Below are 228,879 nucleotides of genomic sequence, written 5' to 3' on the forward strand. Positions count from 1 at the left end.
CGCGGCCTCGCCCATGAAATCAAAAACCCGCTCGGCGGGATTCGTGGCGCGGCTCAATTGCTCGCCCGTGAATTGCCGGAAGAGAGCCTGCGCGATTACACCAACGTCATCATTGAAGAAGCCGATCGCCTGCGCAATCTGGTGGATCGCATGCTCGGCTCCAACAAATTGCCGTCACTGGCCATGTGCAATGTCCATGAAGTGCTGGAACGCGTAGGTCAGCTGGTAGAGGCCGAAAGTCAGGGCTGCATCACTTTGGTGCGTGACTACGACCCAAGCATTCCGGATGTGTTGATCGATCGCGAACAGATGATTCAGGCCGTCCTGAACATCGTGCGTAACGCGATGCAGGCCATCAGCAGCCAGAACGAGCTGCGCCTTGGCCGCATCAGCTTGCGTACCCGCGCCATGCGCCAGTTCACCATCGGCCACGTGCGCCACCGCTTGGTGACCAAGATCGAAATCATCGACAACGGCCCGGGGATCCCCGCCGAGCTGCAGGAAACCATCTTCTTTCCCATGGTCAGCGGTCGCCCGGACGGTACCGGGCTGGGCCTGGCCATTACCCAGAACATCATCAGCCAGCACCAGGGCCTGATCGAATGTGAAAGCCATCCAGGCCACACCACGTTCTCGATCTTTCTGCCACTGGAACAAGGAGCCACATCGACATGAGCCGTAGTGAAACCGTGTGGATCGTCGATGACGACCGTTCTATCCGTTGGGTCCTGGAAAAAGCCTTGCAGCAGGAAGGCATGACCACGCAAAGCTTCGACAGCGCCGACGGCGTGATGAGCCGCCTGGCGCGCCAGCAGCCGGACGTGATCATCTCCGACATCCGCATGCCGGGTGCCAGCGGCCTGGACCTTCTGGCACGGATTCGCGAACAGCACCCACGACTGCCGGTCATCATCATGACCGCGCACTCCGACCTGGACAGCGCTGTCGCGTCCTATCAGGGCGGCGCATTTGAATACCTGCCCAAGCCGTTCGATGTCGACGAAGCCGTCTCTCTGGTCAAGCGCGCCAACCAGCACGCTCAGGAACAGCAAGGCCTGGAAGTCCCGGTCGCCCTGACCCGTACGCCAGAAATCATCGGCGAAGCACCGGCGATGCAGGAAGTGTTTCGCGCCATCGGCCGCTTGAGCCACTCCAACATCACCGTGCTGATCAATGGCGAATCCGGTACCGGTAAAGAACTGGTGGCCCACGCCCTGCACCGTCACAGCCCACGGGCGGCCTCGCCGTTCATTGCGCTGAACATGGCGGCGATCCCCAAGGATCTGATGGAGTCCGAGCTATTCGGCCATGAAAAAGGCGCTTTTACCGGCGCGGCTAACCTGCGTCGCGGGCGTTTTGAGCAGGCTGATGGCGGCACACTGTTCCTCGATGAAATCGGCGATATGCCGGCGGACACTCAGACGCGCTTGCTGCGGGTATTGGCGGACGGTGAGTTCTACCGTGTCGGCGGTCATGTGCCGGTGAAGGTCGACGTGCGAATCATCGCTGCGACTCACCAGAATCTGGAAACCCTGGTGCACGCCGGTAAATTCCGTGAGGACTTGTTCCACCGCCTCAACGTGATCCGCATCCACATTCCACGGCTGTCGGACCGTCGCGAGGACATCCCGACCCTGGCCAAGCATTTCCTCAGTCGCGCCGCGCAAGAACTGGCGGTGGAACCGAAGCTGCTGAAAAGCGAAACCGAGGAATACCTGAAGAATCTGCCGTGGCCAGGCAACGTGCGTCAGCTGGAGAACACCTGCCGCTGGATCACGGTGATGGCTTCGGGTCGCGAAGTGCACATCAGCGATCTGCCGCCAGAGCTGCTGAGCCTGCCGCAGGATTCGGCACCGGTGACCAATTGGGAGCAAGCGTTGCGTCAGTGGGCTGACCAGGCGCTGGCTCGCGGTCAGTCGAGTCTGCTCGACAGCGCCGTGCCAGCCTTCGAGCGGATCATGATCGAGACCGCCCTCAAACACACCGCCGGCCGCCGCCGCGACGCTGCCGTGTTGCTGGGTTGGGGCCGCAATACCTTGACGCGCAAGATCAAGGAATTGGGGATGAAGGTTGATGGTGGGGATGATGATGAAGGGGATGAGGGCTAAATAGCCGCCAGTTCCTCGCTGAGCTCCAGATCCCATCGCGGGCAAGCCCGCTCCCACAGGAATTTTCAGTGGTTTCACTATCGCGCGAACACCATTGAACTTGTGGGAGCGGGCTTGCCCGCGAGGCTTTTGGGGCCAACATGCACCGCCCGAATGCACCGTGACCTGCAATCGCGCACGACAACCGATCTGAAACCCCGCCTTCATTTGCAAAAAAACCATAACGCAGAAACACAAAAGCCCCGAATTACGGGGCTTTCAGCGCTGCCGGGCGGCTTTCTGTTGCAACTTGTTAGAAACTGGCACGCCCCCTGCAATAGTCCAATCAGTGATTCGATTCACTACCCAGTTTCGGGGACCTTGGTACAGGCAGGCCGGGGATTCCCCTCTTTACACCGGGCTCATACCGCAATTGCGACGAGCCCATCCCGTTTTGGGGTCCTTGGTACAGGCAGGCCGGGGATTCCCTCTTTACACCGGGCTCACGCCGCAATGCGCGAGCCCTCCCGTTTTGGGAACCTTGGTACAGGCAGGCCGGGGATTCCCTCTTTTATTGCTCTCGGAGATGGATCTCCAGCCGCCAGCGGTCATCGACCTCGCTACCGGCCCACTCGCCCTGCAGCGGCCGGGCCGCCACCACCGTCAGCAATAATCCCCCATCACTCAAACGCGTTCGCCAGTTCACGTCCTTGCCGTTGAGCTTGAGCTGACCTTTCTGTGCCTTGCCTTGCGCCTCGAACAGCAGCGCCACGCTGCCGTCGACTATCTCGCCGTGGGTTTTGGGTTCGTTGTTGAACCACACCACCAGTCCATCGTTCGTCACCTCGACCTGCTCTAAAACACTGGGGTCGGGCGCGGTCAGGCGACCGATCATCAGGCCCACCATCACCCCGACAATCGCCAGCGAAGCCATCACCCTTGGGAATAGTTTCGAACGAGGGTCCTTTGGCGGCGTAGAATGCCCGTCATCTTTACCTTCGGAGCCGTGCATGTTTCACGTCATCCTTTTCCAACCAGAAATTCCGCCGAATACCGGCAACGTTATCAGGCTGTGCGCCAACAGTGGCTGCCACCTGCATTTGATCGAACCGCTGGGCTTCGAGATGGACGACAAGCGTCTGCGCCGGGCCGGCCTCGATTACCATGAGTATGCCACCCTGCAACGCCACGCAGACCTCGCCAGCTGTCTGGAAAGCCTCGGCCATCCCCGGCTGTTCGCCTTTACCACCAAGGGCTCGCGGCCCTTTCACGACGCAAGCTTCGCCGAGGGCGATGCCTTCCTGTTCGGCCCGGAAAGCCGTGGCTTGCCGGCCGAGGTGCTCGACGCCCTGCCCGCCGAACAACGCCTGCGCCTGCCGATGCGCGAAGGCTGTCGCAGCCTGAACCTGTCCAACACCGTGGCCGTCGCCGTTTACGAAGGCTGGCGTCAGCTGGGGTTCAAATAACCCGACGATCGTTTTCGCCTGACAGAAACAATCGCGGGCAAGCCCGCTCCCACAGGTTTTGCACAATCCTGTGGGAGCGGGCTTGCCCGCGATTTTCAGCAGCGCAGCTTACTGAACGGTTGGAGTCTCGCCAGCCGCCTGCATGCGTTGCAGCTCTTGTGCGTACAGCGCGTCGAAGTTCACCGGGGCCAGCATCAGGGCCGGGAACGAACCACGGGTCACCAGGCTGTCCAGGGTTTCGCGAGCGTACGGGAACAGGATGTTCGGGCAGAACGCACCGAGGGTGTGGCTCATCGAAGCATCGTCCAGGTTCTTGATCAGGAAGATCCCGGCCTGTTGAACTTCAGCGATGAACGCCACTTCTTCACCATTTTTCACGGTGACCGACAGAGTCAGCACGACTTCGTGGAAGTCGCCTTCCAGAGCCTTCTGACGGGTGTTCAGATCCAGACCGACACTCGGCTCCCACTGCTGGCGAAAGATCGCCGGGCTTTTCGGGGCTTCGAAGGACAAGTCGCGTACGTAGATGCGCTGCAAGGAGAATTGCGGTGCGGTTTCTTCTTCGCTAGCTGCAGTGTTCTGTTGGTCAGTCATCTCAGATCCTTTCTGATCTCGGGTCTTGTAGGGTTGGCTATTTCAAGTAAGGCAGTCAGGCCTTGAGCAGGGCGTCGAGCTTGCCGGCGCGCTCCAGGGCAAACAAATCATCACAGCCGCCAACGTGGGTGCTGCCGATCCAGATCTGCGGCACGGACGTACGCCCGGCCTTCTGAGCCATCGCGGCACGCACCTGCGGCTTGCCATCGACCTTGATCTCTTCGAAGGCTACGCCTTTGTTCTCGAGCAGGTACTTGGCTCGCGAGCAATAAGGGCAGTAATCGCTGGAATAGACGACGACGTTGTTCATATCACTTCACCAGCGGCAGATTGTCGGCTTTCCAGCTGGAAATACCACCGGACAGCTTGGCGGCGGTGAAGCCGGCTTTCATCAGTTCGCGGGCATGAGTGCCGGCAGTCTGGCCCATGGCGTCGACCAGGATAATGGTCTTGGCCTTGTGCTTTTCCAGTTCGCCGACGCGAGCGGTCAGTTTGTCGTGAGGAATGTTCAACGCGCCAACAATGTGACCAGCGGTGAAATCCTTGGTCGAACGAATGTCGATCACAACGCCCGCGTCCTTGTTGACCAGCCCGGTCAGTTCACCGGTGCTCAGGCTGCGGCCGCCGCCTTGCATCTGATAAGCGATCAGCAACGCCAGCAGTACGACGAAGATACCGACGAGCAAATAGTGGTTAGTGGCAAATTCAATCAGGTGAGCAACCATCGAAGGAGGTTCCAGGGCGTTAAAATGTCGGCCAGTATACACAGCCACTATGGTGGGCCAAACCCCGTCCGGCGGTGACGGCGTCGGAACTTCGCTTTAAACTCCTACTCCCTTTTCCATCGCCCTCTTTTAATTCAGCCACGAGTGGAATCCATGACTACCACGCCTAAACCTTTGGTCCTGATTATTCTCGACGGCTTCGGTCACAGTGAGAGCCCTGAATCCAACGCCATCTATGCGGCGAAGAAGCCCGTACTGGACCGCCTGTGGGCTACCGTACCGAACGGCCTGATCTCGGGCAGCGGCATGGACGTCGGCTTGCCGGACGGCCAGATGGGCAACTCCGAAGTCGGCCATATGAACCTTGGCGCCGGCCGCGTGGTGTACCAGGACTTCACGCGCGTGACCAAAGCGATCCGCGACGGCGAGTTCTTCGAGAACCCGACCATCTGCGCCGCAGTGGATAAAGCCGTTGCTGCCGGCAAAGCCGTGCACTTCATGGGCCTGCTGTCCGATGGCGGCGTTCACAGCCACCAGGATCACCTGGTCGCCATGGCTGAACTGGCCTACAAGCGCGGTGCGGAGAAAATCTACCTGCACGCGTTCCTTGATGGCCGTGATACGCCACCGAAAAGCGCTCAGTCGTCGATCGAGTTGCTGGACGCGACCTTCGAAGCCCTCGGCAAAGGCCGGATCGCCAGCATCATCGGTCGCTACTACGCCATGGACCGCGACAACCGTTGGGATCGCGTGTCCCAGGCCTACAACCTGATTGTCGATGGCGCCAGCGAATTCAACGCCGCCACTGCACAGGAAGGCCTGCAAGCCGCTTACGAGCGTGGCGAAAGCGACGAATTCGTCAAAGCCACCAGCATCGGTGAGCCGGTGAAAGTCGAAGACGGCGATGCCGTAGTCTTCATGAACTTCCGCGCCGACCGTGCCCGCGAGCTGACCCGCGTGTTCGTCGAAGACGATTTCAAGGAATTCGAACGCGCTCGCCAGCCCAAACTGGCCGGTTTCGTCATGCTGACCCAATACGCCGCCAGCATCCCCGCGCCGTCGGCGTTCGCCGCGAGCAGCCTGGACAACGTGCTGGGCGATTACCTGGCGAAAAACGGCAAGACGCAGCTGCGCATCGCCGAAACCGAGAAGTACGCCCACGTGACTTTCTTCTTCTCCGGCGGTCGCGAAGAACCGTTCCCGGGCGAAGAACGCATCCTGATCCCGTCACCGAAAGTCGCTACCTACGACTTGCAGCCCGAGATGAGCGCCCCGGAAGTCACCGACCGCATCGTCGATGCCATTGAAAACCAGCGCTATGACGTGATCGTGGTCAACTATGCCAACGGCGACATGGTTGGCCATAGCGGTGTGTTCGACGCGGCAGTCAAAGCGGTTGAATGCCTGGACCTGTGCGTCGGCCGTATCGTCGATGCGCTGGAAAAAGTCGGCGGCGAAGCCCTGATTACCGCTGACCATGGCAACGTCGAGCAAATGTCCGACGAAACCACCGGCCAGGCGCACACCGCCCATACCACCGAGCCGGTGCCGTTCATTTATGTCGGCAAGCGGGACTTCAAGGTCCGCGACGGCGGCGTGCTGGCGGATGTCGCGCCGACCATGCTGATGTTGCTGGGGCTTGAGAAACCTGTGGAAATGACCGGGACTTCTATTCTGGTGTAATCCGCCTCTTCAAACGCCATACAACCCTGTGGGAGCGGGCTTGCCCGCGATAGCAATCTGACAGCCAACTTCTATGTTGAATGTCAGGACGCCATCGCGGGCAAGCCCGCTCCCACAGTGGTTTGTGGTGGTTTCGAAGACTAATTACCCCTGAACCCCACTCCAGTTATCACACAACCCCAATTGGGCATTTTTTTTGCTGCGCTTGGCGGGCATACTAGGCCGTCCCTTTCCCTGGTGTCGCCCGCCTCTATGCTTCGCGTCCTGATAGCCCTTGCCCTGACTTGCCTGCTTCAACCGGCCTTTGCCGACGAGCGCACGCAAACCCAACAACAGTTGGACGCCACGCGTCAGGACATTGCCGAGCTGAAAAAATTGCTGGGTAAACTCCAGGAAGAAAAATCCGGGGTGCAGAAAGACCTCAAGGGCACCGAAACCGAGATGGGCAAGCTCGAGAAGCAGGTCGAAGCCCTGCAAAAAGAGCTGAAGAAAAGCGAATCCGAGCTGCAGCGACTCGATGCAGAGAAAAAAAAACTCCAGAGCGCGCGCATTGAACAGCAACGACTGATCGCCATCCAGGCCCGCGCGGCCTATCAGAATGGGCGTCAGGAATACCTCAAGCTGCTGCTCAACCAGCAGAACCCGGAAAAATTCGCTCGCACCCTCACCTATTACGACTATCTGAGCCAGGCCCGCCTGGAGCAGCTGAAGAATTTCAACGAAACCCTGCGCCAACTGGCCAATGTCGAAAAAGACATCGCCATGCAGCAGGCGCAATTGCTGGTTCAGAAAAGCAGCCTCGACAGCCAGCGCGACGAACTCGACAAGGTCCGCAAGGAACGCCAGCAAGTCCTGGCCAAACTCAGCGACGACGTGAAGGCCCGCGATCAGAAACTGGCGGCGCGCGAGCAGGATCAGGCGGACCTGTCTAAAGTCCTTAAAACCATCGAAGAAACCCTGGCCCGTCAGGCCCGAGAGGCAGAAGAGGCGCGGCAAAAAGCGCTGATCGCCCAGCAGGAAGCCGAAAAAAAGCGTTTACGTGAGGCTCAGGCTGAAGCAGATGCCACTGACGCCCCACGCAAAACCGTTAAATCGACACCCGGCGCACTGGTTTCAAGTTCAGGCGAAACCTTTGGCGGCCCCTTTGCCTCCTCCCGCGGCAAACTTCCATGGCCGGTTGATGGTCGACTGCTGGCGCGCTTCGGTGAAAGCCGTGGCGACGATGCCCGTACCAAATGGGACGGCGTAATGATCAGCGCCTCCGCCGGCAGCCAGGTGCATGCCGTTCACGGCGGCCGCGTGGTGTTTGCCGATTGGTTACGAGGCGCCGGGTTGCTGGTGATCCTCGACCACGGCAACGGTTTTTTGAGTCTTTACGGTCACAACCAGACGCTGCTCAAGTCTGCGGGTGACGTGGTAAAAGCCGGTGAGTCCATCTCCACTGTCGGTAGCAGTGGCGGCCAGGACACACCAGCGCTGTATTTCGCTATTCGTCAGCAGGGTCACCCGAGTGATCCGGCGCAATGGTGTCGCGCGCAAGGATAGGCGTTGAGTCACCTACATTAGGAGTTCGTTCGACATGCTGTATTTGTCCCGCCTTACCTCGCTGGCCCTGACGATTGCCCTGGTGATCGGCGCACCGTTGGCGTTTGCCGCTGAGCCTGCCCCGGTGATCGCACCTGCGGGCACTGCTGCGACCACCAAGGCGCCATTGCCGCTGGACGAGTTGCGCACTTTTGCCGAAGTCATGGACCGGATCAAGGCCGCCTATGTGGAACCGGTGGACGACAAGACCCTGCTGGAAAACGCCATCAAAGGCATGCTCAGCAACCTCGACCCGCACTCCGCGTACCTCGGCCCGGAAGACTTCGCTGAATTGCAGGAAAGCACCAGCGGCGAATTCGGCGGCCTGGGCATCGAAGTCGGCGCCGAAGACGGTTTCATCAAAGTGGTTTCGCCCATCGATGACACCCCGGCCTCCAAGGCGGGCATTCAGGCCGGCGACTTCATCGTCAAGATCAACGGCCAGCCGACTCGCGGCCAAAGCATGACCGAAGCCATCGACAAGATGCGCGGCAAGATCGGCCAGAAGATCACCCTGACCCTGGTACGCGATGGCGGTGCGCCGTTCGACGTGACCCTGGTCCGCGCCATCATTCAAGTGAAGAGCGTGAAGAGCCAGCTGCTGGAGTCCGGCTACGGCTACATCCGCATCACCCAGTTCCAGGTCAAGACAGGCGAAGAGGTCTCCAAGGCCCTGGCCAAGCTGCGCAAAGACAACGGCAAGAAGCTCAGCGGCATCGTCCTCGACCTGCGTAACAACCCGGGGGGCGTGCTTCAATCGGCGGTGGAAGTGGTCGACCACTTCATCACCAAAGGCCTGATCGTCTACACCAAGGGTCGTATCGCCAACTCCGAATTGCGCTTCTCAGCCACCGGCAAGGACGAAAGCGAAGCCGTGCCAATGGTCGTGCTGATCAACGGCGGCAGTGCCTCGGCCTCGGAAATTGTTGCCGGCGCCCTGCAGGATCAGAAACGCGCCGTGGTCATGGGCACCACCAGTTTTGGCAAAGGCTCGGTGCAGACCGTGTTGCCGCTGAACAACGAGCGCGCACTGAAAATCACCACGGCGCTGTACTACACGCCGAACGGCCGCTCGATCCAGGCTCAGGGCATCGTCCCGGACATCGAAGTGCGCAGGGCCAAGATCACCAACGAGCAGGACGGCGAATACTTCAAGGAAGCCGATCTGCAAGGTCACCTGGGCAATGGCAACGGCGGCGCCGATAAACCGACCGGTTCCGGTGGCAAAGCCAAGGCCATGCCGCAGGATGACGATTACCAGTTGGCCCAGGCCCTGAGCCTGCTCAAAGGGCTGAGCATCACCTCCGGCCGCTGAGATGCGCCTGCGGTTGCTCCTCGGCCTGCTGTGTTGTCTGGCGGGTGTCGCTCACGCGGCGCCTGCCACGACAGCGGCCACACCGGCGAAGGCTTATCTGAGCCTGATCATCGATGACCTGGGGCAGAACCTGCTTCAGGATCGCCGCGTGCTGGCGCTGCCCGGCCCGGTCACTGCGGCAATCATGCCCGACACCCCCCACGCCACCGAGTTCGCCCGCGAAGCCCATCGCGCCGGCAAGGTCGTCATCCTGCACATGCCCATGGCTCCGGCCACCGGGCCGTTCGCCTGGCATCCCGAGTTGCCCATCGAAGAACTCGAGAAGCGCTTGAGCGCGGCGTTCAAGGCTGTGCCGTATACCGCTGGTATCAACAACCACATGGGCAGCCGCATGACCGCCCAGCAACCGGCCATGGCCTGGCTGATGGCCGACTTGCAGCGTCGACACAAGTTCTTCGTCGACAGCCGCACCAGTGCACAAACCGTGGCCGCCGCCGAGGCGCAGAAGATCGGTTTGGCGAGCGTTTCGCGGGATGTGTTCCTCGATGACGAGCCCACTGAAGCCGCGATTTTCACTCAGCTACAAACGGCTATCAGCCTGGCGCGCAAGCAGGGTTCTGCGGTGATGATCGGGCATCCGTATCCGCAGACATTGGCGGTGCTTGAACGTGAATTGCCCAAGCTCAAGGCTCAGGGCATTGACTGGATCGATATCCAACAAATGATCAGCGTGCGCGGCAATCGCGCGACGGCGGCACATGGCAAGGATGGCCAGTACCGCCTCCCAACCGCCCGGTAATTGCTCGCAGCCCACTCCATTTCGCGATAACTATTTATACCTGTCGGCACACAGACGCGTGCCACGATAGCGCTCACCCCGAATTTCATCACCAAGGAATGGACATGAAATATCTCAGCTTGTTTTGCTTCACCGGCCTGATTGGCCTGCTGGCTATTTCCGCCGTGCAGGCCCGCGACCTGGGCGAAGGCGCTGTCAACGACTCACCGTCAAGGGCACTGCAAAACAGCGAACATTTTTATGAAATCTGGAGCGGCGTGGGACGACTCAGTCTCCACTCGGGCGAGACTTGCAGCGCCGTTCTACTGGATACGCGAAACAGGCAAGGCCGGGCCACCGGCCCTGCTTACCTGCTCACCAGCGGTCATTGCGTATTCTTTGGGTACGGTTCGGCGCGGACCAATCTGCCTTTGAAAGCCAGCGTCACCTTCCGCTACTTCCATGACGTACCACAGCGCAAGCGCCAATACGCCATCCGAACTTCCCGATGGAGCAGTCTGGTCGGGACCGATCTTGCAGTACTGGAGGTAGACGCAACATTGGCGTCGCTGATACAGGCCGGGATCAACCCGCTCAAGCTGGCCTCCCATCAAACCTACGAAAGTCAGGAAGCGCTTAACGTTGGCGCGCCGGGCGGCTTTATCGAACAGGGGCTTCGATTGAGCGCCTGTGCTGAACAAACCGCCGGAACGTTTATCGATCATCCAGGGGTTTTCCCTTTGGCCATGAAAAACAGCTGCGATCTTCACGCCGGCAGCTCCGGTAGCCCGATGCTGAACCGCCGCACCAATGAAATCACCGGCATCGTCAGTAAAGTCGGGATCTCGCGCAATACCCCGGCGCCGCCCGATTGTGAGCACTCGACGTCTTGCAAGGCCGCCCGTTTCAACTACAGCTACTCGGCCAACTTCCTGCACAAGTGCTTTATTGACGGTGTTTTTACCCGCGATGGGGCGCAGTGTTCGTTGGAGCCGGTCGAACTGACTGTCATGGAGCCCTGGAAGCTCAAGTCATACGTTTATAGAACGCAAAATGCGGATGAGCAGATCGTATTGCCTACGTGGGACTTCAGGTTCTCCCTCGAGGCGCCCTTCTACCGCTACAAAACGGTCCATAACGCTCGGGATTGTCAGGCGCCACGCAACTATAGCGCCGCCATCAGCGCTGAAGATGCTTACATCAATACTGAAATCGGGCCACAAAGCGGTGCATATGCGCTTTGTATTATCGGTGTCGCCTCACGGGAACAGCAGCTGACAAGCGCGACATTGAATAACGTGTTTACAAGTGCCATGTACTTGAGCGCGACGCCGGACGCTGCAATTCAGACCCCATCGAGGTAATTGCTACAGATAGCGCCCCATGATGTCGTCAACAATGCCTTCCTTGCGCAGTTGATCCAGCGCGGCTTGCAGCTTGGCGACTGTTTCGTCCGGCACGTCCTTGTTCAGCGCCAGGTAGAGCTCGGCGCTGTTGAAGCGCAGCACGGTCTTGAGCCCGTTCACGCCTTCCTGGCGCGCCAGGTAGCGGCCTGCCGGGTCACCCGTGGCCCACAGATCAATCTGGCCGTTGACCAGTTTTTTGGCGTTATCTTGATCGCGCAGCACAACAATCGGTTTCAATCCTTGCTTGGCCAGTGTCTCGGCAATCGCATCGCCCTTGTAGGCGCCGATCTTGTACTTGCGCGCCTGCTCCAGCGACTCGAGGGTGATCTTGCTATCGGCCTTGGCCAGCAGGATCCAGTCGTCCGGGCCGATAGGGCCGACCCACTTGAAGAGTTTCTCGCGGTCCGGCAACCGTGCCATCACGAACACGCCATAGCCAGGTTTTTCCAGGGCGAGTTTGTAGATTCGCTCCCAAGGGAAACGTAGTGTCAGGCTGTAGGTAATGTCGGCGCGTTTGAACATCTCGCGGACGATATCCACGGCGATGCCATTGATATTCTCGTCCTGAGCAAAATTCTTGCCGTTCTTCGCCATGTTGTACGGCGGGAAGTTTTCCGTCAGCAGCACCAGACCGGTGCCGGGATTTTCTTCGGCGTGAACTCCGTTGATGAACAACAGAGAAGCGCTGGCGAGGACAAGAAGAAGACGTTTAAGCATGTCGGGCTACCGGAATCCATGGCGTGCCCAAGAGTGCCTTGAGCCCGCCATACTGTCCACTGGCCTGTTTAACGCATCACGATGCCGCGATGAGCCATGTAAGCCTTGGCTTCCTGCACGGTGTATTCACCGAAGTGGAAAATACTCGCCGCCAGCACCGCACTGGCGTGACCTTCAAGGATGCCGTCGGCCAAGTGCTGCAGGTTGCCGACACCGCCGGACGCGATCACCGGAATCCCCAGCGCATCGCTAATGGCGCGGGTGACACCCAGGTCAAAGCCGTTTTTCATGCCGTCCTGATCCATGCTGGTCAGGAGGATTTCACCGGCGCCGAGGCCTTCCATCTTCTTCGCCCACTCAACGGCGTCGAGGCCGGTTGGCTTGCGACCGCCATGGGTGAAGATTTCCCAGCGCGGGGTTTCGCCCGGACCGGACACTTTCTTCGCGTCGATGGCGACGACGATGCACTGCGAGCCGAAATGCTGGGCTGCTTCGCCGACGAATTCCGGGTTGAACACTGCAGCGGTGTTGATCGAAACCTTGTCCGCACCGGCATTGAGCAAGTTACGGATGTCCTGCACGGTACGCACGCCGCCGCCGACGGTCAGCGGGATGAACACCTGGCTGGCCATGCGCTCGACGGTATGCAGCGTGGTGTCGCGACCGTCGACGCTGGCGGTGATGTCGAGAAAGGTAATCTCGTCGGCACCTTGCTCGTCGTAACGACGGGCAATTTCCACCGGGTCGCCGGCGTCGCGAATATTCTCGAACTTGACGCCCTTGACCACCCGGCCGTTATCCACGTCCAGGCAAGGGATGATGCGTTTGGCCAGCGCCATGGTGAGTCCTCAGCCTTTGTACGAATCGCAGAAAGCTTGCGCTTCAGCGACATCGAGGGTGCCTTCGTAGATCGCCCGGCCGGTGATGGCGCCGATGATGCCTGGCGCCTTGGCGTCGAGCAGCGACTTGATGTCACCCAGATTGTGGATACCGCCGGAAGCGATCACCGGAATCTTCGTCGCCGCGGCCAAAGCGGCGGTGTACGAAACGTTGCAGCCCTGCATCATGCCGTCTTTGGCGATGTCGGTATAAACGATCGCGGACACGCCGTCGGCCTCGAATTGCCTGGCCAGGTCGATCACCTGAATGGTGCTGATTTCAGCCCAGCCGTCGGTGGCGACAAAACCGTCTTTGGCATCCAGACCGACGATCACTTTGCCCGGAAACGCGCGGCAGGCTTCAGCAACGAAAGCCGGATCTTTCACGGCTTTGGTGCCGATGATCACGTAGCTCACGCCCGCTTTGACGTAGTGTTCAATGGTTTCCAGTGAGCGGATACCGCCGCCGATCTGAATCGGCAGGTTCGGATAGCGCTTGGCGATGGCGGTGACCACCTCACCGTTGACCGGCTGGCCTTCGAAAGCACCGTTCAGGTCGACCAGATGCAGACGGCGGCAACCGCCTTCCACCCACTTGGCAGCCATGCTCACCGGGTCATCGGAGAACACTGTGGAATCTTCCATGCGGCCCTGGCGCAGACGAACACAGGCACCGTCTTTGAGATCGATAGCGGGAATAATCAGCATCTGGCAAACCTTCAAATTCGAGTATTCAGCTTCGCTCGGAAATCAGTTTTTCTCGAGCGCCCACAGGTCGCTTTCGATGCTTTCGAACCTCTCTTTGAGGTGCGTCTGCACATCGAAAATCGCCCTGTTGTAATAGTGCGGAGCAATTTCGCGGGTAAACAGCTCAAGGATTTCAGCCGCTTCGAACGAACCCAGGTCCAGCTCGAAGCGATCCTCCATGAAGCGTTTGATCTTGTGATTGGCCTCGTTCTCCTGCTCGGGAGTGAGGCTCAGGATCGGCGGCTTGCCCTTCTTGACGGCCATTTACCAGCGACCATCCCACGCCGCGAAGTTCTGCAGCAATTGCAGGCCATGGGTGTGGCTTTTCTCCGGGTGGAACTGCACGGCGAAACGCGAGCCGTCGGCCAGCGCGGCGGCGAAATCGACCCCATAGTGACCGCTACCCACCACCTGCCGCGCATTGCCGGCAGCGATGTAGTAGCTGTGCACGAAGTAGAAACGCGCCAAGTCCGGAATGTTGTGCCACAGCGGGTGTTCTACCGTCTGCTTCACTTCGTTCCAGCCCATGTGCGGCACTTTCAAGTGTTCGCCGTCTTCGTGCAAATCCTTGCCGAAGAACTTCACCTGACCCGGGAACAGGCCAATGCAGTCCACGCCGTCGTTCTCTTCGCTGCTGTCGAGCAGGGCTTGCATGCCCACGCAAATGCCGAGGAACGGACGGTCCTGGCTGACTTCACGCACCAGCGAGTCGAAGCCCAGGCGACGGATCTCCGCCATGCAATCGCGAATCGCACCGACGCCGGGAAATACCACGCGATCGGCTTCGCGAATCACATCGGCATCGCTGGTGATCAGCACCTTGCCGGCACCGACGTGCTCGAGGGCCTTGGCCACCGAGTGCAGGTTGCCCATGCCGTAATCGATAACCGCGACCGTCTGCATTACAGAACGCCTTTAGTCGACGGCATTTGCCCGGCCATGCGGTCATCCAGCTCTACGGCCATGCGCAGGGCGCGGCCGAAAGCCTTGAACACGGTTTCGATCTGGTGGTGGGTGTTGTGCCCACGCAGGTTGTCGATGTGCAGGGTGACGTTGGCGTGGTTGACGAAGCCCTGGAAAAATTCCTGGAACAGGTCAACGTCGAAACCGCCGACGGTCGCGCGGGTATAAGGAACATGCATCTGCAGGCCAGGGCGGCCGGAGAAGTCGATCACCACACGCGACAGCGCTTCATCGAGCGGCACGTAGGCGTGGCCGTAGCGACGAATGCCTTTCTTGTCGCCGATGGCTTTGGTGAAGGCTTGACCCAGGGTGATACCGACGTCTTCCACCGTGTGGTGGTCGTCGATATGCAGGTCGCCCTTGCTGACAATATCCAGGTCGATCAGCCCGTGACGGGCGATCTGGTCCAGCATGTGCTCAAGAAAAGGTACACCGATATCAAATCGGGCCTTTCCGGTGCCATCCAGGTTGATCGAGGCTTTGATCTGGGTTTCCAGAGTGTCGCGCTCGACAGACGCCATACGTTCGGCCATCACCAGCTCCGCAAAAATCATTGGGGCGAAAAAGGCAGCCATTATAGGGTCGCGGGCGCTAAACAGAAACACGAGAGGTGATATCACTGACGGAGTGAATCCCCTGTCGTCGGGGATAGACATGTCAGTACAAGCCGGCAAACACAAAATCTGTGTCCACGCAGAGCAAATGTGGGAGCGGGCTTGCTCGCGAAAGCGGTGTGTCAGACAACATCGATGTCGACTGGCACGCCCTCTTCGCGATGTAGAAACGGATACATCCTTTACAATCGAGACCGGGGACATCCTTTACGTTTTTGTGGGTTTGAAAGGCGGTTTTCACCGCTTTTCAAACGACCTAAAAGGTAATTGCACAAATACACTTCCCAGACCTCATCTTCCACCTCCTTCAGCCCTAGTGCCTCACCCACCAGCGATTCGCTGACAAATACCATTCCACCTTTCCACTTCATTGAACCGTTTTGCCGGACTTTTCTGACCAGCATTTGTGAAGGGTAATTCACCTCCGGCACACGTCCGTCGTAGAGGCGGCTGGATGGCACATAAACATCCGCCGGAACCTTCATTGCCAGGGCCTTGTGAGGGCGTTCGTAGTTGTATTCGTGGCGAAACCGTTCAAACGCCAGCTGCTGCTGTACCAAATTATGCTCAGGTGTCTGAAGCAGCGCAGCCTTGAGGGTTCGGTGCATTCGTTCATGGCGGCCATTCTGGTCAGGGCGTCCGGGCTGGATACGCTCGGGATAGATACCCAAACGTATGAACCACGCCGCCAGACTGGAGATGCGCGACACGCCGGTCGAGGCAAAAGGTGAACCGTTATCCGTGCGAATGACATTGGGCAACCCATACTCTCGAAAAGCCCAGTCAAATCCTTCGCGCGCCCCAGCCACACTGCTTTGCGCCCGACAAAGTAAGAGGAATCGACTGACATGATCGGAGATCGTCAAAGGAAAGCAGCGCTGACCTGATTGCAGGGCGAAGTCGCCTTTGAAATCCGCCGCCCATGTTTGATTGGGCTCTGTGGCTTCGCGTAATGGAATAGGCCCCGTCGGTGGGCGATTAAGGAAACGTCGTTTTTGCACCAAACCTGCACGCTTGAGCCATTCGCCAGCGGTGCTCAACGCGGGCCAAGGCAGCTCCGCGTGCGTGTTTTTAAGGTTGTGAACCAACTTCTCAGGTCCCCAACTCGGATGCTCGCGCTTATAAGCGATCAGCAACTCAAGGACATGCTCACTGATTTGATGGGGGCTGTGGTGCGGACGTCTGGACAGCTCTTTGAGCCCGTCGATGCCACGTTCAGCATAGCGCGCTAGCCACTTGTCCAAAGTGGGCCGGCTGACACCGTAATGCCGTGCCAGCTCACATTTGGAATAGGCGCCGGACATCCAGTCGCCTACGAGTTTCACTCTCTGATCCATTGGGGACTCTCGATTCCAGGGCATGGTCAGGCACCTCCTGACCGTATTTCATACCTGTAAACGATGTCTCCGGTTTAAAACGTAAAGGATGTCTCCGGTTTCTACCCGAGCAAGCCCGCTCCCACAGGGGTTTTGCGTTAGTGAAAGAGAACCGCAGTCTTCTGCAGCGTCACCCAAACACCCCACGCCAATGGAATGCCCACAACCAGCCACGCAGCCACCGCCAAAGGCTTGGTACCCGCATCCGCTTTCCACTCCAGCACAGTGCTGGCGTCAGCACCTTTGTCGTGGCCCAGCGCTTGTTCGGCGGCCAGTTCGGCCTCGGTCATGAAGTACTTGTCGGCCACCGGGCGAACCATCAGGTTGCACAGGAAACCCAGCACCAGCAGGCCCGCGAGGATGTACAGGGTGATGTCGTATGCCGCAGCGCGTTCAACGCCGATGCTCAGCTGATATTCACGCAGGTAGTTCACCAACACCGGCCCCAACACACCCGCCGCCGCCCACGCCGTCAGCAAACGACCGTGGATCGCGCCGACCATTTGCGTACCGAACAGGTCAGCCAGATACGCCGGCACCGTCGCAAAACCACCGCCGTACATCGACAGGATGATGCAGAACGCCGCCACAAACAGCGCAACGTTGCCCAGATGACCGAGGTTCGGGATCAGTGCGTACAGCGCGAAACCCAAGGCGAAGAATACAAAGTAGGTGTTCTTGCGACCCAGGTAATCCGAGAACGAAGCCCAGAAGAACCGGCCACCAATGTTGAACAGGCTCAGCAAACCGGTGAAACCGGCCGCAATCGCTGCGATCGAGGCCAGTTGCCCGGCGTCCAGCTGACCAAACGTCTGGTCGGTGCCCAGCAATTTACCGGCGAAGACTTCCTGCAACAGCGGCGAAGCCATGCCGAGGATGCCGATACCCGCAGAAACGTTCAGGCACAACACCAGCCACACCAGACGGAATTGCGGGGTCTTCCACGCCACATTCACGTGCACGTGACGGTGAGTGATCATCGCGTTCGAGGCTTTTTTTGCCGGAGCAGTCCAGCCTTCAGGCTTCCAGCCGGTTGGCGGAACGCGGTAGGACAGCGCGCCACCGATCATGAACACGAAGTAGATCGCGGCCATAACCAGGAAGCTCTGCCATACGCCCACGCTGGTTGGCGAAGCGAAGTGCCCCATCAGCGCTGCAGCCAGTGGAGCGCCGACCATCGCGCCACCACCGAAGCCCATGATCGCCATGCCGGTTGCCATGCCGCGCTTGTCCGGGAACCACTTGATCAGGGTTGAGACCGGCGAGATGTAACCCAGGCCCAGGCCGATACCGCCAATGACCCCGGAGCCGATCCACATCAGCCAGATCTGGTGGGTATAGACCCCCAGCGCTGAAATCAGCAGACCGCCACACCAGCACAGTGCCGACACCACACCGGCCTTGCGAGGACCTGCGTGTTCCAGCCAGCCGCCCCAGATCGCTGCCGAGCAGCCAAGGAAGATGAAGAACAGGGTGTAGATCCAGCCGAGCATCGAGATCGGCCAGTCGCATTGAGACGAAAAGACCTGAGCAATGAAGCTCATGTCTGGCGCGCAAGTCACGGCCTTGGTGACGCCCAGGGCTTTGGACAACGGCAACCAGAACACCGAAAAGCCGTAGGCCATGCCGATGCACAGGTGGATGGCCAGAGCGGCCGGTGGTACCAGCCAACGGTTGAAACCGGGCCTGGCGATGATGCGCTCCTTGGACAGGAACGCGGGCTGGTCGGCTTTGATGCCGTCCGCCGTGATGCTCGTAGTCATGGTGTTTCCCCCAATTATTAGTATTGTTCGGCAGCCGTTCTTCACCCCAGCCTTAATGCACGCAGGCATGACTTTTTTTAGGTGAAGCTCCATTTTGGTGCGACATCACGTCGCAGAAGGGACGGACGAACGGGCAGAGGTTACCATTTGCAGGTGACAGAAAAACCAAACTGATATCACCTTTTTGTACGTCGTCTGATCTCGTACCACTGAACGAACATGTGTTCACCCGGTAGGAGCTGCATTAACTTTTCAAAGGAAGCGCCATGCCGATCATTGTCGAGCTGCTGAACCAAGCCACTTATCAGGATCAGCAAGACCTGCAGAAAATCTACCGCGACGCACCGGACTGGCTGTTTTCGCCATTCACAGGGGACATACAGTTGATCGAAGACTGCCTGCAGGACGGTGCGCTGATCGCCGGACGCTTCAACGATCGGCTGTTGGGGGCGGCACGCTTGCAACAGCACCAGGACGTCTGGCATTTGTCCCATTTATGCGTACGAAAAATCACCCGTCGCCGTGGCGTTGCCGAGCGTCTGGTGAACGAAGCGCAGAAAATGGCGTCGCAATCGGGCGCGACATTGCGACTGTTGGCGCCTGCCGGGCACCTCGAAGCTCAAGCGCTGGCGGCTAAGCTGAAGGTGCCGCTGGATGAGCTCCCGACGTGATCGCTGACCGGTCGGCCACTTCGGAGCGCTATACTCCCCGGCTAAATTTCGAATTCGACTAATACAAGGACTCGCCCATGAAAGCGTTCGGCAAAATCCTGGGTCTGGTACTTCTCGGGCTGTTGCTGATCATTGTGGCGCTGGGCTTTGCCCTGACCCACCTCTTCGATCCCAACGACTATAAAGACGAGATTCGCCAGATTGCCCGCGACAAGGCCCACATCGAGCTGACGCTCAATGGCGATATCGGCTGGAGCCTGTTTCCCTGGCTGGGCCTGGAATTGCACGAAGCCAGTGTTGCGACCCTGGCCAAGCCTACCGAACCGTTCGCCGACTTGCAGATGCTCGGCCTGTCGGTCCGCGTGATTCCGCTGCTGCGCCGCGAAGTGCAGATGAGTGATGTGCGCGTCGAAGGCCTGAACCTGCGCCTCAATCGCGACAAGGATGGCCACGGTAATTGGGAAGACATCGGCAAGGCCCCGGCGCCTGCCACCCCCAGTACCTCCGCCACGCCGCCCGCCGCCACCGGCGAACCTGCGCCAGCGACTACCGCTCAGGCAGAAAAACCGGCCCAGCCGATCCGCCTGGACATCGACAGCCTGACCGTCAACAACGCCCGCGTTGAATACAGCGACGAGAGAACCGGCAAGCAGTTCAGCGCCGAAAGCATCCAGCTGAGCACCGGCCCCGTGCACGACTCGACCAACATCCCGGTCAAACTCACCGCATTTCTCGGTACCAACCAACCGGTTCTGCGGGTGCGGACCGAGCTGGCCGGCGAGTTGCGTTTCGAGCGTGCGCTGCAGCGCTACAAATTCGAAGACATGAAACTCTCCGGTGAAGTCGCTGGCGATCCACTGCAAGGCAAGACCATGACCTTCGCCGCTCAAGGTCAGTTGCTGCTGGACAAGGCCGCCAACGTCGCCGAATGGACCGGCATCAAAATCTCCGCCAATCAGCTGCGCGCCTTGGGTGAACTGAAGGCCAATGACCTCGACAAGACCCCGCAAATCAGCGGCGGCCTGTCGATTGCCCAGTTCGATCTGGCGAAATTCGTCGACAGCATCGGCCAGAAACTCCCGGCGATGGCCGAAGGCAGCCTGAGCAAAGTCGAACTGGCCAGCCAGGTTGCCGGCACGCCGACCAGTTTGTCCCTCGACAGCCTCAACCTGAAACTCGATGACAGCACTTTCAGCGGCCGCATTGCTATCGAGGACTTCGCCAAGCAATCGCTGCGACTGAACCTCAAGGCTGACACCTTCAACGTCGATCGTTACTTGCCACCAAAATCCGCCGAAGCCAACAGCGCGAAACAGGTGCGTCAGGCTGAAGTGGCCAACACCGAGAACGAGGCCATGGCCGGCGCAGGCAGTTCACCGCTGCCACCCTCACCGACCAAAGGCCCGTGGAGCACCGAACGTCTGTTGCCGGTGGAGCGCCTGAGCAAACTCGACGTGAACGCTGACCTGACCTTCGGCCAGCTGACCCTCGACAAACTGCCGATTCAGAATGCTGCCCTCAAGGCCACAGGCCTTGGCGGCCTGCTGACGCTGGAGAACCTGCGCGGTGACCTGTACGACGGCAACTTCGAAGCCAAAGGTACCCTGGACGTGCGCCAGCAAGTGCCGGCGCTGAATATGCAGACGCGCATCAGCAAAGTGCCTGTAGAAAAAATCCTCGAAAGCCAGGGGAAAAATCCCCCGGTTCAAGGCCTGGTTACGCTCGATAGCGCGCTGACCAGCAGCGGCAATAGCCAGAGCGTGCTGATCGATAACCTCAACGGCAATGCCAGTTTCGTTATCAACAATGGCGTACTGCTCAATGCCAATCTTGAACAGCAACTGTGCAAAGGCATCGCCACCCTGAATCGCAAAACCCTCACCGGCGAACCACGGGGCAAGGACACACCGTTCGAAGAGCTCAAGGGCAACCTGACCTTCCACAACGGCGTGGCCAGCAACCCCGACCTGAAAGTGCGCATCCCGGGCATGACCGTCAACGGTAACGGCGACATCGACCTGCGGGTGCTGGGCATGGATTACCGCGTCGGCGTGATCGTCGAAGGCGACAAGAGCGACATGCCGGACCCGGCCTGCCAAGTCAGCGAGCGCTTCGTCGGCATCGAGTGGCCACTGCGCTGCCGTGGCCCGTTGGAACTGGGTGCCAAGGCTTGCCGCGTCGACAACGAACGCATGGGACAAGTCGCGAGCAAACTGGCTGGCGAGCGGATCAGCGAAAAAATCGACGAGAAGCTTGGCGATAAAGTCAGCCCGGAACTGAAAGACGCGCTCAAGGGGCTGTTCAAGCGATGAGAGCCGAGCAGTTTTCAACGGCGGTGCTGGATTGGTACGACCGCCACGGCCGCCACGATTTGCCATGGCAACAGGGCATCACCCCTTACCGGGTGTGGGTCTCGGAAATCATGTTGCAGCAAACCCAGGTCAGCACTGTGCTGAACTACTTCGACCGTTTCATGGCTTCATTGCCAACCGTCGAAGCCCTGGCCGCCGCCCCCGAAGACGAAGTGCTGCACCTGTGGACCGGTCTCGGTTACTACACCCGTGCGCGCAACTTGCAGAAGACCGCGAAGATTATCGTTGCCGAATATGGCGGCGAGTTTCCCCGTGATGTGGAAAAGCTCACCGATCTGCCGGGTATCGGCCTGTCCACCGCTGGCGCGATTGCCAGCCTGAGCATGGGCCTGCGGGCGCCGATCCTCGATGGCAACGTCAAACGGGTGCTGGCGCGCTTTACCGCGCAAGAGGGTTATCCGGGCGAGCCCAAGGTTGCCAAACAGCTGTGGGCCAACGCTGAGCGCTTTACTCCATATGATCGGGTCAATGCCTACACCCAGGCGATGATGGACCTGGGCGCTACGCTCTGTACCCGCAGCAAACCGAGTTGCCTGCTCTGCCCGCTGGAAAAGGGGTGCGAGGCGCACATGCTTGGCCTGGAAACCCGCTACCCGATTCCCAAACCACGCAAAGCCGTGCCACAGAAGCGCACGCTGATGCCGATGCTCGCCAACGGTGAAGGGGCAATTCTGCTTTACCGTCGCCCTTCCACGGGCCTGTGGGGCGGTCTCTGGAGCCTGCCGGAACTCGACGACCTCGACGACCTGCAACATCTGGCTTCGCAGCACTCGCTGGAACTGGGCAACCAACAGCCACTGCCGAGCCTGGTACACACCTTCAGCCACTTTCAGTTATCCATCGAACCCTGGCTGGTTCAGGTTCAGGAGGCCGGCCATCACGTGGCCGAGGCCGACTGGCTCTGGTATAACCTCACCACCCCGCCGCGCCTGGGCCTTGCCGCCCCGGTCAAAACCTTGCTCGAACGCGCGGCCGCCGTATTGAACGCAGGAGAGTCGTCATGACCCGCACCATCATGTGCCGCAAGTACAAAGAAGAACTGCCCGCCCTAGAACGCGCTCCATTTCCGGGCGCGAAAGGTCAGGACATTTTTGACCACGTCTCGGCCAAGGCCTGGGCCGACTGGCAGAAACACCAGACCCTGCTGATCAACGAAAAACGCCTGAACATGATGAACGCCGAAGATCGCAAATATCTTCAAGGCGAGATGGACAAGTTCTTTTCCGGCGAGGAATACGCCAAGGCCGAAGGCTACGTTCCGCCCGCTGAATAACCCCGCTTTTTCGAGGGGTGGATCGTAAGCGACGGTAATAATTAAAATTTTTTTGAAAACTTTCTTGACGCCCCCCTGAAAAACCAGTTTAATGCGCCCCGTTGCCCAGATAGCTCAGTCGGTAGAGCAGGGGATTGAAAATCCCCGTGTCGGCGGTTCGATTCCGTCTCTGGGCACCAAATACCGAAAACCCTGAATCGCGAGATTCAGGGTTTTTTTATGTCTGGGATTTGATGGCGCTCGATTTCCGGCTGTCTTCTACGACTGATCCCTACAGGCGGAGGCCTTAAAACAGCCGCACGTTTGCGCTTTAATACTCGGAATTTCTTTTCTGAAAAGGGCAGAAGCCTATGGCATCCCTGACCAAGCAACAAAAGCGAGCCAAACGCGCCAAGGTAAAAGCCAAGCAACAGCGCGTAGCCCGAAGCATTCACCACCCTGCCCTGTTCGACGATTTGTCTGATGAACCAGATGCCTATCCGGCTGAGTTCTTCGAAACTCTGTTTACCCAATTTCATGAAGCGGAAAACCAAAGCCGCAAAGCGCTGTTTGTCGCGCTATTCATCGCTCTGGCCGATGTCATATCGGCAGCCCCCGACCTTCAACAGGAACTGGTCGAGACGGGCGATGCTTCCGAATCGATGGCGATGCTCAGTCAATCCTTTTTGATTGATTATCGGGAGTGGGCTTATGGCGCCACAGAGGCCGAAACCCTGGAATGGCTTACCCGGCCTGATGTACTTGATGATTTCAATCTGGCCGCGGAAGAAGCGGTTGCCGAGTTGGCAGCAAATCTATCCGAAGACGACGAATAGTCCCGCTCGCTACGGACAAACCGAACAGGTGATGCTTCGCACTCATCCTCGAAGCTCTGCACAACTGTATTGCCCACAAGGAATATCAATCGCGCACGCAAATTATTGTTACCGGACGCATCGACCGGCTAGTGTTCGAAAACGCCGGCGACTTCTTCGAGGGCCAGCCCGAAGACTATTTTCATCGGTGAGCAGACTCCGATTTGATACCGCAATCCGTGGCTGACCCAGGCCATGGTCAATCTAAGCATGATCGACACCATGGGCTTCGCCATCCGCACCAAGACCCTGTCACAGCGCAGCCGCTATTTTCCGCTTCAAGCACTATGGCTCAGCATCCCGTGACGAGTGGTCACGCTGATCCTAGACAAACTTCACACCAAAACCCTGAACCGTAAAGATTCAGGGTTTTTTTATGCCTGCGATTTGATCAGGCATCGTGCAAGCGTCTCTCTTCGGCTAGTTTTCAGTATTCCAGTGGAAGACAAGATTGCGAGCGGCGCCACTTCCTACATCCGCCGTATCACGCCGTTCCTCACCATTGCGTGTCGCGACGACGGTGTACTTGCCAGGTGGCAGCTGAACATAAACCAACGGGCCGGCTTCACTCAGCGTCAGCACGGGTTGCCCCGGGTCTTTCTGAATGACCAGATTTACATCCGGAATATATTTGCCCTCCGCCCCGATGGAGAAAGTCATGTGCAGGTTGTAGCCCTGCGCTTGTTGAATGGCTCGAGCCTCATCCTCTCCGATCCCCCCGGACAGATAAGTAATCCCGTTTTGCTGTTGCTGCTGGACTTGCACGCCTGTGCTGTCGATCGGTTCAAGACTGGCGGCGTTAAGCACGACTGGAAGCATCAGTACGCCGACAGCGGCGATGGGCAGCATGAATGAATGGACGTTCTTCATGATGGCGACTCCCGGGTTACGCAGAACCCAATCGTTACTCTTTTTAGATTTGTTACCGAATGTTCAAGTTTTAGATCGATTAGCACTTGGGCTCACTGCGAATCGGACTACGTGATGCGCTCCTCATGCATAGGCTTCCGTCGGCCCGGTCCTGCAAAGCAAATTCGCCTTTCCTTCCGACTTACCAGCCGCGCCCGGCATCGCGGACTATCACTCTCTTGCCATCCTCTTCCGCTCGTTTCCTTCAGCCGCGGAAAATCTCATGAGCTCCCTCAAACCCGGTAACACTCAAGATCCACAGATCACTTCACTGCTCGGCAATCTTGGCGAGTTGATCCGTGAAGCGCGTCAGAAGGTGCTGCGAGCGGTCGATACCGTTCAGGTGCAAACCTGTTGGCAGATCGGACGGCATATTGTGGAGTTCGAGCAGGAAGGCGCTCGGCGGGCGGTGTATGGCAAGCAGTTGCTGTCGACGCTGGCGAAAGTACTGACGGAGCAATTTGGGAAAGGTTTCGACGCTTCCAACCTTCGCTACATGCGCCTGTTCTACCAAGCATTCCCAATTCGTGACGCACTGCGTCACGAATTGAGCTGGACCCATTACCGCAGGCTGCTGCGAGTCGACAACGACAACGCTCGCCACTGGTACATGAACGAATCTGCTCTGCAGAACTGGTCAAGTCGCGCCCTCGAGCGCCAAATCAATACCCTCTATTACGAACGCCTGCTGGCGAGCCGCGACCGGGCTGCCGTCAAACAGGAAGCCGACACCAACATCCAGCAAATGAACGCCAGCCCTCGGGAATTCATCCGTGACCCCGTGCTACTGGAGTTTCTCGGCCTGCCCAATGCGGGCTTGATCCAGGAAAGCGAACTTGAACAAGCCTTGATCAATCAACTCCAGGGTTTCCTGCTCGAATTGGGCAAAGGCTTCGCCTTCATCGCTCGCCAGCAACGCATCAGTACCGAGAGCAAAGACTTCTACATCGACCTGGTGTTCTACAACTACCTGCTCAAGTGCTTCGTCATCTTCGACCTCAAGCGCGGCGTACTGACCCACCAGGATGTCGGCCAGATGGACATGTACGTGCGCATGTACGACGACCTCAAGCGCGGACCGGAGGATAGCCCCACCGTCGGCCTTATTCTCTGCGCGCAAAAAGATGAATCGGTGGTGCGCTATTCAGTGCTGCAAGGCAACGAACAACTGTTCGCCAGTACCTACAGACTGGTGCTGCCGAGCGAGGAGGAACTTCGCACAGAACTGGATCGGGAATGGGCGGTGCTTGAGGAGCGGTTGCTCAAGCAGAGACTCCGATAAGCGCGGGTGGATTGTTCATAAACGGCGTGAAGACTATGGTGGTTGGCTAACCGCAAAGGTTCAACGCCGATGAACTTGCAGGACATGCCCTCACTGGCCCCGACGCAACTTGAATTGCCGTTACCCACCGGCACACCTGGTGAATCTTTCAAGGAACCCGCCGCCGACGGCTTCATCCTTGGCGGTTTCACCTGGCGGCATACGAATCAAGACCCAACCCGTGCGGTGGTGATCATCAACGCCGCTACTTCAGTCCGTTGCCGACACTACTCGCGTTTCGCCGATTACCTGTTCGCCAACGGCTTCGACGTGATCACCTATGACTACCGCGGCATTGGCGAGTCGCGCCCCGCGTCGTTGAAAGGGCTTGAGGCCTCATGGTCCGACTGGGGCGCGCTGGATTTCGAGGCGATGCTGCAAAGGGCGCAACGCGAGTTTGCAGGACAACCCATCAATGTCGTCGGCCATAGCTTCGGCGGTTGTGCGGCAGGGCTGGGCGCCTCGGGGCATGTGATCCGACGCCTGGTGACGGTGGGTGCGCAGTTCGCTTACTGGCGCGACTATGCCCCCGCCCATCGCTGGCGAATGTTTGGGAAGTGGCACGTGACGATGCCATTGATGACCCTGCTTTATGGCTATTTTCCCGGCAAACGCCTCGGCTGGCTCGAAGACACCCCGGCCGGTGTAGTCCGCGACTGGAGCATGCCCACCGCCCGATACGAGAAACGCCCCAGCGGTCGTGTCATCCACGCCAAAAACGGTCAGCTCCCCTTCGCCAATGTCACCGCCCAAACCCTGGCCATCAGCCTCAGCGACGATCCGTATGGCACCATTGCGGCCATCGAACGCCTGCTCAGTTACTTCACTGGCAGTACAAACACCCACCTGCGAATCACCCCTGAAGACATCGACGAAGAAGAAGTCGGACATTTCGCCTTTTTTCGTAGCGCATACCAAGCCACACTATGGCCCATTGCATTGTCCTGGCTGCGAACCGGCGAGCTGGCCCCCGATACACCCGGGCGGCGAGTGCCACGCAGTTGATGGATGCGCCCCCTCAACGAATTACGGAACGACGCCCATGGCCTCCGCCAACAAGCAGAACAAACGCGCCTCCCGCGCCAAAGCCAAGGCCAAGCAGAACCGCACCCAGCGGGCCGCTGCGCCGGTCGAGCTGGACCCGAACGACGATCGCATCGACTTCGAATCGGTGGACCTGACTGATCTGTTCAAAGAAATGATCGACGCGCAAAAGATCAGCCAGCAAGCCATGTGCAGGGCCTTCCTTGAACACCCGCTGCTCGCGTTGGTGCTGGAGCAGGAAGGCGAAGAAACAGCGACAGACTTTATCGTCGCCGCGCTGATCGAGTATCGCCAATGGTCCACCGAAGTGGACGAAGCCGGCGCACTGGCGTGGATCGAATCCCCAGCCTTCCAGGCTGACTACGTGGCGGCGTCCGACGCCATCGCGGCCCAAACCCAACAGAAACCAGACTGAGTTCCCATGGCATCCCTGAACAAGCAACAGAAACGCGCCAAACGCGCAAAGATCAAAGCCAAGCAAATCAATATCCACGGCAGAAAACCCGCCGCGCTGGACGATGATCTGGGCGACATCGGTGAGCCGATCCCGGAATACACCTTGGCGATGTTCAGCAAAATGCGTGACGCCGAGGCTACCAGCCGCAACGACATGCTGCTGACCCTGCTGTCGAACCTCGCCGAAATCATCAGCGATCATCCAGAACTGCTGGACATGGAAAACGCCGACAACGAAGCCATGGCCGCCACTCATTTGGCCGCCGACATGCTGATCGACTACCGCATGTGGGCCGATGGCATGGACCGCGACGCCGCCCAGGCCTGGCTGACCGACCCGCAGTTCATCACTGACTTTGGCGATGCGCTGGACAGTTATCGCCAGTCGCTGGACCTGCCGGTCGAAAAGGCGGAGTAACGCCACCCCGCAAGTAAAAACGGCCGCTTGTCATCACTGACAGCGGCCGTTTTGCGTTACGCGGAACGGATCAGTTCAGCACCACCGCGCCCACTTTCTGCAGCTTGCGACGGCGAGCTACCAGCAACCCCGCCGCCACCACGAGTGCGCTGAGCAGGCCGGTCGCGAGAATCTCCACGCGATGGGCTTCCTGGAACAGCATGATGGTCAGGGCCGCGACAATGAATACGATCACTGCGTAGGTCAGGCCCGGGAACAGCCACATGCTGAAGGCGATTTTTTCACCGCGAGCCATACGCTGTTTGCGCATACGCAGTTGCGAAATCGCGATTACCAGGTACACCAGCAACGCGATGGCGCCCGAGCTGGCCAGCAGGAATTCGAATACAGCGGCCGGGGCCACGTAGTTAGCGAACACTGCAATAAACGCAGCAGCGGTCGACAGCATCACAGCCCAGTAAGGTGTGCCGCTGCTGTTGGTGCGCTGGGAAACGGCCGGCGCATCGCCGCGTTTGCCCAACGAGAACATCATGCGCGAAGCAGTGTAGAGCGCCGAGTTGAGGCAGCTGGTTACCGCAACCAGAACCACGATATCGACGATCAGCTTGGCGTTCGGGATACCCATGCGCTCCAGCACAGTCTGGTAGGAACCGACACTGGCCAGAATCGGGTCATTCCATGGCACCAAGGCCACAACGATGAAGATGGAGACGAGGTAGAACAAGCCAATCCGCCAGATCACCGAGTTGGTAGCCTTGGAAATCTGCTGGCCAGGGTTCTTCGATTCCGCAGCCGCGATGGTCACGATCTCGGTACCCATGAAGGAGAACATGGTGGTCAGGATGGCACCCAGCACCGCGCCCATGCCGTTTGGCAGGAAGCCTTGAGTGTCAAACAAATGCGACACGCCGCTGACCTGGCTGGTCGGCAGGAAGCCGAAAATCGCCAGAATGCCGAGGCCGATGAAACCGATGATCGCGATGACTTTGACCAAGGCGAACCAAAATTCGAATTCACCATAGTTCTTCACGCTGAACAGGTTGGTCACCGTCAGCAATAATGTGATGACCAGTGTGAACGCCCAGATCGCCACATTCGGGAACCAGGCATGCAAAATGGTCGCGGCAGCGTTAGCCTCCAGCGGGATGACCAAAACCCAGAACCACCAGTAGAGCCAGCCGATGGTGAAACCGGCCCAGTGACCAATCGCGCGATCGGCGTACGTCGAGAAGGAACCTGTGTCTGGCGATGCAACGGCCATCTCCCCGAGCATTCGCATGACCAGCACCACTAGGGCACCGGCGGCCGCGTAAGCCAACAGCACGGCCGGGCCAGCAGCGGCAATGGCGTGGCCGGAGCCGACGAACAGGCCGGCGCCGATAACCCCGGCGATCGACAGCATGGTCACATGTCGCGGTTTTAGCCCCTGTTCAAGGCCATTGGAGGAGCTTTGGCTACTGCTCATTAAAACTACCTTTGCAAGTAAAGCGATGACGTCGGCCCGATCTGAAATCCCTTCTCGTAAAAAGAATCCAACAGGGCGTTTCTTATTCTGCACGCAATAATTGCGCCAAAATGTTTCACGCACCCGTTACACGGGGCCTGCACGCTGATCGAGCAGTTATCGCAAGTCATTGAGATTAATGGCATTTCGCCAGAGCGTTACTCTGCCACCCACTTCAGTAACGAATCTGCGCACCAAAAACACATCAAGAAATACAGGTGCGCACAATAAAAGTGCAGTTCGGGTACGTTTGTCCGGTTGGCGCTTCCAACACCCCGCCAAAGCTGGCAACATCGCGCCTTTTTTTACGCGACAGCCACGTCCAAGCTTGTTCAAACGGCTGTTCGGTTGTTGATGGGGCGACAGTCTGCTGTGCCGATGCGACAACCTGCCACATGCCACCCGTTTACCGTCCGTAGCGCTGTTGGCTGCCATTCGAACGCTATGCTAGCTTGGCCGCCTCGCCAGGAAGGCCGCCAATAGCAGGAGCGCAAAACACTATGAGGAACGCACATGGCTGAGGCCACGCCCGCGCTTGAAATCCGCAACTTGCACAAACGCTACGGACAGCTTGAGGTGCTCAAAGGCATCTCGCTGACCGCCCGCGACGGCGATGTGATCTCGATCCTGGGTTCCTCCGGTTCCGGCAAGTCCACGTTCCTGCGTTGCATCAACCTGCTGGAAAACCCGCATCAGGGCCAGATCCTGGTGGCCGGCGAAGAACTCAAGCTCAAAGCCGCCAAGAACGGCGAACTGGTCGCTGCCGATGGCAAGCAGATCAATCGCCTGCGCAGCGAGATCGGTTTTGTATTTCAAAACTTTAATCTCTGGCCGCACATGAGCGTGCTCGACAACATCATCGAAGCCCCGCGCCGCGTACTCGGGCAGAGTAAGGCCGAAGCCATTGAAGTCGCCGAAGCCTTGCTGGCCAAGGTCGGCATCGCTGACAAGCGCCACGCCTACCCGGCGCAACTCTCCGGCGGTCAGCAGCAACGCGCGGCTATCGCCCGCACCCTGGCGATGCAGCCCAAGGTCATTCTGTTCGACGAACCCACCTCCGCCCTTGACCCGGAAATGGTCCAGGAAGTACTTAATGTCATCCGCGCATTGGCCGAAGAAGGCCGCACCATGCTGCTCGTGACCCATGAAATGGGCTTCGCCCGTCAGGTTTCCAGCGAAGTGGTGTTCCTCCACCAGGGCCTGGTAGAAGAACAAGGATCGCCGCAGCAGGTGTTTGAAAACCCGCTTTCGGCACGCTGCAAACAATTCATGTCCAGCAACCGCTAACGGAGCTACCCGCATGCAGAACTACAAAAAAATCTTCCTGGCCGCTGCTGTCACCCTGGCCTTCAGCGCCGGTGCCGCCGCCGAGACCTTGAAGATGGGCATCGAAGCGGCCTACCCGCCGTTCAACAACAAAGATGCCAGTGGCAATGTCGTCGGCTTCGACAGAGAAATCGGTGATGCCCTGTGCGCCAAGATGAAAGTCGAGTGCACCGTGGTCACGTCCGACTGGGACGGCATCATTCCGGCCCTGAACGCCAAGAAGTTCGACTTCCTGATCTCCTCGATGTCGATCACTGACGAGCGCAAGCAAGCAGTGGACTTCACCGCCCCGTACTACTCCAACAAGCTGCAGTTCATCGCACCGAAAAACGTCGATTTCAAAACCGACAAGGAGTCGTTGCAGGGCAAAGTGATCGGCGCCCAACGCGCAACCCTGGCCGGCACCTGGCTGGAAGACAACATGGAAGGCGTCGAAATCAAACTCTACGACACCCAGGAAAACGCCTACCTGGACCTGACTTCGGGTCGTCTGGACGGCATCCTGGCCGACAAGTACGTCAACTACGAATGGCTGAAAAGCGACGCCGGCCGTGCTTACGAATTCAAGGGCGATCCGGTGGAAGAAAGCGACAAGATCGGTATCGCTGTGCGCAAGGACGACCCGATTCGCGAGAAGCTGGACGCTGCGCTGAAAGAAATCGTCGCTGACGGCACCTACAAAAAGATCAACGACAAGTACTTCCCGTTCAGCATCTATTGATTCTGAGCTGCCTGACCGGCGCCGTTCTCTGACGGGGCCGGTCCTTCGCATTGCCTGCCGCGATTTGAAAAGAAATCCATGATTATCGACCTCTACGGATTCGGCCCGGCGCTCGCCGCTGGTGCGCTGATGACTGTGAAACTGGCACTCTCGGCCTTGTGCCTGGGGCTGGTGCTCGGTCTGCTCGGCGCCTTGGCCAAGACTTCCCCGTACAAGCCGTTGCAATGGCTTGGCGGCACTTATTCCACGCTGGTTCGCGGCATCCCGGAATTGCTCTGGGTGCTGTTGATCTACTTCGGCACAGTCAACGTGATGCGTGCCTTGGGCGAGTTCTTCGGCAACCCCGACCTCGAACTCAACGCCTTCGCCGCCGGTGTGATTGCGCTGGGGCTGTGCTTCGGCGCCTACGCCACGGAAGTGTTTCGCGGTGCGATTCTGGCAATCCCAAAGGGTCACCGTGAAGCCGGCGTGGCCCTGGGCCTGTCGAAATTTCGCATCTTTACCCGGCTGATCATGCCGCAGATGTGGCGCATCGCCCTGCCGGGCCTGGGCAACCTGTTCATGATCCTGATGAAAGACACTGCGCTGGTTTCCGTCATCGGCCTGGAAGAAATCATGCGTCACACACAAATCGGCGTGACCATATCCAAGCAACCGTTCACCTTCTATATGGTGGCCGCCTTCATGTATCTTGGGCTGACCATTCTGGCCATGACCGGCATGCACTTTATGGAACGACGTGCCGCTCGCGGCTTCGCGAGGAGCACCCAATGAACTGGGAAGTCATCATCAAGTGGCTGCCAAAACTGGCTCAGGGCGCGACGCTGACCCTGGAACTGGTGGCTATCGCCGTGATCGCCGGGTTGCTGCTGGCGATTCCGCTGGGCATCGCTCGCTCGTCACGACTCTGGTACGTGCGGGCATTCCCCTACGGCTACATCTTCTTTTTCCGTGGTACGCCGTTGCTGGTCCAGCTGTTTCTGGTCTACTACGGCCTGGCGCAGTTCGACGCGGTGCGTAACAGCTCGATGTGGCCCTACCTGCGCAGTCCGTTCTGGTGCGCCACCGCGACCATGACCCTGCACACCGCGGCCTACATCGCCGAGATCCTGCGCGGCGCGATCCAGGCCATTCCACCGGGCGAGATTGAAGCGGCGCGGGCGCTGGGCATGTCTCGGGCCAAAGCCCTGTTCTACATCATGCTGCCGCGTGCGGCGCGCATCGGCCTGCCGGCCTACAGCAACGAAGTGATCCTGATGCTCAAGGCCAGTGCCCTGGCCAGCACCGTGACCTTGCTGGAATTGACCGGCATGGCTCGCACCATCATCGCCCGCACCTACTTGCCGGTGGAGATATTCTTCGCCGCGGGCATGTTCTATCTGCTGATGGCTTACGTGCTGGTTCGTGGCTTCAAGCTGCTGGAGCGCTGGTTGCGCGTCGATGCCTGCCAAGGGCGTTGATTCCTGCGTGCTGACGGGCGAGGCCCTGCTCGCCCGTTTCACCGCGCTGGATGCTTTTCTGATCGAGCATCAGGCGCTGTGGAAACCTCGACCGTTTACCCATCTGCAACTGCCTTGGGAAGCGTCCTACCCGGAGTTGGCGTTTTGGCTACGCGGACGGTCACTTGAGGATGCGGAAAGCAGTCATAACCAACCTTGTTTGCTTGATGCGCCGGAGCCATTTGCTTCATTGGCGGCGATGTCTGCTGACCTGAGCACGGTGGGTGAATTACCAGCTCGCACACTTGAAGCGGCAGGTCATCGATTGAATGTGGATGTGCCGGGACGCAAATGGCAACAGATTGAAGCGTTCGCCGGTCGCCTGCAGTTTGCTCATGCACCGACGCATTGGCTGGATTGGTGTTCGGGCAAGGGCCATTTGGGGCGACGCCTGTTGCAAACCGGGCAACAACTGACCTGCCTGGAGTTCGACCCGGCGCTCGTCGCCAGCGGCCAGGCACTCAGCCAGCGTCATCAGTTGCATGCGTTGCACGTCGAGCAGGATGTGCTCGCGCCAGGCGCAGCCTCCTTGTTGAACGCCGATCACACGCCCGTAGCGCTGCACGCCTGCGGTGATCTGCATGTACGACTGATCCAGCTCGCCAGCGCCGCCGGTTGCAAACAACTGGCCATCGCACCGTGCTGCTACAACCGGATCAGTCCGGACACCTATCAGCCGCTTTCCTGTGCGGCTGAGCGCTCCGACCTACGTCTCTCCCTTGATGATCTTGCGCTGCCGATGAGCGAAACCGTTACCGCCGGCGCTCGCGTCCGACGCCAGCGCGACACCTCCATGGCCCGGCGCCTGGCGTTCGACTTGCTGCAACGGCAACTGCGCGGCGTCGACGAATACCTGCCAACCCCTTCCCTGCCCAGCACCTGGCTGGACAAGCCTTTCGCCGATTACTGCCGCGATCTGGCAGCACTCAAAGACTTATCCACAGTCGGCGCGCCAGATTGGACTACACTCGAAACCGCCGGTTGGCAGCGATTGGCTGAAGTCCGCAATCTGGAGCTGCTGCGAGGCCTTTTCCGACGGCCGCTGGAGCTGTGGCTGGTACTTGATCGGGCACTTTTCCTCATTGAGCAGGGTTACGCCGTTCGTCTCGGCACCTTCTGTAAAACTCCACTCACGCCGCGCAATTTCCTACTCCTTGCAGAACGTCCTTAAATAGCCACAGCCTGTGGATAACTCTGTTGATGGAATTATCGTGGATCCAATATCCAAGCTGTTTTACGCCTTAAACACTGCTGGTCATTTTTTGTTCACACAAATAAAAAACCCGCAAAACAGGCATTTGCGGGCAAATGAGAACGAGTCTACAAAATCGTAATGAACAGGCAATCGCCCCTAGCCCATTGTGCATAAGCATTTCATCAAAACGACATAACCGCCGAACACCGGACATCCATAGCGGAAAATTGCACCTTGCAACGTCCCTTGCTATACACGCATACAAGGACGCCGACAGTGCGGACATGAACAAGAAAAATCTGACCGACAGGATGCGACCGTGACGTTCATTTCTTACGCCCAGAATTTCGAAGACATCCGCCTGTGGCGCGCCCTCAAATACGTCGAAAATGGGTTTTATATCGATATCGGGGCCAACCACCCCACCCAAGACTCCGTCACCAAGGCCTTCTATGACCGCGGCTGGATCGGCATCAACGTCGAACCCATGCCAAATTATTACGACGCCCTGTGCGAGCAACGCCCCAACGACATCAACCTGCAATGCGTGGCTGGCGAAAGTGCCGACGACCTGATCTTCTACGGCATCGCCGGCACCGGCCTGTCGACCCTTGACCCGGCCCTGGCCCAGCAACACAAAGACGCCGGTATGGACGTGCGCAGCCAAACCGCCAAATCCCGCACCCTGGCCTCCATCTGCGAACAACACGCCGGGAACCGTCCGATTCACTTCTTGAAAATCGACGTCGAAGGCCACGAAGAAACCGTCCTGCGCGGCATGGACTTCACCCGATGGCGACCGTGGATCATCCTCATCGAAACCCCATGGGAACGCGACCAGACCTGGGAAACCCTCGTCACCGGCGCCGGCTACCAGCCCATCCTGTTCGACGGCATCAACACTTACTACCTCGCCGAAGAACACCTGGCCCTCAAACCCGCCTTCGACATCCCGCCCTGCAACCTGGACGAATTCCAGTTCTGCCGCGGCCACAACTTTAGCCACCCAGTCACCGACGCTGAAAACCACCTCGCCGCCGCCCTGCAACGCGCCGAACACGCCGAAGCGCAGTTGCGGGCGATGCAAAACAGCCGAGCCTGGCGTGCCCTGCAGAAACTCAAGAAAGTGCTGGTTCGCGCCTGACCAAACGCCTGCGTAAAAATAGTCTGAATTCAGGGGTTTACAGAACCAACCCAATCGCTATAATCGTCGCCCTAACATGCCGGTATAGCTCAGTTGGTAGAGCAACTGACTTGTAATCAGTAGGTCCCGGGTTCGACTCCTGGTGCCGGCACCATACAAGGTTCCAGAGAAGGCTTTCAAAATCTCTGGAACCCCCGAAAAACCCGCCTTCTGGCGGGTTTTTTCGTTTTGGCGTTCCATCGGTTTCCGTCAGAAACTGGTGGATTCCAACCGTTTTAAGGGTAGAGTTTGGGATACAGGTCACTTCGATAAAAGGGAGTACCCTTATGTCGCGCACCACAGCTCCGCTCTCCGACGCAGCTTGCCGCTTGGCAAAACCTACAGACCGCGCCTACAAGCTTTTCGACGGCGATGGCCTCTACCTCCTAGTCCAACCCAATGGCCGCAAAGGCTGGCGGCTCCGTTACGTCAAACCTGACGGACGGGAAGGACTGACCTCGTTCGGCAACTACCCCGTCATCGACCTCGCCGATGCGCGCCGCAAGCGCTTGGAGGTCAAGCGAATGCTGGCGGATGGCATTGATCCCATAGAGACCAAGCACCAAGCCAAGGCGGAAGCCGTGATCAAAGGCAGAACCTTTGAAAGCGTTGCGCTCGACTGGCATACGGAAATGTCGGCCAAGTGGGCACCAGGCCATTCCAAGACTGTGATGAGTCGCCTCAAAACCCACGTGTTCCCGCTGATCGGCGCCCGCGCCATTGTCGACCTCGACACCCATGACCTCATGCAGCCCTTGGAAGCGATCAAGAAGCGCGGAACGATCGACGTTGCTTTAAGGGTACAAAACTACCTGCAGAGCATCATGCGCGAGGCAAAGCGCCTCCGGCTTATCACCATAAACCCTGCTTACGATCTCGAGGGCTCGATCAAGGCCCCGCGGGTGGTCCATCGCCCCGCTCTACCCTTATCGCGACTGCCGGAACTGCAGGAGCGGATCGACACCTATAAAGGCCGGGCACTTACCCGTCTGACGGTGATGCTGTCGCTGCATGTGTTTGTACGCTCCAGCGAGCTGCGCTTCGCCCGCTGGAGCGAGTTCGACCTCAAGCGCGGCGTCTGGGAAATCCCGGACACTCGGCCAGCGTTGGAGGGAGTACCCTTTTCCACAAGGGGTACGAAGATGGCAGGGGATATCCATTTAGTACCCTTATCGCCGCAAGCAGTGGCGCTACTCGAAAAAATCCATGCACTCACAGGCAAATTCGCATTGGTCTTCGCAGGGGATGCCAAACCCTGGAAGCCCATGTCCGAAAATACCGTGAACAACGCGCTTCGGACGATGGGATACGACACCAAAACCGATATCTGCGGGCATGGATTTCGTTCGATGGCCTGCAGCGCACTGATCGAGTCAGGATTGTGGTCGGAGACAGCCATTGAACGGCAGATGAGCCACAAGGAGCGCAACAACGTCCGCGCCGCTTACATCCACAAGGCCGAGTTCATCGAGGAGCGCAGGCTGATCATGAACTGGTGGAGCCGGTACCTGGAGGCCAACCGGCAGGAGCATGTCACTCCACACGAATTCGCGAATCAGACCGGACCGAACGTCACTCGCTTAAAAGCAAAACGCGGCGCAACTGAGTAAGCGCTCGGTCTTCATATTTCAGTGATCCGCTTGTCCACGCGGGTCCATCCAAACAGGGCTGCAAAGCCGCCCTGCTTGGATGGACCTCACTTAAAAAATCTAAAGCCCACGCAACTGTCTGTGGAAAACCACGGATTTCCACCGGTGGATAATTTCATCCACAGTCGCAGAACTCCCGAAAATTCGAGCCTTGACCCGAATTATCCACAGGCGTAGAAAAGATCGGGCAAAGCGCTGTCGTTGACAGCAACCCCAGGTAGCCAGAACCTTTAAGGCTACGCCACACCGTGGTGGTTCTCCCAAAGTGCGATTAGCGTCCGGCGGCTCGCACGGTCACTCACCGAGTGATGGATGCCTACTTCAGATCATTGCCATTGCGGCAAATACATCCCCTACCAGCTGCCCTGCAGCAACCTATCCGTGTGGCCATTTCCTTGCGCCAACCTGCGCCCGTCTCTTTCTCCCGGAAAGAGACGGGCGCTCCTACCACTGCTGCAGGCCACCTCGTACAAGGCTTTGCGGCATTCCCCCTCGTGACAATCGGCGTGACAAATACCGAAGTCACCAGCAACAGCGATGTAGATGATGGTGCCGCAGCCCAAGGAATGGACTGCACCTGACTGACAGTCAGGCATGCCCCGGTCATCGCATCACTGCCTTCACCCGACTCAGGATCTCGCGGCACTGGTCTCGTCAGCCAGTGCAACCTCCACCCGCCCACTTCTTCGGAAGTGCTCAGGAGGTCAGATCATGAGATGCCCAAGCTCCCGGCCGTAAAGAGCCGCCAGTCCCGCGTCAGTGGACAACCCTCACAGGCCGCAGGGGCCTTGATCCCTGATAACACTCAACATCCTTGGCGGGATGACGTGGGGAAAGTCTCAAAGGTTTGGCTTCGAGAGGAGTTTGATCATGGCACTGGTAGGTAGACGGGACGGGCGGAATTTTGGCTATGGTCGGCAACTGAGCTATGCCGGGCCGCAAGCGCTGAAAGACATATTCGGCGGCGGGCACTATGGGACCGTTAAAGCGCACAGTGATCGCTGGCAGGCCTTTGTTCGGTGGTGTCGGTCGGAGGATGGACCAGGAATTAACGATGCGCGACAAATTGATCAGCAGACCCTGCTGGAATACGCCGGATATCTGCGTCAGCAAGTTGACCAAGGCGCTATAGGCGTCGCCACCGCGCAAAACCGATTGTCCAGCGTGAATCGGACCATGGCTGCGCTTCGCGGTGATCAGTATGTGAAGGTCGTGAATCCGAGCAAGGCGTTGGGAATGCGGCGCATCAGTGTTCGTCAATCGGTACCGCAAGGCCAAGATCGCGAACATGTGAAACGGATCGTCGACGTACTCCGCGAACACCAAATGCAACGCGCTGCCGCCATCGTGCACTTGGTGCGAGCCGCCGGAATGCGCTTACGCGAGGCCATTTTGGCCGACCTTCCACGACTACAACGAGAAGCCGAGCAACTCGGGAGGATCAACATCCAGGACGGCACCAAAGGTGGCCGCTCGGGAGCCTCGGCCCCTCGGTGGATAACGGTGGATGAGCACATCCGCGACGCACTGGCATTCGCCCTTCAAGTCTCGCCCGTTGGTAGCCGCAACCTGCTTGCAGCAAATGAACGCTACCTCGATTTCCAACAGGTAATCGTTCGCCCCGCACGGGAGATTCTCCATACGCACAACCTCAAGGGCTTCCACGAATTGCGGGCGACCTATGCGTGCGAACGCTATGAGCAAATCACACAGCATCCTGCCCCCATCAACGGTGGCAATTGCTACCAACTTGATCATCACCTTGATCAGGAAGCCCGAGCACAAATCAGCTATGAGCTGGGACACGGTCGTATCGACGTGGTGTCGGCTTACATTGGTGGCCGAGCATGAGTAAGGCATTCGATATGGAGTTGTTTCTGAGCGGTACCCTGAAAGGCGCGCCCGCCTCTCAACGTCGCCACGTCAGGCAAGCACAAGTAATGCAGATGGCCATCGAGCAGCGCTGGCAACGCAAAACGCCATGGAGCTGGCAGATGAAACACGTCCTTTGGTTTCTAGAGGTTTTTCTCCAGGAAAAGTCCTCCTCCACTCAGTACTATTACTCGCTGACGGCTTGCATCATCAGCAGGCGGATTCAGAAATACGAATCATGGAAGCATTTTTTGAGAAAGACCCGAGCTAACCTCATCGGGCAAGACAATACGGCAACGGCGATCACCCACAGACGAGCCCCCGCTGAAACCTTTGTGTCCTTGAAATCAAACGGATAAGGTGAACCCAAAGGCCACCTTTGGGCGTAGGCGCCCAAAACCGACTTAGCAGTGGCAAGGCTCGTCAGCGAATATCAGATAAGGATTGTCATGAGCGAATCACGAATATCTCAGTTTTATCTCTCTATGCTTACGGATATTCGCAGACGCGACTCTGCTGGCCCTTCTGGTAGAAATCTCGCGATGCAGGCAGCGAGTGACCGGGGGCGAGTATTATTTTCTGCAGCATTTCGCAGGCTTCAATCCAAAACTCAAGCCTTTCCACAAGAGTGGAACGCATCGGTACGAACGAGACTTACACACTCCCTAGAGGTAGCATCAATTGGACGTTACCTAGCGGAAAAAATTTCAGAGCAGCTATTCGAAAAAGGGATGCTCGGAGAAAAAAATAACATAGAGACCCTTTATAGAACCAACGCCTTCATCTCGTTTGTCGAAGTTTCATGCTTGATGCACGACCTGGGAAACCCACCGTTTGGGCACTTCGGAGAGGCGTCAATCCAAGAGTGGTTTGCTGCTAGAATCGAAAAACACAAAGAAAAATTCTCTAAATATCATCATTCTGAATTCACCCAACTGTATCAGGACTTTACAAATTTTGATGGCAACCCCCAAGGTTTCCGGATGGCAACAAGGTTGCAATGGAACAAAGATGAATTTGGCTACAATCTAACTTACTCACAACTATCCGCAACACTAAAGTACCCATGGACCCCTGAACGTATTGGCGAGGTCCAAAATGGTAAAACCGTGAAAAAATCAGGAGTATTCCATAGTGAGAAAAAATACTTTCAGAATTACAAAGCAAATTAAGTATGAATACGATGTCCAGGCATCCGTTGTCATACATAATGGAAGCTGCGGATGACATATCATATTGCTTAAGCGACATTGAGGATGCATTAGAAAAGAACATTGTCAGATGCTATGATGTTGTATTTGCGTTACGGACCGGCTTAGGAGAGCTCAATAAAAATAGAATTGCAATGGAAATTCTCAACTCATTGCCACTGGAACACTCCGAAGATCCTGCATGGTTTACGGCCTTCCGAACCACTGTGACAAATGTTTTGGTTGACCGTTCATGCCAACTATACATAAGACATCATGCTAAAATAGAGGCGGGTGAATATTTCTCACTTCTTGATAAATCAAAAGCTGCTAAAGCACTGCTAGATATCATCAGAAAGTTCTCGAAAGAATATCTGTACTCCAGTGCCGTTATCAGGGAAAGAGAGCTTGTCGGCTTTCAAGTAGTTACCGGCATCCTGGATAGATTTGGCCTTTTGCTTGACCTATCCAGCAATGATGCAGAACAGCTTTTAATCAATAAAGTACAACCCAAGGCTACAGGCTCGGCGTTAGCTTCAACGCTACAAAGTTTTCTGCCTCGCAAGCACATAAAAGTATACGAGCATACATTGCTTGAAATACGGAAAACTAAAAATTCAAAAAAACGATTCGAGCTACTTGAATGGATAGCAAGAGCGCACTTGATTGTGGATTACCTGTCAGGAATGACGGATGATTTTGCAATAGTAACATATCGGCGCTTATACGGTGGCGGAGCAAACAACATATGAGTTCCATCTTGGAGTCACATCCAATTGAAATGACACCCCTTTGGCTTAATGAACTGAAGGGGGAGTGGACCGCACACGTGTCAATTTATCAGTATTGCCCCCAGCAGGTAGACGATGCTCGCATAATAATCCCCATTAGAGCTAAAGATTTAACACCAGCTTGGCTCAATAAACAACTAGAAGCTTTACCTAGCGGCTCCGAGCTAGCATTACACTCAGAATTAATAAGCAAGAACAAAAAATTACATATACCAATGATCGACTTTTCACAACCAACCAAACCATCCGAAGAGAACTTGAGTTGGATTGAAAAACACTCAAACCTAAAATTTAACATCTATGAAAGCGGCCGTTCATATCACGGATATGGCGAAAAGTTACTCACCCATGACGAGTGGATAAAATTTATGGGGTTATTACTCCTTGCCAGCGCTCCAGGGACTATCTCAATCGTAGATACCCGCTGGATAGGGCACCGCCTAATAGCTGGATATGCCGCACTACGTTGGAGTAAAAATACCCAGCAATATCTGAAATCGCCAACTCGAATAATATAAATCACACATAACATTAAGACAGTTCAAATCCATACTAAGGATTGGCTCCTACAGCTACAACACTAGCCATAGAGATAGTCCTTGTATGAGTACAGCTTACGAGCCATCCCGTGATATTCATTTCAGTCTCTAGCTCCGCTAACTGCCTGAAAAGCCTGACGGCGGGAGCGCCGCTGTCGTGATTATAAACTTCGACATCGACGAATGAGATTCCATTACCCCACCCCACTCCCAGAGCTTTTAATACTGATTCCTTTACAGCAAACTTTCCAGCCAATTTCTCTAAACCAGAAGAGCTTCCAATTATCGAATTCAACTCAACACTTGTAAAATATCGATTAAGAAAAGGTTCGAATTCAACATTTAGCAATACTGAAAAACGATCAATATCTACAATATCGACACCGTGACCTTTTAGATAACCTGCCGCCATTGGCATCTTCATCGGGCACTCCTTTGAATTCGAATTAACAATCAATCACTCATCAGCCTCAACGTAGCTCAGCAACTTACTATCTAGATCCACAACAATCAAGCCTCCGGAGTTAGCCAAAACCTTTCTCCAAACATCAAACCCAGTTAAAATGGCTCTCTGCCACTCCCCCATCGTCCGTTGTTTTACTTCCAACAGAGAAGTAATACCTTTAATAGTGCGAAGTAACTTGTAGTCAATATCACCCACACCTTCAAGCCAATTATGTTCCTTAGCATAATCGAAAACCAACGCAGCAACGGCCTCATCAATAACCTGAGCCCTTCCGCCATCTTGCACTTCATCTACTTTCGAAATACTCTTCCGTTTCCGTCCAAGCAGTTTACGAATCACGGGAGACCATCCAAGAATCGCAACATAACTCAAGTGAAAGACATCATGAAATCTATATCCGTCAGCGTCATCAGCATTATCAGTCAAATCATCGCCTATCTTGACCCCATCAATAAAAGTACGAATCTTAGTGCCCCCCTCAGCGGAGACTTCGCGAAGTTCGACTTCAAACTTTCTAGGAAAGCTTTCACCATGTTCATACCCAGCATCAAAATTAGTCAAAAGTGAGCCTGGCGCCCCCCAGCGGCCCAAAGTTTTGTGCAAGTTTTTTTGAGCAATTTCTTCGAGTTTAAGATCAAATTTTTCTGCGACGTTTGCAACATACCAAAGCAAGTCCCCCAGTTCCTCAGCTACCCGATCCTTGAATAACAAGTGTGACTTACCATCTCGTAGGTGCTTTTTATATTCACTTAATAACTCACCAGTCTCACCGGCAAGACCGAGAAGCGGTACAATAACATTCGAATCAAGTGCGCTGTTATCTCGCAGAGCTACTTGATCAGTGAATTGCGCTTGTTGCTGATAAGCATTAAGCTCCATAAAACGCTCCTATAGTATCATTTTCGTTTGGCGAAACTCTTCATCTTCAGACAGCTCTTTAATATCGACCCCGTGGCGAGCCACAGCATCTTCAGCAATCTTGTTGTTCAACTTCCATTTTGGAGGGTACCAAGGAAACTCTATAGGGCCTGTTGGAGTAAATTTCTGCTTAATTTTAGTCCTCCCCGATATCCCACTGATATCTGGATGAGCAACTCGAGAATACTTATCCACTTCACAAAAAAGGTTCTGACAATCAATTAACTGCAATCTCCTTCCCCATAAAGAATTGAACTCTAGACCCAACCTTTCAAACTCAAGCTCTTGATTATCAACCATTAGCCGGATCAACTCAGCCTCATTGAGTCCTGCCGTATATTCAAAACACTTCCGTAATCCGTCTCGGGCGCCGGGGCCAGGTATAACAAAATCCATCTCCGTAAAATCAGTTATTTCGCTGTAGTTGACATCCGTAACAAACTGATAGGCAAGAAAATCCCCAATAGTAGGGTAGCTTTTAAAAAGTTCGAAGGCCGGCTGCATTTTGTGTAAGCTCGCAAGTTTACTTGCCAACTCATCGGACATCATCATTTCCAATAGCTTCAGGTGATTTTGATGTTTCGCCGAATGCCCAAAAGCCGAACTTCCCGGAGGCATAATATATGCGGCCGAATATATGCGCCTCCCAGAAGCCATTGCCTGACTCAAAATACGGTCGTAAGAATTAAAACTATAATCCTCATACGTTATCAGACCAAAGGCATTTTCTAAGAGCTGCCATGTTTCAATTTTGTTAAAAATCTTAAAAAGCATTACCCTGAAAAAAACTTCATTTACAGAACTCGGAAGATCCTTTCTATAGATAACGTTTCTTATTAAATATTGACTTACCCTATCGGATGCACGATACGCATTGGTAAATTTATGAACAGATAAAATGGGGTCTTCTGTCCAAGGTTTTGGGCTACTTTCTAGACGTCGAAAGAAAATATTCTGTCTTTCAACTGCGAATTTCCAATATGTATCATATGCCTCTGTTATTTTTATTGGTAGCAGATGAGAAATCACTTTTTTCGACGGTACAGAAATACTAGTTTCTTTTTCCTGACCGAAGTCCAGCCGAACATTTTCACCCCTCTTCACGCCACAGCCCCGACTTCAGAAGCTCTCACATCAGACTCTAATAGTTCGCCCTCAATACATTTCTTACATTCCGCTATTAACGGATCTAACGCTTCATTGGTCTTTGTTATTCTCTCGAGCTTAGCCACACCAACAATGACATTTACTCGACTCAACTTCATGTTCATTTCATTAGCCATAAACGCACCTAGCTGAGCAATCCCCAAATAGTTGCCATACGCCTTGACAAATAACTGCTGCGTCGCATAGAAAGCATTTACAACCAATCCATCTTTAGTAGGTTCAAAGCTGATTTGTTGCATGCATGGGAACTGAAGCTGTGCATCCGCAATATGGTCTCTCTCAGGATCGAATATGCTGGCTTGAAACATCGACCTCCTCACTCCAGCTCTGCCATTATACTGAGAGAGTATCCATTCCAACTGATTGCCGTCATTTGGACCGCGTTTGTAATCTATAAGTCGCTCAAAATACAGACCGCGTCGATTCCCCTTTGCATTCATCGCTCGATACCTGGGGAACACATCTTGATACAACGAGTAAAAATAGGCTCGATTACCCTGTGCGATTTGCCAAATACGCTGTGGAAAAATAGTATGAGCTACATCAGACACAGATCTGTGATCATTCGCGCTCAACAATTGATCCAGTGCAGCTCTCACGCCAGCATGCTCGTTCGCTTTACCTGTCTCATCGAAACCAGTGAAGCTTAGAACTAAAGGTGCGATCTCATGACCGGTATGCCCAATTACATGCAAGATAGCTTTGGCCCAAGCCTTTGAAAGGCTATCCTCATTTATCAGCAATGGTCCATCCACAACAGCAATTCGTTTAGTCATCAGATGCATCCTCCAAATGGCGAAACCGAGCTAAGCCAACATATCTTTTGCGAGAGACCCTTACATAAAGCGCCCAAGATGTACCCGGTAGTACTACTCTCGTGATACCAGTTTTCGTTGCTCTGAATAGCCTACCACTCGCAAGCTCCTTCTCTGGCATCAATACGGTGATATCTAATGCGACGCCGGCCGGTAACAAAACCAGTGCGCCCTCTTCCATATCGAGCGTCGGGGAAAGCCAATGGTGATCCACGATTGTAAGGGGCTCAGATACTACTTCGCCCAGTATTTCTGATCTGATTGCTTTAGGAGTAACTTTTCCCAATTGATCTCGTCGAACCGGGTTTATCAGTTTCAGCGCATAAGCTAAGTGATTGACAAGAGTTGCTTGCCCCACCCCAAAACTACATGCAATGGCAAAAAGTTCCAAAGGACTAGCTTTATTAGGGTCTAAGTTTCTTAAATGAAATGCTTCTTTTACCCCCAGTGTCGGCATCAGAACAAATGCTCCGAACGCATCTGCAAGTACTTCTTCTGGTGGACGGCTTGCACTACTCAACTGGCTATCATTAAGCTCGTCTATCGTTGAGCCATGTCCAAAGATATGGTGCCCAAGCTCATGCGCACATGTAAAAGCTCTGCGAGCCAAAGGCCTCAAGGATGAGAGGTGAATTCTCGGCTTTGGCTCTCGGTCGTACATGCCCTCCATGTTAATGTCATTGAAACGCACTATTACTTTTAATTTTTCACAAAGGTCATATATGCATATTGGACTTTTAAGGTCGATTCCTGCTTTAGTTCTCGCAGTAATTGATGCCTGCATGCCCTTCATTGCCAATGCCTGGACGGTAGACGATTTTTGCCCTGTCTCTGCACTCATCAGGCGTCTCCCGTTTTATCATTTGAATCCCTCATCGAAGCTAAAAGCCTAAGCAATTTATCTAAATCCTCGGATTTAAGTTTGCTCAGTTCTCTTGCCGCGAGCTGCAGGCGAGGATCATCAATGTCTAACTGCTCAGGTGTCTCCCCCATCAGCCACGGAACAGTGACATCATAGGTTTCGGCGAACGCTCCTAACTCTTCTGCAGACACCTTACGATTACCTGCTTCAATCTCAGATACAGTTGGCCTGTGCATATTAAGCAATTTGGCGACTTGCCCTTGCGACAAGCCAGCCATTTTTCTGGCCTCCCGTAATCGATCTGCGATTAGAGCGCGCTTTGACTGCTGTGTATCCATCATTTCAATTTAACCTGCTTAACAGTCTCTCCAGACTGCTCCTCAGCAAGCTTCATCACTACTGCCACAGTTTCATCTATAGTCAGAGCGATACAACTTTTCTCCTGGGCGAAAATATTTACGTCATCGGCAATCGAAATATCAAGCTTCGATGCAAGTATGCCGATAGCGACAGGCCAGATTTTACTGTCAAACTCAGCTAGTGCTTCCGTAGGCTTCGTCGTACCTTCCAGCTTTGGACAATCAAGCCCGCTTGTGGCTTGGATGAGCTGGAGGACCTCTACGAGCTTTTCCCGCACAAAGTCAGCATTCATACAGAATCTCCCTAAAATTCTTACCGCTAGTAAGAAAATCTTACCACCATTTTGAGAATTCACAAGATCCTTCTCTTGTACTTTTTTTTTGCTGGATGAAATGGGGTCAGTGACAGGACGCAAAGAAATGTCGCAGAGATTCACCCACCCGTAGTAACAGCAATGTTTTTTGCTCCCTATCAGGGTAGTAATAGAGGTAGACGATGCGATTAAAAAAGTTAAAAACTATTAATTATCAATAATTTGTGTTTTTAATTCGACTCCTGGTGCCGCACCATACAAAACAAAGCCCTCGCAGAAATGCGAGGGCTTTGTTGTTTCTGGCGTACGTGAAATCCGAATCCCGTTCGCGCGTCGCAAGCACTAACGACCTAGCTGCTTAAGCCAGTCAAGACTCGCAACGGTAGAACCGGAAGGACGGTATTCACACCCGATCCATCCTGTGTAGCCACGCTGCTCCAGCACCGCGAACAAGGCAGCAAAGTCGGTGCTCCCCGTTCCCGGCTCGTGACGCCCCGGGCAGTCGGCTATTTGCACATGGACTGTTCTGTCATAAAACCGAGCCAGAACATCTACCGCATCTCCGGTCAAAAGCTGAGCATGGTAAAGATCGAGAATCAGCCCGACACTCGGGAAGGTCTCCAGCACCTGTTGCGCCTTGCTGAAGTCAGACATGTAATAGCCCGGCATCTCTTGCGTACAAATTACTTCGATAAGCGGCCGCAATCCCTGATCCTCGAAGTACTTGACGGCATACTCCAGGTTGCCTCCGAAGATAGGTCCTGCGTCATCCTGCGTCGTAACGCCAGACATGATGTGGACATCCGAACATGCCAGCGCCTTTGCATAGCGGGCGGCCTGGAGCAAACCGTGGCGAAACTCTTCTTCCTTACCCTGCAAGGCAGCGATGCCTTTGGTAACGCCCGCCGGTGCGGCGAACTGAATCAACGGCAGACTGTATTGCGCCAGGTGGTCTGCCAGGAGGCTCGCGTCGAATTCATAGGGCGACGGGAACTCCACTGCCCGAAAACCCGCTGCGGCGGCGGCTTCGATGCGTTGCAGAAAAGGCAATTCATTAAATTGGAAACCGAGATGAGCGTTGAACTTGAGCATTAGGTAAATATCCATCCTTGGGAAGAAACGAAATCATCGGCTTGGAGCATCCTTCGCTGCTCCAGCACTTCATCAAAACAAAGCACTCGCAGAAATGCGAGGGCTTTGTTGTTTCTGGGGTTCGTGGGGCTAACAGCATCGGCCCGAACAGTCAGCACAAGAAGTCTCTCAGCCACTAATGAGCAGATCTCCCTCTGCTACGCTTCACAAGCCACTGCTTTCCTCAATTGTGATTTCCGGTAAGTACGTGGCACCACACGACCGAAAGAAACACCAACGAGTAAGGAACACTCCCATGACTCTTCACAAAATAACCCTGGCGGGTGCGCTGTTGTTCACTCTGGCCGGTTGCAACTCCATCGCCAGCAGTACCAACACGCTAACCGATGAGCAGATCAAATCTCAGAGCGCCGGCGCGCTGGGCTATTCACCTTCTGACTTGAGTATTGTCAGCCGTCGTACTGAAGGCACGAATACTTATGTCGCGCTGAAAACCAATGACAACCAGCAGTTCAACTGCATCATTAACGGCGGCAACCTGCTGACTCTGGGTATGACCAATCCGCCGTCATGCGCGAAAAAGGGTGAACCGATCAAGGTAGCGCCGTTCGGAGGTTAATGACTCAAGGATGAGAGCGCTGGTCGTCGTCCTTGCTGTGAACAGCGCCCTACTCCTGAATCGCTCTCAGTGCCCCGCACTCTGCCCACCATCAACATGCAAGATCTCGCCGGTGACAAAGTTGGCGCTGTCCAGATACACCACAGCCTGAGCAATATCGCTGATCTCCCCCATGTGCCCAACCGGATGCAAACTTCCCAGTGCTTCGTGAGTTTCCTCACCATGCATCGGCGTCTTGATGATGCCCGGGGAAACCGCATTCACCCGAATGCCACGTTTGGCGTACTCAATGGCCAAGGATTTGGTCGCCGCGTTCAATCCACCTTTGGTCAATGAGGCCAATACCGACGGCACACCGTCAATCGCGTGGTCCACCAGGCTGGTGGTGATGTTGACGATGTGGCCGCTGCCCTGTTTTTCCATCTCGGTGATCGCGAGTTGGGTGATGTAGAAGAAACCATTCAGGTTCACCGACAGTACAGCGGCATAGTCCTCGGGGGTGTAGGCAGTGTATGGCTTGGCGATGAAGATCCCGGCGTTGTTGACCAAGGTGTCGATACGGCCGAAACGTTCGATCGTTTCATGGATGACTCGCTGGGCGATCGCCGGGTCGCCGATGTCGCCGGCAACGGTGAGGATGTCCGGGTCGGTGGACGGCTGGATCGAACGCGAAGTAGCGACTACCCGGTAATCGAGATCACGGAAGGCCTTGACCATGCCTGCGCCGAGACCTTGAGAGGCGCCAGTAATAACGATGACTTTTTTCGAATTGCTCATGATGAACCCTCTACTACTGAATGATGGTTTTGACGGACGCGGTCATGACTGCCCTTGCGCCTCAGCCAGTTGTTTGCGGTATTGGGTAGTGGTGATCCCGGCATAGCCCCAGTTATCGGTGTCGACTTCTTCGATCACGATGTGGGTCAAGTCCGGGCGTTTGTTGAGGACGCGTTCCAGGGTTTCTGTGATTTCGGCGATCACCTGAGCTTTCTGCTCAGAGGTAACGCCATCGCGGGTGATGCGTACGCTTACGAAAGGCATGAGGAATCTCCAGTGGCCCTCTCATCGGAATGATGGGGAGGCGTTGGAGAGGAATGTATGAGGTTGAGTCAGGGGGATAAAGGTGGGGACGGGAACATCATTAGTGACGTGGTGTAATGAGTTTATTTTGATGACATGCCTTGAACCTTTTCTTTCGCTACGAAAGTTCAGAAAGATTGCTGATCTGAACGCTCGCAGGCCACACTCAAACCTTTATGCTAAATTATGGCTGGTCAATAATTATGGCTTATCAATAAAAAAAGGTAATCGCATGAGCAGCATTTTTCAGCGCCCTGAACTGGCTGAACAGATGGCAAATCAGCTTCTCAATCCGGGAGTTCTCGATGAGGGTCTGCGCTCAGGTTTGTTTCTGTCCGGCCTGCGCAGGACCGGTAAAACGACATTCCTGAGGAACGACCTCATCCCGGCCCTGGAAGAAGCAGGTGCTCTGGTCATTTACGTCGACTTATGGAGCGACACACTGGCCAATCCGGCAACGCTCGTGCATGACGCTATCCGTCAACGCTTGGAAGAACTCCAAACGCCCGGCTCCAGTCTGCTCGAAATGCTCAAGCGTGTTAGCGGTGTCGATGTCGGTGCAGCCGGATTCAAGTTTGGTTTCAAGCTCGACAGCATTGGCAATGCAGGTGGGCCATCGTTGGCACAGGCGCTGACTGAGGTGGTCGATCAAGCGAAAACAGACTTGGTGCTGATCATCGACGAAGTGCAGCATGCCATTTCCTCTGACGACGGCAATCAGTTGCTCCTGGCACTTAAAGCGGCTCGTGATGCAATCAATCCACGCCCGAATACACCAGGCTACTTTCTGTTCATCGGAACAGGATCGCACCGGGCGCAAGTCAGTGAACTGACCGCAAAGCGGAACCAGGCGTTTGCCGGCGCAACGTCGGCGGCTTATCCGGTGTTGAAAGGTGATTATGTTGAATACCTGCTCAACCGCCTCGCAATGACGGTGAAGAAGGAAAAGTTGCCGTCTCTCGAGGTTGCCATTGAAGCATTCAACACCTTGGGGAATCGACCTGAAGAAATGCTCAAGGCGCTACGGCAGTTGATGCAGCAAGAAGGTGATCCCGATCTTTTTCTGCCAGTAATTGCCAGTACTTTGCGCTCGGCAGCGGCCAGTATTGAGCTTGAAAAAGTGGAGCAGTTAGGCAGTCTGGCTCAGGCTATTTTCAACAAAATCGCATCCACAGAAGGCGATGCACGGGGGATATTCTCCATTGATGCAGCGGCTGAGTATTCGAAGACTGTCGGTCGAGAGGTGCGTGTTGAAGAGATTCAGCCGGTGGTAATTGCGCTGGTAGCCGAGAACATCATCATGCGCAGAGGGCATGGGATTTATGCGATTACAGATCAGTTTGTTCAGGAAATCTGGCTGGAAGAACGAGCGTTGATTGATGCTAGTTAGCGCTGGAGAGGAATGAGCAGACCTCCGCTACGAGGTGCAACAACATCCCCAGCCAACGAATTAGCCGAACCCATCTGCTTCCCAGCGAAAAGAGATTTTCGCAGCCCCAAAAAACGCCGACACACGGTCAAATAACCCGTTGACACCCGCGTCACACGGGAAGAAAATTTAATCGAGAGCGCGAAACCGACTGCCTTCAGGTGGCGATAGTCGATGTAGGAGCCCCGTTGATGACCTGAAAATCAGCGCTCGGGTAAACCTCTCCTCCCCTGCTTGAGGGAGCACAATATCAAGCACCTATTCACGAAAGCAGCCTGATCAGGCTGCTTTTTTTTGCCTTGGAAAACGCCCACACCTCCCCCCATCCGGGCCTTTTTTGCCCCCTGATCACCTACCCGCCACCAAAACCCCGATCCTGTGTAAGCCTCAAACCATCGGACGCAGAATCATTTCGCTACTAAACTCGGGACAAGCATGCTCAGGTGCAGGATCATAGCCAGCACGCGACCGAAGCCCACCCGGCGGCCAGGTACACAACAATAGCCAGCCCACTTCAGAGGGCATTACCCAAATGGATAGCAGAACCCTACGTAACCTCATGCGCATTGTGCAGACCGGCTCATTGTCGGCGGCGGCAGAGCATTCCTGTTTGACCGTGCAGGCATTGGCCGCACAGTTGAACAAGGTTGAAGAGCAGTTCGGTTTTCGGTTGTTTCGTCGCTCCAACAAGGGGCTGACTCTGACAACGCAGGGCACGGAGCTCACGCCCTACATGGACAAAGTATTGGTCGCCACGCGGCAACTGGAAGAAAAAGTCGCCGCGCTCAAAGTGCCTGGGCAGCGAACGCTCAAGGTTGCGCTTAACACCACGCTCTCGGCCGACTTCAACCGGCGAATGATCGGACGCCTCATCGAGGTGTTTCCTGATTATCAACTGGAATTCAGCTACGCCGAGTCGATGGAAAACCTCAGCAAGTTGAAGAATGAGGATTTCGACCTGGCCGTGCTGATCGGCCCGCAACAACCGGGGTTACCCAGCATTGCCCTGCCCCATGTACAGGTGCAGGTGGTCGGTGCCCATTGCGGACAGGAAAACGATCCGCTGATGCTGCTCGGCAATAAGTTTCAGGTTCGTCCTGCCGACGATTGTCCGTATTCCCACAGCTTCTTGCGTTTTCTCGACGCCGGCCTTGGTAATTACGAGTCAGGCAAGCGGATGATCTATTCCTGCAGCGAGACCCTGACCCTGTCGTTGATCACACAAATGGACGGCCTTGGCATGGTTTCCCGTGAAGCGGCGCTGCGTAACGGCCTGACCATTTTCCCGGGTTTCGAGGATTCCCTCGAAGTGCGGTTGGCGGTCAATAATCCCGAGTTATCGGGCCAGGCCTTGAACGAGGTGGTCGCTCTATCACTACATGAACGACCCGAGCGCAATGTACGCAGCCGTCCCAACCGCCACACTGAGAAAGAGGTTTTTGCTGAAATACGCACATAACAACGTAGGAATCGCTGCATAGAATTCCGGGCGATCGAGCTGCACCTGTTGATCCTTGATCAACAGCGGCGTGAGGCTGATTGCAGCGACGATCGCCACCGGCAGGTATTCCAATGCCCTGGCGACGAAGGGCGGCCAATGGTCGGTGTTCACCTGCAGCGGCAACGCACGCGGCAGGAACGTCACGGCCATCATTAGCACGACGACCAGGATCAGGAACGTTTGGTCAGGCATACACCCACCCCGCAACCCACGAATGTGGCGATGAATACGTTGAAGGGTGAGCTGCCGATCAGGCTCAGGACACCCATGCAGGCGACCGCGGCCAGTGCGGCGATCAGTTTATTGCGGGTGTTGCACAGCGATACCAGGACGTAGAGCATCATCGCGGTCAGCGCATAGTCGAGCTGATATTTGATCAGGTGCGCCGCGTACTGCGCGCAGATTGCTCCCAGCAAACCACCCAGTACCCACGACGTGTGGCAATACAGATTGAAGCCAATCAGATAACGCACATTGACCGGCGTGCCCTTGCCCAGTTTGACGCTGTGAAAGGCGAACGATTCATCGGTCAGCCCGCCGGCATAACACCAGCGCTCGAGACGACTGAGCCCCATCGCCTGCAAGGCCTTGGCCATGTAGACCGACATCAGCATGTGCCGTGCATTGATCAGAAACGTGGTGAGGATGATGGTGGTCAGCGATGCGCCGCTGGAGATCAGCGCCAGGGCGGCGAACTGCGAGGCACCGGCATAGACGAACAGGCACATCGCGACCGGCAGCCACACGGGCAATCCGGCATTGACGGCCATCAAACCGAACACAAACGACACCGTGAAGTAGCCCGCAACAACCGGGCTGGCTTCAGCAAACGTGCGCGAGGGCTGGGGCTCGACCATCAGCGGCTGGCTGCTGGACGTCTCATTCATAAGTCCCTCTCAAAGGTCGTTTCGCCGCGCGGCTCGCAAAAGCCCTGGGCACTCCAAAAACGTTTGCCGGCAAGATTAGCATCGTCGACGAACAGGAACATCCGCAGCACACCGACCCGTTTCATGTCTGCCGACGCCGCTTCCACCAGGCGCTGACCGACTCCCTGGCTGCGATACACCGGGCTCACCGCCAAGTGATTGATGGTGCCACGGCTGCCGAGCATGCCGCCCAACACCGCGCCGACTACTTCGCCATGGATATCGAGCGCGAGGAACGCTGCAGTGGTTTTTTGCACCAACACACCGCGCAGGCATTTGGCGTCCTGCCATTCACAGAACGACACTTCTTCGAATTGCCGAAAGAAGCACTCCAGGCGCTGGGCATCCTTGGCCGTCGCGCGCTGCAGCATCACCGGTGCAGGGCACTCGGCGATGTGCAACATGGGGTCTAGCTGTTCAGCGAACAATGTCGAAAGCGGTCCCGGGCCGCGAGAAGGAAATGGCCAGAATCTGCCGATAGGCCATTTCGTGAGCGTGGGTGTTGCGTGCCGGTGTCACGTAGTGACGCATGTCGCGATCGAGGAAATAGGTGGTATCGAGGATTTCCAGATAGGTCGTCGCCGCCAATTGTTCCTCTTGGGCCGAATACAAACGGCTCTCCGCCCCGTCCACGTTGTTGCGGCCCCAGAAATGCACACCGCTGAACGGATAACCGTCGCAATGAATGCCTTCAGGGGTGATTTCCAGTTGCTTGCCTGGCTTGATCTCAATGCGGATCTGATGGATCTGGCATTGCCAGATTTCGTCGTGCAACTCCGGCGGCAATACGTTTTTGTACACCTCGAAATCCGCATCGATGAGGCTGCGCATCACCGGCGAATTGATGACTTCGTTGGAGAAATCCTGGAAGTGCCGCTCCAGTCCGCCGACGTAGCTGTTGTTGGCCTTCGATTGCACGTAGGCGCGGTGTTCCAGCTGCGTCAAGTCACGGGTGACCGGGTTGTATTCGAAATCGCTGTAACGACGGAAACGCATGCCCGCATCGGCCTGGCCGTAATAACTGTCCGGCTCCATGCTTTCCCAACTTTTGGTCAATCTGACGAAGTCGGAAAAATGACCGAACAGATTAAAGTCAGCTCCCTGGACGTTGACATATTTGTCGCGCCGTAGCGATTCGCCAACTTCTCTGTTTAAAACGATCATTACTAGGTCTCCGCTGCATTTAGCGGCTTAATCTAGTAGGTGCAGGATTTGCGGCCCATGAGAAAGAATTTCAGGCATATCAAGCGTTGATTGAAACGCAGTATGAAGTTGCTTTAATTCGACTTTCCGCGATCGAAAACAGCCATTTTTTGTATTTTCCTACGGTCATGAGGCGAAAAAAAACCCCGAACCAGTCAGGGTTTTTATCGAGTCTGAACAACTCAACCGATCATCAGAAGATGTTAATCGGGTAATCCACGAACACCCGCAGTTCGTTGCCGCTGACGTTGTACTCGCTGGATTTGTGCGACACGCGCAAGATCGAGCTGCGTACCTTCACGCTCAGGTCTTTGGCCGGGCCACTTTGCACGACGTACTTGAACTGGTTGAAGATCTCGCGCTCGGTGCCGCCCTCGCTGGTGGAGGTGGTGATGTTGTCACCGCGCACGTAGGCAACGTTGTAGCTCAGGCCAGGAACGCCAAAAGTGCTGAAGTCCAGGCCATAGCCCAACTGCCAGCTGCGTTCGTCTTCGGCATTGAAGTCAGACCAGTAGGAATTCGCCAGATAGATGGTGTTGCCACCGTCGCCGACGCGACCTTGATTCTTCTGGTAGCCACCGTAGGCGTAACCCAGGTTGCTGTCGCCGGTGCTGCGTTGGTGAGCGAGAGTGAACGAATGCGGGCCGGTGGCGAAGGTCGCTGCCAGGCTCCAGATCTTGTTGTCGTCGCCGGTAGCACCGCTTTCGCGGACGTAGGAATCGTCCAGCTTGGTGCGGTAGCCGTTGAAGTCCAGCGTCAGGGACTGATCCTTGTCGATCGGGAACACGTAGTTGGCGTTCACGTACTGCTTCTTCAATACATCTTCGACGTCGGACGCGTACAGCGCAGCCTTGAACTGTTCGGTGAACTGGTAACTACCGCCCAACACGTTGATCGACTTCAAGCCACCGCTGTCACGGCCTTCAGCACTTTTGCGCGATTCGGCGGTGAAGCGACCTGCGTTCAGCTCCAGGCCTTTGATCTCTTTGGAGGTGATCAGGGTGCCGGTGTAGCTTTCCGGTAGCAGGCGCGAGTTGTCATAGTTCAGCACCGGCAAGGCCGGCATCTGGTCGCCATAGGTCAGCGTGGTGCTGGAGAGACGGAATTTGACTGCTGCGCCACCCTTCGACAGGTCGTCCGCCGCGTTGCCGCTGTCGCCCTGTTTGAAAAAGTCGATACCACCGGCGCCGCTGCGGCCTTTGCCGCCATCCAGACGCAGTGCGTACAGACCGAAAGCATCCACACCCACACCAACGGTGCCTTGGGTGAAGCCGGACGAGAAAGTACCGATGGCCGCTTGGCCCCATTCGGCTTTGTCCGGGTTGCCGTCTTTATAGTCACGATTGATATAGGCGTTGCGCAGCAGCACTTTGAGGCTGCTGTCTTCAATAAAACCCTTGGACTCGGCCTGGTCGTTAGCCATGGCCTGAGTGGCGCTCAACATCCCCAATGCGATCAGGCTGATTCGCTTGTTCAACATGTTATTTTCCTTATTACGGGTTGATACGCGCTGTGTCGAACCACTGAAATGGCGCTATCGCGCTCTTTTTTCACCCAAAAACAAAAAGGCCCGCCCACGAAAATTCGCGGCGGGCCTTTTATTGTTTTGTGAGTCATGGCGGTTAGCCACAGGCGTGGGGCGCATCCTATCTGCGCCCTTAATAAGGTGTCAATTTCAGGAATCGTCTGTGAATAGGCGAAAATCGTCTAAGAAATCACTTGTCAGCGATAGCCAATTGCACGGTGTGGCTGTCGACGAATTGTTCGAAATGCGTGACTTTGCCGTCGGCCAGGGTCCACAAGTGAGCGACCCGAGCATTCATCGGGCGGCCGGTGGTTTTGTAGATTCCGCTGTAATTGCCGTAGGCAAACACCTTGTCGCCCTGTGCGACGTAGTGCTCGGCCTTGAACTGAAAATCTTCCCACTCGGTGGCCAGGCGCTTGAACACATTTTCGACGATAGCGTCGAAACCGACATAGGTCCCGGCGTACGGGAAACCTGCGGCCTCAGTCCAGCGAGCGTCATCGGCCAGTGCCGCGGCGGTATTGCGAGCGTTCTCCTGGGAGTTGGCGCCTTCGTAGGTGCTTTTAATCAGGCTCAGGTTATCCATGGTGACTCCAGGTGAATTCAATGGGCGCAGCCGTCGAGGCCACAGGTTTGAAACGCGGATGAAGACTCTTTCGCCGCAAACGACTGACCCAGCCATTGGGCGAAAGCTTGCGGCTTGCCGAACCACGGGCCGATGTCGACCAAGGTGAGCTGGCCATCCTGTTCCAGCGCAAAAGTCGGAAAACCCTGTCCACCGACCTTGGCCAGGAGTGCGCGGCTGTCCTTGATATGGCGCTCGGTGTCAGCTTCATTAAATGCCTGTTGGAACGCCTCAGGCTCAAGGCCTGCCTGTGTGGCGAGTTCCAGCAGCACGGCGTTATCAGCGATGCGTCGACCTTCCACGTAATGAGCCGTCTGCAAACACCCCAGCAATGCTAGCCCGCGGCCAGCGATCTGCTCGGCTGCCAGCACAGCGGCAATCGGCGGCGCGGAATCGAACACTGCCGTCTCATCGCGCAGCAAACCTTCAAAATACGCCTCACCAAACGGCTGGCCGGTGTATTCAGCGATGCGTCGATCGTGAGGCATCACGTAGTTACGCAGTTGTGACGAAACGGTCTGGCGGTTGGCGCCGGTCATCATGCCGCCACCGTGGGCGATTAAAGGCAGCACGCTTTGGGCGGCCTGCACCAGTGGCTTGGCGCCGTAACACCAGCCGCACAATGGGTCGTAAATGTAGTGAAGGATCATGGGGAAGACTCCGGCAACAAAGTAGGAAAACTCAATGCCGGCAGATTAGTCCCCAGACAGTTTCGGAAAAACGCTGGAATGGCTTTCAGTCTGTTTCATGAATCGGTCGAATACTTTCTGTTTCCGCCAGGTTATGGCCGATATGACCGGAACCTATATCTTCTAAACAATGCAAAACCTTGTGGGAGCGAGCCTGCTCGCGATGAGGCCATTACATCCAACATATTCGTTGATTGTAAGATCGCCATCGCGAGCAGGCTCGCTCCCACAGTTGATCTTCAGTGATTACAAAAAAATCTTCGCCCATAAAAAAGCGCCGCCTTCCCGGCAGCGCTTTTATCAATCCGTTGTTTTTCTTCTTATCCTTCCATTACATCCCACAGTGCTTCCAGTTCCGCCTCGCTGAATAAACCAGCGGGGTAGCGCTCGATCATCATCCGGCGCGGATCAGGTTCTCTGATCTGACGCGTTCCATTGGACTTCAACCATTGCGCCAAGACTTGGAGCGATTCGCTATTAACTGCCAGGGGATGCATTGCCCGCTCGCTCACGACGTTCATTTCGGCGTTCATCTCAGCGCTCTCTCCTGGTTTGTGAGCGGCTAACTTATCCAAGGTTTATGACAGAACATCGAAGTTCTCTCCCTCCCCATGTTGCGCCATCGAAGATACAAGAGCTGTGCCAATGTTTTCCAATTGTCGACAAGTGGATACAAAAAAGCCCGCAGTCCTGATGGGCTGCGGGCTTTCTGTGAAATAACGAGTCTAAAACGTTGCTCAATCGATTCTTCAATCAACTCAAGCTGTTACGACCTCACTCACTCCTTGTGCGGGGCGGGCTGTTGTTGGGTAAGGCAGTGGATATTACCGCCCCCCAGTAACAGTTCGCGACCCGGCACCATGACCACTTCATGCTGCGGGAACAAAGTCTGCAAAATCTCTTTGGCCGGACCGTCCAACGGATCGTCGAAGCTCGGCGCGATGATGCCGCCGTTGACGATCAGGAAGTTCACATAAGAGCCGGCCAGACGAACAGTCGGATTGCGTTCCTGAGTGCCATCCACCGGATCCACGCCAGCGCACTCGTCTTCGGTCGCATACAGCGGCCCAGGAATCGGCATCTTGTGCACCGTGAATGGGCGCCCTTTGGCATCGGTGCTGTTTTGCAGCACGTTCATTGCCGCCTGGCAGCGCGGGTAGTTCGGGTCCTGCGGGTCATCAGTCCAAGCCAGTAGTACTTCGCCCGGACGCACGTAGCAGCAGAAGTTATCCACATGGCCGTCGGTTTCGTCGTTGAACAAACCGTCCGGCAGCCAAATAATCTTATCCACAGCCAGATTGGCGCTGAGCACCGCTTCGATTTGCGCACGGTCCATGTGCGGGTTGCGATTGCGGTTGAGCAGGCACTCTTCGGTGGTAATCAGGGTGCCTTCACCATCGACATGGATCGAGCCGCCTTCGAGCACAAAACCTTCGGTGCGATAGCGCGGGCTGCGCTCGATTTCGAGGATCTTGCCCGCCACCTGCGAGTCACGGTTCCACGGCGAATAAAGACCACCGTCGAAACCGCCCCAGGCATTGAAGTCCCAATCCACACCACGGACTTCGCCGCGGTTGTTGATGACGAACGTCGGGCCAGTATCCCGAACCCAGGCGTCATCGCTGGACATCTCCACCAAACGAATATTCGGCACGTCGAGACGGGCCCGAGCATTTTCGTACTGGCCAGCGGAGACTGCCACGGTCACTGGTTCGAAACGCGCGATGGCCTTGGCCACCGCCACGTGCGCGGCTTGCGCCGGTTTGCCACCCAGACGCCAGTTGTCCGGGCGCTCGGGCCAGACCATCCAGGCCTGGGTCTGGGGCGCCCATTCGGCGGGCATGTAAAAGCCGTCGGTGCGAGGGGTGCTGTTCAAAGTGGTCATGGTTCAGGACTCCAGGGAACCGTCGAGGGTTTTGATCGCGCCGTACAGGTTCGGGCGACGGTCACGGAACGAGCCCCATGCGCTGCGGATGTGCTCCAGCTCATCGAGGTCGAAACTGTGAACCAGAATGCCTTCTTCTGTTTCGTTCAGCTCCTGGACTTTCTCGCCAAACTGGTTGGCGATGAACGACGAGCCGTAGAAGGTAATGTCGTAGCCGTCCTGCTCTTCGTTGCCGATGCGGTTGCTGGCAATCAGCGGCATCAGGTTGGCGCCGGCATGGCCTTGTTGCACGCGCTGCCAATGGTCGCGGGACGAAATGGTCTTGTCATGTGGCTCGCTGCCGATGGCGGTCGGGTAGAACAGGATTTCCGCGCCTTGCAGCGCCATGCTGCGGGCGCACTCAGGGAACCACTGATCCCAGCAGATGCCCACGCCGATTTTCGCGTAGCGGGTATTCCAGACTTTGAAGCCGGTATCGCCCGGGTTGAAGTAGTACTTTTCGTGGTAGCCAGGACCATCCGGGATATGGCTTTTACGATAAATCCCGAGGTTGCTGCCGTCGGCATCGATGATCGCGATGCTATTGAAACGTGCGCGGCCAGCCAGCTCGTAGAAGCTGATTGGCAGAACAACCTGCAGTTCTTTGGCGACCTTCTGGAAATGCTTGATGGCGACGTTGTCTTCGACCGTCGTGGCCAGCTGCAGGTAGTCAGGGTTCGGTTTCTGGCAGAAGTACGGCGCCTCGAACAGCTCCTGGATCAGGATGATTTGCGCGCCTTTCGCCGCAGCCTCACGGACCAGCTTTTCAGCGGTCTCGATGTTGGCTTCAAGGTCCCAGGAACAGGCCATCTGGGTAGCGGCGACGGTAACGATACGGCTCATGAATCATCTCCTGGGCAAGTGTTGAGGGTCGAGGGTGGCATCGACCGATGACAGAAAGAGGCAGCACCGGGCATGGTTCATCCACACCGTGGGCAGTGGCGACTTTATAGCCGATAAAAATCGGCTTTTAAAGCGATAAATATTCTTTCTGTCGAAAACAACTCACTCAAAGCCGATAACAATCGGTATTTCGCGATTCCAAGGTAGGAGCTGCCGAAGGCTGCGATCTTTTGATCTTTAGCGATATCACCAATGCCAAAAATCAAAAGATCGCAGCCTTCGGCAGCTCCTACAGGGGGCCGCAGCGCTGCTTATAGGCCCTCATCCAAGGCTTTGGACAGCATGTCGACAAAGAAATCCACGCTCTGACGCGACGTAACCATCGGCGGCTTGATCTTGAGAATGTTCAGGTAATCGCCCGTCGGCTGCATGAAGATCCCCAGCTCACGAAGGCGATCGCACAACGCCGTGGTTTCTTCGGTCGCGGGCTCCAGGGTTTCTCGATTGCGGATCAACTCCACGCCCAGATAGAAGCCGGAACCATGCACCGCTCCCACCAACGGATGCTGGTCAATCAACGCTTCAAGGCGTTCTTTGAAATACCCGCCCACAACCTGCGCGTTCTCCCAGAGTTTTTCTTCTTCCATCACATCCAGCACTGCCATGCCGATTTGGCAACTGACCGGGCTGCCACCGGCTGACGAGAAGAAGTAACCCTCGGCCTCCAGCGCTTCGGCAATTTCCCGTCGGGTAATGACAGCGCCCAACGGTTGGCCGTTACCCATGCCTTTGGCCATGGTGATGATGTCCGGCACCACGCCCTGTTCTTCGAAGCCCCAGAAGAATTTGCCCATGCGGCCGTAACCGACCTGCACTTCGTCGGCGATGCACACCCCGCCCTGAGCGCGGACCAGCGCATAGACCTGCTTCAAATAGCCCGGCGGCAGCGAGATACCGCCGGCATTACCGTACACCGGCTCGCAGATGAAACCGGCCAGTTGGCGTTTCTGTTCGGCAATTTTCGCCAGGTTATATTCGACGCTGCGCACGTAGTCCGGTGCGCTGTCGATGCCACGAAACTCACCGCGATAGGTGTTCGGCGCGGTCACTGGATGCACCCAGTCCGGACGGCTGCTCAAGGCCTTGGGGTTGTCGGCAATCGAGGTCGAAACCGCGTCCGCCGCCACTGACCAACCGTGATACGCCTCCAGCACGCTGAGCATGTCGCGACCGCCGCTGTAGGCCCAGGCCAGACGGATCGCCAGATCATTGGCCTCGGTGCCGCTGTTGACCAGAAATACGCGATCCATGTTGTCCGGTGCCAGCTTCAGCAAACGCTCGGAAAACTCGGCAATCGCCGCGTAGTGAAAACGCGAATTGGTGTTGAGCAACGACCACTGCCGGCTGGCGACGGCAGCCATGCGCGGATGGCCATGACCCAGGACCGCGACGTTGTTGAGCATGTCGAGGTAAGAGCGACCCTGCATGTCGATCAGGTGATTGCGCCAGCCGCGCTCGATGCGCGGCGGGTCAACGTAATAGTGCTTCTGGGAGCGAGCGAAACTCGCGTCACGGCGGGCGAGCAATGTCTGCGGGTCGAGCTCTTCTTGCGCATCACAGGCCAGGCCCAGCAACACGGCAGGTGAAGGACATAACGCCTGCCAGGCTGCGGCGCGCGATGGCGTACAAAACAACGGCGCGTCGAGCTGAGCACTTCGGCATAACTGCACGATCAACGGCCCGCTGACTGAGCCCAGCACCTGGCCTTTGACCAGCGCCGCGCTACTGCGAACCGATGGAGCCACACCCCACAATCGGACGCTGAGCTCTGGGCCATCCAGTTGCAGCAAGTTCTCCCCTTCGATATGGATAACGCCGGCGAACGGCGCTTCGACCGTCGTGCCGTCGGGCACTCGCAATGCAACATGTAACGGGAAAGTATCCGGTTCACTGGCGCTATCCGGCCGAGTGCGGGACAGACGATACTGGCCATATCGACTGGCCGCCAGACCGTGAGCCGCGGCGGCCTCAGTCAGCAGACGCTGGTCGATCCCCTCTTGCTCCCAGTTACCCGCCTCGAAATGCGCACTGAGCACGCCCAGATCGATCAACGCAAATTCACGCCCCACCAGACTCGGCAACAATGGCGCGAAGTCTTCACTGCCGATGCTCGGCAGGCTTTGACCGACTGCGGTAAGAATCGCCGCCTCCATCAACGCCAACGGCACCGATGTGGCAGCACGGAAAATTTCCCACTCATGGGTCAGGTTGTCGCGACTGTACTCATTGCCCGGATCGACGCTGACCTGCTGTTCCCCACTCAGCACCAGCACCGCCGAACGCGCAACGATCAGCGGCCAGAGTGCCAGCAACTCTTCATGCTGCAACGGATTGACCGCGTGATAAGCCCGAACCGCCGGCAAAATGCAGAACGGATCGCCATCGGCATGGTGCAGCAGCGCGGCGCAGGTCACCGACAGATCGGTGATCCGCCAGGTACGGACCAGGTCGCCGAAATCGATGACACCCTGCAACTGCCATTGGCGCTGCGAATCCCGCTGCCAGACTACGTTGTCGTCGGTGATGTCCATGTGAATCGCCTGCACCGGCAGCTTGTCCACCAAGGGCTGCAAATGGCGCTCGGCCTGTTCGGCGGCTTCAGCAATCAACGCTCGTTGCCGCTCATCCTTGATCACCGGCAGCAAATGCGCGATTAACGCGTTGGCATGGCGAGCGTCCCATTGCAGGGTGCGCTCAAGGCCTGGGTGATTGAAACCGGCCAGCGCCAGGTCCATTTCGCCGCAGAGCCGACCAAAACCGGCGACCACTGAACGGCTCAGGTGATCGAGGTGCGTCAGGGACTGGCCGTCGATGTAATCAAGCAGGCGCACGTGCACCGCTTGGCCGCCGACCTCAAGTGAGAGCAAGTCTGCGCCATTTTTGGCAGCGATCACTCCAGGCACCGGCACGCCGGAATGTTCAGCCAGATGCTTGAGCCCTGCGTGTTGGGCTTGCAGCTCCAGCGCCGAGTAATCGCCACGACAGATTTTCAGGACAAAACGCCCCTGCTCGCTGTCGACGCGGAAATTGAGATCCTGCTGGCTCCCAAGGGCCTGCAACCGCCCGCTCAGCCCGTAATGCTCTTTCAGCAGCTCTATCGCTTGCGCCGCAGACACCTGCGGGCTGGGCAGACTGGCGCGGTGAATCAACGTGGCGAGCGGCATACAACGACCCCTGAAATTTTATTAGGCGCTTATATCGCCATTGCTTGGGGCAATACGCAACCCCTTATACCGGTCAGAGGGTCGGCATTGGGGATGGTTTCCGGTCAGCGATTACTCAGATGAACTTTCCTACGCAACGCATCGACCGGCAGGAATGCCCGGGAATCAACCAAGCCCATAAGCTGATTCCCCTCAATAGGGAAATCCGCCATACATGCCAGAACGCTCATACCCGCTGACTTACAAGGAGCAGTTGCGTCGCCGTATCTTGCGTCCGCCGCCATCCGTAAACGAATACCAACCCATTGCCGATTTTCCCGAATCTCGGCCCACGACTCCTGAGCCACTGACACCCATGGGTTGTGTGTTCGCCAAATCCTGCAAATTGCCGGACGGAATCATCAACTACACGAACCCATCGGGCTTTGTTCCGCTGGACGCATTGAAGGATTATGGAGACTTTTCGCTTCTAGGCGGACGTCAAGCCGATAGCTCTGGCGCCATTCCTCTGAAGAAAATCAGCGGCAATGCCTTGCCGATCGGATTGGGTGGTCTTGCCTTGGCTGGCCCGGCCGTAAGCAGTGCCGCAGTTGCCGGCGGGACTATCGCCTCTGGTTTTCTGACCGGTTTAGTCGCGCTGCTCTGGCCTGGTGAGCTGGCGGATAGCGCGCTATACACCGACGAACAACTGCGCAGCCTCAAACAAGCCAACTCACGTGTACGGCTGAACATCGAACAGCAGGCCGACGGCTCTCTTAAGGGTTACGCCTTTTACACTGGTAAAAACGCCGATTGACAGATGATTCCAGTTATCCAGTTTCAAGACCGAGGCAGCCAGCAGGTAGCCGAATTCGGTGAAGGCTTGGAATTGATTTGGACCCCGGCCGTAGACCCTGGCGAAACTCTCGGCATCCCCGCACTGGAGGCTGCACCTCAAGCGCCAACGATCTGGGTTTACCCTCCTACACAGGCAAGTCGCGATATTCTCGTTAACCCGATTTATCCGCCGGAGTATCAGGATTTCATTCTGGTTTTCCCCCTGGATTCAGGGGTGCGGCCGCTGTATGTGGTGATAAATTCCAGGAAGAGACTCCTCAATCCTGATCACGATTACATCGACGCGCCACAAACAGAAGAGATCAACGGTATTGCGGGGTTGCGTCAGGTCCGTGGAAAAACACCGCGACAAGGAGGCGGTGGAGTAAGAGACAGATGGATCGATAGCAAGGGTCGTAAGTTTTACGAGTGGGACTACTGTCACGGCGAACTTGAAAAATATCTAGTCAGCGACGGAAGTCATTTAGGAGCGTTCTGTCACCTGACCGGTAAGCAGTTGAAGCCAGCGGACAAGCGCCGAAATATCAAAAAATATTTGTGAGGCAACAATGGGACTACGAATCAGAATTCATTGGTTCGATGAGGCTACCGACATCGAAAAAGGTAAGGAGTATTCCCGCGACTTGGGGGAGGACGGCTCGGTGATGAAGGTGCTCGGCTTGCCTATAGAGGAGACCGTTAACAATGGGTTGTTTGACGTTACTCAAGCTTGGCTCCCTACGCTCCAACCTTATTTCGGACACCAAATAGATTTGAGCACGTTCAATTATCAGATTGGGTTTTCTTATCGTGAGCAATGGTAAAGAAGACCAGTCAACGATATTAGGCAGTGTTGATCATGAAGGGCGCCTTCGATCATGTGACGGGGGGAGCAAAGAAAACCGCCGAACAAAAAACGCAACATCAAAAAATTCATGTAAGGAACACAATATGGCTTTAAGAATAAGACTTGAGTGGTATGACAAAAGCACTGACCTTGGGCTTGGAGAAGAGCTATCGAACATTATCGAAGACAATGATTTCGTATTTACAACACTGGGACTTACAGATGAGCACCAAATATTCGATGGCGGATACAACGTCCTTCCAGAATGGATTTCATTGCTTCAATCCTACTTTACGCACCCTATCGACACTGCTCGGCACGACTATCAGATTGCCTTCCGCCTACCTTGATACACGACGACGATAGAGCGGATAAAAAATATATTCAGGATAAAATCAAACACCATGCGCCGAATTGCATTTTCAAACAAGAAAATACGAAACATCCCACGCCGCCTGCGAGCTCTAAAAGCGTGGGCAGCAAGTTATGAAGGTTACTTTCCTAACGACCTGCCCATCGACCAGGGCTATGTAAACTGCAAAATTCCGGTATTGGAAACGTTGGTGGAAGGTAAACAAGCCACCTTGGCCATTCAAAAGGAATGCGCCCAACAACTGATCAATACTGCCCACCACCTGATTCAGGCCAGACCTGAAAACACCATCAACTGCAGGATAGTAGCCACCATCACCACCCCCGACATGTTCTCGAGTGAAATCTGCATTTACACCGACATGAGTCGCTACCGTGGTCACGTCCTGCCGTTCGACTACAGTTATTTCCGCCAAATCCGAATCACCGACAGAAGCCTCGCCACCGAGTGGGGCCTTGTACTGCCGAAAGGGATGAATGAGGCAGGGTTTCACTTCGTTCATGAGGATGAAGACGGCCAAAAGTTTGAGTCCGAACACTGGTACTTCGGAGAGGTGGACAAGACCGACGATGGTTCCGAGGAGGGGCGCTGAAAATACAGAACCTCAAAATACTCTGCGACGAGAATCCGCAACTGTTCAGCTAGCCGGTGTCGCCTCGATGAATTTGCCCTTCCAGGTACTCCCCACTCGCACCCGCCGCCACTTTGCGTAAGAATGTCGGCCATCAACGCCTAATGCTGGAGAAACACCATGAATGTAGTCACCACCGACCTGCCCGGTGTTCTGATCATCGAACCCAAGGTATTTGGTGACGAGCGCGGTTTCTTCTATGAGAGCTTCAACGCCAAGGCTTTCGAAGAAGCGACTGGCCTGAACACCCAATTCGTTCAGGACAACCATTCCCGCTCGCAAAAAGGTGTACTGCGCGGTTTGCATTACCAGTTGGAGAACACTCAGGGCAAACTGGTCCGTGTCACCGCCGGAGAGGTGCTGGACGTGGCGGTGGATATTCGCCGCAGCTCGCCGCATTTCGGCAAATGGGTCGCTGTGCGTCTGTCCGCCGACAACCATCGCCAACTCTGGGTACCTGAAGGTTTTGCCCATGGTTTCGTGGTACTGAGCGATTTTGCCGAGTTCCTCTATAAGACCACCGACTACTACACTCCGTCGGCCGAGCGCAGCATTCGCTGGGACGATCCTGACCTGGGCATCGACTGGCAGCTGGACGAAGCACCGAAACTGTCCGCCAAGGATCAGTCCGCCGCGTTCTTCAAGGACGCTGAAGTCTTTTCCTGAATGCCTGTGTGAATGTTCACCGCCAGCGCGCACTTGATCCCAGGTGCGCAGACTGCGCCCGCAAGCCTAGGCATAATGCGTCCATACCCATAGGCGCTTGATGCTCATGACACCAACTCTCCCCCGCAGACCCCGCTGGCGCAGCCTGGCGCTACTCGCGTTGTGCCTGGCGCCCTTGCTTTGGCCTCTGGAGCATTTGGCCGAGCGTTACTACCGCAGCGAACTGGCCGGACAGAACCGTCAGACCCTCGACCTCTACGTCGCCAACCTGCTGGGCACTCTGCATCGGTATGAAGTGTTACCGCAGATTCTCGGCGAGTTGCCCGCCCTGCGCGCGACATTGGCTGCACCCGACGAGGGCGTGATTCAGGGCAATGCCAATCGCCTGCTGAAAAACATCAGTGCCCAGACCGGCGCCGAAGTCATGTACCTGATGGACACCACCGGCAAGACGCTGGCGGCCTCCAATTGGGACAAACACGACAGCTTCGTTGGCCGCAATTTCGCTTTCCGTCCTTATTTCAGCGAAGCCATGGCCGGGCGTCTGGGGCGCTTCTTCGGCCTGGGCACCACCTCGGCCAAGCGCGGTTACTTCTTCGCGGCGGCGATACGTGATCGCGAAAAAATCATCGGCGTACTGGTGATCAAGGTCGACCTCGACCACACCGAAAGCCTCTGGGGTAAAACCCCAGAACAACTGTTGGTCACCGACCACAATGGCGTGGTCATCCTCACGTCACGGCCCGAGTGGCGTTTCCGCTCGACCCGTCCATTGAGCGACGCAGAACGCGAGGCCATTACCGCGATTCAACCCTACCCGACCCGCGATCCCAAGCCGTTGAATCTAGACGCCAACGCCTGGCTGACCCAAACCCGGCAGATCGAAGAAACCGGCTGGAGCGTCAGTATCCTTGCGCCGCGCACCCTGATCGATCGTCCGGTACGCACCGTCGTGGCCATTGGCGGCGCAACGCTGCTGGTATTGATGCTGCTGCTGGGCTTGATGATGCAGCGCCGACGCCATTACCTGGAGCGGATCGCCTTCGAAGGCAAGGCCCGCCAGGAACTGGAAGGCCGGGTCGCCGAACGGACCAGCGACCTCGAAGGCCTCAACCGTCGACTCAAGCAGGAAGTGCTGGAGCGCGAACACGCTCAGCAGGAACTGGTGCGCGCGCAGGATGACCTGGTGCAGGCCGGCAAGCTCTCGGCGCTGGGGACGATGTCGGCGAGCATCAGCCATGAGCTCAACCAACCGCTGGCGGCAATCCGCAGCTACGCGGAAAACGCCGAAGTGCTGCTCGATCATCAGCGCACCGAGGATGCTCGCGGCAACCTCAAGCTGATCAGCGAATTGACCGGGCGCATGGCCTCGATCATCGCCCACCTGCGCGCCTTCGCCCGGCGTGATCGCCACGCCCCGGAAAGTGTTGCCCTGCAACCGGCACTGGACGACGCGCTGGCGTTACTGGCCAAGCGTCGGCGCAGCATGGAAGTCGAGCTGATCCGTGACCTGCCGGCTGCCACCCTATGGGTCGAGGCCGGGGAAACCCGTCTGCGCCAGGTACTCGGCAACCTGCTGGCCAATGCCCTCGATGCCCTGACGGAAAAAGGCCCGCCGCGTAAACTCTGGTTGAGTGCCGAGTCCACCGCCGACGGCGTCAATCTGTACATTCGCGACAATGGCCCCGGGTTCTGCCTGGAAGCGCTGGGGCGTGCCGGCGAGCCCTTCTACACCACCAAGACCCGCACTCAGGGGCTTGGCTTGGGGCTGGCGATCTGCGACACCCTGATGCGCGCCTTCGGTGGTGAATTGTCGTTCTCCAACCACAAGGAAGGTGGCGCCCTGATTACCCTGAAGTTGCGCGCAGGCGCACCGGGCGTGAGCCTGCAACCGTCCGAGGACCGAAGTGCATGACCATCGACAACCGCATCCAGGTCGTGTTGATCGACGACGATCCCCACCTGCGCCAGGCCCTGAGCCAGACCCTGGACCTGGCCGGCCTGAAAATCCTGCCGCTGGCTGAAGCCAAAGGCCTGGCCGGGCAGCTGGAGCGTGACTGGCCGGGCGTGGTGGTCAGTGACATCCGCATGCCAGGCATGGACGGCCTCGAACTGCTGACCGAACTCCACGCCCAGGACCCGGAGCTACCCGTGCTGCTGATCACCGGCCACGGCGATGTGCCGCTGGCCGTTCAAGCCATGCGTGCCGGAGCCTATGATTTTCTGGAAAAACCTTTCGCCAGCGACGCGCTGCTCGACAGCGTACGTCGTGCCCTGGACCTGCGCCGGCTGGTGCTGGACAACCGCAGCCTGCGTCTGGCCCTGAGCGATCGCAACGAACTGAGCGCTCGGCTCGTCGGGCAATCAGCGCCGATGCTGCGCCTGCGCGAGCAGATCGGTGCACTGGCGGCGACCAAGGCCGACGTGCTGATCCTCGGCGAAACCGGTGCGGGCAAGGAAGTGGTGGCGCGCGCGCTGCACGACCTGTCGAGTCGGCGTAACGGTCCATTCGTGGCGATCAACGCCGGGGCTCTGGCCGAGTCGGTGGTGGAAAGCGAGCTGTTCGGTCACGAGCCCGGTGCGTTTACCGGCGCGCAGAAGCGTCGCATCGGCAAGTTCGAATTTGCCAATGGCGGCACGTTGTTCCTCGATGAAATCGAAAGCATGAGCCTGGACGTGCAGGTGAAATTGCTGCGCTTGCTGCAAGAGCGGGTCGTCGAGCGCTTGGGCGGCAACCAGCTGATCCCGCTCGACATCCGCATCATTGCCGCGACCAAGGAGGACCTGCGTCAATCCGCTGATCAGGGCCGCTTCCGTGCCGACTTGTATTACCGCCTGAACGTCGCGCCGCTGCGCATTCCGCCGCTGCGTGAGCGAGGCGAAGATGCGCTGATGCTGTTCCAGCATTTCGCCGATGAAGCCAGCGCCCGCCACGGTTTGCCACCCCACGAATTGCAGCCGGGACACCGGGCGCTGCTATTGCGCCACACCTGGCCAGGCAATGTACGTGAACTGCAGAACGCCGCCGAACGCTTTGCCCTGGGTCTGGAACTGGCGCTGGACAACAGTGCGCCGGATGGCGGCGTCGGCAGCACGATTGAAGTCGTCAGCGGCGGCCTTAGCGAGCAAGTGGAGAACTTCGAGAAGAGTTTGATTGCCGCCGAACTGGCGCGCTCGCACAGTTCCGTGCGCAGTCTCGCCGAAGCGCTCGGGATTCCGCGCAAAACCTTGCATGACAAACTGCGCAAGCATGGTCTGAACTTCGCCGATGCCGGCGCCGGCAGCCACACTGACGACCTTGATTGAGCTACCGTAAGATCATCCCCTTCACACAAAAGGCCCGTGAATGAACCGCGACAGTCGTCACCTGGAATCGATCCTCCATTCTGACATCCCCCTCACGCGGGACATGGGCCTCAAAGTGCTCGACTGGCACGACCAACAACTGCGCCTGCACCTGCCGCTTGCGGCCAACGTCAATCACAAGAGCACCATGTTCGGTGGCAGTCTGTATTGCGGCGCAGTGCTGGCCGGCTGGGGCTGGCTGCATTTGCGTTTGCGTGAAGAAGGCATCATCGAAGACGGGCACATCGTGATTCAGGAAGGGCAGATCAGCTACCCGCTGCCGGTCACCATGGACGCGACGGCGATTTGCCAGGCACCGAGTGCGGCAGTCTGGAAGAAGTTTCTGGCAATGTATGAGCGGTATGGGCGGGCGCGGTTGACGCTGCATTCGCGGATCGTGAATACCGGGAGTGAAGAGGATGCGGTGAAGTTCGTGGGACAGTACGTGCTGCACCGCTAGGAACCAGCCAAAACAGAACCTGTGGCGAGGGAGCTTGCTCCCGCTCGGCTGCGCAGCAGTCGCCATTCAGACGACGGGGGTTAACTGATATTGCGCGCTGGCTGGATTTGGGGCCGCTTCGCGACCCAGCGGGAGCAAGCTCCCTCGCCACAAAATTATGCGAAACTCAGGAACGTGCGAGTTTCAGCAGTTTCTCCCGCCATGCCGCCTTGGCCGGCAGCGCCAGAAAGAATTCATTCAGCAACGACTCCCGCGCCGGATAGCAGAACGGCTCACCATTCAAATCCAGCACCTCCCCCCCCGCACCTTCCAGCACACCTTGCGCAGCCGCCGTGTCCCACTGCGAAGTCGGCGCCAGCCGCGGATAACAATCCGCCGCGCCTTCTGCCAGCAGGCAAAATTTCAGCGAGCTGCCGATGTTCGCCAGTTGCAACTCACCCAGGCTATCGCTCAACCCCGCGAGTAACCGTTCTTGCTCAGGGCTCGAATGCCGACGACTGGCGACTACCGTGAAAAGCTCACCCGCAGCCGGAACCTCGCGAACCTGAATCGGCAACGGCTCGGCGCCTTTATCACCACGCCAGGCACCCAACCCTGCACCGCCAACATAAAAGCGCCCGTTGGTCGGCATCGACACCACACCAAACACCACACGCCCCTGCTCGATCAGCGCAATGTTGACAGTGAACTCTTCGCTACCGGAGATGAACTCCTTGGTCCCGTCCAACGGATCAACCAGCCACCAGCGCTGCCACCCGGCGCGCACGCTCTGGGGGATATTGGCGTCTTCTTCGGACAGCACCGGAATGCTCGGGTCCAGCGCTGTCAGCCCGGCCAGAATCACGTGATGAGCGGCCATGTCGGCGGCTGTAACCGGGGAATCATCGGACTTTGCAGTGACAGCAACGTTGACGCGCCAGAACGGCAGGATCGCCTCGCCAGCCTTCAAAGCCAGTTCAACGACTGGCGCCATCAACGGATGGGAAAAATTCAAGCTCACGGTAAAAACACCCCACGTTGAGTCAGTAAGTCACGGGCCAGATACAGCGCCGCCAAGGCACGGCCCTCGGTGAATCGTGGATTCTGCGCCAAAGACGACAATTCACGCAGGTTGATCTTTTCCACCCCCATCGGCTCGGGCTCGTCCCCCCCCAGGCGTTCTTCGTACAGCTCAGTGGCCAGCACCACCTGGATCCTCTGGCTCATGTAGCCCGGTGACAATGACAACTCGGTCAAATGCTCAAGCTGTCGCGCGCCATACCCGGCCTCTTCCATGAGCTCCCGCTCGGCCGCCGCCAACACGTCTTCGCCCGGCTCGATCAAACCTTTGGGCAGGGACAATTCATAAGCATCGGTGCCGCCGCAGTATTCCTCCACCAACACCGCGTGCTCCGCGTCGAGCATCGCCACAATCATCACTGCGCCATGGCCGGTGCCTTTGCTGACCAGACGCTCGTAAGTACGCTCCACGCCATTGGAAAAGCGCAACTTCAGCTCTTCGACACAGAACAAACGGCTGGTGGCGACAATGTCGCGGGCGAGTACGGTGGGTTTCTGGCGCATAGATGGCTCCTTGGCGTAAGCGGGTTACTATACAGGCTGTTTGAAAGCTGCTGCGCTCGAGATTGCTGCGTCAAAAACAGGCTCGGACGGGTCATTTACAACTCGTAAACTCCCCGTCCTCGCCTGTTTTTTCCTTGCACTCCCTTCGCTCGCGACGCTTTCCACCCAGCCTGTACCCGGCCTATCCTGATTGTTTATCCCGGATATCTTTTTTACCGCTGGAGAAGTTTTATGTCCCTGCTGCCCTGGCATGACATCGATACCGTTTTGCTGGATATGGACGGCACGTTGCTGGACCTGCACTACGACAACCATTTCTGGATGGAGCACCTGCCCCAGCGTTATGCCGAGCTGCACGGGGTGAGCCGGGCCATGGCGGAGCTGGAATTGCAGCCGCTGTTCGAACGCAATGCCGGACAATTGCAGTGGTACTGCCTGGATTTCTGGAGCGCCGAGCTGAAGCTGTCGGTGCGCGAACTGAAACTGGAAACCGCGCACTTGATCGCCCTGCGTGCGGATGCGGACACTTTTCTGGCGGCGATCAAACGGGCCGGCAAACGCGTGGTACTGATCACCAACGCCCACCGCGACTCGCTGTCATTGAAGCTGGAACGAATTGAACTGGCGCCGTATTTCGAGCGCTTGATCAGCTCTCACGATTACGGTTTCCCCAAGGAAAACCCGCAGTTCTGGGATGCCTTGCAAGCCGACATCGGCTTCGATCCGGCGCGCAGTCTGTTTATCGACGATACGTTGCCGATTCTGCGCAGTGCGCGCAATTTTGGCGTGGCGCATCTGTTGGCCGTGAGCGAGCCAGACAGCCGAAAAGGGCCGAAGGACACGGCCGAGTTTGCGGCGGTGGGGGATTATCGGGAGCTCATTACAGGACTTTAGACCGAGTCGCCTGCATCGCGGGCAAGCCACGCTCCCACAGGTTTTGTGTCGTGTGCACTCTACGCGAACGACAAAACCTGTGGGAGCGTGGCTTGCCCGCGATGGCCATCACACGGTCTCAAGTCTTACTCAGGAATCCGCAACACCTGCCCCGGATAGATCTTGTCCGGGTGCGACAGCATAGGTTTGTTGGCCTCGAAGATTTTGTTGTACTTGTTCGGGTCGCCGTATTCGGCCTTGGAAATCGCGCTGAGGGTGTCGCCCTTTTTCACCGTAACGAAACGAGCGGCCTTCGCCACCGGTCCGGTCACCGTGATCTGGTCATCCACGCTAGCGACACCGGCAATATTGCCCACGGCCAGCAGAATTTTTTCCTTCTCTTCCTGACTCGCCACTTCACCAGTGACGATGACTTTGTCGCCCTCGATTGTCGCCTGAACATTCGGATTACCCAGGCCGACCTTGCTGATGTGTTCCTTCAACTGCTCGCTGGCATTCGCATTGCCAGGTGTCAGCAGATCAATAAGTTTTTCGCCTGCTTCTTTCACAAAGCTAAAAATACTCATGGTGCATTCTCCTTGGGGTTTAGGTTCCAGACGCCAAAGACTAGACCAGCCTTGCAAAGCCCGGTTCCCAGCCGACCAATGACCCAACCCCGCGCAGGCGGTAGAATCGCAAACCTTGCCCGCGCCCTGGAGCGAAGATGGACATCAAGCAGCTCAAATTCCTCATCGCTCTCGACGAAACCCGGCATTTTGGCCAGGCCGCCGCGCGTTGTCACATCACCCAACCGACCCTGTCCATGCGCCTGCGCAGCCTCGAAGAAGAACTCGAACTGCCGCTGGTCAACCGCGGCCAGCGCTTCGAAGGTTTCACCGCGCCGGGCGAGCGCGTGCTGGCGTGGGCGCGTACGGTGCTAGCGGCCTACGACGGCTTGCAGGCCGAAGCGGCTGCCTGTCGCGGCAACCTCGTGGGTACGTTGCGTCTGGGCGTGGTGCCGCTGTCGAGTTTCGACCCGGTACCGCTGATGCAGCGCCTGCACGCCGAGCACCCGAACCTGCGCTTCGAACTCTCGGCACTGAGTTCCGAGCAGATCCTCGAGCAGCTGGCGAACAACCGTCTCGACCTCGGCGTGTCGTACCTGGAGCGTCTGGACGGTGAGCGTTTCGATTCCCTGGCCTTCAGCGAAACCCGCATGGGCTTGCTCTACGATCAGCGTTTCTTCAGTTTCGGTGACGCGCCCTTAAGCTGGAAATCGTTGATTGAACTGCCGTTGGGCATGCTCACCAGTGGCATGCATTTTCGCCAGTCCATCGACCATAACTTCCACAGCCGTGGCTTGGCCCCACAACCGTTGCTGCAAACCGATGCGGTCCACCAGTTGTTACAAGCGGTACACGGCGGTCTGTGCTGCGCCGTGATGCCATTGGAAGGTGGACTGGAAAACCTCACCGATCACTTGCGCCTGCAGCCTATAGAAAGTGCCCAGACCCTCGCCCGGCTGGGGCTGATCATGCGTCGTAGCGCTCCGCGTTCGGCGCTTGCAGAAGCCTGTTTCGCGATATATCAGCAATCAGTGGCCGGCTCTTGATCGACGTCATCTATCAGCAGATCAGTAATAGCAATTAGACACGACCCGCTGACCCGCCTAGGCTTAAAACTGACCAACCCATCGGTGATACCTGATGAACGCCAAGCGCCCTGCCCGCGCGGCGCCTGCTGTTGAAACGCCCGCGACCGTCGCCAGTCAGACATACAGTTACTGCAACCTTGAATACACCGAGTCGGCCAGCACCGCGCTGGCCGAGGAAGTCGCGTTGGCGATTGCCTATAACGGCATCAGCCAGGCCGTCATGTTGGTCACACCAACGGATCTTGAAGACTTCATCGTCGGTTTCAGCCTCGGCAGCGGCATCATCGAAGACGCCTGCGATATCTACGACTTGCAACTCAGCGGCACGGGCTCGGCGCAATACGCGCAAGTGACCATCGCCAATCGCGCCTTCTGGAACCTCAAGCAGCAGCGTCGGCAACTGGCTGGCACCAGTGGTTGTGGTCTCTGCGGCGTGGAAGCGGTTGAGCAAGCACTGCCCGACCTCAAAGTCTTGCCCGGCGCCCCACTGCCCCCTACCGAATGGCTGGACGGCCTGCGCCAGCGCATCGGAGAATTCCAGCCGCTGGGCCAACATTGCGGCGCGGTACATGCGGCGGTGTTCATGAACGGCAACGGCGAATTGTTGCTGGGCCGTGAAGACATCGGTCGACACAACGCCCTCGACAAGCTGATCGGTGGGTTGATCCGCCAGAAGATCCCGATCACTGGCGGCCTGGCGATTGTCACCAGCCGTTGCAGCCTCGAATTGATCCAGAAAGTTTTACGCGCCGGCATTCAGACCCTGGTCAGTTTATCGTCGCCCACGGGCCTTGCCGTGCAATGGGCCCGTCGACACAACCTCAACCTCATCCACCTGCCGCAGAAAAGTGCGCCGCGGGTCTACAGCCCCGCGACGGAGAATCAAGCGTGAGTCAACATCGTCAAGCCGACCAGAAACCCGTCCCCCGCTACAAGCCCTATAAAGGCCCAGCCGGTGGCTGGGGTGCGCTGATCAGCGTCGCCCAAGCCTGGTTGACCAGCGATAACGCGCTGAAAAACCTGCGCATAATGCTCAAGACCAACCAGAACGGCGGCTTCGACTGCCCCGGTTGCGCGTGGGGCGATTCTCCGGAAAAGGGCATGGTGATGTTCTGCGAGAACGGCGCTAAAGCGGTGAACTGGGAAGCGACCAAACGCCGTGTCGACGCTGCATTCTTTGCCAAACATAGCGTCACCTCGCTGCTGGAACAGAGCGACTACTGGCTTGAATATCAGGGCCGCCTGACCGAGCCGATGAGCTACAACGCCGAAACCGATCGCTACCAACCCATCAGCTGGGATGATGCCTTCACCCTGGTCGCCAAACATCTGCGCGGCCTGTCGAGCCCGAATCAGGCCGAGTTCTACACCTCGGGCCGCGCCAGCAACGAAGCGGCGTTCCTCTATCAATTGTTCGTGCGCGCCTATGGCACCAACAATTTCCCCGACTGCTCAAACATGTGTCATGAAGCCAGTGGTGTTGCGTTGGCGCAGAGCGTTGGCGTCGGCAAAGGCACCGTGACCTTCGATGATTTCGAACACGCCGATGCGATTTTCGTCTGGGGCCAGAACCCCGGCACCAACCACCCGCGGATGCTCGAACCCCTGCGCGAAGCGGTGAAACGCGGCGCTCAGGTGGTGTGCATCAACCCGCTGAAAGAACGCGGTCTGGAACGTTTTCAGCATCCACAGCACCCACTGGAAATGCTCACCAACGGCGACAAGCCGACCAACACCGCGTACTTCCGCCCGGCATTGGGCGGCGACATGGCGATCATGCGCGGCATGGCCAAGTTCCTGCTGCAATGGGAGCGCGATGCGCAGAAGGCTGGTGAGCCTGCGGTGTTCGACCACGACTTCCTCAATGAACACAGCGTCAACGTTCTGGAATACCTCGGCATCGTCGACGACACCCCGTGGGAGCAGATCGTCGAGCAGTCCGGCCTGACCCTGGTGGAAATCGAGCAAGCGGCGCGCATGTACGCCAAGGGCAAGAATGTGATCATGTGCTGGGCGATGGGCATTACCCAGCATCGTCATTCGGTGGCGACCATCCAGGAAATCGCCAACCTGATGCTGTTGCGCGGCAACATCGGCCGGCCGGGTGCCGGCCTGTGCCCGGTGCGCGGCCACAGCAATGTGCAGGGCGACCGGACAATGGGCATTAACGAACGTCCGCCGGTGGCATTCCTCGACGCTCTGGAGCGGCGCTTCCAGTTCAAGGTTCCCCGTGAAAACGGCCACAACGTGGTCGAGGCGATTCACGCCATGGCTGATGGCCGCTCGAAAGTCTTCATCGGCCTGGGCGGCAATTTCGCCCAAGCCACCCCGGACAGTACGCGTACCTTCCAGGCTCTGGCCAACTGCGACCTGACCGTGCAGATCAGCACCAAACTCAACCGTAGCCATTTGGCCCACGGTAAAGACGCGCTGATCCTGCCGTGCATGGGCCGTACCGACATCGATATCCAGGCCGAAGGCGCCCAAGCGGTGACCGTGGAAGACTCGTTCAGCATGGTCCACGCCTCCAACGGTCAGCTGCAGCCACTGTCGAACCAGATGCGCTCGGAGCCTGCAATCATCGCCGGCATCGCCGCCGCAACCTTGGGCAGCAAACCGGTGGACTGGAACTGGCTGGTGGCCGATTACAGCCGCATCCGCGACCTGATCGCCGACACCATCCCGGGCTTCCGGGACTTCAACGAGAAAATCCAGAACCCGGGAGGCTTCTACCTGGGTAACAGCGCCGGCGCACGTCGCTGGAATACCCCATCGGGTCGGGCCAACTTCCGTGCGAACAGGCTGCCCAAACACCTGGTGCACGAGCGCACCCGCGCCACCGGCGTGCTGCCGGACCTGATCATGCAGTCGATGCGCTCCCACGATCAGTACAACACCACGATTTATGGTCTTGATGACCGTTATCGCGGGGTGAAAGGTCAGCGCGACGTGCTGTTCGTCAATGAAGCCGACATCATTCGCCTCGGGTTCAAACCCGGGCAAAAGGCTGACATTGTTTCGATTTGGGATGATGGCCGTGAGCGTCGGGTGAAGGGTTTTACGCTGCTGGCGTTTGACATTCCTGCCGGGCAAGCGGCCGCTTACTATCCGGAAGTGAACCCGCTGGTGCCGCTGGAAAGCACTGGAGACGGCAGCCATACGCCGACATCGAAGTTTGTGGCGATTCGCTTGGAAGCGGCGAGTGATACTGGGTTGATTTTGGCCAAGTCGGCTTAACGCGGCGTCTGAGCTGACACCATCGCGAGCAGGTTGCTCCCACAGACCTGCCAATACATCCGTCAGGAAGATGTTTGCTAGCATTGCGTCTGAATCAATCCAGATCAGACACGAGTGCTCAGCATGCAACTCCCGGACATGAACCTGTTGGTCGCCCTCGACGCCTTGCTCGATGAAGGCAGTGTGGTAGGCGCCGCACGGCGGATGAATCTCAGCCCGGCGGCGATGAGCCGGACGCTGACGCGGATTCGCGAGGCCATTGGCGATCCGATTCTGGTGCGCGCCGGTCGAGGCTTGGTGCCGACGCCCAAGGCACTGGAGTTGCGCGAGCAGGTGCGGGACCTGGTGGAGCAGGCCGCTTTGCTGTTCCGCTCCGCCGATGAGGTGGATCTGGGCAGTTTGCGCCGGCGGTTCAGCATTCGCGCCAATGATTTCTTTGTTGGCGTTTACGGCGGCAAGCTATTTGACACGATGGAGCGCCAGGCCCCGCATTGCGAATTGCGCTTCGTTCCCGAGGGCGATGGAGACGATGAAGCCTTGCGTGAAGGACGTATCGATTTAAGCGTCAGCAACAATCGTCCGCTGATGCCGGAAGTGAAGGTGCAGAACCTGTTTTCCACGCACTTTGTCGGGCTGGTGCGTGAAGATCACCCGTTGTTCGACGAAGAAATCACCGCCGAACGGTACGCCGGGTTTTCTCATATCAGCATGTCCCGTCGCGGGATCGCCCGCGGGCCGATCGACACGGCGCTTAACGCCTTGGGGCTGGAGCGGCGGGTGGCGGTGATTGCGCCGAGTTTCCATGCGGCGATGTTCGCCTTGCCGGATTCCGATCTGATTCTGCCGGTGCCCAAGGAGGCGCTGCTGAGCGTGCGACGCCTGGGCTTGAAACTGCGCTCGTTCACCCTGCCAATTCCGTTACCGACCCTGATGCTGACCCAGGCCTGGCATCCGCGTTTCGACAAGGACCCGGCTCACCGCTGGATGCGTGAAACCCTCAAGACCTGTTGCGATGAGACGTGGTTGGTGGCACAGCCAACCTAAGTTGACGGTTGACGCATCCCCCTGTGGGAACGGGCTTGCCCGCGAAAGCGGAGTGTCAGTCAATGTTGACGTTGAAGGTGATGGCCTCTTCGCGGGCAAGCCCGCTCCCACAAGGATCTGTGCCGTTTTCTGAATCTAAATGCTGCATGAAACACACTTATAAGCTGCCAATAAGTCAATTTTCGTAACCTTCCACGCTCCCTAAAATGCTTCGGTATTCCCTTTCCGGAGCTTGCAGTACATGACTTCCCTCACGGTCACGGCGCCTCTCGCTGCGGCCAAACCAACGGCCGCCGTCACGCCACCGGTCTTCGGCCCGCGAATCATCATCGGCCTGGTGGGCGTGTTACTGGCGGTGCTGGTGTCGGGCCTGAACGAGATGGTGACCAAAGTCGCGCTGGCCGATATCCGCGGCGCGTTGGCCATCGGTTACGACGAAGGCACCTGGCTGGTCGTCAGTTACACCGCGACCTCGGTGGCCGCCATGGCGTTTGCCCCTTGGTGTGCGGTGACGTTCTCGTTGCGGCGCTTCACTCTGTGCGCGATCAGTGTGTTCACCCTGCTGGGTGTGTTGTGCCCGTTCGCTCCGAATTACGAAAGCCTGCTGGTCATGCGCACCTTGCAAGGCCTGGCAGGCGGCGCGTTGCCGCCGATGCTGATGACCGTCGCCCTGCGGTTCCTGCCGGCCAACGTGAAACTCTATGGCCTGGCCGGTTATGCCCTGACGGCAACCTTCGGTCCCGGTCTCGGTACACCGCTGGCCGGGTTGTGGACCGAGTACGTCGGCTGGCAATGGACCTTCTGGCAAATCGTCGTGCCGTGCCTGCTTGCCATGGCGGCGGTGGCTTACGGTTTGCCTCAGGATCCGCTGCGGCTGGAGCGCTTCAAACAGTTCAACTGGCGTGGCTTGCTGCTGGGTTTTCCGGCGATCTGCATGTTAGTGATCGGCATTCTGCAAGGCAATCGGCTGGACTGGTTCGAGTCGAGCCTGATCTGCGGGCTGCTCGGCGGCGGGTTGCTGTTGCTGGTGCTGTTTTTGATCAATGAATGGTCGCAACCGATTCCGTTCTTCAAGTTACAGATGCTCGGTATCCGCAATCTGTCGTTCGCGCTGTTGACGCTGGCCGGCGTGCTGGTGGTGTTGCTCGCGGTGGTCCTCATTCCCTCCAGTTACCTGGCTCAGGTCCAGGGTTATCGCCCGGTGCAGACCGCGCCGATCATGCTGCTGGCGGCGCTGCCTCAGTTGATCGCGCTGCCGTTGGTGGCGGCGCTGTGCAACCTGCGCTGGGTCGATTGCCGCTGGGTGCTGGGGATCGGCCTGAGCATGCTGGCGCTGTCTTGCCTCGGTGGTTCGCAACTGACGTCGGCGTGGATTCGCGACGATTTCTATGTCCTGCAATGGCTGCAGATTTTCGGTCAGCCCATGGCCGTGCTGCCGCTGTTGATGCTCTCCACCGGCAGCATCACTCCGATGGAAGGGCCGTACGCCTCGGCCTGGTTCAACACCGTGAAAGGCCTGGCGGCGGTAATCGCCACCGGGGTGATCGAGGCACTGACCACCGCAAGGCTGCATTTCCACTCGACCATGCTGGTGGACAACCTTGGTAACTCGCCCCTGATCCAAAGCGACGTAAGCCTGGCTCACCGACTGCATCAACAGGCCCTGGTGCTGACCTCCTCCGATCTTTATCTGTGCATGGCCGGCGTCGCCGTGGTGCTGATCCTGATGATTTTCTGGCTGCCGACGCGGATCTATCCACCGCGCGCGCCGACTTGAATGCTTCACTGAAACAGAAGGTTTTTATGACGACTCAATCAAAGCAAAAAGTCGCTGTTGGCGTTGCCGCAGTAATGGCGCTCGGCGTGTTGATTTACCTGATGGCGCCGGGCTTGTTCGGCAAGCGTACACAGCAGAGCACCAACGATGCTTTCGTCTCGGCGGACTTCACCCGGGTGGCGCCGCGCGTGGCGGGGTTCATCAAAGACGTGCTCGTGGAAGACAACCAGCTGGTCAAGGCCGGACAGCTACTGGCGTTGATCGACGACCGCGATCTACGCGCTGCCGCTGAGGCCGCTGACGCTGAAACCCTGGTGGCCAGGGCGCAGTTGCAGAACGCTCGGGCCACCCTGGAGCGCCAGACATCGGTGATCGCTCAAGCCCAGGCTACGGTGGTTTCAGCAAGGGCTGAAATGGCCTTCGCCGAGCATGAACTGAACCGCTACAACCATCTCGCCGGGGTCGGCGCCGGCACGGTGCAAAATGCTCAGCAAGCACGCACACGCATCGATCAGGCCTCCGCCCGTTTGGCCAATGCCACGGCGGTGCTCGCGGCGGAACGTAAGCAGGTGGAGATCCTGACCGCCCAGCGTGATGCGGCCGAAGGCGGGCTGAAAAGAGCACAAGCGGCGCTGGAAATGGCCAGCTATGAGCTGTCCTATACGCGCATCGTTGCGCCTCAGGACGGCATGGTCGGCGAGCGCGCAGTACGGGTCGGCGCCTATGTCACACCGGGCAGCAAGATTCTCGCTGTGGTGCCGTTGGAACGGGCGTATGTGGTCGCCAATTTTCAGGAAACCCAACTGACTGACGTACAGCCTGGGCAGAGCGTGCAAGTGCACGTCGACAGCCTCGGCGGCGAAGCACTGCGCGGCCGCGTGGAGAGCATCGCACCGGCTACCGGCGTGACCTTCGCCTCGGTCAAACCGGACAACGCCACCGGCAACTTCACCAAGGTTGTGCAACGGATTGCGGTGAAAATCCTCCTCGATCCGGGGCAGCCATTGGCCGAGCGGTTGCGGGTAGGGATGTCGGTGGAGGCGAGGATTGATACTGCAAGCGCCAGCGAGCATGAGGTTGCGCAACGATGAACTTTGTTAATTGCACATCCCTGTGGCGAGGGGGCTTGCCCCCGTTGGGCCGCGCAGCGGACCTAAAATTTGCGAGCGCTGCGCACTCGAACGGGGGCAAGCCCCCTCGCCACAGGGTCAGCATTCATTCAGTGGTTTTTGTGTTGAGTCTGCTTTCATTGAGTGCCTGCACCGTCGGCCCGGACTTCCAAAAGCCTCAGGCGCAACAAGTGGCCGAATGGTCCAAATCAACTAAAGCCGCCGCCAGTCAGATCATTCCCAGCGAAATGGACGAACGCTGGTGGGAAGTATTCCACGACCCGAAACTCTCGGCCCTGACCCAACGCGCCCTGACCGACAACCTCGACCTGAAACTCGCCACCCGCCGCTTGCAGCAAAGCCGAGCCGCGCGTCAGGTGATCACCGCCGACCGCTATCCCACTACCGCCGCCAACGGCAGCTACGGGCGCAAACGCAACAGCGGTGAAGGCCTGAACGATCCGTCGGGCAACGACGGCGACTCGGCGTTCAACCTGTGGGACGCCGGCTTTTCCGCCTCCTGGGAGCTGGATTTCTGGGGCCGTGTGCGCCGCGAAACCGAAGCCGCCGATGCCACTCTGGAAGTGGCGGAAAACGATCTCCGTGGTGTGCTGCTGTCAGTGCTCGCCGAAACCGCTCAGGACTACATTCAGCTGCGCGGTGTGCAAAGCACGCGGGCCGTCACCGAGCAAAACCTCGACGTCGCCCGGCATAGTTTGAAACTCTCGCAACTGCGCCTGGCCGACGGTGTTGCCACAGATCTGGACGTCGCCGAAGCCGCTGCGCAAGTCGCGGCCATCGAATCACGTTTGCCGGCGCTGGAGCAGCGTCAGTCGCAACTGATCAACGCCTTGAGCCTGTTGATGGGCGAACCGCCGCAAGCGCTGTCCGCCGAGTTATCCACAGACGCCCCGGTGCCGCAAACCCCGCATCAGGTCGCCATCGGCTTGCCGTCGCAATTGGCCGAGCGCCGCCCGGACATACGTCAGGCCGAAGCCCGCCTGCATGCCGCGACCGCCAGCATCGGCGTGGCCAAGGGCGACTTTTATCCGCGGATCACCCTGTCGGGCAACATCGGCTCGCAAGCCCTGCAATTGAGCGATTTCGGCTCCTGGGGCTCGCGCTCGTTCGGCATCGGCCCGCAGTTCAGCCTGCCGCTGTTCGACGGCGGTCGCCTGCGCGGCGTGTTGCACCTGCGCGAAGCCCAGCAACAGGAAGCGGCGCTGGCCTACCAGCAAACCGTGCTGCGGGCCTGGCATGAAATCGACGATCAACTCACCGCCTACAACGCCAGTCAACTGCGCCGCGACAGCCTCGCCGAAGCCGTGCGCCAGAACCAGATCGCCCTGCGTACCGCGCAACAGCAATACGTCGAAGGGGTGGTGGATTTCGTCAACGTCCTCACCGTGCAAGGCGAATTACTGGCGACCCAACAGCAGTGGGTCGAGAGCTCGACTGGGGTGTCGTTGGCGATGGTTGGTTTGTACAAGGCGTTAGGTGGGGGATGGGAGTCGGTGTATCCGGTGGTAAGCGCCGTTACCAATAATCCGGTTTGATCGCGGGCGCCTTATGAGTCGCCACGCGAACTGGAAACTGGTGCAGTTGCAGCTCTTCTGAGGTTACGACACGTCGCATCCAGTGTGAGTGCTCCTTTAAAGAGCCCGGTGGTGAGCGTTTGAACTCGGTCCTGCATGGGAGAACAACGCCAATTATCATCTGCGGAAAATCCTCTCGGATGGCTTTTAATGCGGGAGCCATATCTGTGTCCCCGGAAACAAGAACGAGCTGTTGAATGCGCTTTGCGTTGTGCTCGTTGGTTTCTCTCGCCGCGGTGCGATACATGCTTATTGCGATGTGGACGTCAGTTTCTTTCTCTTCGAGTTTCCAGATAGCGACTTTGTCCTGGCGTGACGCACCGATCTTTTTGTCGATAAAACGTGGCGCTCTTGCGGGTTCAAGTTGATGGCGACCATAGTGAACGGACACATTATTGGCCTTGAGTGCTCGGACATAGGTGTCCTGCGCCTCCTTGGAAATTTTGCCGCGAGTAGCCAGCTCCGGCTTGACGGAGGAAGTGAAGTAATCCATTGAAACGAGTGAGCTTCGAGGATTTTCGATGTAGGCGATGTGGGCCAACAACTTTGGCAAATTCAGCCATTTGTAAGGAGTGCCTGCTAACAACCCGTAGAACACGTTGTAGCCGTCAACGAAGAACGCAGTACGCACAAATCCAATCCTCAGAAACGAAAAAACCGGCCTAAGCCGGTTTTTTCACCCCAACTGCCAGAGAACCTAATCTCTGCGTACGGGGTTGAGTAGTGGGTTGATCCTAAATTGAGTGCGTTAGCACGTCAACCCTCGACGGACCAAGGTTCTACTCGACTGGACGATTTCCAGTCGCCGGCCAACCAGTTTTGGGCATTTGCATGATCGATGGTCAAGGCATTCCCGGGTTCAATTATTTGTGATTGTTGCAGGGAGAAGTTTGAAGCATCCGCCTGTCCCTAGATCGGCGAAGTGTCTATTGCCGTCTTCAGTTTAGGTTGAATGGACGTTCCTGATTTCATGTGGGATTTAATACCGATGCTCATTGACCCAGGAATCAAACAACCGCCTTGAAAGTTTTATCCTTTTTGAAACATTACATTTCCAACCAATAATGCCCATCCGCTTGACGCTCACCCCCGCTGTCATAGACTCCGCTCATCCGTCAGGGAGTTACGGTTATGCGGCGTTTTCGTGTTTGGGTTGCAGGATTGACCTTTGTAACGTGCGTAGTACAGGCGCAAACGCCTGCGCCAGACGATCCGTTGCTGGAAAGCAACGCGGTTGGCGGGAATGCGTCGGTCAGCAATGAAGCCCGTGGTGTGCTGCGGGCCCGGGATCAGGCGGTGCTGGCCAGCGAGTTGTCGGGGCGGATTGTCGAGTTGCCGTTCAGTGAGGGCGAGTCGTTCAAAAAAGGCGACACCCTGGCGCGGTTTGACTGCTCGGCTTATCAGGCTCAGCTCAACGCGGCGCAGGCCGCCAGCCGTGGCGCCGGTGAAGAGCTGGCGCACAACAAACAACTGGCGGCGTTGAATTCAGTCGGGCGCTTTGAAGTGGCGCGGGCCGAGGCCAAGGTCAGCGAGATTCAGGCGCAGTCTCAGGTCTATCAGGTTCAGGTCAAACGCTGCAGCGTGGTTGCGCCATTCGATGGTCAGGTCGTCGAGCGCAAGGTCAAACGCTACGAAAGCGTTGCCGCCGGCGCCCCGTTGCTGGACGTGGTCGATAACCGCACCCTTGAAATTCACCTGTTGGTGCCATCGCGCTGGATGGGCAAGCTCAAGCCCGGCCAGACATTCAGTTTTATCCCCGATGAAACCGGTCAGCCGCTGGATGCCACGGTCAAACGCCTCGGTGCGCGGATAGACGAAGGCAGCCAGACCTTGCTGCTGGTGGCGGCGCTGCCCAACGCCAACGGTCTGTTGGCCGGCATGAGCGGAACGGCGCATTTCGCGGAGCTCAAATGAACGCCCCGGTGACCGGCGGCGCCGAGCAGGTGTTCGCCAGGTTTCTCGACCTCGAACGCCAGACCCGCGCCGCGCGCACGCCTTCGCAACTGGCTTACAGCCTGGTCAATGACGGTCAGGCGCTGTTCGGTTTCCGCCATGCCGCGCTGTTGATCGCCGGCAAGGTGCAGGCGGTTACCGGTGTTAGTGCCGTGGAACCGAATGCGCCGTTCGTGGCGTTTGTCGAGCAGGCGGTCGCACAGCTGTTCAAGCTTGAGGTGCTGAAACAGGCGCGGGTGATTGCGCCTGATCTCCTTAGCGAATCGATTCTGGCCGATTGGCAAAGTCTGTCAGCCGCTCAGGTGTTCTGGCTGCCGCTGATCGATCATCAGGGCGAGGTGTTCGGCGGTCTGTGGCTGGCGCGGGATGTGCCGTGGAACCCTTCCGAACAAGTGCTGCTGTCGCAACTGGGCGACACCTACAGCCATGCCTGGCTCGCGCAGCAACCGCGCAAGCCCTGGCGATTACGCTGGACGCGCAAGCGTCAGGTGGCGCTGGTTGCCGTGTTGTTGCTCGGGTTGCTGATTCCGGTGCGCCAATCGGTGCTGGCGCCGGCCGAAGTCGTCCCGTTGGGCGGTCGGGTGGTCGCCGCGCCGCTGGACGGGGTGATCGCCGAGTTTCTGGTCAAACCCAATCAGGCGGTGAAAACCGGCGACCTGCTGCTGCGCTTCGAAAGCACCACGCTCAAGGCTCAGGCCGATGTGGCCGAGCGCGCCCTGGGCGTTGCCGAAGCGGAACTCAAGGCCAATTCCCAACGTTCCTTCGCCGATGCCGAGTCCAGTTCGAAAATCGATCTGCTGGCGGCGCGAGTGGAGCAGAAGCGCGCCGAACGGGATTACGCCCGTGAACTGCTCAAACGCAGCGAAGTACGAGCGGAGCGGGACGGTATCGCGGTGTTCGCCGACGCCGAACGCTGGACCGGCAAACCGGTGCAAACCGGCGAGCGGCTGATGGAAATCGCCGACCCGAACCAGGCCGAATTGCGCATCGAGTTGGCCGTGGGCGATGCGATTGCCCTGGAACCGGGCGCACAAGTCGCGCTGTTTCTCGACAGTGATCCGCTGCAGCGGCACTTGGCCAAACTCGAACGTTCGGCCTACGAAGCGCAGCCCACCGCTGCCGGGCAACTGGCTTATCGACTGGATGCGACGTTCGACGCCGCGCCGCCGCGCATCGGTTTGCGCGGCACTGCGAAAGTCTTCGGCGACCGTGCGCCGCTGGCGTTGTACCTGTTGCGCCGACCGCTGGCCGGGTTGCGTCAGAGCGTGGGCCTGTAGATGAACCTGCCGAGCCTGCGGGCAGACCTGCAATTGTCGGCGGCGGCCCCGGCCCTCGACGGGTCGCCGCGCTGGACCCTGGCCGACCCGGTGCGCGGGCGTTATTTCAAACTCGGTGCGGCGGCGATGCGCTTGCTGCGCCATTGGTCCCTGGGAGATCCGGAGCACGTGCTGCGTGCCGCCAATCGCGAACCGGGGCTACCGCTGGATGGCGCGGCGCTTGAGCAATTGCTGGAGTTTTTGCGCGGCCACGATCTGATCAGCGCCCTCGACCCGTCGCAGCGCGCCAGTTATAGCCTGAAGGCCGCGGCTCAGCGCCAAAGCCTGTGGCAAATCTTGCTGCATCAATACCTGTTTTTCCGGATTCCGCTGTGGCGTCCGGACGCCTTTCTCAATCGCGCCTGGCCGTGGCTGGAGCGTTTCGGCCCGCGTGCATTGCGCTACGGATTGCCGGTGACGCTGGGGCTCGGGGTGTTTCTGGTGTCACGGGACTGGCAGCGGTTTATCGCGACCTTTCCGCACCTGTTCAGCCTCGGCGGTGCCCTGGCGTTTGCTGTGGCGCTGTTTTTCGCCAAGCTGTGCCACGAGTTCGGCCACGCCTTCATGGCCAAGCGCGCCGGTTGTCGGGTGCAGAGCATGGGCGTGGCATTCATGGTGCTGCTGCCGATGTTTTACACGGATGTCAGCGACGCCTGGCGAGTCAATGATCGCCGTACGCGGTTGCTGATTGGCGCCGGCGGGGTGCTGGCGGAACTGGTGTTGGCGTGTATCGCGCTGCTCGCCTGGTCACTGCTGCCTGACGGTCCCGGACGCACGGCGGCGTTCATGCTCGCCAGTGCGACCTGGATCACCACACTGGTCATCAACCTTAACCCGTTCATGCGTTTTGATGGCTACTTCCTGCTCAGTGATTTCTGGGAAGTGGACAACCTTCAAGGGCGGGCCTTTGCCTTGTGCCGCTGGCGGCTGCGCGAGTTTTTGTTCGGCTACGCAGCCCCGGCACCGGAGCCGTGGTCGCCGAAGATGCAGCGGCGTTTGCTGATCTGGGGGTATGGCGCGTGGCTGTGGCGCGCGGTGCTGTTTTTCGGGATTGCGCTGGCGGTCTATCACCTGTTCTTCAAGGTGTTGGGGATTTTCCTGATGCTGGTGGAGTTGGTGTGGTTCATCTTCCTGCCGATCCTGAGCGAGTGGCGGCAATGGTGGAGCCGTCGCGAACAGGCGCATGCGCCTCGGGTACTGCTCAGCGGTCTGGTGTTGCTTGGGTTGTTGTTGCTGCTGGCGTTGCCTTGGCGTAGCGCGGTGGAGTTGCCGACAATGCTTGAGGCCGGACGCGCCAGCGCCCTGCACGCGCCCGTGGCGGCGCGGGTCAAAACGGTGAATGTGCACGACGGCCAGGTCGTCGCTCAAGGTGAGGTGCTGATCGAGCTGGAATCCCCGGATCTGGATTCACGCCAGGCCATCGTCCGTCGCGAAATCCAGATCCAGCAATTACAGATGCGTCGTCAGGCCGGCCGTAGCGAAACCGCCGCCGACGCCGGAATCGTCGAGCAGCGCCTGGCCGAAGCCGTGGCCGAATACCGCGGCCTGGCCGCTCAGCGTGAACGTCTGCTGCTGCGCGCCCCACACGGTGGCAAGGTGCGCGATCTGTTGCCACAGTTAACGGTCGGCCGCTGGCTTTCGACCAAAGATCCTTTGACCCGGGTAGTCGAGGACGGCGCGCGGTTGCGCGGTTATCTGGCCGAGGCCGAACTCTGGCGTGTCTCCCCGGGAGCCAGCGGACGGTTCATCGCCGATGATCCGATGCACCCGGCGATCGCCGTGCAATTGAGCGAAATCGACACCAACGGCGTGGCTTATGTCGATCAGGAAGCGCTGACTTCCGATCACCACGGGCCGATCGCCGTGCGGCGTGATCAGCATCAACGCGCCGAGCCGGTACAGGCGCAGTACGGCGCGCGATTGAGCATCCTCGAAAATACCCCGACACCGGTACAGCCGTTGCGCGGCATTGTGGTGTTGCAGGGCAGTGGCGAGTCGTTGCTGGGCGTTGCCTGGCGGCGCTTGGCGGCGCTGGGGGTCAGGGAAAGCGGTTTCTAAGGAGGAACAGCGATGGCGAAAACCGATTCAGTGGCAGCGGACGGCTTGGTGGTCAGGCCTTCGCGGACCAGCGATGGACCTTTTCTGCACAGCCTTTACCAGGCGGCGCGGCCGGATCTGCAATGGATCGACGGTGAGCAGGAAGTGGTTGAGCAGGTGGTTGCCCAGCAATTCAGGGTGCAGGAACAAGGACTGGGGGAGAACTTCCCCAACGCCATGCATTATGTGATCGAGAAACTCGACACGGCCATCGGCGCACTGACCACCGACTTTGGCCCCAATGAAATTCGCGTGCTGTACCTGGCGTTTATCCCCCAGGCCCGCGGCAAGGGTTACGGTCGGACGGTGCTGCAAGGCGTGCAAAAAGCTGCGCAACAAATTCGCTGCCCGGTGGCGACGGTGGTCTGGGCCAATAACCTCCATGCTCGCCAGCATTACCTGGCGCTGGGGTTTCAGGTTGAAGAACGCAACCCGGCGGCAGAGCGGTTGGTGTGGTACCCACAGGGTTGAGCCCGGGGCAAGGTCCCCTCGCCACAGGCTCGCTCCCACAAAAGCTCGATACAGAATTCGAAGAGAACCACCATGAGTAACCTGACAATCGTCCCTCTCAGCTGCGCCCTCGGCGCGCAAATCAGCGGCATCGATATCAGCCAGCCGCTGAACGTTGAGCAACGCGATGCCATCGAGCAGGCGCTGCTCAAGCATCAAGTGCTGTTCTTCCGCGACCAGCCGATCGAGCCGCAGCAGCAAGCGCGGTTCGCCGCCTATTTTGGCGACCTGCACATTCATCCGATCTACCCGAACGTGCCGGAGCAGCCGCAAGTGCTGATCCTCGACACCGCCGTCACGGACGTTCGGGACAACGCGATCTGGCACACCGACGTGACCTTCCTGCCGACCCCGGCCATGGGCGCAGTGCTCAGCGCCAAACTGCTGCCCGAATTTGGCGGCGACACGCTGTGGGCCAGTGGTATTGCGGCGTATGAAGCACTGTCCGCACCGATGAAAACCCTGCTAGAAGGGCTGACTGCAACTCACGATTTCACCCGTTCGTTCCCCCTGGAGCGCTATGGCAATACACCGGACGCGTTGGCCCAGTGGGAAGAAGCCCGGCGCAAAAACCCGCCGCTATCGCACCCGGTGATTCGCACGCACCCGGTGAGCGGGCGCCGGTCGCTATTCGTCAATGAAGGGTTCACGTCGAAGATCAATGAGCTGTCGGAAACGGAAAGCGAGGTGATTCTGAAATTCTTGTTCGCCCACACCACACGGCCGGAATTCACCATCCGCTGGCGCTGGCAGAAAGACGACATCGCGTTCTGGGACAATCGCGTGACCCAGCATCACGCGGTGGATGATTACCGCCCGGCACGGCGGGTGATGCAGCGGGCGACTGTGTTGGGGGATGTGCCGTTTTTTCGCTGATCAGCCAGTTTTTTGTACTGAAATTGATGACCCCATCGCGGGCAAGCCCGCTCCCACAAGGTTATCGGTTGACCGCAAAATATTGGTCAGTACAAATCCACTGTGGGAGCGGGCTTGCCCGCGATAGCGATGTTACTGAGATCAGGAAATCCGGCGCCGAACACTTATTCCGCCGTCGAAGGCTTCTCCCAAAGATTGACCCCACCCTCCTGGGCAAACCGGTCAATCTCCGCCAGTTCTTCCACGCTGAAACTCAGATTCTTCAACGCCCCGACGTTCTCGATAATCTGCTCCGGCCGGCTCGCGCCTATCAGCGCCGAGGTCACCCGTGGATCGCGCAGGGTCCAGGCCAGCGCCAGTTGCGCCAGGCTCTGACCACGGCGCTTGGCGATTTCATTGAGTGCCCGCACATGGGCGATGTTGGCTTCGGACAGGTGAGCCGCCTGCAGCGAACCACCCCCCGGACGATTGACCCGTGCATCCGCTGGCACGCCATTGAGGTACTTGTCGGTCAACAGCCCCTGAGCCAATGGCGTGAAGGCGATCACGCCGGTGCCGAGTTCATCGGTGGTGTCCAGCAGGTCCTTTTCCACCCAGCGGTTGAGCAGGTTGTAGGCCGGTTGATGGATCAGCAACGGTACTTTCCACTCCTTCAGCAACCCGGCGATTTCACGGGTTTTCACCCCGGAATAGGACGAGATGCCGATGTACAGCGCCTTGCCCTGCTGCACGGCAGTGGCCAGTGCGCTGGCGGTTTCTTCAAGCGGCGTGTCCGGGTCAAAGCGGTGGGAATAGAAGATGTCTACGTAATCGAGGCCCAGACGTTGCAGGCTCTGGTCGAGGCTGGCCAGCACGTATTTACGCGAACCCCCGCCCTGACCGTAAGGGCCGGCCCACATATCCCAACCGGCCTTGCTGGAGATGATCAACTCATCGCGGTACTGCTTGAAGTCTTCACGCAGCAAACGACCGAAGTTGATCTCGGCGCTGCCATACGGCGGGCCGTAGTTGTTGGCCAGGTCGAAATGGTTGATGCCCAGATCGAATGCCGTGCGCAGCAACGAACGCTGGGTGTCGATCGGCGTGCTGTCGCCGAAGTTGTGCCACAAGCCCAGAGACAGGGCCGGCAGCACCAGCCCGCTGCGCCCCACGCGGCGGTAAGGGATGCAATCGTAGCGGTTTTCGGCAGCGGTGTAGGTCATCGAATCCTCTCTTGTCGGTCTTGAATGGGGTATCGACTGCTTTGCAAGTTGCCCAGCATACGCTTGGACAAACGCCGATAAACCTCGGACTCGAGAAAATGCTGAAACGTTTCACAAATTATTAAATCTGACCCACCGCATATTTCCTCCCAGCGTTCACGCCGACAACTAACGCAACGCGGCACAAAAAACCAGATCAGTTCAAGCGCAGCGGTGCCTATGCTCAATAAGTAGCAAGGACACCGAGGTGACCCCATCGCGAGCCTGCTCGCGATGGCTGCCTCAAAAGCAATACATACCTGAAGGGTGGACTCACCATGCACACAGCAATCATCATCTTCTTCGGCCTGATCCTGCTGGCGCTGATGCTGTTCATCGGCGAGAAAATCGGTTTCTCCCGCCAGACCCTGGCCTACAGCTTTGTCGTGCTGTGGCTGGCGTTGACCTTGATCAACGGCGCGGTCGGCATGGTCAACGCCGGCCAGCCGTTGAGCACGGAACTGGTGGTGGGTAGCGCAGTATTCGGCGTGCCGGTGGCGGCGCTGGTGTTGTTCATGACGATGAGCACTGACGCCTGACAAGACGTCAGCGCCACCCTTTTCAATCAACGCACCAGGTGCAGGAACTGCATGTGCCGCTCGTACTGGTCGAGGATATCGTTGATGACCTGCTCCTTGGTGTAGCCCACCAGATCGTAATCCTGACTGCCCTCTCTCAAATGCACTTCGGCGCGGTGGTAACGACGGTTGTTGAGTTGCTTGGAACCCATGCCGCCACGGGCGAACGATGGCGTGAAGTACCCGCGCATCTGCACCTGATAGATGAACGGATGCAGTTCGCCGTGACCGATCTCCAGGCTGACGTTGTCATTGGCCGGATCGGGCTGAGTGACCACGTGCAAGCCCTTCTCGACGAACACTGCCGTCACTTCTTCAATCGCCGGACGCACCGTCGTATCGAGGAAGCGATAGACCTCATCGCGCGACGGGAAATGCACCGCCTGACTCAAGCGCTGACGCCAACCTCCGCGTCGCGAGCCGGACACCGGCGCGAGGGAATGCAGTTGCGCGATCTGCTTCTGCGATTCCAGATAAAACGCCTTGTGCAGCCCCCACATCATCAGCAGCAAAATCAACGAGAACGGCAATGAGGTCAGCACCACCGCTGACTTCAAGGCGTCGATGCTGCCGGAGAACAACAGCGCGCTGGTCACCAGCGCCGTCATCGCGCCCCAGAACACTCGCAGCCATTTCGGCCCGTCTTCATCCGGGTTACCGCCCTTGGCGGACAACGTCGACAACACCACAGTGCCGGAGTCGGCGGACGTCACGAAAAATACGAAACTGATGAACACCGTGACCGCAATCACGGTTTTGCTCCACGGGTAGGTTTCCAGCAGCAGGTACAGGGTCATCGACGGGTTGTCGATGGCCGACATCCCGAGCGCGCTCATGCCGTGGTTGAGGACCTGATCGATGGCGCTGTTGCCGAAGATCGACATCCACGCCAGGGTGAAACCAAGCGGAATCAACAGCACGCCGAAGACGAATTCACGGATGGTCCGGCCACGGGAAATCCGCGCGATAAACAGGCCCACGAACGGCGACCATGCAATCCACCAGGCCCAGTAGAACACCGTCCAGCCGCCCAGCCAGTCGCTGGGTTTGTCATAGGCGTAGAGGTCGAAACTCTTCATCGGCAAGGCGCCGAGGTAATCGCCGATGTTCTGGATCAGTGTGTTGAGCAAGTGCTGGGTGGGGCCAGCGAACAACACGAACAGCAGCAGCGCACAGGCCAGCAGCATGTTGATGTCGGACATCACCCGCACGCCTTTATCGACGCCGGACACCGCGACGATGATCGCCGCGCCCATCATCAGCGTGATCAGGCCGACCTGAATCCACTGGGTGTGGGCGATGCCGAACAGGTAGTCAAGCCCTGAGTTGAGGTGCAAAACACCAAAGCCCATATCGGCGCCGAGGCCGAACACCGTGGCAATGATGCCGAAGCCGTCCACCGCGTAGCCGATCGGGCCGTTAATGCGCTTGCCGATCAGCGGGTACAGCGCCGAACGCAGAGCCAGCGGCAGGTTATGTCGATAGGCGAAATAGGCCAGCGCCATGCCGACGAAGGCGAACACGCCCCAACCGTGCAGGCCCCAGTGCAGAAACAGAATCTGCATCGCCTGACGCGCCGCATCCGCCGTGCCGGCTTCACCTTGCGGCGGTTGCGCCAGGTGCGTCAGCGGTTCGGACACGCAAAAGAAAAACAGCGTGATGCTGATCCCGGCGGCAAACAGCATGCCGGCCCAGGACAGGTAGCTGAATTCGGGCTCGTCGTGGTCGGCACCGAGCTTGATCTTGCCGTAGCCAGACAAGGCGGTGACCACCACGAAGACCAGATACAGCGTCATCGCGAGCATGTAGTACCAGCCGACCGTATTGGCCGCCCAGTTTTGCGCTTCCAGAAGCCAGGCACCGGCCTGTTCGGGTATCGCCATGACCACGACGGCGAACAACAAAATAAAGGTCGCCGCGAAATAAAACACCGGCGGATTCATGCGGACCTGGCCGCTTGCGGGGGTAGACGATGCACTCATGAAAAGTGCACCTCAAGGGGGTGAAACAGGGCAATCAAAAACGGACTCGGCAAAGGCAAGCCTCCTGTTGTGAGCGGGCAGCAAACCGGCGGTTTAACTTGAATGAGCGTTCAAGTTAAACATGGATAGGGGGCTAAGGACTAATCGCAGGGCTCGGCGGTAGTTTTCATACGCTAGCTCAAGGAAGGGTATGACGCGGGGTTTGCGGGATTCGTTCGGCGGGAAATTAGCTAAATGCCATTATTTCGGCCTGACCTGAAACCATCGCGGGCAAGCCCGCTCCCACAGGGTTTCGTGTCGGTCACGGAATTGCCGTTCAACACAAAACCTGTGGGAGCGGGCTTGCCCGCGATGGCGTCAGAAAGACCACTGGAGATTTTGGCCCCTACTTCTGCGTCCCATCATCATGCTGCAGATTCGCCTGGCTGAGGTTGCACCCCGCCGGCACACTGCGGGTCAGCCAGACGTTGCCGCCGATGGTCGAGCCTTTGCCGATGGTGATGCGCCCCAGAATCGTCGCGCCGGCATAGATCACCACATCGTCCTCGACGATCGGATGCCGTGGGTGGCCCTTCTGCAACTGGCCGTCTTCGTCCGCCGGGAAGCGCTTGGCGCCCAAGGTCACCGCCTGGTAAATCCGCACGCGCTCGCCAATGATCGCGGTCTCGCCGATCACCACACCCGTCCCGTGATCGATGAAGAAACTGCGACCGATCTGCGCACCCGGATGGATGTCGATGCCGGTGGCCGAGTGGGCGATTTCCGCGCTGATCCGCGCCAGCAGCGGCAAGCCGGCGCGATACAGATGATGGGCCAGACGATGGTGAATCACCGCCAGAATTCCCGGATAGCAGAGCAACACTTCATCGACACTGCGAGCCGCCGGGTCGCCGTGATAGGCCGCCAGCACGTCGGTGTCCAACAGAGTGCGCAGCCCCGGCAAAGCGAGAGCGAAATCTTGAATGATCTGGATGGTTTTGGCTTCGACTTCAGTGTCGGCCTGGTCACTGTGGCGCGCGGCGTAACGCAGTTCGAGCCGCGCCTGAGCCAGCAACGCGTTCAATGCCACGTCGAGTGTGTGACCGACGTAAAAGTCTTCACTCTCCTCGCGCAAATCCACCGGGCCCAGACGCATCGGGAACAGCGCACCGCACAAGGCTTCGAGAATATCCGCCATGGCCGCTCGGGACGGCAACTCGCGACCGCCCTGCTCGCCGCTGGCACGGCCGTTTTGTGCGCGCCACTGCTCGCGCGCCGTACGCAGTTGGCTGACGATGGTCTGCAATTGCCAATGGCTGGAACGCTCGCTCACGGTAAAAACTCCTCACGGGCGGCCGGACTGTCTGGCCGCATTAACCGCGATTACTTTACGGCAACGGCTTGCAGCCGAATTAAGAACCAATAGTGCTGGGCTCAATACTTTTGGCTATAAGCGATTGGCAGTTGCCCCACTAAATACCCGTGCCTATAGTCCTGACATCTTCCTCCGCCAGTACGGACCCATGATCAAACAACAGCTTGCCCGCTTTAACCGCCTCGACCTGCTCGGTCATCCTACTCCCCTGGAAAAACTCGAACGCCTGTCGACCTGGCTGGGCCGCGATGTGTACGTCAAACGCGATGACCTGACGCCATTGGCACTGGGCGGCAATAAGCTACGCAAACTCGAATACCTGGCTGCCGATGCCCTGGCCCAAGGCGCTGATACCCTGATCACTGCTGGCGCGATCCAGTCCAACCACGTGCGCCAGACCACTGCCATTGCGGCCAAGCTTGGCCTGGGCTGCGTGGCCCTGCTGGAAAATCCGCTGGGCACCGACGACAGCAACTATGTCGGCAACGGCAATCGGCTGTTGCTGGACCTGTTCGATGCCAAGGTCGAGCTGGTGGAAAACCTCGACAACGCCGACGAGCAATTGGAAGCGCTGGCCGGGCGTCTGCGCAGCAACGGTAAAAAGCCGTATCTGGTGCCGATTGGTGGCTCGAATGCATTGGGCGCTTTGGGTTATGTCCGTGCCGGCCTGGAGCTGGCCGAACAGATCAAGGACACCGGGCTGCAATTCGCCGCGGTGGTGCTGGCGTCCGGCAGTGCTGGCACCCACAGCGGCCTGGCGCTGGCCTTGAGCGAAGCACTGCCGGATTTGCCAGTGATTGGCGTGACTGTTTCCCGTAGCGATGAAGATCAACGACCGAAAGTCCAGGGCCTCGCCGAGCGCACGGCCGAGCTGCTGGGCGTGGGCCTGCCGGCGAATTTCAAAATCGATTTGTGGGACGAATATTTCGGCCCGCGTTATGGCGAGCCGAATGCCGGGACACTGTCGGCGCTGAAGCTGCTGGCGAGCCAGGAAGGGTTGTTGCTGGATCCGGTGTACACCGGCAAGGCCATGGCCGGTTTGCTCGACGGCATCGGGCGCCAGCGCTTCAATGACGGCCCGATCATCTTCCTGCACACCGGTGGGGCTCCGGCACTGTTTGCCTACAAAGACTTTCTGTAAATGATCGTTCCCACGCTCTGCGTGGGAAGGCAGCCCGTGACGCTCCGCGTCACTGGACGTGGAGCGTCCCTAGAGGCATTCCCACGCAGGAGCGTGGGAACGATCACTTAGCCAAGAAAAGAATAACAAACTCAATATTTAGTATTTTCCTATCTAAAGGCAACATCATATAGTCACGCCGCAGGCGAATTTGCAGCAAGACGCATAAGCTGCTTTAGGGCAGGATATCGCAGTCGTTCAAATCCCGAATTTGCCAACTTTCCTTAAGCGTCTTCCATAAGAAAACACAGGGGCTTGTCATGAATTTTTCCGCATTACGTCGAAATCTGCTGGTGGGTTCGCTGGGCCTGGCGCTGAGCGCCGGCCTGCTCGGGCAGGCAGTGGCTGGTGAGCAACTGCAAAAAATCAAGGACGCAGGCGTGATCAACGTCGGTCTGGAAGGCACTTATCCACCGTTCAGCTTCGTCGATGCCGACGGCAAACTGAGCGGCTTCGAAGTCGAGTTCTCCGAAGCCTTGGCCAAAGAGCTGGGCGTGAAGGTCAAACTGCAGCCGACCAAATGGGAAGGCATCCTCGCTGCGTTGGAATCCAAGCGTCTGGACGCGGTGATCAACCAGGTGACCATCACCGAAGAGCGCAAGAAGAAGTACGACTTCTCCACGCCTTACACCGTTTCCGGGATTCAGGCGCTGACCCTGACCAAAAACAAAGACACCATCAAGACCGCCGCCGATCTGGCCGGCAAGAAAGTCGGCGTGGGCTTGGGCACCAACTACGAGCAGTGGGTGAAAGAGAATGTGCCTAAGGCTGACATCCGCACCTACGAAGATGATCCGACCAAGTTCCAGGATCTGCGCGTCGGCCGCATCGACGCCATTCTGATCGACCGCCTGGCCGCGCTGGAATATGCCAGGAAGGCCAAGGACACTGCCGCCGCCGGCGAAGCGTTCTCCCGCCAGGAAGCCGGTATTGCCCTGCGCAAAGGCGAGCCTGAGCTGCTGGCCGCGGTGAACAAAGCCATCGACAAGCTGCGTGCCGACGGTACGCTGAAAAAGCTGTCGGAAAAATACTTCAGCGCTGACGTCACTCAATAATGGGAGAAGCTTTCCAACTTGCGCTGGACTCCGCGCCCTTTCTGCTCAAGGGCGCGTACTACACGGTCATCCTGAGCCTGGGCGGAATGTTCTTCGGCCTGCTGATGGGCTTCGGCCTGGCGTTGATGCGGCTGTCGCGCTTCAAACTGGTGAGCTGGATCGCCCGCATCTATGTGTCGTTCTTTCGCGGCACGCCGTTGCTGGTGCAACTGTTCGTGATCTATTACGGCTTGCCGCAACTGGGCATCGAACTTGATCCATTGCCAGCGGCCCTGATCGGCTTCTCGCTGAACATGGCCGCCTACGCCTGCGAAATCCTGCGTGCCGCCATCAGCTCCATCGAGCGCGGCCAATGGGAAGCTGCCGCCAGTATCGGCATGACCCGCGCGCAAACCCTGCGCCGGGCCATCCTGCCGCAAGCGGCGCGCACGGCCTTGCCACCCTTGGGCAACAGCTTTATCTCGCTGGTCAAGGACACGGCGCTGGCAGCCACCATTCAGGTGCCGGAGCTGTTCCGTCAGGCACAGCTGATTACCGCTCGCACCTTCGAAATTTTCACCATGTATCTTGCCGCTGCGCTGATCTACTGGGTTCTGGCGACTGTACTGTCGCACCTGCAGAACCAGTTGGAAGCGCGGGTCAATCGGCACGACCAGGAGTCCTGACCCAATGATTGTCGTGGAAAAACTGACAAAGCAGTTCAAGGGTCAGGTGGTGCTCAACGGCATCGATCTGCAGGTGAAGGAAGGCGAGGTGGTGGCGATCATCGGCCCCAGCGGCTCGGGCAAGACCACCTTCCTGCGTTGCCTGAACTTTCTCGAGGAGCCTAGCAGCGGCCGGATCAAGGTCGGCGACATCGAGATCGATGGCAGCCGCCCCCTGAACCAGCAGCAGAGCCTGGTACGGCGCTTGCGCCAGCACGTGGGTTTTGTGTTCCAGAACTTCAACCTGTTCCCCCATCGCACGGCCCTGGAGAACGTGATCGAAGGCCCGTTGGTGGTGAAAAAGATCCCGCGCGCCGAAGCCGTTGCCCTGGGTAAAAAGCTGTTGGCCAAGGTCGGCCTGGCGGGCAAGGAAGACGCTTACCCGCGACGCCTCTCTGGCGGTCAGCAACAGCGTGTGGCGATTGCCCGGGCGTTGGCGATGGAACCGGAAGTGATCCTGTTCGATGAACCGACCTCGGCGCTGGACCCGGAACTGGTGGGTGAAGTGTTGGCGACTATCCGTGGCCTGGCCGAGGAGAAACGCACCATGGTGATCGTTACCCACGAAATGGGCTTTGCCCGGGACGTGGCCAACCGTGTGGTGTTTTTCGACAAGGGTGTGATCGTCGAACAAGGCGAAGCCAAGGCACTGTTTGCCAACCCGAAAGAGGAACGGACGAAACAGTTTCTCAGCAAGTTTCTTAATAACGCTTAGTGCTGCCCCACTCGAAAATTGTCAACTTCCATGGATGGAAGTGACATTAACTCCACCTTATAAAAGCAAATAGCATCTTTCAACGACTTACACCATTCGCCCCCACCCCAAATAACTTCCCGGCCTCCCATGCGGTACATATATATGTCCTGCAACAGATTCATATCGCCTAAAATTTACAAAATACCCTGCTACCCACGCTCAGAGGGTTGCTGCCTAAGAGGCATAAAACCCACCAAATACCCCACTTTATTCGACAGAGTGATGCGGTTTATTAACCCTACTGCGTAGGAGCTTTCTGAATCACGCAAGAACTAACCTTTAACCAACCCACGCTATTGACACCTATTCAAACGCACTCTTATCTAGTTCCCAACAGGCAACAGCCATCACACTCATTATTATTTAATCGCGCCAATAGCGAATCGTTTTGTTGCTTGGTAATTCACGCCTTTCGATCTTTCAGAAATGGACTTCGCGGCAAAGCCTCAAGGAGAGAAACCCATGACCAGCACTTCCAACAAACCTGAACTTGCAGCCCCGACCCTGGCGCAAAGCCACAAGGCCGGTATCAACATCACCTCGGCCGCTCATCTTATGATCGACGTGCCACCCTACCCCGGCATGGATGAAGGCGATCTGATCGAGCTGTTTTGGGACAACTGCTATGTCGCCTCCAGCGTGTTGGGGGCCGACCATGACAGTAAAGCCGTGAGCCTGCGGGTGCCGGAAAGCTTCATTGCCAATGGTTCTGCCCGCGTCCATTACAAGGTCATGCAGGTGGGGCAAGGGCCAGCGGTATCACCGGCGGCGCGCGTCCAGATCAAACTCGATTGCCCGGGCGGCCTGCCCTCGCCCCTTTGCGATGAGGAAAACCAGAGCCTGGCGCCGGTGTTTATCCCCGAGACCATTCGCCGTCAGGGGGTCAATCCGAACCAGGTCAAGCGCGGTGTCCCGGTGACCATCGAACCGTACCTGAACATGGCCGCCGAAGACGAAATCACCTTGCGCTGGGGCGACGTGCGCATGGACCTGCCCAAGCTCAAGGCTTGCGATGTGGGTCAGCCGATTCAGGTGTGGGTGCCCCCGGCGATCATTGTCGAAGCCGGCGAAGACCTTCGACTGGAAGTGACCTACTGCATCCTCGACCGCGTGGGAAACAACTCGCGGTGGGCACCGGCCCGCACACTGAAGATCGGTTGCGCCAATCCCTACCTGAAAGTGCCGCCGAAAGAAGCGCTCATGGCTGCTGAATCCCGAAAGAAGTGAAGCCCCTGTAGCAACACTCCTGCTGGGTCATGACAGCTCTTTGTGGCGAGGGAGCTTGCTCCCGCTGGGGTGCGAAGCGCCCCTGAAACCGACAAACGCGTTCTTTCAAATTGAACCCCGTTAACGATTTTTGCGACTGCTGCGCAGCCGAGCGGGAGCAAGCTCCCTCGCCACAGGGGCTCCGACCACTTGGGCGAAGTCACCCTTCTATGCATATTCCTAAAAGTTAGTTCATTAATTATTTATACACGTTTAGGGTATATACACCGGACCACCGGACATTCGTGTTTTTCGTTCGCCGCAACCCATGCGGCGCTTTCATGAGATGTGAGGTAGGTATGGTCCGGAACACAATCACCCCAGTGCAAATCGCCAGGGCATTGCGTGCAGCCAAGGAGCGGCACTGATGTCCAGTCTGGCAGACGCAGTAATCCAGAGTGATCTGGACATCGCCCCATTGTTGTTGCCCGCGCAGGTCTTGCGCAACGACGCACAAGCCATCAAGGCGGCCCATGAGCTGGCGCAAGTCGCCCGCCTGCAAGCAGCCAAACGTGACCAGCAACGCAAGTTGCCGTGGTCGGAAATAGAGCAGTTCACCCGCAGCGGTCTGGGCAGTATTTCCATCCCGCGAGAATATGGTGGCCCGCAGGTTTCATTCGTCACCCTGGCCTCGGTGTTCGCGATCATTTCCGCGGCCGACCCGGCGTTGGGGCAGATCCCGCAGAACCAGTTCGGGATTCTCAACCTGATACTCGGCGCCGCCACCGAGTCGCAGAAAAAGCAGCTGTTCAAAAGCGTGCTCGAAGGCTGGCGAATCGGTAACGCAGGGCCGGAGCGCGGAACCAAAAACACCCTGGAGCTCAAGGCGCGGATCAGCGCCGACGGCGATGGCTTCGTCATCAACGGGCAGAAGTTCTATTCCACCGGCGCATTGTTCGCCCACTGGGTGGCCGTCAAAGCGCTGAACGACGACGGCAAGCAAGTGCTGGCCTTCGTCCGTCGTGGTACCCCGGGGTTGCGCATCGTTGATGACTGGTCGGGTTTCGGCCAGCGCACCACCGCCAGCGGCACCCTTTTGCTCAACAACGTGCGGGTCGACGCCGAGCTGGTGGTGGATAACTGGAAGATCAACGACAGCCCGAATACTCAAGGCGCCGTGTCGCAGTTGATTCAAGCAGCCATCGACGCCGGCATTGCTCGGGGCGCCATCGATGACGCCATCGAATTCGTGCAAAAACGCGCACGGCCGTGGATCGACGCCAAGGTCGACCGGGCCAGCGACGACCTCTATGTGATCGCCGACATCGGCAAGCTGAAAATCGAACTGCACGCCGCCGAAGCGTTGTTGCGCAAGGCCGGGCAAGTACTCGATCAGGTCAACGCCGCGCCGCTCACCGCCGAGTCCGCTGCACGCGCCTCGATCGCCGTGGCTGAAGCCAAAGTGCTGACCACCGAGATCTCGCTGCTGGCCAGCGAAAAGCTCTTCGAACTGGCCGGCAGCCGCGCCACCCTCGCCGAATTCAACCTCGACCGCCACTGGCGCAATGCCCGAGTGCACACGCTGCACGACCCGGTGCGCTGGAAGTATCACGCGGTTGGCGCTTACCACCTCAATGGAACCTTGCCTGCGCGGCATTCCTGGATCTGACCACCAGAACCTTTTTGACCAGATCTCTGGAGAAACACATGACTTATTCTCACCACGTCGCGGTCATCACCAGCGATGAGCAAGCCCTGATCGTCGCCAGTGACCTGGCCGACGATTTCAAACGCGACAGCGCCCTGCGCGACCGCGAGCGTCGTTTGCCGTACCCGGAACTGGAAGTGTTTTCCCGTTCGGGTCTTTGGGGCATCAGCGTGCCAAAGGAATACGGTGGCGCCGGGGTTTCCAACGTCACCCTGGCCAAGGTCATCGCGTTGATCGCCCAGGCCGACGGCTCCCTCGGACAAATCCCGCAGAACCATTTCTATGCCCTTGAAGTGCTGCGCGTGAACGGCACCGATGAGCAGAAAAAACGTCTGTACGCCGAAGTGTTGGCCGGCCAGCGCTTCGGCAATGCACTCGCGGAACTGGGCACCAAAACCGCCCATGATCGCGTCACCAGCCTGACTCGCGATGGCAACGGCTACCGCATCAACGGCCGCAAGTTCTACGCCACCGGCGCGATTTATGCCCAGCGCATCCCCACGTCAGTGGTGGACGAAAACGGCGTGCAGCAATTGGCCTTCGTCCCGCGCAATAGCAAAGGGCTGACGGTGATCGACGACTGGAGCGGTTTCGGCCAGCGCACCACCGGCAGCGGTTCGGTGGTGTTCGAGGACGTCTACGTCGCCGCCGAGGACGTGATCCCGTTTCAAAGTGCTTTCGAGCGCCCGACCACCGTCGGCCCGCTGGCGCAGATTCTCCATGCCGCCATCGACACCGGCATCGCCCGCGCCGCGTATGAAGATGCGCTGCATTTTGTGCGCACCAAGACCCGGCCGTGGATCGACGCCACTCATGAAAAAGCCACCGAAGACCCGCTGACCATCAAGAGCTTCGGCCACTTGAGTATCCGTCTGCACGCCACCGAAGCCCTGCTGGAACGCTCCGGCGAATTCCTCGATCAGGCCCAGGCCGACACCAATGCCGAGACCGTCGCCGCCGCATCGATTGCCGTTGCCGAAGCCCGGGCCATCAGCACCGAAATTTCCCTCGCCGCCGGCAGCACGCTGTTCGAACTGGCGGGCAGCCAGGCGACCCTGGCCGAACACGGCCTGGATCGCCACTGGCGCAATGCCCGGGTGCACACCCTGCACGACCCGGTGCGCTGGAAATATCACGCCATCGGCAATTACTACCTCAACGATGAAAACCCTCCATTGCGAGGGACCATTTGATGGCTGATGCCAAAAAGAAAATCCTGCTCAATGCGTTCAACATGAACTGCATCGGGCACATCAACCATGGCCTGTGGACGCATCCACGGGACAATTCCACCCAATATAAAACTATCGAGTACTGGACCGAATTGGCTCAGTTGCTGGAACGCGGACTGTTCGACGGTCTGTTCATCGCCGACATCGTCGGCGTGTACGACGTCTATCAAAACTCGGTGGACGTGCCGCTCAAAGAGTCGATCCAGTTGCCGGTCAACGACCCGCTGCTGCTGGTCTCGGCCATGGCAGCGGTCACCAGAAACCTCGGCTTCGGCCTCACTGCCAACCTGACCTACGAACCGCCGTATCTGTTCGCCCGGCGTATGTCGACGCTTGATCATTTGAGCCGTGGACGGGTCGGCTGGAACATTGTCACCGGCTATCTGGACAGCGCCGCCAAAGCCATGGGCCTGAGCGAGCAGGTGGAACACGACCGCCGCTACGACCAGGCCGACGAGTACCTGCAAGTGCTCTACAAACTCTGGGAAGGCAGCTGGGAAAACGGCGCGGTGCTCAACGACCGAGAGCAACGGATCTACGCCCAGCCGGACAAAGTGCACAAGGTCGAGCACAAGGGCGAGTTCTATCAGGTCGAGGGCTATCACCTCTGCGAACCGTCGCCGCAACGCACGCCAGTGCTGTTCCAGGCCGGCAGTTCCGATCGCGGTTTGCTGTTCGCCGGTCGGCATGCCGAGTGCGTGTTCATCAGCGGTCAGAACAAACCGGCGACCCGGGTTCAAGTGGACAAGGTGCGCGCCAGCGCCGTCGAGGCCGGGCGCAATCCCTGGGACATCAAGGTGTTCATGGGCTTGAACGTGATCGTTGGCGAGACAGAAGAGCTGGCCTGGGCCAAGCACGCCGAGTACCTGAGCTACGCCAGTGCCGAGGCCGGTGTGGCGCATTTTTCGGCGTCCACCGGGATCGATTTTTCCGAGTACGAACTCGACGAACCAATCCAGTACGTGAAAAGCAACGCCATCCAGTCCGCCACCAAGAACCTGCAAAACAACGACTGGACCCGCCGCAAACTGCTGGAACAACACGCCCTCGGTGGTCGCTACATCACCGTGGTCGGCTCGCCGCAGCAGGTGGCGGATGAGCTGGAATCGTGGATCGCCGAAACCGGTCTGGATGGCTTCAACCTGACACGGATCGTCACCCCGGAAAGCTATGTGGACTTCATTGAGCTAGTGATTCCGGAGTTGCAACGCAGAGGGTCGTACAAGACCGCTTACGACGACGGCAGCCTGCGGGAAAAGCTGTTTCACGAAGGGGCGCATTTGCCTGAACAACATACGGGCTCGTCTTTTCGCCGCTAAAAGCATCGCGGGCAAGCCCGCTCCCACAGGCTCTCGGGCATTCACACAATCCCTGTGGGAGCGGGCTTGCCCGCGATGAGGCCCGAACACACACCAAAAATTTAATGCACTGACTGGAAACCCCATCATGAAAAAGACCTACCTCTCCCACCCAGTCAAAGCACTGGCCCTGGCCCTCGGCCTCTTCAGCTCTCTCACCTTCGCCGCCGACGCACCACTGAAAGTCGGCACCACCGCCGCCTTCGCCATTCCCCTGGAAGCAGCAGTAGAAGAAGCCAACAAACAAGGCCTGAAAGTCGAACTGGTGGAGTTCAGCGACTGGATCGCCCCCAACGTCAGCCTCGCCTCGGGCGACATCGACGTGAACTACTTCCAGCACATCCCGTTCCTGGAAAACGCCAAGGCCGCCGCCGGTTTTGACCTGGTGCCGTTCGCCCCGGGGATCATCAACAACGTCGGCCTCTATTCGAAGAAATACAAGAGCTTCGACGAGTTGCCCGAAGGCGCCAGCGTGGCCATCGCCAACGACCCGATCAACAGCGGTCGCGGCCTGCAACTGCTGGCCAAGGCCGGGCTGATCACCCTCAAACCGGGCGTCGGCTACAAGGCCACCGAAGAAGACATCATCGCCAACCCGAAGAAAATCAAAATCCTTCAAGTCGAGGCCGTGCAACTGGTGCGCGCCTACGACGATGCCGATCTGGTTCAGGGTTACCCGGCCTACATTCGCCTGTCGAAGACCTTCGATGCCAGTTCCGCCCTGCTGTTCGATGGCCTCGATCACAAGGAATACGTAATCCAGTTCGTGATCCAGCCGAAAAGCAAAACCGACCCGCGGCTGATCAAATTCGTCGACATCTACCAGCATTCGCCAGCTGTTCGCGCGGCGCTGGATAAAGCCCACGGCAAGCTCTATCAAGCCGGCTGGGAAAGCTGAGCATGACGGCCGCGATCCAACGGCGACTGGAACTTCCGGAGCCACATAACGCCACACAAACCGAACTGCACCCAGACCTCAATCGCGCCCACGTACGTTTCATCGGCCTGGGCAAAACCTACAACGGCCAGCAAGGTCCGGTGGCGGCCTTGCACGGCATCGACCTGGCGATCCAGCGCGGTGAAGTGTTCGGCATCATCGGTCGCAGCGGCGCAGGCAAGTCGTCGCTGATCCGCACCATCAACCGCCTCGAACAACCGAGCAGCGGGCGGGTGCTGATCGATCAGGTGGACATCGGCGAGTTCGATGAAGACCGCTTGGTGGCGCTGCGGCGGCGGATCGGCATGATCTTCCAGCACTTCAATCTGATGTCGGCCAAGACGGTTTGGCAGAACGTCGAATTGCCGCTGAAAGTCGCCGGTGTGCCCAAGGAGACGCGCGAGCAGAAAGTCCGCGAACTGCTGGAATTGGTCGGCCTGCAAGGCAAGCACAAATCTTATCCGGCGCAGCTTTCCGGCGGGCAGAAACAACGCGTCGGCATCGCCCGCGCACTGGTCCATGATCCCGAGATTCTGCTGTGCGACGAGGCGACTTCGGCGCTGGATCCGGAAACCACGCAATCGATCCTCGGCCTGCTGCGCGAGATCAATCAGCGCCTGGGCCTGACCATCGTGCTGATCACCCACGAGATGGCGGTGATCCGCGACATCTGTGATCGGGTCGTGGTGCTGGAACACGGGCGAATCGTCGAGCAAGGGCCGGTCTGGGAAGTCTTTGGCAACCCGCAGCATGAAGTCAGCAAGACCTTGCTCGCGCCACTGCAACACGCTCTGCCGGAAGAACTGCAAAGCCGTTTGCGGGCGCAGCCGCAGTCTTCGGATGCCGCTGTGGTGCTGCGTTTGCAATTCACCGGCAGCACGAGCGAGGAGCCAGACCTGGCGGCGCTGTTCAGCGCCCTCGGTGGCCGCGTGCGCTTGCTGCAAGGGGGCGTGGAACGGATTCAGGGCCATGCACTCGGGCAATTGCTGCTGGCAGTGACTGGTTCGCCCCTCGGAGCCGAGCAATTGCGTCAGCGCGCCGGCCACTGGGCGCAACAGGTGGAGGTGCTGGGTTATGTGGTTTGATCGCTTGCTTCAGGGTTTTATCGACACGTTTTTGATGGTGGGTGTGTCGTCACTGATTGCACTGTTGGCGGGAATTCCGCTGGCGGTGATTCTGGTCACCAGCACCAAAGGCGGGATCTACGCAGCACCGGCGCTGAATCGTGTGTTGGGCGCGTTCGTGAACCTGTTCCGCTCGATTCCGTTTTTGATTTTGATGGTGGCGCTGATTCCGTTTACCCGCCTGATCGTCGGTACCACGTATGGCGTTTGGGCTGCCGTAGTGCCGCTGACCATCGCCGCCACGCCGTTCTTTGCACGCATCGCCGAGGTCAGTTTGCGCGAGGTCGACCATGGGCTGATCGAAGCGGCGCAAGCGATGGGCTGCCGGCGCTGGCATATCGTCTGGCATGTGCTGCTGCCCGAGGCGCTGCCGGGGATTGTCGGGGGTTTCACGATTACGTTGGTGACGATGATCAACTCGTCAGCCATGGCCGGGGCGATTGGGGCTGGTGGGTTGGGGGACATTGCTTATCGGTATGGGTATCAGCGCTTTGATAGTCAGATCATGTTGACGGTGATTGTGTTGCTGGTGGTGTTGGTTGCGGTGATTCAGTTGGGTGGGGACAGATTGGCTCAAGGCCTGAACAAACGCTGAGAATGATCCCTGCCCCCATACTGCGGACAAGAGCTTTTGTGGCGAGGGCGCTTGCTCCCGCTCGATTGCGCAGCAATCGCAAAACCTGCCTACCCGGTTTATCTGACACACCTCATTGAATGGTTTTGGGTCTGCTGCGCAGCCCAGCGGGAGCAAGCTCCCTCGCCACAGAAAAGCTCACTCGCCAGAGGTATTGTCTCTAGCCTCTGGGGAACATTTCGCACAAGAAAATCAGAGTGCCAGCAGGCCCGATCCCTTTCATTTGCAGGACGTTTCCTAGATCATTCCGCTCGCTTGCGCCGACAGAATCTGGTGGCTAGTCTCGGTTCGTCACTGCTCATCAGTGATCGGGTTTAGTCGCCCGGATCTTTCCAGGCGCACAGCGCCACCTCATGTCAGGTGTTTTTCATTGCCTGAAAGTTATGGTGGCTGTGCGCAGGGCACCCTCGGGTGCGCCGGTATTGCCTGGAGACCGGTCGACTAACCTGCGTGCAGCCGCCACCCCTATTCGTTTAGTCGCGATAACGGTTGGCTCCAATTAATTCCAGGAGTTTTACCAATGAAAAAATCCGTACCCGATCCACCTCCCGAAAACCCCACCAACGAAACCGCCACCGACGACCTGCTCAGGGATCGATCGGCGCTCTACCGTGCGATCGATTTCCACCTCACCGGCAAGCAACCCACAGCACCCGATGAATTACGCTTCTACAACGTCAGCAAAGACGTGAGCTTCGAAGACGCCCAGCTTTATGTGGCGGATCTGTTGCGCTGCGCCTCGGTCACGGCGTATCAGTGCGGCGATCAACTCAAGGGGGCCGATCGGGCATTGGTGTTCTCCGTCTGGCATTTGCTGGAGATTGCCAAGGCGATGGTTGATCGGTCCATTGAATGCCTGGGGATGAAACAGAGTTGAGTCTGGCTGAAGTCATTGGTCGCCAGTGATACCGCTTTCGCGAGCAAGCCCGCTCCCACATTCGATCTTCGGTGAACATGGAATTTGTGTTCGACGCGATCCAGTGTGGGAGCGGGCTTGCTCGCGAATGGCTGCGCAGCAGCCCCCGGCGTCATGGCGTATATTCGACGAATCCCAATTACCTGCGCAGCCAACCATGAAACAGACTCCCGACGACCTGGAGCAGATCACTTCCACCACCCTGGGCCATTACAACGCGGTGGCCGAGGACTTCCGTGAAGGCACTCGCGATCACGATGTCAGCCAGAACATCGATGCCCTGTTGCGGCATATCCAGGGTGAGGCGCCGTTCAGCATTCTCGATTTTGGCTGCGGCCCTGGCCGTGATCTGAAAACCTTCACCCGCCTGGGCCACAGCGCCGTCGGGCTCGACGGTTCTGAAAAGCTTGCACAGATGGCCCGGGAGGACAGTGGTTGCGAGGTCTGGCAGCAAGACTTTCTGAAGCTCGACCTGCCGGTCGAACGCTTTGACGGGATATTCGCCAATGCCGTGCTGTTTCACATTCCGAGTCAGGAGTTGCCTCGGGTGCTGAAGGAACTGCGTGGGGCGTTGAAACCGGGCGGTGTGTTGTTCAGCTCCAATCCTCGTGGCGAGAATCAGGAAGGCTGGAACGGGCCGCGTTATGGGGCTTATTACGATCTTCAGGTGTGGCAGCAAATGCTGACTGAAGCGGGGTTTGTGGAGCTTGAGCATTACTACCGGCCAACGGGGCTGCCGCGGGAGCAGCAGCCTTGGTTGGCGAGTGTCTGGCGTAAGCCTGTGTAGCCTGTCAGGACGCCATCGCGGGCAAGCTCCCACAGGGGTTTTGTGAACGCCAGAAATCACTGTGGGAGCGAGCCTGCTCGCGATGAGCGCGAAGCGCTCGCCTCACTGCACCTCTTTCTTCGGCTCGCGAACCTTGTACCAGGCCACGTACAGCGCCGGCAAAAACAGCAGCGTCAGCAGCGTCGCGATGATGATCCCGCCAATCATCGCGTAGGCCATCGGCCCCCAGAACACTTCCCGCGCAATCGGGATCATCCCCAAACTCGCTGCCGCCGCCGTCAACAAAATCGGCCGGCGCCGGTGTTCCGTGGCTTGCACCACCGCGTCCCACGGTGTGTAGCCACTCTTCTCGAAAGAGTCGATCTGGGTCACCAGAATCACCGAGTTGCGGATAATGATGCCAATCAGCGCCAGAATCCCCAGGATGGCCACGAAGCCCATTGGCGTGCCGGTCGGGATCAGCGCCAGCACCACGCCGATCAGGCCCAGCGGCGCGACGCTGGCCACCAGGAACAGCTTCTGCACGCTGTGCAACTGGATCATCAGGAAGGTCGCCATCAAAAACAGCATCAACGGCACGACCTTGGCGATTGGCCCCTGGGCCTTGCCGCTTTCCTCCACCGTACCGCCGGTGGCGACTTTGTAGCCCACCGGCAAACTGGCGGCGAACTTGTCGATGTCCGGCTTTAGCTGTTGCACCAGGTCGGTCGGCTGAATCTCGTCGCGCACCGCGGCCTTGATGGTGATGGTCGGTTTGCGATCACGACGCCACACCAGTGGCTGCTCGAGTTCATAACGCACCGTGGCAAACGCCAGCAGCGGAATCGACGTGCCGCTCGGGGTGACGATCTGCAAGTTCTCCAAGGTTTTCGGACTGCCGCGTTCGGCATCCTCGGCACGGCCCACCACGTTGATCAGGTAGATATCATCATCGACCTGCGTGACCGGCAAGCCGACGACGATGCTGTTCATGAGGTTCGCCACATCCTCCGATGACAGCCCCAGTTGCCGTGCCCGGTCTTGGGCGATGTCGATGCGCAAGACTTTGCCCGGCTCGTTCCAGTCGTAAATGATTTCGCCGATGTGCGAGTTCTTATCCAGCTCGGTGGCCAGGGCAATCGCATGTTTGCGCACCTGATCGATGTCTTTGCCGCTGACCCGGTACTGAATCGGCCGCCCCACCGGCGGGCCCATTTCCAGCGCCTGGACGTAACTGCCGACACCGACGAATTCTTCGCGCAGGCGCTTTTGCAAACGCTCGGTCAGGGCCGTGCGCGATTCCAGGCCTTTGCTGACGATCACCAGTTGCGCGTAGTACGGGTTCTGCAATTGCTGGTCGAGGGGCAGGTAGAAACGGATCGCCCCCTCGCCGATGTAAGTGCTCCAGCGCACGATGTCCGGGTCGTCCTTGAACGTCGCTTCAAGCTTGTCCACCACCTTGCGGGTTTCGTCGATCGAGGCGTTTTGCGGCAGGTTCAGGTCGACGAGAATTTCCGGGCGGTCCGAGGACGGGAAGAACTGGTTCTGCACGAACTGCATGGAAAACACCGAGAGCACAAACAGCGCCACGGTGATGCCGATGGCCCACCAGCGATTGCGCATGGCCCAGAGCAGGCCGCCATTGAACGCCCGACCGATGCGCCCAGGCTCTGCGTCGTGAGGTTTCACATTGGCGCTCAGAATATGCACACCGAGTACCGGGGCGAACAGCACGGCGACGATCCACGACACCAGCATCGCCACTGCGATCACCGCGAACAGCGTGAAGGTGTACTCACCGGCCGAGCTTGCGTTCAAGCCGATCGGCACAAAACCGGCGACGGTGACCAAGGTGCCGGTGAGCATCGGGAATGCGGTCGATGTGTAGGCGAAGGTCGCCGCCTGCTCTTTGGTTTCGCCCATTTCCAGGCGCGTGACCATCATTTCCACGGTGATCATCGCGTCGTCCACCAGCAGGCCGAGGGCGATGATCAGCGCACCGAGGGAGATCCGCTGCATGGTGATGCCGCTGTATTCCATGAAGAGGAAGACCATTGCCAGCACCAATGGAATCGAACACGCCACTACCAGCCCGGCACGCACGCCAAGACTGACGAAGCTGACGATCAGCACGATCACCACGGCTTCGAACAACGCACTGGTGAAACCGCCGACGGCTTCTTCCACTACGTCGGCCTGGTCGGACACGTTGTGCACACCGACGCCCACCGGCAGGTCCGCCGTCAGTTCATCCATGCGCAGGTGCAGTGCCTTGCCGAAGTCCTGAATGTTGCCGCCCTTCTTCATGGCGATCGCCAGGCCGATGGCTGGCTGACCGTTGAAGCGAAACTCCGGGGTCGACGGATCGACATAGCCACGGCTGATGTTGGCGATGTCGGCCAGTCGGTAGAAGCGATCGTTGAGCTTCAGGTTGACGTTGGCCAGGTCTTTCTCAGAGGCAAATTGCCCCGAAGTCCGCACCGAAATCCGCTCCGGACCGGCCTCGATCACCCCCGCCGGCGTTACCGCATTCTGTGATTGCAGGCTCTGCACCACTTGGCGCTGATCGATGCCGAGGGCGGCGAGTTTGCGAGTGGAGAAGTTCAGGTAAAGGACTTCATCCTGCTCGCCGACCATCTCGACCTTGCCCAACCCCGGGACTTCACGGATCTCGGCACGTACCTGTTCCACGTAATCGCGCAACTGGCGCATCGACAGGCCATCGGCGGTAAAGGCATACACCGAACCGAACACGTCGCCGAACTCATCGTTGAAACCCGGCCCTTGCAGGCCCTTCGGGAAGTCACCGCGAATGTCGTTGATCTTCTTGCGCACCTGGTACCAGATTTGCGGGATGTCCTTGGCACTGGTTGTGTCGAGCAGGTTAACGAACACCGTTGATTCGCCGGGGCGGGTGTAGCTTTTCACGTAGTCGAGCGAGTCGAGTTCTTCGAGTTTTTTCTCGATCCGGTCGGTGACCTGCTTGAGGGTCTGTTCCTGGGTAGCGCCGGGCCAGCGAGTCTGGATCACCATGGTTTTGATGGTGAACGAGGGGTCTTCTTCGCGCCCCAGGTTCAGGTACGAAAACACGCCCATCAGCAGCGCGACGAACATCAAATACCAGACAAACGACTGATGCTTGAGGGCCCATTCGGATAAGTTGAAACTCCCTTTCATTGCGGGCTGTCCTCGTCAATTTTCACTTTCTGCCCCGGTTTGAGGCTGTTCACACCCGCGCTGACCACCCGCTCGCCGGTTTTCACGCCGTTGGCCAGGACCACCGTGGCATCGGTCCGGCTGATCAGGCTGACCTCCCTTGGCGAAACGGTTTGCGTCTGTGGATCAACGACCCAGATCCGCAGTTTTCCATCGACCTCCTGCAGCGCACTCACCGGCAGTTCGAGGCGCGGCTTGATCGCGGAGCTGAGGGTCACGCTGATCGCCGTGCCGAGGCGAAAGCCCGGTGGCGTATCGGCCAGGCTCAGGCGGGCGCGACGGGTACGGGTCGCGCTTTGCGCCTGGGGCTCGATTTCGCGCACGATGGCGGTGCTGGTGATGCTCGGGTCCAGTTGTGAGGCGACCTGGAACACCACGTCGGCTGGCAACTGATCAACCAGGGTATCGGGCAGGTCGATCACCGCTTCCTTGATGTCCGGCTGCGCCAGGGTCACTACTTGCTGGCCGGCCGTGACCACTTGCCCGGCTTCGGCGTTCCACGCGGTGACGATGGCTTTGTGATCGGTGCGCAGCTCAACGTAGTTGAGTTGGTCCTTCGCCTGATCGACGGCGGCCCTGGCTTGATCGAGGGACGCCTGGGTGGTTTTCAGGTCGGTCTGGGCGATGTCCAGCTGTGCCTGCGCGCCAACCCCGCGATTGAACAGTTCCTGCTGACGCCGGGCGTTGGCCTGAGCGTTGATGAGCTGCGCCTGAACCCGCGCCAGATCACCCTGGGCGGAGCGCAACTGGTTCTGCTGATCGGTGGGGTCGAGGGTCGCGAGCAACGCGCCCTTCTGCACTTCAGCGCCGACATCGACGTTACGGCTGGCGATACGCCCCGGCACCCGGAAACCGACGTTGCTTTCGTAACGGGCCTGGATGCTGCCGGCAAACCGGCCGAGGTTTTCTTGATTGAGCGCCTTCACTTCCACCGACAACACCGGCCGAACCGGTTCTGGCGGCGCGTCCTCCTTGGAGCAAGCAACCAGTAGTGCAGCAGCGGACAACAGCAACAGGCGCTTCATGGCTGGGCTCCTGTCGCTGGGGGCTGGTAGGTGTTCTCGACAATCTCCACGCGCACGCCCGGATGCAGTAACTGGCCGCCCGCGGTGACGACTTTTTCGCCCCCATTAAGGCCAGCGCTGACAATGACTTTGCCGGTCAGGTAACGGCCGACGGTGACGGTGTGCAACTGCGCCTTGCCCTCGGCATCCACCAGCCACACGGCCGGGTCACTGAGGTTTTTGGTCAGGGCCGCCCAGGGCAATTCCACCGCGGTTTTGCCCACCGGCTTGGCGGTGGCGCTCACCACCGACCCCAGCTGCATGCCCTCGGGAAGGCTGTCGAGGGTGACTTTGACTTGCACTGTGCCAGTCTGCGCCGAGACTGCCGGCGTGACTTCCCGAACGGTGCCCGTGGTCTTGATTTTCGGGTTGTCGAGCAGGCTGACCACAATCGATCTATCCGCCGGTGGCTCAGTCAGCAGTGATTCGTACACGTTGAACACCGCGTCACGCTCGCCGTCCCGGGCCAGGCTGAAAATCGGCACCGTGGCTTGTACCACTTGGCCGACTTCAGCCTGGCGCGCGGTAATCACCCCCGGCGCATCGGCAATCAACGCGGTGTAGCTCAATTGATCACGGGCGTTGGCCAATTGCGCTTGAGCGGCGGTCAGCGCGCTCTGACTGCTGCGCAAGGCGGCTTGGGCGGAGTCGTATTCGCTCTGGCTGGTGTAGCCCTTGGGCAGGAGTTTTTGTTGGCGAACGAAGGCGGCGGCGGTTTGTTTGACCCGCGCCTGTTCGGCAACGACCTGGGCCTGGGCCGAGTCGACGCTGGTTTGCAGGTCCTTGGGATCGAGCTTGGCCAGCACTTGTTTGGCCGAAACCCGGTCACCGACATCGACCATGCGCTGGATGATCTTGCCGCCCACGCGGAACGACAGTTCGGTTTGCACTCGCGCCTGGACGTCGCCGGTGAGTGTCACTGCGGCGGCGTAATCGGTTGGCTTGACCTCTTGCACGAAGACTCGTGGGCGGTCCTTCTCGACGGGCTTTTTATCGCCACAGGCGCTCAGCAGGGCGATGAGGCTCAGGCCAACCATGAATTTCAATCCGGGACCCGCCATGCAGACTCCTTTGCGTTGTACGAACGTGCAAGTGACGATACGACTGTGAGCTTAGAACAGGGTTCAACAGGTGCACGGGTTTGCTGCATCGCATGGGGCTTGGGGGGTTGCCTGTGGCGAGGGAGCTTGCTCCCGCTCGGCTGCGCAGCAGACGCAAAACCTGCTATCTCGTTTTGCCTGACACACCTCGTTTAACTTTTTTGGGCCGCTTCGCAGCCCAGCGGGAGCAAGCTCCCTCGCCACATACGCTCACAGTCGCCGACTAAGACAAACTGGCGGCCCCTGCAGCAGGAAGCTTCCCATGCTCAAAACCCTCGCGGTGGCCAATTACCGCTCGATCAATAAATTGGTGATTCCGCTCGAACGGCTGAACCTGATCACCGGCCCCAACGGCAGCGGTAAATCCAATCTCTACCGCGCCTTGCGCCTGCTGGCGGAAACTGCTCAGGGTGGAGTGGTCAATGGCTTGGCACGCGAGGGTGGGCTGGATTCGACCTTCTGGGCCGGGCCGGAAACCATCACCCAGCGCATGCGCAATGGTGAAATCCCGATCCAGGCAACCATGCGACACGGCGCCAAACGCCTGCGCCTGGGGTTTGCCGGTGAAGACTTCAGCTACTCGATCGCGCTGGGCCTTCAGGAACAGAGTCTTTCCGCGTTTTCTCTGGACCCGGAAATCAAAAAGGAATGCATCTGGTCCGGGCCGTTCTATCGCCCGGCCAGCCTGCTGGTGGATCGTGACGGCCCGATGATTCGCACACGGGTCGGCCGCAGCTGGGAGGTGCTGGCCCAACGCACGCCGAATTTCGACAGCCTGTTCGATCAGGTTGGTAGCTTGCGCACCTCGCCGGAAGTCTTGCAGCTGCGTGAATTCATCCGCCGCTGGCGCTTCTACGATCACTTTCGCAGCGATGCCGAAGCTCCGGCGCGCCAACCACAACTGGGCACTCGCACGCCGGTGTTGCACCACGACGGTCGCGACCTCGCGGCGGCGTTACAGACCATCCGCGAAATCGGCGATCCCGAAGCCTTGCAGGCGGCGATCAGCGACGCGTTCCCCGGCGCGACGCTGAACATCGCACTGCTGCAAGGTGGCCGATTTGCAATCGAGTTTTATCAGGAAGGGTTGTTGCGGCCGTTGTCCGCCGCCGAGTTATCGGATGGGACGTTGCGCTATTTGTTGCTGGTTGCGGCATTGCTGACGCCTCGGCCGCCGACGTTGATGGTGTTGAACGAACCGGAAACCAGTCTGCATCCGGACCTGCTGCCGGCGTTGGCGCGGTTGATCATTCGAGCGTCCGAGCAGTGTCAGGTGTGGGTGGTGTCTCATGCGCGGCGGTTGATCTCGGCGTTGCAGCAAGACCCGGAATGCAATTGCATTGTGCTGGAGAAGGATTTCGGCCAGACCGGGATAGTCGGGCAGCGGATGCTGGATGAGCCGGTGTGGTATTGGCCGGATTGAGCGGCGTCTTATCTGGCTGATTTGCTGCGGCAGTGGAGGACGGCTATTTTCCTTTACGCTGTAGGAAGGATCTTTTTTTCAAGACAGCCCTCCAAGGACGCACAGCTTTTGGCCAGACTCAGGGCCGAACCATCACAAGGAAGGGAAAATGGCTGACGTAAACGTGCCGCAGCGGCTGGATCCGCAAGACATCGTGAAATTGCTGATGGCGTTGCGCAAAGCGCTGAAGGCGCGGGCGGCCTGAAACTTTAAAGCAAAAGATCTTGGCGTAATAAAAAACGCCGACGCTGTATCAGCCGTCGGCGTTGAAACCTTGAAAAGGTTTGATACTGCGGTCAATCAGAACGCCGGCAGTACCGCGCCGCTGTACTTCTTGGCGATGAATGCTTTCACTTCCGGGCTGGTCAGGGCCTTGGCCAGTTTCTGGATGGCGACGCTGTCCTTGTTGTCTGGACGCGCCACCAGAAAGTTCACGTAAGGCGAATCGGCACCTTCGATCACCAGTGCATCTTTAGCCGGGTTCAGACCCGCGTCCAGCGCGTAGTTGGTGTTGATCATGTCCAGGTCGACCTGGTCCAGAACACGCGGCAGCATGGCCGATTCCAGTTCCTTGAACTTGAAGTTGTGCGGGTTCTTGGCGATGTCTTTCGGGGTGGCCACGGCGTTTTTCGGGTCTTTCAACTCGATCAGGCCAGCCTTCTGCAGCAGGATCAGCGCACGGCCGCTGTTGCTGCCTTCGTTGGGGATGGCGATGGTTGCGCCGTCTTTCAGCTCAGCCAGGCTTTTGACTTTCTTCGAGTAGCCGCCGAATGGTTCGACATGCACGCCGATCACGGTCACCAGGTTAGTGCCTTTGCCTTCGTTGAAGTTTTTCAGGTACGGCAGGGTCTGGAAGTAGTTGGCGTCCAGACGCTTCTGGTCGACCTGCACGTTCGGCTGAACGTAGTCGGTGAAGACTTTGATCTCCAAGTCCACGCCTTCTTTGGCGAGGGTCGGCTTGATCAGTTCAAGGATCTCGGCATGTGGAATCGGGGTCGCCGCCACCACCAGTTTCTCGCCAGCCTGGGCCAGGCCCGCGGTCAGGGCAGCCGCCAATGCGGTAAACAACAGAACCTTTTTCATGCAGTGTCCTTATCGAAATTCGCGGCCATCATCGACGACGGCTGATTAATACGAGTGCCAGTGAAGTGCTATCGCTGGCGTGACGCGGACAATACCGGGATTTTTTATTCCCGAACAATATCTTTTATTCACTTTCATATTCCATTTTGTTCATACAGATCCAACTCGCCCAAAACCCTGTAGGAGCGAGGCTTACCCTCGAAGGCGTCCTCCCGAACAGACCGAGTCGCCGGCTTCGCGAGCAAGCTTCGCTCCTACAAAAAGCCCGGAACATGACCTCTGTAGGAGCGAGGCTTGCCCGCGAAGGCGTCCTCCCGGACAGACCGAGTCGTCTGCTTCGCGAGCAAGCTTCGCTCCTACAGAAGCTCGGTGGCTTTGAGCAGTTGTTTCAAGGCCTCTTTCTCGGCGGCGGAACCGTTGCCGAGGATTTTTTTGAGTTGCTGCTCGATCTGAAGCAGCGATACCGATGCCTCGGGCAAATTCAAATGCTCCGGCAAAATCTCATCGCCGGTACTCACCAACAACGCAAAGTGGATGACGTTCTCCAGCTCCCGGGTGTTGCCCGGCCAACTGTGCTGCTCCAGCAGCTGCTGCGCGGCGTCGCTGATCAATGGCACCGGCAGATCGAGGCGTTGGCTGTAGATGCCAAGGAAGTATTCGGCCAGCGACAAAATATCACCCACCCGTTCGCGCAAGGCCGGCAGTTCGAGCTGGCCTTCACTGAGGTAGTGATAGAGCCGCTCATGGAATTTTCCGGCAGCCACGGCCTGAGCCAGATCGATGCTGGTGGCGGCCACCAGACGTACGTCCACCGGGCTTGGTTGCTGAGCGCCAACGCGAGTGACCTCATGGTTTTCCAGGGCTGCGAGCAGCTTGATCTGGATTGGCAACGGCAAGTCGCCGATCTCGTCCAGATAGAGCGTGCCGCCATTGGCCGAACCGAACCAGCCAGCGCGACTGCTGGCCGAACCGCTGTAACTGCCGGCGGCATAGCCAAACAGTTCAGCGTCGGCGTAGGTCGGGCTGATCGCCCCGCAATTGACGGATACGAACAATCCACCACGGTCACTGGCGCGATGGATGTGCCGCGCCAGCAGTTCTTTACCACTGCCGGTTTCACCGCGGATCAATACCGAGATCGAACGTGGCGCCAGTTGTTCCAGCTCCTGGCGCAACTGCCGGGAACGCGGATCGACGAACACCAACGCCTTGGCACGAATGCTCAGCGGGCTTTTTTCCGCATCAGGAAAGGTCAGCAGCGGCTGACCGAAGGTTTCATGCAAGCTCATGGCAGACTCCCGCCCAAAACCGCCGGCAGACGGGGGCGTTTTTTAAAAAAACAAAGGTTCAAGCGCGACGCAGGGCGTGTTGTTCCATGCGGTTTTGCAGACGATAGAGGTACGCAAAACCCTGCTCCCAACGCTGATGACCGGACTTCACGTTGATGTGCCCGGCCCCCGATAAAATCCCCGCCTCGGCGCCCCAGTTACGTGCCAGCTCAAGCGCTCGTGGCGCACTCACGGCACTGTCGTTATCGGAGCTGACGACCTGGCTCGGGAACGGCAGCAACGTTGTCGGAATCGGTGCGAAGTTGCGCAAGGCCGGTGCACAGGCCGGGCGCTCGACGTCCGCTGGCGCGACCAGCAAGGCGCCGCGCACCTGACGCAGAAAATTCAGTGGGGCCGTGGCCGCCCAATGGGCAACGGTGATACAGCCCAGGCTGTGAGCGATCAGAATCACTGGCGTGCTGTCGGCGGCAATCGCCTCGGCCAATGCCGCAACCCAGTCCTCACGACGAGGCGTCAGCCAGTCGGCCTGCTCCACCCGCGCACTGTTTGGCAGGCTGTTCTGCCAATGGGTTTGCCAATGATCTTCTGGCGATCCTTGCCAGCCCGGCACAATCAGGTAGCGAATTGATTCGTTGCGCATGGGGGCTCTCCTGCTGCGTGTCTGTTCGTGACCGAGTATAGGGAGGAGAGTTATATTCGTTAAGGAATAAGAAGCTATTTATTAAGACCGATAAAGAATATACAACAAATTCCTGTGGGAGCGGGCTTGCCCGCGATATCGGTGGATCAGTCCCCACAATGTTGGAGCTAATGACGCTATCGCGGGCAAGCCCGCTCCCACAGGGTTTGGTATTTGTCTGGAATAAAAAAGGGGCCGCACCCTGCCAAGGAGACGGCCCCGGAAACTCGAAATCTGTTAGCGCTGATCAACAGCGCTGTGACGCGATAATTGGCTGAAACGGTTATCCGATAAAGGAATATTTAATTACTTTAATAGGCCTGAATCGCATATTCGAATCGCTGCTTGCGTCACACCGTATCGTCCCTTTGGGTCAAATTGATGACCAGCATTTGAGTTTCCGGTTACCTCATCAAACCTGAGCGGCACGCACCTCTTGCATCTCGGCGGTGTCCTTGCGCACAAACCGGTTCGCCCGCCCGAACGTCCCGAAATCATTGAACCGCACCCCCATCTCGCGCATCACTTCATGCGCCACCGGGACGGTCATCTGCCGGATGTAAAACGGCTCCTTCACCACAAAATGATGGATCCCGTGGCTGCTGCCGAAGTTGAAGCAGAATGCTTGCAACGGCCACATCCACCAAGGGTTCAACACCTGAGTCTGCTGAATCACATTCCCCGGCTCCACGTCACCGTAGTAGTGCATGTTCGAGCTGACAAAATGCAGGCAGAACGTGCGCAATACGTTCGGACCGATGATCACGACGGCCGCGATGTCGATCACCTGCATCACCGCCAAAGTAGTCGCCGCCCATTCGATGGGCGCACCCAGCAGATGCGCAATGCCGCTGGCGGCGTGAAAACCGAGAAACACGTACCACGCCCCCCAATGCACCAGCGCCAGCGGTGCGTAAACCTTCAGAAAACGCTTGATGATGCTGAACTTGTGCGCCCGGGTCTTGGCCCGCAGCATGCGGATGAACGCCGACATCACGTTGTCGCCGACCATCAATAGCCGCGCGATTCCCCACGGCTCACCGTTGGTGATCGCCCGCTCTTCCATGTCGGCTTCGGTGCCGGACACCTTGTGGTGATTGAGGTGCAAATGACGGCGGATCCAGGGATTGATGGTGCTCGGTCGCGCCAGCCACACCAGGCCCATCATCAGGTTATGCGGCACCCGTTGCTTACGGAAATACATGCTGTGGATCAGGTCATGCTCCAGCTCATGGGTCAGCGAGGCGAAAAACCCGTTGAGCAACAGGCATACCCACCAGGCCATGTACCCGGTGATGTACAGCGCTGCGGAACCGATCATCCCGGCCAACGCGAAGGCCAGAATGCCCGCGCCCAAGGCGTCCTGATGGTTAAGAACCGGGTAGCGCTGGCGCAGTTCGACGCCTTTGGCCAATACCACCTGGCGAATATGCGCTGCTCGCTGTGCTGCATTCAGTCGCTGGGGACTTGCACAAGTACCGTCCATGCTTCCATCCTCTGGTTATTGATGTTCGCATCCTGCCTTGCGATGCTATACGGAGCGGTAGCCGTGAACGCCAACCTGTTGACCGGACGCGCCATTCAACATGACTGAACCGACCTCCCTCGCCAGCTGGACCCGCGCACTGCGCAAGCAGCTCGAAGCGCTGGGGCTCGACAGCACAACCCTGTGCCAGCAAGCGGGGCTTGACCCACACTTGATGGACGACCCGAACGCCCGTTACCCGTTGTCTGGCACCACGCGCCTGTGGCAAATCGCGGTGCAGGTCAGCGGCGACCCGGCGATTGGCTTGCGGGTGTCGCGTTTCGTCAGCCCCACCACGTTTCATGCGTTGGGTTATGCGTTGGTGGCCAGTGGCAGCCTGCGGGAAGTCTTCGAGCGCATCGTGCGTTATCACCAGGTGGTCAGCGACGCGCTGGATCTGGAACTGACCCGCGCCGAGGATCGCTACTACTTCCGCCTGAAAATCCCCCCAGACAACCCCGCGCCAGCCTTCGAGGCCATCGACGCCTTCGCGGCGATTTACGTGCGCACCTGCCGCAATCGCCTGGGCCGTGACTACGCCCCGCTGGCGGTCTATCTGCGCCGTCCGGAACCGGCCGACCCGCACCAATGGCACAAAGTGTTCCGCTCGCCGGTGTATTTCAACGCCGATGAAGACCGACTGGAATTCGCCCTGGTGGATTTCGACAGTCACCTGGACGATGCCAACCCGGAACTGGCCGAACACAACGAAACCGTGCTCAAACGCACCCTGGCGCAACTCAAACCCCTGACCTGGGAACGCAAGGTGCGTGACGCCATTGAAGAGCAATTACCCGAAGGCGAACCGTCGGCCGATCGCATCGCCCAGGCGCTGCACTTGAGTCTGCGCAGCCTGCAACGGCACTTGGCGGATGAAGGTTGTCGGTTCGATACGCTGCTCAATGAAAGCCGGGAGAACCTGGCGCTGCTGCATCTGCGCGACCCGCTGTGCTCGTTGGGCGAAATCAGTTATCTGCTGGGATTCGCCGACACCAGCAGCTTCAGCCGCGCGTTTAAACGCTGGACTGGAATGACGCCGGGGCAGTTTCGGGATGGGTTGCAGTGACAGATCCGAGAGGTGTTTTGAGTTTTCCGGCCTCTTCGAGGGCAAGCCTCGCTCCCACAGGGTTTTCGGTTGCTGTGATTCACCCAGAACCACTGTGGGAGCGGGCTTGCCCGCGATAGCCATTTCTCAAACACCACTGAAACCGCTATCGCCCGCGATCCCGCCGCAACAGCTTGCGCACCCGCTTCACCAGCTCACTGACGGCAAACGGTTTGAGCAGGTAATCATCTTCATGCAATTCCAACCCGCGCAGCCGATCCTCAATGCCGTCCCTGGTGGTGAGGAGCAGCACCGGCGTGTCGCCGAGCTTGCGGATCTGTTGCAACAACTGCCAGCCGTTGAGTCCCGGCAGCATCACGTCGAGGATGATCAGTTCGTACTCACCGGACTCGATAAAGCGCCGGCCGTCCATGCCATTGAGCGCCACATCCACCACGTAACTCGCTTCGCTCAAGCCTTTGGCCAGGAGGGTAGCGGTCTCGGGTTCGTCTTCCACTAGCAACACACGCATGGCACACCTCGATTGTCGTCGTCACAGGCTAGGCGCGTTCGCGGATAAAGCCCATCAATACCGTGGTGATTTCAAAAGATCGCAGTCTTCGCAGCGCCTACAGGTGCACGTCAAATCATTGCTAACGCCCGCAACCGCTCGGCATCCAGAATCTCGATCTCGCCGTACTTGAGATCCACAACCCCTTGCCCCTGCAAATCCTTGAGGAGCTGGTTTGTGGTCTGGCGCGACAGCGACAGCATCGACGCCAGTTGCTCCTGAGGCAGTTGCAGGACACAGCGCGGCGGATCGATTTCACCGTAACCCTCGGCGATCATCAGCAAGCGATGGGCCAGGCGCGCCGGAGCTGGCATCAGGCTTAGCTGTTCGAGGTTGATGAAGGTCAGGCGCAGTTTGTGGCTCATCAGCAACGCCAGTTGCCGCCAGTAAACCGGTTGTTGGTCGAGCACCTTCAGCAGCGTCGCCTGCGGGATGTGCAACAGGATGCACTGGCCAACGGCGTAGGCATCGTGGGTTCGCGGCTGGCCATCGAACAGGCAGATTTCGCCGAACCAGTGCGGCGCTTCCACCAGGCTCAGCAGCGCTTCCTTGCCCTGCTCGCTCACCGCGCCAATGCGCAACGCCCCTTCAAGCACTGCATACAGCCCGCATGGCGGATCACCGCGTTTGAATAGCAGTTGCCCCGACGGCAGGCGCCGAACCCGGGCCGCAGCCAGCAGACTATCCTGTAAAGGAACAGGTAAATGACTGAACCACTGCCCCGTATCCAGGCGCGAACGCCAAACCTGCATGTCCATGAAAACTCCTGGAGATTGTCGCCTGGCTGACAGAGCGAGAGATAAAACCCGGGGCATCATCCATCACCCTACAGGAGGAATAACAATGAAAAGCCTCGTTGACCATCTCAGTCAATACGCCGCCTACCACCGTGACCCGCGCAATATTGCCAGCCACTTTATCGGTATCCCGCTGATTGTAGTGGCGGTCGCGGTGTTGCTGTCGCGGCCGCAATGGGGCGCAGGCTGGGTTTCGCCGGCGGTGCTGGTCGCGATGGCATCGGCGTGGTTTTACCTGCGCCTGGAGGTGCGTCTTGGGGTGTTGATGACCGTGTTGCTCGGTCTGTGCATTTGGGCGGGTCAGGCTCTCGCGCAGCAAAGTACGCTGGTCTGGCTGGCCAGCGGTATCGGGATGTTTGTGGTGGGATGGGCGATTCAGTTTGTCGGTCATTATTACGAGGGACGCAAACCGGCGTTTGTCGATGACGTGACGGGATTGATTGTCGGGCCGCTGTTCGTGGTGGTTGAGTTGGCGTTTTTGCTCGGGATGCGGCGTGAGCTGAAAGAGCAGATCGAGGCGCGAGTGGGTGGTGTGCGTTTGCGTCAGAAAGGTGCTGCGACGTAGATCGCTTTCGCGGGCAAGCCCGCTCCCACAGGGTTTTGGGTTGGCCACAGATATGTGTTCAACGCAGATTCACTGTGGGAGCGGGCTTGCCCGCGATGCTTTTGCTTTAGATGTTGGCGACTTTCTGCCAGACCTTGGGCTTGAAGAACAACGTCTCACCCTTGGCCAATCCAACCAGGCTGTCGTGGTCTTTCACCACTTCAGCCTCGATCAGCTCGCTTTGGCCTTCAACCTTCAGCGTCACCCGCGTGGTCGCGCCCAGCGGACGAATATCCCGCACTTGCGCCGCGTGGTGGTCTTCCAGTTCATGCCGCGACAGCGACACTTCGTGGGGACGGAACAGCACGTGCCGGTCTTCGCCCAAATGCAGACGGTTCGAGTCGCCAAGGAAGTGATAGACGAAATCGCTGGCCGGGTTTTCGTAGACGTCGCCCGGTGAGCCGATCTGCTCGATCACGCCCTTGTTCATCACCACGATACGGTCGGCGACTTCCATCGCCTCTTCCTGGTCGTGGGTCACGAACACCGAAGTCAGGTTGATGTCTTCGTGCAGCCGTGCAAGCCAGCGACGCAGCTCTTTACGGACCTTGGCATCCAGCGCACCGAAGGGTTCGTCGAGCAGCAAAACCTTCGGCTCCACCGCCAAGGCACGGGCCAATGCGATGCGCTGACGCTGGCCGCCGGAGAGTTGTTCCGGGTAACGATCGGCCAACCAATCCAGTTGCACCATGTTCAGCAGTTCGTGGACTTTAACCGCGATCTGGCTCTCGCTCGGGCGTTGGTTTTTCGGCTTCATTCGCAGGCCGAACGCGACGTTGTCGAACACCGTCATGTGCCGGAACAGAGCGTAGTGCTGGAACACGAAACCGACATTGCGATCACGCACGTCGTGGCCGGAGACGTCTTCACCGTGGAACACGATGTTGCCCTGATCCGGGGTTTCCAGGCCGGCGATGATCCGCAGCAACGTGGTCTTGCCGCAGCCGGACGGCCCCAGCAACGCCACCAGCTCGCCGCTTTGAATGTCCAGGCTGATGTTGTCCAGCGCCTTGAACGCGTGGAAGTTTTTGCTGACGTTACGCACTTCGATCGACATGACTTATTCCTCCGCGGCGCTGGCGCGCAGGCGGTTAATACGGTTTTCGCTCCACTGCTTGAGCAGCAGGATGAAGAGCGCCAGGATCAGCAACAGGCTCGCCACGGCGAACGCGGCCACGTGGTTGTATTCGTTGTAGAGGATCTCGACGTGCAGCGGCAGGGTGTTGGTCACCCCGCGAATGTGCCCGGAAACCACCGACACCGCACCGAACTCCCCCATCGCTCGCGCAGTGCAGAGCACCACGCCATAGATCAGGCCCCATTTGATATTGGGAACGGTGACGTGCCAGAACATCTGCCAGCCATTGGCGCCAAGCAGGCGCGCGGCCTCTTCCTCCTGAGTGCCTTGTTCCTGCATCAGCGGGATCAGCTCACGGGCCACGAACGGCACGGTGACGAAAATCGTCGCCAGCACGATGCCCGGCAAGGCGAAGACGATCTGGACGTCGTGATCCTGCAACCACGGGCCGAACAGGCCCTGAGCACCGAACATCAATACATAGACCAGACCGGCGATCACCGGCGACACCGAGAACGGCAAGTCGATCAGCGTCACCAGCATGCTCTTGCCACGGAACGAGTATTTGCTCACGCACCATGCCGCGCTGACACCGAACACCAGGTTCAGCGGCACCGAGATCAGCACCGCAATCACGGTGAGTTTCAACGCCGACAAGGCGTCCGGCTCGAAGATCGCGGTGAAGAACGCACCCAGGCCCAGCTTCAGGCCCTGGGACACCACGATGAACAACGGCAATAACAGAAACAGCGCGAAGATCAGCCAGCCAAGGCCGATCAGGACTCGGCGCGACGTGGCACTGCCACGGCGGGCGGCGTTCGAGGAGGCTGCGGCAATAGACGATTGGGACATTTTTGCGCCTCCTTATGGGGTTTCGATGCGCCGCTGCAGCAAGTTGATCAGCAGCAACAGGACAAAGGAAACCACCAGCATCAGTACACCAATGGAGGTGGCGCCGGTGTAATCGTACTGGTCGAGTTTGACCATGATCAGCAGCGGCAGAATCTCGGTTTTCATCGGCATGTTGCCGGCGATGAAAATCACCGAGCCGTACTCGCCGACCCCACGGGCAAAGGCCAAGGCGAAACCGGTCAGCCAGGCTGGCAACAGCGCGGGCATCAGGATATGACGGAAAACCTGCAACGGTTTTGCCCCGAGACAAGCCGCCGCCTCCTCCACTTCACGGGGAATATCGGCCAGTACAGGCTGTACCGTACGTACTACGAATGGAAGTGTTACAAAAGTCAGCGCCAGCGTGATGCCGAGGGGGGTATACGCGATCTTGAAGCCTAGATCCGCCGCGAACTGACCCACCAGGCCGGTGGGGGTGTACAGCGCGGTCAGCGCGATACCGGCCACCGCTGTGGGCAAAGCAAAGGGCAAGTCGATCATCGCGTCGATGACTTTGCGTCCCGGGAACGTGTAGCGCACCAGCACCCAGGCCAGCAGCGTGCCAATGATGCCGTTGATGATCGCGGCATAGAGCGCGGTGCCGAAGCTCAGCTTCAACGCCGCCAGCACCCGTGGCGCCGAGATGATCGCCCAGAACTGGTCCCAGGTCAGTTGAGCGGCATGCACGAACATCGCCGCCAGTGGAATGAGCACAATCAAGCTGAGGTACACCAAGGTGTAGCCCAGCGTCAGCCCGAAGCCGGGTATGACGGGGGAGATACGACGCGACATAAAAGTCCTTGGTTGAGAACGCGCTAAGCCCCGACGGTGAAATCGGGGCCCGTTAGCCAATGCCAGCCACTTAAGTGCTAAACCTGTGGGAGCGGGCTTGCTCGCGAAGGCGGTGTGTCAGGCGACATCAATGTTGACTGTGCCGCTGTCTTCGCGAGCAAGCCCGCTCCCACATGGAATGCGCATTGGCTGATCTATTTCAGGTTACTGCGCCTGATAAATCTGGTCGAACACGCCACCGTCATTGAAGAATTTCGGTTGCGCGGTTTTCCAGCCGCCGAAGTCCTTGTCGATGGTCACCAGTTCCAGTGTCGGGAACTGTTTGGCGTACTTGGCGGCCACCTCTTTGTCACGTGGACGATAGAAGTTTTTCGCCGCGATTTCCTGGCCGGCCGGGCTGTACAGGTGCTTGAGGTACGCCTCGGCGATGTCGGTGTTGCCCTTTTTCTCGGCGTTCTTGTCGACCACGGCCACCGGTGGTTCGGCCAGGATCGACAGTGAAGGCACGACGATGTCGAATTTGTCAGCGCCGCCGTCTTCTTTCAACGCCAGGAAGGCTTCGTTTTCCCAGGCCAGCAACACGTCGCCCTGACCGTTGTTGACGAAGGTGATGGTCGAGCCACGAGCACCGGTGTCCAGCACCGGCACGTGTTTGAACAGGGTCTGCACGTACTCTTTAGCCTTGGCTTCGTTACCGCCGTTGGCTTTCAGGCCATAGGCCCAGGCCGCGAGGAAATTCCAGCGCGCCCCGCCGGAGGTTTTCGGGTTCGGGGTGATGACTTCCACGCCGTTTTTGGTCAGGTCGCCCCAGTCCTTGATGCCTTTCGGGTTGCCCTTGCGCACCAGGAACACGATGGTCGAGGTGTAAGGCGTGCTCGCTTCCGGAAGGCGCTTCTGCCAGTCGGCCGGCAGGCTCTTGCCGAGCTTGGCGATTTCGTCGATGTCACCGGCCAGGGCCAGGGTCACCACGTCGGCCCGCAGACCGTCGATCACCGCCCGGCCCTGCTTGCCCGAACCACCGTGGGACTGCTGGATTTTCACGTTGTCGCCAGCGTGGTCTTTTTTCCAGAAGTTGATGAACTCGGCGTTGTACTCCTGGTACAGCTCACGGGTCGGGTCATACGACACGTTGAGCAGCTCGTAATCCTTGGCAACCGCGGAACCAGCAAAAAGGGCACTGGCCAGGGCGGCCAAAGCAAAATGACGAATCGACGACATGGTGAAAGCTCCTGGAATTCTTGATGTGTTGGCTTTTCTTATGGATTTCTGGAATCGGGTTGCCTGTTCGAAGATCGCAGCCTTCGGCGGCGCCCACAGGCGCGTAGGAGCTGCCGAAGGCTGCGATCTTTTGATCTTTCGCTTCAGCTCGGCTTGTTGACTGGGTTCTGCAAACGGAATTTCTCTTTGCGTTCGATCTGAACCACCTGGGCGTTGTGCACGGTGATTTCCACCGCGCCAAAGCGCAGATCGCGCAAAGCGCTCTGGATCTCACGCAAAATGGTGGCTTCGTCCTGCCCGTCAACACTACGTAGGGATGCGCTCATGGTGCTGCTCCTTAATGAGATGTGCCTGGCAGTGGCGGGCACTGCTTACGGCGTGAGAGCAATAGTAGATAGGCGCAGATATTCTTAAAAAGACTATTTAAGAATGTTTATATAACCAGAATGCATTATCTGATGAAGCAAAGGGTTGTGGAGGACCAACTACTTTCAAGGGCACACAAAACCCTGTGGCGAGGGGCTTGCCCCCGTTCGGCTGCGTAGCAGACGCAAAAATTTGGGGCCGCTACGCGACCCAACGGGGGCAAGCCCCCTCGCCACAAAAAGCAGATCAGGCGCTCATCCGATCGTTGGTGCTCGGGCCCAATCCAATAATGTCGCCGGCACTGGCCGCCCAAACCAGTACCCCTGCCCCAGATCGCAGTCGTGTTCGAGCAGGAAACTCGCCTGCTCGACCTGCTCGATCCCCTCGGCATGCACTTGCAGCCCCATGCTCTGCGCCAGCGCAATAATCACCCGCACAATCGCCACGTCATCCTCATCACTCGGTAACCCTGCGACAAATCCCTGATCGATCTTGAGCTTCTGCACCGGCAGACGCTTGAGCCGCAGCAATGATGAATAGCCCGTACCGAAATCATCAATGGCCAGCCGCACGCCCAACTCGCGTAAACGATGCATCTGCTCCAGCGCCACTTCCGGGTCTTCCATCACCGCGCTTTCGGTGACTTCCAGCTCCAGATACGCCGGATCCAGGCCCGTGTCGTGCAGCACCTGAGCCACTTGCTGATACAACTCGCGGCGGGCAAACAGGCGAGAAGAAACGTTCACCGCGACAAACGACAACACCACGCCCGCCGCTTGCCACTGGCACATCTGCTGGCAGGCCTGACGCATGATCCAGGCATCGATCTCGGCAATCAGCCCGGTGCGTTCGGCGATGGGGATGAATTCAGCCGGCGACACCAACCCACGTTGCGGATGCTCCCAGCGCACCAGCGCCTCGACGCCGATCAGGCGACGGGTTTTGAGGTCATGCACGGGCTGGTAATAAACCCGCAATTGCTCCTGCTCCAGCGCCTGGCGCAGTTGGAACGCGATCTCGACGCGCTGCTGGGCATGCGCAGTCAATTCTTCAGTGTAGAGGGCATAGCCATTGCGCCCAGCGCTCTTGGCCTTGAACAGCGCCGAATCGGCGTTGCGCAACAGTTGCTCGGCACTCAAGGCATCGCTGGGGAACAGGCTGATGCCGAGGCTGGCGTTGATAAATAGCGGATTCCCGTCGATCTGGAACGGTTCTTTAAGGCCATCGATGACTCGCTGAGCCAGCGCCGCGGCATGCCCCGGTTGCGGGCAGTTTTCAGTCAATACCGCAAATTCGTCGCCGCTGAGCCGCGCCAGCGTGTTGCCCGGGCCGAACAAGGCATTCAGGCGCTCAGCCACAGCCTTGAGCAGTTGGTCACCGACACTGTGACCGAGACTGTCATTGATCAACTTGAAATGATCGAGGTCGATCATCAGCAACGCACAACCGCGCTTATGGACCTGCGCCGAAGCCACGGCCTGCCCGGCACGGTCGGTTAGCAGAAGGCGATTTGGCAGATCGGTCAACGGATCGTGATGGGCCAGGTGCGTCAATTCATGTTCGGAGTTCTTGATCGCGCTGATGTCGGAAAACACCGCAACGTACTGGCTGAGCCGCCCCTGCTCGTCGCGAATGAGGCGGATCGTCTGCCATTGCGGGTAGATCTCGCCGTTTTTACGGCGGTTCCAGATTTCCCCGCTCCACTCGCCGAGGCTGTCGAGTGTCGTGAACATCGCTTGGTAGAAACCCGGCGGGTGATGGCCCGACTTGAACATGTTCGGTCGCTGCCCCAGCACTTCCTCGCGCTGGTAGCCGGTGATTTCCATGAACGCCCGGTTCACATGGACGATCAACCCGTTGCTATTAGTGACCAGCACCCCTTCACGGGTGCAATCGAACACCGCTGCCGCCTGACGTAAACGCTCCCGGTCGGCATTGCGCTCGCGCAATTTGGCGCCGACACCCAGGCAGCGAAACAATCGTGCCCGTGCTATGAAGATCAGCCCGGCACTGAACGCCACCCAGGCATAACCGTTGATCAGCTGCCAGCGCAGCAGGTCGGTGGAATTATCGAAGAACCTGTTCAATAAATAACCACTAAACTGGAGCCAGGTTACGGAAAGCACCAGGTAGAGCAGCGCTGCACGCAAAGCATCGCGATAGGTGGCTGACATTAGAGCGTCCATGTCCCTACAAAAAGGCTGGAATTATAGATTAAAGACACATCCAGCCACTCTTATCTGAAAGGGCGACTGGTTTTATCTGTGGGCTAAGTGATAATGCAACGGCTGTTTTTTTCTTTATCGAGGGTCCTATAGGCTATGTGGTACGAAGGTTTTCTTGGCTTATCGCCCTGGTCACTGGTGGCTGTCACCCTACTGATGACCCACGTGACGATCGTCGGCGTCACGGTTTATCTGCATCGCTATTCAGCCCATCGCTCGCTTGAGCTCAATGCCGGCCTGAAACATTTCTTCCGCTTCTGGCTGTGGTTGACCACGGCGCAGAACACCCGCGAGTGGACAGCTATCCACCGCAAACACCACGCCAAATGCGAAACCGTCGACGACCCGCACAGCCCGGTCATCAAGGGGCTGTCCACCGTTCTGCGCAAAGGCGCCGAGCTGTACCGCGCCGAAGCGGAAAACCCCGAGACCCTGCGCATCTACGGCAAGAACTGCCCCGAAGACTGGATCGAACGCAACCTCTACAGCCGCTTCCCGCTGTTGGGTGTGGCGATCATGGGCGTCATCGACCTGCTACTGTTCGGCACCATCGGCATCACCATCTGGGCCATCCAGATGATGTGGATCCCGGTATGGGCCGCCGGCGTGGTCAATGGCCTGGGCCATGCCATCGGCTACCGCAACTTCGAATGCCGCGATGCGGCGACCAATCTGGTGCCTTGGGGCATCCTGATCGGCGGCGAAGAACTGCATAACAACCATCACACCTACCCTAACTCCGCCAAACTGTCGGTGAAGAAATGGGAGTTCGACCTCGGCTGGGCCTGGATCCAGGTTTTCAGTTTCCTGCGTCTGGCCAAGGTCCAGCGGGTTGCGCCGATCGCCCACCGCGTTGAAGGCAAAGGCAGCCTGGACATGGACACTGCCATGGCGATCCTCAACAATCGCTTCCAGATCATGGCCCAGTACCGCAAGCTGGTGATCGCGCCGCTGGTCAAGCAAGAGCTGGAAAAGGTCGATCACTCGGTCCGTCATCAGTTCCACCGGGCCAAGCGTTTGCTGTCGCGGGAAACCAGCCTGCTGGACGACAAGCACCATATGCGCATCCAGACCATGCTCGAGCACAGCCAGGCGCTGAAGGTAATTTACGAGAAACGCCTGGCCTTGCAACAGATCTGGGTCAAGACCAGCTCAAATGGTCACGACATGCTGGCTGCCATCAAGGACTGGGTACACGAGGCCGAGGCCAGCGGGATTCAATCCCTGCGTGACTTCGCCGGCCAGTTGAAAACCTACTCCCTGCGCCCTGCCAACGCCTGATCCTCTGATAACGGCTTGCCTCTGCTGAAGAGGCTTGCCTGTGGCGAGGGAGCTTGCTCCCGCTCGGCTGCGCAGCAGACGTAAAACCTGACGACGCGTTTTAGTTGAAAAAAACGCGTCGCCAGTACCGCCCAGCGGCCTCCTCCCCCATCACCACAAATACCGGGAACTTCGCTTCAAATCCCCTATCTCAAAGACACTTCGCCATCCAGGCGGGCTCTGTTTTTGGCCGCTGTCGACATAGCGGCATGCCCTTTGAGATTTGTGCCGATGGTCCATAAAAACCTACAAGACACATCCCTTCCACAGTGGCCCGAGGCCGCGCAAACCCTGATGGCTCTGATGCATGCCCAGGGTGAAGTGGCGCGCCTTAGCGAACGCGAACAGCTGTTCAGCTCGCTGCTGGTCAGCGTCAACGCCGTGCTTTGGGCATATAACTGGGAAACCCGCCAGGTGCTTTACGTCAGCCCGGCCTATGAACGGATTTTCGGCCGCCCCGCCGGTCTGTTGCTGTCCGACTACAACCACTGGCGCGACAGCGTCTATCCCGACGATCTGGACTACGCCGAGCGCAGCCTCGCGCAGGTGCTGGTCAAAGGCGCCGTTGAAGACCGCGAGTACCGCATCATCGCTGCCGACGGCCAGGTGCGCTGGCTCAGCGACAAGTGTTTCATCAACCGTCAGGCCGAGCCAGGTCAACCAGTGATCATCGTCGGCATTGCCGAAGACATCACCGAAAAAAAGCAGATGGAAGCCGAGCTGCAACATCTGGCCAGCACCGACGTGTTGACCCAAAGCAGCAATCGCCGACACTTCTTCGAATGCGCCCATCGCGAATTCGAGCAGGCACGGTTGAACGGTGCGCCGATGGCGTTCCTGCTGCTGGACATCGATGACTTCAAAGTGGTCAATGACACCTACGGCCATCAGGAAGGCGACAAGGTGCTGCAACGCATCGCCGAGAGCGGTCGCGCGGCCCTGCGGCGTGGTGATCTGTTCGGACGGATCGGCGGTGAAGAATTCGCGGCGGTGTTTCCCGGCTGTGCACCGGACATGGCCATGCAAGTGGCCGAGCGCCTGCAACGGGAAATTCAGCGGTTAAGCTTCAGCCATGACGACCAGACCTTCGGCATCACCGTCAGCCAGGGCCTGAGCAGCCTTACACACGAGGATGAAAGCATCGACAGCCTGTTCGCCCGCGCCGATGCGGCGATGTACCAGGCCAAGCGCCAGGGCAAGAACCGCATCATTTCTGGCTGAGCTCGAATCGAAATTCAACGCAAAACTTGTGGGAGCGGGCTTGCCCGCGATGGCGGACTATCAGCCACATCAATGCTGACTGTCAGACCCTCATCGCGGGCAAGCCCGCTCCCACAGGTATTGCATAAAGCTTATTTTTTGCGCAAACGCATCAGCTCCGGCAATCCGATCTTGAGCAATCGCGCTGTGCGGCTCTTGGCCAGTGCCTCGATCCCCTCATGCTCGGTCAGGCGCGCCAGTTGCGCGGCCATGTTCATCACCAGCGCTTCGCGGGAGTAAACCCCGCCACCGAACTGGTAAACCGCCGCAATCAGCTCCCGCAGCTCCAAGGGCAGGCGCCAGCGGGTCCGTAGCGCCGAACCATAGGCCGCGCCGAATTCAGCCAAGGCATCGCCGACCTCTTCCCACTCATCCAGCTCTCCGCCAGCCTCCTTCCACTCCTGCAAACAACGCAGCAACGCCAGGTCGCCGAGGCAATGCAGCATGCCCGCGCAATAACAGCGCGCCTGATCCAGATCCAGCAAACGCGCCAGTGTCCGGGCGTATTCGGCGGTGTGCAGCGACAACTGCCAATAACGCTCGGCATAGTCCGCCAGCTGCGGATCACTGAGTCGGGCACTGCGTTTGAGAGCGAGCCCCAGAATCAGGTTCATGCTTTGCCCGGTGCCCAAGCGTTGCAGCGCCTGGGCCAGGGTTTGCACAGCGACGCCATGATGCTGGGCTGCGCTGTTGGCGGCGGCGATCAGGACAGCGGTAATTTGCGGGTCGGTGCGGATTTCGTCTTCCAGCCGCGTCAGATCGAGGCCATTGGGGTTGAGGCTACGTTTGATCGCCACCTGCACATCGGTCATCAACGGCGCACCCTCCGCCAGTTCGCGACGTCGCTCCAGGTACACCGACAAGGTCATGCCTGGGGCCAATGACGGCGCCTCGCAGGACACCTCTTCGCCGGCGTTCAGCAACAAATCCTGCAGGCGCTGGGTCAGGCTTTCGATGTTCAAGGGTTTGGTCAGGTACGCCGTGGGCGCCAGGGGCAAGACTTCGCGCACGCTGGCGCTGTCGTTGCGGCTGCTCATCAGAATGAAGGGCAGCGGCGGATTACGCTTACGCTGCCGGACGCTGCGCAGAACATTCAGGCCATCAACGCCAGGCAACTCCCAGTCGACGATCACCAGGTCATAAGGGTTTTCCGCCAACAGCTGCAAGGTTTCCTGGCCATCGGCACACAGGTCCAGCCGCGCGTCACAGCGCACATTCAACAACACCTGCTTGAGCAGGTCGCGGGACCAGGGGTCGGCCTCGGCAATCAGCACACGCGGCACAGCGGGTAACACCACAGCAGTCATCGCACACTCCAACGGCAATGCTTGCACCTTAGTCAATGATGGCCATTCGATACAGCTCAATTGCCCCGATGTGTTTCAAGCACCATAAAAAAACCCGCCGAAGCGGGTTTTTTGTCGATCAGATCACAAATCAATCAGAGCTCGGCGAAGCACTCTTCGATGATCGCCAGACCTTTGTCCAGTTGCTCGTCCGGCGAGGTCAGCGGTACCAGTACGCGCAGAACGTTGCCGTAGGTGCCACACGACAGCAGGATCAGGCCCTTGTCACGCGCCTTGGCCACAACCGATGCCACAGCAGCAGCGTTCGGCTTGTGGCTGTCGCCGTCGACGAACAGCTCGACCGCGATCATCGCACCCAGGGCACGCACTTCGCCGATGACCGGGTATTTGGCCTGGATGGCTTTCAGGCCAGTCACCAGACGCTCGCCAACCGCTTTGCAGCGATCCAGCAGGTGCTCTTCTTCGAACACTTCCATCACGGCCAGGGCCGCGGCGCAAGCGATCGGGCTACCGGCGTAAGTACCACCCAGGCCGCCTGGAGCGATGGCGTCCATGTATTCGGCCTTGCCGCACACACCGGCCAGCGGGAAACCGCCAGCGATGGATTTGGCGAAGGTGGTCAGGTCGGCAGCAACGCCCATCTGTTCCATGGCGAAGAAAGTGCCGGTACGGCCAGCGCCAGTCTGTACTTCGTCAGCGATCAACAGAATGCCGTGCTGGTCGCACAAAGCGCGCAGACGCTTCATGAACTCTTTAGGCGCGACGTAGAAACCACCTTCGCCCTGAACCGGCTCGATGATGATGGCAGCGATGTCACGCGGCTCGGCGTCGTTCTTGAAGATGCGTTCGATGCTGGCGATCGAATCGTCGATGCTCACACCGTGCAATTCGTTCGGGTACAGCGCGCGGAAGATGCCGCCTGGCATCAGGCCCATGCCGGCCGAGTAAGGCACGACTTTACCGGTCAGGCCCAGGGTCATCATGGTGCGACCGTGGTAAGCGCCGGTGAACGCAATCACCCCGGCACGGCCAGTGGCGGCGCGGGCGATCTTGATGGAGTTTTCCACGGCTTCGGAGCCGGTGGTCACCAGCAGGGTTTTCTTGGCGAAATCACCCGGCACCTTGGCGTTGATTTTTTCGCACACTTCCACGTACGGCTCGTACGCCAGAACCTGGAAGCAAGTGTGGGTCAGCTTGTTCAGCTGTTCGGTCACGGCGGCGATGATTTTCGGGTGCACGTGACCGGTGTTCAGCACAGCGATACCGCCGGCGAAGTCGATGAACTCGCGACCTTCAACGTCGGTCACGGTGGCGTTCTTCGCGGACTCGGCGAAGATCGGGTGAATCTGGCCAACACCGCGCGGTACAGCGGCTTCGCGGCGTTTCATCAGGGATGCGTTAGTCTTGCTCATAGTGTCCTCATTCACCGCTCATCGGGCGGCGTGGTTCAAGGAAAATGCGGCGGGGAGGCAACTACGGCAGCATGCGATGATCGACTGCCACAGCTTTCCCGGCCACAGAGAAAATTCCGTTTGAAGCATCGCAAAGGGACAGCGCTCTCGTGCCCTTTGCGCTTGAAGCAATGGACTCAGATACCCAGGCAGAGGTATTTGATTTCCAGGTAATCTTCGATGCCGTACTTGGAGCCTTCACGGCCCAGGCCCGACGCCTTGATGCCGCCGAATGGCGCGACTTCGTTGGAGATCAACCCGGTGTTGACGCCGACCATGCCGTATTCCAGGGCTTCAGCCACACGGAACACACGGCCCAGGTCGCGAGCATAGAAGTACGAGGCCAGACCGAACTCGGTGTCGTTGGACATCGCGATCACGTCAGCTTCATCCTTGAAGCGGAACAGTGGCGCCAATGGGCCGAAGGTTTCTTCCTTGGCCACGGCAGCGTTGTTCGGCACGTTGGTCAGAATGGTCGGCTCGAAGAAGTTGCCTTGCATGCTCTTGCCGCCCGCCAGCACGGTGGCGCCTTTGCCGACGGCGTCAGCAATGTGCTCTTGCACCTTGGCCACGGCTTTTTCGTCGATCAGCGGACCAGTGGTGGTGCCGTCGTCCAGACCGTTACCGATCTTGAGTTTGGCCACGGCCACCTTCAGTTTTTCGGCGAACGCGTCGTAGACCGAATCCTGAATGTACAGACGGTTGGCGCAGACGCAGGTCTGGCCGTTGTTGCGGTACTTGGAAATGATCGCGCCTTCGACGGCCTTATCCAGGTCCGCGTCGTCGAACACGATGAACGGCGCGTTGCCGCCCAATTCCAGAGAGACTTTCTTGATGTCTTTGGCGCACTCGGTCATCAACTGACGGCCGATTTCGGTCGAACCGGTGAAGGACAGTTTGCGCACGATCGGGTTGCCGGTCAGCTCGCTGCCGATATCGCCGGCGCTGCCGGTCACCACACTGAACACGCCGTTCGGAATACCGGCACGCTGGGCCAGTTCAGCCAGGGCGAACGCCGAGAACGGGGTTTGCGAAGCCGGCTTGAGCACCATGGTGCAACCAGCGGCCAGGGCCGGGCCGGCTTTACGGGTGATCATCGCGGCCGGGAAGTTCCACGGAGTAATCGCAGCGGTCACGCCGATCGGCTGCTTGATCACGATCAGGCGCTTGTCTGGCTGGTGGCCCGGAATCACGTCACCGTAGATGCGCTTGGCCTCTTCGGCAAACCACTCGATAAAGGAAGCGGCGTAAACGATCTCGCCCTTGGCTTCAGCCAATGGCTTGCCTTGCTCCAGAGTCATCAGGCGCGCCAGGTCGTCCTGGTTCTCGATGATCAGTTCGAACCAGCGACGCAGCTTGTTCGCGCGTTCCTTGGCGGTCAGGCTACGCCAGGCCGGCAGCGCTCTGTCAGCGGCTTCGATCGCACGGCGGGTTTCGGCAGCGCCCATTTTCGGCACAGTGCCCAGAATTTCGCCCGTTGCCGGGTTATTGACCTTGATCGTCTGACCGTTGTCCGCATCGACCCAAGCGCCATCGATAAAGGCTTGCTGGCGGAACAACTGGGTGTCTTTAAGCTGCATGTCGGCTTTCCTTAACAGCACCGCGCGAGGCGGAGCGAATTATGATTGTAGAAAGGCGCCTTATAGGCTGCCGTCAGGGAAATCATTCACCGGGCTGAAGCACATAAATAGCGCACAAATCGAACTCGTGCGGTTCAGCACCCAGACAAGAGCGTTTGAAATCTCAAACGAATCCTAGGATCAAAGGGGTTAAAGGACAATAGGCTGTTCGAAAAAAAGAACGAAAACGCCGCATTTGCCTATTTTTTCAGATCAGCGTAGCAAACGCAGGTTACGCTTTTGAAAAAGGCAGACGATTCAGCAGCATGGACGCCCGCAGCGCATATGAGTATCATGGCGCCCGCGTCGCACCAGTAGCTCAGCTGGATAGAGTACTGCCCTCCGAAGGCAGGGGTCGTGGGTTCGAATCCCGCCTGGTGCACCATATGTAGAAGTGAGAAAGCCTCAGATCTTAGGGTCTGGGGCTTTTTTGTTGGTGTTTCGAGACTCTGAATCATCTTGATTTGGGCGAGCGCATCAGGCCATCAAGTGCAACATTTACGAGCTGTATAAGCCGATGGTTAGCGGGCTGAAGGGGCAGTTGTAAACTAAAAGTTTACAACTGCGACACGCGTCAGTGTCAGACGCGTGCCGGCCTTCGTGCATTTCTTGGGTAGTTTCTGGGCGTTTCTTGGGTAGTTTCTTGGGTAGTCAGCGACCACTGGTGCTCTGACATTCGCTGTTGCCATTGACCCAATATCCGAGGTTGCAGGAGGCCCACCTGCACGATACCCTTCCGCCGTCGCTGCCAATTCAGCGACCGGGCTTGGTAACCCGATGGAATAAGGCGCAACAGCGCCCCAACACGATTGCAGGCGTTTTTTTTCGTCTGTGGTCTTGTGTTATGGCGGCTGTGCGTGGGACGCCTTCGGGCGTGCCGGTTTCCTTGATTCCCCGGTTTACCAACCTGCGCACAGCTGCCACCCATTCGCTTGGTATCGGATGCGGCAGCTTCTCAAATCAAGGAAGTGAACTATGCGCAGCATTAATCCGTACAAATTTCGGCTTTCCCCTCACCTCGATTCCAAATCGTGTAACGCCCCACCGCTCGTTTTCATGAACTGCTTCGCCAACATCGGAGGTGGTCAATGACCGAGCAATCTGAACTGAAAACTATCGGCTTCACGCCCTGCCTCTACGGTGGAGACGACCCGCTGTTTCATGTCAGCGCTGGGGTGCCCATCAGCAAAGCGTTGGCGCAGGCGTCCGACCTGTTGTTCCTGGCGAAGTCGTTTGCTGAGGATGCAGCCTATGCAAGAGACACCGATCGCCACGCGTGGGCCGCGCATTATCTGACTGCGATGGGTAAGGCAGTGATTGATGATGTGGTGAAAGTTTTGACGCAACCACCGCAGGCAGCGATGCCACAAACCGCAGAATAGCGGCAACTCACCCTTGAAATGGCAGGCCCCGATTTTTCGGGGCCTGCCATTTCAAGGGTGAGTGTTTTCAAGGGCGGCTACGCTCTGCTTCAACCTCATCAATGAGCGCATCAAGCTCGGCAAATAGTGTTTCGGCAGGAATAGCCGGACGCGGGTCATTACGGCTGACGCCAATAGACTCACGTATTTCTGCAGCTCGTTGCTGATAGGCCGTGTGTGGCAAAGGGAGAGCAGCAGGACGCTTATGGTTGAGAACGGCAACAGGCCGCCAAAGCGGTTTTTTCATTCTGTCGTCCAGTCAAACTCATCGTAATCATCATCCTCTTCGTCCTCGACCACTTCATCATCAAGAACGTCTTCCTCAAGCGCTTCTTCTGCCTGCTTCGCCAGAAGAAACTCCTTACGACTCTCAGTCACTGCTCGCCGTAATTCCTCACCCTTCACCGGGCAGTTGAGCATTTGGGCGATGCGGTCGATTTTTTGTGCCACGGCATCCTCCAACGCATCGGCTATAGGCCGATAGTGCGCGCTTTCGGGTGTTGATGCCAAATTTGCCGACCGCTGTTCACCTCATTTCTTCTGCAAATCCTTGAGTCGGGCCGTGAGGTTTTCCTTGGGAAAGCGCTTGTGCAATGTCGTCAGCAGCGCCTCGGCGGCTTGGGTCTGACCGGTGTCTTGCAGGCGTATCACTTCACGTAATTGATCATCCAGTGACTTGGCCGGCGCGGCTAAGCGTTTGCTGATTTTGGCTTCGTCAGCCATTTCGCTGTTGATCGACTCGCGCTGCAACGGTGCCGAGAACTCCGCCATGGGCGCAGCTGGCGCGGGCGCGGACATAGTACCGGCCGGCGCAGCCTGGGAGCGAGCAGCGGGTTCATTCGCTTCAGCGGCTTCCTGCTTGGCAACCGGTGCAGATGCTTTTGGCGCAGGGACAAAGTCATAACTCGGCAGTTGTTCCGGCGTGCGCTGTACCAGCGCCAGCATCAGTGCCACGCCAACGAGGCTGGCGAACGCAACCTGCCAACGGGGTTGCTGGCAGGCACGGAGCCAGCGCTGCCACAGATTCGGCTTCGGTGTGGGGGCTTCGCGATGGGCCGTTGCGAGGATGAAGGCGTCGAGATGCGCCGGTGGTTCGCCGGTTGCGTGGTCGCGAAAATGCTTGAGCACTTCATAGTCGGGCGATGGCGGTGTTTGTCGGGCGTCAGTCATGTCAGTACCTCCTCGGCCAGCAGCCGACGCAGTTTTTGCTGAGCGTAGCGCAAGCGACTTTTAACGGTTTCCAGCGGGGTTTCGGTGAGGGTGGCGATCTGCGGCAGGTCGAGGTCGCCGTGGGCGCGCAGCAGGAACACTTCGCGCTGGTCGGCGGGTAAGGTTTGCAGGGCGGCTTCGAGGCGTTGACCGTCGCGGCTCAGGCTCAGCAGTTGTTCGGGGTCGGCCGCGTCATCGATCAGGGCGTGAGCCTGTTCGTCATAGCTGTCGTGCAACGGGTTGTGGATGCCGTGCTTGCGCCAGTGATCGATCAGTCGGTTGCGGGCAATCTGGTAGAGCCAGGTACGAAAGTTCGCCCGACCTTGTGGCTGACTGGTGCTGCGGATCAGGCTCAGCCAGGTTTCCTGATACACCTCTTCGGCCAGTTCGGGTTTGCCGCTGAGGCCGAGGAGGAATCGATAAAGGCCCTGGCGATGGCGGGCGTACAAAACTTCGAACGCCGGCACGTCGCCCGAGCGGTAACGCGCCAGCAGCGATTCGTCGCTGCTGGCGGCTGAGCTGATTACAGGATCGGACATGTCAGTGCTGGCCTCTTTCACTCTATCCGGTTGTCGTTGGGCTGTTGATTCGAAGCGGTCGGGGTTCGCAGGCTCTGCGCCAATTCCACCAATTGCACGAACTCAGCGCGCAGGCCGAATTGATCGTCACCCCGCGCACCACGGGCCAGGGCTTCGGTGTCTTTCAGGCTGAAATCGCCGGTGTAGCGCCCTCCTTGAGTTGCTGGGAAAACGCAGCGACAGCGGCGGCAAAGCGCAGGTCATCGCTGGCGGCCGAGAGTTTGCCGGCCTCACCCTTCAGTATTGGCCGCTCAATCAAGCGACTGTTCCCACCTTCCGGCAACTGATAACGCACTCGCAACATCGCCATTTCCCCGGTTTTTGCGGAAACATCGGCCGCAGGATTGCCATAGCGCAGCGGTTCCAGCCAGCCCTTCTCGCCCTTGGGGACAATTTCATACAACGCGGTCACCGTATGTCCTGCGCCGATTTCTCCGGCATCGATTTTGTCGTTACTGAAATCCTCGCGTTTCAAGGCGCGATTCTCATAACCCAACAACCGATATTCGCTGACCTGCGCCGGGTTGAACTCCACTTGCAGCTTCACGTTTTTCGCCACCACCGCCAAAGTCGAACCGAGCTGATCCACCAGCACTTTGCGCGCCTCGCGCAGGTTGTCGATGTCGATGTAGGCGTAGTTACCGTCGCCAGCGTCGGCCAGTTGTTCCATCAGGTGTTCATTGTAGTTATCCACACCAAAACCCAGGGTGGTCAGAGAGACGCCGGTCTTGCGTTTATCCACAGCCATTTGTTTGAGGCTGCCGAAGTCGCTGATGCCAACGTTGAAGTCACCATCGGTGGCCAGCAGGATGCGGTTGATACCTTTGGGGATAAACGCCTGTTGCGCCATTTGATAAGCCAGTTCGATACCCGATGCTCCGGCGGTCGAGCCGCCTGCGGTCAATCGATCGATGGCGGTACGAATTTTCGCTTTTTCCCGTCCGGAAGTCGGCTCCAGCACCACGCGAGATTCTCCGGCATACACCACCAGTGAAACCCTATCCTGCTCGCGTAATTGATCGACCAGCAATTTCAGGGTGCTTTTGACCAGCGGCAAGCCTTCGCGACGGTCCATGGAGCCGGACACGTCCACCAGAAACACCAGGTTTGCCGGAGCCAGTTCCGCTACCGCGCGATCGGATGCCTTGATGCCGATGCGCAGCAATCGGGTATGCGGGTTCCACGGCGACGGTGCCAGCTCGGTGGTCACGCCGAACGGCGAGCCATCGGTGGGCAAGGCGTAGTCGTAGGGGAAGTAATTGACCATTTCTTCCAGCCGCACCGCCCCTTCGGGAGGCAAACGCCCCTGATTGAGCAAGCGCCGGACATTGGCGTAAGCACCAGTATCGACATCGGCACTGAAGGTCGAGACCGGCGCCTCGGCCACGCTGTGAATCGGGTTATCGGCCAGCGCCTGATATTGCTCCCGCTGCTCATCCCGATAGCCCTGTGGATAAGCTTCACCGGCCGGCATGGGCGCGAAAGCGACCGACGGTGCCGGTCGCGCGCTGCGCTTGGCCATCGAGGTGTCCGCCATGACCGCCTCGCTACGCACCAACGCTTCAGTTTTCAGCGCCTCTTGAATCGGTGGCGCAACCGCTGCGGGGCTGTTCGTCTCAGAGTCTGGCGTGGATGAAGCGCCGCAACCGGCAACAGCCAGCAACAACCCGGCGGCGAAACCCTGGGCGGCCGGGCGGAGGTAGTGCAGAGGGAGGGACATGGGGGCTGACCTCAGGAGGAAATTGACTCATTCATCCTCTGAGACGGACAGCCCGGCAGGTTCGGGTTAATCGCCGGAAAAAATCTTCAGCGGTGATAACGCCGCACCACGCTGCTGTTTTTCAGCACATGGCCTTTGATTTGTTCCATCAGCTGCGCGCGGGTCAGGCCGGCAGGCAAGGCGTCTGGCGCCAGGTCCAGGGCGTAAAGCTGGATGATGTAGTGATGGGAGCTGTCGCCAATGGGCGGGCAAGGGCCGATGTAACCGGTGGTGCCTTTGCTGTTGCTGCCGCCCACGCCTTCGAGGGCGGATTTGGCACCGACACCGGCCGGGATCTGACGTGTCGCGGCCTTGATCCCGTAATGAATCCAGTGATCGACACCCAGGCCTTTCTGACCGTCTGGGTCGTGCATGACGATGGCGTAGCTGAGGGTGCCCGGGGGGCCGGCGTTCCAGCTCAGGGCCGGGGACTGGTTCTTGCCGCCGCAACCGCTGGCATCGCTGGCCGCCGCCGACGTGAACAGACGATTGTCCGAAACGCCGGGAATGCTGAGGGTGAAACGCTCCTGGGCCTGCGCCGGAAACTGCACGCAAAGGGCGACTGCAACGGCCGCCAGCCAAGGGTTCAAAAAGGTCAATCGGGTCATACCGGAGCACCTTGTGCGGGTGAGGCCGTCGTCGGCTGGCAAACTATAGCCGGACCGTTCGTGCGCTGGCAGCAGGAATTGGCTGAACCAGGGAATAAGCGCCAAACTCCTAAGTGAAACACTTGCCAGGAGATCGATCATGGCCCTGCATCGCGTTGCCCGTTTCGCCGATGTGCCCCAAGACCGTGGCCTTGAAGTCCGGATCGATAAGACGAAAATCGTCTTGCTGCGGCTCGGCGATCAATTGCGCGCCTATCAGGGCAAATGTCCCCACGCCGGGGCTCCCTTGGCCAAAGGTGCGCTGTGTGAGGGACGGCTGATCTGCCCGTGGCACAAGGCAGCGTACCGGCTCGAAGACGGCGCGTTATGCGAGCCACCGTCCCTGGACAGTCTGCGACGCTACCCGCTTGAAATCCGCGACGATGAGGTCTGGGTCGATGACCAGCCGATGCCCACCGCGAGCACCCCACCGGCGGACGACAAGCGAACCTTTGTGATCATCGGTGCCGGTGCCTCAGGTACGGCTTGTGCGGCGGCGCTGCGGGAGAAAGGTTTCGGCGGCCGGGTGGTGCTGATCGACCGCGAGCCCGAGGCCGGCTACGACCGTACGGTGTTGAGCAAATTCGTGATTGCAGGCGAGATGCCGCCGGACGAAGTGCCACCTCTGCGGGATGAAAATTTTTATCAAGAACAGCGCATTGAACAGATAAACAGCGATGTGATGGGACTGGATGCAGCGAACCGGACTCTGCGCCTGGCCGATGGTCAATCGTTGAGCTATGACGCCGCCGTGATTGCCACCGGCGGCATACCCAAAACCCTGTCGCTGCCTGGCGCCGATCTGCCGCAGGTATTCGTGCTGCGCTCGAAGTCGCAGGCGCAGCGGATTCTGACGAGTGCAAAACCCGGTCAACGGGCAGTGATTGTTGGCGACAGTTTCATTGCTCTGGAGTCCGCCTCTTCCCTGCGTCAGTACGGCCTGGATGTCACCGTCCTGGCCCGCCATGCCATCCCGTTCGAGGCGCACTTCGGCGACGCCGTCGGCAAAGCGATTCGTGCCCTGCACGAGGCCAACGGGGTGGTGTTTCATACCGATGGCGAAGCCGCGCAGATCGAAGGCACAGGCAAAGTCGAAGCGGTGCTGCTGGACAACGGACAGCGCTTGCCCGCGGACCTGGTGTTGGTCGGCATTGGCGTCACCCCGGCAACGGCCCCGTTTGCCGATCTGCCAAAAGAAAAAGACCAGTCATTGAAGGTCGACGGCGGGATGCGCGTGACCGACGGGCTCTGGGCCGTTGGCGACATTGCGACCTTCCCGCTCAACGGCCAGCCCCAACGGATCGAGCACTGGCGCCTGGCCCAGCAACAGGCGCGGATTGCGGCGGCGAACATGCTCGGCGGCGATGAGCGCTACCTCGATGTACCGTATTTCTGGACCTGGCACTTCGGCAAAAACTACGACTACCTCGGTCACGCCCAGGCTTGGGACGAGGTCGAGTTCAAGGGTGACCCTGACCATCCACCGTTTATCGGCCTGTTCGGCAAAAACGGCGTGGTGGCGGCGGCCGTGGCCTGCGATGAGGAGCGGGCGATGGCGATGCTCGCTGAGCGGATGAAGCAGCCGTTGTCGGTGGATGAGGCGTGGCGGCTGATCAGGGACATAAATTGACGGCTGTTTTCCCCCGCCGACCACCGTAAAACTCTATGGCGAGGCGCAAACCTGTGGCGAGGGAGCTTGCTCCCGTTCGTCTGCGCAGCAGACGCAAAATCTCTGATCTACCAAAGATCTTGTGAGCGCTACGCACTCAAACGGGAGCAAGCTCCCTCGCCACAGGGGAATGCAAGCTAGACCCGGCTCATTGGCTCGCGGTTGTCGTCATCTTCGGCTGGCAGGCGGATTACCAGCGGATGCTCCAGCGGCGCCAAAGGCGGCGGTAGGTCAGCCGGGGCGACCGGGATGAAGTGCGTAACGACGTGGCTGACATCGCCATCCTGATCGTTATGAATGGTCATCGAGCCCGGCGTGCGCAGTTTCGCCAATCGGTCGCCGGTCAGCTTGAAGCTTTTGCTGAGCCCCTGATCATCCACCACCGGCGCCGGCAAACGGCGCTGGGCGAAGCTCTTGCTTTTGCGCTGTTGATAACGCGCCCATGTGATCAGGATCACCGCGTTCAACAACGCCACCCACAGGTAAATCTGCAACGTGCCGAGGGCGTCGAAAAACGACGCATCGATGCGCGGGCCGGCATGGGTATCGATCAACGGCCACAACCCCCGCACCAGTAAATACAGCAGACCGATCCAGGCCAGCACGGTTAAGAAGACATCGATCACGACCAGAAAGGGCCGCTGCCGGGTTCTGATGATTTTCATTGGATGACTTCCTCTTCATCGTCATTCAGCGGCTTGATGCCCCGGTCCGGACTGACCCAACGCGCGCGCTTCTGATGTTGACCGAACAGCACTTTCGGGAAGCTGACCAGGGTGGTAAGCAGGCTGATGAACCAGAACACCAGCGGATACCAGACCACCCAGAACATGGTCTTGCCGAGACCCTTTTCGTAACGGCGATCGATCAGGATGCTGACGGCGAATTGCACCAGGCAGACCACCGCCAGCAGCAGCCCGGTAAACGCCGGTGGCAGCAGGTGATCGACGGCAATGGCGGGCGGCATCTCGATGAATTTGCCGACACCCCAGAAAATCACCGACAGCAGAAAGGTGAACGCCCAGCCGGTGGACAGGCAGTATTCGAACAGCAGCGGCCAGAGATAACGATGGCGGTATTGCCAGATGCCACGGATGTTTTTGAACAGCACCTCGGCGCCGCCCTGGGCCCAGCGCAGACGCTGCTTCCACAGGCCACCGAGGGTTTCCGGCATGAGGATCCAGCACAACGCGCGGGGCTCGTAGAAAATGCTCCAGTGATCCAGTTGCAGCTTCCAACTGATGTCGATGTCTTCGGTGATCATGTCCGGGCTCCAGTAGCCGACCCGGTTCAGCGCCGTGCGACGGAAGGCGACGATCACCCCGGAGACGGTAAAGATCCGCCCGAACACCCGTTGGGTGCGCTTGATCAGGCCGATGATCGACGAGAACTCGCCGACCTGCACGCGGCCGATCAAGGTCGAACGAGTGCGGATTCGCGGATTGCCGGTCACGGCGCCCAGTCGCGCATTGTCGAGCATCGGCGCCACCAGGTACGCCGCGGTGTTCGGCGCCAGCAGCGCGTCACCGTCGATGCACACCAGATACTCGCTGCGCGCCGCAATGGCGCCCATGCGCAGGGCCACGGCCTTGCCCTGGTTCTCCGCCAGGTGCAGCACCCGCAGACGCGGATCCTGCAACGCCAGTGCATCGAGCACCGCGGCGGTGTTGTCCTTGGAGCCGTCGTTGATCGCGATCACTTCGATGTTCGGGTAATGCTGGGCCAGCGCCGCATGGATGGTATCGGCCGCGTTGTCGCCTTCGTTGTAGCAAGGGATCAGGATCGAGATCAGCGGTTCGCCGGCCAGCGCTGGCGGCAACGTATCGTCCTGCCACGGCCAGTGCCGCTCCCAGTGCAGCCAGAAATACAGGCCGCCAGCGATCCACAACCCCGACATGAACAGTGGATAAAAGAACACGAAGTCCATCAGGAATTGCCCGGTGAGCAGAAAGATCAGCCCGAGGGGAACCCCAAGGACGATCGCCAGAACCAGCAGGGCTAGAAGTCTGTCCAGCATGTTATGGATTCCACTTGTTGGAGAGCGCGGGCCGCACGGTTTTCAGGTCCGGCTGGTTCTCGAGGAAGTTGTCCGGGTAGTAGCCAAAACTGGTGGCGCCCTGACGCTTGAGGCGGCCCATCCACTCAGCCAACTGTTCGCCGTCGATGTCGGCGTCGGTATTTTTCGTCCAGTCACGGGCCTGCAATTCGAACACCGTGCGCTCGAGTGCGCCGGGGCGCGACTTGACTGTCGCCACCAGCGTTTCGAGCCAAGGGCCGGATTGCTGGCGGCTCTGTTTTTCCATGAGTGGCATGGCCATCGGCGCCGTCCAGTCGTAGGCGCTCAGGAAGTCGTCGAGGTTCTGCGCGAACCACGCTTCACTCTCGGGGTTGAGCATCGGCTCGGCGAAAATATTGCGCGCCGTTTTCACTTGCGGGCCACGAATGGCGCGAACCTTGGCGGTCAGTTCGTGAGTGAAATCGATCAGGTAGCGGCTCTTGAATCGCGTCCAGCGTTGCAAGGTGGCCGGATCGTCACGCAGGGCGGCAATCGAACCCGGCAGACCGTTGGCGGCATAGACCTTCAGGGCTTCGGGGCCGGCGTCTTCGAAGTCCGACAGCACCGCGTCATCGTGATAGAGGACGCCGTCGACCGAGGTCAGGCGCGCCATGTCTTCGTAGATTTCACCGATGATGCGCCGCACGTTCGGGTCGAATGGCGACAAGCGCTTGTACTGGTCCGGATCGATCAAGGTGACGCCGGTTTTCGGGTCCCAGCGAGTGACCCGCGGCAGCTTCGAATCCAGGGCAAAACTCAGCACCGGCATCCACGCGAAGACCTTGACGTTAGCCCGCGTACGCAACTGCCAGGCCACGCGGTCGAAGAGGTCGGCGCGCACCGGCAGGTGACGGTTGGGGAAGTACAGCGAATGCACCAGGCCATCGCCCACAGGGTCGGCGAAGGCTTGCAGGAACACCGTGTTGGCGCCCATGTCGGCCATGCGCTGGATCAGTTTGCCGAGGTTGATTTCCTGTTGGGCCGGGTCCGGGTCGTAGACGTTGTCCAGGTCCACATGCACCACGCGCATCGGCGATTCGGCCTGCACCGAAACGATGCTGTTGGCGAAGTGTTCGCCATCCGGGTCCGAGGCCACCAGAAAGCGCGGGCTACTCATCAGGTTGTCGAGGGCATCGAGGCCGTCTTCCAGAGTCAGGGCCATCTGATAGCCCTGTTCGTTGATCACTTGCAGCGAGGTGCCGTCCGCCGCGCCGTAGGGCCAGACCCACACACGCGGTTTGTAACCGGTGACCTTGCGGATCTTCTCCGAGATGGCCGCCACGTCGGCGCGCATCCGGGCCTGGAATTGCGCTTCGGTTTCATAGCGACCGCTAGCCGCCTCATAGCGCCGGGTCGCGGCCGCCGGTTGCAGGTTGCCTTGCGGGTTGGCCAACACGCCTTTGTGGCTGGCGTCGGTGTGGGCGGCGATTTCCACCAGGCCGGATCGGGAAATCTCGCGGATCTGCTCCCAGGTCAGGAAGTCCGAACGCTTGCGCGGTGTACCGGCGAAATCCACCGGCTGGTTCAGCGGCGTATCGATCCACACCCCGACCGGCGCCAGCAAGGCGGGCCAGTTATAGGCGCGCAGCACCGGCAACACGCGGGTGTAGAAGCTTGAATAACCGTCGTCGAAACTCAGCATGATCGCCCGTGGCGGCAGTTCAGGACCGCCGTTGCGAGCAGCCATGATCTGGTCGACGGTGACCGGCTTGTAGTTGTTCTCCCGCAGCCAAGCCAGTTGCTCGAGCAGACGCTCAGTGCGCACGGCCACCACCGCCTGATCGGGGTCGCGGTCCTCGACGTCGTGGTAAGAAATCCCCAATACGTGATTTTTTGGCCACGGCTTTTCATTGGCCGGCATCGGGCGTTCGGACGGCGGTGCGAAGGCCGGGGCTTGCTGGGCACAGGCGCTGATCAACAGCGCTCCCAGCAAAAGGATGAAACGCGAAATAAAAGGCATCTTCAAACTCTTCTAGAAGCGGTAAGTGAGGTCGACGAGCAGGCGCAAATCGGTTTCGCGGTCACCGTCATAAGGCCGGTTGATCACGCTCAGCAGACCGCCCACCTCGAATACGTCGTTCCAGCTGTAGCGCTGGCCGTAACCCAACAGGCCGACGCCGCCGGTGCCGTGATCGCGCTGGCTATAAGTGCCCGCACCGGCCTGAAACTGCTGGCTCCAGGAGGTTTCGTAGCGGTGGTAGAGCACGTGATTGACGTTCACCGTCGGCAGCACGCTGAAGTCGGACTTGGGGTTGAAATACGGCACGTCGTCGGACTTGGAGTTACGGCTGGTGCCGACCTCCAGGCCGAGGTCGACCTGCAACCCCGGCGCGCGGTAAACACCCTCGCGACCGGTGAGCAAGGCTTCGACACGGTTGTTGCCGTCGCTGAAGTGCGAGGGGCTGACCGCCAGTCTCCACTCACGGCTCTCATTGGCGCGCCAACGGATGAAACCGCTGCCGCCGTTAGCGGTGATGTCGCTGTTCAAGGCCCGCAACGGCGTTTGCGCCGACAGGTATTCGAGGCTGCCGCCGTACTGCCAGTGATCGTCGATGTCTCGGGCAATCGCCAGGCGCGCGCCTTGTTTGTCACCGAAACCATAGGAATGGTTGGAGACTTCCGCCTCCAGGGTCATATCGCGAGTCCGGCGTTCTAGCCCGACGCGCTGAAAACGATGGTGGCCGGTGCCTTCCTGGAAGTCGCCGGTGGCGTAACCGGCACCGGCGAACACGCGCCAGTCTTCATCGATGGGCGGGCTGTACAGCGTGGTTTCGATGCCGAAATCGCGACTGCCGTTGACCGCCCCGGCGTCGTCGTTGCCCCCGCCATAACTCTTGCCGCCATAGGCCTCCACCCGCAGCTCGGCCATGTCATGGACCGCACGTTGGCGCTGCAAACGCTGGACCTGACGGTTGTCCGGAAAACGCGCGACCACATCGTCGGTCAGCGCATCCATCTGCCGCCATTCCTGCAAGTCCATGGCGGTGTGACCTTGCGCAACTTCCAGCCCGATGTCCCGCGGCGCCATGCTCTCGGTTTCCTTGAGCTGATTCTCGGCGCGCCGTGGCCAGTCCCGGGCCAGGTACAGATCGGCCTGGGCCAGACGCAGGCCGAGGTTGCCTGGGGCCTGATCCACCAGCGTCTGCAAACGCTGCTCGCCCGACGGTAGATCAGCGCCGTAGGTGCCGGCCTGGGCAGCGAGTTGCTGCGCGTCCATCCATTCATCGTTGGGATTGCCCACCGGCAAGCCCTTGAGCTCGACCCGTGGCTTCTGGGTCTTGGCCAGGTCTTCAGCGACCTTACGCGCTTCATCGGCCTTATCGCTTTCGTGCAGGGCGTAATAGAGCGCGGTGCTGTCTTCCAGACGGTCGCCTACATCGGCATCCGGCGCCACCAGCACTTGACGATACAAATCGGTGGCGATTTCTGGCTGACGCTGGTCCAGATAAGACGACGCCACCCAACGCAGGGCATAGGTCGGAATCTTCACGCCTTCGGCGAGCAATTTCTGGTATTCGGCGATCACATCAGCGGTGCGCGCGCGGGCCTTGAGGGCGCCCATGCGATCGATTCGCCAGCGAATGACGTCATCGTGGGCCTGAGGATCCGGCGTCCAGGTTGTCAGCAACTGGTCGTAATCGGCCAGAGCCCGATCAGCGATCAGATAACGTTCTTTTTCGCTGCGGGTGGCCAGCTCGGCCAAACGCACACGTTCTGCGGCCAGGTCACCTTCGAGGCGTCGCAGCGTAACCGGATCCAGCAACCCCGGCCGCTGAAGGGCCAGGCGCAAGGCCGGTTCTGGCAGGCGGGCGCGTTGCAGGGCAATCACGTATTCCCGAGCGATGTCGGGCTTGCTGCCGGCGCGGACGAAGGCCTGATCGTATTCAAACAACGCGTCGTAGGTGGCACCGGCGCGGGTCAAGGCGTAGGCCAGGGCCAAGCGGCGGGAAGGATCATCCGGTTTCGCCGCCACCAGCGCCCTGGCGCGGACAACCGCCTCGTCAGGCTTACCGGCATCGGCCTGGGTCATCGCCAACCCCAGCTGCAGGTCGGCATTTTTCGGGTCAAGGGCCAGGGCCTTGTTGTATACCTGGGTCGCCGAGTCCCAGCGCTTGAGGTTGCGATAGGCACGCGCGGTGGCGGTCAGGGCCTGAACCGGCAACGCCCGATTGTGCCCTTGGGTCTCATAGACCTGAACCACTTCAGCGTCCAGACCGGCCCAGCTGGCGATCTGCAAATGATCGCTAATCTGGCCGGTGGTGGCCTGGTTGACCGGCACCTGGCGCAATACAGCCAGCGCAGGCGTGTAGTTGCCGGCTCGTGCATCGCGAACCATTTGGTCATAAGGCGTATCGGCGAACGCCAGCACCGGCCACAGCAATTGGCCGCACAGCGCAACGCGAAACAAGGGGCGTAAACCACGATGAATAAAGGGACCAGCAATACACGGCATTCGTCAGCATCCTTACATGGCCAGCCGGGTCGTAATGTCCCCTTGCCCATTCGTAGCGGAAAGCCGGATCGAAAGACCCGGCCAGGCTTTATCGACGCAGTTTTGCATGCAAGCGAAGTCAACTATTCAGAGCACAATAATTGTTCAGATTCGTGTCGCTCGGGCCTTCTCTGGTACCAGTCAGCCAAGCGCAGCCCCTGTGGGAGCGGGCTTGCCCGCGATAGCGATCTATCAGTCAACATCTTTATCGACTGACACGACCTCATCGCGGGCAAGCCCGCTCCCACAGGTTCCGTGCCTTGATTGACTGGCATTGGAACCTCCTCCCCCTCTCCCCGTTTCCAAACCCCAGACAGCAAAACGCCCGGCGTCTGCGTAATGCAGAGGCCGGGCGTTGCGGTGATGCCTGCAGTTTTACTGGATGCTGACGTTGCCGGCGCCGCCGAGCTTGCTCATCACGAAGCCGACAAATTCCTCGAGGGTCATTTTCTGGCCGTTGAAGTCCACCTGATTGTTGGCGTAGTGCAGCTTGGTGACGACGTTGTTACCGTCCAGTTTCGCCAGTTGCGTGCCCACCGCCATGCTGCTGAACATGTCGGCGGTTGCGCTCGCCTGATCGGCAATGAGCTTGGCATCGGTCTGGCCGTCGATTTGCGACTGCACGGTGAGCACGTCAACCAGCATTGGCTTGGACACCAAGAGGTTGAAGTCCAGCAGCGCGATCAACTGCTTGACCAACTGGTCTGGCGGCAAGTCCATGGACTGCGGTTTGGTCAGGTCCAGCACCAGGTTGGCGCGGCTTTCGCCGTTGGTGGTGTTGAACGAGAGGTTTTCCAGAGCCACCTGGGGACCTGCGGCCAGCAGTTTCTCCAGGCTGGTCTTGACCAGCGCCTCTTCGGCCGGGGTCAGGTTCAGTTCCGGCGCCGGTAGACCGGCGGCAGCGGCTTCAGTGGCGGCCTTTTCGTACGGTTGCAGTTTGGTCTGGTAGATCTGCATCAGCGACATCGTTGACGGGATGTCGAGGTTTTTCAGGCTCATGGCCATTTGCGCAGAGCCGATAACCTTGCCGTTCAAGGACACTTCACCGACCTTGTAATCGGCACGCCCCGAAGCGTTGGTGCCCGATTCCTCGGTCTTGTTCTTCATTTCAAAGTTCTTGACGCCGAGTACCGACTGCTTGGCCCCGAAGGTGGTCTTGCTGTGGGTCAGCTCGACGGTGTTTTCGCCGGTGTAATAGCCGTACGTGCTTTTGTTCAGGTTACTGGCCACGGTCAAGCCGTTGAGCTCGACCTGCACCGGGGTCTGATCTTCAGCCACGGTGGTCAGCTTCAGACTGTCCATATAACCGTCTGCCTTGACCTTTTGCGCCTGGGCACTGGCGGCTACATCGAGTTTCATACCGGAAAAGGTCAGATTGGATTTGTCATCCAGTGCGGCTTCCAGCGGCAGAAACTCGAGGGTGCCCTTGGTGGAATTGTCGTAGCCGATGTTAACCACGCCTTTGACCGGGGATTTGTCCTTGGCGGCAGCGAACCACTTTTCGGTCAGCGGGGTCTTTTCCAGCTCGTAGTGACTGGTCGCCAGGACCGGCAACCACTTCAGCGACACCAGGCGCGAGAACGGCAGCGGGCCGTGTTCGATGCGGTCGACGAACAGCAACTCGACCGGCGTTTCACCAAACATCTCGCCCTCGCCCTTGAGGCGGTAGTGCGCGGTGCTGCTGAACACATGGCGGTCCAGCGACACCAGTTCCAGCGACGCCGTGCCGTTGGAACCAGCCAGCGCGGCTTGCAGTTCTTTGTTGGCGTCGGTGATCGAGGTATTCAGCACCCCGTCGAGTTTGCTGCCGGTGTACCACGCACCGCCAGCGCTGATTGCACCGATGGCCACGACAATTCCTAGAAGCACGCCTGCTGATTTATTCATGAAGTACCCGTCAATGTCCGTTGTTGAAAGTGTGGTCGTCTTCCCTGAACCCATGCGGGTTGCGGTCACGACTGTGCTGAAAGTGGGATGGAGATTAGCATTTGCGCCGCAAAGCGGCCCAATGATTAAAGGTGAAAGAGTGTCTGTGGACCGCGCATGGGGGCGAGAGTTTTGGTGGTCATGAGATCGCCATCGCGGGCAAGCCCGCTCCCACAAGGATTGCGCTGAACCTGTGGGAGCGGGCTTGCCCGCGATGGCGTCAGTCCAGCCAACCTCAATTCACGAATACTGCACTTCAATTTCATCAAGCTGATGATCAAAGCTCTTGAGCCGCGCCGTCCACGTATACACCAGCACTTCAAAATCCCGATTGATCACCGCCCCGCCGGTCACTTCCGCGCGCGGGTCGCAGAAATCCAGCTGATAGCGTTCACGGGCCATGGCGTTGGCGACATCGGACAGCTCTCGCGCATTGTTGAGCCAGTGCCACCCTTCATCGGCCACTTGCTTGTCCAGCGCCAGGCATTGTTTTTTCAAGGTTTCGAGGCTTTTTTCCAACGGCGTGCCGGTGAGTTCGCCCATGACTTCCTGGAACGTGCGCCCCGGTTGCCAGTAACTGCCCCAGAAATACCGGTCGAACACCGTTTCGACGCGACGCAAAGCCACCTTGGTGTCCCAGATCAGCACCAGGGTCTTGCCTTGTTCAAGTTGTCGCTTCTTGATGCGCTGGTTCTGTAATGAAGCCCAGGCGACCACCACGATAGCCATCACGGCGATCAACGCCGCCGCGCTGTCGAGGAATATCAGTGCCGTGTCGAGCTCGTGGGCCAGCATGACGCCGTAGAAATAGGTGGCCGACAGCAAAACCAATGCCGCAATGGCGCACCAGAAGCCGGGAGCGTAAGGGTTTTTCATTATTAGATCCCCATGATCAACGCAAGCCTTGATCGACGGGTTCGCCACGCGCCCCCATCAAGTCAAAGCATAGCAACGGCCTCAGGGTTTGCCGGGGTGTGACCCTTGCGTTCGTCCGCTTTCCCGGCCGCCACCCAAAGCAAGGAGCAAATCGATCTGGTTCATGGCGACTTGGGCGTTGGCTGAGGCCAGTTGCGCCGTACGTCGGGTCGACGCTTGGGCAGCAGCAAAAACAGGAGAGGTCTGAGAACTATCAGCGTTTCTTGGCTCGGTCGTACACATCGCTGCGTTCGCGCTTACCAACCGCCACCACAGAAACGACTACACGCTCATCAAAAACTTGATACACAAGCCTGTATCCCGATGACTTCAATTTGATTTTGTAGCAATCAGGCATCCCATGCAGCGAATCGGAAGGGATTCGAGGCAATTCAAGTCGTTCCGCCAGTTTCTTTTTGAACTGCTCACGCAATGTATGCCCCAGCTTGTCCCACTCCTTGCGTGCGGAGGGCAGGAATTCAAGCTTATAGGTCATCCAGGTTTACCGGGACCGGCTTTTCATTTCTACGCGAGCGAACAATTTCCGCCAACTCGAAGTCATCGAGGCGCTCCATCATTTGCTCGAAAACATCGGCCGGAACCATGTATCCCATCACTCGGTTATGGTTCAGCACTGCCACAGGCCCACCGTGAGCACCGCTCAGAACTGCAGATGGGTTTTTCTTCAACTCAGACACGCTAACCGCCATGTCGGCCAGAACACTTTGCATAATTAAGACCTCAATTGAGGTCTTGATTCTGGTCTATTACCTGTTTCTGAGCAACCCTGGAAAAAGCTGACAAATTAAGTTTTTACTCGGATTTTTTTTACCACTCACCAGTTTTTTTTACATTTCGCCATTTTTCTCCAGATTTTTTTACACCCCTCGCCCCTTCCTCAGCAGCACATCCAGCTGATCCACCACCTCAGCCCAATCCGCATCATCCAGAATCTCCTCACGCAGCAGCTCTGCCTGGCTCTCGTTCCAGAAGAACGCGTCCGCCAGGTGCAGTTCGGGCTTGAGTGGTGAATGGGTGGCGATGAATTTATCGATGCTTTCGGCGTCATCCGGCAGGCCGAGTTGTTTGAACAGGGATGGGAGGCTGTGGGTTGGGGATTCCATGTCTGGCTCCTTCGTGATCGCTTATTGGATGGGTGACCGGGGTGCGGCTATTCGCGGGCAAGCCCGCTCCCACAGGGTTTTCGCAAGTCCTGTAGGAGCGAGGCTTGCCCGCAATGACGTCAGTCGGGGCGACTGTTATGCCGAAAGACTCAACTCGCACACCTCGGCATGCGGCACCATTTTCAGAAATTCCGGAACGCTCATGTGTACCAGATTGCTGTGGTTGCCGGCTTCGAGGTAGATGTCTTTCTGCCGGGTCAGCAGTGGGTCGATGACCATGTCCATTCCATAAGACTCGCCCAGTGCAGGCACGGCACCGCGTTCGCAATCGTCGAACAGGTGCGGCAGGTTGCTTTCACGGGTGACTTGCCATTCGCCGCTGCCACGTACTTTGCTCAGGTCCAGGTGACGGCTGGCAGGCAGCACGGCCATCAAGTAATGCCCGTGGCGGTCGTCAAGGATCACCGATTTGGCGACCCGTTCGGCAGGAATGCCCGCGAGCCGAGCCGTTTCAAGGCTGCTGGCCGAGTGCGGGTGAGAAACGATGTCATATTCGCAGTGAGCCTTGTCCAGGCTGTTCTGCACGGTTTTTGCCATACGCATGATGCACCTCGGTGTCCGCAGCAACGAATCACGGACGATGGTTAACTTTTTTGTCTCCATTAAAAGTCTAGGCCCACCGAGGGGTTCCGACGGGAAATCCGCCCGTCGGACGCTTTCGACAACGGGTCAAAATTCATACCAATGCTCGGTCAACTAGACTTGTATACAGAGCCCTGAACGGCTCGCGGACGGATGACTCTCCCGGAGGGTCAAGTGAACATGCGTTGCTGTGCAATTGCGCTGTTGCTGGCCCTGAGCGGACCGGTTTTCGCGGCGGACACTCTCATGGTGCTGGTTCCCGATCCCCTCGGGCTCTGGTTGATCACCTTCGGCATTGCGTTTCTGATCGCCGAGGCGGCCTTGCCCAATTACGGCGTGGTCGGCTTGGGCGGCCTTGTGATGTTCGTGATTGGGGCGGTGATTCTGACTAACGCCGAAGTCCCTGTTCCGTTGATGATCGGCTTGGGACTGATCAGCGCACTGCTACTGATTTTCCTGGTGATCCGCGCCTTGAAAACCCGACCGCGCCGCAACGTCAGCGGTGACGCCGAAATACTGGGCGCCGTGACGCCGATAACGTCGTTGCAGGCCGGTAACGCTTATATCGGCTGGGTGCACCTGCAAGGCGAGCAATGGCAGGCAATGAGCGAAACACCGCTGCAACCGGGTCAACAGGTCCGGGTAGTGGCACGCAAGGGTCTACTGCTGGAAGTGGTCGCGGCTGACGCGGCGCCCGCATAAACAATGATGGCGGAGAATAGTCATGGGTCTGCAACTGGGTTTTGCCGCGCTGCTGTTATTGCTGATTGCACTGGCGGGGTCGACCTTCCGCATCCTGCGCGAATACGAACGCGGCGTGGTGTTCCAGCTCGGACGCTTCTGGCAGGTCAAGGGCCCTGGCCTGATCCTGTTGATTCCAGTGGTCCAGCAAATGGTTCGCGTCGACCTGCGTACCGTGGTGCTCGACGTACCGCCGCAAGACGTCATCACCCGGGACAACGTCTCGGTCAAGGTCAATGCGGTGCTGTATTTCCGCGTGCTCGATCCGCAAAGGGCGATCATTCAGGTCGAAGACTTTCTCATGGCCACCAGCCAACTGGCGCAGACCACGTTGCGGGCGGTGCTCGGTAAACATGAACTCGATGAATTGCTGGCCGAACGGGAACGGCTGAACGTCGATATCCAGCAAGTACTCGATGCGCAGACCGACGCCTGGGGCATCAAGGTGGCCAACGTCGAGATCAAGCACGTGGACCTCAACGAATCGATGATTCGCGCCATCGCCAAGCAGGCCGAGGCCGAACGGGAACGTCGGGCCAAGGTGATCCACGCCGAAGGCGAGTTGCAAGCCTCGGAAAAACTCATGCAGGCGGCTGAAATGCTCGGCCGTCAGCCGGGGGCCATGCAACTGCGTTACATGCAGACGCTGAGTTCGATCGCCGGGGACAAGAGTTCGACCATCGTCTTCCCGCTGCCTATCGAGTTGCTCAAGGGGATGGCGGACTTGTCGTCCAAGCCTTGATGCACTGATGACTGTGGCGAGGGAGCTTGCTCCCGCTGGGTCGCGTAGCGGCCCTAAAACCTGCGACTGCTTTGCAGCCGAGCGGGAGCAAGCTCCCTCGCCACAAAAGCCATTGCGCTCATACTTTGCGCAATTGCTCCAATGCCTCATAAGACTCCCTCGCCCACTGATTCACCCGATCACGAAGCAGCACCGAGGCCTCTCGACGCTTGTCATCGCTGTCACCAACAAACCCCTGCGACGGCTGCTTGGCATGTTGTCCCACCGTCGCAAACACCTGCTTGCGCTGCTCGACATCCAATGCAAAGAACGTTGCCAACTGCCCCGCCATGGCCTGCGGCAGTTCGCTGTAGTTCACCGCCAGGCCGCCAAACGCCCGGCATTGCGCAAATCCCTGCGCCAGCAATCGCCCCAATCGCCGGGCGATGTAATCCTCACGGCTGCTGAACGGAAATTTCTCATCCAGCACGCTCGCCCCGATCATCCCCGGCACCATGTGCATGCCCGGGCGACACAGATGCGAAACGGCGATTTCCAGTGGATCGCGATAAAGAAACAACCACGGCGTTTCGGGGAAACACTCGCGCAACAACGGCAGTTCACCGATATTCCAGGCGTCGAGTTTGATCACCAGCCGTTGCTCCATGCCAAGCCGACGTTGCCCGTAAGCAGACAGCACCCCTTCGATGGCAGCACGGCGCTCGATGGCGGGCAAATCACTGCGCAACAACGCATCCAGCGGCGGTGGCTCGCTGACGACAATGTGGCTGTCGAGTTGCGCCAGCATCTGGCTGATCAGGGTCGAGCCACATCGCGAGGCATGAAAGATAAACGCACTCGGGGCCAGCCCAGGGCTGCAAACCTGCCAGTCAGCGAGGGTCGACAATGCAGATTTCCGGCGAAACGCCTGATTGAACGGCAGTCGCAGCGCGTCTTCCACGGCCTCACGAAAAAACGGCTGATGCAGCGGCGTGTCACCGAACCAGCACCAGTCGACTTGCCATTGCCCGGCCTCTTGCCACACGCGAATCGGCAACCAGCCTTCCAGGGTCAGGCGCTCCATTGTTGATTCCATTGACGGCGACCGTCGCGCATCGCCGCGCGCAGTTCTTCAGCGGTGAACGCAAGTCCACGCTCGGCGGACAGTTCCAGGGTACGGACGATAAAGGCTTCGTTGTCCTGCAACCCCTGCAAGGACTTGCACAGCTGCAGATCGCTGGCCACCAATGCCTGGAACTGTGCTAAAGCGTCATGACCGATTTGCGGCGGCGGCGTGGTTGCCAACCCGTCGAGAATCGCTTGCTCCAGCCAGGTATCGGGCCGGCAATCGAGCACCAGATGAACCCGTGCCCGGGTATCGCGATTGTCCACGCGATGCGGCCGCGACAGGTCGAGAAACCAGCATTCGCCAGCGGCCATCGGCATGCGCTGGCGGTCCAGCAGAAAGTCCACTCGGGGTGGACTGAGCAACGGGATATGCAGACGCAAGTCAGCGTCTGGCGCGCCCAGGTCATAGTCGCGATGCTCGTGAATGCGCCCGCCCGGGCCGAGCCGCAGCAGACGCGCGCAGACGATCTGCAGCGGCAGATCCCGCAGCCCTTGTTGCCATCGAGCATCTTGCAGCCAAGGCGCACGCAACAGCGTCTCGCCGCGACCGGGCGACAGTTCAGTCAAGGCATCGGCCGCGCAAATCAGTGCCACGCCGCTCCAGTCGCCAGCGTAATAATCGCTATTGAAGTGACTGTGCCAGTCGCCCTCGCCAATCGCCGCCAGTGCCTGCAACAGCAACGGTAAATCCACCGTTACCGGCAAGCGGGAGAAGGCCGGCCGACTCATCGTTTCGGCAGCACCGCGCATTCGCCGAGCCAGGTCAGCAAACGGTCGAGACAGGCCTCGACCGACTGCGCGCCTGTGTCGAGCACCAGCGACGCGCATGGCGGTGGTTCGTAAGGCGCGGAAATACCGGTAAACCCCGCCAACTCACCCCGTCGAGCCCGGGCGTAATGACCTTTGGGATCGCGCTGTTCACACACCGCCAACGAGGCGCTGCACCAGACTTCACGGTAATCCTCCCCCAATCGTCGGGCGAACACTTCACGCAACTCCACCAAAGGCGCGATCATCGCGAGGATGACGACCTGCCCGTTCTCGACCAACAGTGCCGCGAGTTCACTGGCACGGCGGATGTTTTCCAGGCGATCGCTGTCGGTAAACCCCAAATCGCGATTGAGCCCGACCCGCAGTCCGTCGCCATCAAGCACCACACTCTGCACGCCGTGCTCGAACAACTCGGCGTGCAGTGCCTGGGCCAATGTTGACTTGCCCGCGGCCGGCAAACCGGTCAGCAAAATTGCCGTGCCGCGATGGCCGTTGCGGGTCTCCCGTTGGGCGCGGCTGATGCTCGCCGTCGGCGCCAGCAGATTATTGGACCGGGGCATGGGCCACCGGCACTGAGATGTTGCCCGCCGCCCAGGCCTCTTCGCGATTGGCCAGGGCCGTGGCGATGGACTGGACTTCAGTCGATTGCACTTCGTCCGGCAGCGGATCGAGACCGGCGCTGGCGAAGATCTGCCCGTAAGCGTTGCGCAGGTCGGCGTAAGACAGGTCGCGTCGCAGATCGGCCTGCAAGGTGTTCAGCTCGCCCTGGATCAGGTCCAGTTCGCCCAGCCCGGCCGCCTGGTGACGATTGCGCAGTTGGCCGACGATTTGCCCATCGATGTCTGACAGTTGCTGATTGGTCTTGAACTGCCGCATCGCCTCGCGATAGTTGGCGTTGGCCACGTAAAGCTGCGCCAGTATGGCAATCGACATCGCCTGCCTGCGCGCCGCGGCGACTTCTTCACCGGCCTTGGCAACGTCAATCGCGGCGGGTGCGGAAATCACATTGAACAGGTTCCAGGTGACTTTCACCCCGTAATCCGCCCAGCCCTGCTCCACCAAAAAGGAGTTGCTGTCGTAATGCCCACCAGCGGCAAACTCCAGCCCCGGCAGCAGACGCAGCATGGCTTTGCGGGTTTCGGCGGCGCTGATCCGGGTCTGGTAGTCCTGCTCGCGCAACTCCGGCCGACTGGTCAGGGCTTCCTGCTCCAGGCTGGCGAGGTCGACCTTGAGTTCCGGGATGATGTAATCGTCCTGGGTCGCCAGCGTCAGCTCGGTGCTCAGCGGCAGGTTGATCAGGGTCGCCAATTCGGTTTTCGCCAACGACAGTGCGCGGCGTTGTTCTTCCAGTTGCCGGGTGGCTTCGATCAGCGAGCGTTGATAGCCCAATGCCTGAATCGGATCGCCAATACGCTGCTCGCTCATGCTCTGGCTATTGGTGCGAGCGGTTTCGACCCGGACCATGAGGCTGTCGATCTGTTTGAGCAAACGTTCGGCGGCCATGGCTCGCCAATAGGCCGAGCGCACGTCCTGCACGATGGTATTGATGACCTTGCGCCGACGCTCCTGGACGATCAGTCGCTGGTCGCCCTGTTGCTTGGCGCTGATGTAACTGACACCAAAATCAAGCACGTTCCAGACCATGGTCAGGTCCGCCACTTCACGGTCGCGGTCCTGGGAGGTCGACGGTTCCAGGGACTGGGCCCCGGTCTCGACGCTCTGGCTGCTGGAGGCGCTGACGTTGTTGCGCCCCACGTAACCGGCGTCCAGCGCCATGCGCGGCAGCATGTCGAAACTGGCGAGGTCGAGTTGGCGCTTGGCCAGGGCCTCTTCCATGATCTTGAGCCGGCCTTCGAGGTTGTATTTCACCGCCCGGGCCATGGCCTGGTGCAGGGTCAGCGGGCCGCTGAGAGGCTCCTGCCCCTTGTACATGTTTTGCAGATCGCTTTTGGCGCGCTGTTGGCTGACGCTGCGTTCGATCGGTTCACTGGTGACTGCACACCCGCTGATCGCCAGCGCCAGCAGGCTGGCGCCGAATAACTTCTGACTTCTCTTCATCCCTGGAGCCCCCGGGTGCCGCCCTGCTTTAATGGTTTTTCAGGCCTGCATTTCACTGATGCCGACCTGGTGCAAAGCCGCGGCCAGGCTTTCGACCTGCCGCTGCTCGGTGTCTTTGAGTTGTTGCAATTGCTGGCCAAGACTCGGCGCGCCAAACACGCCGCGCAGCCCTTGGGAAGCATCTCCCATCCTGATTGAGTTATGGCCGAAGGCGTTCAGCGAGTCCCCCTCGCTGCCCGCGTCTTGATTGAACAGATTCGACAGCGTGCTGCTGCCAAAGACCCCGCCATCGCCGCCGCCAAAACCGAGGAAGCCGTGACCTGAGCCATCGCCACCGTTTTCACTGCTGCTGAATACCTGCGCGATAAAGCTGGGCGTCAGTGCCCCGTGACTCATGAAAATATCGCCCAAAGGCCGAATGCCGTTGCCGATCACTCGCTGTTCAAACAGCGGGGTAAAGGTCAGCGGCGAGCCGAGATCGCCAGTGGGCGCAGTGAAGATGATCGGTTGTAATGGCACGTTGGGCAGATCGGGCACGCTGACAGGAACCGTGACCCGGAACTCGGGTTCCGGCGGCACCACGACAGGCGGGGACGACGGTGCAACGACCGTATTGATCGCATAGCTGTTCGACAGGCTGACACCGCTGCCCGTGTTGCCTGCTGAATCGCTGACGCCAGCGACGTTCAGGCTGATCGCATTGTTGCCACTGCTGACATTGGCGTTCGGCGTCAGGGTCGCGGTCCAGGTTCTACCGCCATCGCTGCTGCTCAAACCGGACAAGCTGCCGTTCGCCACGCTGATGTCGGACAGGTCGAAGCCGCTCACAGCTTCGTTGAAGGTGAAGGTCACCAATGAGGTCTGGCCCACGCCCAGGTTCGGGTTGGCAACCACCACCGTAGCCGTCGGCCGTTCGCCGTCGATGGCGTAGTTGTTGGACACCGCGACGCTGGCGCCGATGTTGCCCGCCAGGTCCGTCACGTTGCTGGTGTCCAGCGCAATGAAATTGCTCGGGTCAGTGATGCTCGCGGTGGGTGTGAACGTTCCGGTCCAGGTCTTGCCGCCGTCGCTGCTGGCCAGATTGGTCAGCTCGCCGTTGGTGACGCTCAAGTCCGACAAATCGAAGTCGCTGACCGCCTCACTGAACGTGAAGGTCACCAGCGTCGTCTGGCCAATGCCCAGGTTCGGGTTGGCAACCACGATGGTGACGGTCGGGCGAGTCGCATCGAGTGCGTAGTTGTTGGAAATGGCGATGCTGGCGCCGGCATTACCCGCCGCGTCGAACACATTGCCGGTGTCGAGCAGGATCAGGTTGGTCGCATCGTTAAGGCTCGCGGTCGGTGTGAGTGTGGCGGTCCAGGTCACACCGCCGTCGCTACTGGCCAGGTTGGACAGCACGCCATTGGCCACGCTGAGGTCCGCCAGGTCGAAACCGGACACCGCTTCGCTGAAGGTAATGGTCACCGTGGTGGTTTCACCAATGCCCAGCTTATTGTCCGCCACCACAATGGTCGCGTCAGGGCGAACGGTATCAATCGCGTAGTTGTTGGAGTCGGTCACGCCAACACCGCTGTTGCCCGACACGTTGGTCACACCGCTGTTATCCAGGCTGATCAGGTTAGTGGTGTCCGTCACACTGACAGTGGGCGTGAAGGTCGCGGTCCAGGTCACGCCACCATCGACGGACGAAACGTTGCTGAGGGTGCCGTTGGCTACCGTCAGGTCGGCGTTGTCAAAACCGCTGACCGCCGAGCTGAACGTGATGGTGACCAACGAGGTTTCTCCGACCTTCAGCGCATTATCGGCAACCACGATGGTGGCGGTCGGCACTTCGGTTTCCACTACATAATTGGCCGAGTTGGTGGTGCCTGCCCCTGTATTGCCGGCCAGGTCCGAGATGCCGCCGTTGCTCAACGTGATGAGGTTGCTGGTATCGGTAATCCCGGCGGTGGGAGTGAAGGTCCCGGTCCAGGTGATGCCGCCGTCGCTGCTGCTCACCGCGCTCAACGTGCCGTTGGCGATACTCAAGTCAGCGTTGTCGAAACCCGTTACCGCCTCGCTGAAGGTGATGGTCACCAGCGCGGTTTCGCCCGGTTTCAGGGTCGTGTCGCTCAGCACGATAGTGGCGGTCGGGCGTAGGCTGTCGATGGCGTAGTTATTCGAATCGGTGGTACCGGTCCCCGTGTTGCCTGTTCCGTCGATCACTCCGGTGTTGTCCAGGGTAATCAGGTTGGTCGAGTCGGTGACGCTCGCCGTTGGCGTCAGGGTGGCGGTATAGGTGATGTTATCGCTGGTGCTCAAATTGCTCAGGGTACCGTTGCTCACGGTCAGGTCAGCCGTGGTAAAACCGGTCACCGCCTCGGAGAACGTGATGGTCACCACCGAGGTTTGCCCCACCGCCAGCGCCGCGTCCGCGACCACGATAGTGGCCGTCGGGCGCACGTTGTCGATGGCGTAGTTGTTGGAATCGGTGGTGCCGCTACCGGCATTGCCCGAGCCGTTTTGTACACCGCTGTTATCCAGGGTGATGACGTTGCTGGTGTCGGTGATGGCAGTGGTCGGCGTAAAGGTTGCGGTCCAGGTGATGCCGCCGTCGCTGCTGGTCACCGCGCTCAACGTGCCGTTGGCAACCGTCAGGTCAGCGTTGGTGAAGCCACTGACCGCTTCGCTGAAAGTGATGGTCACCAGCGAGGTTTCACCGACGCTCAGCGCAGTATCCGCGACGACGATAGTGGCGGTCGGCAGCACCGTATCAATGGTGTAATTGCCGGAGTTGGTGGTGCCGCTGCCCGTGTTGCCGGCCAGATCGGCCACACCGGTATTGGCCAGGGTAATGACGTTGCTCGGGTCATTCACGCCGACGGTTGGCGTAAAGGTCGCGGTCCAGGTGATGCCGCCGTCGCTGCTGCTGACCGCGGTCAAGGTGCCGTTGGCGATGCTCAGGTCGGCGTTGGTGAAACCGCTGACCGCTTCGCTGAAGGTGATGGTCACCAGCGAGGTTTCGCCCGCTGTCAGTGTGGGATCGGCCAGCACAATCGTCGCAGTCGGACGCACGGTGTCGATGGCGTAGTTATTGGAATCGGTAGTGCCGCTGCCGGTGTTGCCCGCCAGATCAGCCACGCCGGTGTTGTTCAGGGTGATCAGGTTGGTGGTGTCGTTGATGCTCGCGCTCGGCGTGAAGGTCGCGGTCCAGGTAATGCCGCCGTCGCTGCTGCTCACCGCGGTCAGGGTGCCGTTGGTAATGGTCAGATCCGCGTTGGTGAAGCCGCTGACCGCTTCGCTGAAAGTGATAGTCACCAGCGAGGTTTCGCCGATTCTCAGCGCGGTGTCCGCCACCACAATGGTTGCCGTTGGCCGCACGGTATCGATGGCGTAGTTGTTGGAGTCGGTAGTGCCGCTGCCCACGTTACCGGTGGCGGCAGCCTGCACGCCGGTATTGTCCAATGTGATCAGGTTGGTCGCGTCGGTAATGCTGACGGTCGGGGTGAAAGTGGCGGTCCAGGTGATGCCGCCGTCACTGCTGCTCACCGCGGTCAATGTACCGTTAGCAATCGTCAGGTCGGCGTTGGTGAAACCGGTCACGGCCTGGTTGAAGGTGATGGTCACCAGCGAGGTTTCACCGATTCTCAACGCAGTGTCCGCGACGACGATAGTGGCAGTCGGCAGCACTGTATCGAGGGTGTAGTTGCCGGAGTTGGTGGTGCCGCTGCCCGTGTTGCCGGCCAGATCGGCCACACCGGTATTGTTCAGGATGATGACGTTGCTCGGGTCACTCACGCCGACGGTTGGCGTGAAGGTGGCGGTCCAGGTGATGCCGCCGTCGCTGCTGCTGACCGCGGTCAAGGTGCCGTTGGCGATGGTCAGGTCGGCGTTGGTGAACCCGCTGACCGCTTCGCTGAAGGTGATGGTCACCAGCGAGGTTTCGCCCGCTGTCAGTGTGGGATCGGCCAGCACAATCGTCGCGGTCGGGCGGAGCGTGTCGATGGCGTAGTTGTTGGAATCGGTGGTGCCGCTGCCGGTGTTGCCCGACAGATCAGCCACGCCGGTGTTGTTCAGGGTGATCAGGTTGGTGGTGTCGTTGATGCTCGCGCTCGGCGTGAAGGTCGCGGTCCAGGTAATGCCGCCATCGCTGCTGCTCACCGCGGTCAACGTACCGTTGGTAATGGTCAGGTCCGCGTTGGTGAAGCCGCTGACCGCTTCACTGAAAGTGATGGTCACCAGCGAGGTTTCGCCGATTCTCAGCGCGGTGTCCGCAACCACAATGGTGGCCGTCGGGCGTACGGTGTCGACCGCAAAGTTGTTGGAATCGGTAGTGCCGCTGCCGGCGTTGCCCACCAGATCCGCCACGCCAGTGTTGTCCAGGGTGATCAGGTTGGTCGCGTCGTTGGTGCTCGCGGAGGGTGTGAAGGTCGCGGTCCAGGTGATGCCGCCGTCGCTGCTGCTCACCGCGCTCAAGGTGCCGTTGGCGATGGTCAGGTCGGCGTTGGTGAAACCGCTGACTGCTTCATTGAAGGTGATGGTCACCAGTGAGGTTTCGCCGATTCTCAGCGCATTGTCCGTCACCACAATGGTTGCGGTTGGACGAAGCGTATCGATCGCATAATTGTTCGAGTCGGTGGTGCCGCTGCCGGTGTTGCCCGCCAGATCCGCCACGCCGGTATTGTTCAGGGTGATCAGGTTGGTCGTGTCATTGACGCTCGCGTTCGGGGTGAACGTGGCGGTCCAGGTGATGCCACCGTCGCTGCTGCTGACCGCCGTCAAGGTGCCGTTGGCGATGCTCAGGTCGGCGTTGGTGAAACCGCTGACCGCTTCGCTGAAGGTGATGGTCACCAGCGAGGTTTCACCGATTCTCAGCGCATTGTCTGTCACCACGATGGTCGCCGTCGGCCGTACGGTATCGATCGCATAATTGTTCGAGTCGGTGGTGCCGCTGCCGGCGTTGCCCGCCAAATCCGCGATGCCCGTGTTGTCCAGAGTGATCAGATTGCTCGTGTCAGTGATGCTCGCGCTAGGCGTGAAAGTCGCCGTCCAGGTGATGCCGCCGTCGCCGCTGCTCACCGAGGTCAAGGTGCCGTTGGCGATGGTTAGATCGGCATTGGTGAGACCGGTGACCGCTTCGTTGAAGGTGATGGTCACCAGCGAGGTTTCGCCGACTCTCAGCGCCGTGTCGGTGAACACGATGCTGGCGGTCGGGCGTACGGTGTCGACCGTGTAGTTATTGGAGTTGGTGGTGCCGACGCCGGCGGTGCCCAGAATGTTGATCACACCGGTGTTGTCCAGGGTGATGACGTTGGACGTATCGGAAATACTGGCGGATGGGGTAAAGGTTGCCGTCCAGGTGATGCCACCATCGCCGCTGCTTACCGCAGTCAAGGTGCCGTTGGCGATGGTCAGATCCGCATTGGTGAGACCGGTCACCACCTCGGAGAAGGTAATGGTCACCAGGGACGTTTCGCCGATGCTCAGTGTAGTGTCAGCGACCACAATCGTCGCGGTCGGCGGTGGCGAATACGCGGTGTTGAGCACACCACCGTCGTTGTAGATGGTCGCGACAGAGGTCGGCGAGGTGCCGGTTGTACCTCCGCCCTGCGCGGTACCGCCGGCACCACTGGCCGCGGCATTACCGGCCAGGGCCGCGAAGTTGGCGGCTGTGATCAGCAGCGTGCCTTTGTTCCAGATCGCACCGACGCCACGGCCACCAATGCCGCCATTGCTGGCATTGCTGCCTTGGCCACCACCACCGCCCCCACCGCCGCCGGCACCAATGTTGTTGCTGATGGTCGACGTGCCGACGATGGTGATGGTGCCGCTGCTGGCGTTGTAGATCCCGCCCACCGCGTTGCCGCCGGCGCCACCCACCTTGTCCCAACCGGCCCCGCCGCCACCGCCGCCAATGGAAAGCGTGCCATTGGTGGCCGTCGCACCGTTACCGCCGTTGCTGTAATAGGAAACGCCTACGCCGCCAGCCCCGCCAGTGGTGGTACCGCCGCGACCGCCCATGTGGGTGGCGTCATAACCGCCGCCGTAACCACCGACACCGCCGCCGCCCGCCTGACCGCCCAATGTGCCGGTGCCCGGCCCTGCCGAACCGCCATGCCCACCGCCCTGGCCGCCCAAACCACCGCCACCGCCACCCCCACCGCCGTAAAAAGCGCCCGTCACACCACCGCCGCCACCACCACCGGAAGCGGCGTTGGAGGTCACGGTAACGTTGTTCAGGGTCAGAATCCCTGCGTTGAAAATCCCCCCGGCCATCGCGCCCGTGGCACCGTAGCCTCCGTTGCCACCGTTGCCCGACACCAAGCCACGGGTGATCACCAGCCCATCAAGCGTCACGATGCTGCCAGACGACACTTCAATCACTCGGGTCTGATACTGACCATCGAGAATCACGTCAGCCGCACCGTCGTTGTTCAAGTCGCCATCAACGGTGATGTTCTTGTTGATCAACAGTTCGGAGGTCAGCTGCACCGTCATGCTGCCGTTGAAGGTGACGATGTCGCCGTTCTGCGCCGAGGCGATGGCGGCACGCAACGAACCTACGCCCGTGTTGGCGTTGTTGGTGGCGGTCCAGGTGGCCAGGCCCCACTGATAGTCGCTCATGGCCGTGGTCGAGAGGACGTTGGCGCTTTCGATGTTGCCGGTGGCAATTTCCAGATCCCAGTCGCCACCGAGCCCGGTGCGATCGCTGGAGGCAGCCACATCGCGGCCGGTCAATTGAGCCAGCGAGTCGATAAAATTCAAGCCGCGCTCGCCGTCGGCGGTATAGCAGCCGTAAATCAGGATGTCGCCGCCAACGTTCATGTCCTTGCCAATTTCCGCCAGCACCGCGCTGCGGTCCGCGACGTTGTCGGCAGACAAGTAGCTGTTGCCCAGCCACAAATCGCCCGCATTGCCGTGAGCAATGATCTGCACCGAACTGATGCCCTGATGGCCGTCCAGATAATCAGCGATTTGCTGCAGGCCATCTTTGCTGGCATCCAGCTGAACCACCTGGGTACCGGGAGCAATACCCTGAAGCAGACTGCCAGCGTCCTTGACCCGCGAATCGACGAACACCACGCTCTGCCCCGGCACCGCAGCGGGTGCTGGCGCCGGTGTGGCATCGGCCTGGCCGTGGGTGTCTTTACTGGCGACCGGTTGATCGGCGGTCGGCGCTTTGACCGCCTCGGCGGTGGCATGGCTGTCGGCTTGGGCAGTGTCGGCGACCGTGGCGGCCACCGCGCCGTCGAACAGCATGCGCGGCTCCAGGGACATGATCATTGGCGAGGCCAGCGCTCGTGCGCCTTCGGTAACCCGCGACTTGCCTTTGCTCCACCACATGCTGCTCACCCGGACTCGAACTTTCTGAGGCATCAATGAAAACGCCGCGATCAACTGATCGCGGCGTCGGCCTTCATACGAATGACATTGGCGGCGCTGGCTGAGCCATCGAGCCAAAAAGACAACTCGGCGTACTGCTTGAACAGGTCCGGCGGCAGGATCGTTCGCCTGGATTGCAATTGGACCTTGGCCTTCACCTTGTGCAGCCCCGAGAGGCCGAGGGCCTGGTCGAATTCCGGGGCGTCGTAAGCCAAATGATCGAAGTCATGTTCGAACCAGGGTTCGCCGATGAAGTCGTAGACCAGGCGCATCACCCGCTCAGGCGCCTGGCTCAGCAGGTCGTAATCGATGATCAGCAACGAGTCGGCGTGCTCGCCGTAATAGGCTTCCTTGAGGGCGGCCCAGGAAAACCCCACTAGCCGATTGCGCTGGGCCAGGGTTTCGCAGCGGCTATAGACCGTGTTGCGTTCGACCGCATCACCGAACAGCTTGGTGTTTTCGAAGGGGTTGGCGCGGTACAGGCGCTCGATGCTGTCCATGACCCAAGCGACATTGCGCACGCAGGCAATGATTTTGGCTTGAGGGAACAGATCGCTGATCGCCGGCAGGCGCGAACTCCACAGGCGATTGGTGTCGAACACCACCGGTTTGTCGGCCTTGTCGGCGTAGTAAGAGTCGAACAGGCCACGCAACAGACGGCGACGCAGGTCGGTGTCGATCACCGCACCGAATTCGCTGCCGGCGCTGCATTGTTCCAGAACACCGGAAAAGAGCGCACCCACGGGGCTGGTCATACCGGCATGAAAGCGCGGGTTCTGCAAAAGAATGGCAGAAAGCAGGGTCGAGCCTGAGCGCGGCAAGCCGGAAATAAAGTGAAAGTGCTGCATCCATTCACCCGTCATAAGTCCTTTTATATGACGAGCGTAGACCATGAATGGCCATCCAACTAGTGGTGTTTTGATATCAAATCGGAGCTAAATCGACTGGAAAAGGCGATTCATATAGCCAGTTGAAAAATGAACCGATTAAGCCTTTGAATACCGCCTACTTCTGCCAACCCTGGGGCAAAGGCGCGACGATTCGGTCGCCGGGAGCGAAGTGCTGGTTCACATAGCTGACCATGACGCTGATCTGATCGTCGGTATCCACCGTGGCATTGTTCTTCAGCCCCACCAGTTCTACGCCGACAAACAGCATCAGCACGCCCAGCGCCACTACCTTGAAGTCCGCGTACAAACGATCGATGGCCAGCGCCACAAGCATCGGCAAGCCCAAGGCATAAGCGCTCAGGTAGCGTTCGATGAATACCGGCGATATGAACGACACCGCAAATACCAACAACAACGGGAAAACGGTGTAGATCAGCGCCAGCGCACTGCCACGGAAAACACTGCGATCGCGCGCCAGCGCCACGCCCGCCAGGGCCAGCAGCGCCAGTGGCAACGCAATAAAAATCAGTGTGGGCAGGTTCTCGCCATCGTCCTGGATCAGGAACGACCAGATCATTGAAGGCAGTGAGCCGAGCGTGACGGGCGCCTCCCACCCCACGTCGACATTGGCTTGGAGCTGATCCATGTGCTGCACCAGATCGAACAGATTGGGCAGCCATGGCAGGTACAACGCCACAATCGCCATGTTGGCCAGCCACCAGCCAGAGCGCTGAATGTGCCGCAATCGATACCCTGGCTGCACACGGATCAGTCCCAGATACAACCAGTGACACAGCACGCAAAACGCCGTGAAGTAATGGGTGTAGAACGCCGCACTCATCAGCAGGGTATAAATCACCAGGTAACGTGTGCTTTGCGGCCGCCTGATCCAATACATCAAGGCGATCGTGGCACCGATCAGCCACAGCCCCAGCAACGAATACATGCGCACTTGCTGGCTGTAATGTACCGCCGTGGGCAGCAGCGCCAGCAGGACCCCGGCCAGCAACGCGGCACGGCGGGTAGCGAGCAAGTCCACCAACCAGACGCCGAGCCCCACCGTGACAATCCCCGGCAGCGCACTCAGGCTGCGAATCGAAAAAATGCCCTCTCCGAACAGGTCGATCCAGCCGTGCAGCAGCATGAAATACAGGGGTGGATACACATCATGAGCCGCGTGCTCCCAGATCCCGGCCAGGGAATACTGGCTCAGCAACAGGCTGGCCCCTTCGTCGCCCCGGATCGCTGCCGCCGTCAGGTGGTAAAAACGCACCAGCGTGGCCAATACCAGGATCGGCAACAGCCAGTGCTCCCGCGCCCATTGCAGCAAGCGACGGACAGCCGCCCACAACCCCGGCATCGCATGCGGGTCCTGGGTATCGCCCAGCGGTGTTTCTCTGCGCGCCTCCATTACCTCCCCTTGCAACGGCCATGTGAAAACCGAAGCTTCACGAGCACTGTAGGACAGGCGCGAGCCCGACGTCGATGCTGGCCTTGCGACGGACGACGTCCGGCAATCATTCCGATCAGCGTCTACGCTTTGGCGTGGCGTGACCCAGCCATGGAGATGAAAGGAGTCGGCTGATAGCGCGAACTGCCCGGGTTAACCGGGCCTGCAACGTGACGTATCAGACACTAACCTGAGGGATGAGGAACCATGGAAGTATTCATCGGCACTATTCAGTCTTTCGCCTTTAACTTCGCCCCCAACGGCTGGGCCCTGTGCAACGGCCAGACGCTGAGCATCGCGCAATACAACACGGTTTTCGCACTGCTGGGAACCTACTACGGAGGCAATGGCACCACCAATTTCATGCTGCCCAACCTGCAAGGTCGCATGCCGGTCGCCATGGGCAACGGCCTGGGCCTGACCCCGCGCGTCATCGGCGAAGTTTCCGGCACCGAGAACGTCACCGCGACCATCAATAACCTGCCCAACCACACCCACGCCCTGTCCGGGCTCACCGCCACCACCACCCTGCAACTGGCCAGCCCGGCGAGCAACCCGGTCACCAACCCGACCGCCACCAACTCGTACATCGGCGCCTCCGGCGGTGGGCCGGGCTCGGCGAGTATTTATTCCGATCAGCAAGGTGCTGCGGCCGTGCCGCTCAAGGGCGTGGCCACTACGGTAACGGGGGAAATCTCGTCCGCCGGCAACGGCTTGCCCATGGAGGTGATGAACCCGTTCCTGGTGCTCAACTTCAGCATCGCCCTGAACGGTCTTTTCCCTTCGCGCAACTGAGGGTCTGGCCGGGGGATGCCAATCCCCCGGCCACTTTTGCTGATGGAGTGATGCCATGCTGCAACAGGTTCAAAGCCAACACTTTCAGGCACTGCTGGGCAAGACGGGGACGCTGCGACTGCCCGATGGCAGTGAACTGCCGATCCATATCGACACCCTTGCAGAAACGCCCCGCTCACAGTTGCCAAACAGCGAGCGCATGCCGTTCAGCGTCGAGTTCAATAGCCTGCAACCCACTGACTTTGTCGATGGCTTGTGTGGGATGGAATTGCCGGAACTGGGCCGGGTGAAAGACATTTTCGTGTCGAGGGTCCCCCCGATGGGGCGGGATCCACAGCTGGGCTACTTCTACATCGCGTTCAATTAAAGAGCGACGCAGCGCCTACGCGAGATTGTGGTGGGCTCAACCCCGGGGCTTGCCCCTCGTCATAGACCCGCTCTACTCAGTGAGCCTGACCATGCCACGGCACCAGTTTGCGTTGCAGGGCACGCAGGCCCATTTCCATGGCGAAAGCGATCAGCGCGATCACCAGGATCCCCAGCACCACCACATCGGTAACCAGGAATTGTGCGGCCGATTGCACCATGAAGCCCAAACCACTGGTGGCGGCGATCAACTCGGCGGCTACCAATGTCGACCAACCCACACCCAGACCAATCCGCACGCCGGTCAAAATGTCCGGCAAGGCACTGGGCAGAATCACATGCCGAATCAACTGCGCCCGAGTTGCGCCCAACGACTGGGCGGCGCGCAATTTCGCCGGGTCGACGGTGCGTACGCCAGTGGCGGTGGCTATCGCGATCGGGGCGAAGATCGCCAGGTAGATCAACAAGACTTTCGACAACTCACCGATGCCGCACCAGATCACGATCAGCGGCAGATAAGCCAGCGGCGGAATCGGGCGATAGAACTCGATCAGCGGATCAAGAATGCCGCGAGCGATGCGGTTGTGGCCGATGGCGATGCCCACCGGCACGGCGGTCAGCACGGCGAAGCCCAGGCCCAGGCCAATACGGCTGAGGCTTGCGCCCAAATGCTGCCACAAAGTCGAATCCATGTAGCCGGTGGTCACCAGCAACCAGCCTTTTTGCAGCACGGCGGACGGTGGCGGCAGAAACAGCGGTTCGATCAAACCTGTGACCGTGACGGCCCACCAAATGGCAACGAGAGCGACCAATGTCAGCAAGCTGATCCAGCGTGTGTTCAAACTGCGACGCAGCGGGATTACCGCCGAGCTCTTCACCTTTGAGTCCGGTTTCACCGTCGCGGCGGGAACTTCATAGGTGCTCATACGCGCTCCTGTCGCTGGACGGCACTGCGTTGGGAGAACACTTTGGCGAGCACGTGTTCGCGGGTTTCGATAAAGCGCGGGTCGGATTTGATCGCCCGCGCCGATTCGCCGGCGGCGTAACGTTGACCGAAATCCAGGCTCAGACGCTCGACGACTTGCCCGGGGTTGGGCGCCAGCAGAATCAGATCCGTGGCGAGGAACACCGCTTCTTCAATGTCGTGGGTAATCAGGAACACCGGTTTGGCGGTGCGCTGCCAGACTTGCAGCAACAGCTCCTGCATCTGTTCGCGGGTGAAGGCATCAAGGGCACCGAAGGGTTCATCCATCAGCAAAACCCGAGGGTCTGCGGCGAGGGCGCGAGCGAGGCCGACACGTTGTTTCTGCCCGCCCGAGAGTTGCCAGATTCGGCGATTTTCGAAACCGCAAAGGTCCACCAGCGCGAGCATTTCCCGGGCGCGGATTTCGCGTTGGTCCCGGGCGACGCCAGCCAGTTCCAGGCCGAAGCCGACGTTGGCCAGCACGTCCTGCCAAGGCAACAGGGCGTCATCCTGGAACACCACGCCGCGCTCGGCGCTCGGGCCTTTGACCGGCACACCGTCAAGGGTGATGCGCCCGGCGCTGGGTTCGACGAAACCGGCAATCAGGTTCAACAGCGAGGTCTTGCCACTGCCGGACGGGCCGAGGGCAACCAGCAACTGCCGGGGCCCCAGGCTCAGGGAAATATCCGCCAGCACAGGTTCCGCTGCGCCGGGATACTGTGCGCAGATGCGCTCCAGCTGAAGCAAAGCCATCGCGGTTAACTCCCGATCAGTTGGTGATGTATTTGGCGCTGACGTACGGCGCGTAGTCCGGCAGCACGGCCTCGACCTTGCCCTGTTCCTTGAGGAACACCGCGGTGTCGGTGATGGCCTTGGTGGTCGGCGCGCCGAGGGTGAGCACCTGATCAGCCGCGAGCGGGAAGACGTTGCCTTGCAGCAGCAATGGAATGTCGCTGGCCTTGGCACCGGAGAGCTTCACCAGTTTGTCGACGTTGCTTTGGTTGGCGAGCCAGGCTTTCGGGTCTTTGCGGTAGTCGGCGTAGGCATCGAGGGTCACTTTGGCGAACGCGGTGACGATTTCCGGGTGCTTCTCGGCGAAATCCTTACGCACGATCCAGGCATCGAAAGTCGGTGCGCCGAACTTGGCTAACTCGCCCGAGGTGATCAGCACTTTGCCGTTCTCCTTGGCCACGCCGAGGGCCGGGTCCCAGACGTAGGTGGCGTCGATATCACCGCGTTTCCATGCCGCGATGATTGCTGGCGGCGCGAGGTTGAGCACGGTGACTTTCGATGGATCGATGTTCCAGTGTTTCAGCGCGGCCAGCAGGCTGTAGTGGCCGGTGGAAACGAACGGTACGGCGATTTTCTTGCCGATCAGGTCTTGCGGGGTCTTGATCCCGGAACCGTCTCGCGCAACCAGCGCTTCGGCGGCGCCGATCTGGGTGGCGATGAGGAAGGTTTCTACCGGAACTTTGCGGGTGATTGCCGCCGTCAGGGGGCTGGAACCGAGGTAACCGATTTGCACATCGCCGGAAGCGATGGCGGCGATGATGTCGGCGCCGCTGTCGAATTTGCGCCAGTCGATGGTGGCGTTGGTGGCTTTTTCGTAGGTGCCGTCGGCTTGGGCGACTTTGGCCGGGTCAACGGTGGTCTGGTAGGCGACGGTCACATCTGCCGCCTGAGCCAGGAAACTCGCCGAAGCCAGAAACGCGACGGCCAGAAGGCGAAGAGGAGAAGTCAGTTTCATCGGGAAAGCTCCTTGTCAGGCGACCGAGAGTCGGCGTGAAAAGGAGACTAAATGATATAAGAATCCGAAAATAAATAACTTTTTCGAATTATCTTATGAGCGGAAAATTCTAAGGCCGCATGGTTGTTTATCGCTTTTGTGGCGAGGGAGCTTGCTCCCGCTGGAGGCCGAAGGACTCCCAAAAACAGCGAAGGTGTGTCTGATTGACCACTGTCGCAGATTTTACGGCTGCTGCGCAGCCGAGCGGGAGCAAGCTCCCTCGCCACAGAGGTTTGCGATCTAATTACTGATCGCCAGAATACTCGCCTGATACGACCCGACAAACACATCGAAATCGCCGACTTCGTTCTGTTCCAGCTCCACCTGCTGAGCCAGCGACGAACGTGCCAACTCTTCAAATCTAGCTTGTTCTTCACCTGAAAGTGGCTCGCTGCGGAAAAACTCTGCATGCACCTGACTCTGACGCAAGGAAAACTGAGCAAAGCTTTCCTTGTGCTCGGCCATCGCCGCCAACACCTGAGCCGATGGCGTCAGGGACGAGTCCTTGACCTTGGCCAGCTGTGCGTCCAGTGCTTTGCTGTGAGCTTCGCCGCCATGGCTTTGGTCCAGTAACGCCGCCAATGGCGCAATCTTTTCCAGCAACTCGCTTGCCCATTCCTTCAGGTCTACCGGGTGCCCGTCGCGTTGCAACTGCAGGCCCGGACGACGACCTTCCTTGACCACGCTGAGGAAGTTCGACGTCGCATTGCCGCACGAGGTACTGGTCAGCAGCGGGCTGTCGTTCAGCGCGCAGTACAACAGGAACGCATCAAGGAACCGCGACTCGGTGAGGTCGATGCCCATCGGCAGGAACGGGTTGATGTCCAGGCAACGCACTTCGACGTACTGAATGCCCCGGGCCACCAGCGCCTGGATCGGCCGCTCACCGGTGTAGGTCACGCGTTTCGGACGGATGTTGGAGTAGTACTCATTTTCGATCTGCAGAATGTTGGTGTTGAGCTGAACCCACTCACCGTCCTGGTGTGTTCCGATCTCGACGTACGGCGGATACGGCGTGGCCACGGCTTTGCGCAGGCTGTCGGTGTAGCTGGTCAGATCGTTGTAGCACGGCGTCAAACCGGCCTGGGCGTTGCTCTGGTAACCCAGATCGCTCATGCGCAGGCTGGTGGCGTACGGCAGGTACAACGTGTCCGGGTCCAGTTGTTCCAGCTGATGCGAGCGACCGCGCAGGAAACCGGCGTCCAGCGCCGGCGAAGCACCGAACAGGTACATCAGAAACCAGCTATAGCGACGGAAATTGCGGATCAGCGCGATGTAGGCCGACGACTGATAGTCGCGGTCGGTGCCGTCAAAGCCTTCAGCCTCTTTGAGCAGGGGCCAGAGCTTTTCCGGCAGGGAAAAGTTGTAGTGGATCCCGGCGATGCACTGCATGGTCTTGCCATAACGCAGCGCCAGGCCCTTGCGATAGACGTACTTGAGCTGCCCTATGTTGGAGGTGCCGTAATAAGCGATCGGGATGTCTTCCTCGGCCGGCAACGGGCACGGCATCGATGGACTCCACAGGTATTCGTTGCCGAGCTTGCTGTAGGCAAACCGATGGATCTTATCGAGGCTCGCCAGGGTGTCCGCCGGGTCTGGCAGGGCTGGCGTGATGAATTCCAGCAGCGACTCGGAATAGTCGGTGGTGATTTGTTCGTTGGTCAGCGCGGAACCCAATTCTTCCGGGTGCGGCGTTTGCGCCAGGCGACCTTCGCTGGTTACGCGCAGGCATTCACGTTCGATGCCGTGAAGGCACTGTTCGAGCAGAGAGAGGTTAGCGCGCTCGCCGAGCAGAGCCAGGCGGCGGTTGAGAAGTTCGCTCAAGTTGGATTCCTTCACGCGTCAGTCGCCCCAATATGGGGGTGGGCAAGACGGTCTACAAGGGTGAAGTTAAAACTGGCGTTTTCGCCTGGTTTTGAGCCTGACAGGCCATATGCCGATTATTCAAGAACTGCACGATCCCTATGGGAGCGGGCTTGCCCGCGATGAGGGAGTGTCAGTCACCATTCATGTCGTCTGACACACCGCCATCGCGGGCAAGTCCGCTCCCACAGGTTGCTATGCGCTGAAATTAACTCAAATCGAGGTTAGGTAGCTACAGGACAGCGAACGTGCCTTGTGCTTTTGCGACGAGTTTATCGCCTTGCATCACGTCGGCTTCGACCACCAGCGTGCGCCGGCCCGGATGGATCACCCGTGCCGTGCACATCACTTCACCGTCGGAGACGGCGCGGATGTAGTTGATCTTGCACTCGATGGTTGCGCTCTGCTGGTCAAAGCCGTGGGTGCTGGAACAGGCCAGCCCCATGGCAATGTCCACCAGACTGAACAAAGCCCCGCCATGCAGCTTGCCGCCGCGATTGCGCAGTTCTGGCTCAAGCCCCAGGGCGACTTGCGCCACCCCGGTTTCCAGGCTGTGCAAGCGACATCCCAGCAGCTTGAAAAACGCGCTTTCGGTCAAGCCGGCCGGGATCTCCATCAGCGTTTTTTCAACTGTTTGGCGTTAGCGAACAGCGAGGCCATGGCGTTGTTGGCCGGGGCTGCTGCCGTGGTTTCCTTGCGCGGTGCAGTGTTCTGGGATTGGCGTGGTGCCGAACCCGGACGCGCGCCACGGGCACCGTCGATTTTCTCGCCTGGGGTGTCGCTCATGCGCATCGACAGGCCAACGCGTTTGCGCGGGATGTCGACTTCCATGACCTTCACCTTAACCACATCACCGGCCTTCACCGCTTCGCGCGGATCCTTGATGAACTTCTCCGACAGCGCGGAAATATGCACCAGACCGTCCTGATGCACGCCGATGTCGACGAAGGCGCCGAAGTTGGTCACGTTGGTGACCACGCCTTCGAGGATCATCCCCAGTTGCAAGTCCTTGAGGTCTTCGACGCCTTCCTGGAACTCGGCGGTCTTGAACTCGGGACGCGGGTCGCGACCGGGTTTTTCCAGCTCTTGCAGGATGTCGGTGACCGTTGGCAGACCGAACGTTTCGTCGGTGTACTTCTTCGGATCGAGACGCTTGAGGAAGCTCGCGTCGCCGATCAGCGAGCGAATGTCGCGATCAGTTTCAGCGGCAATGCGCTGCACCAGCGGATAGGCTTCCGGGTGAACCGCGGACGAATCCAGCGGGTTGTCGCCATTCATTACACGCAGGAAACCCGCAGCCTGTTCAAAGGTTTTTTCACCCAGACGCGCGACTTTCTTCAACGCCGCACGGGTTTTGAACGCGCCGTGCTCATCGCGGTGGCTGACGATGTTCTGCGCCAGGGTCGCATTGAGGCCGGAGATGCGCGCCAGCAGCGCCACGGAAGCGGTGTTGACGTCGACGCCCACGGCGTTCACACAGTCCTCGACCACCGCGTCCAGGCCGCGTGCCAGTTTCAGCTGCGACACGTCGTGCTGGTACTGGCCGACGCCGATGGATTTCGGATCGATCTTCACCAGCTCGGCCAGCGGATCCTGCAAACGACGGGCAATCGATACCGCGCCACGGATCGATACGTCGAGGTCCGGGAATTCCTTGGAAGCCAGTTCCGACGCCGAGTACACCGATGCGCCGGCCTCAGAGACCATGACTTTGGTCATCTTCATGGCTGGGTATTTTTTGATCAGCTCAGCGGCGAGCTTGTCGGTTTCACGGCTGGCGGTGCCGTTGCCGATGGCAATCAGGTCCACAGAATGCTTGGCGCACAGGGCGGCGAGCACGGCGAGGGTCTGGTCCCACTTGTTGTGCGGCACGTGCGGGTAAACCGTGGCGTGGTCCAGCAGCTTGCCAGTGGCATCGACCACGGCGACCTTGCAGCCGGTGCGCAGGCCCGGGTCGAGGCCCAGGGTAGCGCGCGGGCCGGCCGGGGCCGACAGCAGCAAGTCGTGCAGGTTGTGTGCGAACACGTTGATTGCTTCGGTTTCTGCGCCGTCGCGCAGCTCGCCCAGCAGGTCGGTTTCCAGGTGGGTGTACAGCTTGACCTTCCAGGTCCAGCGCACCACTTCGCCCAGCCATTTGTCGGCAGCACGGTTCTGGTTCTGGATGCCGAATTGCTGGCCGATCATGCCTTCGCACGGGTGCATGGTGCCCGGCAGTTCATCGCCGACTTTCAGCGCGGAACTGAGAATGCCTTCGTTGCGACCACGGAAAATCGCCAGCGCGCGGTGCGATGGCATGCTTTTCAGCGGCTCGTCGTGTTCGAAATAGTCGCGGAACTTGGCGCCTTCCTCTTCCTTGCCGGCGATCACGCGGGCACTGAGGGTGGCTTCCTGCTTGAGGTAGTTGCGCAATTTGTCCAGCAGGCCAGCGTCTTCGGCGAAGCGCTCCATGAGGATGTACTTGGCGCCTTCAAGGGCGGCTTTCACATCAGCCACGCCTTTTTCGGCGTCGATGAAACGCGCGGCTTCGGTTTCAGGGTTCAGGGTCGGGTCGTTGAACAGACCGTCGGCCAGTTCGCCGAGGCCGGCTTCCAGGGCGATCTGGCCCTTGGTGCGGCGCTTCTGCTTGTACGGCAGGTACAAGTCTTCGAGACGGGTCTTGGTGTCGGCGAGTTTGATGTCGCGTTCGAGTTGCGGGGTCAGTTTGCCCTGCTCTTGAATGCTGGCGAGGATGCTGATCCGCCGTTCGTCGAGTTCTCGCAGGTAGCGCAGACGCTCTTCCAGATGACGCAACTGGATGTCATCGAGGCTGCCGGTCACTTCTTTCCGGTAGCGGGCGATGAAGGGCACCGTGGATCCTTCATCGAGTAGCGCGACGGCCGCTTCGACCTGTTGTGGGCGTACACCGAGTTCCTCGGCGATGCGGCTGTTGATGCTGTCCATAAAACCACCTGACAAATTGTGAAAGCAGGCTCGCAGGCGCAGAGATAAAGGCTCGGCGAGTCTGGTTGAGCGGCCTGGCGTGCGCCGCTACCTGAGCCAACAGGCTTCCCGTTGACCCGTGAAATCGAACAATTACTGCCAGCGCCATGAAAAAAAAGTGGCTGCTTACAGTAACGATCAGACGTTGCCTGACACAAAAGGCCGCGCATTATAACCAGCGTTCTATCCATTCGGGGGCATCGCGGGTTGTAGGCACAATGCCCGGTTTTCTGGCGGTGAAGGAAAAATCTGCTAACAATGCACACGGTGCGTATAACGGCAGCTACGCCATAATGCGCGCCGAGATCAAAGGAGCATCCAATGAGCAGCACTGCAAACATTGCTGAAGGCGAAAAAATTCTTATTGTTGACGACGATCCCGGGCTGAGCAGCCTGCTGGAGCGCTTTTTCGTCAGCAAGGGCTACCGTGCCCGCGCCGTCCCGAACACGGAACAAATGGACCGCCTGCTGGCGCGTGAAGTGTTCAACCTGGTCGTCCTCGACCTGATGCTGCCCGGCGAAGACGGCCTGACCGCTTGCCGCCGCCTGCGCACGGCGAACAATCAGATTCCGATCATCATGCTCACCGCCAAGGGCGATGAGCTCAGCCGCATCAAGGGCCTGGAACTGGGCGCCGACGATTACCTGGCCAAGCCGTTCAACCCGGACGAGCTGATGGCTCGGGTCAAAGCGGTTCTGCGTCGTCAGGCGGCACCGGTGCCGGGCGCCCCGGGCAGCGAAGACGAAAGCGTGACCTTCGGTGACTACGAATTGTCCCTGGCCACCCGCGAACTCAAGCGCGGCGACGAAGTGCATATGCTCACCACCGGTGAGTTTGCGGTGCTCAAGGCGCTGGTCATGAACGCGCGTCAGCCACTGACCCGCGACAAACTGATGAACCTGGCCCGTGGCCGCGAGTGGGATGCCCTGGAGCGTTCCATTGATGTGCAGATTTCCCGTCTGCGCCGGATGATCGAACCCGATCCGTCCAAACCACGCTACATCCAGACTGTCTGGGGCGTGGGTTACGTATTCGTTCCGGATGGCGCCGCCACGAAGTGATCGGTGATTTGTAGGAGCGGGTCTTGCGGGCAAGGGGTCAGATGACCTTTCCCGCAGACCCGTGATCCGCAATATGCGAGCATGCTCGCTCCTGCAAGTGTGTAGCGGTTACTCATGAAAACCCCCGTTTGGTTCCCCCAGAGCTTCTTCTCCCGCACCCTGTGGCTGGTGCTGATCGTCGTCCTGTTCTCTAAGGCGCTGACCCTGGTTTATCTGTTGATGAACGAAGATGTGCTGGTGGATCGCCAATACAGCCACGGCGTCGCCCTGACGCTGCGTGCCTATTGGGCCGCCGATGAAGAAAACCGCACCAAAATCGCCGATGCCGCGACCCTGATCCGGGTGGTGGGTGCCGGTGTGCCAGAAGGCGAACAGCACTGGCCCTACAGCGAGATCTACCAGCGACAAATGCAGGCCGAACTGGGCGCCGACACCGAAGTGCGATTACGCATGCACTCACCGCCGGCGCTGTGGGTGCGCGCACCCAGCCTGGGCGATGGCTGGCTGAAAGTGCCGTTGTATCCGCACCCATTGCGCGGCCAGAAAATCTGGAATGTGCTCGGCTGGTTCCTCGCCATTGGCCTGCTGTCCACCGCCTCGGCGTGGATTTTCGTCAGCCAGCTCAATCAACCGCTAAAACGCCTGGTCTATGCCGCGAGGCAACTGGGTCAGGGCCGCAGCGTGCGCCTGCCGATCAGCGATACACCGAGCGAAATGACCGAGGTTTATCGCGCCTTCAACCAAATGGCTGAAGACGTCGAACAGGCCGGCCGCGAGCGAGAACTGATGCTGGCCGGGGTCTCCCACGACCTGCGCACGCCCCTGACCCGTTTGCGGCTGTCCCTGGAACTGATGGGCGCCCACAGTGACCTGACAGACGACATGATCCGCGACATCGAAGACATGGACGCGATTCTGGATCAGTTCCTGGCCTTCATTCGTGACGGACGTGACGAGTCGGTGGAAGAAGTGGACCTGAGCGATCTGGTTCGCGAAGTTGCCGCACCGTATAACCAGAACGAAGAGAGAGTGCGCTTGCACCTGGAACCGATTCAGCCATTCCCGCTGCGGCGGGTGTCGATGAAACGGTTGCTGAACAACCTCATCGGAAATGCTCTGCATCACGCCGGCAGCGGTGTCGAAGTGGCAGCTTATGTGTCCGGGGATACCAGTGCGCCGTATGTGGTGCTGAGTGTCATGGACCGTGGCGCGGGAATCGACCCGTCGGAGCTGGAGGCGATCTTCAACCCGTTCACCCGTGGCGATCGGGCCCGGGGCGGTAAGGGGACCGGGTTGGGGTTGGCGATCGTGAAGCGGATCGCTTCGATGCATGGCGGGAATGTTGAGCTGCGTAACCGTTCTGGTGGCGGGCTGGAAGCGCGGGTGCGGTTGCCGCTTGGGTTGATGTTGCCGAGGGATGCGGTCTAACGACCGCATCCGAGCTCTGTGGCGAGGGAGCTTGCTCCCGCTGGAGGCCGAAGGACTCCCGATCCCGACAACCGCATGCCTGTCGCCAAAACACGGTTGCCTGGTTTTGCGGCTGCTGAGCAGCCGAGCGGGAGCAAGCTCCCTCGCCACAGGAGGACTGAGTAAGCCTTACCCCTTCCCTTTGGTCCGCGTCATATTCGGCCCACCATTCTTCTCCAGATGCTCAATGATGATCCCCGCCACATTCTTCCCGGTGGTGGTTTCAATCCCTTCAAGCCCCGGCGACGAGTTCACTTCCATCACCAGCGGGCCATGATTGGAGCGCAGGATATCCACCCCCGCCACCGCCAACCCCATGACCTTTGCCGCTCGTAACGCCGTCATGCGTTCTTCCGGTGTGATCTTGATCAGGCTCGCACTGCCGCCGCGATGCAGGTTGGAGCGAAACTCCCCTGGCTTGGCCTGGCGCTTCATCGCCGCGATCACCTTGTCGCCAACCACGAAACAACGAATGTCCGCGCCGCCGGCTTCCTTGATGTATTCCTGAACCATGATGTTTTGCTTCAGGCCCATGAAGGCCTCGATCACCGATTCCGCCGCCGTGGCCGTTTCACACAGCACCACACCTATGCCCTGAGTGCCTTCCAGCACCTTGATCACCAGCGGCGCCCCGTTGACCATCTCGATCAAGTCGGGAATGTCATCCGGAGAGTGGGCAAAGCCGGTGACCGGCAAACCGATCCCCCGGCGCGACAGCAATTGCAGCGACCGCAGTTTGTCTCGCGAACGGGCAATGGCTACCGATTCGTTAAGCGGAAACACCCCCATCATTTCGAACTGACGCAGCACCGCGCAGCCGTAAAACGTCACCGATGCACCGATTCGCGGGATCACTGCATCGAAGCCCTCCAGCGGTTTGCCACGGTAGTGAATCTGCGGCTTGTGGCTGGCAATGTTCATGTAGGCGCGCAAGGTGTCGATCACCACCATTTCATGGCCACGCTCCATACCGGCTTCGACCAGACGACGGGTGGAATACAGACGCGGGTTCCGCGACAGCACAGCGATCTTCATGCAACACCTGTGGAGAAGGTAGATACCGGGAACACCGGCTTGTCTTGTACATATTTAATGCCCGGATTGACCACCAACTGGCCGTCGATCAGGGCTTTGGAACCGAGTAACAGGCGATAACGCATGGACTTGCGGCAGGCGAGCGTGAACTCGACCCGCCAGACCCGATCACCGAGGGCCAGGGTGGTGCTGACCACGTAGCGCATCTGCGCATGGCCATTGGAGCTCTTAATGGTTTTTCTCGTTACCAGCGGGGCTTCACAGCGCCGATGCCGCAGTTGCACCACCGTGCCCAGGTGCGCAGTGAAGCGCACCCATTGTTCGCCGTCGCGCTCGAATGGCTCGATGTCGGTGGCATGCAGGCTGGAGGTGCTGGCGCCGGTGTCGATTTTTGCCCGAAGGCCAGCGACTCCCAAATCCGGGAGCGCCACCCACTCGCGCAGACCGATAACGGTCAAATGGTCAAATGTCTTCAAAAGTGCTCAACCGGCAAAAACCGCTCAGACCGCGTGCGGTCGAATTCGCGGTATTCACGCAGAATAATGGGTAAAAGGCGACAGATATCTACTGCCCGAATTTCCATCCCTCAATGTGCGGGGGAATGCCTGCATTCTAATCCACAGCGTGGTGATTCATGGCACGACAGAAACGGTAGTACAGTTCATCGATATTTCAGAATGAGGTCATCCAATGGCACAAAAAAGCGAAGAGGACGACAAGGTCCGTCTCGATAAATGGTTGTGGGCCGCGCGTTTTTATAAAACACGTGCCTTGGCCAAGGCCGCGATTGAGAGTGGCAAGGTGCATTGCCGGGGCGAGCGCTGCAAGCCAGGCAAGGAGCCGAGGGTCGGCGATGAGTTTCAGATTCGCACCGGCTTCGAGGAGCGCACGGTGGTGGTCCAGGCGCTGTCGATTGTGCGCCGTGGCGCGCCGGAGGCTCAGGCGCTCTATGCTGAAACCGAGGCCAGCATTGCCAAACGCGAGGCGGCTGCGGCCATGCGCAAGGCCGGAGCATTGGGCGTGAGCACCGATGGCAAACCGAGCAAGAAGCAGCGCCGGGATCTGTTCAAGTTTCGCGGTAACAGCAACGACGAGTAGTGATCGCCGTCGGGCACAGACTTGCAATCGCGCACCTGTGCAGCCATATGGGTGTACTCGACAGCGGCAAAATGAAAATACCGTTCGTCGAAAACCGAGGTTTGACCTTGCTTGGAACAGCCCCGGATTGTTCATAAAATGCCCTTACGGCTGAACGTTGCCCGCCCAAAAATGCGGAAATGACGCGATTTTTCTTTTTTGTCACCCTTTCAGATACCCAGACCTATGACCCATCTATCGGATAACGACTACACCCAACGCTTCATCTTCGATGACAGCGACACCCGCGGCGAGCTGGTTGGGTTGGAGCGTAGCTATGCCGAAGTCCTCGCCAAACACGCCTATCCGGAGCCGGTCGCACAACTGCTGGGCGAGTTGATGGCAGCGGCAGCGTTGCTGGTTGGCACCTTGAAGTTCGATGGCTTGCTGATTCTGCAGGCCCGTTCCGAAGGCCCGGTGCCGTTGCTGATGATCGAGTGTTCCAGCGAGCGCGAAATTCGTGGCCTGGCTCGTTACGAAGCCGACCGGATTGCCCCGGATGCGACCCTTGCCGACCTGATGCCCAATGGTGTCTTGGCGCTGACCGTCGACCCGACTCAGGGCCAGCGCTATCAGGGCATCGTCGATCTCGACGGTGAAACCCTGGCCGATTGCTTCACCAACTACTTCGTCATGTCCCAACAAACCAATACCCGCTTCTGGCTCTACGCCGATGGCCGTCGTGCCCGTGGCCTGTTGCTGCAGCAATTGCCTGCCGACCGTCTGAAAGACGAAGAAGAACGCGCCGCCAGCTGGCAGCACATCACCGCCCTGGCCAGTACCCTGACAGCCGATGAATTGCTGAGCCTGGACAACGAAACCGTGCTCCATCGTCTCTACCATGAAGAGCAAGTGCGCCTGTTCGATGTGCAGAAACTACGTTTCCGTTGCAGCTGCTCTCGGGAACGCTCGGGCAATGCGCTGGTCAGTTTGGGTCTGGAAGATGCTCAGAAACTGGTCGTCGAACATGGCGGCCGCATCGAGATCGATTGTCAGTTTTGCAACGAACGTTACCTGTTCGACGCAGCCGATATCACCCAATTGTTTGCTGGTGCAGGGGTCGATACGCCGTCAGATACCCGTCACTAAAACGTTTCAGCGCAGGTAAATTCACTGCTTAACGCCGGAATAACGCCGTTCTGACGGGAGGACCCTACACTTTTTGGGCTTTTCTGGCATAATCCGGCCCACTTTTTTCGCGGTAGTAGTGCACGACTTTCTACTACAAAACGTTTGGAGCACTCGGCCACTGGCCGACGGGGAACCTCATGACGCAAGCCAATAACGCCGTGTACACCGATCTGAGTGTTGATGATCTGGTTAAAGAAGCCCTGAAGCGCGGTGAAGGCGAGCTTGCCGATACCGGCGCGCTGGTTGTTCGCACCGGTCACCGTACCGGCCGTTCGCCAGTCGATCGTTTCATCGTTGAAGAGCCCACCACCCAGGACGCCATCGCCTGGGGCCCGATCAACCGCAAGTTCCCGGCCGACAAGTTCGATGCCCTGTGGGCTCGCGTCGAGGCCTTCAACAACGCGCAAGAGCATTTCGTTTCCCACGTGCACGTAGGTGCTGCCGAAGAGCACTACCTGGCCGTGAAGATGACCACCCAGACTGCCTGGCAGAACCTGTTCGGTCGTTGCCTGTTCATCAACCCGGCCCAGTACAACCCGGCTGGCCGTGAAGAGTGGCAAGTTCTCAACGTTGCCAACTTCGAGTGCGTGCCAGAGCGTGACGGCACCAACTCCGATGGTTGCGTGATCATCAACTTCGCCCAGAAGAAAGTGCTGCTGGCGGGCATGCGTTACGCCGGCGAAATGAAGAAAGCCATGTTCTCGGTGCAGAACTTCCTGCTGCCGGCCGCCGACGTGCTGCCAATGCACTGCGCTGCCAACATCGGCGAAGCGGGCGACGTGACCCTGTTCTTCGGTCTGTCGGGCACCGGCAAGACCACCCTGTCCGCCGACGAAAGCCGTTACCTGATCGGTGACGACGAGCACGGCTGGGGCGAGGGTGTGGTGTTCAACATCGAAGGCGGTTGCTATGCCAAGTGCATCGACCTGTCCGAGAAGAACGAACCCGTCATCTGGAAAGCCATCAAGCACGGCGCAGTCCTGGAAAACGTGGTACTGGACGACGCCAAGAAGGCTGACTACGCCGACGGCAGCCTGACCCAGAACAGCCGCGCCGCCTACCCGCTGGAGCACGTCGAGAAGCGTTCCGAGAAGAACCTCGGTGGCGAGCCAAATGCTGTGATCTTCCTGACCTGCGACCTGACCGGCGTCCTGCCGCCAGTCTCGATCCTCAGCGAAGAACAAGCGGCCTACCACTTCCTGTCCGGCTACACCGCTCTGGTGGGCTCGACCGAAATGGGTTCCGGCAGCGGCATCAAATCGACCTTCTCCACCTGCTTCGGCGCACCATTCTTCCCGCGTCCGGCTGGCGTGTACGCAGAACTGCTGATCAAACGCATCCGCGGCTTCGGCTCCAAGGTCTACCTGGTCAACACCGGCTGGACCGGCGGCGGCTACGGCGTCGGCAAACGCTTCAACATCCCGACCACCCGCGGCGTGATCGCAGCGATCCAGAGCGGCGCGTTGATCGGTGCCGAGACTGAGCACCTGGACACCATCAACCTCGACGTGCCACTGGCCGTGCCGGGCGTTGAGACTGGCCTGTTGAACCCACGTAACACCTGGGCTGACAAGGCTGCTTACGATGAAGCTGCTAAAGCGTTGGCTGGGTTGTTTGTTGAGAACTTCAAGAAGTTTGATGTAAGCGATGCGATCAAGGCTGCTGGGCCGAAGTTGTAAGGCCTGGATTTAGCGAATGAAAAAGCCGCCCTTTGAGGGCGGCTTTTTTGTGGGCGCGATTCGGACCATCAGAAATACAACTGCCATTATTCCAGCTGAAAAAGCGCTAAGCAGCCAGAATAATGCCACTTACGCGTTCGAACAGATGCCTTCCAACTTCTCAGTGTCCCACCGTTGCACCTTGATCGCGTTGTAGAGCATTCCGATAGTCAGCGGGACTTTGTCGCCACGACCCTTGGCCCGACGCTTGAGAAACACATCAAACCCTTCCGGCTGAAAGTAGCGATAAGCGTCGTAGTCAACGAAGTCGATGGCGAACTGTTCCTCCAACGCTTCCATCAGATGCCGCGCATCAGCACCGTCACAACCCAGGTCAAAGTTGATCGAGGTGGTGAGGCTGAGCGTTTTGCGTTCGGGCAGGCCGAGTTCTTCGTGCAGCAGCTGCATGAGCAGGTGCATAGCGTGGTCGTCGGGGAAGCTGGGGGTGAGGTTATTGCGGGTACATCCAGTTTGTTCGTGTAGACGACTTTTGACCTTAGAACTCTCAGTTCTGTGATAGCGACGTGTCCAGCGGATCACCAATACAACGCTCGAAAATTGCTTCCAAGCCACGGTAGTCGCACGTTACGGCGTCGATATTTGCAGGGATCCAAGCCGCATCTTTGACAAGCCACCAATCGACGGCAAAACCTGCATTGATGATGATCTGTTCAAACAAAATACGTTGAGTTCGACCATTCCCTTCGCGGAAGGGATGGATAACGTTTAGATCGCCGTACGTCTCAGCTATGTGAATGACTAGCTCGGCTTTGCTGGTGCCTATGAACCAAGCAGCGTTTTGCATGGTACGGAAGATTTTTTCGGCTTCTGGGATGATTCGTTCTGCGGTACAAAAAAGCGTATCGCCTTTTTTGATATTCACAGTTCTCGGCACTCCGGCCCATTCGTAGATGTCGCAGAACAAGGACTTATGGATATGCTGCAACAGGCTGAGGTCGTACGGGGGAGGGAGGAGGCGAAATTTGTCGGCAGCGATTTCTGATAGCTCTCGCTCTGCTTTCTGTAGCTGCTCTTCATCATGGATGTTGAGCAGATTACGTAGAACGTCGCTATCGGGGTAGCAATAGGGGTCTTGGCCGACCCCGTATTTATCCACCATTAACGTGGATTCTGACGATATTTTTTGAGTACCGATTCCCGCGTTGGGAGCGGTTTTTCAGCATCGGCACGCGTGGTGTCGAAGCCTTCAAGACGCAAGCTCGCTAAGTAGTTCGACCGGCGGACCTTGTCGTAATAATCCTGCTTTTGCTGAAACGTCAGTTCGCTCATGACATCTGCCTCTCGGTGCAATGTTCAAGTGTAGCTCAAATGACCTGGCAAATAGGTCGGTATTTTTGATGCTTTGGAGCTTCTAGACTGCAGGTTTCTCCAGCCTTTGAGCCATGCACGCCAGAATATGCCTCACTCGTTATGTGTTGGGGGCTGGCTTGTTTTTTCTTGTCAGTAAAGCGGACAGTGAGTGGGTATTCAGCGGGAAGTCGCGAAGATCACTCTCGCTGAGAGACGACTTACGAATAACGCTATCTGTCCGAGAGCCGGATAATTTGCTTGCTTTGGTGGCAGTTGTGCTTGGTTCGCGCCTTGGTTTTTTAGCCTTTGGGCCTGGGGCTCGGGTTAACCGAGCATCCTGCAGATGACGTCCCATTTCATCGGCATCGCCAACCTTGTTCAAGTCCTGTTCCAGACCCAACACGTGCATCACCGACAGATAAGCCCCCATCGTCACCCCCGCACCACCCGACTCCAGAGATCGCAATGTCATGACAGACATACCGGCTCGCTCTGCCACTTGTTTAGCTGTCAGCCTTCGACGTAAACGGGCCAGTTTTAGGCGTTCGCCGAGGTCGGTAAGCAGTCGTGCAATACGCGGGGGAAGTGACGCTGTTTTTCTAGCCATACAGCTAATATTCCTTCACTTCGGGGGGGGATAACGCCAGAATAATTGTAGTTATACGAACTGCTTCAGCCAGAGGACCTGCTCTACTGGCTCTCCAATTCCTGCGTATCCCACCGTTGCACCTTGATCGCTCGGTAGAGCATGCCAATGGTCAGCGGCACCTTGTCACCACGCCCCTTGGCTCGATGCTTGAGAAACACATCAAACCCTTCCGGCTGGAAATAGCGATAGGCGTCGTAGTCCACGAAGTCGATCCCAAACTGTTCTTCCAGCGCTTCCATCAAATGCCGCGCATCAGCGCCGTCGCAGCTCAGGTCGAAATTGATCGAGGTGCTGAGGCTGAGCGTTTTGCGTTCAGGCAGGCCAAGTTCTTCGTGTAGCAGCTGCATGAGCAGGCGCATGGCGTGGTCGTCGGGGAAGTTGGGAGAGAGGTTCATGGCGCATCTTCCGTTGGGTGTGTACCGATTAAGCCTGACTTTGCGGCGAGTCGGTCGTCGATCAAGGTTGCGAACCTGGCCTGAGTCAGACCGGTAGCTTTGCGGATTTCTTTGACTCGCAACGCGTCAACATGGAATTCACGGGAAGGCTCACGCTCACCGCGTAGGATTTCGTTTATCTGTTGCACGCTTTCCATTAGCTCATCAATTGCCTCCAGTACTCGATGACGGCTTTCGATGTTCCACGCTCCAAGAGCCGAACGCGGAGCGTCCGTAGAGGCATTCCCACGCGGGAGCGTGGGAACGATCTTCACTCAGCGTCAGGCCGGTGCTTTCCAGTTCATCATGCGTTGCTGGGCGACTTTCAGTAGGTCGTAGCCGTCCTGGGTCAGCAAGAAGAGCGCGTGGGTGATATGGGGGATGTCTTCTACGTCGCCATGTTTGAAGCAAACGCAGTGCAAGGTTTTGAGGAGATCGCTGGACGCTCGGATGCGCTGGAGAGCGGCTTCGAGAATGTCCTGGGGGTTGGCCTCTGTGTCGATGATCAGGGGCGGGGAATCGGTGAGGTTGGTTTGGAGTGGGTGGTAGCGATCGCTGGTGAACGGGTTCCAGTTATTCATAGTGTGAGAATTCTCAAAGTGCATTACGAGAAAACCACCGCCATCGTGACCAAGCGATGGGAGGCGGACTGTGTTCGGGTTGGTCAAACCGGTGAGAACTCACTTTGCCGGTACGCCCGAAGACGTCCCGAACACAGCCACCATATAGCGTGCAGACACTTGAGATGCCGCAGCATACAACGGAAGCGAAATGAGTTCTCAATTCGGGTGACCAAGCCCGAGTCGCTGATTTGGCAGCGACGGTCACGACTATAGGTGCGAGCCACTGGGCAGCGATAGACGACAAGGAGTCCCCGCTTGTAGGAACGGGATGAAGCTTTGATAGGCCGTTGCTGACGGACTTATCCCTTCCGCAATTTCTCTCGTTTAATTGCCATTACACGTTTGACTTCTTCATTGGGAATGCTGGGACGAGGGTCGTCGAGGCTGGCTTGTACTTGTGCTCTGAACCATGTGCCGTAGGCCGCTTTATCGAGTTGTCGTTGAGCATCGGATGTTTCGTTTTTCATCAGGCATACCGCGTTATCGTTCATCGCGGGCAAGCCCGGCTCCCACAGGGATCTTCATGTGGGTCTGGATTTGTTCTGGCATCAATTGGTGGTGATTCTCGGCAGTCGCTGCCGGGCGATTTCGAGCAATTCGTTGCCATCCTGGGTCAGCAGGTACAGCGCACTGACGATGTTTGGAATGTCTTTCACGTCAGCCTGTTTGAAGCACAGGCAATAGAGCGTTTCGAGCAAATCGCTGGCGGCGCGGATGCGTTGCTGGGCGGCGTCGAGAATCTCGTGAGGATTGGCTTGGGTGTCGATGACCAGCACGGGGGTTTCGCTGTAGCTGGTTTTGAGCGGGCGATAGCGGTTGGTTAACGGTTGGAACGTATTCATCGAGGTCAGTCCTGTGGGAAATCGGGCAGGCTCGCCGGCGGGCCGACACAGTGTTTTCAGCCGAGTCGGAAACTATAGAGGGCGGCAGCGAGGCGTCGCAATAAGACGTAAATGGACGGGTTTTGTAGGGGGTTTACCGGCGCTATCGACCTTTTCCTACGCACGTTCCGACTATTTTTTAAGCTTTTCCCCCGAGAGGTCGATATTCCTACGGGATTGTCAGGCGTGGCGCACTGAACCTCCGTAGGGTGCGCGCCAGATTTTGTAGGACGTTTCGAAACGTCTGAGTCGACTCTTAAAGGGAATTAGGTATGCAATGGCTACGTATGGCCTCGATTTTGTTGTTATGGGCCGGTGTTTGGCGGATCGCGGGCGCTACCGATGCGGGTCATTCGCTGGCTCTTGAACATACCGGTTGGCCCGATGCCCTGACCACCCAGGCAGATGTCGACACGGCATCCCGCGCCGAGGTGTTGATGGTGGGCAAGGCGCTGCTGGCCAGCGAAGCGCTGGATGAACAGGGTCTGAAACAGCGACTGGGTGTGCAGACTGTGAAGCTCAAATCGGTCAGACAAGTGCGTGATGGGTTGTGGGATCGGTTGCTGGTCACCTACCGCAATGCCAGTCAGGATTGCGACGGCGAACTCTTCTGCCCACGTGTGCGCAACGTCGCTGATTTGCGTCAGTTGGCGGCGGCGTTCACGGGCGAAATCAGCCCGGCTTATGCAGTGTGGGCGAGCAAGAGCCGAGTGTTTCATGAGCAGGCGCTGGATGAGCAGTTGCGGGTGGCGGTGTTGGTGCCATAGCCACCCGACATGGGTCAATGATGACTAGGTCTATGAGGCGCCGCCCAGAGTTGTGGGCGTAGCGAGGAGCGGAGGTTCGTCAGGGAGCTTCATGCACCCGCTCAGCAGCAGAGATGCAAAGACAAGGACAATGGGTAAAAACTGAGTGTATGGCATGGTTTTTCCTTCATAAGAATCCGCGTGCGGGCGTCCTGCCTTGATGAAAACTTCGCGGATGATGGTTTTTCTCGGGGTGAACCTTACCGGCTGACAGGGGCTGATGTCAGGGGGGCAAAGTGCCTCGTTTGTTTCAATCCGTGGCGAAGGAATCAATGGGGTGACGCTGTATCATCCAGTATCGTTTTTACCCCCGACCTTTTCTCGACCCGCTGCGTTCGCCAGCTAGGCTTTGGGCTTCGCAGCGGTCAACGGAGTGACAGCTTATGCACAACACCCTGGAACAGGTTTTCGGTTACCCACAGTTTCGACCCGGCCAGGAGGCGGCGGTCAGTGCTGTGTTGGCCGGGCGCTCGGCGGCGGCGATTTTCCCGACCGGTTCGGGCAAGTCCCTTTGCTATCAACTGCCGGCCTTGTTGCTGCCGCACCTAACGTTGGTGGTCTCGCCTTTGCTGGCGTTGATGCAAGATCAGTTAGCGTTCTTGCAGCGCCATGGCATTGCGGCGGGCAGTATCGATTCGGCCCAGAGCCGCGATGACGCCAGCGATGTGATGGCCCGGGCAAAGTCCGGCGAGCTGAAGATTCTGATGATTTCCGTGGAGCGCCTGAAGAACGAGCGCTTCCGCCATTTTTTGCAGCAGGTGCCAATCTCGCTGCTGGTGGTGGACGAGGCCCACTGCATCTCTGAATGGGGCCATAACTTTCGCCCCGATTACCTCAAGCTGCCGGACTATCAGCGCCAGTTCAACATCCCTCAGGCGCTGCTGCTGACCGCCACCGCGACACCCAAGGTGATCGCCGACATGCAGGCTAAATTCGCCATCGCCCCCGAGGATGTGGTGACCACCGGTTTCTACCGGCCTAACCTCAATCTGTTGGTGGAACCGGTACGCGGCCAGGACAAGCGACGACGCCTTGTCGAGTGGATGAGCCAGCGTCCCGGCCAGCCGAGTATCGTCTACGTCACCCTGCAGAAAACCGCTGAGCACATTGCCGAGCATCTGACCCGCAGCGGCATTCAGGCGCAGGCCTATCACGCCGGTTTGCCGCACGAACAGCGCGAAGCAATCCAGCGGCGGTTCATGGGTGGGCAATCCAATTGCATCGTCGCCACCATTGCCTTTGGCATGGGCATCGATAAAAGCGATATCCGCAACGTGGTGCATTTCGACCTGCCTAAATCCATCGAAAACTACAGCCAGGAAATCGGTCGCGCCGGGCGTGACGGGCAGCCATCCGATTGCCTGGTGCTGGCCAACCGCGACAGCCTCAACGTCCTGGAAAACTTCGTCTACGGCGACACGCCGGAACGGGACGGCATTCGTTGTGTGCTCGACGAGTTGCAAGCCACTGCGCCCGAGGGGCAATGGGAGTTTCTGCTGGGACCTTTGGCCGATCAGAGCAACATTCGCCAGTTACCGCTCAAGACTTTGCTGGTGCAGCTGGAACTGCGCGCAATGATCGCCCCGCGTTATGCCTATTACGCCGAGTACCGCTTCAAGTATTTGCAGGAACCCGAAGCATTGCTTGCCCGATTTGAAGGTGAACGAAAGGACTTCGTCTCGGCGATCATCCAGACCTCCAGCCGCGCACGGACCTGGGCCACGGTGAATTTCGATGCGCTGTATGAGCAGTATTCCGCCGAGCGCAGTCGGGTGGTCAAGGCGCTGGATTATTTTCAGGAAAAGGGCTGGGTCGAGGTCGAAAGCAAGCAGATGACCGAGGTCTACAGCCTGCTGCAAGCGGACTTTGATTCCCAAACCCTGAGCGCTGAATTGCACGCCTACTTCACCCAACACGAGCGCACCGAGATCGCGCGAATTCACGCCATGCTGGATCTGTTCGCTACCGACCACTGCCTGGGTTACCGCCTGGCCGAGTACTTCGGCGACGATAACGCGCCCCGGCAGTGTGGGCATTGTTCCGTGTGTCACGGTCACGTGGCGCGATTGCCGGCACCGCCGGAATTGCCGGCGCTTGTGGATAAAAGTTTCGAGGCGCTGTGTGGTGATTTTATCCACAGGCACGAGCAGCACACGGGCAACCTCCCTTCGGCTGAGCGCGTAACAAGATTTCTATGTGGGATCAGCGTGCCGCTGTTTACCAAGCTCAAGGCGCGCTCGATTCCGGGGTTTGCGGCGTTGGAGGATTATCCGTATGGCGACGTGCGCGACTGGGCTCAAGCGCACCTGCCAAGTTGAAACACCGTCAATGTGTGCGGGCTTGCTCGCGAAGGGGCCATCAGAATCAACATTGATGTTGCCTGACACACCGCTTTCGCGAGCAAGCCCGCTCCCACGGGATATCGGTGTTTTTGAAAGCTTATCCATCCCCTGAATGTCGCTCATCACAGGAATAAACTTCAAAAAAGCCCGGCGCCTGACTATGGTGAGGACTGTCTTTGGATCGCTAACAAGAGAACAATCATGAGCCAGACACCGTTCGATATTCAGCGCGCCGCCGTGATCGGCGCCGGCACCATGGGCCGTGGCATTGTCATGTGCCTGGCCAACGCCGGGGTGCCGGTGCAATGGGTCGATAACAATCCGCAGATGCTTGAGCAGGCACTGACCAGCGTGGCTGAGACTTACGCCCACAACGTGCGTCAGGGGCGGATCGATCAGGCCGAGGCGGATGCGCGCATTGCACGGGTAACGGCGGCGGCTGATTACGCAGCGATCCGCGATGTCGATCTGGTCATCGAAGCGGTCTACGAAAACCTCGAGCTGAAGCAGAAGATCTTCCGCGAACTCGACGGCCTGCTCAAACCTGAAGCGATTCTGGCCAGCAATACCTCAGCGCTGGACATTGACGCCATCGCCGCTGCCACTCGCCGTCCGCAACAGGTCCTGGGCCTGCATTTCTTCAGCCCGGCGCACATCATGAAATTGCTGGAGATCGTGCGCGGTGCCCAGACGGAGCCGGCGGTACTCGATGCGGCCTTGGCCCTGGGCCAACGCATGGGCAAGGTCAGCGTGGTGTCGGGCAACTGTCATGGCTTCATTGGTAACCGCATGCTGCATCCGTACGTGCTCGAAGCGCGCAAGATGCTGCTGGAGGGCGCTTTGCCTTATCAGGTGGATGCGGCGCTGCAAGATTTTGGTTTCGCCATGGGGCCGTTCCGCATGTACGACGTGGTTGGCATCGACCTGGAGTGGCGCGCTCGGGAGTTGGCTGGCAAAGGCCAGGATGCGCCGGAGGTTCAAGTGGACAACCGCTTGTGCGAGCTGGGGCGTTTTGGTCAGAAGAGTGGCGATGGGTATTACCACTACGAACCGGGCAGTCGTCAGGCTGAGCACGATCTGGAAGTCGATGCGCTGGTGCTTGAAGTCAGCGAAGGGTTGGGGTTCCAGCGTCGCGAGATCGGCCCTGAAGAGGTTCTGGAGCGTTGTTTGCTGGCGCTGGTCAACGAAGGGGCGAAGATTCTTCAGGAAGGTATCGCGGCATCGGCGCATGACATCGACCTGGTCTATCTCAACGGTTATGGCTTCCCGGCGGACAAGGGCGGGCCGATGGCCTGGGCGGATCAGCAAGGGTTGGAAGCTATTCATCTGCGGTTGTTGCAGCTTGAGACCAAGCAGGGCGATCACTGGGCGCCGGCGCGGTTGATTGGTGAACTGGTGGCAGAGGGGCGAGGGTTCGCTGACATGTGAATTTATGTGGCGTTTGTGAAGGCCCCTTCGCGAGCAAGCCCGCTCCCACAGTTGATCTTCATTGATCACAGGTTTTGTGTACGACCGAGATCCAGGGTGGGAGCGAGCCTGCTCGCGAAGGGGGACGACGCGGTTTCACCTTAAACTAGCCATTCAACCCCAGGAACTGACGCTGATGTCCAACCCGATGCCCCAACGCACCGACTACTCGCACTTCCAGCCCATCACCACTCGCTGGCACGACAATGACGCCTACGGTCACGTCAATAATGTCACCTACTACAGTTTTTTCGATACGGCGGTAAACACCTACCTGATCGAAGTCGGCGGCCTGGATATCCATGACGGCGAGGTGGTGGGGTTTGTGGTGAGTTCGGCCTGCGACTACTTTGCCTCTATCGCTTTCCCGGACCGGATCGAGATCGGCCTTCGGGTCAGCAAGTTGGGCAACAGCTCGGTGCAATACGAATTGGCGGTGTTCAAGACAGGTGAAGATGATGCCTGTGCGGCGGGGCGCTTCGTGCATGTGTTCGTGGATCGGACCACGAATCAACCGGTGGCAATTCCTGCCGGATTGCGCGGGGCGTTGGAGCGACTGGCGATCTGAGAGGCAAAAAAAATCGCAGCCCGAGGGCTGCGATTTTTTGATCTACCGGTAAACGAGGCGATTCAAGCCTCAGTCGCGATAGCGATGTTTATGCTTGCGATGGCCATAGGCATGACCACGACCTGGATGGCCGCGACGGTAGTAACCACGATCGTCATCATCATAACCACGACGATAGCGACGATCATCGTCGTCATCGCTCTTGTTGCCCATGTAGTTACCCAGCGCGCCACCGGCGCCGCCACCTGCTGCGGAGCCGATCAGGCTGCCGGTGGTGCCGCCCACGCTGCGGCCGACCACGTTACCGCCTGCTGCGCCCAACGCACCGCCAATGGCTGCTTCGCCACGGCTGCGTTTGTCTGCGCCGACTGCGCTACCACCCGCGCCGCCCAGGGCCGCGCCAATGGTTGAACCTGTATTGCCGCCTAACGATTGACCGACGACCGAGCCAAGAACCCCGCCCAATGCGCCGCCCACACCTGCTTCGGTGGTGCCGCCTGCAGAAGCGAAGCCACTGACCAGGCCAAGGGACAACAAGAGAATCGAGGAGAACTTCATAGAGGAACCTCAAGGGGATGACGGCGCGATCCTGAGGCTGTGTCATGGTTGTGACAATAGAAATCCGACGAGTAACACGACTTGAGCACAATTCTATAAGTTACTGTTTTTTGGGCGGAACTTAAGTGTTTTTCGCCGGTCTTTAACTACTTCGCAAAGGCCGTTTTGATACAGAAACGGCCTTTTTTGTGGGCGATTGGAAAGTGCGGACCGGAAGAATTTGGTGAATGCTCTACCGCCATCGCGATCAGGCTCGCTGCTACAGTGGAGTTTCGGTCGAACACAAATGCTGTATCCACTTGAAGACCGCGATGGGGCCAGATCAGACACCGCAGAACCTACCGCTGCATCCCCCACCGCTTCACCGTCACCCGCTCCAACGAATCAAACACCAGGTTCTCCACCAGCAACCCAATCAGGATCACCACCGCTAACCCGGCAAACACCTTGTCGGTATATAGCTCATTACGATTCTGGAAGATGTACCACCCCAAACCACCCTTGCCACTGGTAGCGCCAAACACCAGTTCGGCGGCGATCAGCGTACGCCAGGCGAAGGCCCAGCCGATTTTCAGCCCGGCAAGAATCGACGGCAACGCGGCCGGGATCAGGATGAACAACACGAAACGGATGCCCTTGAGGCCGTAATTGCGCCCGGCCATGCGCAAGGTTTCCGAGACACCGAGAAACCCGGCATAGGTGTTCAAGGCCAACGCCCAGAGCACCGAATGCACCAGTACAAAAATCAGGCTGTTCTGCCCCAGGCCAAACCACAGCAGCGCCAGCGGCAACAGGGCAATCGCGGGCAACGGGTTGAACATCGAGGTCAGCGTGCTCAGCAAATCGCGACCGAACCGGGTCGACACCGCCAGCGTCGTCAGGACAAACGCCAGAACGATGCCAATCAGGTAACCCTTGAGCAAAACAACCAGCGAAATCCACACCTTGCCCAGCAGTTCGCCGCTGAGCAGGCCGTCCTGCAGCGCGCTGGCGGTTTGCAAAAAGCTCGGCAGCAGCAGGTCGTTGTTCTGATATCGGGCAACGGCCTCCCAAAGCACCGCGAGCAAAATCAGGATCAGACTTTTACGCAGCCAGCCCTGCTGCCAGAGGCGCTGGCCGAGCGGTAATTCACGCTCCAGCGGTACGCTGGTCAGCGGCTGCAAAACAGTTTCGTACTCTTTACGCACAGATGATGAATGGCTCATCGGGCAATCCTCCAATGGCTCAATACGCGATGCGAATGTCGGCGAAATCCAGCGCACGCTCGGTTTCCGGCGACTGACCTTCATCGAACAACAGCCGATGAATCCGCCGCGCCGATTCCTGGAACGCCACGCCCCCCAAGCTGTGCAAGTCGTATTGATGGCTGTGGACTTCCGCCCGCACCCGACCCGGATGAGGCGACAGCAGCAAAATCCGGTTGCCCACCACCAACGCCTCTTCGATGGAGTGAGTGACAAACAGCAGCGTGAAACGCACCTCCTCCCAGAGCAGCAACAACTCTTCTTGCATCTTGCGTCGGGTCAGCGCGTCGAGGGCGGCGAAGGGCTCGTCCATCAACAGGATCTTCGGCTGCATCGCCAAGGCGCGAGCAATGGCCACGCGAGCTTTCATGCCGCCAGACAAGGTATGCGGATAGGCATCGGCAAACGCCGCCAGACCGACTTTGTCCAGATAGTGCAGCGCCCGCTCTTCAGCCTCTTTGCGCTTAAGGGTTTTGGAAGCGAGCAGCGCAAACATCACGTTCTGTTTGACGGTCTTCCACGGTGGCAGTTGATCGAACTCCTGGAACACCACGATCCGGTCCGGCCCTGGCGCATCGACCCGCTGGCCTTGCAGGCGAATCTCACCCTCACAGGGCGGGATGAACCCGGCAACGGCTTTGAGCAACGTCGACTTGCCGCAGCCCGAAGGACCGAGCAGCACAAAGCGGTCCGCCGGATCGATCTCGAAACTGACCTGATGGGTCGCTCGAACCACCCGCGCAGGCGTGCGGTATTCCAGGCTGACCTGGTCGACCGACAGCAGCGCTTGAGCTACCGCGATCGGCTTGCTGGCCGCGTGGCCTTGCAAAGGGGCGTTCATGTCGGTCAGCTCCCTTGCAGCGGTTTGGTGTCTTGGAAGAAGTAATCCTTCCACGAATCCGGCTTGTTTTTGATCGCGCCGACGCGATAGAGGAACTCGGCCAACGGGTAGGTATTTTTCGGTGTGATGCTGAACTCGAACTGCGGGTTGTCGATGATTTTCAGCAACGCCGCACGATCGATTTTGGCCTTGGTGACACGGATGTAAGTGTCGGCCGCCGCACCTTTATCGTTCTGCGCAAACTCGGCCGCTTCAGTCAGCGCGGCGATGAAGGCTTTGTAGGTTTTCGGGTTTTCGTTGCGGAATTTCTCGGTGGCGAACAGCACCGTCGGCGAGTTCGGGCCGAGCAAGTCATAGGTATTCAGCACCACGTGCACATTGGGGTTTTGCAGCGCCTGATCCTGGAACGGCGGGTTGGAGAAGTGCCCGCTCAACTCGGTGCCGCCGGCGATCAGTGCCGCGGTGGCATCCGGGTGCGGAACGGCGATGGTGTACTTGTCGAGACGATTGAACTCCTTGTCGCCCCATTGCTTGGCCGCCGCGTATTGCAGAAAGCGCGACTGCACCGAGACCCCGACCGCCGGCACTGCAATGCGGTCCTTTTCGGTGAAGTCGGCGATGGTTTTGACCTTGGGATTATTGCTCACCAGGTAGTAGGGGAAGTTGCCCAGGGAGGCCACGGCTTTGACGTTTTGCTTGCCGTGGGTGCGGTCCCAGATGGTCAGCAGCGGGCCGACGCCGGCTCCGGCAATGTCGATGGAACCGGAGAGCAACGCATCATTGACCGCCGACCCGCCGGAAAGCTGGGTCCAGTCGACCTTGATGTCGATGCCTTCCTGCTTGCCGTACTTCTCGATCAGGTTCTGATCGCGCACCACGTTGAGCAGCAGATAAACGATGCCGAACTGTTCGGCGATACGGATTTCACCTTCGGCGTGAGCCACGGTCGGCGCCACCAGGCTGCCGGCGAGCAGGCTGAAACCCAGGCCAATGGCCGCAGCCAAGGGTGCAAATGGAAGATGTTTGGACATGGGAATTCTCCGAAATCAGAAAGGCGCGTCGCCCTGGATGGTGGTGCGATACAACTTGCGGCGCAGATGACTGGGGCATCCGGCGGCGAGGTGAATCAGCGAACGGTTGTCCCAGAACACCAGGTCGTGGGCCTGCCATTGATGGCGGTAAATGTTTTGCGCCAGCACGCTGTGGGCGTAGAGCTCGTCGAGCAATTGTTTGCTCTCGTCTTCCGGTAAACCGACGATGCGGGTGGTGAAGCCCTCGCTGACGAACAACGCTTTGCGACCGTTTTCCGGGTGGGTGCGGACGATGGGGTGAACCACTTCAACGACCTGAGCGAGTTGCTCTGGCGTCAGGGTCGGGCGCCAGTTGCCCTCGAATTTGCTCTCGCTGTAGCGCGCGGTATAGGAATGCGCGGCCGAGCGCCCTTTGACCGCTTTGCGCAGTGCTTCGGGCAGGCTGTCCCAGGCTTTGTGCATGTCGGCGAACAGCGTGTCGCCGCCTTCGGACGGCAACTCCTGGGCATGCAGCATCGAGCCCAGGCTTGGCAGTTCTTTATAAGACAGGTCCGAATGCCAGAACTTGCCGGCGTCACCGAGGCCCATGGATTGGCCGTTCTCGATGATGTTGGAAACGATGAGAACTTCCGGATGCCCTGCCAGCAGGAACTGCTTGAGCACGTGAATCTGCAACACACCGAAACGGCGGCTGAAGGCGATCTGCTGATCGGGAGTAATGCGCTGGTCGCGGAACACCACCACGTGATGATCCAGGTGCGCACGATGGACACGGGCGAAGTCCCGGTCGTTGATCGGGCGGGACAGGTCCAGGCCGATGATTTCAGCACCGACGGCGCCGCTGAATGGGCGGATTTCGAAGGATTGCGACGCGATGGCGGCGACGCTGGTTGACACAGGCTTTGGAGAAAAAGAGACAGCTGACATAAAAATCACTCCCACGCACAGCGCGCTCAAGGGCGCGCATCGATCAGAAACTCACGGAGGTCCCGTGTTGGTTCGTGTCGTGCGGCGCGCCGATTGGTCGGCAGGTACGCAGGGGAATGACTTTATAGGTATAAGAATTTAAATTTAAATACCGTTAACGAATAACGATATGGCAGAACAGGCGATGAGTAACCTGTGGCGAGGGAGCTTGCTCCCGCTGGACTGCGTAGCAGTCCCTTTTTTTGGAGGGCCGCTTCGCGCCCCAGCGGGAGCAAGCTCCCTCGCCACAGGTTTAGCGTCCTACCGCTCGTGCAACGCCTCGGCGCGCGCCCGGATAATCGGTTTGAGCAGATAACTGAGCACAGTCTTCTTACCGGTAATGATATCCACCGACGCCACCATCCCCGGGATGATCAACAACGGCTTCTCATCCGTCCCGAGGTGGCTGCGCTCTGTGCGCAGTTTGATGATGTAGTACGTGGTCTTCTTGTCTTCGTCAGTGATGGTGTCGGCACCGATCTGCTCCAGCTTGGCTTTCAGGCCGCCGTAGATGGTGTAGTCGTAGGCCGTGAACTTCACCGTGGCGTCTTGCCCCGGGTGCAGGAACGCGATGTCTTGCGGACGAATTTTGGCTTCCACCAGCAAGGTGTCATCCAGTGGCACGATTTCCACCAGATCGCTCCCCGGCTGGATCACGCCGCCGATGGTGTTCACCAGCAACTTGTTGACGATGCCGCGCACCGGCGATGTCACCAGCGTCCGGCTAACCCGGTCTTCCAGGGCCTTGCCAGTGGCTTGGGCCTTGTTCAGATCGGTGCGTGCTTCGTTGAGTTGGGTCAGGGCTTCGCTGCGGAATTTGCCGCGAGTCTCGTCGATCTTGCGCTGCACTTCCTTGATCGCCGATTCGGCCCGAGGAATCGCCAGCGTAGTGGCGTCGAGTTGGCCGCGGGTTTCGACCTCGGCACGCTTGAGTCGCAAAACCTCCACCGGCGACACCGCGCCCTGAGCCACCAACGGCTCGGACATGTTGATTTCCTGACGCTGCAGCGACAACGCGTTGCGGTACTGAGACTGTTTGGAGGTGAACTCGCGCAGCTCTTGTTGACGCTGGATCAACTGCTCCTTCAAGCCACCGATTTCATCGTACAACTGCTGACGACGGCTGATGTACAACGACTCTTCACTGGCCGCCTGGACGGGTACAGCCTTGAGCACATCGGCGGGGAAGTTCAGCGCACGGTCATCGACCTCGGCGCTCAAGCGCTCCACACGCAGCAGCATCGACAGCCGATCGGCCTCGGTCTCACCGACGTTGGAGGCAAACCGGGTGTCGTCCAGACGAATCAGCGGCGCGCCGGCCTCGACGATCTGCCCTTCGGTCACGAACAACTCGGAGACGATGCCGCCCTCAAGGTTCTGGATTTTCTGGATCTTCGACGACGGAATCGCCTTGCCGTCGCCCTTGGTGACTTCATCGATTACCGCGAAGTTGGCCCAGAGCATCAGGAACACGAAGAAGCCGATGATCGCCCAGATCGTCAACCGCACCACGCGCGGGGCGTCTTCGATCAGCGCTTTGTTGACCTCGGGAAGGGGCTGGCCTTGCAGCGATGCAGAGCCTTTGAAGTAGCGGCGGATGGAATCCTTGACCCCGGACTTAAGCAACACTGATCTGCCCCTTCTTCAACGCTTCCATCACGGCGGCTTTCGGGCCATCGGCGAGTATCTGCCCACGGTCGATCACCAACAGACGATCCACCAGCGACAACAGCGAAGCCCGGTGCGTTACCAGCACCACGGTCTTGTTTTCAACCACCGCCGCGAGGCGTTGCTTGAGGCGTTCTTCACCCGTGTTGTCCATGGCACTGGTCGGTTCGTCCAGCAACAGGATCGGCGGGTTGAGCAACAGCGCTCGGGCCAGGGCGACGTTCTGGCGTTGACCGCCGGACAGGTTCTGCCCGCGCTCACCGACTTGCAGCTCATAACCTTGCGGGTGCAGACGGGCGAATTCGTGGACGCCCGCCAGCTCCGCGGCTTGCAGCACCAATTCGTCTTCGACATAGCGCGCGCCAGACACCAAATTGTCGCGCAGGGTACCGGCGAGCAACTGGATGTCCTGGGGCACGTAGCCGATGTTGTGGCGCAATTCGCTGACGTCGATCTGACGGATATCCACACCATCCACCAGTAGCGCGCCGTCGTCCGGCTGATAGAGGCCCACCAGCAGTTTGGCCAGAGAGCTTTTGCCCGAGCCGCTGCGACCGATGATGCCAATCTTCTCGCCGGGCTTGATGATCAGGTTGATGTTCTTCAGCGCGGGGTTCTGCTGATCCGGGTAAGTGAAGCTCAGCTGACGGCATTCAATGGCGCCTTGCAGCACCTTACGGCTCAGCGGGCGCTCGTCGAAATTGCGCTCCTGGGGCAGCTCCATCATCTGATCGACCGAGGTCATGGTCACGCGAGCCTGCTGGTAGCGGGTCAGCAGGCCGGACAACGAAGCCAATGGGCTGAGGGCACGACCGCTGAGCATGTAGCACGCGATCAAGCCGCCCATGCTCAGGTGGCCGTCGATGATCTGGTACACGCCGAAGACGATCATGATCACCCCGGCCAGTTGCTGAATCAGCAAGGTGATGTTCATCGCCAGACCGGACAGCATTTTCACCCGCAGCTCGAGGCGGCTGAGGGTGCCGATGGTTTGTTCCCACTGATACTGGCGTTCGCTTTCGGCGTTATTGACCTTCACCGCATCGAGGCCGGCGAGGGTTTCGATCAGGCTCGACTGACGCTCGGCGCCCAGGGCCATGGTTCGTTCCATGGTCGCCACCAGCGGCTTCTGCAAGGCATAACCGATCAGCAAGGCAATCGGGAACGCCAGCACCGGAATCCACACCAGATGCCCGCCCAGAATCGCGATGACCATGAAGATCAGCAGCGTAAACGGCAGGTCGATCAGGCTGGTGAGGGTCAGCGATGCGAGAAAGTCCCGCAGGCTCTGAAACTCATGGATGTTCTGGGCGAAGCTGCCGACACGGGCCGGGCGGTATTTCATGGCCATGCCGACGATGCGCTCGAACAGCGTCGCGGAGATGATCAGGTCGGTTTTCTTGCCGGCCAGGTCCAGGCACAGGCTGCGCAGGCTCTTGAGGATCAGGTCGAACAGATAAGCGCCCGTGATGCCGATGGCCAGTACCCACAGGGTCGACTCGGCCTGGTTCGGCACCACGCGATCATAGACATTCATCACGAACAGCGGCGCGGCCATGGCAATGATGTTGATCAGAAAACTGGCGGCGATGGCGTCGGCGTACAGCCAGCGCGAACGCTTGAGGGTGTCGCGAAACCACGAACGCGCGCGCGGGATCAGCGTGCCGTGGTTAACGTCGAATTTATGTTGGGGTTGGGCGAAGAAGACTTTGCCGCTGTAATCGTCGGCCAGCAGTTCACGGCTGACGCAGACTTCGCCACCATCGCTTTCGCTAAGCAGCAGGCGGGCCTGGTCTTCACCGTGCCAGCCGAGCAGCACCGCGCTGCGGCCTTCCTTGAGCAGCAACAGCGCCGGCATGGCAATCGCCGGAATCTGCTCCAGCTTGCGTTGCAACACCCGCCCTTGCAGCCCGGCGCGAGCGGCCGCGCGGGGCAGCAGTTCGACGCTCAGGCGTTGTTTGGGTAACGGCAGGCCGGTGGTCAGCATCGCGGCGCTGGCCGGTTTCTGGTGCAAAGTGCAAAGGGCTAGCAGGCCGTCCAGTAACGGATCGTCATGCAGCGCGCGCGGATCATGAATGAGTTGAACTCGACTGACTTCTGATTCCACGCTCGACACTCTTGGCTAACGATTAAAATGAGGCAGGACTCAATTCATCCCGGGCAACTGAACCTTGGGCTTCACGTCGTTTTGCACAACGGATGCCAACGGTGCGACTACGCCCTGACTTTTGAGCAATTCGCCCATGGTCGCCTTGATTCGGTACTGAGTAAATAACTGAATGTTCTTGATCTCGGCCAGCCGACGGGAAGCGCTGAACAGCTCGTTTTCACTGTCGAGCAGGTCGAGCAAAGTGCGTTCGCCGAGGCTGAACTGCTTCTGGTACGCGCTACGCACGCTGGTGCTGCGATCGACATATTGCTGGGCGATCGGCACTTGGGCGTTAGCGTTGTTCAAGGCATTCCAGGCCAGACCCAGTTCTTCGTTCAACACACGCAGGGCATTGTTGCGAATATCCAGCGCCTGGTTCGACAGGTAGGACTTGGATTCCAGATCAGCCTTGTTGCTGCCACCGGCGAACAAATTGAAGCGCATGCGCAGCATGGCCTGCCATTCGTTGCTGTGACCGTTCTGACCGTCAATATCGTTGTCGGCGCTGCGACCCAGTTCGGCATCGAAGCGCGGATAGAAGCTCGACTTGGCGGCTTCGTACTGCTTCTCGGCGGCAGCGATATCGGATTCGGCGGAGCGCAGGATCGGGCTATTTTCCAACATCTGCGCCCGGGCTTCATTCAGGTTGGCCGGCAACAACGCCATGAAATCGGCGGGCCGCTCCAGTTGATCGGGCATCTGGCCGACGGCGCTGAGGAAGTTGGTTTCGGCATCGGCCAGGTTGGTCTGTTCAGTGATCAGGTTGTTGCGGGCCTGGGCCATGCGCGCGTCAGCCTGATCAAGGTCGGCGCCGCTGCCGACGCCGCGCTGGGTGCGCAACTTGATCTGGTCGAGAATCCGTTCGTGGTTTTTCAGATTGTCTTCGGCCAGACGCACGAATTCGCGGCGAGTCAATACATCGAGATAGACCTGAGCGACGGTCAGCCCGGTACGCTCCGACGTGCCCAGCAAGGAATAAGCGCGGGAATTAACGGTGGCTTGTTGACGCCCCACTTCGCTGGACGTCGCAAAACCGTCAAATACCATCTGCGACAGACGTAAACTTGACTCGCTACGGTTCAACGTTTCCCAGTGATTATTGTTGCCAGCGGCGCGGGTGGTGACGCTGTCAGTGCCTTCGCGACCGTAACCACCGAGCAGATCGACCCTCGGCAAGTATCCACCTTTGGCGGCCTTTAACTGATAATCCGCGGCCAATCGGCTGTTAACCCCTGCCTGAATTTCCGGATGAACATCCAGCGCCTGCTGCATGGCCTGCGGGAGGCTTTGCGCCTGAACAAAGCTGGCGGCAAGGGCGAAGGGTAGAACCTTGAACAGGTGCAAACGCATAGTTGGAATTTCCCGGGACTTCTTGTCTTGAATCACTGCAGAACGTGGCGCTGCATCGGATGATGGCAACCGGAATGACCGTATGTCGGAAAGTTCAAAATCGGAACTGGATCACACGCTGCAGGACAGGTCGCCGTTTAAATATCAATGTGACATTACTGGGACGATTGTTTAGGATGGCTCCCCCAAGGTCAATAGTTTGGCATAAAGTTAATTTCGAAAAAATATAGCCAAATTATTGACGATTTACGCGTCAAACTTATGTAGCAAATATCTTGAAAGTACGTCCAGCCCCGATCGGCGATCACGCCGCGCGGTCCATGGAGGTCAACTGAACGTGACACCCGGAGAGTCTTCAATGAGCAGTGTTGTTGCCATCGTCAAAAGCATTGTTGGTCAGGTTTTCGCGGTGTCGCCAGAAGGCATCCGCCGCGTACTCGTTGAAGGCGACCGGTTGTTGGTCGGCGATCAGGTAGACACCGGTGCCGCCGGCGCCATTACGCTCGAACTGGCTGATGGCCGGACCCTGGACCTGGGCCGCGACACTCAGTGGAGCGGCAGCGATCCGGATTCCAGCACTGACCTTGCGCAAGCCACTGCACAAGCCGCGCCATCGGTTGACGAATTGCAACAAGCCATCGCTGCAGGCGTCGACCCGACCACCGCTCTTGAAGCCACCGCGGCCGGCCCTACGGCTGCGAGCGGGGGCGGCTCTACCGGTGGTGGCCACAGCTTCGTGGCCCTGGAGGCAACCGCTGCCCGGGTCGACCCGACTATCGGCTTCCCGACTGAGGGTCTCGCCACTGCCGCGCTGGCAACACAAGACACCACCGGCGGCCAGACTGCCGACACCAGCGCCAATGCCCTGCGCGAATCGACCCTGAGCCTGAGCGCCACGCCGACCATCACCGAGGCCGGTGGCGTGCTGGTTTACACGGCGACCCTGACCCAGGCGCCGCTGACCGACCTGACCATTACCCTGTCCAATGGCTCGGTGATCGTGATTGCAGCTGGCCAAACCACCGGCACCGTCAACGTTCCGTTGGCACCGAACGACACGGTTTATAACGATCCGACCCAGATCAACGTGACCGTCACCGGCACCACGGGCGGCAGCGGTATCGTGGTCACCCCGCCGACAGTTCCGGCCGTGACCCAGGTCACCGACACCGTCGACACCACCACCGTCACACTGTCAGCGGGCTCGACCGTCACTGAAGGTGGCCAGATCACCTACACCGCGACATTGACCAACCCGGCGCAAACGCCGGTCACCGTCACCTTGTCCAACGGTTCGACCATCACCATCGCCGCTGGCAACACCACCGGCAGCGTCAACGTTCCGACGCCGGCCAACGACGTCTACAACAATGGCAGTACCGTCAGCACCACGATTACCGGCGCGACTGGCGGCAACTTCGAAAACCTGGTGCCGAATCCAACCCCGGCCGTCACCACCATTACCGATTCCGCCGACACCACCACCGTCACGCTGACGGCGGGTTCGACTGTCACCGAAGGCGGTCAGATCACCTACACCGCGACCCTGACCAACCCGGCGCAGACGCCAGTCACCGTCACCCTGTCCAACGGTTCGACCATCACCATCGATGCCGGCCAGACCACCGGCAGCGTGAACGTTCCGACGCCGGCCAATGACGTCTACAACAATGGCAGCACCGTCAGCACCACGATCACCGGGACTACCGGTGGCAACTTCGAGAATCTGGTGCCGAACCCGACTCCGGCGGTCACCACCATTACCGATTCGATCGACGACACTGGCCTGACCCTGTCCGCTACCGGCAGCGTCACTGAAGGCGGCCAGATCACCTACACCGCCACGTTGACCAACCCGGCGCAGACGCCGGTCACCGTGCCCCTGTCCAACGGTTCGACCATCACCATCGAAGCCGGTAAAACCACCGGTTCCGTGAACGTCGACACCCCGGCCAATGACGTCTACAACAACGGCAGCACCGTCAGCACCACGATCACGGGCGCTACCGGCGGCAACTTCGAGAACCTGGTAGCGAGCACCACGCCTGCCGTCACCACCATCACCGACTCGATCGACAATACCGGCCTGAGCCTCAGTGCCACCGGCACCGTCGTCGAAGGCGGCCAGATCACCTACACCGCCACCCTGACCAACCCGGCCGGCACGCCGATGACCGTGACCTTGAGCAACGGCTCGGTCATTACCATCGAAGCGGGCAAGACCACCGGCAGCGTGAGCGTCGATACGCCGGCCAACGACGTCTACAACAACGGCAGCACCGTCAGCACTACGATCACCGGCACCACCGGCGGCAATTTCGAGCAACTGACCCCGAGCACGGAGCCGGCGCTCACCACCATTACCGACTCGAAAGACGACACCGGCCTGAGCCTGTCGGCGTCCACCGAAGTGGCCGAAGGTGGTCAGATTCTGTACACCGCGACGTTGACCAACGCCGCCGGGACTCCGGTCACCGTCACGTTGAGCAATGGCGCCGTGATCACCATCGCCGCTGGCGCGACCACCGGCAGCGTGAGCGTCGATGCGCCTGCCGATGATGTTTATAAAGATGCCGGCAAGGTCGAAGTCACCATCACGGACGCCGCCGGTGGCAACTTTGAGAACCTGGTGACGGACCCGGCGGCAGCGGTCACCGAGGTGACTGACACCCTCGACACTTCGACGGTTAATCTGACGGCGACGTCTACTGTCGCTGAAGGCGGGACCGTGGTTTACACCGCGTCCGTCAACGCACCGGTCACCGGTTCGCCAGTGGTTGTCACTCTGTCCAACGGACAGACCATTACCATTCCGGTTGGATTGAGCAGCGGTTCTGTCAACTTCGTTGCGCCAAACGATGCGCTGGCCGGTGGCAGCTCGCTGAGCGTCAAGATCGACGATGCGAAAGGTGGTAACTACGAGAAGCTGGAGGTTGACGGCAAGTCGGCTGATACCTCGGTGACTGACACTGCGGACACCACAACCCTCAGCCTGAGCGCTACTGACTCGGTCGCTGAAGGCGGCTCCATCGTTTACACCGCGACCTTGACCAACGCCGCTGGCACGCCAGTGACCGTCACCCTGAGCAACGGTGCCGTGATCACCATCGCCGCCGGCGCCACCAGCGGCTCCGTAACCGTCGATGCGCCGAAAGACGATGTCTACAAAGACGCCGGCCAAGTCGAAGTGACCATCAAGGAAGCCGCAGGCGGCAACTTCGAAAGTCTGGCGACCAACCCGGCGGCTGCGGTTACCGAGGTGACTGACACCCTCGATACTTCGACCGTGAACCTCACTGCAACCAGCACTGTGGCTGAAGGCGGTACCGTGGTTTACACCGCGTCCGTGACTTCTCCAGTCACCGGCTCACCAGTGGTTGTCACCCTGTCGAACGGCCAGACCATCACCATCCCGGTCGGGTCGAGCAGCGCTAGCGTGAACTTCACCGCGCCAAACGATGCCCTGACCGGTGGCACCTCCCTGAGCGTCAAGATCGACGATGCCAAAGGCGGCAACTACGAGAAACTGGAAGTCGACGGTAAATCAGCCGACACCTCAGTGACCGATGCTGCGGACACCACCAACCTGTCGCTGACTGCGACCGGTGCCGTGGATGAGGGTGGCCAGATCACCTACACGGCAACCCTGACCAATGCGGCCGGCACACCAGTAACCGTCACGCTCAGCAACGGTGCCGTGATCACCATCGAAGCGGGTAAAACTACCGGCTCCGTGACCGTCGATGCACCAAAAGACGACGTCTACAAAGACGCCGGCACCGTCGAAGCGACCATCAAAGGCGCGACTGGTGGCAACTTCGAGAACCTGGTCGCCAGCGACACCCCAGCGGTGACCACTGTTAACGACACCATCGACACCAGCACCGTTTCGCTGAGTGCCACTTCGACCGTCGCTGAAGGCGGCACCGTGGTTTACACGGCGTCTGTAACCTCACCGGTCACCGGCTCGCCAGTGGTCGTCACTCTGTCCAACGGCCAGACCATTACCATTCCGGTTGGATTGAGCAGCGGTTCTGTCGACTTCGTTGCGCCAAATGATGCGCTGGCCGGTGGCGGCTCCTTGAGCGTCAAGATTGACGGCGCAACGGGCGGCAACTACGAGAAGCTGGACGTCGACGGCAAGTCCGCGGACACCTCGGTTACCGATACTGCGGACACCACCAACCTGTCGCTGACTGCGACCGGTGCCGTGGATGAGGGTGGCCAGATCACCTACACGGCAACCCTGACCAATGCGGCCGGTACACCAGTGACCGTCACGCTGAGCAACGGTGCCGTGATCACCATCGAAGCGGGTAAAACCACCGGCTCCGTGACTGTCGATGCACCGAAGGACGATGTCTACAAAGACACCGGCACCCTCGAAGCGACCATCAAAGACGCGACTGGTGGCAATTTCGAGAACCTGGTCGCCAGCGACACCCCGGCGGTGACCACCGTCAATGACACCATCGATGCCAGCATCGTTTCGCTGACTGCCACTTCGAGTATCACTGAAGGCGGGACCGTGGTTTACACCGCGTCCGTGACTTCGCCAGTCACCGGCTCGCCGGTGGTTGTCACCCTGTCCAACGGCCAGATCATCACCATACCGGTCGGCTCGAGCAGCGGCTCTGTCAACTTCGCTGCGCCAAACGATGCCCTCGCTGGCGGAGGCTCTCTGAGCGTCAAGATTGACGGCGCAACGGGCGGTAATTACGAGAAGCTGGACGTCGATGGCAAATCAGCAGACACCTCGATCACTGACACGTCGGACACCACAACCCTCAGCCTGAGCGCTACTGACTCGGTCGCTGAAGGCGGCTCCATCGTTTACACCGCGACCTTGACCAACGCCGCTGGCACGCCAGTGACCGTCACCCTGAGCAACGGTGCCGTGATCACCATCGCCGCCGGCGCCACCAGCGGCTCCGTAACCGTCGATGCGCCGAAAGACGATGTCTACAAAGACGCCGGCCAAGTCGAAGTGACCATCAAGGAAGCCGCAGGCGGCAACTTTGAAAACCTGACCACCAGCCCAGCGGCTGCAGTTACCGACGTGACCGACACCCTCGACACCTCGACCGTAAGCCTCACTGCGACCAGCACTGTTGCTGAAGGCGGCACCGTAGTTTACACCGCGTCCGTCAGCGCACCGGTCACCGGTTCACCGGTGGTTGTCACCCTGTCCAACGGCCAGACCATCACCATTCCGGTCGGCTCGAGCAGCGGTTCTGTCAATTTCGTTGCGCCAAACGATGCCCTGACCGGTGGCACCTCCCTGAGCGTCAAGATCGACGATGCCAAAGGCGGCAACTACGAGAAACTGGAAGTCGACGGCAAATCAGCCGATACCTCAGTGACCGATACTGCGGACACCACCAACCTGTCGCTGACCGCGACCGGCACCGTGGATGAGGGTGGCCAGATCACCTACACGGCAACCCTGACCAATGCAGCCGGCACACCAGTAACCGTGACGCTGAGCAACGGCGCCGTGATTACCATCGAAGCGGGTAAAACCACCGGCTCCGTGACCGTCGATGCGCCGAAGGACGACGTCTACAAGGACGCCGGCACCGTCGAAGCGACCATCACAGGTACGACCGGCGGCAACTTCGAGAAGCTGGTTACCAGCGATACGCCGGCGGTGACCACCGTCAATGACACCATCGACACCAGCACCGCTTCGCTGAGTGCCACTTCGAGCGTCGCCGAAGGCGGCACCGTGGTTTACACCGCGTCGGTCTCTGCTCCGGTGACCGGTTCACCGGTGGTTGTCACCCTGTCCAACGGTCAGATCATCACCATCCCGGTCGGCTCGAGCAGCGCCAGCGTCAACTTCACTGCGCCAAACGATGCCTTGGCCGGCGGCGGCTCCCTGAGCGTGAAGATCGACGATGCCAAAGGCGGCAACTACGAGAAACTGGAAGTCGACGGCAAATCAGCCGACACCTCAGTGACCGACACCGCTGACACCACCAACCTGTCGCTGACCGCCAGCGGTTCAGTGGATGAAGGCGACCAGATCACCTACACCGCGACCCTGACCAATGCGGCCGGTACACCAGTAACCGTGACGCTGAGCAACGGCGCCGTGATTACCATCGAAGCGGGTAAAACCACCGGCTCCGTGACCGTCGATGCTCCGAAGGACGACGTCTACAAAGACGCCGGCCAAGTTGAAGTCACCATCAAGGACGCTGCAGGCGGCAACTTCGAAAATCTGGTGACCAACCCGGCGGCTGCGGTTACCGACGTCACCGATACCCTCGACACTACGACGGTCAACCTGACCGCGACGTCTACCGTTGCCGAAGGCGGGACCGTTGTTTACACCGCGTCCGTCTCCGCCCCGGTCACCGGTTCGCCGGTGGTTGTCACTCTGTCCAACGGCCAGACCATCACCATCCCGGTCGGGTCGAGCAGCGCTAGCGTGAACTTCACCGCGCCAAACGATGCCTTGACCGGCGGCATCTCCCTGAGCGTCAAGATCGACGATGCCAAGGGCGGCAATTACGAAAAGCTGGAAGTCGACGGCAAGTCGGCGGATACCTCGGTGACCGATACTGCGGACGCCACCACCCTCAGTTTGAGCGCAACCGACTCGGTCGCTGAAGGCGGTTCCATCGTTTACACCGCGACCCTGACCAACGCCGCCGGGACTCCGGTCACCGTCACATTGAGCAACGGCGCGATCATCACCATTGCCGCCGGTGCGACTACCGGCTCCGTGACTGTCGATGCGCCAAAAGATGACGTCTACAAAGACGCCGGCAAAATCGAAGTGACCATCAAGGACACTGCGGGCGGCAACTTCGAAAATCTGGCGACCAACCCGGCGGCTGCGGTTACCGACGTCACCGATACCATCGACACATCGACCGTGAACCTCACTGCAACCAGCACTGTGGCTGAAGGCGGTACCGTGGTTTACACCGCGTCCGTAACTTCGCCGGTCACCGGTTCGCCGGTGGTTGTCACCCTGTCCAACGGCCAGACCGTCACCATTCCGGTCGGCTCGAGCAGCGCCAGCGTCAACTTCACCGCACCGAACGATGCCCTGGCCGGTGGCGGTTCCCTGAGCGTCAAGATCGACAACGCCAAGGGTGGCAACTACGAAAAACTGGAAATCGACGGCAAGTCGGCCGACACCTCGATCACCGACACTGCGGACACTACGACCCTCAGCTTGAGCGCTACGGATTCGGTCGCGGAAGGCGGTTCCATCGTTTACACCGCGACCCTGACCAATGTTGCCGGCGCTCCGGTCACCGTCACGTTGAGCAACGGTGCGGTCATCACCATTGCTGCCGGTGCCACCACCGGTTCTGTAACCGTCGACGCACCGAAGGACGACGTTTACAAAGACGCCGGCCAAGTTGAAGTAACCATCAAGGATGCCGCGGGCGGCAACTTCGAAAACCTGGCGACCAACCCGGCGGCAGTGGTTACCGAGGTGACCGACACCCTCGACACCTCGACGGTCAACCTGACCGCGACGTCTACCGTCGCCGAAGGCGGTACCGTGGTTTACACCGCGTCCGTAACTTCGCCTGTCACCGGTTCGCCAGTGGTTGTCACCCTGTCCAACGGCCAGATCATCACCATTCCGGTCGGCTCAAGCAGCGGCTCTGTCAACTTCGTTGCGCCAAATGATGCGCTGGCTGGCGGCACCTCCCTGAGCGTCAAGATCGACGATGCCAAAGGCGGCAACTACGAGAAACTGGAAGTCGACGGCAAATCAGCCGACACCTCAGTGACCGATGCTCCGGACACCACCAACCTGTCGCTGACCGCGACCGGCACCGTGGATGAAGGCGGCCAGATCACCTACACCGCGATCCTAACCAACGCCGCCGGCACACCTGTGACCGTCACGCTGAGCAACGGCGCCGTCATCACCATCGAAGCGGGTAAAACTACCGGTTCCGTGACCGTCGACGCACCAAAAGACGACGTCTACAAAGACGCCGGTACTGTCCAGGCAACCATCTCCACCGCCACCGGTGGTAACTTCGAAAACCTGGTGCCAAGCACTGCCCCGGCAGTAACCAGCATCACCGACACCCTCGACACCTCGACCGTCACCCTGAACGCCACCGCTTCGGCAACTGAAGGCGGCACCGTCACTTACACCGCGACTGTCGGTGCGCCCGTGACGGGCAGCCCGGTCACCGTGTCCTTGGCCAACGGTCAGACGATCACCATCGAAGTCGGTAAAACCACCGGTACCGTGACCACCGCCGCACCGAACGACGCATTGGCCGGTCATGCTCCGCTGACCAACTCGATCACCAGCGTCAGCGGCGGCAACTACGAGAACCTGGTAGCGGATAAAACGCCGGTCAGCACCATCGTGACCGACACCGTCGACACCACCAACCTCAGCCTGAGCGCGACCAACTCGGTCGCCGAAGGTAGCCAGATCACTTACACCGCGACCCTGACCAACGCCGCCGGCACTCCGGTGACCGTGACGTTGAGCAATGGCGCCGTGATCACCATCGACGCTGGCAAAACCACTGGCACCGTGACTGTCGATGCGCCGAAGGACGACGTCTACAAAGACGCCGGCCAAGTCGAAGCAACCATCACTGGTGCGACCGGCGGCAACTTCGAAAACCTGGTCACCAGCAATACTGCTGCGGTCACGACTGTCACCGACACGATCGACAAAACTGAAGTCAGCATCAGTGGCAGCACCTCGGTGACCGAAGGCCAGACCGCCAGCTACACCGTCAGCCTGACGCACCCGGCGCAGACCGAAGTGACCCTGAAAATCGTCTACAGCGGCACCGCCGCCGATGGTTCGGACTTCACCGGCGTGTACACCGTGAAAATCCCGGCGGGCGCCAGCAGCGCGAGCTTCAACGTCGCGACGCTGGACGACAAGCTCACCGAAGGCACCGAAAACTTCGTGGTCAAGATCGACTCGGCCACCGGGGGCAACTTCGAAAATCTCGCGGTCAGCACCACCAACGGCAGTGTCAGCACTTCGATCATCGACAACGACGCCGCGCCGGTCCTCGACCTGGACGCCAACAACTCCAGCGGCGCCACCGGGGCCAACTACAACGTGACCTTCACCGAAGGCACCACCGGCCAGGGCGTGTCGATCGGCGATACCGACCTGCGCATCACCGACCCGGACAGCACAATGCTGACCGGCGCGACCATCGTGCTGACCAACCGTCAGCCGGGCGATGCGCTGAACCTGGGCAACAGTGTCAATGGCATCAGCATCAACGCCAACAGCCAGGACGGCACGGTCACCCTGACCCTGTCGGGCAACGCGACGCTGGCCGATTACATGCAGCAGATCAAAAACATCAGCTTCACCAACAGCAGTGAAGATCCGAGCACCGTGCCGCGGATCATTACCGTGACGGTGACCGATGGCAGCAACTACTCCAACACCGCGACCACCACCGTCAACGTGGTGGCCGTGAACGACGCGCCGACCGCCGCACCGGTTAACGTCACCGGCACCGAAGACACCCCGCTGATTCTCGGCTGGTCGACCTTCGGCATCAGCGATGTCGACAGCGCAACCGCCAACCTGGGGGTGAAAATCACTCAGCTGCCGGGCGACGGCAAGTTGCAGTACCTGGACGGTGCGACCTGGAAAGACGTGGCGACCAACCAGACCTTCAGCAAGGCCGACATCGACGCCGGCAAGTTGCGCTTCACGCCAGATGCCAACGAATCGGGCGTCGATGGCTACGGCGGCAGCGGCGTGGGCAACAAACAGGCGGACTACGCACAGATCAAGTTCCAGCCAACCGACGGTCAACTGCTGGGCAACACCGGCACGGTGAAAATCGACATCACACCGGTTGCCGACGCGCCATCCCTGAGCGTCGCGGACAACAGCGTCAAGTCCACCGGGCTGATCAAGGAAGTCTGGACCGGTCTGTCGGGCCTGGGCACCGATGGCAGCGGCGCATCTTCCAGTACGCTGAAATCGGTCATCGACGGCGCGGGTACACCGAACTCCAGTGGCACCGTGACCAATGTGCAGTCCAACGGCAGCGTCACGGCCGGCACGGCGTCGAAAACGTCGGGCCTGATTTACCTCGAAGCCGGCAAGACGTACACCTTCAGCGGTACCGGTGACGACAGCCTGTTGGTGACCATCGGTGGTAAAAACGTGGCCGCAATCACGTGGGGCGCGGGCGGTAACCTGAACGGTTCGTTCATCCCGACCACCAGCGGTTATTACACCCTGGACATCTACCACCACAACCAGAACGGCCCGGGCAGCTATGACGTCAACCTGTCGGTCAACGGCGGTGCGGCGGTCGACTTGAGCAGTGCCGGCGTGCCGCTGTACACCGGCGTGGCGGATCTGGCCGCTTCTGGCGTGACGGTTTCCGACCTGCACGGCAGCAATGGCGAAGGCTATTACGACGGCTACAAACTCAACGAAGGCGCCGAAGGCACCAGCGTTCACCTGTCCGCGATCAAAACGGCACTGACCGACACCGATGGCTCTGAAAGCCTGAGCGTGAAGATCAGCGGCATACCGGCGGGCTCAGTGCTCACCGACGGTGCGGGCCATACCTTCACCGCCAGCGCCACCTCCGGTGAAGCCAACGTCACTGGCTGGAACCTCGGCACGCTGACCGTTACTCCGCCGCCGTACTACAACGGCCAGTTCACCCTGACCGTGACATCGACATCCACCGAAGCCCATGGCGGTTCGGCACCGAGTACCGCGCAGATCCCGGTCACGGTGTACCCGGCGGTTTACAACGCCACCACCGCCACAGCGGCCGACGACACCATCACCGGCACCGACGGCAACGACATCATGGTCGCCGATATCGGCGGGCTGACCGTGGTGCCGGGCACCAACTACAACATCGCGTTCATGGTCGACAGCTCGGGCAGCATGAGCCCTTCTTCGATCAGCGCCGCCAAGGATTCGCTGACTGCGGTATTCAACACCCTCAAGCAAAGCATGGGCGGTAACTCCGGGACGGTGAACATTTTCCTGGCGGACTTCGATAACCAGGTCAACAAGTCGGTGTCGGTGAACCTGAACGACCCGAATGCCCTGACCTTGCTCAAATCCGTGCTGGACTCGATGTCGTCCGGCGGCGGCACCAACTATGAGGACGTGTTCAAAACCACGGCCAACTGGTTCCAGAGTGCCGATGCGATGGCCAACACCGGCGCGAAGAACCTCACGTACTTCATTACCGATGGCAAGCCGACCTACTACCAGGGCGGCGAGCAAACCAACCCGACCTTGTTCGGCAATGTGAGGCTCGATGACGTCATCACCACCTCCAATTACAAGTTGGGGCAGACTTATTCCGTTGACCTGGACAGCACTCACTACCTGACCATCGACAGCGCTGGCAACGTCACGCTGCTGACTCAGAATAAAAAGGGCAACTGGCACAGTTCTGAACTGGGCACCCTCCATGCCGAGGGTAACGGCACGTACGAACTGTCCTATCGCGATGGCACCGGCTACAGCACCGATTCCACCGCCATCGACAACTCCACCAGCAGCTTCACGTTGCTGAGCAACGTGTCGACTGTCGAAGCCATCGGCCTGAACAAGGACGTCACCCTCGGCGACCTCAAGCCGTACGACTCGGATCAAACGCCACAAACCAACATCGACCCGAAAGACCTGGCCAACTCGATCATCGGCCATACCGAAGCGACGATGCCGGGTGCCGACACGGTCAGCGGCGGTGACGGCAACGACCTGTTGTTCGGCGATCTGGTGAGCTTCAATGGTGTTGCCGGCGAGGGTTATCAGGCCATGCAGGCGTTCGTAGCCCAGCAGACCGGCGTCGACGTCAGCAAAGTCACCACCAGCAACGTGCACCAGTACATCACCGAGCACTACACCGAGTTCGACGTCTCTGGCGCCCACGATGGTAACGACACGCTGCTGGGTGGCGCGGGCAACGACATTCTCTTCGGCCAGGGTGGCAACGACCTCCTCGACGGCGGCAAGGGCAATGACATCCTGCTCGGCGGCAGCGGCAATGACTCGTTGATCGGTGGTCAAGGCAACGACATGCTGATTGGCGGTTCGGGTGCCGACACCTTCATCTGGAAAGCTGGCGATACCGGCAGCGACGTGATCAAGGACTTCAAAGCCAGCGAAGGCGACCGCATCGACCTGCGTGATCTGTTGCAGGGCGAAACCGGCAGCACCATTGATAACTTCCTGAAGATCACCACGGTGGATGGTGTGTCGTCTCTGCAAGTCAGCTCTGGCGGCAAGTTCAACGGCGCCGATGCCGCAGCGGCCACCCCGGACGTGACGATCAAACTGGAAGGCAACAATTGGTCCAGCGCCAGCATCAACTCGTTGATCGCCGGCAGTGACCCGACCATCAAGGTCGATCACAACAACAGCTGATCAGCAGGCTGACGGCCGCCCAAACCGGGCGGCCGTCACGTTTGCGCCCACCTCACGGGTGACGATATCGTCGTCGCACCGCATACTCGCCTGCGTTGGCCTATGCTGCTGACAGCACGACGCTGGTCCATTTCCGAGGGATGCTCAATGTTTTACGTGCAACGCGATGCGCAAGGTCAGTTAGTGCGCGTGGAAGCCACGGCCTACGCCGAGGCCACGGAAACGCTGCCGGCCGACCACCATGAAATCCAGGCCTGGTTTGCCCACGAAGTGGTTGAAACCAGCCTCAAGCAGCTCAAGCAGAGCGACCTGGAAATGATCCGGGTACTCGACGACTTGATTCAGGTGCTGACCCAAAAAGGTGTGATCCGCGTTACCGACCTGCCGGCCGCCGCGCAAGCCAAGCTGATGGACCGGACCCAGGCCCGTGAAGCGTTGGGCGGGTTGAGCCAATTGATCGATGATGATGAGACGGGGTTGATCTGAATCCCCGGTAAAGCAAAAGATCGCAGCCTTCGGCAGCTCCTACAGAGGAATGTGTACCCCTGTAGGAGCTGCCGAAGGCTGCGATCTTTTTTTTCGCGTCACCACAATGCTCTGAATTACACCTCGGCCCGAGGCTGCATCTGCGGCGACTCAAGGTGATCCAGCGCCCGTTCCACCAACAATTGCACACCATCAGCCATTCGGCTGAGCGCCGCGAGCCTTCCATATCGTCCGCCAGGTCGGCGGCGATGGCGCTGATGGAGAGTAGGTCTTCGGAGGCGTTGGCCAGAAGGGCTTCGGTGTCGATGTCGGGGGAGACGGTGAAGAGGCGGCCTTTGCGGGGCTCAGGCGGATTTGGAGTTACTTTGAACATAAGAAATACCCTAAACAGTAAGTTGGAGCCGTCACCGTTCGCTTGCACGCGAATAGGGTGGCGGCCGTGCGCAGGTGTGCAAGACCGGGACTGTTTAGGACACCCAGCAGATCCGAGGATCTCCTGCGCGCAGCCGCCATAAAGCAGTGAACATCGAAATGCTCATTGAGAGGAATGGCAGCACGCTACCTAAACAGTTTGGTCGGACTTGCACGTCCGTGTCACCGATTATTCAGTGACAAGGCCAGACTAGCCCTGAGTTTTGGCCAAAACAAGTTCACCAAAACCGCTACAACTTGAAGGAAATCTCCTAGGAATTTGCTACCGGAATAATCGGTGTCCCCACGGGCGCCATCGCGGGCAAGCCCGCTCCCACAGGGGGCGGAGGTAAACGCAGGATTGTGGTACCACACAAACTCTGTGGGAGCGGGCTTGCCCGCGATGACGGCATTAGCCTTACTGCCAAGGCTTAGGCTCACCAAACAACTACCCCTCCCACAGGGGGCGGAGGTGAACGCAGGATTGTGGTACCACACAAACTCTGTGGGAGCGGGCTTGCCCGGGTAGAAACCGGAGACATCCTTTACGTTTTAAACCGGAGACATCGTTTACAGGTATGAAATACGGTCAGGAGGTGCCTGACCATGCCCTGGAATCGAGAGTCCCCAATGGATCAGAGAGTGAAACTCGTAGGCGACTGGATGTCCGGCGCCTATTCCAAATGTGAGCTGGCACGGCATTACGGTGTCAGCCGGCCCACTTTGGACAAGTGGCTAGCGCGCTATGCTGAACGTGGCATCGACGGGCTCAAAGAGCTGTCCAGACGTCCGCACCACAGCCCCCATCAAATCAGTGAGCATGTCCTTGAGTTGCTGATCGCTTATAAGCGCGAGCATCCGAGTTGGGGACCTGAGAAGTTGGTTCACAACCTTAAAAACACGCACGCGGAGCTGCCTTGGCCCGCGTTGAGCACCGCTGGCGAATGGCTCAAGCGTGCAGGTTTGGTGCAAAAACGACGTTTCCTTAATCGCCCACCGACGGGGCCTATTCCATTACGCGAAGCCACAGAGCCCAATCAAACATGGGCGGCGGATTTCAAAGGCGACTTCGCCCTGCAATCAGGTCAGCGCTGCTTTCCTTTGACGATCTCCGATCATGTCAGTCGATTCCTCTTACTTTGTCGGGCGCAAAGCAGTGTGGCTGGGGCGCGCGAAGGATTTGACTGGGCTTTTCGAGAGTATGGGTTGCCCAATGTCATTCGCACGGATAACGGTTCACCTTTTGCCTCGACCGGCGTGTCGCGCATCTCCAGTCTGGCGGCGTGGTTCATACGTTTGGGTATCTATCCCGAGCGTATCCAGCCCGGACGCCCTGACCAGAATGGCCGCCATGAACGAATGCACCGAACCCTCAAGGCTGCGCTGCTTCAGACACCTGAGCATAATTTGGTACAGCAGCAGCTGGCGTTTGAACGGTTTCGCCACGAATACAACTACGAACGCCCTCACAAGGCCCTGGCAATGAAGGTTCCGGCGGATGTTTATGTGCCATCCAGCCGCCTCTACGACGGACGTGTGCCGGAGGTGAATTACCCTTCACAAATGCTGGTCAGAAAAGTCCGGCAAAACGGTTCAATGAAGTGGAAAGGTGGAATGGTATTTGTCAGCGAATCGCTGGTGGGTGAGGCACTAGGGCTGAAGGAGGTGGAAGATGAGGTCTGGGAAGTGTATTTGTGCAATTACCTTTTAGGTCGTTTGAAAAGCGGTGAAAACCGCCTTTCAAACCCACAAAAACGTAAAGGATGTCCCCGGTCTCGATTGTAAAGGATGTATCCGTTTCTACACCGCGATGACGGCATTAGCCTCACTGCCAAGGCTTTGGCTCACCAAACAACTACCCCTCCCACAGGGGGCGGAGGTGAACGCAGGATTGTGGTACCACACAAATTCTGTGGGAGCGGGCTTGCCCGCGATGACGGCATTAGCCTTACTGCCAAGGCTTAGGCTCACCAAACAACTGCCCCTGAACCCCATACAACCCCATCTCACGAATCACCGCCAACTCCCCTTCGGTCTCGACCCGCTCGGCAATCAGCGGCAAATCAATGCTGTGCGCTGCCCGCTGAATCGCCTCGATAAACAGACGCTTGTCGCTCTCCTGATCAATCGCCCGGATGTAACTGCCGTCGATCTTCAGATACGCCAACCCCAGCCGCGCCAGATTGCCGATCATGCTGAAACGTCCACCAAAACGCTGCAGGCTCAACGAGAACCCAAGCTCGCGCAGACGCCGCGTCAGCTGTTCCAACACCGCTTGCTCGGGCAATTGCTCTTCGCCGATTTCCAGGGTCAGTCGTTCCCCGAGATTCGAATGCTGACGCAGGATCTCGAACACTTTGTTCAGCGCCTGCGGATCCGCCAGTGTCGCCGAAGACAGGTTCAGCGCCAGCGACTCGTCATGCTCGGCCATCTGTTCAAGCACTAACTCCAGCATCAAACGGTCCAGCCGCGCGGTCCAGCCGAAACGCTCGAGCCAGGGCAAGAAACGCCCGGCGGGAATGGTCTGACCTTGCTCGTCGAGCAAGCGCGATAGCACTTTGTAATGCAGCACCACCTGCGTGTCGTGGCTGGCCACCACCGGCTGGAAGTACAGCTCGAAACGCTGCTGATCCAACGCCTGATCCAGCAAGGTGTGCCAGGCATGGTGGTCATCGCCAACCCGGGCCGATGCACTGTGATCGAGGCACGCCCAGCTTGGTTCGCCCTGACTTTCCGCCTGGGCCAACGCCTGATCCGCCAACCCGATCACTGCTTGCGGCGAGTCGCCATGGGCAAACGGCGCCAGCCCGATTGAAGCCACCGACGCCACGTCCGTGGCGCCCGTCGCATGCAGGCTCGCCAAGGCGCTGTCGAGGTTACTCGCCAGTTGCAGCGCTTCTTCGCGCACCAGCCCCGGCGCCAGCACGGCGAATTCACCGCCACGAATGCGCGTGACGAGGTTCTGGGTTTCCGGGTACTTGGCGCACTCCCGGGACAACTGCTCGCCCACCGCTTTCAACAATTCATCGGTACGCTGACCACCCAGCCGCTGGTTCAAACCAGCCAGATCCTTGACCCGCAACAGCAGCAAATAGCCGGAACTGGCCTGCTCGGCATTGCTCACTCGCGCGTTCAATTGCATTTCGAAATAGCGCCGGTTGGCCAGGCCGGTCAGGTTGTCCTGATAGGATTCGGCCCGCAGTTTTTCACTGCGTTCGGCCTGCTCCTGGAACAGCGCCTTGAGCTTCTCGACCATCTGGTTCATGGCCTGCACCACCCGCCGCAGTTCCGGGGTGCGCGGCAGTTCCGGCAGGCTGAGGAATTCGCGGCGAGCAATGGCGTGGGATTGCTTGACCATGTAATCGAGCGGCTTCAGTTGCCGGCGCAGCAACAGCGCGCCCAGCACCGCACTCACCGCGCCGCAGATCAGCAGCCAGCCAAGGCTGCCCAATGCGCTCTGCCACAGCTTGGCCAACGCAAACATCGGATGGCTGACCACCTCGACCCGCGCGGCCTGCTCCCAGCCACGGCTGACAAGCGCGTCGCCACCGGCCGGTTCCAGGCCGATCAGTTTGACGAACCAGTCCGGCACGTTGGTGACCGCCGGGATGCCGCTGCGCTCGACAATTGTCTTGTCGTTGGTCAGATCGACCACACGGATGCTCGCGTAATAACCGCTGTCGAAGATCGAACTGACCAGCAGCTCGACCATCGCCGGGTCATCGATGTTCGGTGTCAGAGACAGCGCCAACGCCGTGGCTGCGTCCTGGGCATGGGAGCGCAACTGGTTGACGTACTGGGTACGCGAGCTTTCCAGACTGACCATGAAGCTGCCGGTGAAGGCGACCACCAGGAACAGACAGATAGCGATCAACAGCTGTTTGAACAAGGACATCTGAGCGCGTGCTCCTAGTTAGTCGTCTCGACCGGAAAACCTTCGGCCTGCATTTTCTTCAACACATCCTGCCAGCGGGACAGGCGTTTGGTGTCTCCGACCTTTTTGTTGCCCTTGGCACCCGGCAACCACAACCCTTCGGCATTGAAAGAGTAGACCGGCAGCAAATCGGTTCGCTGGCTGGCAGGCTTGATCCCGTCGATCAGGCTGTCGAGCACCAAAGGCATGGCCTCGGGGCTCGAATAGTAGGTCAGCACCATGTGCGCGCGGTTCAGGCGCAAAGCCTTGACGTAGGTGATGCGCAGCTTGTCACTGGAGACACCGAGATGGCGCAGGCTGAAATACTTGGCGATAGCGTAGTCTTCGCAGTCGCCGGCGCCTTTCCATAAGCCTTCGATCGGCGTTTCCCAATAATCGACCTCGTGCCACAGGTCGATGTCTTCTTCGTAGCGCATCTGCTTGTTGAAGAACCGGTTGACTACGTTGAGCTGTTCCAGCTCGCCAATCTGCTTCTGCGTGGCCAGCAACTGCTGCCAGGCATCGATGCGCTGCTGCCCTTCACCCAAAGGCCCGTACAACGCCTGCGCGCGACGGCTGATCAGCGAAAAATCCCAGTCGGCATGCAGCCCGCCCAGCATGATGCCGGCCAGCAGCAGCGCGCAGCCTGGCCAGCGCAAAGTCCGAGGGATCGCGAAACGTACCGCCAATGCGAGGCATCCAGGGTAGGCAGGTGGAAGTCGGTTGATGGTGCAGGTTAGCCCGGTAAAAAACAATGGCACGGTGAGATCACCGTCGGCACGCTAGACTTTAAGGTAATGCGATCTTTTGCCCGTTTGACAACCTGTCAGCCAGTCACTAGGGTCCATTTGGATCCAGAATTTATCAGCCAATCAGGGTGCGTTTGTTGTGACACAGAAGCCTAGCCCTCTCAGCAGTATCAAGGTCAACGGGCCGATTCCCGCTCATCTGGCACGCTCGGTGATCGAAGAAACCCTGCGCGCGGCCATCCTGGACGGACGCCTGCCGCGCAGTACCGCCCTGCGCCAGCAGGAACTGGCTGACCTGTTCGGCGTAAGCCGCATGCCGGTGCGTGAGGCATTACGCCAGTTGGAGGCGCAATCACTGCTTAATGTGGTCCCGCACAAAGGCGCCGTGGTGGCCCCGCTGATCGACAACGATGCGGTCGAAACCTACGCCTTGCGCTCGGTGCTGGAGTCATTCGCTTTGCGCCTGTCCATTCCCCTGCTCGATGACAGCGACCTGGCGCAGGCGGGCCAATATATCGAGCAACTGGAAGCGCAAACCGATTACTCCGAGATCGGCAAGCTCAATCGGCTGTTTCACATGTCGCTTTACCACAAGGCACCTAACCGCAAGCTTCTGGGCCTGATCGAACGCGAGCTCAATGAAGAAGAGCGCTTCCTGCGCTTTCATCTGTCGTCCATGGGGCTGGGCAAACTCACCCAAGACGACCATCGCGCACTGCTCGAGGCCGCGAGGGCCAAAGACATCGATAAAGCGGTTGCCTTGCTGGAGCAGCACCTGGAAAAAGCCTCCGCCACCATGCGGCGGTATCTGGATCAACAGCTCAAACGTTAATCGCTCGCCGGCGACCTGGCCGGCGTATCACTTCCTTACATATTCCCCCTCTCCATCTCCGCTCTTGCCTGGCGCGGCGAAGCCGTGCGCGCAACCGGTCGCCGCCATCAGTTCAATGGCACTGCCATTGATTTAGGCTCACTCTTGCGTTTATCGATTCAAACAGACCAAAAGAAGTCAGCGCCTGACAGAAAACCAGGCGAATCGAAGCCAATACGCAAGGAGCGGCGCCAACAGGCGGGATAATCGGAAGTCCGACCGATGTCCCGCCCATAAAACATCAAATCTTGATTCCCTGTTCCCTGAAGTGCTCTGAGTGAGGCATTCACTCAATCTATTCAATTCTGATGAATACAAATCGGAAGGAGCCACTTCGCCTGAATAAAACTTATATTAAAAGTTTTATAAGGCCACTTCACGCCCAATAAATTGTCCACTTCAAATAATTAAAATATTGCTTGCCGCCTACTTGTTTCGTGTATTAGTTTTTTCTTCGTCGAGCCGTTATCGACCGCTCCTGCTTCCGGAAAAGCCCCACCAGGCAAGACCTGCAAGGCCGACAAGGGCATTCAGAGCGAATATTTAAACAACTTTGGTATTCCATGGATTTCGGTTCAGGCGCCCGCTCGTCTTTATAAAAAAGCGGGTGACCTTGCCGCCAAACAACATTGATGAGGACGTTCATATGCAGCCCACTAAAGAACAACTTTTTCTGAAAAAACGCGAACTTGGCCAACACCCGGTTTTTTCCGAAATAACATCAATTAACTTATTGCGCCGTTTTATGGAAAGCCATGTTTTCGCGGTGTGGGACTTCATGTCCCTGACCAAACGGCTGCAACGTGAACTCACTTGTGTCCATCTGCCCTGGCTGCCGCCGGCGGACCCGCACGCTGCACGCCTGATCAACGAAATCGTGCTGGGCGAAGAATCGGATGACCGCCCGGGGGCGGGGTATTGCAGTCACTTCGAACTGTATCTGGACGCCATGCGAGAGGTCGGCGCGGACACCCGGGCCATTGAGCGATTCATCGCGTTGCAACAGGAGGGCGTTAGCCCCGAGACCGCGCTGGACAGTGTCGAGGTTGAACCGGCGGCGGCCCGGTTCGTTCGCCAGACCCTGCACACCGCCCTGCACGCCCCGGCCCACAGTGTGGCTGCCGCGTTCGTGCATGGTCGCGAGAGCGTCATTCCGCAGATGTTCCAGCGCATGCTGGATGCCTGGGGCATTGGCCTGGATCAAGCCCCGACGTTTCGTTACTACCTGCAACGGCACATCGAAGTCGATTCCGAAGACCACGGCCCGGCGGCGGAAAAACTGCTGGCACGGCTGATCGATGGCGACCCGCAGCGCGAAACCGAAGTGCTGGCCGCCGCGCTCGCCGCTGTCCAAAGCCGCGCCGCCCTGTGGGACGGCCTGCGCCAGAGCATGACCCAACCGGTTGCGCAGGTGACGCCATGAACGCCGTCCACTACCAATCCTTCGCTGACGCCTGGGAAAGCCGCGCCACGATCCGCACCCGGCCACGGCGCCGGCTCGAAGACGACGACAAACTGATCTTCACCATGAGCCGCCAACCCCTGGTCCACAGCCAGACCTTTCTCAGCCACTGCCCGCAGCTGCGCGACTTTGTGCTGGTGCAGAGCCTTTACAAGTTCATCAACGACGTGGTGATTTTCGAGACCGAGCTGGTGGACAACACCGCCCGCCGCATCGCCAAGAACAGCTTCGGCATTGAGTTCCCGTTCGCCTGCCGCTACGACGCGATGACGGTCGTGGTAGACGAGGATTACCACGCACTGGTGGCGATGGATTTCATGCAGCAGACCATCGACATGACCGGTATCGCACCGATCCCGTTGCCCATGCAGATCGAACTCAGCCGCGCGATACCGGCGACGCTGGCCCAGGCACCGAAGCACCTGCTCAGCGCCGTAGAGCTGATCTGCATCGCCATTGCCGAAAACACCGTAACCAATGAAGTGGCGGCCTTCGCCCGGGACGATTCGGTCAAGGCTTCGATCAAGGGTTTGATGGCCGACCACCTTATGGACGAGGGGCGTCACGCCGGTTTCTGGACGCGGCTGGTGCAGATTTACTGGTGCTCCGCCCCCGAAGAGGACCGCCATGCGATAGCGCGATTGATGCCGGGTTTCATCGCCCAGTATCTGGCGAGCGATCTGCAGCAGGCGTTCGATTTCGAGCTGATCGCTCACCTGTCCGTCGATGAGTCGGTACGCCAGTCGCTGCGTGAAGACGCCAGTGCGCTGGCCTACCCCATCAACCGATTTCATCCGCTGGTGGGCAACATCACGCGCTTCTTTCGCAGCAGTTCGATGCTCGCCTCCCCCTGCGTGCGCGACGCCTTGGCCGACTACCTGACCCCCTGAGGATCCGTCCATGAGACGCCTTGAAATTGCAGTGTCTGGCAGCAGCCAGGCAATGGCCGAACTGGCCCTTGAACTTGAACTGCACGGCCATGGTGTCGTGCGTATTGAATCGCCGGCCAATCACGGCCCGGTGGATTTGTTGATCGACGACGGAACGGCGCCGTGCGACGGCGTCCAGGCCCGGTCTCGCCTGGAGGTACGCGTCTCACTCGATGCCCTGGCGGACGAGACGTTGCCGCAGCCGGTGGTGGTTTTTCGCGACGGTGCGCAGCGACTGTTATGGCGGCAGGTTATCGCTCCTGAAAGCGGCGGCAACGGCCAGTCTCTGCGCCTGCGCACACTGGCAGCGGTAGTCGAAAGCGGCGCACGGCTGGTCAGCCAGTTTTCCCGGGATGAGGCCTGTTTCGATCATTGGCCAACGGCGGAGGTCGGCGCTGCCGAGTCACTATTGCATGGGCTTGATGCACTGGAGATGCTGGCCTTCGAACACCGCCTCAATGCGCCTGCGGTGCCGTGGCTGCTGGCCGCCGCCCAAGTGCCGGTGATGCACAGCATTGAGCAGCGCATGCTCGATGACGCGACGCAACCGGCCCTGTGGGTCGATGGTTTGCTCGTCGATTACAAGTCCTTACGCAGCCTGGCGCTGAGCTTGCAACAACCGATGCTAAACATGCTGCGCCACCGCGGCGCAACCGAGCGCCCGGTGGTGATCGGCGTGTGCCTGCCCAAGTCGCCGCAGCTGTACGCGGCGATTCTGGCGGTGCTGGGTTGCGGCGCGGTGTACCTGCCGCTGGACCCGCAGCATCCGGCACAACGTCGGCGCTTCATTCTGGAAAACGCCAACGCAGACCTGCTGTTGCACGACGGCGCCAGCGAGTTGGGCGACGTCTCGCTGCCGATGCTGGACATTCGCCGTCTGCCTTCGCCCAAGCCCGGCCTCCCGGCCTCGCTGATCCGCCGCACGGTGAACATCGACGAACCGGCCGTGGCGATCTACACCTCCGGCACCACCGGCCAGCCCAAAGGCGTGTTGCTCAGCCATCGCAACCTCAGCCATTTCTGTGCCTGGTACGCCGACCATGTCGGGTTACAGCGCAGCAGTCGGTCGTTGCAGTTTTCCACCATCAATTTCGACGCGTCGCTGCTGGATATCCTGCCGACCTTTATCCAAGGCGCGCGACTGGTGGTGCCCAGCGACGACCAGCGCCGCGATCCACAGCAATTGGTCGAGTTGATTCGCGGGCAGCAAGTGACCCACGCCTTCCTGCCACCGGCGCTGCTGAGCGTCATGCCGCTGCAAGCACCGCTGGGCCTTGAGCACTTGATTACCGGTGGCGATGTCTGCGAGCCGTTCGTGATCGCGCAGCTCGCACCGCAATGTCGATTCCACAATATTTATGGCCCGACCGAAACCACGGTGTTGGCCACCACGCGGCAATTTTGCGTCGGCGATAGCAATCGCAACCTCGGCATCCCCATCGCCAATGGCCGGGTGTTGATTCTGGATGAGCAACTGCAACCAGTGCCTCAAGGCACACCCGGCGAGTTGTATATCGCCGGGCCGGGTGTCGGCCTGGGTTATCTGAACGACCCGGCGCTGACGGCGGCGCGCTACCTCAACCTGACGCTGCCCAACGGGCAGGCGTTGCGGGTTTATCGCACCGGCGATATCGGCCAGTGGACCAACGAGGGGATCGAGCTGAGTGGCCGTCGTGATAACCAGGTGAAGATCCGGGGCTTTCGGGTCGAGCCCGAGGAAATCGAGCATTGCCTGCGCGAAAGCCAGCTGTTTCGTCAGGTGGCGGTGGTGGTCGATGAACGGCGGCGGATCCTGGCGTACCTGGTTCACCCCAGGGAAGAGCAGCCCGGCACCGCCCTCTCGGCCTTGCGCGAGCATGTGCAAAACGCGCTGCCCGGTTACATGCACCCCGGCGCCTACATTGAACTGCCACGCCTGCCTTACACCAGTAACGGCAAGGTCGATCGACGGGCTCTGCTCGCGACCTCGGGACAGGTCCAGGTCGCCAGTCAGCGGCGCCAGCCGCAGACCCCGTTGCAGATGCAGTTGCGCCAGCTGTGGTCCGAGTTGCTTGAGCTGCCGGTCGAGGAGATTGCCACCGACGAGAGCTTCTTCAACCTGGGCGGGCATTCGATTCTGCTGTCGCAGCTGCTGCTGAGCATCCGCCAGGTGTTCGGTCGCAGCCTGTCGATCAATCGCTTCATCGAGGCGCCTACGTTGCTGACCCTCGCCAAGCTGCTCGATGGCCCCGAGCAAAGCGCAGCTTCGACGCTCAGCCCCCAGGCCTTCATCGATGCCGAAGCCGAACTCAACCTCGATCCGCTGCCGGTCAGCCAGTGCGGTGATGTGCATAAAGTGCTGGTGACCGGCGCCAACAGCTTTCTCGGGGTGCACATCGTCGAGGCTTTGCTGGCCTGGGGCGCCACCGAGGTCG

Annotated in this window: 201 protein-coding genes, 3 tRNA genes and 5 pseudogenes (2 of these 209 running past the window's edge); 97 read left to right on the plus strand and 112 right to left on the minus strand. The window is 59.0% G+C overall.

Features of this window, described 5'->3' with window-relative positions; genetic code table 11:
* Positions 1-675, plus strand: the 3' portion of a protein-coding gene (gene glnL / locus AB7M26_RS03580) for a nitrogen regulation protein NR(II) (RefSeq protein WP_008068785.1). Its footprint begins 411 nt before the window's first position; 675 of the gene's 1,086 nt are visible here — the last part of the coding sequence; its start codon lies off the left edge, out of view; it ends in the stop codon at positions 673-675.
* Positions 672-2,108 (plus strand): nitrogen regulation protein NR(I), encoded by a 1,437-nt coding sequence (gene ntrC / locus AB7M26_RS03585; protein WP_007897405.1) that lies wholly within the window; start codon positions 672-674, stop codon positions 2,106-2,108. Before glnL ends, ntrC begins: the two co-directional genes overlap by 4 nt.
* A 550-nt stretch (positions 2,109-2,658) precedes the next feature.
* Here the strand turns inward: ntrC and AB7M26_RS03590 are convergent.
* Positions 2,659-3,099, minus strand: a complete 441-nt coding sequence (locus AB7M26_RS03590) for a hypothetical protein (RefSeq protein ID WP_123500028.1) — start codon at positions 3,097-3,099, stop codon at positions 2,659-2,661.
* Here AB7M26_RS03590 and AB7M26_RS03595 point away from each other — a divergent pair.
* Positions 3,098-3,553 (plus strand): tRNA (cytidine(34)-2'-O)-methyltransferase, encoded by a 456-nt coding sequence (locus AB7M26_RS03595; protein WP_019691309.1) that lies wholly within the window; start codon positions 3,098-3,100, stop codon positions 3,551-3,553. The two genes, AB7M26_RS03590 and AB7M26_RS03595, sit on opposite strands and share 2 nt — an antisense overlap.
* Positions 3,554-3,661: 108 nt before the next feature.
* Here AB7M26_RS03595 and secB read toward each other — a convergent pair whose 3' ends face one another.
* The 3 genes from secB to AB7M26_RS03610 are packed head-to-tail and all read right to left on the minus strand — an operon-like array spanning position 3,662 to position 4,872.
* Positions 3,662-4,147 carry a protein-export chaperone SecB gene (gene secB, locus AB7M26_RS03600; RefSeq protein WP_007897410.1) on the minus strand — a complete coding sequence of 162 codons (486 nt, stop codon included), beginning with the start codon at positions 4,145-4,147 and terminating at the stop codon, positions 3,662-3,664.
* A 55-nt stretch (positions 4,148-4,202) separates the two neighbouring features.
* Positions 4,203-4,457: a glutaredoxin 3 gene (gene grxC, locus AB7M26_RS03605; RefSeq protein ID WP_053153180.1), complete on the minus strand. Its 255-nt coding sequence runs from the start codon at positions 4,455-4,457 to the stop codon at positions 4,203-4,205.
* Position 4,458: 1 nt separating this feature from the next.
* Positions 4,459-4,872, minus strand: a complete 414-nt coding sequence (locus AB7M26_RS03610) for a rhodanese-like domain-containing protein (protein WP_007897412.1) — start codon at positions 4,870-4,872, stop codon at positions 4,459-4,461.
* 153 nt (positions 4,873-5,025) lie between these two features.
* Between AB7M26_RS03610 and gpmI the strand changes: the two genes are divergently transcribed.
* The 5 genes from gpmI (at position 5,026) to AB7M26_RS03635 (ending at position 11,596) form a co-directional block, all read left to right on the plus strand.
* Positions 5,026-6,555, plus strand: a complete 1,530-nt coding sequence (gpmI, locus tag AB7M26_RS03615; RefSeq protein ID WP_123500030.1) for a 2,3-bisphosphoglycerate-independent phosphoglycerate mutase — start codon at positions 5,026-5,028, stop codon at positions 6,553-6,555.
* 252 nt (positions 6,556-6,807) lie between these two features.
* Complete coding sequence (locus AB7M26_RS03620) at positions 6,808-8,100, plus strand: murein hydrolase activator EnvC family protein (protein WP_123500032.1); 1,293 nt, start codon at positions 6,808-6,810, stop codon at positions 8,098-8,100.
* Between the two features lie 34 nt (positions 8,101-8,134).
* A complete protein-coding gene (locus tag AB7M26_RS03625) occupies positions 8,135-9,454 on the plus strand; it encodes a S41 family peptidase (RefSeq protein WP_123500034.1) in 1,320 nt (439 codons plus the stop codon).
* Between the two features lies 1 nt (position 9,455).
* Positions 9,456-10,253: a divergent polysaccharide deacetylase family protein gene (locus tag AB7M26_RS03630; protein WP_429375674.1), complete on the plus strand. Its 798-nt coding sequence runs from the start codon at positions 9,456-9,458 to the stop codon at positions 10,251-10,253.
* Positions 10,254-10,357: 104 nt separating this feature from the next.
* Positions 10,358-11,596 (plus strand): trypsin-like serine peptidase, encoded by a 1,239-nt coding sequence (locus AB7M26_RS03635; RefSeq protein ID WP_429387937.1) that lies wholly within the window; start codon positions 10,358-10,360, stop codon positions 11,594-11,596.
* A gap of 3 nt (positions 11,597-11,599) precedes the next feature.
* Here AB7M26_RS03635 and AB7M26_RS03640 read toward each other — a convergent pair whose 3' ends face one another.
* The 8 genes from AB7M26_RS03640 to AB7M26_RS03675 form a co-directional block, all read right to left on the minus strand.
* Entirely contained in the window at positions 11,600-12,355 is a 756-nt protein-coding gene (locus AB7M26_RS03640) for a substrate-binding periplasmic protein (RefSeq protein ID WP_123500040.1), read from the minus strand.
* 68 nt (positions 12,356-12,423) lie between these two features.
* Positions 12,424-13,194 carry an imidazole glycerol phosphate synthase subunit HisF gene (gene hisF / locus AB7M26_RS03645; protein WP_007897430.1) on the minus strand — a complete coding sequence of 257 codons (771 nt, stop codon included), beginning with the start codon at positions 13,192-13,194 and terminating at the stop codon, positions 12,424-12,426.
* Positions 13,195-13,203: 9 nt separating this feature from the next.
* The gene (gene hisA, locus AB7M26_RS03650) at positions 13,204-13,941 is read right to left on the minus strand and encodes a 1-(5-phosphoribosyl)-5-[(5-phosphoribosylamino)methylideneamino]imidazole-4-carboxamide isomerase (RefSeq protein WP_123500042.1); all 738 of its coding nucleotides are present in this window, start codon (positions 13,939-13,941) and stop codon (positions 13,204-13,206) included.
* Positions 13,942-13,983: 42 nt separating this feature from the next.
* Positions 13,984-14,244 (minus strand): DUF2164 domain-containing protein, encoded by a 261-nt coding sequence (locus AB7M26_RS03655; RefSeq protein ID WP_429387942.1) that lies wholly within the window; start codon positions 14,242-14,244, stop codon positions 13,984-13,986.
* Complete coding sequence (hisH, locus tag AB7M26_RS03660; protein ID WP_123500044.1) at positions 14,245-14,883, minus strand: imidazole glycerol phosphate synthase subunit HisH; 639 nt, start codon at positions 14,881-14,883, stop codon at positions 14,245-14,247. It abuts the gene before it with no gap.
* On the minus strand, positions 14,883-15,476 hold the full coding sequence (hisB, locus tag AB7M26_RS03665; protein WP_007939452.1) for an imidazoleglycerol-phosphate dehydratase HisB: 594 nt from the start codon (positions 15,474-15,476) through the stop codon (positions 14,883-14,885). Before hisB ends, hisH begins: the two co-directional genes overlap by 1 nt.
* 263 nt (positions 15,477-15,739) lie before the next feature.
* Complete coding sequence (locus AB7M26_RS03670) at positions 15,740-16,918, minus strand: integrase core domain-containing protein (RefSeq protein WP_123501468.1); 1,179 nt, start codon at positions 16,916-16,918, stop codon at positions 15,740-15,742.
* Between the two features lie 113 nt (positions 16,919-17,031).
* The gene (locus tag AB7M26_RS03675) at positions 17,032-18,696 is read right to left on the minus strand and encodes an OFA family MFS transporter (RefSeq protein WP_123498420.1); all 1,665 of its coding nucleotides are present in this window, start codon (positions 18,694-18,696) and stop codon (positions 17,032-17,034) included.
* 266 nt (positions 18,697-18,962) lie between these two features.
* Here AB7M26_RS03675 and AB7M26_RS03680 point away from each other — a divergent pair, with 266 nt between their 5' ends.
* The 6 genes from AB7M26_RS03680 (at position 18,963) to AB7M26_RS03705 (ending at position 23,827) form a co-directional block, all read left to right on the plus strand.
* Positions 18,963-19,367: an acetyl-CoA sensor PanZ family protein gene (locus tag AB7M26_RS03680; protein WP_123498418.1), complete on the plus strand. Its 405-nt coding sequence runs from the start codon at positions 18,963-18,965 to the stop codon at positions 19,365-19,367.
* Positions 19,368-19,444: 77 nt separating this feature from the next.
* Positions 19,445-21,679, plus strand: coding sequence for an AsmA family protein (locus AB7M26_RS03685; RefSeq protein ID WP_123498416.1), 2,235 nt, complete (start codon positions 19,445-19,447; stop codon positions 21,677-21,679).
* On the plus strand, positions 21,676-22,743 hold the full coding sequence (gene mutY / locus AB7M26_RS03690) for an A/G-specific adenine glycosylase (protein ID WP_123498414.1): 1,068 nt from the start codon (positions 21,676-21,678) through the stop codon (positions 22,741-22,743). Before AB7M26_RS03685 ends, mutY begins: the two co-directional genes overlap by 4 nt.
* Positions 22,740-23,012 carry an oxidative damage protection protein gene (locus tag AB7M26_RS03695; protein ID WP_007897448.1) on the plus strand — a complete coding sequence of 91 codons (273 nt, stop codon included), beginning with the start codon at positions 22,740-22,742 and terminating at the stop codon, positions 23,010-23,012. The genes mutY and AB7M26_RS03695 overlap by 4 nt, the downstream gene beginning before the upstream one ends.
* Positions 23,013-23,115: 103 nt before the next feature.
* Positions 23,116-23,191: transfer RNA gene (locus AB7M26_RS03700), tRNA-Phe, on the plus strand.
* 171 nt (positions 23,192-23,362) lie between these two features.
* Complete coding sequence (locus AB7M26_RS03705) at positions 23,363-23,827, plus strand: hypothetical protein (RefSeq protein ID WP_123498412.1); 465 nt, start codon at positions 23,363-23,365, stop codon at positions 23,825-23,827.
* A gap of 128 nt (positions 23,828-23,955) precedes the next feature.
* Here the strand turns inward: AB7M26_RS03705 and AB7M26_RS03710 are convergent, their stop codons facing one another.
* Both AB7M26_RS03710 and AB7M26_RS03715 read right to left on the minus strand, forming a co-directional pair.
* The gene (locus tag AB7M26_RS03710) at positions 23,956-24,078 is read right to left on the minus strand and encodes a hypothetical protein (protein WP_259698701.1); all 123 of its coding nucleotides are present in this window, start codon (positions 24,076-24,078) and stop codon (positions 23,956-23,958) included.
* Positions 24,079-24,286: 208 nt separating this feature from the next.
* Positions 24,287-24,736 carry a carboxypeptidase regulatory-like domain-containing protein gene (locus AB7M26_RS03715; protein WP_123498410.1) on the minus strand — a complete coding sequence of 150 codons (450 nt, stop codon included), beginning with the start codon at positions 24,734-24,736 and terminating at the stop codon, positions 24,287-24,289.
* Positions 24,737-24,998: 262 nt separating this feature from the next.
* On the opposite strand from AB7M26_RS03715, the gene AB7M26_RS03720 reads away from it, so the two are divergent.
* The 4 genes from AB7M26_RS03720 to AB7M26_RS03735 all read left to right on the plus strand — a co-directional run bounded on the left by AB7M26_RS03720 (position 24,999) and on the right by AB7M26_RS03735 (position 28,014).
* Positions 24,999-26,057, plus strand: a complete 1,059-nt coding sequence (locus AB7M26_RS03720) for a PDDEXK nuclease domain-containing protein (protein ID WP_123498408.1) — start codon at positions 24,999-25,001, stop codon at positions 26,055-26,057.
* Positions 26,058-26,126: 69 nt separating this feature from the next.
* Entirely contained in the window at positions 26,127-27,101 is a 975-nt protein-coding gene (locus tag AB7M26_RS03725; RefSeq protein WP_123498406.1) for an alpha/beta hydrolase family protein, read from the plus strand.
* A gap of 37 nt (positions 27,102-27,138) precedes the next feature.
* The gene (locus AB7M26_RS03730) at positions 27,139-27,555 is read left to right on the plus strand and encodes a hypothetical protein (RefSeq protein ID WP_063341863.1); all 417 of its coding nucleotides are present in this window, start codon (positions 27,139-27,141) and stop codon (positions 27,553-27,555) included.
* 6 nt (positions 27,556-27,561) lie between these two features.
* Positions 27,562-28,014 carry a hypothetical protein gene (locus AB7M26_RS03735; RefSeq protein ID WP_008068765.1) on the plus strand — a complete coding sequence of 151 codons (453 nt, stop codon included), beginning with the start codon at positions 27,562-27,564 and terminating at the stop codon, positions 28,012-28,014.
* Between the two features lie 70 nt (positions 28,015-28,084).
* Here the strand turns inward: AB7M26_RS03735 and gabP are convergent, their stop codons facing one another.
* A complete protein-coding gene (gene gabP, locus AB7M26_RS03740) occupies positions 28,085-29,479 on the minus strand; it encodes a GABA permease (RefSeq protein ID WP_123498404.1) in 1,395 nt (464 codons plus the stop codon).
* Between the two features lie 552 nt (positions 29,480-30,031).
* Between gabP and AB7M26_RS03745 the strand changes: the two genes are divergently transcribed.
* From AB7M26_RS03745 to AB7M26_RS03805, 13 genes are all read left to right on the plus strand, one after another.
* Positions 30,032-30,805 carry an ABC transporter ATP-binding protein gene (locus AB7M26_RS03745; protein WP_007897462.1) on the plus strand — a complete coding sequence of 258 codons (774 nt, stop codon included), beginning with the start codon at positions 30,032-30,034 and terminating at the stop codon, positions 30,803-30,805.
* A gap of 13 nt (positions 30,806-30,818) precedes the next feature.
* A complete protein-coding gene (locus AB7M26_RS03750) occupies positions 30,819-31,565 on the plus strand; it encodes an ABC transporter substrate-binding protein (RefSeq protein WP_123498402.1) in 747 nt (248 codons plus the stop codon).
* A gap of 78 nt (positions 31,566-31,643) precedes the next feature.
* Complete coding sequence (locus AB7M26_RS03755) at positions 31,644-32,339, plus strand: ABC transporter permease (RefSeq protein ID WP_123498400.1); 696 nt, start codon at positions 31,644-31,646, stop codon at positions 32,337-32,339.
* A complete protein-coding gene (locus AB7M26_RS03760) occupies positions 32,336-33,025 on the plus strand; it encodes an ABC transporter permease (RefSeq protein ID WP_123498398.1) in 690 nt (229 codons plus the stop codon). Before AB7M26_RS03755 ends, AB7M26_RS03760 begins: the two co-directional genes overlap by 4 nt.
* The gene (locus tag AB7M26_RS03765) at positions 33,006-34,235 is read left to right on the plus strand and encodes a methyltransferase (RefSeq protein ID WP_123498396.1); all 1,230 of its coding nucleotides are present in this window, start codon (positions 33,006-33,008) and stop codon (positions 34,233-34,235) included. Before AB7M26_RS03760 ends, AB7M26_RS03765 begins: the two co-directional genes overlap by 20 nt.
* 343 nt (positions 34,236-34,578) lie before the next feature.
* Entirely contained in the window at positions 34,579-35,403 is an 825-nt protein-coding gene (locus AB7M26_RS03770) for an FkbM family methyltransferase (protein WP_123498394.1), read from the plus strand.
* Positions 35,404-35,481: 78 nt separating this feature from the next.
* Positions 35,482-35,557 (plus strand) — tRNA-Thr (locus tag AB7M26_RS03775).
* A gap of 172 nt (positions 35,558-35,729) precedes the next feature.
* Positions 35,730-37,052: a tyrosine-type recombinase/integrase gene (locus AB7M26_RS03780; RefSeq protein WP_429387954.1), complete on the plus strand. Its 1,323-nt coding sequence runs from the start codon at positions 35,730-35,732 to the stop codon at positions 37,050-37,052.
* A gap of 909 nt (positions 37,053-37,961) precedes the next feature.
* A complete protein-coding gene (locus AB7M26_RS03785) occupies positions 37,962-38,942 on the plus strand; it encodes an integrase domain-containing protein (protein ID WP_429387957.1) in 981 nt (326 codons plus the stop codon).
* A complete protein-coding gene (locus tag AB7M26_RS03790; protein WP_429387959.1) occupies positions 38,939-39,322 on the plus strand; it encodes a hypothetical protein in 384 nt (127 codons plus the stop codon). The genes AB7M26_RS03785 and AB7M26_RS03790 overlap by 4 nt, the downstream gene beginning before the upstream one ends.
* Before the next feature lie 90 nt (positions 39,323-39,412).
* Positions 39,413-40,135 carry a dGTP triphosphohydrolase gene (gene dgt, locus AB7M26_RS03795; protein ID WP_429511380.1) on the plus strand — a complete coding sequence of 241 codons (723 nt, stop codon included), beginning with the start codon at positions 39,413-39,415 and terminating at the stop codon, positions 40,133-40,135.
* A 2-nt stretch (positions 40,136-40,137) separates the two neighbouring features.
* The gene (locus AB7M26_RS03800) at positions 40,138-40,905 is read left to right on the plus strand and encodes a hypothetical protein (RefSeq protein ID WP_429511379.1); all 768 of its coding nucleotides are present in this window, start codon (positions 40,138-40,140) and stop codon (positions 40,903-40,905) included.
* Positions 40,902-41,462, plus strand: a complete 561-nt coding sequence (locus tag AB7M26_RS03805; RefSeq protein WP_429387964.1) for a primase 1D-like protein — start codon at positions 40,902-40,904, stop codon at positions 41,460-41,462. Before AB7M26_RS03800 ends, AB7M26_RS03805 begins: the two co-directional genes overlap by 4 nt.
* A 34-nt stretch (positions 41,463-41,496) precedes the next feature.
* Here the strand turns inward: AB7M26_RS03805 and acpS are convergent, their stop codons facing one another.
* From acpS to AB7M26_RS03845, 8 genes are all read right to left on the minus strand, one after another.
* Positions 41,497-41,907 (minus strand): holo-ACP synthase, encoded by a 411-nt coding sequence (gene acpS, locus AB7M26_RS03810; protein WP_429387967.1) that lies wholly within the window; start codon positions 41,905-41,907, stop codon positions 41,497-41,499.
* Between the two features lie 33 nt (positions 41,908-41,940).
* The gene (locus tag AB7M26_RS03815) at positions 41,941-42,828 is read right to left on the minus strand and encodes a nucleoside triphosphate pyrophosphohydrolase family protein (protein WP_429387970.1); all 888 of its coding nucleotides are present in this window, start codon (positions 42,826-42,828) and stop codon (positions 41,941-41,943) included.
* Positions 42,829-42,837: 9 nt separating this feature from the next.
* The gene (locus AB7M26_RS03820) at positions 42,838-43,971 is read right to left on the minus strand and encodes a nucleotide kinase domain-containing protein (protein ID WP_429387973.1); all 1,134 of its coding nucleotides are present in this window, start codon (positions 43,969-43,971) and stop codon (positions 42,838-42,840) included.
* Positions 43,968-44,810, minus strand: a complete 843-nt coding sequence (locus tag AB7M26_RS03825) for a thymidylate synthase (RefSeq protein ID WP_141698111.1) — start codon at positions 44,808-44,810, stop codon at positions 43,968-43,970. Before AB7M26_RS03825 ends, AB7M26_RS03820 begins: the two co-directional genes overlap by 4 nt.
* Positions 44,803-45,690 (minus strand): ImmA/IrrE family metallo-endopeptidase, encoded by an 888-nt coding sequence (locus AB7M26_RS03830; RefSeq protein WP_164823619.1) that lies wholly within the window; start codon positions 45,688-45,690, stop codon positions 44,803-44,805. Before AB7M26_RS03830 ends, AB7M26_RS03825 begins: the two co-directional genes overlap by 8 nt.
* Entirely contained in the window at positions 45,690-46,052 is a 363-nt protein-coding gene (locus tag AB7M26_RS03835; RefSeq protein WP_061434911.1) for a helix-turn-helix domain-containing protein, read from the minus strand. The genes AB7M26_RS03830 and AB7M26_RS03835 overlap by 1 nt, the downstream gene beginning before the upstream one ends.
* The gene (locus AB7M26_RS03840; protein WP_061434909.1) at positions 46,049-46,363 is read right to left on the minus strand and encodes a hypothetical protein; all 315 of its coding nucleotides are present in this window, start codon (positions 46,361-46,363) and stop codon (positions 46,049-46,051) included. The genes AB7M26_RS03835 and AB7M26_RS03840 overlap by 4 nt, the downstream gene beginning before the upstream one ends.
* A gap of 363 nt (positions 46,364-46,726) precedes the next feature.
* Positions 46,727-47,476 carry a hydroxypyruvate isomerase family protein gene (locus AB7M26_RS03845; protein WP_123498433.1) on the minus strand — a complete coding sequence of 250 codons (750 nt, stop codon included), beginning with the start codon at positions 47,474-47,476 and terminating at the stop codon, positions 46,727-46,729.
* 295 nt (positions 47,477-47,771) lie between these two features.
* Here AB7M26_RS03845 and AB7M26_RS03850 point away from each other — a divergent pair, with 295 nt between their 5' ends.
* The gene (locus tag AB7M26_RS03850) at positions 47,772-48,095 is read left to right on the plus strand and encodes a hypothetical protein (protein ID WP_063341871.1); all 324 of its coding nucleotides are present in this window, start codon (positions 47,772-47,774) and stop codon (positions 48,093-48,095) included.
* Between the two features lie 66 nt (positions 48,096-48,161).
* Here AB7M26_RS03850 and AB7M26_RS03855 read toward each other — a convergent pair whose 3' ends face one another.
* Entirely contained in the window at positions 48,162-48,872 is a 711-nt protein-coding gene (locus AB7M26_RS03855) for an SDR family NAD(P)-dependent oxidoreductase (RefSeq protein ID WP_123498392.1), read from the minus strand.
* Positions 48,873-48,914: 42 nt separating this feature from the next.
* A complete protein-coding gene (locus tag AB7M26_RS03860) occupies positions 48,915-49,136 on the minus strand; it encodes a tautomerase family protein (RefSeq protein ID WP_007897514.1) in 222 nt (73 codons plus the stop codon).
* A 271-nt stretch (positions 49,137-49,407) separates the two neighbouring features.
* On the opposite strand from AB7M26_RS03860, the gene AB7M26_RS03865 reads away from it, so the two are divergent.
* Both AB7M26_RS03865 and AB7M26_RS03870 read left to right on the plus strand, forming a co-directional pair.
* The gene (locus tag AB7M26_RS03865; protein ID WP_123498390.1) at positions 49,408-50,565 is read left to right on the plus strand and encodes an AAA family ATPase; all 1,158 of its coding nucleotides are present in this window, start codon (positions 49,408-49,410) and stop codon (positions 50,563-50,565) included.
* Between the two features lie 571 nt (positions 50,566-51,136).
* Positions 51,137-52,063 (plus strand): LysR family transcriptional regulator, encoded by a 927-nt coding sequence (locus AB7M26_RS03870; RefSeq protein WP_123498388.1) that lies wholly within the window; start codon positions 51,137-51,139, stop codon positions 52,061-52,063.
* On the opposite strand, the gene AB7M26_RS03875 is transcribed toward AB7M26_RS03870, so the two are convergent.
* The 11 genes from AB7M26_RS03875 to AB7M26_RS03925 form a co-directional block, all read right to left on the minus strand.
* Entirely contained in the window at positions 51,980-52,297 is a 318-nt protein-coding gene (locus AB7M26_RS03875) for an AzlD domain-containing protein (protein ID WP_008068739.1), read from the minus strand. The genes AB7M26_RS03870 and AB7M26_RS03875 overlap by 84 nt on opposite strands.
* Entirely contained in the window at positions 52,276-52,992 is a 717-nt protein-coding gene (locus AB7M26_RS03880) for an AzlC family ABC transporter permease (RefSeq protein ID WP_123498386.1), read from the minus strand. The genes AB7M26_RS03875 and AB7M26_RS03880 overlap by 22 nt, the downstream gene beginning before the upstream one ends.
* Complete coding sequence (locus AB7M26_RS03885) at positions 52,989-53,402, minus strand: GNAT family N-acetyltransferase (RefSeq protein ID WP_185022180.1); 414 nt, start codon at positions 53,400-53,402, stop codon at positions 52,989-52,991. The genes AB7M26_RS03880 and AB7M26_RS03885 overlap by 4 nt, the downstream gene beginning before the upstream one ends.
* 46 nt (positions 53,403-53,448) lie before the next feature.
* Positions 53,449-54,195 (minus strand): 2OG-Fe dioxygenase family protein, encoded by a 747-nt coding sequence (locus AB7M26_RS03890; protein WP_008005252.1) that lies wholly within the window; start codon positions 54,193-54,195, stop codon positions 53,449-53,451.
* Positions 54,196-54,427: 232 nt separating this feature from the next.
* Complete coding sequence (locus AB7M26_RS03895; protein ID WP_123498384.1) at positions 54,428-55,714, minus strand: OprD family porin; 1,287 nt, start codon at positions 55,712-55,714, stop codon at positions 54,428-54,430.
* A gap of 235 nt (positions 55,715-55,949) precedes the next feature.
* Entirely contained in the window at positions 55,950-56,345 is a 396-nt protein-coding gene (locus AB7M26_RS03900; protein WP_123498382.1) for a nuclear transport factor 2 family protein, read from the minus strand.
* A gap of 17 nt (positions 56,346-56,362) precedes the next feature.
* Positions 56,363-57,034: a DsbA family protein gene (locus tag AB7M26_RS03905; protein ID WP_123498380.1), complete on the minus strand. Its 672-nt coding sequence runs from the start codon at positions 57,032-57,034 to the stop codon at positions 56,363-56,365.
* A 359-nt stretch (positions 57,035-57,393) separates the two neighbouring features.
* Positions 57,394-57,606 (minus strand): hypothetical protein, encoded by a 213-nt coding sequence (locus AB7M26_RS03910; RefSeq protein ID WP_008068732.1) that lies wholly within the window; start codon positions 57,604-57,606, stop codon positions 57,394-57,396.
* A gap of 245 nt (positions 57,607-57,851) precedes the next feature.
* Positions 57,852-58,958 (minus strand): agmatine deiminase, encoded by a 1,107-nt coding sequence (aguA, locus tag AB7M26_RS03915; protein ID WP_123498378.1) that lies wholly within the window; start codon positions 58,956-58,958, stop codon positions 57,852-57,854.
* Between the two features lie 3 nt (positions 58,959-58,961).
* Entirely contained in the window at positions 58,962-59,840 is an 879-nt protein-coding gene (gene aguB, locus AB7M26_RS03920; RefSeq protein WP_008068730.1) for an N-carbamoylputrescine amidase, read from the minus strand.
* 311 nt (positions 59,841-60,151) lie between these two features.
* Entirely contained in the window at positions 60,152-63,064 is a 2,913-nt protein-coding gene (locus tag AB7M26_RS03925; protein ID WP_123498376.1) for an aminotransferase, read from the minus strand.
* 214 nt (positions 63,065-63,278) lie between these two features.
* Between AB7M26_RS03925 and AB7M26_RS03930 the strand changes: the two are divergent.
* The 8 genes and pseudogenes from AB7M26_RS03930 (at position 63,279) to AB7M26_RS03965 (ending at position 70,202) form a co-directional block, all read left to right on the plus strand.
* Positions 63,279-64,442, plus strand: a pseudogene (locus tag AB7M26_RS03930) (S-type pyocin domain-containing protein).
* A 7-nt stretch (positions 64,443-64,449) separates the two neighbouring features.
* Positions 64,450-64,704, plus strand: a complete 255-nt coding sequence (locus AB7M26_RS03935) for a colicin E3-like toxin immunity protein (RefSeq protein ID WP_123498372.1) — start codon at positions 64,450-64,452, stop codon at positions 64,702-64,704.
* A 127-nt stretch (positions 64,705-64,831) separates the two neighbouring features.
* Positions 64,832-65,077 (plus strand): colicin E3-like toxin immunity protein, encoded by a 246-nt coding sequence (locus tag AB7M26_RS03940; protein WP_123498370.1) that lies wholly within the window; start codon positions 64,832-64,834, stop codon positions 65,075-65,077.
* Positions 65,078-65,131: 54 nt separating this feature from the next.
* The gene (locus AB7M26_RS03945) at positions 65,132-65,692 is read left to right on the plus strand and encodes a DUF3916 domain-containing protein (protein WP_123498368.1); all 561 of its coding nucleotides are present in this window, start codon (positions 65,132-65,134) and stop codon (positions 65,690-65,692) included.
* Positions 65,693-65,851: 159 nt separating this feature from the next.
* The gene (gene rfbC, locus AB7M26_RS03950; RefSeq protein WP_007895246.1) at positions 65,852-66,397 is read left to right on the plus strand and encodes a dTDP-4-dehydrorhamnose 3,5-epimerase; all 546 of its coding nucleotides are present in this window, start codon (positions 65,852-65,854) and stop codon (positions 66,395-66,397) included.
* A 106-nt stretch (positions 66,398-66,503) separates the two neighbouring features.
* Positions 66,504-68,312 (plus strand): sensor histidine kinase, encoded by a 1,809-nt coding sequence (locus AB7M26_RS03955; protein ID WP_123498428.1) that lies wholly within the window; start codon positions 66,504-66,506, stop codon positions 68,310-68,312.
* Positions 68,309-69,703, plus strand: a complete 1,395-nt coding sequence (locus AB7M26_RS03960; RefSeq protein ID WP_123498366.1) for a sigma-54-dependent transcriptional regulator — start codon at positions 68,309-68,311, stop codon at positions 69,701-69,703. Before AB7M26_RS03955 ends, AB7M26_RS03960 begins: the two co-directional genes overlap by 4 nt.
* Before the next feature lie 40 nt (positions 69,704-69,743).
* Positions 69,744-70,202, plus strand: coding sequence for a YiiD C-terminal domain-containing protein (locus AB7M26_RS03965; RefSeq protein ID WP_123498364.1), 459 nt, complete (start codon positions 69,744-69,746; stop codon positions 70,200-70,202).
* A 166-nt stretch (positions 70,203-70,368) separates the two neighbouring features.
* Here AB7M26_RS03965 and cysQ read toward each other — a convergent pair whose 3' ends face one another.
* Both cysQ and nudE read right to left on the minus strand, forming a co-directional pair.
* On the minus strand, positions 70,369-71,202 hold the full coding sequence (cysQ, locus tag AB7M26_RS03970) for a 3'(2'),5'-bisphosphate nucleotidase CysQ (RefSeq protein ID WP_123498362.1): 834 nt from the start codon (positions 71,200-71,202) through the stop codon (positions 70,369-70,371).
* Complete coding sequence (gene nudE / locus AB7M26_RS03975; protein ID WP_429387989.1) at positions 71,199-71,765, minus strand: ADP compounds hydrolase NudE; 567 nt, start codon at positions 71,763-71,765, stop codon at positions 71,199-71,201. Before nudE ends, cysQ begins: the two co-directional genes overlap by 4 nt.
* Positions 71,766-71,996: 231 nt before the next feature.
* Here nudE and yrfG point away from each other — a divergent pair, with 231 nt between their 5' ends.
* The gene (gene yrfG / locus AB7M26_RS03980) at positions 71,997-72,659 is read left to right on the plus strand and encodes a GMP/IMP nucleotidase (protein ID WP_123498358.1); all 663 of its coding nucleotides are present in this window, start codon (positions 71,997-71,999) and stop codon (positions 72,657-72,659) included.
* Between the two features lie 125 nt (positions 72,660-72,784).
* On the opposite strand, the gene lysM is transcribed toward yrfG, so the two are convergent.
* Positions 72,785-73,225 (minus strand): peptidoglycan-binding protein LysM, encoded by a 441-nt coding sequence (lysM, locus tag AB7M26_RS03985; protein WP_429375700.1) that lies wholly within the window; start codon positions 73,223-73,225, stop codon positions 72,785-72,787.
* Between the two features lie 137 nt (positions 73,226-73,362).
* On the opposite strand from lysM, the gene AB7M26_RS03990 reads away from it, so the two are divergent.
* From AB7M26_RS03990 to AB7M26_RS04020, 7 genes are all read left to right on the plus strand, one after another.
* A complete protein-coding gene (locus AB7M26_RS03990; protein ID WP_123498354.1) occupies positions 73,363-74,250 on the plus strand; it encodes a LysR family transcriptional regulator in 888 nt (295 codons plus the stop codon).
* A 94-nt stretch (positions 74,251-74,344) separates the two neighbouring features.
* Positions 74,345-75,184, plus strand: coding sequence for a formate dehydrogenase accessory sulfurtransferase FdhD (gene fdhD, locus AB7M26_RS03995; protein WP_192346579.1), 840 nt, complete (start codon positions 74,345-74,347; stop codon positions 75,182-75,184).
* Entirely contained in the window at positions 75,181-77,529 is a 2,349-nt protein-coding gene (locus AB7M26_RS04000) for an FdhF/YdeP family oxidoreductase (RefSeq protein WP_123498350.1), read from the plus strand. The genes fdhD and AB7M26_RS04000 overlap by 4 nt, the downstream gene beginning before the upstream one ends.
* 123 nt (positions 77,530-77,652) lie before the next feature.
* The gene (locus AB7M26_RS04005; protein WP_429375703.1) at positions 77,653-78,573 is read left to right on the plus strand and encodes a LysR family transcriptional regulator; all 921 of its coding nucleotides are present in this window, start codon (positions 77,653-77,655) and stop codon (positions 78,571-78,573) included.
* Between the two features lie 241 nt (positions 78,574-78,814).
* Positions 78,815-80,350, plus strand: coding sequence for an MFS transporter (locus AB7M26_RS04010; protein WP_429387997.1), 1,536 nt, complete (start codon positions 78,815-78,817; stop codon positions 80,348-80,350).
* A gap of 26 nt (positions 80,351-80,376) precedes the next feature.
* Positions 80,377-81,441, plus strand: a complete 1,065-nt coding sequence (locus AB7M26_RS04015; RefSeq protein ID WP_123498344.1) for an HlyD family secretion protein — start codon at positions 80,377-80,379, stop codon at positions 81,439-81,441.
* Positions 81,438-83,015: an efflux transporter outer membrane subunit gene (locus AB7M26_RS04020; RefSeq protein ID WP_123498342.1), complete on the plus strand. Its 1,578-nt coding sequence runs from the start codon at positions 81,438-81,440 to the stop codon at positions 83,013-83,015. The genes AB7M26_RS04015 and AB7M26_RS04020 overlap by 4 nt, the downstream gene beginning before the upstream one ends.
* On the opposite strand, the gene AB7M26_RS04025 is transcribed toward AB7M26_RS04020, so the two are convergent.
* A complete protein-coding gene (locus AB7M26_RS04025; protein ID WP_123498340.1) occupies positions 82,996-83,685 on the minus strand; it encodes an NYN domain-containing protein in 690 nt (229 codons plus the stop codon). The genes AB7M26_RS04020 and AB7M26_RS04025 overlap by 20 nt on opposite strands.
* A gap of 500 nt (positions 83,686-84,185) precedes the next feature.
* Between AB7M26_RS04025 and AB7M26_RS04030 the strand changes: the two genes are divergently transcribed.
* The 5 genes from AB7M26_RS04030 to tauD all read left to right on the plus strand — a co-directional run bounded on the left by AB7M26_RS04030 (position 84,186) and on the right by tauD (position 89,806).
* Positions 84,186-84,968 (plus strand): efflux RND transporter periplasmic adaptor subunit, encoded by a 783-nt coding sequence (locus tag AB7M26_RS04030; protein WP_123498338.1) that lies wholly within the window; start codon positions 84,186-84,188, stop codon positions 84,966-84,968.
* Positions 84,965-86,284 carry an efflux RND transporter periplasmic adaptor subunit gene (locus AB7M26_RS04035; RefSeq protein WP_007906386.1) on the plus strand — a complete coding sequence of 440 codons (1,320 nt, stop codon included), beginning with the start codon at positions 84,965-84,967 and terminating at the stop codon, positions 86,282-86,284. The genes AB7M26_RS04030 and AB7M26_RS04035 overlap by 4 nt, the downstream gene beginning before the upstream one ends.
* Positions 86,285-88,381: a biotin/lipoyl-binding protein gene (locus AB7M26_RS04040; RefSeq protein WP_123498333.1), complete on the plus strand. Its 2,097-nt coding sequence runs from the start codon at positions 86,285-86,287 to the stop codon at positions 88,379-88,381. It begins immediately after the preceding gene.
* 12 nt (positions 88,382-88,393) lie between these two features.
* Positions 88,394-88,891: a GNAT family N-acetyltransferase gene (locus AB7M26_RS04045; RefSeq protein ID WP_429388004.1), complete on the plus strand. Its 498-nt coding sequence runs from the start codon at positions 88,394-88,396 to the stop codon at positions 88,889-88,891.
* A 72-nt stretch (positions 88,892-88,963) separates the two neighbouring features.
* Entirely contained in the window at positions 88,964-89,806 is an 843-nt protein-coding gene (gene tauD, locus AB7M26_RS04050) for a taurine dioxygenase (RefSeq protein WP_123498329.1), read from the plus strand.
* Between the two features lie 164 nt (positions 89,807-89,970).
* Here the strand turns inward: tauD and mgrA are convergent, their stop codons facing one another.
* A complete protein-coding gene (gene mgrA / locus AB7M26_RS04055; RefSeq protein ID WP_123498327.1) occupies positions 89,971-91,008 on the minus strand; it encodes an L-glyceraldehyde 3-phosphate reductase in 1,038 nt (345 codons plus the stop codon).
* A gap of 317 nt (positions 91,009-91,325) precedes the next feature.
* Between mgrA and AB7M26_RS04060 the strand changes: the two genes are divergently transcribed.
* Positions 91,326-91,586 carry a hypothetical protein gene (locus AB7M26_RS04060; RefSeq protein WP_123498325.1) on the plus strand — a complete coding sequence of 87 codons (261 nt, stop codon included), beginning with the start codon at positions 91,326-91,328 and terminating at the stop codon, positions 91,584-91,586.
* A gap of 26 nt (positions 91,587-91,612) precedes the next feature.
* Here the strand turns inward: AB7M26_RS04060 and betT are convergent, their stop codons facing one another.
* Positions 91,613-93,568 (minus strand): choline transporter BetT, encoded by a 1,956-nt coding sequence (gene betT / locus AB7M26_RS04065; RefSeq protein ID WP_185022179.1) that lies wholly within the window; start codon positions 93,566-93,568, stop codon positions 91,613-91,615.
* A 424-nt stretch (positions 93,569-93,992) separates the two neighbouring features.
* Positions 93,993-94,919: a serine O-acetyltransferase EpsC gene (gene epsC, locus AB7M26_RS04070; RefSeq protein WP_123498320.1), complete on the minus strand. Its 927-nt coding sequence runs from the start codon at positions 94,917-94,919 to the stop codon at positions 93,993-93,995.
* 190 nt (positions 94,920-95,109) lie between these two features.
* Between epsC and AB7M26_RS04075 the strand changes: the two genes are divergently transcribed.
* From AB7M26_RS04075 to AB7M26_RS04135, 13 genes are all read left to right on the plus strand, one after another.
* Positions 95,110-96,102: a D-cysteine desulfhydrase gene (locus AB7M26_RS04075; protein ID WP_123498318.1), complete on the plus strand. Its 993-nt coding sequence runs from the start codon at positions 95,110-95,112 to the stop codon at positions 96,100-96,102.
* A gap of 299 nt (positions 96,103-96,401) precedes the next feature.
* Positions 96,402-97,196, plus strand: coding sequence for a cystine ABC transporter substrate-binding protein (gene tcyJ, locus AB7M26_RS04080; RefSeq protein WP_123498316.1), 795 nt, complete (start codon positions 96,402-96,404; stop codon positions 97,194-97,196).
* Positions 97,196-97,861 carry a cystine ABC transporter permease gene (tcyL, locus tag AB7M26_RS04085; RefSeq protein ID WP_007903115.1) on the plus strand — a complete coding sequence of 222 codons (666 nt, stop codon included), beginning with the start codon at positions 97,196-97,198 and terminating at the stop codon, positions 97,859-97,861. The genes tcyJ and tcyL overlap by 1 nt, the downstream gene beginning before the upstream one ends.
* Positions 97,862-97,865: 4 nt before the next feature.
* The gene (gene tcyN, locus AB7M26_RS04090) at positions 97,866-98,615 is read left to right on the plus strand and encodes an L-cystine ABC transporter ATP-binding protein TcyN (RefSeq protein ID WP_008068688.1); all 750 of its coding nucleotides are present in this window, start codon (positions 97,866-97,868) and stop codon (positions 98,613-98,615) included.
* 504 nt (positions 98,616-99,119) lie between these two features.
* Positions 99,120-99,884, plus strand: a complete 765-nt coding sequence (locus tag AB7M26_RS04095) for a hypothetical protein (RefSeq protein WP_123498314.1) — start codon at positions 99,120-99,122, stop codon at positions 99,882-99,884.
* A 406-nt stretch (positions 99,885-100,290) separates the two neighbouring features.
* Positions 100,291-101,532 carry an SfnB family sulfur acquisition oxidoreductase gene (locus AB7M26_RS04100; RefSeq protein ID WP_218396861.1) on the plus strand — a complete coding sequence of 414 codons (1,242 nt, stop codon included), beginning with the start codon at positions 100,291-100,293 and terminating at the stop codon, positions 101,530-101,532.
* Positions 101,533-101,570: 38 nt separating this feature from the next.
* Positions 101,571-102,764: an SfnB family sulfur acquisition oxidoreductase gene (locus tag AB7M26_RS04105; protein ID WP_429388013.1), complete on the plus strand. Its 1,194-nt coding sequence runs from the start codon at positions 101,571-101,573 to the stop codon at positions 102,762-102,764.
* Entirely contained in the window at positions 102,764-104,122 is a 1,359-nt protein-coding gene (locus AB7M26_RS04110) for an LLM class flavin-dependent oxidoreductase (protein WP_123498307.1), read from the plus strand. Before AB7M26_RS04105 ends, AB7M26_RS04110 begins: the two co-directional genes overlap by 1 nt.
* A 127-nt stretch (positions 104,123-104,249) precedes the next feature.
* Entirely contained in the window at positions 104,250-105,059 is an 810-nt protein-coding gene (locus tag AB7M26_RS04115) for a MetQ/NlpA family ABC transporter substrate-binding protein (RefSeq protein ID WP_429375715.1), read from the plus strand.
* A gap of 2 nt (positions 105,060-105,061) precedes the next feature.
* Positions 105,062-106,183 carry a methionine ABC transporter ATP-binding protein gene (locus tag AB7M26_RS04120; protein WP_429388018.1) on the plus strand — a complete coding sequence of 374 codons (1,122 nt, stop codon included), beginning with the start codon at positions 105,062-105,064 and terminating at the stop codon, positions 106,181-106,183.
* Entirely contained in the window at positions 106,173-106,817 is a 645-nt protein-coding gene (locus AB7M26_RS04125) for a methionine ABC transporter permease (protein WP_429375717.1), read from the plus strand. Before AB7M26_RS04120 ends, AB7M26_RS04125 begins: the two co-directional genes overlap by 11 nt.
* Before the next feature lie 559 nt (positions 106,818-107,376).
* Complete coding sequence (locus tag AB7M26_RS04130) at positions 107,377-107,733, plus strand: DUF6124 family protein (RefSeq protein ID WP_218396851.1); 357 nt, start codon at positions 107,377-107,379, stop codon at positions 107,731-107,733.
* Positions 107,734-107,929: 196 nt separating this feature from the next.
* Entirely contained in the window at positions 107,930-108,559 is a 630-nt protein-coding gene (locus tag AB7M26_RS04135; protein ID WP_429388022.1) for a class I SAM-dependent methyltransferase, read from the plus strand.
* Between the two features lie 102 nt (positions 108,560-108,661).
* On the opposite strand, the gene AB7M26_RS04140 is transcribed toward AB7M26_RS04135, so the two are convergent.
* From AB7M26_RS04140 to AB7M26_RS04150, 3 genes are read right to left on the minus strand one after another with little or no spacing between them, the layout of a single operon-like run.
* On the minus strand, positions 108,662-111,715 hold the full coding sequence (locus AB7M26_RS04140) for an efflux RND transporter permease subunit (RefSeq protein ID WP_429388025.1): 3,054 nt from the start codon (positions 111,713-111,715) through the stop codon (positions 108,662-108,664).
* A complete protein-coding gene (locus AB7M26_RS04145; protein ID WP_429388028.1) occupies positions 111,712-112,779 on the minus strand; it encodes an efflux RND transporter periplasmic adaptor subunit in 1,068 nt (355 codons plus the stop codon). Before AB7M26_RS04145 ends, AB7M26_RS04140 begins: the two co-directional genes overlap by 4 nt.
* Entirely contained in the window at positions 112,776-113,879 is a 1,104-nt protein-coding gene (locus AB7M26_RS04150) for an efflux RND transporter periplasmic adaptor subunit (protein WP_429388031.1), read from the minus strand. Before AB7M26_RS04150 ends, AB7M26_RS04145 begins: the two co-directional genes overlap by 4 nt.
* A gap of 301 nt (positions 113,880-114,180) precedes the next feature.
* Between AB7M26_RS04150 and AB7M26_RS04155 the strand changes: the two genes are divergently transcribed.
* On the plus strand, positions 114,181-115,341 hold the full coding sequence (locus AB7M26_RS04155) for an AAA family ATPase (protein WP_429375722.1): 1,161 nt from the start codon (positions 114,181-114,183) through the stop codon (positions 115,339-115,341).
* A gap of 339 nt (positions 115,342-115,680) precedes the next feature.
* On the opposite strand, the gene AB7M26_RS04160 is transcribed toward AB7M26_RS04155, so the two are convergent.
* The 4 genes from AB7M26_RS04160 to AB7M26_RS04175 form a co-directional block, all read right to left on the minus strand.
* Entirely contained in the window at positions 115,681-116,463 is a 783-nt protein-coding gene (locus AB7M26_RS04160; RefSeq protein ID WP_008009603.1) for a MetQ/NlpA family ABC transporter substrate-binding protein, read from the minus strand.
* Between the two features lie 356 nt (positions 116,464-116,819).
* The gene (locus tag AB7M26_RS04165; RefSeq protein ID WP_429388036.1) at positions 116,820-117,752 is read right to left on the minus strand and encodes a sigma 54-interacting transcriptional regulator; all 933 of its coding nucleotides are present in this window, start codon (positions 117,750-117,752) and stop codon (positions 116,820-116,822) included.
* A 58-nt stretch (positions 117,753-117,810) separates the two neighbouring features.
* On the minus strand, positions 117,811-118,392 hold the full coding sequence (locus AB7M26_RS04170; RefSeq protein ID WP_123498283.1) for an alpha/beta hydrolase: 582 nt from the start codon (positions 118,390-118,392) through the stop codon (positions 117,811-117,813).
* A gap of 451 nt (positions 118,393-118,843) precedes the next feature.
* Positions 118,844-119,917, minus strand: a complete 1,074-nt coding sequence (locus tag AB7M26_RS04175; RefSeq protein ID WP_429388039.1) for a fatty acid desaturase — start codon at positions 119,915-119,917, stop codon at positions 118,844-118,846.
* Positions 119,918-120,017: 100 nt separating this feature from the next.
* On the opposite strand from AB7M26_RS04175, the gene AB7M26_RS04180 reads away from it, so the two are divergent.
* Entirely contained in the window at positions 120,018-121,022 is a 1,005-nt protein-coding gene (locus AB7M26_RS04180; protein WP_429388041.1) for an AraC family transcriptional regulator, read from the plus strand.
* A gap of 145 nt (positions 121,023-121,167) precedes the next feature.
* On the opposite strand, the gene AB7M26_RS04185 is transcribed toward AB7M26_RS04180, so the two are convergent.
* Together AB7M26_RS04185 and AB7M26_RS04190 are read right to left on the minus strand one after the other, a co-directional pair.
* The gene (locus tag AB7M26_RS04185; RefSeq protein ID WP_123498277.1) at positions 121,168-121,533 is read right to left on the minus strand and encodes a response regulator; all 366 of its coding nucleotides are present in this window, start codon (positions 121,531-121,533) and stop codon (positions 121,168-121,170) included.
* A 110-nt stretch (positions 121,534-121,643) separates the two neighbouring features.
* Positions 121,644-122,330 (minus strand): Crp/Fnr family transcriptional regulator, encoded by a 687-nt coding sequence (locus AB7M26_RS04190; protein ID WP_123498275.1) that lies wholly within the window; start codon positions 122,328-122,330, stop codon positions 121,644-121,646.
* 85 nt (positions 122,331-122,415) lie between these two features.
* Here AB7M26_RS04190 and AB7M26_RS04195 point away from each other — a divergent pair, with 85 nt between their 5' ends.
* A complete protein-coding gene (locus AB7M26_RS04195) occupies positions 122,416-122,934 on the plus strand; it encodes an Mpo1 family 2-hydroxy fatty acid dioxygenase (RefSeq protein ID WP_123498273.1) in 519 nt (172 codons plus the stop codon).
* A gap of 106 nt (positions 122,935-123,040) precedes the next feature.
* Here the strand turns inward: AB7M26_RS04195 and AB7M26_RS04200 are convergent, their stop codons facing one another.
* The 6 genes from AB7M26_RS04200 to dibA all read right to left on the minus strand — a co-directional run bounded on the left by AB7M26_RS04200 (position 123,041) and on the right by dibA (position 129,492).
* Positions 123,041-124,030 carry a sulfate/molybdate ABC transporter ATP-binding protein gene (locus AB7M26_RS04200; protein ID WP_123498271.1) on the minus strand — a complete coding sequence of 330 codons (990 nt, stop codon included), beginning with the start codon at positions 124,028-124,030 and terminating at the stop codon, positions 123,041-123,043.
* Positions 124,031-124,033: 3 nt separating this feature from the next.
* Positions 124,034-124,903, minus strand: coding sequence for a sulfate ABC transporter permease subunit CysW (gene cysW, locus AB7M26_RS04205; protein WP_123498269.1), 870 nt, complete (start codon positions 124,901-124,903; stop codon positions 124,034-124,036).
* 12 nt (positions 124,904-124,915) lie between these two features.
* Positions 124,916-125,734, minus strand: coding sequence for a sulfate ABC transporter permease subunit CysT (gene cysT, locus AB7M26_RS04210; RefSeq protein ID WP_123498267.1), 819 nt, complete (start codon positions 125,732-125,734; stop codon positions 124,916-124,918).
* A gap of 204 nt (positions 125,735-125,938) precedes the next feature.
* Positions 125,939-126,952, minus strand: a complete 1,014-nt coding sequence (locus AB7M26_RS04215; RefSeq protein WP_007899632.1) for a sulfate ABC transporter substrate-binding protein — start codon at positions 126,950-126,952, stop codon at positions 125,939-125,941.
* Positions 126,953-127,095: 143 nt separating this feature from the next.
* The gene (gene oscA, locus AB7M26_RS04220) at positions 127,096-127,278 is read right to left on the minus strand and encodes a sulfur starvation response protein OscA (protein WP_123498265.1); all 183 of its coding nucleotides are present in this window, start codon (positions 127,276-127,278) and stop codon (positions 127,096-127,098) included.
* A gap of 294 nt (positions 127,279-127,572) precedes the next feature.
* Positions 127,573-129,492, minus strand: coding sequence for a phosphodiesterase DibA (dibA, locus tag AB7M26_RS04225; RefSeq protein WP_123498263.1), 1,920 nt, complete (start codon positions 129,490-129,492; stop codon positions 127,573-127,575).
* A gap of 147 nt (positions 129,493-129,639) precedes the next feature.
* Between dibA and desA the strand changes: the two genes are divergently transcribed.
* Both desA and AB7M26_RS04235 read left to right on the plus strand, forming a co-directional pair.
* Entirely contained in the window at positions 129,640-130,824 is a 1,185-nt protein-coding gene (gene desA, locus AB7M26_RS04230) for a delta-9 fatty acid desaturase DesA (protein WP_063341922.1), read from the plus strand.
* 270 nt (positions 130,825-131,094) lie between these two features.
* Entirely contained in the window at positions 131,095-132,084 is a 990-nt protein-coding gene (locus AB7M26_RS04235; protein ID WP_123498261.1) for a GGDEF domain-containing protein, read from the plus strand.
* 131 nt (positions 132,085-132,215) lie between these two features.
* On the opposite strand, the gene AB7M26_RS04240 is transcribed toward AB7M26_RS04235, so the two are convergent.
* The 3 genes from AB7M26_RS04240 to gabD all read right to left on the minus strand — a co-directional run bounded on the left by AB7M26_RS04240 (position 132,216) and on the right by gabD (position 136,461).
* The gene (locus tag AB7M26_RS04240; protein ID WP_429375728.1) at positions 132,216-133,430 is read right to left on the minus strand and encodes an HDOD domain-containing protein; all 1,215 of its coding nucleotides are present in this window, start codon (positions 133,428-133,430) and stop codon (positions 132,216-132,218) included.
* Positions 133,431-133,564: 134 nt separating this feature from the next.
* Entirely contained in the window at positions 133,565-134,842 is a 1,278-nt protein-coding gene (gene gabT, locus AB7M26_RS04245) for a 4-aminobutyrate--2-oxoglutarate transaminase (protein WP_008068635.1), read from the minus strand.
* 176 nt (positions 134,843-135,018) lie between these two features.
* A complete protein-coding gene (gabD, locus tag AB7M26_RS04250; RefSeq protein ID WP_429388049.1) occupies positions 135,019-136,461 on the minus strand; it encodes an NADP-dependent succinate-semialdehyde dehydrogenase in 1,443 nt (480 codons plus the stop codon).
* Positions 136,462-136,808: 347 nt separating this feature from the next.
* On the opposite strand from gabD, the gene AB7M26_RS04255 reads away from it, so the two are divergent.
* Positions 136,809-136,885, plus strand: a tRNA-Arg gene (locus AB7M26_RS04255).
* A gap of 703 nt (positions 136,886-137,588) precedes the next feature.
* Positions 137,589-137,882 carry a DUF3077 domain-containing protein gene (locus tag AB7M26_RS04260; RefSeq protein WP_429375730.1) on the plus strand — a complete coding sequence of 98 codons (294 nt, stop codon included), beginning with the start codon at positions 137,589-137,591 and terminating at the stop codon, positions 137,880-137,882.
* A gap of 67 nt (positions 137,883-137,949) precedes the next feature.
* Here the strand turns inward: AB7M26_RS04260 and AB7M26_RS04265 are convergent, their stop codons facing one another.
* From AB7M26_RS04265 to AB7M26_RS04290, 6 genes and pseudogenes are all read right to left on the minus strand, one after another.
* Positions 137,950-138,168, minus strand: a complete 219-nt coding sequence (locus AB7M26_RS04265; protein ID WP_429375731.1) for a hypothetical protein — start codon at positions 138,166-138,168, stop codon at positions 137,950-137,952.
* Positions 138,165-138,431: a hypothetical protein gene (locus AB7M26_RS04270; RefSeq protein ID WP_207189013.1), complete on the minus strand. Its 267-nt coding sequence runs from the start codon at positions 138,429-138,431 to the stop codon at positions 138,165-138,167. Before AB7M26_RS04270 ends, AB7M26_RS04265 begins: the two co-directional genes overlap by 4 nt.
* Before the next feature lie 21 nt (positions 138,432-138,452).
* On the minus strand, positions 138,453-139,091 hold the full coding sequence (locus tag AB7M26_RS04275) for a hypothetical protein (protein ID WP_429388053.1): 639 nt from the start codon (positions 139,089-139,091) through the stop codon (positions 138,453-138,455).
* Positions 139,088-139,669 carry an RNA polymerase sigma factor gene (locus AB7M26_RS04280; protein ID WP_429375733.1) on the minus strand — a complete coding sequence of 194 codons (582 nt, stop codon included), beginning with the start codon at positions 139,667-139,669 and terminating at the stop codon, positions 139,088-139,090. The genes AB7M26_RS04275 and AB7M26_RS04280 overlap by 4 nt, the downstream gene beginning before the upstream one ends.
* Before the next feature lie 17 nt (positions 139,670-139,686).
* Positions 139,687-141,428 (minus strand): annotated as a pseudogene (locus AB7M26_RS04285) (vWA domain-containing protein).
* An 86-nt stretch (positions 141,429-141,514) separates the two neighbouring features.
* Positions 141,515-142,075 carry a YbhB/YbcL family Raf kinase inhibitor-like protein gene (locus tag AB7M26_RS04290; RefSeq protein WP_401171844.1) on the minus strand — a complete coding sequence of 187 codons (561 nt, stop codon included), beginning with the start codon at positions 142,073-142,075 and terminating at the stop codon, positions 141,515-141,517.
* A gap of 139 nt (positions 142,076-142,214) precedes the next feature.
* Between AB7M26_RS04290 and AB7M26_RS04295 the strand changes: the two genes are divergently transcribed.
* Entirely contained in the window at positions 142,215-143,744 is a 1,530-nt protein-coding gene (locus AB7M26_RS04295; protein WP_429388056.1) for an FAD-dependent oxidoreductase, read from the plus strand.
* A 176-nt stretch (positions 143,745-143,920) separates the two neighbouring features.
* Here the strand turns inward: AB7M26_RS04295 and pgaD are convergent, their stop codons facing one another.
* The 10 genes from pgaD to AB7M26_RS04345 all read right to left on the minus strand — a co-directional run bounded on the left by pgaD (position 143,921) and on the right by AB7M26_RS04345 (position 154,899).
* Complete coding sequence (gene pgaD, locus AB7M26_RS04300; RefSeq protein ID WP_123498234.1) at positions 143,921-144,448, minus strand: poly-beta-1,6-N-acetyl-D-glucosamine biosynthesis protein PgaD; 528 nt, start codon at positions 144,446-144,448, stop codon at positions 143,921-143,923.
* Positions 144,445-145,800, minus strand: a complete 1,356-nt coding sequence (gene pgaC / locus AB7M26_RS04305; RefSeq protein ID WP_123498231.1) for a poly-beta-1,6-N-acetyl-D-glucosamine synthase — start codon at positions 145,798-145,800, stop codon at positions 144,445-144,447. The genes pgaD and pgaC overlap by 4 nt, the downstream gene beginning before the upstream one ends.
* A 1-nt stretch (position 145,801) precedes the next feature.
* A complete protein-coding gene (pgaB, locus tag AB7M26_RS04310) occupies positions 145,802-147,799 on the minus strand; it encodes a poly-beta-1,6-N-acetyl-D-glucosamine N-deacetylase PgaB (RefSeq protein ID WP_429388059.1) in 1,998 nt (665 codons plus the stop codon).
* A 12-nt stretch (positions 147,800-147,811) separates the two neighbouring features.
* Positions 147,812-150,292, minus strand: coding sequence for a poly-beta-1,6 N-acetyl-D-glucosamine export porin PgaA (gene pgaA, locus AB7M26_RS04315; RefSeq protein WP_429388061.1), 2,481 nt, complete (start codon positions 150,290-150,292; stop codon positions 147,812-147,814).
* 414 nt (positions 150,293-150,706) lie between these two features.
* Positions 150,707-152,218: a YdgA family protein gene (locus tag AB7M26_RS04320; RefSeq protein WP_429388064.1), complete on the minus strand. Its 1,512-nt coding sequence runs from the start codon at positions 152,216-152,218 to the stop codon at positions 150,707-150,709.
* A gap of 279 nt (positions 152,219-152,497) precedes the next feature.
* Positions 152,498-153,133 carry an NADH:ubiquinone oxidoreductase subunit N gene (locus AB7M26_RS04325; RefSeq protein WP_095633583.1) on the minus strand — a complete coding sequence of 212 codons (636 nt, stop codon included), beginning with the start codon at positions 153,131-153,133 and terminating at the stop codon, positions 152,498-152,500.
* Between the two features lie 253 nt (positions 153,134-153,386).
* Complete coding sequence (locus tag AB7M26_RS04330) at positions 153,387-153,668, minus strand: type II toxin-antitoxin system RelE family toxin (RefSeq protein WP_007899567.1); 282 nt, start codon at positions 153,666-153,668, stop codon at positions 153,387-153,389.
* Complete coding sequence (locus tag AB7M26_RS04335) at positions 153,658-153,903, minus strand: type II toxin-antitoxin system Phd/YefM family antitoxin (protein ID WP_123498221.1); 246 nt, start codon at positions 153,901-153,903, stop codon at positions 153,658-153,660. The genes AB7M26_RS04330 and AB7M26_RS04335 overlap by 11 nt, the downstream gene beginning before the upstream one ends.
* Positions 153,904-154,050: 147 nt before the next feature.
* Complete coding sequence (locus AB7M26_RS04340; RefSeq protein ID WP_030128603.1) at positions 154,051-154,296, minus strand: DUF2789 domain-containing protein; 246 nt, start codon at positions 154,294-154,296, stop codon at positions 154,051-154,053.
* A gap of 135 nt (positions 154,297-154,431) precedes the next feature.
* Positions 154,432-154,899 carry an aminoacyl-tRNA deacylase gene (locus tag AB7M26_RS04345; RefSeq protein ID WP_123498216.1) on the minus strand — a complete coding sequence of 156 codons (468 nt, stop codon included), beginning with the start codon at positions 154,897-154,899 and terminating at the stop codon, positions 154,432-154,434.
* Positions 154,900-155,112: 213 nt separating this feature from the next.
* On the opposite strand from AB7M26_RS04345, the gene AB7M26_RS04350 reads away from it, so the two are divergent.
* Both AB7M26_RS04350 and AB7M26_RS04355 read left to right on the plus strand, forming a co-directional pair.
* Positions 155,113-155,640: an NfeD family protein gene (locus AB7M26_RS04350; RefSeq protein WP_429388069.1), complete on the plus strand. Its 528-nt coding sequence runs from the start codon at positions 155,113-155,115 to the stop codon at positions 155,638-155,640.
* Between the two features lie 22 nt (positions 155,641-155,662).
* The gene (locus tag AB7M26_RS04355) at positions 155,663-156,421 is read left to right on the plus strand and encodes a slipin family protein (RefSeq protein ID WP_008009522.1); all 759 of its coding nucleotides are present in this window, start codon (positions 155,663-155,665) and stop codon (positions 156,419-156,421) included.
* A gap of 118 nt (positions 156,422-156,539) precedes the next feature.
* Here AB7M26_RS04355 and AB7M26_RS04360 read toward each other — a convergent pair whose 3' ends face one another.
* The 7 genes and pseudogenes from AB7M26_RS04360 to AB7M26_RS04390 all read right to left on the minus strand — a co-directional run.
* Positions 156,540-157,484: a sulfotransferase family protein gene (locus AB7M26_RS04360; RefSeq protein WP_429388072.1), complete on the minus strand. Its 945-nt coding sequence runs from the start codon at positions 157,482-157,484 to the stop codon at positions 156,540-156,542.
* Positions 157,472-158,257, minus strand: coding sequence for an aspartyl/asparaginyl beta-hydroxylase domain-containing protein (locus AB7M26_RS04365; protein ID WP_123498426.1), 786 nt, complete (start codon positions 158,255-158,257; stop codon positions 157,472-157,474). Before AB7M26_RS04365 ends, AB7M26_RS04360 begins: the two co-directional genes overlap by 13 nt.
* On the minus strand, positions 158,254-158,859 hold the full coding sequence (gene cysC / locus AB7M26_RS04370; protein WP_123498209.1) for an adenylyl-sulfate kinase: 606 nt from the start codon (positions 158,857-158,859) through the stop codon (positions 158,254-158,256). Before cysC ends, AB7M26_RS04365 begins: the two co-directional genes overlap by 4 nt.
* Positions 158,843-160,357 (minus strand): TolC family protein, encoded by a 1,515-nt coding sequence (locus tag AB7M26_RS04375; protein ID WP_008068569.1) that lies wholly within the window; start codon positions 160,355-160,357, stop codon positions 158,843-158,845. The genes cysC and AB7M26_RS04375 overlap by 17 nt, the downstream gene beginning before the upstream one ends.
* Positions 160,358-160,396: 39 nt before the next feature.
* Positions 160,397-167,596 (minus strand): Ig-like domain-containing protein, encoded by a 7,200-nt coding sequence (locus AB7M26_RS04380; protein WP_429441317.1) that lies wholly within the window; start codon positions 167,594-167,596, stop codon positions 160,397-160,399.
* Between the two features lie 134 nt (positions 167,597-167,730).
* Complete coding sequence (locus AB7M26_RS04385; protein ID WP_123498424.1) at positions 167,731-168,567, minus strand: sulfotransferase family protein; 837 nt, start codon at positions 168,565-168,567, stop codon at positions 167,731-167,733.
* A gap of 187 nt (positions 168,568-168,754) precedes the next feature.
* Positions 168,755-170,020 (minus strand): annotated as a pseudogene (locus AB7M26_RS04390) (glycosyltransferase family 39 protein); the annotation flags it as partial.
* 246 nt (positions 170,021-170,266) lie between these two features.
* Between AB7M26_RS04390 and AB7M26_RS04395 the strand changes: the two are divergent.
* The gene (locus AB7M26_RS04395; protein ID WP_429375740.1) at positions 170,267-170,854 is read left to right on the plus strand and encodes a phage tail protein; all 588 of its coding nucleotides are present in this window, start codon (positions 170,267-170,269) and stop codon (positions 170,852-170,854) included.
* Positions 170,855-170,909: 55 nt separating this feature from the next.
* A complete protein-coding gene (locus AB7M26_RS04400) occupies positions 170,910-171,221 on the plus strand; it encodes a DUF6916 family protein (RefSeq protein WP_429388083.1) in 312 nt (103 codons plus the stop codon).
* A gap of 76 nt (positions 171,222-171,297) precedes the next feature.
* Here the strand turns inward: AB7M26_RS04400 and tauC are convergent, their stop codons facing one another.
* From tauC to AB7M26_RS04430, 6 genes are all read right to left on the minus strand, one after another.
* Positions 171,298-172,146: a taurine ABC transporter permease TauC gene (gene tauC / locus AB7M26_RS04405; protein WP_429388085.1), complete on the minus strand. Its 849-nt coding sequence runs from the start codon at positions 172,144-172,146 to the stop codon at positions 171,298-171,300.
* The gene (gene tauB, locus AB7M26_RS04410) at positions 172,143-172,937 is read right to left on the minus strand and encodes a taurine ABC transporter ATP-binding subunit (protein WP_429388088.1); all 795 of its coding nucleotides are present in this window, start codon (positions 172,935-172,937) and stop codon (positions 172,143-172,145) included. The genes tauC and tauB overlap by 4 nt, the downstream gene beginning before the upstream one ends.
* 16 nt (positions 172,938-172,953) lie before the next feature.
* The gene (tauA, locus tag AB7M26_RS04415) at positions 172,954-173,931 is read right to left on the minus strand and encodes a taurine ABC transporter substrate-binding protein (protein ID WP_123498196.1); all 978 of its coding nucleotides are present in this window, start codon (positions 173,929-173,931) and stop codon (positions 172,954-172,956) included.
* 279 nt (positions 173,932-174,210) lie between these two features.
* On the minus strand, positions 174,211-175,794 hold the full coding sequence (gene gshA / locus AB7M26_RS04420) for a glutamate--cysteine ligase (protein ID WP_429388091.1): 1,584 nt from the start codon (positions 175,792-175,794) through the stop codon (positions 174,211-174,213).
* A gap of 271 nt (positions 175,795-176,065) precedes the next feature.
* Complete coding sequence (locus AB7M26_RS04425) at positions 176,066-176,449, minus strand: PaaI family thioesterase (RefSeq protein WP_123498192.1); 384 nt, start codon at positions 176,447-176,449, stop codon at positions 176,066-176,068.
* Positions 176,449-178,773 (minus strand): Tex family protein, encoded by a 2,325-nt coding sequence (locus tag AB7M26_RS04430; protein WP_429375744.1) that lies wholly within the window; start codon positions 178,771-178,773, stop codon positions 176,449-176,451. Before AB7M26_RS04430 ends, AB7M26_RS04425 begins: the two co-directional genes overlap by 1 nt.
* Positions 178,774-179,133: 360 nt before the next feature.
* Here AB7M26_RS04430 and ompR point away from each other — a divergent pair, with 360 nt between their 5' ends.
* Together ompR and AB7M26_RS04440 are read left to right on the plus strand one after the other, a co-directional pair.
* Complete coding sequence (gene ompR / locus AB7M26_RS04435; RefSeq protein WP_007903084.1) at positions 179,134-179,874, plus strand: osmolarity response regulator transcription factor OmpR; 741 nt, start codon at positions 179,134-179,136, stop codon at positions 179,872-179,874.
* Positions 179,875-179,988: 114 nt separating this feature from the next.
* Positions 179,989-181,302, plus strand: coding sequence for an ATP-binding protein (locus AB7M26_RS04440; protein WP_429388095.1), 1,314 nt, complete (start codon positions 179,989-179,991; stop codon positions 181,300-181,302).
* A 168-nt stretch (positions 181,303-181,470) separates the two neighbouring features.
* Here the strand turns inward: AB7M26_RS04440 and rimK are convergent, their stop codons facing one another.
* Positions 181,471-182,376, minus strand: a complete 906-nt coding sequence (gene rimK, locus AB7M26_RS04445; RefSeq protein ID WP_008005189.1) for a 30S ribosomal protein S6--L-glutamate ligase — start codon at positions 182,374-182,376, stop codon at positions 181,471-181,473.
* Positions 182,373-182,852, minus strand: a complete 480-nt coding sequence (rimB, locus tag AB7M26_RS04450) for a retropepsin-like aspartic endopeptidase RimB (RefSeq protein ID WP_007903080.1) — start codon at positions 182,850-182,852, stop codon at positions 182,373-182,375. Before rimB ends, rimK begins: the two co-directional genes overlap by 4 nt.
* 214 nt (positions 182,853-183,066) lie before the next feature.
* Here rimB and AB7M26_RS04455 point away from each other — a divergent pair, with 214 nt between their 5' ends.
* The 3 genes from AB7M26_RS04455 to AB7M26_RS04465 all read left to right on the plus strand — a co-directional run bounded on the left by AB7M26_RS04455 (position 183,067) and on the right by AB7M26_RS04465 (position 186,323).
* Positions 183,067-183,474, plus strand: coding sequence for an RNA-binding S4 domain-containing protein (locus AB7M26_RS04455; protein ID WP_007903079.1), 408 nt, complete (start codon positions 183,067-183,069; stop codon positions 183,472-183,474).
* Between the two features lie 225 nt (positions 183,475-183,699).
* On the plus strand, positions 183,700-184,602 hold the full coding sequence (gene hslO, locus AB7M26_RS04460; RefSeq protein ID WP_123498184.1) for an Hsp33 family molecular chaperone HslO: 903 nt from the start codon (positions 183,700-183,702) through the stop codon (positions 184,600-184,602).
* 179 nt (positions 184,603-184,781) lie between these two features.
* Positions 184,782-186,323, plus strand: coding sequence for a phosphoenolpyruvate carboxykinase (locus tag AB7M26_RS04465; protein WP_429388098.1), 1,542 nt, complete (start codon positions 184,782-184,784; stop codon positions 186,321-186,323).
* 129 nt (positions 186,324-186,452) lie between these two features.
* Here AB7M26_RS04465 and AB7M26_RS04470 read toward each other — a convergent pair whose 3' ends face one another.
* The 9 genes and pseudogenes from AB7M26_RS04470 to AB7M26_RS04510 form a co-directional block, all read right to left on the minus strand.
* Entirely contained in the window at positions 186,453-186,782 is a 330-nt protein-coding gene (locus tag AB7M26_RS04470; protein ID WP_429388100.1) for a DUF1493 family protein, read from the minus strand.
* An 85-nt stretch (positions 186,783-186,867) separates the two neighbouring features.
* Entirely contained in the window at positions 186,868-187,482 is a 615-nt protein-coding gene (locus tag AB7M26_RS04475; protein WP_429388103.1) for a Fic/DOC family protein, read from the minus strand.
* The gene (locus tag AB7M26_RS04480) at positions 187,482-187,652 is read right to left on the minus strand and encodes a YhfG family protein (protein WP_080370370.1); all 171 of its coding nucleotides are present in this window, start codon (positions 187,650-187,652) and stop codon (positions 187,482-187,484) included. Before AB7M26_RS04480 ends, AB7M26_RS04475 begins: the two co-directional genes overlap by 1 nt.
* Positions 187,653-187,791: 139 nt before the next feature.
* Entirely contained in the window at positions 187,792-188,280 is a 489-nt protein-coding gene (locus tag AB7M26_RS04485) for a helix-turn-helix domain-containing protein (RefSeq protein WP_429388106.1), read from the minus strand.
* Positions 188,281-188,363: 83 nt separating this feature from the next.
* Positions 188,364-188,717: a DUF1493 family protein gene (locus AB7M26_RS04490; protein ID WP_429388108.1), complete on the minus strand. Its 354-nt coding sequence runs from the start codon at positions 188,715-188,717 to the stop codon at positions 188,364-188,366.
* A 47-nt stretch (positions 188,718-188,764) separates the two neighbouring features.
* A pseudogene (locus tag AB7M26_RS04495) lies at positions 188,765-188,914 on the minus strand (transcriptional regulator); the annotation flags it as partial.
* 123 nt (positions 188,915-189,037) lie between these two features.
* Positions 189,038-189,337 carry a hypothetical protein gene (locus AB7M26_RS04500; protein WP_123498171.1) on the minus strand — a complete coding sequence of 100 codons (300 nt, stop codon included), beginning with the start codon at positions 189,335-189,337 and terminating at the stop codon, positions 189,038-189,040.
* Positions 189,338-189,678: 341 nt separating this feature from the next.
* A complete protein-coding gene (locus tag AB7M26_RS04505) occupies positions 189,679-189,879 on the minus strand; it encodes an antitoxin PaaA2 family protein (protein ID WP_454238983.1) in 201 nt (66 codons plus the stop codon).
* Positions 189,880-189,927: 48 nt separating this feature from the next.
* Complete coding sequence (locus AB7M26_RS04510; RefSeq protein ID WP_429388114.1) at positions 189,928-190,221, minus strand: hypothetical protein; 294 nt, start codon at positions 190,219-190,221, stop codon at positions 189,928-189,930.
* A 311-nt stretch (positions 190,222-190,532) separates the two neighbouring features.
* Between AB7M26_RS04510 and AB7M26_RS04515 the strand changes: the two genes are divergently transcribed.
* The 4 genes from AB7M26_RS04515 (at position 190,533) to AB7M26_RS04530 (ending at position 195,443) form a co-directional block, all read left to right on the plus strand.
* Positions 190,533-191,027, plus strand: a complete 495-nt coding sequence (locus tag AB7M26_RS04515) for a polysaccharide deacetylase (protein WP_429375748.1) — start codon at positions 190,533-190,535, stop codon at positions 191,025-191,027.
* Positions 191,028-191,449: 422 nt separating this feature from the next.
* The gene (locus AB7M26_RS04520) at positions 191,450-193,384 is read left to right on the plus strand and encodes a RecQ family ATP-dependent DNA helicase (RefSeq protein ID WP_429388117.1); all 1,935 of its coding nucleotides are present in this window, start codon (positions 191,450-191,452) and stop codon (positions 193,382-193,384) included.
* Between the two features lie 225 nt (positions 193,385-193,609).
* Positions 193,610-194,836, plus strand: a complete 1,227-nt coding sequence (locus AB7M26_RS04525; RefSeq protein ID WP_429388120.1) for a 3-hydroxyacyl-CoA dehydrogenase — start codon at positions 193,610-193,612, stop codon at positions 194,834-194,836.
* A 175-nt stretch (positions 194,837-195,011) separates the two neighbouring features.
* Positions 195,012-195,443, plus strand: a complete 432-nt coding sequence (locus tag AB7M26_RS04530; RefSeq protein ID WP_123498161.1) for an acyl-CoA thioesterase — start codon at positions 195,012-195,014, stop codon at positions 195,441-195,443.
* A 69-nt stretch (positions 195,444-195,512) separates the two neighbouring features.
* On the opposite strand, the gene AB7M26_RS04535 is transcribed toward AB7M26_RS04530, so the two are convergent.
* The 8 genes from AB7M26_RS04535 to AB7M26_RS04570 form a co-directional block, all read right to left on the minus strand.
* Complete coding sequence (locus AB7M26_RS04535; RefSeq protein ID WP_123498159.1) at positions 195,513-196,001, minus strand: glycine zipper domain-containing protein; 489 nt, start codon at positions 195,999-196,001, stop codon at positions 195,513-195,515.
* A 338-nt stretch (positions 196,002-196,339) separates the two neighbouring features.
* Complete coding sequence (locus AB7M26_RS04540; RefSeq protein ID WP_123498157.1) at positions 196,340-197,206, minus strand: ABC transporter permease; 867 nt, start codon at positions 197,204-197,206, stop codon at positions 196,340-196,342.
* A 19-nt stretch (positions 197,207-197,225) separates the two neighbouring features.
* Positions 197,226-198,086: an ABC transporter ATP-binding protein gene (locus tag AB7M26_RS04545; protein ID WP_123498155.1), complete on the minus strand. Its 861-nt coding sequence runs from the start codon at positions 198,084-198,086 to the stop codon at positions 197,226-197,228.
* A 5-nt stretch (positions 198,087-198,091) separates the two neighbouring features.
* The gene (locus AB7M26_RS04550; protein WP_429388125.1) at positions 198,092-199,117 is read right to left on the minus strand and encodes an ABC transporter substrate-binding protein; all 1,026 of its coding nucleotides are present in this window, start codon (positions 199,115-199,117) and stop codon (positions 198,092-198,094) included.
* A gap of 15 nt (positions 199,118-199,132) precedes the next feature.
* Positions 199,133-200,044: a TauD/TfdA dioxygenase family protein gene (locus AB7M26_RS04555; RefSeq protein ID WP_429388128.1), complete on the minus strand. Its 912-nt coding sequence runs from the start codon at positions 200,042-200,044 to the stop codon at positions 199,133-199,135.
* 300 nt (positions 200,045-200,344) lie between these two features.
* A complete protein-coding gene (locus AB7M26_RS04560; protein ID WP_429375752.1) occupies positions 200,345-201,712 on the minus strand; it encodes an HlyD family type I secretion periplasmic adaptor subunit in 1,368 nt (455 codons plus the stop codon).
* Positions 201,702-203,858, minus strand: coding sequence for a type I secretion system permease/ATPase (locus AB7M26_RS04565; RefSeq protein WP_050682105.1), 2,157 nt, complete (start codon positions 203,856-203,858; stop codon positions 201,702-201,704). Before AB7M26_RS04565 ends, AB7M26_RS04560 begins: the two co-directional genes overlap by 11 nt.
* Positions 203,859-203,897: 39 nt before the next feature.
* Positions 203,898-205,250, minus strand: coding sequence for a TolC family outer membrane protein (locus tag AB7M26_RS04570; RefSeq protein ID WP_008074875.1), 1,353 nt, complete (start codon positions 205,248-205,250; stop codon positions 203,898-203,900).
* A gap of 358 nt (positions 205,251-205,608) precedes the next feature.
* On the opposite strand from AB7M26_RS04570, the gene AB7M26_RS04575 reads away from it, so the two are divergent.
* Both AB7M26_RS04575 and AB7M26_RS04580 read left to right on the plus strand, forming a co-directional pair.
* Entirely contained in the window at positions 205,609-217,644 is a 12,036-nt protein-coding gene (locus AB7M26_RS04575; RefSeq protein WP_429388133.1) for a retention module-containing protein, read from the plus strand.
* Between the two features lie 147 nt (positions 217,645-217,791).
* Positions 217,792-218,130 carry a hypothetical protein gene (locus AB7M26_RS04580; protein ID WP_007896114.1) on the plus strand — a complete coding sequence of 113 codons (339 nt, stop codon included), beginning with the start codon at positions 217,792-217,794 and terminating at the stop codon, positions 218,128-218,130.
* 116 nt (positions 218,131-218,246) lie between these two features.
* On the opposite strand, the pseudogene AB7M26_RS04585 reads toward AB7M26_RS04580, so the two are convergent.
* Positions 218,247-218,557: pseudogene (locus AB7M26_RS04585) on the minus strand (DUF6124 family protein).
* Between the two features lie 590 nt (positions 218,558-219,147).
* On the opposite strand from AB7M26_RS04585, the gene AB7M26_RS04590 reads away from it, so the two are divergent.
* A complete protein-coding gene (locus AB7M26_RS04590; RefSeq protein WP_123501468.1) occupies positions 219,148-220,326 on the plus strand; it encodes an integrase core domain-containing protein in 1,179 nt (392 codons plus the stop codon).
* 163 nt (positions 220,327-220,489) lie between these two features.
* Here the strand turns inward: AB7M26_RS04590 and lapD are convergent, their stop codons facing one another.
* The gene (gene lapD / locus AB7M26_RS04595; RefSeq protein WP_123499547.1) at positions 220,490-222,436 is read right to left on the minus strand and encodes a cyclic di-GMP receptor LapD; all 1,947 of its coding nucleotides are present in this window, start codon (positions 222,434-222,436) and stop codon (positions 220,490-220,492) included.
* A 14-nt stretch (positions 222,437-222,450) separates the two neighbouring features.
* Positions 222,451-223,143, minus strand: coding sequence for a cysteine protease LapG (gene lapG, locus AB7M26_RS04600; protein WP_123499545.1), 693 nt, complete (start codon positions 223,141-223,143; stop codon positions 222,451-222,453).
* A 199-nt stretch (positions 223,144-223,342) separates the two neighbouring features.
* Between lapG and AB7M26_RS04605 the strand changes: the two genes are divergently transcribed.
* The 4 genes from AB7M26_RS04605 to AB7M26_RS04620 form a co-directional block, all read left to right on the plus strand.
* Complete coding sequence (locus AB7M26_RS04605) at positions 223,343-224,035, plus strand: GntR family transcriptional regulator (protein WP_123499543.1); 693 nt, start codon at positions 223,343-223,345, stop codon at positions 224,033-224,035.
* A 685-nt stretch (positions 224,036-224,720) separates the two neighbouring features.
* Positions 224,721-225,497, plus strand: a complete 777-nt coding sequence (locus AB7M26_RS04610; protein ID WP_429388137.1) for a DUF3050 domain-containing protein — start codon at positions 224,721-224,723, stop codon at positions 225,495-225,497.
* Positions 225,494-226,426, plus strand: a complete 933-nt coding sequence (locus AB7M26_RS04615) for a diiron oxygenase (protein WP_429388140.1) — start codon at positions 225,494-225,496, stop codon at positions 226,424-226,426. The genes AB7M26_RS04610 and AB7M26_RS04615 overlap by 4 nt, the downstream gene beginning before the upstream one ends.
* A gap of 10 nt (positions 226,427-226,436) precedes the next feature.
* Positions 226,437-228,879, plus strand: the 5' portion of a protein-coding gene (locus tag AB7M26_RS04620; RefSeq protein ID WP_123499537.1) for a non-ribosomal peptide synthetase. Its footprint extends 992 nt past the window's final position; only the first 2,443 of its 3,435 coding nucleotides appear in the window; it begins with the start codon at positions 226,437-226,439; the stop codon falls past the right edge of the window.

The organism is Pseudomonas sp. F-14 TE3482, from assembly GCF_053629455.1.

What these genes read in the sequence shown, in the direction of transcription:
- ntrC (WP_007897405.1), top strand. Translation starts at nt 672, where the DNA reads ATGAGCCGTAGTGAAACCGTGTGGATCGTCGATGACGACCGTTCTATC.
- AB7M26_RS03595 (WP_019691309.1), top strand. Translation starts at nt 3,098, where the DNA reads ATGTTTCACGTCATCCTTTTCCAACCAGAAATTCCGCCGAATACCGGC.
- AB7M26_RS03590 (WP_123500028.1), bottom strand. Translation starts at nt 3,099, where the DNA reads ATGCACGGCTCCGAAGGTAAAGATGACGGGCATTCTACGCCGCCAAAG.
- secB (WP_007897410.1), bottom strand. Translation starts at nt 4,147, where the DNA reads ATGACTGACCAACAGAACACTGCAGCTAGCGAAGAAGAAACCGCACCG.
- grxC (WP_053153180.1), bottom strand. Translation starts at nt 4,457, where the DNA reads ATGAACAACGTCGTCGTCTATTCCAGCGATTACTGCCCTTATTGCTCG.
- AB7M26_RS03610 (WP_007897412.1), bottom strand. Translation starts at nt 4,872, where the DNA reads ATGGTTGCTCACCTGATTGAATTTGCCACTAACCACTATTTGCTCGTC.
- gpmI (WP_123500030.1), top strand. Translation starts at nt 5,026, where the DNA reads ATGACTACCACGCCTAAACCTTTGGTCCTGATTATTCTCGACGGCTTC.
- AB7M26_RS03620 (WP_123500032.1), top strand. Translation starts at nt 6,808, where the DNA reads ATGCTTCGCGTCCTGATAGCCCTTGCCCTGACTTGCCTGCTTCAACCG.
- AB7M26_RS03625 (WP_123500034.1), top strand. Translation starts at nt 8,135, where the DNA reads ATGCTGTATTTGTCCCGCCTTACCTCGCTGGCCCTGACGATTGCCCTG.
- AB7M26_RS03630 (WP_429375674.1), top strand. Translation starts at nt 9,456, where the DNA reads ATGCGCCTGCGGTTGCTCCTCGGCCTGCTGTGTTGTCTGGCGGGTGTC.
- AB7M26_RS03635 (WP_429387937.1), top strand. Translation starts at nt 10,358, where the DNA reads ATGAAATATCTCAGCTTGTTTTGCTTCACCGGCCTGATTGGCCTGCTG.
- AB7M26_RS03640 (WP_123500040.1), bottom strand. Translation starts at nt 12,355, where the DNA reads ATGCTTAAACGTCTTCTTCTTGTCCTCGCCAGCGCTTCTCTGTTGTTC.
- hisF (WP_007897430.1), bottom strand. Translation starts at nt 13,194, where the DNA reads ATGGCGCTGGCCAAACGCATCATCCCTTGCCTGGACGTGGATAACGGC.
- hisA (WP_123500042.1), bottom strand. Translation starts at nt 13,941, where the DNA reads ATGCTGATTATTCCCGCTATCGATCTCAAAGACGGTGCCTGTGTTCGT.
- AB7M26_RS03655 (WP_429387942.1), bottom strand. Translation starts at nt 14,244, where the DNA reads ATGGCCGTCAAGAAGGGCAAGCCGCCGATCCTGAGCCTCACTCCCGAG.
- hisH (WP_123500044.1), bottom strand. Translation starts at nt 14,883, where the DNA reads ATGCAGACGGTCGCGGTTATCGATTACGGCATGGGCAACCTGCACTCG.
- hisB (WP_007939452.1), bottom strand. Translation starts at nt 15,476, where the DNA reads ATGGCCGAACGTATGGCGTCTGTCGAGCGCGACACTCTGGAAACCCAG.
- AB7M26_RS03670 (WP_123501468.1), bottom strand. Translation starts at nt 16,918, where the DNA reads ATGCCCTGGAATCGAGAGTCCCCAATGGATCAGAGAGTGAAACTCGTA.
- AB7M26_RS03675 (WP_123498420.1), bottom strand. Translation starts at nt 18,696, where the DNA reads ATGACTACGAGCATCACGGCGGACGGCATCAAAGCCGACCAGCCCGCG.
- AB7M26_RS03680 (WP_123498418.1), top strand. Translation starts at nt 18,963, where the DNA reads ATGCCGATCATTGTCGAGCTGCTGAACCAAGCCACTTATCAGGATCAG.
- AB7M26_RS03685 (WP_123498416.1), top strand. Translation starts at nt 19,445, where the DNA reads ATGAAAGCGTTCGGCAAAATCCTGGGTCTGGTACTTCTCGGGCTGTTG.
- mutY (WP_123498414.1), top strand. Translation starts at nt 21,676, where the DNA reads ATGAGAGCCGAGCAGTTTTCAACGGCGGTGCTGGATTGGTACGACCGC.
- AB7M26_RS03695 (WP_007897448.1), top strand. Translation starts at nt 22,740, where the DNA reads ATGACCCGCACCATCATGTGCCGCAAGTACAAAGAAGAACTGCCCGCC.
- AB7M26_RS03705 (WP_123498412.1), top strand. Translation starts at nt 23,363, where the DNA reads ATGGCATCCCTGACCAAGCAACAAAAGCGAGCCAAACGCGCCAAGGTA.
- AB7M26_RS03710 (WP_259698701.1), bottom strand. Translation starts at nt 24,078, where the DNA reads ATGCTTAGATTGACCATGGCCTGGGTCAGCCACGGATTGCGGTATCAA.
- AB7M26_RS03715 (WP_123498410.1), bottom strand. Translation starts at nt 24,736, where the DNA reads ATGAAGAACGTCCATTCATTCATGCTGCCCATCGCCGCTGTCGGCGTA.
- AB7M26_RS03720 (WP_123498408.1), top strand. Translation starts at nt 24,999, where the DNA reads ATGAGCTCCCTCAAACCCGGTAACACTCAAGATCCACAGATCACTTCA.
- AB7M26_RS03725 (WP_123498406.1), top strand. Translation starts at nt 26,127, where the DNA reads ATGAACTTGCAGGACATGCCCTCACTGGCCCCGACGCAACTTGAATTG.
- AB7M26_RS03730 (WP_063341863.1), top strand. Translation starts at nt 27,139, where the DNA reads ATGGCCTCCGCCAACAAGCAGAACAAACGCGCCTCCCGCGCCAAAGCC.
- AB7M26_RS03735 (WP_008068765.1), top strand. Translation starts at nt 27,562, where the DNA reads ATGGCATCCCTGAACAAGCAACAGAAACGCGCCAAACGCGCAAAGATC.
- gabP (WP_123498404.1), bottom strand. Translation starts at nt 29,479, where the DNA reads ATGAGCAGTAGCCAAAGCTCCTCCAATGGCCTTGAACAGGGGCTAAAA.
- AB7M26_RS03745 (WP_007897462.1), top strand. Translation starts at nt 30,032, where the DNA reads ATGGCTGAGGCCACGCCCGCGCTTGAAATCCGCAACTTGCACAAACGC.
- AB7M26_RS03750 (WP_123498402.1), top strand. Translation starts at nt 30,819, where the DNA reads ATGCAGAACTACAAAAAAATCTTCCTGGCCGCTGCTGTCACCCTGGCC.
- AB7M26_RS03755 (WP_123498400.1), top strand. Translation starts at nt 31,644, where the DNA reads ATGATTATCGACCTCTACGGATTCGGCCCGGCGCTCGCCGCTGGTGCG.
- AB7M26_RS03760 (WP_123498398.1), top strand. Translation starts at nt 32,336, where the DNA reads ATGAACTGGGAAGTCATCATCAAGTGGCTGCCAAAACTGGCTCAGGGC.
- AB7M26_RS03765 (WP_123498396.1), top strand. Translation starts at nt 33,006, where the DNA reads ATGCCTGCCAAGGGCGTTGATTCCTGCGTGCTGACGGGCGAGGCCCTG.
- AB7M26_RS03780 (WP_429387954.1), top strand. Translation starts at nt 35,730, where the DNA reads ATGTCGCGCACCACAGCTCCGCTCTCCGACGCAGCTTGCCGCTTGGCA.
- AB7M26_RS03785 (WP_429387957.1), top strand. Translation starts at nt 37,962, where the DNA reads ATGGCACTGGTAGGTAGACGGGACGGGCGGAATTTTGGCTATGGTCGG.
- AB7M26_RS03790 (WP_429387959.1), top strand. Translation starts at nt 38,939, where the DNA reads ATGAGTAAGGCATTCGATATGGAGTTGTTTCTGAGCGGTACCCTGAAA.
- dgt (WP_429511380.1), top strand. Translation starts at nt 39,413, where the DNA reads ATGAGCGAATCACGAATATCTCAGTTTTATCTCTCTATGCTTACGGAT.
- AB7M26_RS03800 (WP_429511379.1), top strand. Translation starts at nt 40,138, where the DNA reads ATGAATACGATGTCCAGGCATCCGTTGTCATACATAATGGAAGCTGCG.
- AB7M26_RS03805 (WP_429387964.1), top strand. Translation starts at nt 40,902, where the DNA reads ATGAGTTCCATCTTGGAGTCACATCCAATTGAAATGACACCCCTTTGG.
- acpS (WP_429387967.1), bottom strand. Translation starts at nt 41,907, where the DNA reads ATGAAGATGCCAATGGCGGCAGGTTATCTAAAAGGTCACGGTGTCGAT.
- AB7M26_RS03815 (WP_429387970.1), bottom strand. Translation starts at nt 42,828, where the DNA reads ATGGAGCTTAATGCTTATCAGCAACAAGCGCAATTCACTGATCAAGTA.
- AB7M26_RS03825 (WP_141698111.1), bottom strand. Translation starts at nt 44,810, where the DNA reads ATGACTAAACGAATTGCTGTTGTGGATGGACCATTGCTGATAAATGAG.
- AB7M26_RS03830 (WP_164823619.1), bottom strand. Translation starts at nt 45,690, where the DNA reads ATGAGTGCAGAGACAGGGCAAAAATCGTCTACCGTCCAGGCATTGGCA.
- AB7M26_RS03835 (WP_061434911.1), bottom strand. Translation starts at nt 46,052, where the DNA reads ATGATGGATACACAGCAGTCAAAGCGCGCTCTAATCGCAGATCGATTA.
- AB7M26_RS03840 (WP_061434909.1), bottom strand. Translation starts at nt 46,363, where the DNA reads ATGAATGCTGACTTTGTGCGGGAAAAGCTCGTAGAGGTCCTCCAGCTC.
- AB7M26_RS03845 (WP_123498433.1), bottom strand. Translation starts at nt 47,476, where the DNA reads ATGCTCAAGTTCAACGCTCATCTCGGTTTCCAATTTAATGAATTGCCT.
- AB7M26_RS03850 (WP_063341871.1), top strand. Translation starts at nt 47,772, where the DNA reads ATGACTCTTCACAAAATAACCCTGGCGGGTGCGCTGTTGTTCACTCTG.
- AB7M26_RS03855 (WP_123498392.1), bottom strand. Translation starts at nt 48,872, where the DNA reads ATGAGCAATTCGAAAAAAGTCATCGTTATTACTGGCGCCTCTCAAGGT.
- AB7M26_RS03860 (WP_007897514.1), bottom strand. Translation starts at nt 49,136, where the DNA reads ATGCCTTTCGTAAGCGTACGCATCACCCGCGATGGCGTTACCTCTGAG.
- AB7M26_RS03865 (WP_123498390.1), top strand. Translation starts at nt 49,408, where the DNA reads ATGAGCAGCATTTTTCAGCGCCCTGAACTGGCTGAACAGATGGCAAAT.
- AB7M26_RS03870 (WP_123498388.1), top strand. Translation starts at nt 51,137, where the DNA reads ATGGATAGCAGAACCCTACGTAACCTCATGCGCATTGTGCAGACCGGC.
- AB7M26_RS03875 (WP_008068739.1), bottom strand. Translation starts at nt 52,297, where the DNA reads ATGCCTGACCAAACGTTCCTGATCCTGGTCGTCGTGCTAATGATGGCC.
- AB7M26_RS03880 (WP_123498386.1), bottom strand. Translation starts at nt 52,992, where the DNA reads ATGAATGAGACGTCCAGCAGCCAGCCGCTGATGGTCGAGCCCCAGCCC.
- AB7M26_RS03885 (WP_185022180.1), bottom strand. Translation starts at nt 53,402, where the DNA reads ATGCTGCAGCGCGCGACGGCCAAGGATGCCCAGCGCCTGGAGTGCTTC.
- AB7M26_RS03890 (WP_008005252.1), bottom strand. Translation starts at nt 54,195, where the DNA reads ATGATCGTTTTAAACAGAGAAGTTGGCGAATCGCTACGGCGCGACAAA.
- AB7M26_RS03895 (WP_123498384.1), bottom strand. Translation starts at nt 55,714, where the DNA reads ATGTTGAACAAGCGAATCAGCCTGATCGCATTGGGGATGTTGAGCGCC.
- AB7M26_RS03900 (WP_123498382.1), bottom strand. Translation starts at nt 56,345, where the DNA reads ATGGATAACCTGAGCCTGATTAAAAGCACCTACGAAGGCGCCAACTCC.
- AB7M26_RS03905 (WP_123498380.1), bottom strand. Translation starts at nt 57,034, where the DNA reads ATGATCCTTCACTACATTTACGACCCATTGTGCGGCTGGTGTTACGGC.
- AB7M26_RS03910 (WP_008068732.1), bottom strand. Translation starts at nt 57,606, where the DNA reads ATGAACGCCGAAATGAACGTCGTGAGCGAGCGGGCAATGCATCCCCTG.
- aguA (WP_123498378.1), bottom strand. Translation starts at nt 58,958, where the DNA reads ATGACCACTTTGAACAGCACCCCTCGCACCGACGGCTTTTACATGCCC.
- aguB (WP_008068730.1), bottom strand. Translation starts at nt 59,840, where the DNA reads ATGAGCCGTATCGTTACCGTCGCCGCTACCCAGATGGCCTGTTCCTGG.
- AB7M26_RS03925 (WP_123498376.1), bottom strand. Translation starts at nt 63,064, where the DNA reads ATGCCGCTCGCCACGTTGATTCACCGCGCCAGTCTGCCCAGCCCGCAG.
- AB7M26_RS03935 (WP_123498372.1), top strand. Translation starts at nt 64,450, where the DNA reads ATGGGACTACGAATCAGAATTCATTGGTTCGATGAGGCTACCGACATC.
- AB7M26_RS03940 (WP_123498370.1), top strand. Translation starts at nt 64,832, where the DNA reads ATGGCTTTAAGAATAAGACTTGAGTGGTATGACAAAAGCACTGACCTT.
- AB7M26_RS03945 (WP_123498368.1), top strand. Translation starts at nt 65,132, where the DNA reads ATGCGCCGAATTGCATTTTCAAACAAGAAAATACGAAACATCCCACGC.
- rfbC (WP_007895246.1), top strand. Translation starts at nt 65,852, where the DNA reads ATGAATGTAGTCACCACCGACCTGCCCGGTGTTCTGATCATCGAACCC.
- AB7M26_RS03955 (WP_123498428.1), top strand. Translation starts at nt 66,504, where the DNA reads ATGACACCAACTCTCCCCCGCAGACCCCGCTGGCGCAGCCTGGCGCTA.
- AB7M26_RS03960 (WP_123498366.1), top strand. Translation starts at nt 68,309, where the DNA reads ATGACCATCGACAACCGCATCCAGGTCGTGTTGATCGACGACGATCCC.
- AB7M26_RS03965 (WP_123498364.1), top strand. Translation starts at nt 69,744, where the DNA reads ATGAACCGCGACAGTCGTCACCTGGAATCGATCCTCCATTCTGACATC.
- nudE (WP_429387989.1), bottom strand. Translation starts at nt 71,765, where the DNA reads ATGCGCCAGAAACCCACCGTACTCGCCCGCGACATTGTCGCCACCAGC.
- yrfG (WP_123498358.1), top strand. Translation starts at nt 71,997, where the DNA reads ATGTCCCTGCTGCCCTGGCATGACATCGATACCGTTTTGCTGGATATG.
- lysM (WP_429375700.1), bottom strand. Translation starts at nt 73,225, where the DNA reads ATGAGTATTTTTAGCTTTGTGAAAGAAGCAGGCGAAAAACTTATTGAT.
- AB7M26_RS03990 (WP_123498354.1), top strand. Translation starts at nt 73,363, where the DNA reads ATGGACATCAAGCAGCTCAAATTCCTCATCGCTCTCGACGAAACCCGG.
- fdhD (WP_192346579.1), top strand. Translation starts at nt 74,345, where the DNA reads ATGAACGCCAAGCGCCCTGCCCGCGCGGCGCCTGCTGTTGAAACGCCC.
- AB7M26_RS04005 (WP_429375703.1), top strand. Translation starts at nt 77,653, where the DNA reads ATGCAACTCCCGGACATGAACCTGTTGGTCGCCCTCGACGCCTTGCTC.
- AB7M26_RS04010 (WP_429387997.1), top strand. Translation starts at nt 78,815, where the DNA reads ATGACTTCCCTCACGGTCACGGCGCCTCTCGCTGCGGCCAAACCAACG.
- AB7M26_RS04015 (WP_123498344.1), top strand. Translation starts at nt 80,377, where the DNA reads ATGACGACTCAATCAAAGCAAAAAGTCGCTGTTGGCGTTGCCGCAGTA.
- AB7M26_RS04020 (WP_123498342.1), top strand. Translation starts at nt 81,438, where the DNA reads ATGAACTTTGTTAATTGCACATCCCTGTGGCGAGGGGGCTTGCCCCCG.
- AB7M26_RS04030 (WP_123498338.1), top strand. Translation starts at nt 84,186, where the DNA reads ATGCGGCGTTTTCGTGTTTGGGTTGCAGGATTGACCTTTGTAACGTGC.
- AB7M26_RS04035 (WP_007906386.1), top strand. Translation starts at nt 84,965, where the DNA reads ATGAACGCCCCGGTGACCGGCGGCGCCGAGCAGGTGTTCGCCAGGTTT.
- AB7M26_RS04040 (WP_123498333.1), top strand. Translation starts at nt 86,285, where the DNA reads ATGAACCTGCCGAGCCTGCGGGCAGACCTGCAATTGTCGGCGGCGGCC.
- AB7M26_RS04045 (WP_429388004.1), top strand. Translation starts at nt 88,394, where the DNA reads ATGGCGAAAACCGATTCAGTGGCAGCGGACGGCTTGGTGGTCAGGCCT.
- tauD (WP_123498329.1), top strand. Translation starts at nt 88,964, where the DNA reads ATGAGTAACCTGACAATCGTCCCTCTCAGCTGCGCCCTCGGCGCGCAA.
- mgrA (WP_123498327.1), bottom strand. Translation starts at nt 91,008, where the DNA reads ATGACCTACACCGCTGCCGAAAACCGCTACGATTGCATCCCTTACCGC.
- AB7M26_RS04060 (WP_123498325.1), top strand. Translation starts at nt 91,326, where the DNA reads ATGCACACAGCAATCATCATCTTCTTCGGCCTGATCCTGCTGGCGCTG.
- betT (WP_185022179.1), bottom strand. Translation starts at nt 93,568, where the DNA reads ATGAATCCGCCGGTGTTTTATTTCGCGGCGACCTTTATTTTGTTGTTC.
- AB7M26_RS04075 (WP_123498318.1), top strand. Translation starts at nt 95,110, where the DNA reads ATGATCAAACAACAGCTTGCCCGCTTTAACCGCCTCGACCTGCTCGGT.
- tcyJ (WP_123498316.1), top strand. Translation starts at nt 96,402, where the DNA reads ATGAATTTTTCCGCATTACGTCGAAATCTGCTGGTGGGTTCGCTGGGC.
- tcyL (WP_007903115.1), top strand. Translation starts at nt 97,196, where the DNA reads ATGGGAGAAGCTTTCCAACTTGCGCTGGACTCCGCGCCCTTTCTGCTC.
- tcyN (WP_008068688.1), top strand. Translation starts at nt 97,866, where the DNA reads ATGATTGTCGTGGAAAAACTGACAAAGCAGTTCAAGGGTCAGGTGGTG.
- AB7M26_RS04095 (WP_123498314.1), top strand. Translation starts at nt 99,120, where the DNA reads ATGACCAGCACTTCCAACAAACCTGAACTTGCAGCCCCGACCCTGGCG.
- AB7M26_RS04100 (WP_218396861.1), top strand. Translation starts at nt 100,291, where the DNA reads ATGTCCAGTCTGGCAGACGCAGTAATCCAGAGTGATCTGGACATCGCC.
- AB7M26_RS04105 (WP_429388013.1), top strand. Translation starts at nt 101,571, where the DNA reads ATGACTTATTCTCACCACGTCGCGGTCATCACCAGCGATGAGCAAGCC.
- AB7M26_RS04110 (WP_123498307.1), top strand. Translation starts at nt 102,764, where the DNA reads ATGGCTGATGCCAAAAAGAAAATCCTGCTCAATGCGTTCAACATGAAC.
- AB7M26_RS04115 (WP_429375715.1), top strand. Translation starts at nt 104,250, where the DNA reads ATGAAAAAGACCTACCTCTCCCACCCAGTCAAAGCACTGGCCCTGGCC.
- AB7M26_RS04120 (WP_429388018.1), top strand. Translation starts at nt 105,062, where the DNA reads ATGACGGCCGCGATCCAACGGCGACTGGAACTTCCGGAGCCACATAAC.
- AB7M26_RS04125 (WP_429375717.1), top strand. Translation starts at nt 106,173, where the DNA reads ATGTGGTTTGATCGCTTGCTTCAGGGTTTTATCGACACGTTTTTGATG.
- AB7M26_RS04130 (WP_218396851.1), top strand. Translation starts at nt 107,377, where the DNA reads ATGAAAAAATCCGTACCCGATCCACCTCCCGAAAACCCCACCAACGAA.
- AB7M26_RS04135 (WP_429388022.1), top strand. Translation starts at nt 107,930, where the DNA reads ATGAAACAGACTCCCGACGACCTGGAGCAGATCACTTCCACCACCCTG.
- AB7M26_RS04140 (WP_429388025.1), bottom strand. Translation starts at nt 111,715, where the DNA reads ATGAAAGGGAGTTTCAACTTATCCGAATGGGCCCTCAAGCATCAGTCG.
- AB7M26_RS04145 (WP_429388028.1), bottom strand. Translation starts at nt 112,779, where the DNA reads ATGAAGCGCCTGTTGCTGTTGTCCGCTGCTGCACTACTGGTTGCTTGC.
- AB7M26_RS04150 (WP_429388031.1), bottom strand. Translation starts at nt 113,879, where the DNA reads ATGGCGGGTCCCGGATTGAAATTCATGGTTGGCCTGAGCCTCATCGCC.
- AB7M26_RS04155 (WP_429375722.1), top strand. Translation starts at nt 114,181, where the DNA reads ATGCTCAAAACCCTCGCGGTGGCCAATTACCGCTCGATCAATAAATTG.
- AB7M26_RS04160 (WP_008009603.1), bottom strand. Translation starts at nt 116,463, where the DNA reads ATGAAAAAGGTTCTGTTGTTTACCGCATTGGCGGCTGCCCTGACCGCG.
- AB7M26_RS04165 (WP_429388036.1), bottom strand. Translation starts at nt 117,752, where the DNA reads ATGAGCTTGCATGAAACCTTCGGTCAGCCGCTGCTGACCTTTCCTGAT.
- AB7M26_RS04170 (WP_123498283.1), bottom strand. Translation starts at nt 118,392, where the DNA reads ATGCGCAACGAATCAATTCGCTACCTGATTGTGCCGGGCTGGCAAGGA.
- AB7M26_RS04175 (WP_429388039.1), bottom strand. Translation starts at nt 119,917, where the DNA reads ATGGACGGTACTTGTGCAAGTCCCCAGCGACTGAATGCAGCACAGCGA.
- AB7M26_RS04180 (WP_429388041.1), top strand. Translation starts at nt 120,018, where the DNA reads ATGACTGAACCGACCTCCCTCGCCAGCTGGACCCGCGCACTGCGCAAG.
- AB7M26_RS04185 (WP_123498277.1), bottom strand. Translation starts at nt 121,533, where the DNA reads ATGCGTGTGTTGCTAGTGGAAGACGAACCCGAGACCGCTACCCTCCTG.
- AB7M26_RS04190 (WP_123498275.1), bottom strand. Translation starts at nt 122,330, where the DNA reads ATGGACATGCAGGTTTGGCGTTCGCGCCTGGATACGGGGCAGTGGTTC.
- AB7M26_RS04195 (WP_123498273.1), top strand. Translation starts at nt 122,416, where the DNA reads ATGAAAAGCCTCGTTGACCATCTCAGTCAATACGCCGCCTACCACCGT.
- AB7M26_RS04200 (WP_123498271.1), bottom strand. Translation starts at nt 124,030, where the DNA reads ATGTCGATCGAAGTGCGTAACGTCAGCAAAAACTTCCACGCGTTCAAG.
- cysW (WP_123498269.1), bottom strand. Translation starts at nt 124,903, where the DNA reads ATGTCCCAATCGTCTATTGCCGCAGCCTCCTCGAACGCCGCCCGCCGT.
- cysT (WP_123498267.1), bottom strand. Translation starts at nt 125,734, where the DNA reads ATGTCGCGTCGTATCTCCCCCGTCATACCCGGCTTCGGGCTGACGCTG.
- AB7M26_RS04215 (WP_007899632.1), bottom strand. Translation starts at nt 126,952, where the DNA reads ATGTCGTCGATTCGTCATTTTGCTTTGGCCGCCCTGGCCAGTGCCCTT.
- oscA (WP_123498265.1), bottom strand. Translation starts at nt 127,278, where the DNA reads ATGAGCGCATCCCTACGTAGTGTTGACGGGCAGGACGAAGCCACCATT.
- dibA (WP_123498263.1), bottom strand. Translation starts at nt 129,492, where the DNA reads ATGTCAGCCACCTATCGCGATGCTTTGCGTGCAGCGCTGCTCTACCTG.
- desA (WP_063341922.1), top strand. Translation starts at nt 129,640, where the DNA reads ATGTGGTACGAAGGTTTTCTTGGCTTATCGCCCTGGTCACTGGTGGCT.
- AB7M26_RS04235 (WP_123498261.1), top strand. Translation starts at nt 131,095, where the DNA reads ATGGTCCATAAAAACCTACAAGACACATCCCTTCCACAGTGGCCCGAG.
- AB7M26_RS04240 (WP_429375728.1), bottom strand. Translation starts at nt 133,430, where the DNA reads ATGACTGCTGTGGTGTTACCCGCTGTGCCGCGTGTGCTGATTGCCGAG.
- gabT (WP_008068635.1), bottom strand. Translation starts at nt 134,842, where the DNA reads ATGAGCAAGACTAACGCATCCCTGATGAAACGCCGCGAAGCCGCTGTA.
- gabD (WP_429388049.1), bottom strand. Translation starts at nt 136,461, where the DNA reads ATGCAGCTTAAAGACACCCAGTTGTTCCGCCAGCAAGCCTTTATCGAT.
- AB7M26_RS04260 (WP_429375730.1), top strand. Translation starts at nt 137,589, where the DNA reads ATGACCGAGCAATCTGAACTGAAAACTATCGGCTTCACGCCCTGCCTC.
- AB7M26_RS04265 (WP_429375731.1), bottom strand. Translation starts at nt 138,168, where the DNA reads ATGAAAAAACCGCTTTGGCGGCCTGTTGCCGTTCTCAACCATAAGCGT.
- AB7M26_RS04275 (WP_429388053.1), bottom strand. Translation starts at nt 139,091, where the DNA reads ATGACTGACGCCCGACAAACACCGCCATCGCCCGACTATGAAGTGCTC.
- AB7M26_RS04280 (WP_429375733.1), bottom strand. Translation starts at nt 139,669, where the DNA reads ATGTCCGATCCTGTAATCAGCTCAGCCGCCAGCAGCGACGAATCGCTG.
- AB7M26_RS04290 (WP_401171844.1), bottom strand. Translation starts at nt 142,075, where the DNA reads ATGACCCGATTGACCTTTTTGAACCCTTGGCTGGCGGCCGTTGCAGTC.
- AB7M26_RS04295 (WP_429388056.1), top strand. Translation starts at nt 142,215, where the DNA reads ATGGCCCTGCATCGCGTTGCCCGTTTCGCCGATGTGCCCCAAGACCGT.
- pgaD (WP_123498234.1), bottom strand. Translation starts at nt 144,448, where the DNA reads ATGAAAATCATCAGAACCCGGCAGCGGCCCTTTCTGGTCGTGATCGAT.
- pgaC (WP_123498231.1), bottom strand. Translation starts at nt 145,800, where the DNA reads ATGCTGGACAGACTTCTAGCCCTGCTGGTTCTGGCGATCGTCCTTGGG.
- pgaB (WP_429388059.1), bottom strand. Translation starts at nt 147,799, where the DNA reads ATGCCTTTTATTTCGCGTTTCATCCTTTTGCTGGGAGCGCTGTTGATC.
- pgaA (WP_429388061.1), bottom strand. Translation starts at nt 150,292, where the DNA reads ATGCCGTGTATTGCTGGTCCCTTTATTCATCGTGGTTTACGCCCCTTG.
- AB7M26_RS04320 (WP_429388064.1), bottom strand. Translation starts at nt 152,218, where the DNA reads ATGAATAAATCAGCAGGCGTGCTTCTAGGAATTGTCGTGGCCATCGGT.
- AB7M26_RS04325 (WP_095633583.1), bottom strand. Translation starts at nt 153,133, where the DNA reads ATGAAAAACCCTTACGCTCCCGGCTTCTGGTGCGCCATTGCGGCATTG.
- AB7M26_RS04330 (WP_007899567.1), bottom strand. Translation starts at nt 153,668, where the DNA reads ATGACCTATAAGCTTGAATTCCTGCCCTCCGCACGCAAGGAGTGGGAC.
- AB7M26_RS04335 (WP_123498221.1), bottom strand. Translation starts at nt 153,903, where the DNA reads ATGCAAAGTGTTCTGGCCGACATGGCGGTTAGCGTGTCTGAGTTGAAG.
- AB7M26_RS04340 (WP_030128603.1), bottom strand. Translation starts at nt 154,296, where the DNA reads ATGGAATCCCCAACCCACAGCCTCCCATCCCTGTTCAAACAACTCGGC.
- AB7M26_RS04345 (WP_123498216.1), bottom strand. Translation starts at nt 154,899, where the DNA reads ATGCGTATGGCAAAAACCGTGCAGAACAGCCTGGACAAGGCTCACTGC.
- AB7M26_RS04355 (WP_008009522.1), top strand. Translation starts at nt 155,663, where the DNA reads ATGGGTCTGCAACTGGGTTTTGCCGCGCTGCTGTTATTGCTGATTGCA.
- AB7M26_RS04360 (WP_429388072.1), bottom strand. Translation starts at nt 157,484, where the DNA reads ATGGAGCGCCTGACCCTGGAAGGCTGGTTGCCGATTCGCGTGTGGCAA.
- AB7M26_RS04365 (WP_123498426.1), bottom strand. Translation starts at nt 158,257, where the DNA reads ATGAGTCGGCCGGCCTTCTCCCGCTTGCCGGTAACGGTGGATTTACCG.
- cysC (WP_123498209.1), bottom strand. Translation starts at nt 158,859, where the DNA reads ATGCCCCGGTCCAATAATCTGCTGGCGCCGACGGCGAGCATCAGCCGC.
- AB7M26_RS04375 (WP_008068569.1), bottom strand. Translation starts at nt 160,357, where the DNA reads ATGAAGAGAAGTCAGAAGTTATTCGGCGCCAGCCTGCTGGCGCTGGCG.
- AB7M26_RS04380 (WP_429441317.1), bottom strand. Translation starts at nt 167,596, where the DNA reads ATGCTGTTCGACGGCGCGGTGGCCGCCACGGTCGCCGACACTGCCCAA.
- AB7M26_RS04385 (WP_123498424.1), bottom strand. Translation starts at nt 168,567, where the DNA reads ATGCAGCACTTTCACTTTATTTCCGGCTTGCCGCGCTCAGGCTCGACC.
- AB7M26_RS04395 (WP_429375740.1), top strand. Translation starts at nt 170,267, where the DNA reads ATGGAAGTATTCATCGGCACTATTCAGTCTTTCGCCTTTAACTTCGCC.
- AB7M26_RS04400 (WP_429388083.1), top strand. Translation starts at nt 170,910, where the DNA reads ATGCTGCAACAGGTTCAAAGCCAACACTTTCAGGCACTGCTGGGCAAG.
- tauC (WP_429388085.1), bottom strand. Translation starts at nt 172,146, where the DNA reads ATGAGCACCTATGAAGTTCCCGCCGCGACGGTGAAACCGGACTCAAAG.
- tauB (WP_429388088.1), bottom strand. Translation starts at nt 172,937, where the DNA reads ATGGCTTTGCTTCAGCTGGAGCGCATCTGCGCACAGTATCCCGGCGCA.
- tauA (WP_123498196.1), bottom strand. Translation starts at nt 173,931, where the DNA reads ATGAAACTGACTTCTCCTCTTCGCCTTCTGGCCGTCGCGTTTCTGGCT.
- AB7M26_RS04425 (WP_123498192.1), bottom strand. Translation starts at nt 176,449, where the DNA reads ATGGAGATCCCGGCCGGCTTGACCGAAAGCGCGTTTTTCAAGCTGCTG.
- AB7M26_RS04430 (WP_429375744.1), bottom strand. Translation starts at nt 178,773, where the DNA reads ATGGACAGCATCAACAGCCGCATCGCCGAGGAACTCGGTGTACGCCCA.
- ompR (WP_007903084.1), top strand. Translation starts at nt 179,134, where the DNA reads ATGAGCAGCACTGCAAACATTGCTGAAGGCGAAAAAATTCTTATTGTT.
- AB7M26_RS04440 (WP_429388095.1), top strand. Translation starts at nt 179,989, where the DNA reads ATGAAAACCCCCGTTTGGTTCCCCCAGAGCTTCTTCTCCCGCACCCTG.
- rimK (WP_008005189.1), bottom strand. Translation starts at nt 182,376, where the DNA reads ATGAAGATCGCTGTGCTGTCGCGGAACCCGCGTCTGTATTCCACCCGT.
- AB7M26_RS04455 (WP_007903079.1), top strand. Translation starts at nt 183,067, where the DNA reads ATGGCACAAAAAAGCGAAGAGGACGACAAGGTCCGTCTCGATAAATGG.
- hslO (WP_123498184.1), top strand. Translation starts at nt 183,700, where the DNA reads ATGACCCATCTATCGGATAACGACTACACCCAACGCTTCATCTTCGAT.
- AB7M26_RS04465 (WP_429388098.1), top strand. Translation starts at nt 184,782, where the DNA reads ATGACGCAAGCCAATAACGCCGTGTACACCGATCTGAGTGTTGATGAT.
- AB7M26_RS04470 (WP_429388100.1), bottom strand. Translation starts at nt 186,782, where the DNA reads ATGCACCTGCTCATGCAGCTGCTGCACGAAGAACTCGGCCTGCCCGAA.
- AB7M26_RS04475 (WP_429388103.1), bottom strand. Translation starts at nt 187,482, where the DNA reads ATGGTGGATAAATACGGGGTCGGCCAAGACCCCTATTGCTACCCCGAT.
- AB7M26_RS04480 (WP_080370370.1), bottom strand. Translation starts at nt 187,652, where the DNA reads ATGAGCGAACTGACGTTTCAGCAAAAGCAGGATTATTACGACAAGGTC.
- AB7M26_RS04485 (WP_429388106.1), bottom strand. Translation starts at nt 188,280, where the DNA reads ATGGCTAGAAAAACAGCGTCACTTCCCCCGCGTATTGCACGACTGCTT.
- AB7M26_RS04490 (WP_429388108.1), bottom strand. Translation starts at nt 188,717, where the DNA reads ATGAACCTCTCTCCCAACTTCCCCGACGACCACGCCATGCGCCTGCTC.
- AB7M26_RS04500 (WP_123498171.1), bottom strand. Translation starts at nt 189,337, where the DNA reads ATGAATAACTGGAACCCGTTCACCAGCGATCGCTACCACCCACTCCAA.
- AB7M26_RS04510 (WP_429388114.1), bottom strand. Translation starts at nt 190,221, where the DNA reads ATGAATACGTTCCAACCGTTAACCAACCGCTATCGCCCGCTCAAAACC.
- AB7M26_RS04515 (WP_429375748.1), top strand. Translation starts at nt 190,533, where the DNA reads ATGCAATGGCTACGTATGGCCTCGATTTTGTTGTTATGGGCCGGTGTT.
- AB7M26_RS04520 (WP_429388117.1), top strand. Translation starts at nt 191,450, where the DNA reads ATGCACAACACCCTGGAACAGGTTTTCGGTTACCCACAGTTTCGACCC.
- AB7M26_RS04525 (WP_429388120.1), top strand. Translation starts at nt 193,610, where the DNA reads ATGAGCCAGACACCGTTCGATATTCAGCGCGCCGCCGTGATCGGCGCC.
- AB7M26_RS04530 (WP_123498161.1), top strand. Translation starts at nt 195,012, where the DNA reads ATGTCCAACCCGATGCCCCAACGCACCGACTACTCGCACTTCCAGCCC.
- AB7M26_RS04535 (WP_123498159.1), bottom strand. Translation starts at nt 196,001, where the DNA reads ATGAAGTTCTCCTCGATTCTCTTGTTGTCCCTTGGCCTGGTCAGTGGC.
- AB7M26_RS04540 (WP_123498157.1), bottom strand. Translation starts at nt 197,206, where the DNA reads ATGAGCCATTCATCATCTGTGCGTAAAGAGTACGAAACTGTTTTGCAG.
- AB7M26_RS04545 (WP_123498155.1), bottom strand. Translation starts at nt 198,086, where the DNA reads ATGAACGCCCCTTTGCAAGGCCACGCGGCCAGCAAGCCGATCGCGGTA.
- AB7M26_RS04550 (WP_429388125.1), bottom strand. Translation starts at nt 199,117, where the DNA reads ATGTCCAAACATCTTCCATTTGCACCCTTGGCTGCGGCCATTGGCCTG.
- AB7M26_RS04555 (WP_429388128.1), bottom strand. Translation starts at nt 200,044, where the DNA reads ATGTCAGCTGTCTCTTTTTCTCCAAAGCCTGTGTCAACCAGCGTCGCC.
- AB7M26_RS04570 (WP_008074875.1), bottom strand. Translation starts at nt 205,250, where the DNA reads ATGCGTTTGCACCTGTTCAAGGTTCTACCCTTCGCCCTTGCCGCCAGC.
- AB7M26_RS04575 (WP_429388133.1), top strand. Translation starts at nt 205,609, where the DNA reads ATGAGCAGTGTTGTTGCCATCGTCAAAAGCATTGTTGGTCAGGTTTTC.
- AB7M26_RS04580 (WP_007896114.1), top strand. Translation starts at nt 217,792, where the DNA reads ATGTTTTACGTGCAACGCGATGCGCAAGGTCAGTTAGTGCGCGTGGAA.
- AB7M26_RS04590 (WP_123501468.1), top strand. Translation starts at nt 219,148, where the DNA reads ATGCCCTGGAATCGAGAGTCCCCAATGGATCAGAGAGTGAAACTCGTA.
- lapD (WP_123499547.1), bottom strand. Translation starts at nt 222,436, where the DNA reads ATGTCCTTGTTCAAACAGCTGTTGATCGCTATCTGTCTGTTCCTGGTG.
- AB7M26_RS04610 (WP_429388137.1), top strand. Translation starts at nt 224,721, where the DNA reads ATGCAGCCCACTAAAGAACAACTTTTTCTGAAAAAACGCGAACTTGGC.
- AB7M26_RS04615 (WP_429388140.1), top strand. Translation starts at nt 225,494, where the DNA reads ATGAACGCCGTCCACTACCAATCCTTCGCTGACGCCTGGGAAAGCCGC.